The following is a 228,061-nucleotide window of genomic DNA, read 5'->3' on the forward strand; positions in this document are numbered from 1 at the left end:
GCAGTCCATCCAGCCTCCTGGTGATCGTCAGCTCGAGCCTGCGCAGCGCGGGCTCCGCGATCAGGTACGGCTTCATGCCACCGCGTCCTGTCGCACCGTTTCCTGCTGCATCGCCTCCTGTTGGGGCGCGATGAGGGGCAGCGGCACGGCGGCCAGCACCCGGTCCACGATCTCCCGGGGCGCGACCCCGTCGGCCAGCGCGTCGAAGGAGAGCACCAGCCGGTGCGCCATCACGTCGTGCGCCAGGTCGCGTACGTCCTCCGGCAGCACGTAGTCGCGCCCCCGCAGGAGCGCCAGCGCCCGGGCGGCCGCCAGCAGGCCGAGCGTGGCCCTGGGGCTGGCCCCGAACGCCAGCAGCCGCCGCACGTCCCGCACCCCGTACCGGTCGGGGTCGCGGGTGGCGTAGACGAGGCGGACGGCGTACTCGGCGACGGCGTGGTGCACGAAGACCTCCTCGGCCCGCCGCTGGAGCGCGAGGACCTGGGCCGGGTCGAGGACGGCGTGCGGCGCGGGCGGGTCCACGCTCATGCGGTAGACGATCGCCAGCTCCTCCGATTCGCTGGGATAGCCCACGTCGATCTTCATGAGGAAGCGGTCGCGCTGCGCCTCGGGCAGGTGGTAGACGCCTTCGGACTCGATGGGGTTCTGGGTGGCCAGCACCAGGAACGGCCTGGGCACCTCGTGGGTGACGCCGCCGATGCTGATCTGCCGCTCGGCCATGATCTCCAGCAGGGCCGACTGCACCTTGGCGGGCGCCCGGTTGATCTCGTCGGCGAGCAGCAGGTTGACCATGACGGGACCGAGCTCGATGTCGAACGACTCGGTCGAAGGCCGGTAGATCCGCGTGCCGATGATGTCGGCCGGCACCAGGTCCGGCGTGAACTGGATGCGGGCGAACGTCCCCCCGACCACGCTCGCCGTGGTCTCGGCGGCCAGCGTCTTGGCGATGCCCGGCACGCCTTCGAGCAGGCAGTGCCCCTTGGCGACGACCGCCACGATCAACCGCTCGACCATGTGGTCCTGGCCGACGATCACCCGCTTGACCTCGAACAGCGCCCGTTCGAGCAGTGCCGGGTCGGTCATGGCTGCACGACCTTGTCGGGGCAGTCGTCCACGACCAGCCGCAGCTCCAGCGCGGTCGGTTCGGGTTCGGCGAACGCGGCGCTCCCCGTCATGAGCACCGCGCCCGCGGCGAGCAGCACAAGAGCGAAACGTGATGTACGCATGATGACCCTCGTCCCTCGTATGGCCGTTATCGGCTTAGAGGGCATGTCATCAGGCGACCGCGAAAGCCCGCGTAACTCCCGGCTTTATACGATTTTTCGGTCGAAGGGGCAGACCGACGAGCCGGAGCGGGATCGGGGCGTGCACGACCACGGAGCCGGGCAAGAGTGAAGGATCACGGAACCGAGGTCACGGATGACCACGGAGCCGGGAAGGATGCGCGCGTCACGGCGGCGCGGCGGTGAGGCGGAGGAGCGTCTCCCTGGAGGGCCGTCAGCGCGGGGCGGCGGGTGGGGCTGAGGCGGCCTGCCGTAAGAATGGCGACTCCGCCCGCCCCACCCGAACGCACGCGAATGGACGTGCGCCCGCCGAAGTACGGCGACTACACCGGTCAGTCGTTCAGGTGCTGGCGCAGGTAGGCGTCGACGCCGTCGATGGAGATGCGCTCCTGGGCCATGGAGTCACGCTCGCGGATCGTCACCGCGTTGTCCTCGAGGGTGTCGAAGTCGACGGTGATGCAGAACGGCGTGCCGATCTCGTCCTGGCGGCGGTAGCGGCGGCCGATCGCGCCCGCGTCGTCGAACTCGACGTTCCACCGGCGGCGCAGCTGCGCGGCCAGGTCGCGCGCCTTCGGCGACAGGTCGGCGTTGCGCGAGAGCGGCAGCACCGCGGCCTTGACCGGGGCGAGCCGGTGGTCGAGCCGCATGACCGTGCGCTTCTCCATGACGCCCTTGGCGTTGGGCGCTTCGTCCTCGCTGTAGGCGTCGATCAAGAACGTCAGCGTGGCCCGGTCGACGCCGGCGGCCGGCTCGATGACGTAGGGGACGTAGCGCTCCCCGCTGTCCTGCTCGAAGAAGCTGAGGTCGGCGCCGGACGCCTTGGCGTGGGCGGTGAGGTCGAAGTCGGTGCGGTTGGCGATGCCTTCGAGCTCACCCCACTCGGAGCCGACGAAGTTGAAGCGGTATTCGACGTCGACGGTGCGCTTGGAGTAGTGGGACAACTTCTCCTGCGGGTGCTCGTAGAGGCGCAGGTTGTCCTTGTTGATGCCGAGGTCGGAATACCACCGGAAGCGCTCGTCGATCCAGTATTGGTGCCACTCCTCGTCGGTGCCGGGCTTGACGAAGAACTCCATCTCCATCTGCTCGAACTCGCGGGTGCGGAAGATGAAGTTGCCCGGCGTGATCTCGTTGCGGAACGACTTGCCGACCTGGCCGATGCCGAACGGGATCTTCTTGCGGGCCGACTGCTGCACGTTGAGGTAGTTGATGAAGATGCCCTGCGCGGTCTCGGGCCGCAGCCAGGCCAGGCCCGACTCGTCCTCGACGGGGCCGAGGTAGGTCTTGAGCAGGCCGCTGAACTGCCGGGGCTCGGTGAAGGTGCCCTTGTTGCCGCAGTTGGGGCAGGTGATGTCGGCCAGGCCGCCCTCGGGCGCCTTGCCGTTCTTCTCCTCGTAGGCCTCGACGAGGTGGTCGGCCCTGAAGCGCTTGTGGCAGGACAGGCACTCGGTCAGCGGGTCGGTGAAGGTGTCGACGTGGCCGCTGGCCCGCCACACCTCGGGCGCCAGGATGACGCAGGAGTCGAGGCCCACCACGTCGTCGCGCGACTGGACCATCGACAGCCACCACTGCCGCTTGACGTTGTTCTTCAGCTCGACGCCCAGTGGACCGTAGTCCCACGACGCGCGCAGTCCGCCGTAGATCTCGCTCGACGGGTAGACGAGCCCGCGGCGCTTGGCGAGGCTGACGATGGTGTCCATGACGTCGGTGCGTCGTGCCATGTCGGTGATTCTCTTTCCGGCTGGAGGTCGGCGAGTGAAATTGATGAGATCCCAGCTTAGGGGACTCTCGAACGCTCTCGCGCGCGAGTAATTGTTACGCACCGTCCCGAACGTGGACGTCCTCATATGCGCTGGGTTCGTTGACCATGAGAATCATCAGTGGATACATCGCCATCCGGGCGGCGGAGAGCGCTCTGCGGTAGAAACCGGCACCCTCCCACTCGCTGACCAGGGCCCACAGATTGGGCTCGTCGACCGAGCGGGCCAGCCGGCCGCGCTGGTAGCCCGGCTGGGTGGCGAGCAGGTCGAGGATGGCGTGGCCCTGTTTGACGAAGTCCTGCGACTGGGACTCTGGAACGGAGTATCGGATCACGGCGAGCACGCGACCAGCCTAGAGGCCGCTTCCCGAGCACCGCGCCCGCGCGACACGCGTAGGCTCTTTCCGTGGCCCATGACAGTGAGCGCCGCGGCAAGCCCGGCGGCAAGCCCGGCAGCAAGCGCGGCGACCAGCGCAACGACCGGCCCGGCGATCGGCGCGGCGATCGGCGCGGTGGCAAGCGCCCGGTCCCGCAGGGCGAGCAGTTCTTCACGCCGGGCGCGACCGGCCTGCGCAAGGCCGTCGAGCAGCGCAGCGCCGTGCCGATGACGTTCCTGTTCACGCAGGTGCCCCGGTGGGTGGCGCCGGTGGTGCTGGTGGTCCTGCTGCTGGCCGGATTCGCCGTGAGCAATCCGCTGGGCGGCGTCGCCGTCCTGCCTGTGATCGCGTTCATCGGCTGGCTGGCCTACCTGTCGTGGCCTTCTCTGGGGGCCGGCGGGAAGCTGCTGCGGGTCGCCATGCTGACGTTTCTCGTCCTGCTCGCGGCGACCCGCTTCGGCGCCTTCTGAGCGACCCGCTGAGGGGCCTGCTGGAGGCGCCTGCTGAGCGGCCTTCCTGGGGGGATCGCCTCAGGGCAGCAGCGTGTAGTGCGGGAAGTTTCCCGGCAGGCGTTCGGTGTCGGGGCCGCTCGTGGCGGCGCGCACCAGCAGTTCGCCTCCGACGAACGCGCCGCGCCACGACGCGCCGAGCCCGCCGAACAACTCCTCGCGGTCGCCGCGCGAGCGCGGCTTGTTGTGGCCTACCTTGAACGCCCGCACCTCGGGGGCGAGGCGGTGGAAGGTCTCCTCGTCGTCGCAGGAAAGGGTGGCGACGAGCGCGCCGTTGCTGGCGTTCATGGCGGCCAGCAGCTCGGCCTCCGTGTCCACCAGGACGATCGTGTCGACGGGGCCGAACGGCTCGGCGTGGTGCAGGGGTGAGGAGGGGGGCGGGTTGAGGATCGCGGTCGGGGCAAAGTACGCGGAAATATCCTGCCCCGGGAGGAAATGTCCTGACTCGATGGCCGCGCGGTGGATCGGCACGCCGCCCCGCGCCACGGCCTCGTCCACCTGGTCGGCCAGCTCCTTGGCCTTCGAGGCGTTGATCAGCGGGCCGAAGGCCAGCTCCGGCAGCGGGTCGTCCGGCTCGGCGACCGCGAGCGGGTGGCCGAAGCGCAGCGACCCCACAGCCGACACGTACGCGCCCAGAAACTCGTGGAACGCCGACCGCTGCACCACGAACCGCGGATAGGCCGTGCACCGCTGCTTGCCGTAGTCGAACGACGCCCGGATCTGCCTCGTGAGCAGGTCCCAGTCGCCGTACTCCCACACGCCCCAGCAGTTCAGCCCCTCCTGCTCCAGCACGTGCCGGCGCCCGAGGTCGGCCAGCGAGGTCGCCACCTTGGCGCCCGCGTCCCTGCCGCCCACGAACGACACGCAGCCCAGCGCGCGCCCGGCCACCAGCACCGGTGACAGCTCGGCCCCTCCCCCGCTGACCAGCGTGAACGGCAGCCCTTCCCGCACGGCCAGCGCGCAGGCCAGCGTGAGGCAGCACAGCCCGCCGTCCGTGGGCGTCTTGGCGATCACCGCGTTGCCGGCCAGCGCCTGCACGAGCATGGCGTGCATGAGCACACTCATCGGATAGTTCCAGCTCGCGATGTTGCTGACCGGTCCCGGCAGCGGCGCGCGTCCCGCCACCATGCGGTCGATCTCGTCGAGATACCAGCGCACGCCGTCCAGGCAGCGGTCCACGTCGGCGCAGGCCGTCTTCCACGGCTTGCCGATCTCCCAGACCAGCAGCAGGGCCAGCAGGTCGCGGTGGGCGGCCATGGACTCCACGGCCGCCGCGACCATCGCCTTGCGCTCGGCCATCGGCAGATACCGCCACCGGTTGTGCTCCTCGACGGCCCCGGCCACCGCCCGCGCGGCCCCGGCCCGGTCGAGCCGGGGCAGCCCGGCGATCGCCGTGCCGTCCAGCGGCGAGAACCCCGGCACGGGGCGCCCGTCGCGGTGCCACATGCCGCCCCAGTGGTTCAGCACGCGGTCGTCGTGGAAGGCCTCGGGAGCCGCCGCGTGGCAACGGTCGTAGGCGTCCTGCCAGGCCGTACCCGGTTTGAGCTGCATGAGAGCTCCTCTCAGTCGGACCAGTCGGCGGTGATGAGCTCGGGCAGCGGCTCGAACTCCTTGACCGCGTCGAGCGAGGGACCCATGGCGGCGTTGGCCTCGCGTTCGACCATCACCTCCACCAGCACCGGCAGCCGCTCGCGCGCCGACTCGGCCGACGCCCACGCCAGCGCGCCGGGCAGGTCGCCCGGCAGCTCCACGCGGCGCGCCGGGCAGCCGAACGCCTCCATGGCCTTGACATGGTCGATGCCGCCCTCCCCGTAGTGCAGGTCCACGGCGAAGTTCATGTCGTACGGGATCTCCGCCTGCCGGATGAGTCCCAGGTACTCGTTGTTGATCATCACGATGACGAACGGGACGCGGTACTGGGCGGCGACCGCGACCTCCTCCATCAGGAACTGGAAGGAGTAGTCGCCGACCACGGCCACCACCTGGCGTTCGGGATGCGCGCACTTGACGCCCATGGCCGCGGGCACCTCCCAGCCCAGCGGCCCCGCCTGCCCGCAGACCAGGTAGCGCCGCGGCAGGTAGGTCGTCTGGAACTGGCCCGACCAGATCTGGTAGAGCCCGATGGCGGTGACGAACGTGGTGTCCCTGCCGAAATACTCGTTGATCTCCTTGAACACCCTGGGCGGCTTGATCGGCACGTCGTCGAAGTCGTCGCGGCGGGTCATCGTACGGCGCAGGTCGGAGACCCTGCGCACCCACTTGCCCGGCTCCTTCGGCCCGCTCCGCCCGCGCGCCTCGGCCAGCAGGTCGGCGAGCACCGGCTTGGCGTGGCCGACGATCCCCAGGTCGGGCTCGAAGACCCGGCCGATCTGCATGGGCTCGATGTCGACGTGCACGAACTTGCGTCCCCGGCGGTAGACGTCGAGGTCGCCGGTGTGCCGGTCGCCGAAGCGGGCGCCGACGGCCAGCACCAGGTCGCTGTCCAGGAACGCGGCGTTGCCCCACCGCGTCTGGGTCTGGATGCCCGGCATCCCGGCGAACAGCGGGTGGTCCTCGGGGAAGGCGCCCTTGCCCATGAGCGTCACCTGCACCGGCACCTGGAGGTGCTCGGCCAGCGCCCGCAGCTCGCCGCAGGCGTCGGCGATGATCACGCCGCCGCCGGCCAGGATGACGGGTCTCCTGGCCTCGGCCAGGAGGTCCATGGCCTTGCGCACGGCCTTCGGCAGCGGGCGCGGCGCCTCGACGGGCAGCGGCGCGTCCACGTCGCGGTCGTACAGGCAGGTGCCGCGCTGGACGTCGATCGGCAGGTCGATGAGCACCGGCCCCGGCCGGCCCGACCTGGCGATCCTGAACGCCTCGCGGAACACCCACGGCGCCTGGGCGGGCTCCTTGAGCTGCACCGCCCACTTGGTCACCGGACGGGCGATCTCCACGATGTCGACCGCCTGGAACGCCTCCTGGTGCAGCTTCGACGTGGCGGCCTGGCCGGTGACGCAGATCATCGGGATCGAGTCGGCCATCGCCGTGTAGAGACCGGTGATCATGTTGGTGCCGGCGGGGCCCGACGTGCCGATGCAGACGCCGGCGTTCCCCGTCACCCTGGCCCAGCCGTCGGCCGCGTGGGTGCCGCCCTCCTCGTGGCGTACTGTGATGTGCCGGATCGAGCTCTTCTGGAGCGCCGCGTAGAGCGGCAGGATGGCCGCGCCGGGGATGCCGAAGACGGTGTCCACGCCCTCCGACTCCAGGACCGCGACCACGGCCTCCATGCATGGGATGCGATTCACCCGTTCAGCCTTTCGATCACTTTGAGCAAGGCGGAGTGGTCGAGCGAGCCGTGGCCCTGCGCCCTGGCCGCCGCCATGAGCTGGGCGACCTGCCCGGTGAGGGGCAGGCTGACCCCGGCCTCGCGGGCCGCGGCGACGGCGATGCCCATGTCCTTGTGGTGCAGGTCGATGCGGAACCCCGGGGCGAACTCCCGCTTGACCATGGTGTGGCGCTTGAGCTCGAGGATCCTGGAGCCCGCCAGGCCGGCCGCGAGCACGTCCAGCCCGGCGGCCGGGTCGACTCCCGAGGCCTCCAGCAGCACGATGGCCTCCGACACGAGCCCGTACACGCCGCCGACGACGAGCTGGTTGGCCGCCTTGACGGTCTGGCCGGCGCCCGCGGGGCCGACGTGCACCACGGTCGTGCCGAGGCTGCCCAGCACGGGCCCGGCCGCCGCGACGTCCTCGGCGTCGCCGCCCACCATGATCGACAGGGTGCCGTCGATCGCGCCGCGCTCGCCGCCGCTGACCGGGGCGTCCAGCGCCCGTACCCCGGCGGCCGCCGCCTGGCGCGCCACCCTGCGGGAGGTCTCCGGCTTGATGGTGCTCATGTCGATGTAGAGCAGGTTCGGCTTGGCGTACTCGACGACCCGCGGCGCGACCTCCTCCACCTGCGGCGAGTCGGGCAGCATGGTGATCACGACGTCCGCGCCGGCGACCGCGTCGACCACGCCGGTCGCGCCCTTGCCGCCCAGCCCGGCGAGCTGCTCGACCCGCTCGGCGCTGATGTCGTACCCGGTCACGGCGTGCCCGGCCTTGACGAGGTTGGCGGCCATGGGGCTGCCCATGATCCCCAAGCCGATGAAGCCGATGTTCATGTGCGCCTCCAGTCGAATGCGCCCGGCCCTTCGTGCCGGTACTCCAGGCCGACGTGGCCGCGGTAGCCGGCGGCCTCCAGCCGCGCGAAGATCTCCTGGTACGGCATGCGCCCGCTGCCCGGCCGTCCCCTGCCGGGGTCGTCGGCGATCTGCACGTGGCCGAAGCGTTCCGCGTGCCCGTCGATGAGCGCGAGCACGTCCTCGCCCATCCGGTGCAGGTGGTAGAGGTCGGCCAGGAAGGCCACGTTGTCCCTGCCGACCTCGTCGATCAGCTCGAACGCCGCCTGCGACGACGTGATCGGATATTTCGGGTTCTCGTGGGAGTTGAGGGCTTCGACGACCACGGTCGCGCCGATCTCCGCCGCCGCGTCCGCCGCCCTCCTCACGTTCGCCACGGCCAGGTCCCTGTCGGTGCCGGGGCCGTTGCCGTACAGGGCGTTGAGCACCCCGCAGCCCAGCTCGCCCGCCAGCCGGACCGTCACGTCGATGTTCGCCCGGAACCTGGCCGAGTCACCGGGCCTGGCCAGCAGGCCGCGATCGCCCGCCGCCATGTTCCCGGCGTCGAAGTTGAGCCCCGTGAGGCGCACCCCCGCGTCCTCGACGGCCTGCCGCAGCGCCGCCAGCTCCGCGCCCGCGGGGTCGGGGCCGTCGAACGGCCACCACATCTCCACGGCGTCGAACCCCGCCTTGGCCGCCGCGGCCGGACGCTCCAGCAGCGGCAGGTCGGTGAACAGGATGGACAGATTGACGGTGAACCTCACGACGACCTCCCTTCGCGGATGGCGCGGAGGAGGCGGGCCGTCTCCGAGGGGGTGCGGCCGACGCGGACGCCGACGGCCTCCAGGGCCTCCTTCTTGGCCTGGGCGGTGCCGGACGAGCCGGACACGATCGCGCCCGCGTGCCCCATGGTCTTGCCCTCCGGCGCGGTGAAGCCGGCGACGTAGGCGACCACGGGCTTGGTGACGTTCGCGGCGATGTAGGCGGCGGCCCGCTCCTCGGCGTCACCGCCGATCTCCCCGATCATGACGATGGCGTCGGTGCCCGGATCCTCCTCGAACGCCTGGAGGCAGTCGATGTGGGTGGTGCCGATGACCGGGTCGCCGCCGATGCCGACGGCGGTGGAGAAGCCGAGGTCGCGCAGCTCGTACATCAGCTGGTACGTCAGCGTGCCCGACTTGGAGACCAGCCCGATGCGCCCGGCGGAGGTGATGTCGGCCGGGATGATGCCGGCGGAGGACTGGCCGGGGCTGATCAGGCCGGGGCAGTTGGGCCCGATGATCCTGGTGCGGCCGCTCGCCAGCGCGCGGAAGCGTACGGCGTCGTGCACGGGGACGCCCTCGGTGATGACCACGCAGAGCGGGATGCCCGCCTCGACGGCCTCCTCCACGGCCGAGCCGGTGAACCGGGGCGGCACGAAGACCACGGAGACGTCGGCCCCCGTCTCGGCCATCGCCTCGGCCACGGAGCCGAACACGGGCACCGTCCGCTCGCCGAAGTCCACCGAGCGCCCGCCCTTGCCGGGGGTCACCCCGGCCACGATGTCGGTGCCCGCGGCGAGCATGCGGGCCGTGTGCCTGCTGCCCTCGGCGCCCGTCATGCCCTGCACGAGCACCCGGCTGTCCTTGGTCAGGAAGATCGCCATCATGCACCTGCCGCGAGTCTGGCCGCCGTCTCGGCGGCGCCGTCCATGGTCGAGACCTGGCGGACGGCCGGGTGCCTGGCGTCGCTCAGGATGCGCCGGCCCACCTCGGCGTTGTTGCCGTCCAGCCGTACGACGATGGGCCTGCCGTGGCCGCGTTCGCCGAGAAGTTCGAGTGCGGTGACGATGCCGTTCGCCACCGCGTCGCAGGCGGTGATGCCGCCGAAGACGTTGACCAGCACCGAGCGCACGCCGGGGTCGTCCAGGATGATCTCCAGCCCGTCGGCCATGACCTTGGCGGACGCGCCGCCGCCGATGTCCAGGAAGTTGGCGGGGGCGGCCCCCGCTCCGGCGACCACGTCGAGCGTGCTCATGACCAGGCCCGCGCCGTTGCCGATCACGCCGACCTCGCCGTCGAGCTTGACGTAGTTCAGTCCCTTGGCCCGGGCGCGGGCCTCCAGGCCGTCCGCGTGTTCCTCCCGCTCCCAGGAGTGGCGGAAGGCGGAGTTGTCGTCCAGGGTCACCTTGCCGTCGAGCGCCACGATCCGCTGGTCGGTGGTGCAGATCAGCGGGTTCACCTCGACCAGCAGGGCGTCCTCGGCGACCAGCACCCGCCACAGCTTCTCCAGCGTCTCGGCCGCCTGCTCGGGCAGGCCCGCCTTGGCGGCGAGCGCCCGCGCGGTCTCGGCGTCCACTCCGGACACCGGGTCGACGGGGAGCTTCACCAGCGCGTCGGGGTCGGTGGCGGCGAGCTCTTCGATCTCCATGCCGCCCTGGCTCGACACCATGGCCAGGAACCCGCCCTCGGCCCGGTCGACCAGGAAGGCCGCGTAGTACTCCTCGAACGGCACGGTCGCGGTCTCGACCAGCACGCTGCGCGCGACGTGCCCCTTGATGTCCATGCCGAGGACGCGGTCGGCCTCCACTTCCGCGGTGACCGGCCCCGCCGCGGTCCTGATGCCGCCCGCCTTGCCGCGTCCGCCGGTCTTGACCTGGGCCTTGATGACAACGGGCGCGTTCAGCTCGGCCGCGATCGCGCCGGCCTGCGCGGGGGTGGTGGCGACCCTGCCGGCGGGGACCGGGATCCCGTGACGCCCGAAGAGCTCCTTCGCCTGGTATTCGTACAGGTCCATTCGAGCCTCCTTTGTAGACGGTATACCGTATGGAATATCCCTCGTCTAGGGTCTCGACAGGGCTCCGTCTACTGGATATTCCATACAGTATGGAGAATGCAGTTCGAGACTGGCGTGGCCGCTCGTACCTTCCCGGGCCCGTCCCCGCCGACCGCAAGCGCATGTTCTGGCTGTCTTGGGCCGCCATGGCCGCGATCAGCCCGCTGCAGTACGGCTACGCCGCGCTGCTCGCCCAGAAAGAGCTGACCCTGCTGGCCGTCTGGATCGCCTGCCAGGCGGCGGGCGCGCTGCCCGCCCTTCACCTGGTGCGGCGCGGGCGCCTCAGCGTACGCGCGAGCCTGGCGCTCGGAGCGGCGCTGAGCGGGCTCGGCCTCGTCACGGCGGCCCTCACGGTCGCGGCGCCGCCGGCCGGTGGCGCCGCCACCGCGCTCGCGGGCGGCGCCCTGGGCTCCGTGAGCCTGGCCGCTCTCACCGGCTACGGGCTGCTCGGCGGGCTGGGCGCGGGCCTGGTCTACGGCGTCTGCGGCGAGGTCGTCTCCTCCTGGTTCCCGGAACGGCCCGCCGCCCGGGTCGGCCTGATCACCGGCGCCTTCGGGTACGGGGCGGTACCCCTGCTGCTCTGGGCCGGCATCGCCCCCAGCGCCACGCGGGCCGCCTTCCTGACCGCCGCGGCCGTCGCGGTGGCGGTCATCGGGACGGCCGCCCGCCACCTCCGGCTCCCCCCGGCCCTGTGGTGGCCCGACGACGTCGACCCGCGCACGCACGCCCTCGACGCGGCGCGGTTGCGCGTCACCCCGGAGGCGGCCAGGCAGTTCCTGCTCGCCCAGGCGCTGCGCACGCGGACGTTGCCCGCGCTCGCCCTGATCCTGACCTGCGCGGGAGCCGTGTCGGTCTTCGACGTGATCGTGGTCGCGGGCACGGGGACGTGGGGCGCGGTGGCCCTCATGGTGGCGCTGAACGGCGCCAGCAGGTCGGTGGCCATGCGCTGCTCGGAGCTGTTCGGCCGCAGGCGGGTGCTGGCCGCCGTGCTGGGCGCGCTCGCGGCCGGCCAGGTGCTGCTGGCCGCCGGTGGCGCGCATGTGGGCGGCTCGCCGGCGCAGGTGAACGTCAGCGCCGGCCTGCTCTGGCTCGGCGCGATCGCGGCCGGGCTGGGCGGTGGCGCCTTCTACCCGCTGCTCGCCAGCCTGGTGCGCGAGTTCTTCGGCACCGAGCGCGCCGGCGAGATCCACGCCGTCATCTACAGCGCCAAGGCGCTGGCGGGCGTCGGCGCCGTGGCCCTGGCCATGGCGGCCCTGGCCGCTCCCGGCGCCGCGCTGCTGACCGCCGCCGCCCTGGCCGCGCTGCCCGCGCTGGCCGCGCCCCGCCTGCGTATCCCCGGCCTGCCCGCGACGATCCCGCTGTGATGAGACTCACGACCATGGACAATCGTGGGCCGGTATGCTGTAGGCAGTCGACCAAAAACTTTTAGCTCAGCCCTGGAGACGTGCCCATGTTGCTGTCGGATCAGGCCGGTCAGACGGCGGCCGCGAAGATTCCCCGTCCCGCCACGCTCCGGGAGAGCGTCATAGAGGCTATCCAAGAGCTCATCGTCTCCGGCCAGCTCAAGCCCGGCCAGCACCTCGTCGAGAGCGAGCTGGCCGAGCTGCTCGGGGTCTCCCGGCAGCCGGTCCGCGAGGCGCTGCAGCAGCTCAGCGGCGAGGGCTGGGTCGACCTGCACCCGGGCCAGGGGGCGTTCGTGCACGTCCCGACGCTTGAGGAGGCCGATCAGCTGCTGGCCGTCCGCACGCTGCTCGAGACCGAGTCGGCCCGGCTGGCCGCCGTGCACGCCGGCGAGGACGGCGTGAGACGGCTGCGCGCGTTGTGCTCGCGCGGCATCGCCGCGGTGCAGTCCGACGACGTCGACGCGGCCGTCGCCACCAACTCCGAGCTGCACGCCCTGGTGACCGACCTGTCGGGCAACAAGGTCCTCGCGGAGCTGGCCGCCCAGGTGGCCAGGCGCGTGCGGTGGTATCACACGCCGGTGGCCCGCCAGCGCGGCATGGCCTCGTGGGACGAGCACGCCTCGCTGATCGACGCCATCGAGGCGGGCGACGAGGACCGCGCCGCCAAGATCATGCGCGACCACACCGAGCACACCCGCGCCTCCTACATGGAGCAGCGGGAGAACGAGCCCGTGGAGCCCGCGCCCAAGCCGGTGCGCCGGCGCCGCCCGCGCACGCCGTCCGCGGGCTGACCGCGGTGTAGACCCGCGCGGGGCGACCCGCGTGCGGACCCGCGCGGGCCGACCCGCGCGGAGCGTCCAGAAAGACCTGCTCGGACCCGCCGCGGGGTGACCTGCGGGGATGACCCGCGGGGTGATCTGACGTTCACAGAAGACGACATGCTGCGTAACACCTCGGGCAGAGGATGCGTAGCAGAGATGGGAGGTGCATGACCGTGAAGGCGCTGATCCGCTTTCTCCTAGGTGATCCCGCGGGGCATTCCGCCGACGGCCGGATGATCGGCCTCGGCCTCAGCACGGCGCTCAGGAAGCACTACTCCGCCGACGACGCGGAGCGCTACCTGAGCCAGTGGACCGCGGAGCACGACGTACGCCAGAGCCCCCGATGCTGAGCGGGTCGCAACGTCAGTGAACGAGTTCCGCCGGGGCGGTTGATCCACGCGCCGGCGAGGAAGAACGATGTGGATCGTGGCCTGGGAGCCGGCGCGGAGATGTCCCGCGACCTGAGGCCGATGGCCAGGTCATGATGCGGAACGAGACAGACGCTCACGCGTGCTTTCCTGCAGGATGACGAGGAAGGCCTTGCCGAGTGCATCGGGAACGGTACGCGTGTAGGCGGTGAGTTCCCGGTGCACCGCCGGTGACGGCTGAAGGGCGTAGCCCTCGTATCCGTCCGGCACGATGTTGGCAGGCACCAGCGCCGGCCCGAGGCCTGCGGCCGCGAGGACGGGCGCGGACGCGGTCTGTTCGGTCCGCACCGCGATGCCGGGTTGGAACGACGCTTTCGCGCACGCCGCGTTGAGGACGTCGGCGAGGCCGTTGTCGGGTGCGTAGTGCACCCAGCGGCGCTCACGGAGCTCGCCGAGCCGCACCTCCGTGGCCCTGCGGACGGCGAGCGGGTCGTCGCGCGAGACCACGATGACGAAGTTCTCGATGCCGAGCGTGTGGATGGGGCCCGTCCAGTCCGACGGGCGGGGCCCGATGGCCAGGTCCGCCTGCCCTTCCGCCATGGCCCTGGTCAGCTCGTCCGCGTGCCGGTGCTCGTGGAGGCGTACGTCGACGTCGGGGTGGCGCCGGCTCCACAGCCGCAGGGCGGCGGGCAGCAGGCCGAGACTGATCGAGTAGGTGGTCGCGAGCCGCAGCTCGCCGCCGGCCAGCCCCACCGACTGCCTGGCCGCCGACAGAGCGCTGGCCGCGTCGAGGAGGACGGCCCTGGCGTGGGGCAGGAAGGCGCGTCCGGCTGGGGTGAGATGCGCGCCGCGTGATGCTCGTTCCAGCAGCGTGGCGCCTACGGACCGTTCGAGCGCCTGGATCTGGTGGGACAGCGCGGGCTGCGTGACGTGGAGCTGCGCGGCGGCCCGCGTGAAGGAGCCCTCTTCCACGACGGTGACGAGGTATTCGATCTGACGCAGGCTCACCATAAACAGAGCCTATCGGATCTATGAAATATATGAGTTCGACTAATCGGTGCGCCTGCCACGAAACTCTTCCCACAGCCCACGTTCGACGGAAAGAGGCCACTGTGACCTACCTGGACGAGCTCCCCCTCGCAGGCGACGTCGTGGCGACGGACTTCAGCGACTGGCCGGCGAGCCTCCGGGAGGAGTTCCGGGCCAACGCTCACAACGGCCAGGTCGGCGGGCTGCTGCTCCATGAGTCCGAGCGGGTGCGCGTCTGGCAGATCACGCTCGCCCCCGGCGAGCGGCTGCCGGCGCACCGGCACGTGCTCGACTATTTCTGGACGGCGCTGACCGACGGACGCAGCCGCCAGCACACCCACGACGGGACCACGCGCGAAGTCTCCTACCGCCGCGGCGAAACCCGTGAGTACGTCTTCGGCGCCGGGGAGTACCTGCTGCACGACCTGGAGAACGTCGGCGGCGACGAACTGGCCTTCATCACGGTGGAACACCTCCGCAGCGCGAACCCCCCGCTCCCACTCAGCTGACGACGGCACCACGGCAAAGGCATGGTCCCATGGCAATCACCGACCCAGACGCGACCACCACCACACGGCGGCGCGGAACCCTGACCCCCCGCCAGGTCGGCTTCGCGGCCATGATCGGGAACGCGATCGAACTCTACGACTTCATCCTGTACTCCTTCATCGCGGCCAGCGTGTTCGGCCCGCTGTTCTTCCCCGGCTTCGAGCCGTGGCTCGGCACCCTGGCCGCGTTCTCGGGGCACGCGGTCGCCTTCCTCGTCCGGCCGCTGGGGGCGACGGTGTTCGGGCGCATGGGGGACCGGCTCGGCCGCAGACCCGCCCTGCTGGCGTCGCTGGCCATCATGGGAGTGGCCACGGTCGGCATCGGGCTGCTCCCGACCTATGCCGCGATCGGCGTGGCCGCTCCCGTCATCCTGGTGGCGCTGCGGATGCTGCAGGGACTGGCCGTGGGCGGCGAATATCCCGGCGCCGTCGTCGTCGCCGTCGAACACGCGCCTCCGAGGCTCGCCACGCTCTACGGCGCCTTCCCGCAGATCGGGAACATGATCGGCATCCTGTCCGCCGGCGCGTCGATGCTGGTCGTCAACCTCGTGGTCGGGCAGGCCACCTGGCAGGCCTGGGGCTGGCGGGTGCCGTTCCTGCTCAGCGGAGTGCTGGTCGTCCTCGGCCTCCTCCTGCGCACCCGGCTCTCCGAGACGCCGGAGTTCGTCGAGGCATCGAGCCGGGTGGCCGCGCAGCGCCGCGCATCCCACGGGCGGCTCGGCACGCTGTTCCGCCAGGCACGGCGGCCGCTGCTGATCTGCGTGCTGATGTGGATCGGGCCGGTCACCTTCGGCTACGCGTTCCTCACCAGCCTGCTGGCGTACGTCGGCACGTACCAGCCGACGCTGTCCGCTATGGACGTGCAGCTCGGGCTGGTGCTGACCGGCTTGACCCTGGTCGTCCTCGTGGCGGTCAGCGGCAGGTACGGCGACGCGTGGGGCCGCGAGCGCGTCGTGATCGTCTCAGGCGTGCTGACGATGGCATGGGCCGTCCCGTCCTACCTGCTGATCGGCACAGGCGACCGGTACGCGCTGTGGCTGGCCATGACCGTCGGCGCCGTCTCGTACGGGATCTTCGGCGGGGTGGTGCCGGCGATGATGTCGCAGTTGTTCCCGGTCGAGGTGCGCTACGTCGGCGTCGCCACCGTCATCGCGATCAGCGCGCTGGTCGGCGGCGGCTTGCTGCCGCTCCCGACTCTGGCCGCCGTAGGCGCTCTGGGCGGATCATCCGTGCCGATGATGACGATGATGGGCCTGTCCGGCCTGGCCACCATGATCGGCGGCGCTCTGCTGCACCGCAACCGCGCCGCCCTCCACGCGACGCGGTGAGCACGCAGCCATGCCCCTGGATCCGCAGGCCGCCGCTCTGCTGGACAGCGCGACGAGAAACCACACCCCCGCCGGCCGCATGACGGTCGCCGGGGCCCGCGCCGGCATCGTGAAGTACCTGGAGCTGCAGGGCGAGCCGGAGCCCGTGGCCCGTGTCCGGGACGTGGCCATTCCCGGGCCTGCCTCCGCGTTGCCAGCCCGGGCCCACTATCCCCACGGCGAGCCGCCGTACCCGTGCCTCGTCCACTTCCACGGGGGCGGCTGGGTGAGCGGCGACCCCGGGATATACGACCGGGCCTCGCGCAGGCTGGCGAACGCCACAGGCTGCGCCGTCATCACGGTCGGCTACCGCAAGGCTCCGGAGAACCGCTTTCCCGCCCCGCTCGACGACTGCCACGCGGCCGTGTCGTGGATCGCCGGGAACGCCGCCGACCTGCAGATCGACGCGAACCGGATCGGCGTCTCCGGCGACAGCGCCGGCGGCAACCTGGCCGCTGCGACGTGCCTGCGCGCCCGCGACGCGGGCGGGCCCGCGCTCCGCCTCCAGATCCTCATCTACCCGGCCACCGACGCGGCCTGCGCGACCGCCTCCCACGAGACGTACGCGCGCGGCTACGGGCTGGAAAGCCGCACCATGCGATGGAACTGGGCCCAGTACCTGGGAACCCACGACCCGGCGGACCCCTACGCCTCGCCGCTGCGGGCCCGGCTCGACGGGCTGCCGCCCGCGCTCGTGACCACCGCGGAGTTCGACCCGCTGCGCGACGAAGGCGAACTGTACGCCGCGCGCCTGGCCGCGGCCGGAACGCCCGTCACGCTCACCCGCTACGACGGGATGATCCACGCCTTCTACCTGGCCGGTCGTGCCTTCCGACGCACCGACGCGCTCTACGCCCAGATCGGCGACGTGACGCGCGAGCACCTTCTGCAGTAACCGACCACCACCCTTCGAACAGGAGAACCACCCCATGAGCACCCAGCGCAAGGTCGCCCTCGTCGTCGGCGCCCAGGGGGTGATCGGCCGCAACCTGGTCGACCACCTCTCCGGCTGCGACGACTGGGAGGTGATCGGCCTGTCGCGCCGCTCCGGGCCGGACAGCGGCCGCGTCCGGAACATCTCGGTCGACCTGCTCGACCCGGAGGACTGCGGCAAGAAGCTCTCCGGCCTGAACGAGGTCACCCACATCTTCTACGCCGCCTACCAGGAACGGCCGACCTGGGCCGAACTCGTACCGCCGAACCTCGCGATGCTCGTCAACGTCGTCGACGCCGTCGAGCCCTTCGCACACGACCTGGCTCACATCAGCCTGATGCAGGGCTACAAGGTGTACGGCGCTCACCTCGGACCGTTCAGGACGCCGGCCCGCGAGTCGGACCCGCCCCACATGCCGCCCGAGTTCAACGTCGACCAGCAGGAGTTCCTGGAGCAGCGGCAGCGGGGCAAGTCCTGGACGTGGTCGGCGATCCGCCCGTCCGTCGTGTGCGGCTTCGCCCTCGGCAACCCCATGAACCTGGCCATGGTGATCGCCGTCTACGGCTCCATCGCCAAGGAACTCGGCGTGCCCATGCGCTTCCCCGGCAAGCCGGGGGCCTACCACAGCCTCCTCGAGATGACCGACGCCGGGCTGCTCGCCAGGGCGACCGTCTGGGCTGCGACCGATCCCCGGTGCGCCAACCAGGCGTTCAACATCAACAACGGCGACCTGTTCCGGTGGAACGACATGTGGCCGAAGATCGCCAGATTCTTCGACCTGGAGGTCTCCGACCCGCTTCCCATGTCGCTGGCGACCGTCATGGCCGACAAAGCTCCGCTCTGGGAGGAGATGACACGCAAGTACGGCCTGGAGCCGCACACGTACGAGGAGCTGTCATCGTGGGGGTTCGGCGACTTCGTGTTCTCCTGGGACTATGACATGTTCGCCGACGGCACCAAGGCCCGGCGCCTCGGCTTCCACGAGTTCGTCGACACCGAGGAGATGTTCCTCGGCATCCTGGCCGACATGCGCGAACGCCGCGTCATCCCCTGAGCCGGTCCCCCGGCCACACCGGGAACGACACGTCGTGACCTCGCCCAGGGCGGGCGGGGCCGAGCACGGCGGGGTGCATGGGCCCGACCGCCGGCGTCACCCCGCCGGACCCGGCGCCGGCGTCACCCCGCCGGACCCGGCGGGCGGCACGGAGAGCGCGAGGGCTGGCAGCGCGGCGCCGGTCCCTGGGTCAACGATCGGCGGTTTCCGGCTCCGCCACCTCCGCCCTGGCGTCGCGAGCCGACTTGATCAGGCTCAGCACCGTGGTCACCGCCAGGGTGCCGAGGATGACGCCGAGAGAGACCATGATCGGGATCTCCGGCGCCCACGACACGCCGTCGTGGTGCAGGGCCTCGAGGATCAGCTTCACCCCGATGAAGGCCAGCACCACCGACAGCCCCTTGCTCAGGTAGACGAGCCGGTCCAGCAGCCCGCCGATGAGGAAGAAGAGCTGCCGCAGCCCCATGAGGGCGAAGGCGTTGGCGGTGAACACCAGATAGGGCTCCTTGGTGAGCCCGAAGATGGCCGGGATGGAGTCGAGCGCGAACAACAGGTCGGTCGTCCCGATGGCGACCATCACGATCAGCATGGGGGTGACCATCCTGCGGCCCAGATGCACGGTGAGCCGGGCGCCGTGATAGGTGTCCGTGGTCGGGAGCACCCGGCGCACCGTGCGCAGGGCGAGGTTCTCGGAGAACTCCGCGTCGTCGTCCTCGTGGCCGATCAGCTTCCACGCGGTGTAGACGAGGAACGCGCCGAAGACGTAGAAGAGCCAGTCGAACCTGGAGACCGCCTCGGCGCCGGCCGCGATGAAGGCGCCGCGCATCATCAGCGCCAGGATGATGCCGATGAGCAGCACCTTCTGGCGGTACTGACGCGGCACCTGGAACCGGCTCATGATCAGCAGGAAGACGAAGAGGTTGTCCACGCTGAGCGAATACTCGGTGATCCACCCGGCGAAGAACTCCCCGCCGTGCGCGGGGCCCGACAACAGGAGCAGACCGGCGCCGAAGGCCACCGCCAGACCCACGTAGAACGACACCCAGGCCACACATTCCCTGAAGGAGGGTTCGTGCGGGTTGCGGGCGACGAGGTAGAAGTCGAACGCGAGCACGATGCAGAATCCGCCGATCGTGGCCAGCCAGACCCAGACGGGCAGGTTCATCGACGCGACCCCTTCCTGGCCGCCTGCAGGGCCTGGGCGTGCCTGATGTACTCACCGAGCAGCGCCTTGGCCTCAGGGTTCGCGCCGGCCCTGCGCATGAGCCAGTGCGGCATGAGCCGCTCGTGCAGCCAGACGAAGCCGATCGCGAAGCCGAGCGCCACCATCGCCTGGTACGCCAGGAACGGCAGCACGCCGTCGGCCATGCCGACCCCGGCCACGCTCTCCTGCATGAGCCGCGACACGGGGAAGGCCGCCATCCAGAACAGTCCGACGGGCCCGAAGGTCCCGGGCCGGAACACGCCGTGGCCCAGGAGCACGCCGTACAGGCCGCCGAAGAGGCCGAGCGGCACGGCGAGCGCGAGGGCCGACAGCGCGGCCATCCCGGTGGGCTGCCCCGCGAGCAGGGTCAGCCCACCGGCCATGGCACCGGCGGCGGCTCCGATCGACGCCCCTGGCAGGGCGAGTTCGAGGCTGTGCCGTCCGATCATCAGCCCACGACCACGCCGTAGGCGAACAGGCTGTAGAACAACATCCCCAGGTAGAACACCGCGCCGAACCCGATGATCAGGTTGGTCCACCACTTGGGCCTGATCGGTTTGGGCAACATGCGGTTGTTCACCAGGAGCAGGGTCACGCAGTACGCGCCCATCGCGAACGTCGACAGGAACGCCAGCGTGTCCAGGATCCCGCTGGGTCCGTCGGCCGGGCCGAACAGCAGGATCAGGATGCCGAAGGTGATCACGCCCCAGAGGAAGATCGCGTACAGGTGCGACATGCGGACCTTCTTCGCGCCGGGCACGAAGTTGTACGTCATGTCGGCCTGGCCTCTGGAGAAGGAGTCGAACAACCCCAGCGTCGCGTTCAGGCCGATGAGCGCGATGAACCCGAGGAAGACGACCCCGAGTACCGAGCTGCCCGCGGAGGAGACCGCGTCCGCCATCGCGGTGAGCGCCACCTCCCGGTCATCGCCTGCGATCACGTCGCGCACGCCCGGGTTCTGCCGCACCGCCGACTGGGCGATCACCGTGAAGGAGATCGTGACCAGCATGGTGATGCCCCAGAACAGCAGGAGGGCGTCGAAGGTGACCCAGCGCCGCCAGCCCTTCCACTTGGCCATCTCCGCCGGGTCGTCGGTGTCGAACATGAACCCGCGCGCGGGCATCTCCTCCTGCTCGCCCGCGTGCCGCAGCCCGCGGACCTTCGGCATGTGCGCGCCCATGCCGGCGCCGGAGTCACGCAGGTGCAGCGTGTACCACATCTGCTGCATGCCCGACGGGCCGGCGAACGCGCACGCCCCGACGATCACCGGGAACCAGGCCGCGGTCATGGCCTCCGGCGGCAGGTAGCCGAAGGAGAACATGCCGGTGATCGTGGTGACCACGTCGTTGAAGGTGCCGACCATGGCGGCGACCACGGCCGTGCCGAGCACGAGCGCGCCGATGAGCAGCGACAGCACGTTCTCCAGCACGTTGTAGATCACCTTGGCCAGGCTGAAGATCACGCCGACGAGGAGCAACCCGGCGACCGCGGTCACCACCCACGGTATGCCGGTGATCTCCTCGAACGCCGCCGCTCCCGCCGACAGGTGTCCCGGCCAGATGTAGACGGCGATGGCGACGACGAAGAAGAACCACATCAGCGGCTTGAACACCCTGGCCGCGCCGGAGAAGATGCTCTCCCCCGTGGCCATGGCGTACCGCGCCATCTCCAGCATCACCACAGCCTGCAGGGTGACGCCGATCAGGAACAGCCACCGGATCTCCGGCCCGAACAGCAGCACCAGCCGGGGCCACATGTACGACTCGCCCATGCCCACGCCCAGGGCGACGAGGAAGACCGTCGGCCCGAGAATGTGCACCGAAGGAGGCGCGTCGGGGAGTTTCCTGATGGGCATCGGCTCGAGCCGGCCCGCTTTCCATACTCGTTCGTCCTCCGCCGGTGGCGCGGTCCGCGCCGCCGGCGGTGTGTTCGATGTGTCCACCTACGGACCTCCTGGGGGGTTGTTGCCTTTCTGCGCTGCTGCCCCGAATGGCCCCCTCGCCTGGCTGCTGTGCGATCGATCGGCTCTAGCTCAGCAGCCCGGCCGCCCTGGCCCAGCGGTACTTCGCACCGAGGACCGCCACGGGCTTCTCAGTCGTGTACGGGTACGCGACCACGCCATGCTCGAACAGGTATTCGCTGGCCTCCTCAACTTCGGTGTCCCCGGCGAGCGACGCCACGACCGGCTTGACGTTGCCCTTCTGCCGCTCCTCCGCCACGACGCGGGCGATGAGCTCGGCGAAGACCATCGGCGGCGTCACGATCGTGTGCCAGTAGCCCAGGACGAGCGCGTGGATGCGCTCGTCGGCCAGGCCGAGGCGGACCGTGTTCTCGTACGTCGATGGCGGTTCGCCGCCGGTGATGTCGATGGGATTGCCCGCCGCTCCGAAGGGCGGGATGTAGGCGCGGAAGGCCTCGTCCAGGTCGGGCGGGATGTCCATGAGCGTCAGCCCGGCGTCGACGATGGCGTCGGAGAGCAGCACGCCCGAGCCGCCCGCCCCGGTGATGATGACGACGTTCTCGCCCTTGGGCGCGGGCAGGATCGGCAGCGCGCGGGCGTACTCCAGCATGTCGTTGAGGCCCGGCGCGCGCACCACCCCGGCCTGCCGGAGGATGTCGTCGTAGACCTTGTCGTCGCCGGCCAGGGCCCCGGTGTGCGAGCCGGCCGCCCGCGCGCCCATCGCGGTGCGTCCCGCCTTGAGCACGATGACCGGCTTCTCCTTGACCACGCGGCGGGCGGCGTCGACGAAGCCGCGCCCGTCCTTGAGGTCCTCCAGGTGCATGGCCACGGCCTTGGTGTTGTCGTCCTGCTCGAAGAAGGTGAGCAGGTCGTCCTCGTCCACGTCGGCCTTGTTGCCGACGCCGACGATGGCGGAGACGCCCATCTTGGTGGTGCGGCTGAAGCCCAGGATGGCCATGCCGATGCCGCCGCTCTGCGAGGTCAGCGCCACGCTGCCCTTCACGTCGTACGGCGTGCAGAACGTCGCGCAGAGGTTCTCCGGCGTGTAGTAGTAGCCGTAGATGTTGGGGCCCAGCATGCGCACGCCGTGCCTGCGCGCGATCTCGACGATCTCCTGCTGGCCCTCGACGTTGCCCGTCTCGGCGAACCCCGACGGGATCATGACGGCGCCCGCCACGCCCTTCTTCCCTGCCTCCTCCAGCGCCGCCGCGACGAACTTGGCGGGGATGGCGAACACGGCCACGTCCACGTCGCCGGGAACGTCGGAGATGCTCTTGTACGCGGGCAGCCCCATGATCTCGTCGGCCTTGGGGTTGATCGGCAGGATCTGCCCCTGGTAGCCGCCGTTGATGAGGTTGCGCATGACGGAGTTGCCGATCTTGCCGGTCTCCGCGGAGGCGCCGATCACGGCGACCGAGCGCGGCTTGAAGATCCGCGTCATCTGCCGGAGGATCTCCTCGCGCGGCAGCCGGGCGACCTCCGCGGGTTTGTCCCCGATGAGGATGCGCACGTCGGCGGCGACCGCGTCGTTCGCGTCGGCGAAGACGGGGTTGAGGTCGACCTCGATGATCTCGGGGAAGTCGGAGACCAGCCGGCCGACCCGCTCGATCAGGCCCGCGAGCGCCTCCCGGTTGGCGGGTTCGGCGCCGCGAGCACCACGGAGGACTTCCGCCGCCCTGATGTCGTCCAGCATCCCAAAGGCATCTTCGCCCGAAAGCGGGGCCAGCCTGAAGGTAACGTCCTGCAAAACTTCGACCAGGACACCGCCAAGTCCGAAGGCGACGACCTTGCCGAACGTGGGGTCGGTGACGGCGCCGACGATGACCTCGTGGCCGCCGCCGACCAGTTGCTGCACCTGGATGCCGTCGATCTTCGCGTCGGGGTCGTAGGCGCGGGCGTTGGCCAGGATCGTGTCGTAGCCCTCCCGTACCTCGTCGGCGCTCTTCAGGCCGACCAGCACGCCGCCGGCGTCCGTCTTGTGCAGGATGTCGGGCGAGACGATCTTGAGGACGACCGGGAGCCCGATCCTCTCGGCGATCTCCGCCGCCTCCGCGGCCGACGTGGCCAGCCCCTCGCCCGGGGTCGCGATGCCGTACTCCTCGCACAGCCTGCGCCCTTCGGGTGCCGTCAGGGCGGTGCGCCCTTCGGCGAGCGCCTTGTCGATGACTTCCCTGACCGCGCTTATGGTCGCGCTCGCTACGGGCCCTCCCTGGTTACGCGGGCTACCGCTGTCGGGCCCTACTCGCCGCTCCACTTAGATGACTCCGTTCGTCTTGAGTTCGGCAAGCTCGTCCGCGCTGACGCCGAGCTCGCCGTAGATGTCCTGGTTGTGCTCGCCGAGCAGGGGCGGGGTGACGACGTCCACCGGAGAGTCGGACAACTGCAGCGGGCTGCCGACCGTCACGAACTCACCGCGCTCCGGATGGTCGACCTTGACGACGATGCCCTCCTCGCGCAGGCTCTCGTCCTCCACCAGCTCCTTGGTCGACAGGATCGGCCCGCAAGGGACGTTGGCGCCGTTGAGCCGGTCGAGCACCGTCCACTTGTCGTGGCGGATCGTCCACTCCTCGATGAGCTGGAACATCTTGTCCAGCTTGGTCAGCCGCGCCTCCGGCGTCGCCCACTCGGGGTCGTCCGCCAGCTCGGGACGGCCGATGATGTTCGCGATCGGCTCCCAGCCGACCGGCTGCACGATCACGTAGATGTAGTCGTTGGGGCCTCCGGGAGCGCAGCGCACCGCCCAGCCCGGCTGGCCGCCGCCGCTGGCGTTGCCCGAGCGGGGCACCTCGTCGCCGAACGTCTTGTTGGGATACTCGCGCAGCGGGCCGTGCGCCAGCCGCTGCTGGTCGCGCAGCTTGACCCGGCACAGGTTCAGCACGGCGTGCTGCATGGCCACCTGTACGCGCTGGCCGCGCTGGGTCTGCTGGCGCTGGTAGAGGGCCGCCAGAATGCCGGCGACCGCGTGGATGCCGGTGCCCGAGTCGCCGATCTGCGCCCCGGTGGCCAGCGGCGGGCCCTCCTCGAAGCCGGTGGTGCTCATCGAGCCGCCCATCGCCTGCGCGATCACCTCGTACGCCTTGAACTTGGCGTACCGGCCGGAGCCGAAGCCCTTGATCGAGGCGTAGATGAGGCGGGGGTTGAGCTCCTGGAGGCGTTCCCAGGTGAAGCCCATGCGGTCGACCGCGCCCGGCCCGAAGTTCTCGACCAGGACGTCCGCGTTCTTCACGAGCTCGGTGAAGAGCTCCTTGCCGCGCTCGCTCTTCATGTTGAGGGTGATGCTGCGCTTGTTGCAGTTGAGCATCGTGAAATAGAGGCTGTCGACGTCTGGCACGTCACGGAGTTGCTGCCGGGTGATGTCGCCTTTGGGTGCTTCCAGCTTGACCACGTCCGCGCCCAGCCACGCGAGCATCTGGGTGGCGGACGGGCCGGACTGGACATGGGTCATGTCGAGGACGCGGACACCTTCGAGAGCCTTCATGTCGCTTTTCCCCTACTTGTACATGGTCTGGTTCATCGTTCCGGGGGCGTAGACGTCCGGATCGACCCATACGTTGATCAGTGAGGGCTTGCCCGACTCCCTGGCCCGCTCCAGCGCGGGACGGATGTCGGCCGGGTCCCGGACCTCCTCGCCGTGGCCGCCGAGGAGTTTGGCGAACTCGCCGTAACGGATGTCGCCGAGGGTGTTGCCGACGCGTGCGCGGTCCTCGCCGTACTTGGCGGCCTGGCCGTACCTGATCTGGTTCATCGAGGAGTTGTTGCCGATGACCCCGATGAACGGCAGGTCGAAGCGGACCATCGTCTCGAAGTCCCAGCCGGTCAGGCTGAAGGCGCCGTCACCGAACAGGCACAGCACCTCCTTGTCGCGCCGCGCCTGCTTGGCCGCCATCGCGAAGGCGGTGCCGACGCCGAGCGTGCCGAGCGGTCCCGGGTCCATCCAGTGGCCGGGCGACTTCGGCTGCACGACCTGGCCGGAGAAGGTGACGATGTCGCCGCCGTCGCCGATGTAGATGGTGTCCTCGGTGAGGAACTCGTTGATCTCGTGGACGAGGCGGTAGGGGTCGATGGGCTGGGCGTCGGAGTGCTGGCGGGGCAGGCGCTTCTCGTACGCCTGGGTCTCGACCGTGCGCAGTTCCTCGAGCCACGCCTTGCGCTTGGCCGCGGCGTCCCCGATGCGGCCGCTCGCCGCCTGGGCCGCGGCGGAGAGGATGAGGCCGGCGTCGCCGACGATGCCCAGGTCGATGTCCCGGTTCTTGCCGACGGTGCGGTAGTCGAGGTCGATCTGGACGACGGTCGCGGTCGGCGACAGGCGCTTGCCGTACCCCATCCTGAAGTCGAACGGGGTGCCGACGATGATGATCAGGTCGGCCTCGGTGAAGGCGTACCTGCGGCTGAGCTGGAAGTGGTGCGGGTCGCCCGGCGCGAGCGTGCCGCGGCCCGAGCCGTTCATGTACGCGGGCACGTTGAGCGCCCTGACGAAGTCGATCGCCGCGTCGGTCGCCCGGCACGTCCAGACCTGGCTCCCGAGCAAAATCGCCGGCTTCTCGGCGTGCGCCAGCAGGTCGGCCAGCCGCTCGATCGCCTCGGGGTCGCCGGCCTGGCGGGTGGAGGCCCGGTAGCGGCCGGTCTCCGGGATCCGCGCCTTCTCGAGCGGGACCTTCGCGTCGAGCACGTCGCGCGGGATCTCCAGGAACGACGGGCCGGGAGCGCCGTGGTAGCACTCGCGGAAGGCCATGGACACGATGTCGGCCACCCGTTCCGTGCTCGGCACCGTGGCCGCGAACTTGGTGATGGGGGCCATCATGTCCACGTGCGGCAGGTCCTGGAGCGAGCCCATCTTGTGCTGGCTCAGAGCCCCCTGGCCGCCGATGAGCAACATGGGGCTCTCGGCGCGGAAGGCGTTGGCCACGCCGGTGACCGCGTCGGTCGTGCCCGGTCCGGCGGTGACCACCGCGCAGCCGGGCTTGCCGGTGATGCGCGCGTATCCGTCCGCGGCGTGCGCGGCTACCTGTTCGTGGCGTACGTCTATGACCTCGATGCCCTCATCGACGCAGCCGTCATAGATATCGATGATGTGGCCGCCGCAGAGCGTGTAGATCACTTCTACGCCCTCGGCCTTGAGTGCCTTGGCTACGAGATGACCGCCAGAGATCGTTTCCGACATCCTTCAACCCTTTCCGGGGGACGGAGCGCTGTCTTCCGCATACTGCATACCGTATGAACGCAATGGTTACTCCCTCCTGAACGGCCTGTCTAGCCCCCCTGGGGCAACTCGATCAGCTCGACCTGCTCACCGGACCACCCCGGAGGCACCACGGCCAGGGCATCCGCGAGCGCGGCGCCCCACAACGAACCGGGCCGGTCATGGCCCACCGGCACGGCCCCGCGGCCGGACCTCCTGACCGGCACCAGCCGCGTGTCCCTCGGGTGCACGCTGACCGGCCCGGCGAGCGCGCTCGTCTCCCCGCCGGCCGATGGGCCGGCCGCTGGGCCGGCCGATGGGCCCGCCGCCTCGCGTACGATAGGGGCCAGCAGGGTGAGCGCCGCGGCGAGGGCCGCGAACGGGTTGCCCGGCAGCCCCACGACGAGCCCGCCGCCAGGCAGCCGGGCCAGCATCTGCGGGTGCCCCGGACGCACGGCCACGCCGTCGACGAGGAGTTCCGCCCCGAGCTCGGCCAGCACGCCCCGGAGGTGGTCGGCGGGCCCTTTCGACGACGCCCCGCACACGACGGCCACGTCGCCGCCCGTCCCCGTCGTGAAGGGCGGCGCGGCGAGGGCTTCGCGGAGGGCGCCGGGCCCGTCGGGCAGGCGGGTCGTGCCGACGACGCGGCCGCCCGCCCACTCCACGAGGCCGGGCAGGAACGGCCCGATGGCGTCGCGGACCCGGCCCGGCGCGGGGAGCCCTTCGTGCACCACCTCGTCGCCGGTGACCAGGACCGACACCCGGATCTGGGGCCGTACCCGCAGGGTGTCGTGGCCGAGCGAGGCGGCCAGCCCGAGCACGGCGGGGGTGACCATGGCGCCCGCCCCGAGCACGACCGCGCCCTCGGCGATGTCCTCGCCCCGCCGCCGGATGTGCCGCCCGGCCTCGACCGTGCCGCCCACCCACAGGGGATCCGCCCCCGGACGCCGGTGCGGTCCCGGGACCGCACGGGCGTCGGGACGTCCGGGAGGCGGTGCCGCGATCGTGTGTTCGTAGGGCAGCACCGCCTCCGCCCCCGCCGGGGCGGGGGCGCCGGTGGCGATCTCCACCGCCTCCCCCGCCCGCAGCACTCCCCCGTACGGCGCTCCCCCGGCCAGGACGCCGCCCACGACCAGCCACGGCCCCGGGCCCGCCACGGCGTAGCCGTCCATCGCCGCCACGTCCACGCCCGGTACCGGCACCAGCGCCGTCAAGGGAGCGGTCAGGCGGCGGCCCAGCGCCTCCTGGAGCGGGACTCGCGCCGGCTCCAACCGCCCCACCGACCGTGCCGCGAGGGCCCGCGCGGCGGCCCATGACATCGCTTCCACCACTGCTTCATGCCGAACAACGGTCACAGGTACGCTCCTTGACCCGACTTTTTCCATACTGTATACCGAATGCACGGTACGGGGGCCGTACAGACAGTCCGACGCGAGAACGGAGCGGATGATGAAGGTCGCTGTTCTTGGCGCCGGCGCCATCGGCGCATACGTGGGGGCCGCCCTCCACAGAGCGGGAGTCGAGGTGCACCTCATCGCCAGAGGCGAGCACCTGCAGGCGATACGCGCCGCCGGTGTGCGGGTGCTCACCCCCAGGGGCGATTTCGTCGCCCATCCCCATGCCACCGACGACCCCACCGAGGTCGGCCCGGTGGACCACATCTTCCTGGGCCTCAAGGCGAACAGTTACGCCTCCGCCGGCCCCATGATCCGGCCGCTTCTGCACGAGGCCACGAGCGTCATCGCCGCGCAGAACGGCATCCCGTGGTGGTACTTCCACGGGCTCAAGGGCCCGTACGAGGGCTACCGCATCGAGAGCGTCGACCCGGGCGGCGCGGTGACGGCCGCGCTGCCGCTGCACCGGGCGATCGGCTGCGTGGTCTACGCCGCCACCGAGATCGAGGCGCCGGGTGTGATCCGCCACCTCGAGGGCACCAGGTTCTCCATCGGCGAGCCGAACGGCGAGCTGACCGAGCGGTGCGCCGCCTTCAGCCAGGCAGCGGTGGAGGGCGGGCTGAAGTGCCCGGTGGAGCGTGATCTCCGCCGGGATGTCTGGATCAAACTCATGGGCAACATCGCCTTCAACCCGATCAGCGCGCTCGCCAGGGCGACGATGGCCGGGATCTGCCGCCACGACGGCACCAGGGAGCTGGTCGTGGCCATGATGCGGGAGACGGTCGAGGTGGCGCGGCGGGTGGGCTGCGACCCCGGCATCTCGATCGAGCGCCGGCTGCGGGGGGCCGAGAAGGCCGGCGAGCACAAGACGTCCACGCTCCAGGATCTGGAGAAGGGCAAACCGCTGGAGCTCGACGTGCTGCTGGCGGCGGTGGTCGAGCTGGCCGACCTCACCGGAGCGGAGGTGCCGACCCTGCGCGCGATCCACGCTGTGAGCGATCTGCTGAACACGAACCTTGTCCGCGCGGTCTAGCTGGGAATACCGTGATTGTATACAGAATGGAGGGATCATGAGCTATGACCGCCTGACCCATCCACTGGTGCGCGAGAACGGCGTGCTGCGCAGGGCGAGCTGGGAGGAAGCGCTGGAGCGCGCGGCGGAGGGATTCCGCCGCAACGTCGCCAAGCACGGCCCCGACTGCTTCGCCATGTTGTCGTGCGCCCGTTCCACCAACGAGATGAACTACGTCGGGCAGAAGTTCACCCGCGTGGTGATAGGCACCAACAACGTGGACTCCTGCAACCGCACGTGCCACGCGCCGAGCGTGGCCGGGTTGTCGGCGGTGTTCGGCAGTGGCGGCGGCACCTCCTCCTACCAGGAGGTCGAGGACACCGACGTGATCGTCATGTGGGGCTCGGCGGCCAGGAACGCCCACCCCATCTTCTTCCAGCACGTCCTCAAGGGCATCCGCAAGGGCGCGCGGATGTTCGCGGTCGACCCCCGCCGCACCGGCACCGCCCAGTGGGCCGACCTGTGGCTGGGGCTCAACGTCGGCACGGACATCCCGCTCGCCCACGCGGTGGCCCGCGAGATCATCCACTCCGGCCTGCACAACGAGGCGTTCATCGAGCGGGCCACGATCGGCTTCGAGGAGTTCAAGGAGTCGGTCGAGCCGTGGACGCTCAGTGCGGCCGAGCAGGTCACCGGGGTGCCCGCGGCCGCCATCCGCGAGCTGGCCCACGCCTACGCCCGCGCCGACCGCGCCCAGCTGTGCTGGACGCTCGGCATCACCGAGCACCACAACGCCACCGACAACGTACGGGCACTGATCAACCTGTCCCTGCTGACCGGCCACGTCGGCCGCTACGGATCTGGCCTGTCGCCGCTGCGCGGGCAGAACAACGTGCAGGGCGGCGGCGACATGGGCGCCATCCCCAACCGCCTGCCCGGCTTCCAGGACATCCTCGACCCGGGCATCAGGGCCAGGTTCGAGAGCGCGTGGGGCCGGCCGATCCAGCCGAAGTACGGGCACAACCTCACCGAGATGCTCGAGGCGATGGCCGAGGGCGAGGTCACCACCTGCTATCTGATCGGTGAGAATCCCGTGCAGTCGGAGGCCGACTCGCTGGCCTGCGTCAAGCGCCTGTCCATGCTCGACCACCTCGTCGTGCAGGACATCTTCCTCACCAAGACCGCCCAGATGGCCGACGTCGTGCTGCCTGCCAGCGCCGCCTGGTGCGAGGCGGACGGCACGTTCACCAACAGCGAGCGCCGCGTCCAGCGGGTGCGCAAGGCCCTGGAGCCGCCGGGCGAGGCGCGCGACGACATCTGGATCATGTGCGAGATCGCCCGCAGGCTGGGCCACGACTGGCACTACGACGGCGCGGAGGAGGTCTGGAACGAACTGCGCGCCCTGTCCCCCCAGCACACGGGCATGACCTACCAGCGGCTGGCCGACCTGCAGGGCATCCAGTGGCCCTGCCCGTCGGAGGACGAGCTGGAGCCCCCATACCTGCACGGCAGGCTCTGGGAGAACGACCCGTCGAAGCGGGGCATGCCGGCGCCGTTCGCGGTGTTGCGGCACTCGCCGCCGGTGGACCTGCTGGACGACGAGTATCCGCTGCGGCTGACCACGGGCCGGCGGCTCGACTCCTACAACACCGGCGTGCAGTCGTCCGGCTTCGCCTCACCGCTGCGCCGCGGGGAGACCATCGAGCTCTGCCCCGAGGACGCCGAGCGGCTCGGGCTGACCGAGGGCGAGGAGGTGCGGATCACCTCGCGGCGCGGCTCGGTGACCGCGCCGGTGTACATCGATCCCGCCCTGCGGCCGGGGCTCGTGTTCATGACGTTCCACTTCCCCGACGAGGTGGACACCAACTCCTTGACCATCGAGGCCACCGACCCGATCTCGGGCACGGCCGAGTTCAAGGCCGCCGCCGTACGCGTCGAGAAGCTCGTCAAGGCTGGGTGATCAGATGGATCTGAGATTTCGTGGCGCGGAGCCGTCCGAGGAGGAGCGCGCGGCGGTCGACGCCCTGCTCGGGCCGCCCGCCTCCGCCTGGGACGGCGGATCGAGGACCGCGGCCGACCTGCGCTTCGCCGCCCGCGCCGAGGCCGCCCGCGACCAGCTGCTGCCGGCGCTGCACGCGGTCAACGACCGGGTCGGGTGGATCAGTGAGGGGGCGCTGGAGTACATCTGCCGCCGCCTGACGATCCCGCCGGCCGAGGCGTACGGGGTGGCGACGTTCTACGCGCTGTTCTCCGTGAAGCCCAGGTCGAAGCGGATGCTGCACGTCTGCACCGACCTGGCCTGCCAGGCGAAGGGCGCGGAGTCCGTACGCAAGCGCGTCGAGGACCACTTCGGCCCGGCGGGCACGTCGTGGCAGGAGAGCCCCTGCCTGGGGATGTGCGAGCGGGCCCCGGCCGCGCTCGCCCTGGAGGCGGGCACGCCGCCCGTGGCGCAGGTGTACGCCCCCGCCACCCCCGACACGATCACCACCATGGCCGAGGCGCCGCCGAGCTCCAACGGGAGCACGCCGAGCGTCAAGGTCACCGGTGAGACCCCAGAACGGGCGGCGGTGCCGCAGGCCGGGCAGGACGGGTTGCTCCTGCTCAGGAGAATCGGCACCGTCGACCCGGCCAGCCTGGACGACTACCGGGCGGCCGGCGGCTACACCGCGCTCCGGCGGGCCTTCGACCTCGGTCCCGCCGGAGTGATCCGCGAGGTGCTGGAGTCGGGCCTGGTCGGCAGGGGCGGCGCGGCGTTCCCGACGGGACGCAAGTGGGACGCCACGGCCCGCCAGCCGGACCACCCCCACTACCTGGTCTGCAACGCCGACGAGAGCGAGCCGGGCACGTTCAAGGACCGGGTCATCATGGAGGGCGACCCGTACGCGCTGGTCGAGGCCATGACGATCGCCGCCTACGCCACCGGCTGCGCCAAGGGATACCTCTACATCAGGGGCGAATATCCCCGGGCGGTCGCGCGGCTCCAGCACGCGATCGCGACCGCCCGCGCGCGGGGGCTGCTCGGCGACGACATCCTCGGCAAGGGCCTGTCCTTCGACATCGAGCTGCGGAGGGGCGCGGGCGCGTACATCTGCGGCGAGGAGACCGCGATCTTCAACTCGATCGAGGGGCAGCGGGGCGAGCCGCGCAGCAAGCCGCCGTTCCCGGTGGAGAAAGGGCTGTTCGGCAAGCCGACCGTGGTCAACAACGTCGAGACGCTGGTCAACGTGCTGCCGATCCTGGAGAACGGGGCGCAGGCGTACGCGGCGGCCGAGCCGAAGCTGTTCTGCGTCTCGGGCGCGGTGGAACGCCCCGGCGTGTACGAGCTGACGTTCGGCGCCACGCTGCGCGAACTGCTCGACCTGTCCGGCACCACCGGGACGACCAGGGCGGTGCTGCTCGGCGGCGCGGCCGGCGCGTTCGTCACCGACCTGGACATCCCGCTCACCTTCGAGGGCACCAGGGCCGCCGGCGCGACGCTCGGCTCCGGCGTGGTGCTCGTCATCGACGACGGCGTGGACCTCAAGAGCCTGCTGCTGCGCATCGCGGAGTTCTTCCGCGACGAGTCGTGCGGCCAGTGCGTGCCCTGCCGGGTGGGTACGGTACGCCAGGAGGAGGCCCTGCACCGGCTCTCGCGCCGGGTCGACGACGACGATCTCGTGCTGCTGCGCGAGGTCGGCCAGACCATGCGTGACGCCTCCATCTGCGGCCTCGGACAGACCGCCTGGAACGCCGTCGAATCAGCCATCGACCGCCTGGGAGTTTTCAGATGATCCCGCTCCAGCCGCCCCGCCGGCTCATCGACGTCGAGATCGACGGCGAGACCGTGCGCGTGCCAGAGGGCTCGACGATCCTCGACGCGTGCGCCGCGGCGGGCAAGGACATCCCGACGCTCTGCTACGGCGACACGCTCACCCCGAAGAACGCCTGCCGGGTCTGCGTCGTGGAGGTGGAGGGCGCGCGGACGCTGGCGCCCGCCTGCTCCAGGAAGGCCGAGAAGGGCATGAAGGTCGGCACCGACACCGAGCGCGCCCGGCAGAGCCGCAAGGTCGTGCTGGAGCTGCTCGGCTCCTCGGTGGACATGTCGACCACCCCGAGGGCGGCCGAGTGGACGGAGGAATATGCCGCCGACCCCGCCAGGTTCGGCGACGACGCCGCCACCGTCGAGCAGCCTGCCAAGGTCGACAACGAGCTCTACGTACGCGACTACAGCAAGTGCATCATGTGCTACAAGTGCGTGGACGCCTGCGGCGACCAGTGGCAGAACACCTTCGCCATCGGCGTCGCGGGCCGGGGCTTCGACACGACGATCTCCACGGAGTTCGACGCCCCGCTCACCGACTCGGCCTGCGTCTACTGCGGCAACTGCGTCGAGGTGTGTCCCACGGGCGCGCTGTCGTTCAAGACCGAGTTCGACATGCGGGCCGAGGGCACCTGGGACGAGTCGAAGCAGACGGAGACGACGACGATCTGCAGCTACTGCGGGGTCGGCTGCAACCTGACCCTGCACGTGCAGGACAACAAGATCGTCAAGGTGACCTCGCCGCACGACAACCCGGTCACCAAGGGCAACCTCTGCGTCAAGGGCCGCTTCGGGTACGGCTATGTCTAGGGTCTCCGTCAAACGCCGCATCCTGCGGGTGAAGGACACCGCCCGCACGCGCAAGATCGACTCGCTGGCCGCCGAGGAGCCGCTGGAGATCCGGCTCAACGGCACGCCGCTGACGGTCACCATGCGCACGCCCGGCGACGACTTCGACCTGGCCGCCGGCTTCCTCGTCAGCGAGGGGGCCGTGGGCTCGCCGGACGACATCGCCACGATCCGCTACTGCGCGGGCGCGACGGTGGACGGCGGAAACACCTACAACGTGCTCGACGTGCGGCTCGCACCAGGCGTCCCGGCACCGGAGCCGCGCAACTTCTACACCACCTCCTCCTGCGGCGTCTGCGGCAAGGCGTCGCTGGAGGCGGTGCGCACCGTGGCCCGCTGGAACGCCGGCGACGACCCCGTCGAGCTGACGCAGCCGGTGATCACGTCCCTGCCGCTGCGGCTGCGGGCGGCCCAGCGGGTCTTCGACAGGACCGGAGGGCTGCACGCGGCCGGCCTGTTCACGGCGGACGGCGAGGCGCTGTGCGTGCGCGAGGACGTGGGCCGGCACAACGCCGTCGACAAGCTGCTCGGCTGGGCGCTCAGGAACGGGCGGCTGCCGTTGCGCGGCACCGTGCTGATGGTGTCCGGCAGGGCGTCGTTCGAGCTGGTGCAGAAGGCGGTCATGGGGGGCGTCCCCGTGCTCGCCGCGGTGTCCGCGCCCTCCTCGCTCGCGGTCGAGCTGGCCGCGGAGGAAGGGCTGACGCTCATCGGTTTCCTCCGCGGCGACTCGATGAACGTCTACGCCGGCGAGCACCGGCTGGCCGAGGAGGCCCTGCTCCCTGACTGAACCCCGCTCCGCGAGGCGCCGGGCGAACGCGCGCCTCGCGGAACGGGGCCGCGAACGTCGCTCCGTGCGCCGGCAACGGCTCTGCCGGCGCACGACCACCGGGGCGACCGCGGGATGCCGAACGGCGTGCCTGGGCCCCCAGCCGCCGTCCGGCATCCTGTGTTCACGGCGCTAGATTTTGACAATCATTTTCATTCTGCCGCATACTGGATGCATGATTTCAGGATTTTCCCGGTCTTGTGCTGCGCGTTTGCTGGCGGGAGCCGCATTGATCACCACCGCCGCGTGCGGCGCCGGCTCCGCCACCACCACGGCGGAGGGCGGCAAGCCCGAGGTGGTCGCCGCCATCTATCCGCTCCAGTGGCTGGCCGAGCAGGTCGGGGGATCCGACGTCCAGGTGACGAGCCTGACCGCGCCCGGCGTCGAGCCGCACGACCTTGAGCTGAACATCCAGCAGGTCACGGCGATCAGGAACGCCGCCCTCACCGTCTATGTCAGGGGTGTGCAACCGGCCGTGGACGATGCCGTGGAGCCCGACACGAGCTTCGACGCCGCCACCGCCGTCAAGACGATCCCCTCCAGTGAGCACGCGGAGGAGGGCGCGGAGGAGGGCGCCGAGGAGCACGGCCACGAGGTCGACCACGACCCGCACCTCTGGCTCGACCCGTCCCGCCTGGCCACCGTCGCCACGACGCTGGGCGAGCGGCTGGCCGCCGCCGACGCCCCCCACGCCAAGGCGTACCAGGACCGCGCCGCCAGGACGGCCGCCGCGCTGGGCGCACTCGACCAGGAGTTCACCGAGGGCCTGCGCACGTGCGAGACCAGGACGCTGGTCACCGCGCACTCGGCGTTCGGCTACCTCGCGGATCGCTACAAGCTCAAGCAGGTCGGCATCACGCTCGACCCGGAGACCGAGCCGTCGCCCACCCGCATCTCCGAGGTGGCCAAGCTCGCCAAGGCCGAGGGCGTGCGCACGATCTTCACCGAGACCCTGGTCAGCCCGAAGGTGGCCGAGGTGCTCGCGAGCCAGGTAGGCGCGAAGACGGCCGTGCTCGACCCGCTGGAGGGCAAGCCCTCGGGCGACTACCTGTCGGCCATGCGCGATAACCTCAAAACCCTACAAACAGCACTGGGGTGTACGGCATGAGCGAAACGGCCTTCGCGATGACCGGCGGCCGGGTCTCCTTCGAGGGCAAGCCCGTCCTGCGGGGGATCGACCTGACCGTCCGTCCCGGGGAGGTCGTCGCCCTTCTGGGCGCCAACGGCTCGGGCAAGTCCACGCTGGTCCGCGCACTGCTCGGCCTCACGCCGCTGTCCGGCGGCACGACCCTGGTGTACGGCTCGCCACCGGCCAGGTTCCGCGACTGGTGGCGCATCGGCTATGTGCCGCAGCGGCTGCACGTCGGAGGCGGCGTGCCCGCCAGCGTACGCGAGGTCGTGGCCTCGGGCCGGATCGCCAGGCAGAGCAGGTTCCGCAGGACGAGCACGGCCGACAGGGCTGCCGTGGCGAGCGCGCTGGAGGCCGTCAGGCTGGCCGACCGCGAGGGTGACCCCGTCCAGTCGTTGTCCGGTGGCCAGCAACAGCGGGTGCTCATCGCCCGCGCGCTGGCCGGGGAGCCGGACACGTACGTGATGGACGAGCCGACCGCGGGTGTGGACGCCGAGACCCAGAAACTGCTCGCCGACACCCTTTCCGCGCTGGTTCTGGACGGCAAGACGGTGGTGCTGGTCGCGCACGAGCTCGGCCCGCTGGAGCCGATCATCACGCGCGGCGTCGTGATCCGCGAGGGCCGGGTCGCTCACGACGGCAGGCCGCCGCGGCCCGAGGGCGACTGCGCGCGGCCAGGGCACGAGCACCAGCACCCGCACGCGGCCGTCGAGCCGGGCGCGGGACCGCTCACGGGGTGGCAGGGGGACCCACGATGATCATTGAGCTGCTACAGGAGGAGCTCTTCCAGCTCGCGCTCATCGCGGCGCTGCTGGTGGGGCTCTGCGCGCCCGCGGTCGGCACGTTCATCGTGCAGCGCCGGTTGTCGCTGCTCGGCGACGGCATCGGCCACGTGGCGCTGACCGGCGTGGCGCTGGGGTTCCTGACCGGCACCGCTCCGGTGCTGACCGCGGTGATCGTGTCCGTGCTCGGCGCCGTGGCCATCGAGCTGGTCAGGGCACGCGGCCGCACCAGCGGCGACGTGGCGCTGGCGCTGCTGTTCTACGGCGGGATCGCGGGCGGCGTCCTGCTCATGGGCATCGCGCCGGGCGGCAGCACCACCAAGCTCAACTCCTACCTGTTCGGCGCCATCGCCAGCGTCACACCCGAGGACATCTGGATCATCGCCGCGCTGGCCGCGGCCGTGATCGCGGTCGTGGTGATCTTCGGCAGGGAGTTGTTCGTGCTCTGCCAGGACGAGGAGATGGCCAGGGCCAGCGGCCTGCCCGTGCGCTTCCTCAGCCTGCTGATCGCCGTCACGGCGGCGCTCACCGTCGTCATCGCCATGCGCGTGGTCGGCCTGCTGCTGGTCAGCGCGCTGATGGTGATCCCGGTGGCCACCAGCCAGCAGCTGACGCGGGGATTCCGCACGACGATGCTGCTGGCCATGCTGTTCGGGGTGCTCGCCTCCGTGGGCGGCCTGCTCGCCTCCACCTACTCGGCCAAGGTCCCTCCAGGAGCCGCGATCGTGCTTCTTGCGCTCGCCGGCTTCGTCCTGGCCCTCGGTGTCGGTAGATTCGTACGGCGAGGCCGGACCCAGGAGTCACCATTGAGCGAGCGACCGAAGATGCGCGTCGAGGAGGTCGCATGACCACGAGACGCGATGCCGTCCACGACACCCTCCGCAGGAGCGAGGGGTTCCGCAGCGCGCAGGACGTCTATGCCGAGATGCGCCTCCACGGCGCCAAGATCGGCCTGACCACGGTCTACCGCGCGCTGCAGGCGCTGGCCGACGGCGGTCAGGTCGACGTGCTGCGCACCGACGACGGCGAGTCGGTCTACCGCGCCTGCGCGAGCGACACCCATCACCACCACCTGGTGTGCCGCCGCTGCGGCCGCACCGTGGAGGTCGACGGTCCCGCGGTCGAGCGCTGGGCCGAGCTGGTCGGCACCGAGCACGGCTTCACCGACATCACTCACACGGTCGAGGTCTTCGGCACCTGCTCGTCCTGCTCCACCTCGGTCAGGACGGGCTGAGCGCGGCGAGAGCCGTAGAGCACTCCGAGCACGATCACCGCGCAGCCCGTGAGCTGCAACACCGACGGGCGCTCCCCGAGCGCCAGCGCGGAGATCCCCACGGTCGTCATGGGCTGGATCAGCAGCAGCAGCGCCGTGAGCGCGGCGGGCTGGCGCGGCAGCGAAAAGGTGATCAGCGACCACCCGAGCACCTGCGGCCCGAGCGCGAGCAGCAGCAGCCATCCGTGCCCGGGCCAGTCCGGCGTGAAGTCCGCGCCCCCGAACACCGGGCTGAGCAGCGCGATCGTCGCGGCGGTCACCACGGTCGCGTGCGCCAGCGGGCCCGCGCCACGATCCGGCCCTGCCTTCATCAGCAGCAGGAACACCGCGTACGACAGCGACGTGGCCACCCCCGCGAGCACCCCCATCATGGGGTCGCTGCCGTAGGCCGCGCTGTCGAACACCCCGGAGATCAGCACCACGCCGCCGAACACCACCGGCGTCCCGACCATCAGCCGGGTGGACGGCCGCTCCCCGAACACCGCCCAGGCGGCGAACGCCACGATGAACACCTGCAGGTTGCCCAGCACGGTCGCCAGCCCCGCGCCCACGTACTCGATCGCGTGGTGCCAGAACAGCAGGTCGAGCGCGAACACCGCCCCCGCGGAATAGGCCAGCAGGAGCGCCTTGCGCGGCATCGGACCTGATCTGCGCCGCTCCAGCCAGGCCAGCACGAGCATCGGCGGCACGGCGTACGCGCAGCGGAAGAACGCGGAGGTCGCGGGCGACACGTCCGCCATGCGGACCATGGGACCAGAGGTGGAGATGATGAGCGCTCCGGCGATCGCGACCATGACGATACGCCGATGTGCGCTCATGGAAACCCCCGAGACCCCGAGCAAGAGATACGCTGCGACAACGCTAGAACCCGGCGCGTACAGGAGTCAACATGCCGTTTGGCCATGACATGGTGCATTCGCTGGCCACCGTTGTCGAACTGGTCAACACCTCGCCGTCCACCGGCGGCGACGAGGGCCTGGCCGGCCTGGCCGAACTGCAGGCGTTCGTGGAGTCCCGCCAGATCAGCGGCGTGAGCCGGCTCACGGCCCGCGATCTCGGCCAGGTGCGGATGGTGCGGGAGGCGTTCCACCGCGTCTTCACCGCCACCGACCAGCCGACCGCGGTCCGCACGTTGAACGCGCTGCTGTCGGAGACGCGCATCACGCCCAGGCTCACGGAGCACGACGGGCACCCGCTGCACGTGCACTATTTCGCGGCCGACGCGGCGCTGGCCGAGCACGTGGCGGCCGACTGCGGGGTGGCGCTGGCCCACCTGCTGGTCGAGGGCGAGGCCGAACGCCTGCGCACGTGCGCGGCGCCCGACTGCGACCGGGTGTTCGTCGACGAGTCACGCAACCGCTCGCGCGTCTACTGTGACAGCCGCACGTGCGGCAACCGCATGCACGTCGCCGCCTATCGCGCCCGCCGCCGCGCCTGAGCCGCTAGACCTGGTTGGGCAGCGCCCCGCCGTAGCGGCGGTCGCGCTTGGCGTAGATCTCGCACGCCTCCCACAGGTCCCTGCGGTCGAAGTCGGGCCAGAGCCGGTCGAGGAAGACCATCTCGGCGTAGGCCGACTGCCACAGCAGGAAGTTGGAGAACCGCTGCTCGCCCGACGACCGTACGAACAGGTCGACCTCGGGGATCTCCGGCTCGTCGAGATAGCGGGCGAACACCTTTTCGTTGACCTTGGACGGCTTCACCCGCCCGGCCGCGATGTCCTCGGCCATCCGGACCGCCGCGTCCACGATCTCGGCCTGACCACCGTAGTTGACGCAGAACTGCAGTGTCAGCGTACGGTTGGCGACGGTCATCTCCTCGGCCGTCTGCAGTTCGGAGATGACGCTCTTCCACAGCCGCCCGGGCCGGCCGGCCCAGCGCACGCGCACGCCCATGGCGTTGAGCTCGTCGCGACGCCGCCGGATGACGTCGCGGTTGAAGCCCATGAGGAAACGCACCTCGTCGGGCGAGCGCTTCCAGTTCTCCGTCGAGAACGCGTACGCGCTCAGATAGGGGATGCCCAGCTCGAGAGCCCCCTCGATGACGTCGAACAGCGAGGATTCGCCTGCTTTGTGCCCCTCGGTGCGCGGCAACCCCCGCGCCTTGGCCCAGCGGCCGTTTCCGTCCATGACGATCGCGACGTGCCGGGGCACCAGCTCGCGCGGGATCGGCGGCGGCGTCGCGCCTGACGGATGCGGGGACGGTGGTCGGACGTTCACGCGGGCTCCCTTTCGACGTGTCGGAGAGAGCGTATGCCGTGTTCGAGGTGCCACTGCAGATAGGCGGCGACAAGGCCGCTGCACTCGCTGCGATGGCGCGACTCGGAGGCGTCGGCCAGGGCCCAGTCGCCGCGCAGCAGCGCGCCCATGAGCCCGATCGTCTCTCCGGCGGGCACGACGGACCCGGACGGCTTGCACGCCCCGCACACCACGCCGCCGGCCACGATGGCGAACGCCCTGATCGCCGGGGCCCGGCACCGGGCGCACGCGTCGAGCACGGGGGCGTAGCCGGCCACGGCCAGGGAGCGCAGGAAATAGGCGTCCAGCACCAATCTGGCCTCGTGATCCCGGTCGGCGAGCGTGCGCAGCCCGCCCACCAGGAGCAGGAACTGCCGCAGCGCCGGCTCCTTCTCCCCGTGCGTCAGCCGGTCGGCGGTCTCCAGCATCGCGGTGCCCGCGGTGTAGCGCGGATAGTCGGCGGCCAGCGCCTCTCCATAGGGCCTCAGCGTCTCCGCCTGGGTGACGACGTCGAGGGTGCGCCCGGTGTGCAGCTGCAGGTCGACATGGGTGAACGGCTCGAGTCTCGCCCCGAAACGCGATGTCGTGCGGCGCACGCCCTTGGCCACCGCGCGGATTTTGCCCGTGCGCTTGGCCAGAATGGTGACGATGCGGTCGGCCTCACCGAGTTTCTGTGTACGCAGGACCACGCCTTCGTCACGGTAGAGACTCACTCGGACATCTTACGGCCACTCTCGGTACCGACGGGCGGACGTTACGGGCATGCTCTGTTGACGCGACTTTGCGTAACCCTCACTAGACTTTGACGCCTGTCCCCGCATCACCCGTTGTTCAACCCCCCGCAACCGCCTCGAAAGGGAGACATGACCCGCGTGGTCCTGCTGGGCGCCTCGCCCGGCCCCGAAACCTCTCCGACCGGCCTGAGGCTGGCCGCGCTCACCGGCAACCCCATCGTGGCCGAACGACTACGCAGCCAGGTCACCTCCATGGATCCGCGGCCCGCCACCATCGAGTCAGGCGATGTGGCCGCCGCCCTGCGAGCCCTGGCCGATGTCGCCGCGTCAGCAACGGAAAACCTCTTCATCATCCCGACCAACTCCGTCGTCCACGACGAGCTGATCTACCAGATCACCAAGTCCAAGCGCGGTGCGCTGGCGCTCGTCGCGAAGGAGCCGCGCTACGGGATCACCGAGGAGGCGCCGGAGGACACCGGTCAGGAGGACAACGGCCAGGAAGACAGCGACGACGAGGCCGCCCAGGAGGGGCGCGTCCCGATCACGGAGGCGGAGCCGGAGATCGGCTACGAACGCCTCGAAGGCCTGCCCGTCCGCGCCCGCATCGGCAAGTCCAACCGCATCGTCTCGGTGGGCACCGCCCACCACGCGGTCACCAGGCCCAACGCGGCGCTGCTCGGCCCGCTGCACGTGAGCGCGCGCAACGCGCCCGTGCTGGCCGAGACCTGCCGCGAGCTGGCCGAGATCGCCCACCGCTTCGGCGACGACGACGACCTGGTGCAGCTCATCGTGTTCGGCCTGGTGCGCAACGGCGTGTCGGTCGGCATCCGCGGCCGCCGCGACCTGTTCTACCGCCGGGTCACCACCCAGGAGGAGGTCAACGAGGCGGGCGCCGAGATGACCGGCATGGACGAAGACCGCTCCAGGCTCAACAACGCGGTCAAGGGCGCCGACGGCTTCTTCACCACCTACTTCGTCTCCACCTACTCCCGCTTCATCGCCCGCTGGGCGGCCAGGCGCGGGCTGACACCCAACCAGGTCACGCTGATCTCGATCGCGCTCGGCGTGGCCGCGGCCGCCTGCTTCGCCACGGGCGATCGCCCGTGGATGGTGGCGGGCGGGATCCTGATCTACTTCGCGTTCGTCTTCGACTGCGTCGACGGGCAGGTGGCCCGCTACGCCCGCAAGTTCGGCGTGCTGGGGGCATGGCTGGACGCCACGTTCGACCGGTTCAAGGAATACGTGGTCTTCGCCGGCCTGGCCATCGGCTGGGTGGTCTCCGGCAACAGCGAGGACATCTGGATCCTGGCGCTGGCCGCGCTGGGCCTGCAGTCGGTGCGCCACCTGCTCGACTTCTCCTTCGGCATCTCCAACCGCCGCAAGCCACCGGCCAAGCTGCCCACCCTGGCACTCGACGCGCCCGACGACCGCGATCTGCGCGAGGCGCTGACGCGGCGGAAGGTCGAGCGCAACCAGGGCGTGCGGGGCGTGCTCAAGATGTGGAGCAAGGCGGGCAAGAACCGCGCGGTCCACTGGGCGCGTAAGATGATCGTCTTCCCCATCGGCGAGCGGTTCGCGGCCATCGCGATCACCGCCGCCCTCTTCGACGCCCGGATCACCTTCCTCACCTTGGTGATCTGGGGCTCCGTCGCCGCCATCTACACCCTCACCGGACGCCTCATGAGGTCGCTCGTATGATCACCCAACCGCAGGCCATGGCCACCCCCACGCCGGATCCCGACGAGGAACGCCGCCGCATCCAGACCGCCCGCCTGCTCGCCTACCGCGACGACGGCCCGCTCGCCCACGCACTGGCCGGCAAGATCGGCAGGGGCTTGCCCCCAGTGCCCGCCACGCTCGTCGCCCTGCTGGCGATCGTCGGCCTCATCGTCGCCGGCGTGCTGGAGCCGGGCCCGATCCTGCTCCTGCCCGTGGCGATCATGCTGCTGCTGGTGCTGCCCACCGCGCCGCGCGACCATCTGGGCCGCTTCGACTGGCTGACCCCGCCACTGCTGCGGGGCACCGAGTTCCTCACCATGATCGCCATCGGCCTCGCGGCCGACGCGCCGAGGTGGCTGCTGTTCGTGCTGGTGTACGTCGTGGGTTACCACACCTACGACACCGTCTACCGCACCCGCCAGAGCATCTGGCCGCCCGCCTGGGTGTTCCACGCGGGCCTCGGATGGGAGCTGCGCCTGCTCATCATCGGCGCCGGAGCCGCGCTCGGAGCGCTGACCCCGGTGCTGGCGGTGCTGACGGCCTACCTGTTCGTCCTGTTCGCGGTGGAGAGCGTGACGAGCTGGGTCCGCCTCGACAAGTCCTCCGCCCAGTCCGCCGACGCCGAGCAGGACCTCGAGGCCTCCCCCGAAGAGGCGATGGAGCAGGCACAGGCCAACGGCGAGACCGCCAAGGGCTGACCCGGGTCGAGACCCGCGGCACCGACGTCCGTGCGGTGCCGCGGGTCTCATCCGTCTCCCGGTGTCGACCGTGGAGATCCGCCACGACCAGGTCCGCTCTCTTGTGGTCCCTCAGTGGCTGGAAGATGCCTGGCGTCCTGGCTTCCGGGTGCCAGGTCGGCTTACCCTCCGGCGTCCCCCACGCGCTCGCTGACCGCGACCGGCGCGACCACCGTGAACCTGCCGGTACGTACGCAGGAGTCATAACGAGAGCGCTCTCTGGCAGCTCTCCGGTCGGCACTTTGCCAGGGCGGGGTGCCCTGTGCCGTGATCGTTGACAGGACGTACGCGCTGTGTTCACATCGTTGAGAGAGCGCTCTCTCGCATCCACACCCCCCATGGAGCGATGATGACAACAGCGAACAGGCACCGGCGCCGCCTGGCGGCCGTGGCCGTGGTGCTCACCGCACTCACCGGGCTGCTCGTCCAGATGACCGCCGGCGCCTCGGCCTCCGTGCCGTCCACACCGTCCGGCTGGTCACTGGTCTGGTCGGACGACTTCAACGGCCCGGCGAACACCCTGCCCTCATCGGACAACTGGATCATCGACACGGGGCACGCGTACCCCGGCGGCCCGGCCAACTGGGGCACCGGCGAGATCCAGAACTACACCTCCAGCACCTCCAACCTCAGCCTCGACGGCTCGGGCAACCTGCGCATCACCCCGCTGCGCAGCGGCTCCGGCGAGTGGACCTCGGCCCGCATCGAGACCAGGCGCTCCGACTTCAAGCCCGCCGACGGGCGCATCCTGCGCATCGAGGGCCGCATCCAGATGCCGAACGTGACCGGCAACGCCGCCCTCGGCTACTGGCCGGCGTTCTGGGCGCTCGGGTCGCCGTACCGGGGGAACTACTGGAACTGGCCGGGGATCGGCGAGTTCGACATCATGGAGAACGTCAACGGCCTCAACTCCGTCTGGGCCGTGCTCCACTGCGGCGTCGCCCCCGGCGGGCCGTGCGAGGAGAACAACGGCCTCGGCGCCAGCCGCGCCTGCCCCGGCTCGTCCTGCCAGTCGGCCTACCACACCTACCGCTTCGAGTGGGACCGCAGCGTGAGCCCCAACCAGCTGCGCTGGTACGTGGACGGCCAGCTGTTCCACAGCCTCAGCCAGTCCCGGTTCGACGCCACGACCTGGAACAACATGACCGGTCACGCCGGCTACTTCCTGCTGCTCAACGTGGCGATGGGCGGCGCGTTCCCCAACGGCGTGGCCGGCTTCGGGACCCCCACGGGTGACACCGTGCCCGGCAGGCCGATGATGGTGGACTACGTCGCGGTCTGGCAGAGCGGCACGGGGGGCGGCGACCCCGACCCCGACCCGACCGACCCGCCCGGCGACATCGACGCCCGCTCCACCATCCAGGCCGAGCGTTACACCGCCCAGTCGGGCACCATGGTCGAGTCGACCACCGACTCGGGCGGCGGCCAGAACGTCGGCGGCATCTCCAACGGCGACTGGCTGCGCTTCGACGGAGTGCGGTTCGGCTCGCAGGCCGCCCACCAGTTCAAGGCCAGGGTGGCGTCCGGGGCGGGCGCCGGGGTCAGCGGGCTGGTGCAGGTGCGGCTCGGCAGTCCCACGGCCACGCCCATCGGTGACTTCGCCGTGGGGAACACCGGCGGATGGCAGAGCTGGCGCACCATCCCGGCCAACATCTCCGGGGTGACCGGGACGCACACGGTCTACCTCACCTTCAGCAGCGGCCAGCCGGCCGACTTCGTCAACGTCAACTGGTTCACCTTCTCCACCACCTGACCGCCCTGCGGGGCCCGTACGCGCGTGATCCCCGTGCGTACGGGCCCGCCGCAGCCGGCCCGGCGGCGACCCGCCGCCTCGTGCCCGAGGAGGGTGGGCGTCAGGTGGATTCTCTGACCACGAGCCGGGCCGGGAGCACGACGGACGTGACGTGGCGGCCCTCCAGGCGCGACAGCAGGAGCCGGGCGAGCGCGAGGGCCTGGTCGGCGACCGGGACGCGCACGGTGGTGAGCGGCGGGGTGGTGGCCGAGGCGGCGTCGATGTCGTCGAAGCCCGCGATCGCCAGGTCGTCCGGCACCCGCCGCCCGGCCTCCTGCGCCGCCCGCAACGCCCCGATGGCGAGCTGGTCCCCGGCCGCGAAGATCGCGTCCAGTGACGGGTTGTCGCCGATGAGCTGGCGCGCGGCCGCCGCGCCGGACGCGCGGGTGAGGTCGTCGGCCGGGGCCAGGATCGGCCGCATGCCGGCGCGGTGGAGGGCCGTGCGGTGACCGGCGAGGCGGTCCTGGACGGAGGTCAGGTCCATGGGGCCGCAGATCATGCCGATGTGGCGGCGGCCGCGCGCGATGAGGTGCTCGGTGGCGGCCGCCGCTCCCCCGGCGTTGTCGACGTCCACGTACGGCACCAGCGACGCGACCGCGGGTTTGCCGAGCAGCACGATCGGCACGCCGGTCCGCGAGAGCCGCTCGGCCAGGGTGTCGGCCCGGTCGGGCGGCAGGAGCACGACGCCGTCCGCCAGCCGCGCCTCCACGTGGGAGGCGATGCGGCGGTGGCTCTCCGCGGTGTCGGCCAGCATGAGCGTGATCTGCTTGCCCGCGCCCTCCAGCATGCTGGTGACGTACTGGACGACGGCCGCGGTCAGCGGATCGCCGCCTTGCCTGGGCACCGACAACACGAGGGCGACCGTGTTGGTACGCCGGGTGACCAGGCTGCGGGCGGCGGCGTTGGGCACGTAGCCGAGCTCTCTGACGGCCCGCATCACCGTCGCGCGGACCTCGGGGCTCACCGAGCTCTCGCCGTTGACGACGCGCGAGACCGTGGCTCTGGAGACGCGGGCGCGGGCGGCCACGGTCTCCAGGGTGGGCCGTCTGGCACGGGTCTCGGTCAGGCCGTTGCGCACGATGACGTCGTGATACCACCGGGCGCTGTCCTTCGGGCGGCGTTGCTGGGTGGCGAAGTCCACGTGCACGAGGCCGAACTTGCGCTGGTAGCCGTCGGCCCATTCGAGGTTGTCGAGCAGCGTCCAGACGAAATATCCGCGGACCCTGGCGCCGTTCTCGATCGCGGATCTCAGGGCGCGCAGGTGCTCCTCGATGAAGCTGATCCTGTCGACGTCGTGAATGCCGTCACCGGTCACCACGTCGACGAAGTCGGCGCCGTTCTCGGTGATCATCAGGTCGGTTTCCGGATATTCCCGCGAAAGGCGGCCGAGCAGCTGGGAGAGGCACCCGGGCACGATGGGCCAGCCCATGGCGGTGACCGCCGTGGGCACCGTGCAGAAGAGCACGCCCTCGCTTCCGGGGAAAGCCGGATCGGCGGGTTCGCTGGGCTGCGCCTGCACCACCAGCGGCGCGTAGTAGTTGACGCCGATCAGGTCGATGGGCCTTGCGATGACGTCGAGGTCGCCGTCGCGGACGTGGCCGAGCCCCGCGTGGCGCTCGATGAGCGGGATCAGGTCGGCGGGGTAGGCGCCGCGCAACATCGGGTCGAGGAACTGCCGGTTCGCCAGGGCGTCGATCCTGGCCACGGCCTCGGCGTCCTCCTCGCTCAGCTCCCTGCCGGCGTCGCTCACCTGGGCGGGCGTCAGCACGGGTGAGATGTTGACGACGGCGCCCACCGTGGCGGCCCCGGCGGCGCGCAGCGCCTGGACGGCCAGCCCGTGGGCGAGCAGCAGGTGGTGGGCGCTGCGGAAGGCGTCGGCCGCCGACGTCCTGCCGGGCGCGTGAATGCCGGAGCCGTATCCGAGAAAGGCCGCCACCCACGGTTCGTTCACCGTGAACCACGTGTCGACCCGGTCACCGAGGCGCTCGTGAACGGCCGCGGCGTAATCCGCGAAATGGCGGGCGGTGTCGCGGACCGGCCAGCCGCCCTGGTCTTCCAGCGCCTGCGGCAGGTCCCAGTGATAAAGGGTGGCATAGGGGGTGATGCCCGCGGCGAGCAACTCGTCGAGCAGCCGATCGTAGAAGTCGAGCCCGGCCGTGTTCACCTTTCCGCAGCCGTCGGGAATCACCCTCGCCCAGCTCACCGAAAACCGGTAGGCGGCTATTCCGAGGTCTTTCATCAACCGCACGTCCTCGGTATGGCGGTGGTAATGGTCGCACGCCTCGGCGCGGTCGGCGGAGAAGCCGTCCCAGATGGACGGGCCGCGGCCGCCGGCGGTCGTGGCCCCCTCGATCTGGAAAGCGGAGGTCGACACTCCCCAGACGAAACCCTCGGGGAAACTCGCTGCGCTCATCGTGGTGAAAACCCTCCGGACACGGTTCGGGCGCCCAGTCTCCCGCGCGCCGCACGTCGCGCGCCAGCCTGGCCAGGCTGTATACAGAGCGCGTGGAACTGGACCGGCTCGATCGTGACATCATCGCGGCGCTCGTCGACGACGCCCGTGCGACGTACGCGGACATCGGTGATCACGTGGGGCTGAGCGCGTCGGCGGTCAAGCGCCGGGTCGACCGGCTGCGCGCGACGGGGGCGATCACCGGGTTCAGCGCGCGGGTGGCGCCCCAGGCGCTGGGCTGGACGACCGAGGCCTACGTGGAGCTGTTCTGCCAGGGCAAGACCAAGCCGTCGGACATCGCGCTGGCCGTGGCCAAGTTCCCCGAGGTGGTGGGGGCGGCCACGATCACCGGCGAGGCCGACGCGCTGCTGCACATCAGGGCGACGGACGTCCGCCACGTGGAGCGGGTGATCGAGCGCATCGCGGCGGAGACGTTCGTGGTGCGGACCAAGAGCGTCATCGTGCTCTCCAGGCTGGTGGACGCACCTCCTGGCACCACCGTGCCCCGATCGCGCAACGGATCGCACATGGGCGCCTGAAAGACGCAACAGACCTGCGCATATACGCAATGTCGACCTCTTGGCCGCCATGACGGGCGGTTCCTAGGCTGGCTGCGTCCCGCCAGAGCGGGATTCTCCCTGGTCAACGATGATGGAGCGCTGCATGCCCAAACACTTCCTCATGTGTCGCCCTGAGTACTTCGCCGTCGAATACAGCATCAATCCATGGATGCGCCCCGAAGCCGGCGCGTCCCGCGACATCGCGGTTCGGCAGTGGGAAGACCTCAAAGCCGCATACGAGGAACTCGGCCATCGCGTCAGCCTGATCGACCCGATCGACGGGCTGCCCGACATGGTGTTCGCCGCCAACGGCGCGCTGGTCGTCGACGGGCGCGTCTACGGCGCCAGGTTCGCCTACCCGCAGCGCGGCCCCGAGGGCCCGGCCTATCTGCGCTGGTTCGCCGAACGCGGATATCCGGCGCACGAGCCGCAGCACGTCAACGAGGGCGAGGGCGACTTCCTCACGCTCGACGAGATCGTCCTCGCCGGCACGGGCTTCCGCACGGACGTGCGCGCCCACCAGGAGGCGCAGGAGATCCTGGGCCGGCCGGTGATCTCGCTGACCCTGGTCGACCCGCGCTTCTACCACCTGGACACGGCGCTGTTCCCGCTGGACGGCCGGAACGTCGCCTACTACCCGCAGGCCTTCTCGCGGGGCAGCCAGGAGGTGCTGCGCCACATGTTCCCCGACGCGGTGCTGGCGACCGCCCTGGACGCCGAGGTGCTCGGCCTGAACGCGGTCAGCGACGGCACCCACGTGGTGATCAACGCCGAGGCCTCCAACCTGCAGTTGGAGCTCAAACGCCGAGGGTATGAGGTGCTCCCGGTCGACCTGTCGGAGCTGCGTAAGGCGGGTGGGGGCCCCAAGTGCTGCACACTGGAGATCAGGGGGGAGAACTGACCATGACCACCAGCGCAGAGCTGATCGAGATCAGCGAGAGCCGGAGCGCACACAACTACCACCCGCTGCCCGTGGTGATCCACGAGGCGCATGGAGCGTGGGTCACCGACGTCGAGGGGAAACGTTATCTGGACTGCCTGTCCGGCTATTCCTCGCTCAACTTCGGCCACGGCCACCCGAAGATCGTCGAGGCGGCGAGGGAGCAGCTCGAACGGCTGACCCTGACCAGCCGCGCGTTCTACCACGACCAGTTCGCGCACTTCTGCGCCGGACTGGGCGACCTCACGGGCAAGGACATGGTCCTGCCCATGAACACCGGCGCCGAGGCCGTCGAGACCGCCATCAAGGTGGCGCGCAAGTGGGGCTACGAGGTCAAGGGCGTCGAGCCCGACCAGGCCAACATCATCGTGATGGAGAACAACTTCCACGGCCGCACCACCACGATCATCAGCTTCTCCACCGACGCCGACGCCCACGACAACTTCGGCCCCTACACGCCGGGCTTCAGGATCGTGCCCTACGGCTCGGCCGACGCGATCAGGCAGGCCGTCGACGCCAACACGGTCGCCGTGCTCGTCGAGCCCATCCAGGGCGAGGCCGGGGTGCTGGTGCCGCCGGACGGCTACCTGACCGAGGTCAGGGAGCTGTGCTCGGCCGGCGGGATGCTGATGATCGCCGACGAGATCCAGTCAGGCCTGGGCCGCACCGGGCAGACGTTCGCGTGCGACGTCGAAGGGGTCGTGCCCGACATCTACGTCCTGGGCAAGGCCCTCGGCGGCGGCGTCGTACCGGTGTCGGCCATCGCGGCCGACCGCGACGTGCTCGGCGTCATCCACCCCGGCCAGCACGGGTCCACGTTCGGCGGCAACCCGCTGGCGTGCGCGGTCGGCATCGCGGTCATCGAGCTGCTGAACACCGGCGAGTTCCAGGCCAGGGCCACCAAGCTCGGCGAGACCCTGCACGCCCGGCTGCGCGGCCTGCTCGGCAAAGGTGTCTCCGAGATCCGCGGTCGCGGGCTGTGGGCGGGCGTGGACATCGATCCGTCGCTGGCCACCGGGCGCGAGGTGTCGAAGGCGATGCTGAGGCGCGGCGTGCTGGTCAAGGACACGCAGGGCTCCACGATCCGGCTGGCTCCGCCGATCGTCGTCTCCGAGGACGACCTGATCTGGGGGATCGACCAGCTCACCGACGCTCTCTACGCCTTGAAGGAACGGTAGGGCCTCAGCCCACGCGTACGGACTCGATCGGCTTCATGGTGTCGTCGCGCGACTCGTACCAGGTCAGCGTGCCGGGGAGGGTCAGGGTGGCCACCGCGTTCTGGAACCAGGGGCCCTTGACGATCCGCCATCGGAAGGGCGCTTTCGGGATGCCCGCCGACCGCGCCAGCAGGCCGCCCACCAGCGTGGCCAGCCCGAACTGGGTCAACACGTTGGCCCAGCGCAGCACCCTGCTGAGCGGGTTGCGGATCGGCGAGCACACGACCTGGTAGACCGGCCCGGTGTTGGCCTTGGCGAGATAGGAGTAGTGCACGTCGCCGGAGAGGATCAGCACGGGCTTGCCGAGTTCGATCAGCATCGTGGCCAGGTCTTCGAACGAGCGGCGGAACGCCGCCCAGTGCTCCAGGTCGACGGCCTGCCGGAGCATCTCGGAGCACCTGGCCACCAGGCGGCCCCACTTGCCGTCACACAGGGCCTCGTTCCAGTTCTGTACGCCGTGGACGCCCTCGGGCAGCAGGAACGGGATCGACGAACCGATGATCAGCCGCTCGGCCGGGCGGGTGACCTGTTCCTCCAGCCAGGCCCACTCGTCGGGGTCGAGCATGCGGCGGTCGCCGGGCGTGAGCTGCCTGGCGCACCGCGTGTCGACCATGATCAGGCGGGTGTCGCCGAGGTCGCGGGCGTAGCTCCAGCGGTTGCTGCTCGGCTCGGTGTCGGCCTTGTCGGCGAACGCGTCGAGCGCGTCTCCGGTGTCGCCGTCGCCGCTCAGCAGCTTCTGCAGGAGCGGGTCCGCCGCGCGCTCGGCCGGTGAGAGGTTGCCGAGGTGCTGGTAGACGTAGTACGCCCCGAGCCCTGCGATGACCCGGCGGCGCCACCATGGTGTCCTGGCCATCTGCTCGCGCCAGGTCTTCGAGGTGTTCCAGTCGTCGCGCACGTCGTGGTCGTCGAAGATCATCGCGGTCGGCACGGTGGACAACACCCAGCGGATGTCGGGGTCGGTCCACGCCTGGCGGTAGAGCTCGGCGTACTCCTCGAAGTCGGCGATCTCCCCCTGCGGTTCGGTGTCCCTTCGCGACCTGATGTAGGCCAGGACCTCGGGCGACGGGCTGTCGGCGTAGACCTGGTCGCCGAGGAACAGCAGCAGGTCGGGCCACTCCTCGTCGCCGGCCCGCGCAAGGTGGGCGCCGAGCTCGTTCAGCATGTCGTAGCCGTGCGTGATCACGTGTGTGGCGTCGTGGGGCACGCTGGTGCGGCACGAGCCGAACATCAGCTTGCGCACCCCTTCGGCGGGCAACAGCCTGATCCGGCTGGGCGGGCGACCCGCCAGGGGCCATACGGCCTCCCCGTCGAGTGTGACGGAATAGGACCCGATATCCTGGGAGAGTCCAACGAGATCCACGATCGCGTAGTGGTGTCCGTGCACGGTGAAGGTAGGCGACCGGTAAGCCCTGCCGTCCGCTTCGACGGTGACCGTGCAGGGGTCGGCGGTCTCCACCCAGATCGAGGCGCTGTCACGATCGACATAACGCAGCATCGGCCCCACCACGAGTGCGGGCATTCCACTCCTCAGATCGACGATTCGGCATACCGCTCGACAAGCCTGCCAGAGTGGCGCCGCTCGTGGCACCTCGGTCACCGGCTTGGATTTCTTCCAAGATCTAGGCAAGTCCAAACCCCTCGCCTATAGGATGATCGTAACAACATCGCCCAAAGTGGAAGGCAACGGCGCTTTCCCTGCAAAAGGGCGTAAATACCAGGAGGAAACTCTTCAATGAGCATCATGGTGCCGTCAACGACGCCGGCCCTGATCACACCGGGCCGTCAAGCGCTCGACTCCGCTCTCCACCAGCTCGACCATGCCGCCGAGCAGCTCGGGCTCGACGACGGGCTCCGCACGATGCTGGCCACGCCCCGCCGCTCCCTGACCGTCTCGGTCCCGGTGCGGCGCGAGGACGGACGGCTCGACGTCGTCCAGGGATACCGGGTCCAGCACAACGTCTCACGCGGCCCCGCCAAGGGCGGGCTCCGGTTTCATCCCAGCACCGACATCCACGAGGTCACCGCGCTCGCGATGTGGATGACGTGGAAGTGCGCACTGGTCGGCATCCCGTACGGCGGCGCCAAAGGCGGCGTGGCCGTGGATCCCACCGTGCTCACCACCCGCGAGCTCGAGCGGCTGACCCGCCGCTACGTCAACGAGATCCTGCCGCTGATCGGCCCGGAGAAGGACATCCCCGCGCCCGACGTCGGCACCGACGAGCAGACGATGGCGTGGGTCATGGACACCTACAGCGTCAACGCCGGCTACTCCGTGCCCGGCGTGGTCACCGGCAAGCCGATGACGCTGGGCGGCTCGCTCGGCCGTGCGGGCGCGACCTCGCGCGGCGTGCAGATCGCGGCGCTGGCCGCGCTGGGCGGCTCGCCCGAGGGCGTGACCGTGGCCGTGCAGGGCTTCGGCAAGGTGGGCGCGCTGGCCGCGCAGTACCTCTCCGACGCAGGCTGCAAGGTCGTGGCCGTCTCCGACGTCACGGGCGCCGTCTACGCGAGCAGCGGCCTCGACATCGCCCGGCTGCGCGCCTGGGCCGCCGAGGAAGGCGGCGTGCGCGGCTACCGCCACGCCGACGCCCTGGCCCGTGACGACCTGTTCGAGCTGGACGTCGACGTGCTGGTCCCGGCCGCGCTGGAAGGCGCGATCACCGAGGCCAACGCGCCCAGGATCCGGGCCCGGCTGATCGTCGAGGGCGCCAACGGGCCCACCACGCCGCAGGCCGACGAGATCCTCGCCGCCTCCGGCACCACGGTCGTGCCCGACATCCTGGCCAACGCGGGCGGGGTGATCGTGTCCTACCTGGAGTGGGTCCAGAACATGCAGGCCTACTCCTGGAGTTCCGGCGAGGTCGAGCTCAAGCTGCGCGACCTCATGCAGGGCGCCTACTCCGAGGTGAAGTCGCTGGCCGCCGAGCGCGGGCTGACGCTCAGGCAGGCGGCGCACGTCATCGGCGTGGGCCGGGTGGCCGACGCGCACCGGATGCGCGGACTCTACCCGTGACGGCCGGCAGCCGGAACGACTGAGGCCGGAATGACCGGGGCCCGCCGTCCAGGGCGGGCCCCGGCACCTGTGCTCAATCCCCCGGGCTCACTTCCCGGGCTCATTTCCTGAGTTCGGCGTAGTCGAGCGCGGCCACCAGGCCCTCGAGATCGCGCATGAGCCGTTCGGTGCGCTCGGCGCCGAACGCGACCGCGACGAGCCCGTGGTGCTCGGCCACCGCGCCGTCCACCCGCGCGAGCAGCTCGGCCCCCCGGTCCGAGACGAACACCGCCACCCGCCGCCGGTCGCCCTTCGACGGCCCGCGGTAGACCAGCGCCCGCTCGATCAGCCGGTCGATCGCCTTGGTCAGGGTCGGGTGGGGCATCAGCACGGCCGCGGCGAGCTCGCCCATCGAATCGCCCCGCCCGTCGGCCAGCGCGCGCATGATGCGCCACTGCTCGACGGTGACGTCCTCTCCCGCCAGCGCGGCCGCCAGCCCCCGGTTGACGCTGCGCTCCGCGCGGCTCAGCAGATAGGCGAGCGAGGACCCGAGCCCTGAGGAGGTCATGAGGAGGTCCTTTCATCGGAGAGCTAGAAGGGAGGATACTCGTCGGCGTGGCGGCGACCGTCGATCCTCTCGAAGCGCGGCTCCTCCCGTCAGGTTCGATCAGGATCGGCCTGGTCGTGCCCGTGTCCGGGGTCCTCGGCCTGATGGGCCCCTGCGCGATCAACTGCGCCGTCCTGGCGGCGGAGGAGCTCAACGCCGCGGGCGGCATCCTGGGCAGGCCGGTCGAGCTGGTCCTCGTCGACGGCGGGCGGCCCGCGCGGCAGGTGGCGGCCGAGGTGTCCGAGCTGGTCAGGACGGGCACCGTGCGGGCCGTCGCGGGCGCCCACGCCAGTGACGTGCGGGTCGAGGTGGTGGCCGCGATCGCCGGGCGGGTGCCGTTCGTCTACGGTCCGCCGTACGAAGGCGGCGGGCACGCGCCGGGCGTCTACTTCCTCGGCGAGACCCCTGACCGGCAGCTCGCGCCGGGGATCGAGTGGCTGGTCGGCACGCGCCGGGCCCGCCGGTGGTTCCTGCTGGGCAACGACTACATCTGGCCGCGCCTGGTGCACGCGAGCGCCCGCCCGTTGCTGCGCGCGCTCGGCGCCACCGTGGTGGGCGAGAGCCTCGTGCCGTACGGCGACGCGGTGCGGCGGCTCGACCGGGTGGCGGCCGCCCGCCCCGACGCCATCCTGCTGACGCTGATCGGCAGTGACCTCGTGGACTTCAACCGTGCGTACGCGGCCGGCGGGCTCGGCGCGGCCCGGCTCTGCGGCGCGCTGGAGGAGCACGGGCTGCTGGGCATCGGCGGTGACGCCACCGGCGGGCTGTACGCCTCGATGGGTTACTTCCGCGACCTGCCGACCGAGGCCAGCCTCGGCTTCGCGCAGCGGTACGCCGCCCGCTTCGGCCCTGACGCCCCCATGCTGAACGCCCACGGCCACGGCTGCTACGAGGCCGTCGCCATGCTGGCCGCCCTGTGTGCCCGGGCGGGTTCGCTGGCCGTGCCGGCGCTCGACGCGGTGGCCGACGGCACCACGATCACCAGCGCGCGCGGGACGCTCACCCTGCTCGGACGGCAGGTACGCCATCCCGTTCACCTCGGGAGGGCGGACGGCCTGGATTTCTTTCTGGAGAAACCTTTTCAGTAGAAAGCTTTGGCTCTAAGGTGCGAAACGCCCCCGCGTCACCCCCCGCTGCACCCCCCGATGCACAAGGAGCCGTCCATGAGCACGATCGAGCAGTTCGGCTACCGCCAGGAGCTCCAGCGTTCGCTGGGCTTCACCGACCTGATGATCTACGGCCTGATCTTCATGGTGCCGATCGCGCCGTTCGGGATCTTCGGCAACGTCTTCTCCGTGTCCCACGGCATGGTGGCGCTGGCATACGTGATCGGCCTGGTGGCGATGGCGTTCACGGCGCTGTCGTACGCGCAGATGGCCAGGGCGTTCCCGATGGCCGGTTCCGTCTACACGTACGCGGGCCGCGGCATCGGCGCCCCCGTCGGGTTCATGGCCGGCTGGGCCATCCTGCTCGACTACGTGCTCGTGCCGTCGCTGCTCTATCTGGTGGCCAGCGTCGCCATGAACTCGTTCGTGCCCGTGATCCCCGTCTGGGCCTGGCTGGCGGCGTTCGTGGTGCTCAACACGGTCGTCAACTACCTCGGCATCCAGATGACGGCCAGGATCACCCGGATCATGCTGGCGGCCGAGCTGGTCGTGCTGGCGATCTTCCTGGTGGTCGCCGGCGTCGCGCTGGCCCAGGGCAAGGCGCAGACCGGCGCGTTCACGCCGATCTTCGACTCGTCCGGGTTCACCTTCAGCGTGGTGTTCGCCGCCGCGTCGGTGGCCGTCCTGTCGTTCCTCGGCTTCGACGGCATCTCCACGCTGGCGGAGGAGAACCGCGAGGACGCCCGCAGGCTCGGCAGGTCCATGCTGGCCGCCCTCGGCCTGGCGGCCGTGCTGTTCGTGACGCAGACCTGGGTCGCGGCGCTCCTCACGCCCGGCCGCGACACCCTGATCGCGAACGGGGACCCCGCTGGCAACGCCTTCTACGACACCGCCGCGTACGCCGGCGGGCCATGGCTGGCGGTGCTCACCGCCGTGGCCACCGCCGTCGCGTGGGGCTTCGCCAACTCGCTGGTCGCGCAGGCGGCGACGTCGCGGCTGCTGTTCGCGATGGCCCGCGACCGCCAGCTGCCCGCCTTCCTGTCCCGGGTGAACGCCAAGCACAAGGTTCCGGTCAACGCGACCCTCGCGGTGGCCGCCGTCTCGCTCGTCCTCGGCGTCTTCATGAGCACCAGGGCGAACGGCGTCGGCGAGCTGGCCTCGCTGGTGAACTTCGGCGCCATGACCGCGTTCCTGGTGCTGCACGTCTCCGTCGTCGTGCACTACGTGATCAGGCAGCGCAGCACCGACTGGTGGGCCCACCTCGTCGCCCCCGTGATCGGCTTCGCCGTCCTGGTGGCCGTCGTGTACAACCAGAACGTCGCGGCCCAGTGGGTCGGCGGCGTCTGGCTGGCGATCGGCCTGGCGGTTCTGGGCATCACCTATCTGATCGGCCGTAAGCCCACCCTTCCCACGGAGGTCTCGTGAACGTCGTCTCCTACCGCCCCACGCCGGAGGAACTGAGCTACACCTTCGGCGGGCGCTCCCCCGTCGGCAAGGTGCGGCCGGGCACGATCGTGGAGCTCTACACGGAAGACTGCTTCGGCGGCCTCGTCCAGGGGGTGGACGACCTGCCGTCCCGGGTGTGCGAGTTCCCCTACCTCAACCCCGTGACCGGCCCCTTCCACGTGGAGGGCGCCGAGCCTGGCGACACGCTGGCCCTGCACTTCATCAGCATCACCCCGGCCAGGGACTGGGCGGTCTCCACGACGTTCCCCCACTTCGGCGCGCTGACCGGCACCCACACCACGGCCATGCTGCAGCCGCCGCTGGAGGAACGCGTCTGGCGCTACGACATCGACCTCGCCAGGGGCGTGGCCGTCTACCACGCCCGCGCCAGCGACTTCAGCGTGGAGCTGCCGCTCGACCCGATGCACGGCACCGTCGGCGTCGCCCCGGCCGCGAACGAGGCCCGCATGACGATCACCCCCGACGCGCACGGCGGCAACATGGACACCCCCGAGCTGCGTGCCGGCGTCACCGTCTACCTCGGGGTCAACGTCGAGGGCGGGATGTTCTCCATCGGCGACGGCCACGGGCTGCAGGGCCACGGAGAGGTGTGCGGCACCGCGGTCGAGTCGGCCATGAACACGGTCGTCGCGGTCGAGCTGATCAAGGGAGTGGCCACGCCGTGGCCGCGGCTGGAGGACGACCTGCACCTGATGTCCACCGGGTCGGCCAGGCCGCTGGAGGACGCGTACCGGATCAGCCAGCACGACCTGGTCACCTGGACGTCGGAGCTGACCGGGCTGGACACGCTCGACGCCTACCAGCTCGTCAGCCAGGCCGGGCAGGCGCCGGTCGGCAACGTGTGCGACACCAACTACACGATGGTCGCCAAGCTGCCCAAGGCGTATGTCGGAGACACGGCGGTCTACGAGTCGGCCCACACCCGCCTGCGCGCGCTCGCCGCCCGGTACACGACACGGTGACCTGCTCCCCGCCATGAAGCCGGCGACCGAGGCTTTCTGCGAACCTTCGGTAAAGACGGATGTCGCAGGTGAGAGGGCTGATCATCGCCCCCGTAGGCTGGCCGGGTGCTCAGGTTGGTGTTGTCCCTCGCCCTGCTCGACCCGACCGCCGTCACCGAGGTGTCCCAGCGCAACGTGCCCGCCCCGCGCGTCCTGACTCCTGACGGGGACCGCCTCGGTTACGCGCCGGTCCCGCGCCCCTACACGGGGGCGCGGCGGCTCACCGGCGTGCTGCTCGGTCACGACCCCGTCTCGCGGCGGGACGTGTTGTGCGGGGGGACGGTGATCGGCTCGCGCAGCCGCAGCCTGGTGCTGACGGCCGCGCACTGCCTCTACCACCACGGCCGGCTGCTCGAGAACCTGGCCTTCCTGCCCGGCTATGACGGCGGGCGGCCGGGGCTGGGCGTCTGGCCGGCCGTACGCACGTGGGTGCCGGCGAGATGGCGCAACCGGCCGTACTCGCCCGGGCTTCTTCCGTACGACGTCGGGCTGGTGGGAGTCGGGCGCGGCAAGCGCCCTCTGGAGGCCGTGACCGGCCGGGGGCTGCGGCCGATGGCCACGGACAGGGGCACCACGCTGCAGGGCCTGGAACTGCTGGGCTACCCGGCGGGCAAGGGCTATCCGGGGGGCACCAGGCTGTACCGGTGCCTGGGTGACGCGGCCGAGGCGGTCTCCGAGGGGCCGGGGCTGATGGTCACCCGCAACTGCCACGCTGCCGCCGGCGGCAGCGGCGGGCCCGCGTTGTACGGCGGCTCGGTGGCCGGAGTCGTGTCGTCCTCCAGCCCGCTGAGCGACACGAAGGGCTACACCGTGCTCGCCCGGCTCGGGGACAAGCCGTTCAAGCGCATGTTCGCCAGGGCCGACAGGACGATGCAGCTCAGGCAGCGCGGCTGACACCCCTGGGCACGGGTCAGGCGGCGCGCGCGACGATCTCCTCGCAGAGGGCGTGGGTGGCCAGGGCGTCGCCGGCGTCGATCACCCGGCCCTCGCGTACGGCGGCGAGGAACTCCAGGCAGATCTGCTCGATGCCGCGCTGCCTGGCCACCGGCACCCAGTCGGGCCGCCTGACGAGGGACTCGCCGCCCTTGTGGTCGATGACGTCGCCGAGGTTGACCACGCGCCGCTTGGCGCCGTCGCCCATCGCCTCGCAGGACTCCTCGGAGATCCCGCCGACCCGGTTCATGACGCCGATGGCGGTGCGGCCGTCGCCGGACAACTCCAGGACGATGTGCTCGACCAGGCCGTTGCGGACACGGGTCCTGATCGTGGTGTCGGTGACCGGGCCGGGGGCGAGGAACCGGAGGGTGTCCACCACATGGATGAAGTCATCAAATATCACCCGCCGGGGTGTGTCAGGGTGATTAGCGCGGTTCTTCTCCATGAGGATGAGATGACGGGGATGAGCGGCAAGTCCGACATAGCCGGGCGCGTACCGGCGGTTGAAGCCCACCATCAGGGACCTCCCCTCGGCCCTGGCCAGCCGCACGAGACGCTCGGACTCGGCGAGGGTGTAGGCGATCGGCTTGTCGACGTAGACGTGGACTCCCGCCCTGAGCAGCGACTCGACGATCTCGGGATGGGCGTCGGTGGCGGCGTGCACGAACGCCGCCTCGACGCCGTCCTTGATCGCCTCGTCCACGCTCGACGACCGGGCGGCGATCCGATAGGTGTCGCCGAGCCGGTCCAGCCGAGCCGTGTTGCGCGTGCAGAGGTGCAGGTCGAGGGCGGGCTGCGCGGCGAGCACGGGAAGATAGGCCTTCTCCGCGATGTCGCCCAGGCCGATCATGGCTGTCTTCACGCGTCGAGCGTAGCCTTGAGCGCCGCCTCGATCGGGGTGGGCGCCACGCCGAACGTACGCTCGAACGCCGACGAGTCGAGCACGTAGGGCGCGACGAACTGGTAGCGCGTGTGCCTCAGCTCGCCGAGCATGGGCGAGAACAGCCCGGCCGCCCGCACCAGCGGCCACGGCAGCTGCCTCATCCGGGGCGCGGGCCGACCCAGCAGCGCGGCCATCTTCTCCCCCAGCTGGCGGAAGGTCAGCGGCGCGCCGGTGGGCACGTGCCACGGCCTGCCCCAGGCCCGCTCGTCACCGCCCGCCGTGATCAGCGCGTCGGCCACGTCCGGCAGGTACGTCCAGCTGTGCGGGATGTCGGCCGGCCAGACGAGCGGGATGGTCCGGCCCGCCCGGAGCGGCCCGATGAACCGTTCGCCGAGATAGGACTGGTCGGTCGCGCCGGGGCCGAAGTAGTCGGAGCCGCGCACCTCGGTCACCCTGATGCGGCCGGCCTGGTGCGCGGCCAGCGCGTCGGTCCACATCTTCGCGCGTACCTGCATCTTGGGGGTGGTGGAGGCGAGCGGCAGATCCTCCGTCATCGGGACGGAGACCGGCCCGTACGGGTAGAGGTTACCCAGGATCACCAGCACGGCGCCGCTCGACTCCGCGGCGGCCAGGAACGACGCGGCCATCGGCGGCCAGTCGGTGAGCCAGCGGTGGTATTGGGGGTTGACGCAGTTGTAGAGGACGTCGGCGCCCTTGGCGGTCTCGATGAGCCTGCCCCGGTCGGCGATGTCGGCGGCCACCCTGACCGCTCCTTCGGGGCCGCGGCCCGAGCGGGTCACGACGACGACCTCGTGTCCCCGCGCGACGAGCTTGGCGGCGAGATGCGAGCCGACCTGGCCGGAGCCCACGACGACGTGCTTACCCATGATCAGACCTGCTTGCTTCCAGATGATGCGGAGAACCGCGTTGACGACGAAGAGCGCGGCCAGGACGGCCGGTCCGGGGACCACCCGTTCGCTTACGAGAGCAATGCTCTCTCAAGAGAGCGACGTTCGTCAAGAGCAGTGCTCTCGTTTTTTGGCACCGCTCTGATAGCCTGCTGAGCATGACTGCCAGCCGTACCGCAAGAGAACGTGTCAGGGCCGAGCTCACCAGGGAGATCACCGACATCGCGCGGCGCCAGCTCGCCACCGAGGGAGCGGGCGGCCTGTCGCTGCGGGCCGTCGCGCGGGAGATGGGCATGGTCTCATCCGCCATCTACCGCTATTTCCCGAGCCGCGATGACCTGCTCACCACGTTGATCGTCGACGGCTACAACGCCCTGGGCGAGGCCGTGGAGCAGGCCGAGTCCGCCTGCCCCCGCGACGACTTTTCCGGACGGTGGCTGGCCGCCTGCAACGCGGTGCGCGAGTGGGCCGTCGCGCACCCGCACGAATACGCCCTGATCTACGGCTCCCCCGTGCCCGGCTACCAGGCACCCCAGGACACGATCCCGGCCAGGGTGCGCGACGTGGCCGCGTACGGCCGGATCGTCTCCGACGCCTGGGAGGCCGGCGCGATCGCCCCGCCGTCGGGCGAAGGCCCCGAAGGGCTCGAACCCGACGCCGGCCCGTTCCGCGAGCTCATGCCGGGCGTGCCCGACGCGGTGATCTGGCAGGCCGTCTCGGCGTGGACCGCGCTGTACGGATGGGTCAGCTTCGAGGTGTTCGGCCAGTTCAACCAGGTGATCGAGAACCGCAGGACGGCGTTCGAGCACGCGATGCGCCTCGCGGCGGCCACGATGGGGCTCACTCAGTGACATTTACACTGCGGTCAGCGCCGGCGCGCTGGTCAGCGTCTGCATGGCCGGGTTGGCCGCGCGGCTCGCGCTCAGGCAGGGCCGGGCCGCGACGAGCCGGCTCACCCCCGCTTGAGCAGCGGCACCAGCACCTCGTCCACGATCTCCACCACGAGGCTGTCCGGGATGGGCGTGCCCTCGAAGAGGAAATGGTGCCGCAGCAGCGCCTGCCCGGCGTCGAGCCGGCGAGCGGTGACGTCGCCCGGATCGACCTCGCCGCGCTCGACGGCCCGGCGGACGATCTCCTCCATCATCTTCCTCCCGGCCCCCTGGCTGCTCCTCCGCATGGCGTTCAGCGGCGACTCGTTGCGGAGCGCCTCGCCGAGCAGCCCGCGCATCGCCTCGCCGGCCGGACCCGACAACGCCTGTGCCGTACGGCGGAGCATCGCCACCAGGTCGTCGCGGAAGTTGCCGGTGTCGGGCGAGGACTCCGGAGTGGGCAGCGAGCTGTAGACCGCCTCCATCACCAGCTCGATGCGGGAGGGCCAGCGCCGGTAGAGCGAGGCTTTGCTGGCCCTGGCCCGCTCGGCGACCCGCTCCATGGTCAGCCCGGAGTAGCCGACCTCGGCCAGCTCGTCGAGCGTCGCCTGGTAGATGGCCGCGTTGAGCGCCTCGCCCCGGCGCCGTGGACGCTTGCGGTGGTCGGTCACCATGACGTGCATCCTAGGTAGCGCGGGCGACCGTGCCCGCACTACCGTCGACCGTGACGATCTCCCCGTCCTGAAGCACCGACGTACCCGTGCCCGTGCCCATGACGGCGGGGATGCCATATTCCCTGGCCACGATCGCCGCGTGCGAGCCGGCGCCGCCGGTGTCGACGACGACGGCCGCCGCCTGCTGGAAGAGCGGCGTCCACGACGGGTTCGTGTAGGGGCAGACGAGCACGTCGCCGCCGTTGAGCTTGCCGAAGTCGGCCGGCTCCCGGATCAGCTTCACCGGCCCGGTCGCGACGCCGCCGCTCGCGGGCGACCCGGTGAGCAGCGCGTCGCCCGTCGCGCGGGGCGGGAAGACCGCGGCGGGATCGATGAGCCGCACACCGGACAACTCCTCCCGCTTGGCCGCCCGCGCCGTGACCGTCCCGCGCAACCGCTCCCGGCCCTCCGGAGGCAGCGCGGTCACGTCCCCGATCGCTTCGAGCTCCTCCAGCCGCAGGTGGAAGACGTCCTCAGGACGGTCGAGCACCCCCACGTCGACCAGGCGGCGGCCGATCTCCACCAGCGCCCTGCGCAGGACCGGCTGCGGCAGCGTGAAGGAGAAGTGGCTGTCCTCGCGGAAGGCGACGCCCGCGCGCGCCGCCGCCACCCGGCGCCGCACCCTGGCGCGGCGGCGCTCCGAACGCAGGCGAGGGTGACGGAGCAGGAGGTCGAGCGCGTCGTCGCCCTCCTTCCTCTTGGGTGGGGCGCCGGCCAGGGCCTTGACCAGGCCGAGCACGGCCTCCGGCGCGTCCGCCCAGGTCGGCGGGGTGACGAGGATGGGGCTCGACGTCTCGCGGTGACCGTACTCGGCGAGGAACGCCCGCAACTCGGCCTCGAACTCGGCGGGCAGCGGGTCGGCGTCGAGCGCGCCGGTGCGTGTGGCCACCTCCGCGAGCCGTTCCAGCGCCTCGTTGGCGTCGGTGGTGCGGGTGCGCGCCCCGGACAGCAGGTCGCCGAACAGCTCGCGGCGCCCCAGCAGCCGGACCGTCGCCAGCAACCGCAGCAGCGCGAGCCCCGAGCCCGGCAGGTAGTCCATGCGCAGGTCGGCCACCGGCTGCACGACGTCGAGCACCTCCCTGGGCACGCGGACCAGCCGCTCCCACGGCATCGACCCGAGATCGCGGGAGGCCAGCTCCCCGGCCTGGGAGAGGAAGTGGCGGTAGCGCGGATCCTCGGTCCAGCGGGCGGGGTCGTACCGTCTGGCCCTGGCCAGAAGCCGGAACGGGGTGAGCAACATCCTCGGCGTCGGATGCGGTTTCGGCGGCACGAGCTGGTAGACGACCTCGTCCTCCTCGCGCAGGAAGTTCTCGAACGCGCCCCGGATGCCGAACGAGGACGTGACCTTCCTCATGAGCCCGGCCGGGCCGTACGGCAGCCAGGTCGTCACGTCGATCGGATAGGGCCGCTCAGGGAGGTATTCGAGCAGGACGGTCACCAGCCGGCGCTGGATCGGATTGAGCTTCCCGACCGGTGGCGGCGGCAGCGCGGTCATCGGGCGTGCCTGCAGCAGGTGCACCCGTCCGCCCGCGTACGCCCACTCAATGTCCTGGGGGCGGCCGAAGTGGTCGGCGACACCCCTGCCGAGCCGGGTCAGCTCCTCGATCACCGCGCCGGGCAGCCGCTCGGCGGTGGCCGCCGCGCCGGTCTCGCGGGCGACGCCGCCGCCGGAGGTGCCGCGGATGACCACCTCGCGGCGGCCCGGAGTGAAGTCGGCGTGTCCCGAGGCGTCGACCACATAGTGGTCGGGCGTGACGAGGCCGGAGACGACGGCCTCCCCGAGACCGCTGCTGGCGTCGATGACGAGCTGCGCGCGGTCGCCGGTGACGGGGTTCGCGGTGAACATGACCCCGGCCATCTCCGCCTCGACCATGCTCTGGACGACGACCGCGATCCGCACCCCTGAGCCGTCGATCGCGAGCTTCGCGCGGTACGCGATCGCGCGCTCGGTCCAGAGCGAACCCCAGCAGCGGCGCACCGCGCCGAACAGCGCCTCCTCGCCGACGACGTTGAGGTACGTGTCCTGCTGGCCGGCGAACGCGGCGCCCGGCAGGTCCTCGGCGGTGGCACTGGAGCGCACGGCCACGGGCCCGCCCCCGAGGCCGGCGTAGGCGTCGGCGATCGCCTGCCGCAGGCCGGAGGGCAACTCCGCCCGCTCGAAGTACTCGCGGGTGTCGTGGCCCTGCGCGACCTGCTCGTACGCGTGGGTCGTGACGATGAAACCACCCGGCACCGGCAGGCCCTTCCTGACCAGCTCGCCCAGGTTGGCGCCCTTGCCTCCGGCCACGGCCAGATCGTCATGACCGAAGACGTCCAGGGGTGCGACGAGCGTCACGGCCTCTTCCCGGCTTTCACGGCTTCTCTCCGCTCTCACGGCATCTCCTCGGCTCGTACTCACGACTTGTCCTCGACTTCCACCCACGACTGGTCCACGACCTACACCCACAACTCATCCACCGCCTGCGCCCACACCTCGTCCACCGCCTGCACCCACAGCTTGTCCACGGCTCGGCACCCGCGGCTTTTCCCTGGCTTTCACGCACGACCGTCCCCGGCTTTCAGCCACGGCCTCATCTCGGCATCGGCTTTCACTCACGGCCTCTCCTCGGCGTCACGGCCGCTTCCTCGGCGTGAGCGGTGGTGCGGAGTGGGCGCGCCGGCAGCGCCAGCGCGAGCACGAACGCCACCGCGAGCAGCGGCGCCATGGCCGCGAACACCGGCGGCGCGGCGGCGGCGAAGGCTTCGCGCACGCCGGCGGGCAGGGCGGCCGGGTCGGTGGCCGCGATGCCGGATCTCATGGTGATCAGCGCCCCCACCAGCGCGACCCCCGCCGAGGCACCGATCTGGCGCAGGAACGTCACCGACGACGTGGCGGTGCCGAGGTCGGCGTACTCGACGGCGTTCTGCGCGGCCAGCACCATGGTCTGCATGACGAGCCCGACGCCCAGCCCGGTCAGCAACATGGCCAGGGCGAGCGCGAGCGGCGAGGCACCGGCCAGGCCGATCAGCCCAAGCCCTGCCGCGGCCACCGCCGTGCCGGCGACGGGATAGGGCTTGTACTTCCCGGTCCGCGTGATCAGCCGGCCGGACACGACGGTCGTGGCGAGCACGCCGCCCATGAGTGCGGTCACCAGCAGGCCCGCCTGCGTGGCGCTGGTGCCCGCCGCGATCTGCAGGTAGGCCGGCATGTACGTGACCGTCCCGAACAGCGCGAACCCGATGAGCAGGCTGATCGCCACGGGGATCGCGAAGGCCCGGTCGCGGAAGAGGCGCAGCGGCAGGATCGGGTCCTTGGCGTACCGGGCGCTGACCAGCCAGGCGACCAGCCCGGCGGCGGCCACGACCAGGTAGGCGGGGTCGCGGGTCTGCCCCACCATGACCACGCCGACCACGGCGACGGCCAGGGTGAGCGCGCCCGCGACGTCCAGCGGAGCCCGCGTGCGGGGCTTCGGCAGCCGCAGCGTCACGCTCAGCACGACCAGCGCGATCAGGCCGAGCGGCGGATAGAGAGCGAAGATCCACCGCCAGCTCAGCCGGTCGATGAACAGCCCGCCGATCAGCGGCCCTCCCACGGCGGCCACGACGTAGGCGGCCCCGATGAAGCCGAGATAGCGGCCCCGCTCGCGCGGGCTGACGATCTCGCCGATGATGGCCTGGGCGCCGATCATCAGCCCTCCGCCGCCCAGCCCCTGCACGGCTCGGAAGGCGATGAACTGCGGCATCGAGGTGGCCAGCGCGCACAGCACGGCGCCGAGCACGAACACCACGATGGCCACCTGCATGACGGGCTTGCGGCCGTACCTGTCGCCGAGCTTGCCGTAGACGGGCATGACCACGGTGGCGGCGACGAGATAGGCGGTGACGACGACCGGCATCTGGTCGAGCCCGCCCAGGTCACCCGCGATGGCCGGAAGCGCGGGCGCCATGATCGTCTGGTCGAGCGCACCCAGCAACATCGCCAGGATCAGCCCCGAGAGCACGAAGCCCATGACATCGCTCCTTAGAGAACGAACCGTTCTCTAAGGAGAGTAAGCTTCCTCCTATAGAAACGCAACGTTCACTAATCGGGTGTTGCGCAGGTCACCGCAATCCATCGGCGGCGATCTCTCATCAGCTATCGATCTCGACTGCCGCACGTTCAGCCGGTGCAGGCGCCGACGCGGCGAGAGGAGGGACGGCTCGGATGGCGCACCACACGGTGCGACCAAGCCCGTGGCCATGCTCCCGGACACCCCAGTCGTGGGCGATCTCGTTGATGATCAGCAGCCCGCGGCCATCCTCCGCCTCCGGCTCCTGCCGGATATGGGGCGCGGAGAACGTGGAGCCGGGATCCCGCACGCCGACGTATACCGTCCCGCCGACCGCCGCGACCGTGAGGCCGATGAGGGTGTACGGCTTGGCGTTGGAGTGCCGGAGGGCGTTCGTCATGAGCTCGGACACGGCCAGCACGGCCTCGTCGACCACAGGGTGGTCATCTCCCAACCATCTGCGCACCTCGGCGCGTGCCCGGGGAACGGACTCACGAATGCCCGCCAGATGAATCGAACCGATGACCTTCGGCTCGGCGCTCGCTGCTTGCACGGTTTCACCCACTCGAAGTAGCCGACCTCTATCTGCCTTACGACGATCCCAAGCTTTGGCTACACTCAGTAGTGAATTGACTTCAACATGCCATCAACCGTTGTAGTGAAGCTCCGGTTGAAACGCCGGTGGACCCCCGGAGGTCAGGTGCCCAAGGAAAGCGAGCTGTGCCCCGCCGACTCCCCGACCGCCCTTTTCGGTTTCGAGCTGCGGCGATACCGCAAGGCCCGCGGATGGTCCCAGATCCGCCTGTCCAAGGCGGTGTCCTACTCCGTCGGCACGATCAGCATGATCGAGACAGCCAGGCGATCACCAACAGAGGAGTTCGCACGCCACTGCGATGAAGCGCTGGAGGCGGAAGGAGCGCTGATACGGCTCTGGCCGATGGTGAGCCACGCATCGGCTCCGTCGTGGTTCCGCCCCTGGCTCGACGTCGAAGCCACAGCAGAGGCGATCCGGTCGTGGGAGCCGCTGGTTGTGCCCGGCCTGCTCCAAACCGAGGACTACGCCAGGGCGGTGTTGAGTGGCGACGTCGGCGTAACGCCTGAGCAGATTGAGGAGCAGGTGATCGCTCGCATGGAACGTCAGAGCATTCTCCGACGTCCCAAGCCACCATTGTTGTGGATAGTGATCGATGAGGCTGTGCTCAATCGCCCGATCGGCAGCCCAGCCGTAATGTCGGCGCAGGTCAACCGCCTCCTCGAAGCCGGCCAAGCTCCCCGGATCACCATCCAGGTTCTCCCTCTCAAGGCGTACTCCACAACCGGTCTTTCCGGCGGATTTGCCATCGCACAAGCCCATGGAGCCTTCGACACGGCCTACGTCGAATCCGCCGGGATCATGAGTCGGGTGACGGACCGGCCAGAGGACGTTAATGTCCTAACATACAGATATGAGGGAATTCGTTCCGAAGCCCTCCCCCAACGCGAGTCCCTGGAACTGATCAAGGAGACGCTACAGCGATGGACGATCTGAACCACGAACTCGACACAGCTATCTGGCGCAAGGCCACGCGATCAGGACCCGACGGTGGAAACTGCGTTGAAGTTGCTGAACTGTCCCATGGACACCGAGGCGTCCGTGACAGCAAGAACCCCACCGGCCCTGCCCTCATCTTCACCCCAGGCGAATGGAACGCCTTCATCAGCGGCGTGAAGAGCGGCGAATTCGACTGACTACCGCCGGCCCGACGAGGGATGTTCCCGATGCGTCCTGCATTCGCGTCGAACCTCCCTCGCCGGCCTGAGCAAGCCGTCCAGGAAACCGGTTGGTCTCCCGGACGGCTAATTGATCACTTCGGGCGGGGGCGCACCGAGCCTGGGGATGAGTTCGGAGCGGATGACAGCGAAGCAGCTGTCCATATGGCGGCGGAGGCCGGCGAGTTCGTCGCAGAGGGCCGCGAGGTTGTGTCTCATCTCGGCCCGCATGTCGGCGATATCCGCCTGCATCTGGGCGATGTCGGTCATCATGGAAGTGCCGTCTCCGGCATGCGTGCTCGCCTCGAGCGCCCGGAGACGCGTGATCAAGGCGAGGATCCGTACCTCTTCGTTCACCGCATTCCTGCCTTTGCGAAGCTGGGAATGGCAACCCGCACGGGTGGCGGGTGCAAGGTTTGACGGTGAGGATAGTGACACACAGTTGACGTTCATGCTGGTCACCGCCCGCGCCCGGGTGTGGTTCTTTCTCCCGGCGCCTGGCGTGTTTCTCCCTCAGATGTAATTGAGCGCGGACGGCCGAGGGTCCGTCCCTGGTGGACAGGGTCGCTGCCTCCGCCGCCCAGGGGATCAAAGGTCATTATCCCGGTCGAGGCGAGTCGGGCGTCTATCAGCACGTCGTGGCATGTCGCACATTAGCCGAATCGTACGATGACTCTGCACTTCGCCACACCCTGGGGCGAAACTGTCATCAGCCAGGCTGATACCCCTATCTGCGGGCAAACTTCGAACGCGCCATACCTTTCACCGGGGTTCAACTTGTTTTGTTGATGCGCTGTTGATTACCGTGCGAATGATGTGGGCGACGTGCCGCCTCCTGACCTGTTCTGGCGCAGCGAACCGTGCGAGGGGATCATCGTGGCTGACCTCGATCGCGAGGCGATGCGTGCCGTGGCGCAGCGGATCCAGCGGCTGTCCGACGAGCACTGGTGGTCGCTCGATCCGTCCTGCCGCCTGATGGAGAAGGACGCATGGGTGGGGCCGACGGGCGGCCGGTTCGATGCCCAGCTCCACGCCGACCAGCGCGAGCTGCGCGACCTGCTCAGGCAGGCCGTCCACAGCGCGAACCAGAAGCTGGCGTCCATCCAGGACAAGCCATGACCGAGTTCACCGGAGTCAAGCAGCCCGATTTCGACACGATGACGAGTAAGCACACCGAGGCGGCCAGGCGGCTGGAAGAACTGGCCCAGGCTCTGCACAGTGAACTTCGCAGCGCGGGGCTCGACACCTCACCGGCGGCGCGGCTGCGGCAGCTGGCCGGGCGAGTCACCACACAGGCCGAAGATCTACGGCGGCGGCAGAAACTCGTCCACGAGCTCCAACGGCAGCGGATCACTTTCGGCCGGAGCACGCCCGCCGGAAGCTTTCTCGAGATGCCCGACGGTTTGGAGGCGGCCAAAGGGTTGCTGGACGGCACGCTCGCCGGCCGCGCGGCGCTGAAGGCCGCGGACGGTGACTCCACGGCGCTGGCCGAGCTGGAGAAATACGCGTCAAGAGGAGGGGATGCGGAGTTCGTCAAGACGTTCCTCGGCGCGCTGGGTGCCCAGGGCCTGACGCGGCTCCCCGGCTCGCTCGCCGCCCAACTGCGCGACGCCAGAGCCCACGGCGACGCCAAACGCGTCGCTCAGCTCTCCAGCGATGGCGGCAAGGCGCTGCGCATGCTGAGCGCCGCCCTGGCCAAAGGAACGGATCCGAAGAATCCGGCATATGCGGGCGCCGGTTTCCTTCAGCAACTGGTGCAGCAGGGCCGGGCCCAGCACAAGACGGGCGGCACGACGTACTCCGGCTACCAGGCGCAGGCGCTCATCTGGCGAGCCCACGGCGGGAAGCCGCCCTACTCGAAGGAGTTCATGGAAACCGTCGGACGCGACGTTATCGTCTATGAGCACGAGGAGCGTAAGGACGAATGGGCGGCGAGCAGAGATTCTCTGGGCCGCTTCTTCGCAGGAACCCAGCTCCCCATCATCGACCTGGCCGGCGCGCTCGGCCTCGGCACCCTCCTGAGACCCGAAACCCATGCGAGGGCTCCGGGCGCCAAGGCCCAGTCGTCCTTGATCGACGACCTGTTCCACGCGGCCAAGTCCAGCCGGGAAGCGTCCCATGCCCTGCTGAACCACACTCCGCCCGGGTGGAAGGAATCCGTCCTGGACTACCTGCTGACCACCCGCTGGGAAGCCGCCCTCCACACGAAGGATCACGCGCCGTTCAACGACCTGCTGGTGACTGCGACCACCGGCCAGGACGCCACGTCCCAGAAGCTGGCAGCCGACATGACGAAGATCCTCTCCACCGAGATACGCGGCGCCTTCGGTAAGGCCGACAGCGGCAACCTGGAAATCAGGAACCGTGACATCTTTGATCGTTATACGGCCCTGAGCTATCCCCTGGCCCGCGCGATTTCGGCCAACATCGACGAACTCTCCCGGCTCTACCTGAACCACGCGACCTTCGGCCAGGTCAAGCCGCAAGATATGTCCTATGCGTTGCTGCTCGCCACCTCCAACGACGCCGGGTTCGAGGCACTGATACGCGCACAGACCGAACACATGCGCGCAGCACTCGACACCGTGCCTCCCGTGGGCCTCAACGCCTCCAACGCCGAACGACTCGGGTTCACCAAGGCAGACGTCAAGGAGTATGACTTCGACGGGGACGGACGGGTCGACAAGGCCGACATCAAGCAGTTTCTGACAGACCGAACCGTGGCGGAGGCCCGGCCCTTCAATCACATCGTGGAGACCCGCCGCCAGGTGCTGATCGCTCAGGGACTCGACGACAAAAAGGCGGACGAGGCCCTGAAGACCATGGTGGGCGACGCACTAGGACTGCTCCCGGTGCCGGGGGCCAAGCAGGTGGGCCAGTTGGCTACGGGCGCTTTCGGCGAACTGATCGGTAAGGGTTACGACAAGTTCGCCGGAGCCGCGTACGACGAGATTGCCAAACAAGCCGCCCACCGGATGTCCGGACATGGGCGGGGCCTGGACGAGACGCACCAGACCCTCGCGGACAATCGGAGAGCGGTTGAGAGGCTGGCGGAGCAGATGCTCGCCACCGCCATGCTGAATAAAGGCCTGCTTGACGGATTGGGCGCGGAAAGACATTCATTCGCGGCTGGGGATTTGCCGCGTATCAAGGCCTTCGCCGAGATGACTCCGCATGAATACAGCCAGTTCCTCATGTGGGCGCGCGAATCTGGAGGGAATAACGACCTACTCGATCGTTTCCGCATAACCTTCCGCAGTACCAGCGAAGTCGACGACTATCTCGACCTGCAGATCCCCTCCACTGGAGGTGGGCGATGAGCCGCTCCCGCTTGCCAATCGTTCTGGTCGCTCTCGCGGTGCTTGTCACAGCCTGCACTCAGAACGGTGACATCGTTCCCACTCCCAACCCAGCACCGCAGCCTGTCAAGGATTCCACACCATACGTCTGTAGGTTTATCCCTGAACAGGCATTTCGCCTGGTTAGTGGCATGAACGGCCCACTCGCCGAGAAGATGGACGGCGGTCAGCAGGACGGCGACTGCTGGGCACCAGATGTCACGCCTCGACCGTTGGAGGTGCGGTGGATGCAGGAGAGCGAAGGGATACATCGAGAGCAACTAGACTTCGTTCTAGACGATAGGCGTCAGGTTTATAGCAGGCATGGCGGAGTCACTCTTCCTCCTGACCTCGGCGACGGCCTTGCTGCATACCTGCCGGATACACCGTTCGCCGACCAACCGTACCGAGTTGTCGCAAAGTTCCGATGCGACGGAAAAGCGCAGCTAATGACCATCTACCTAGCGCAAGTCGCCAAGGGCAGGGATGGGATTAAGGATCTGATCGAGCTTATGCGTATCGCCCAACAGCGCTACAGCAAGGTGTACGGCTGCAAGCTCGCCACATAAGGGCCCGAGCCCCAGTGAAAGGGGCCCGGGCGGGTGGGTCAGCGGAAGGCGCGGTTGACGGCGGAGATGATGGCCTTGAGGGCGGCGGTTGTGGCGTTGGCGTCGACACCCACGCCCCACAGCACCTGGCCGTCCACGTCGCACTCCAGGTAGGAGGCGGCCTTGGCGTCGGCGCCGGCGCTCATCGCGTGCTCCACGTAGTCGAGGACCCGCGCCCGGATGCCGACCTGGGTGAGGGCGTCGATGAAGGCCGAGATCGGGCCGTTGCCCGTGCCGGTCACCTCGCGGATCTCGCCGTCGAGGCGGACGTCGGCGCTGATGCGGTCGTGTTCCTCCGTGGACTCGTGGCGGTGGGCCATGAGGCTGAGCCGGCCCCACCGGTTGGTGGGGTTGGGCAGGTATTCGTCGCGGAAGACGTCGTACATCGCGGCGGGGCTGATCTCGCCGCCCTCGGTGTCGGTGCGGGCCTGTACGACCTTGGAGAACTCGATCTGCAGCCGGCGCGGCAGGTCGAGCTGGTGGTCGGCCTTCATGATGTAGGCGACCCCGCCCTTGCCCGACTGGCTGTTGACCCGGATGACCGCCTCGTAGGTGCGGCCGATGTCCTTAGGGTCGATCGGGAGGTAGGGGACGGCCCAGGTGAAGTCGTCGACCGGCACGCCCGCCGCCACGGCGTCCTTTTCGAGGTGTTCGAAGCCCTTCTTGATGGCGTCCTGGTGGGAGCCGGAGAAGGCGGTGTAGACCAGCTCGCCGCCCCACGGGTGGCGCGGGTGGACGGGCAGCTGGTTGCAGTATTCGGTGACGCGGCGGACCTCGTCGATGTCGCTGAAGTCGATCTCGGGGTCGACGCCCTGGGAGAACAGGTTCATGCCCAACGTGACCAGGCAGACGTTGCCGGTGCGTTCGCCGTTGCCGAACAGGCAGCCTTCGATGCGGTCGGCGCCCGCCATGTAGCCCAGCTCGGCGGCGGCCACGGCGCTGCCGCGGTCGTTGTGCGGGTGGAGCGACAGGATGATCGAGTCGCGGCGCTTGAGGTTGCGGTGCATCCACTCGATCTGGTCGGCGTAGATGTTGGGCGTGGCCATCTCGACGGTGGCCGGCAGGTTGAGGATGGTCTTACGGTCGGGGGTGGGCTGCCACACCTCGGTGACCGCGTCGCACACTTCGACGGCGTATTCGAGCTCGGTGCCGGTGAACGATTCCGGGGAGTACTGGAAACGCACGTCGACGTCGGTCGCGTCGGCGAGCTTCTTCACCAGCTTGGCGCCCTCGACCGCGATGGCGGTGATGCCGTCTTTGTCCTGGCCGAAGACCACGCGACGCTGGAGGGTGGAGGTCGAGTTGTACAGGTGGACGATGGCCTGCTTGGCGCCCTCGATCGACTCGAAGGTGCGCTCGATCAGCTCGGGCCTGGCCTGGGTCAGCACCTGGATGACCACGTCGTCGGGGATGCGGTCCTCTTCGATGATCTGCCGGATGAAGTCGAAGTCGGTCTGCGAGGCGGCGGGGAAGCCCACCTCGATCTCCTTGTAGCCCATGCGTACCAGCAGCTCGAACATCTGGAGCTTGCGGTGTGGGTCCATCGGGTCGATCAGGGCCTGGTTGCCGTCGCGCAGGTCCACCGCGCACCAGCGGGGGGCCTTGGTGATGACCTGGTCGGGCCAGGTGCGGTCGCGCAGGCGTACGGGCTCGAACGGTTGGTAGCGATGGATGGGCATGGGGCTGGGTTGCTGGGCGGTCATGGCTGCTGCTCCTGATTGGGACGGAAGGAAGCGGCCGACGCGCACGACAGGCTCCGCGGCGAGGGAGCCGGCCTTAGAGGCCCCCGCCGCGGCAGCTAAGCAGGAGGCCGCGCAGCATGCCAACGACGGTACCAGACGTCTCGCCATGCGCCGTCCCGGGTCTCGGATGTTGAGAAGCGGGCCGGACGAGGCGTCGCATGTCCGGGGATGGGGTTGGAGGCGTCTGTCCGGAAAAGGGTCGTAGGTGTCAGTCCGGGATGAGGACGCTGAGGCAGGTCACGCAGCCTTCGAGTTTCTCGTACTCGGAAATATCAACGGTTGTCACGGCGAGTCCGCGCTGTTCGAGCATGGCGGCGGTCCGGGGCGCCGAAGCGGCCATCAGGACGCGGTCGCCGCCGAGCGGCACCACGTGCGCACCCGGCTCCTCCTCCGGCACGAGCAGATCGGGCAGGTCCACGTGCAGGGGATCTCCGATGAGCGTCCCGTCGGGCAGCGCGGTCACCCCCGACTTCAGGTGCAGCACGCCCCTCATCTTCACGGGCACGACCTCGCGTTCGGGGAGGAGGGCCGCCAGCTGCTCGATCCCCTGATCGTTGGTACGCGCCGACCTGCCGGCGTACAGGGTGGCGCCGGTCTGCAGCACGTCGCCCCCGTCGAGCGTGCCGGGGGCGGCGATCCTGACGGCCCTCAACCCCAGCTCGTGTACGGCCGCCGCCACGGAGTCCACCTCCGGCCGCCGCTCCGGCGCGCCGGGCCTGGTCAGCACCGCCAGCCGCCCCGACACCACCACCGTGTCCTCCACGAACGGAGCGTCGGGCAGGTCGTCGGCGGGCGGCACGTACACGGGTCGCCATCCGCCGGCCGCCAGGGCCTCGACGTAGGCGTCATGTTGCGCGAGGGCCCGCCGGTGGTCCACGGGTTCGCGTTCGATGTGGGTGACGATGCCTTCGGCGATTCGGGGACCGGGCTTCCTTACCAGCGCAATACCAGCCATAGGGCGTCTTCTATCACGGGGTGATTAGAGTCTTGGGCATGCGGGACGACGAGATTCTCACCAGGATCAGCGCTCTGGTCAGCGAGGAGCACAAGCTGCGCGGCAAGCTGACGGCGGGCGAGGTGACCACGGACGAGGAACAGGCGCGCATCAAGGAGCTGGAGATGGCCCTCGACCAGTGCTGGGACCTGCTGAGGCAGCGCCGGGCCAGGCGCAACGCGGGCGACGACCCCGACGACGCCGCGGCCAGGCCCGCGGGCGAGGTGGAGAACTACCGCCAGTAGGCGGCGGGAAAACCTGTCGCCGGGCCCGCCGCCGGTGCGCTTTGCTGACCTCATGCGGATCCAGCCGATCGACCTCGACGACCCTTCTGACGATCAGGTCGCGGGCCTCTACGACGCCTGTGTGGCCGCCGCCTCCGCCGACGACCCGGGCCCCCAGCCGCCGCTCCCCCGCTTCCGCAGGGACGTCTGCGCGCACAGCCCCGGCGAGCGGGCCGAGGTCTGGGTGGCCGTCGAGGACGGCGAGGTCGTCGGCGGCTACGGCCTGTCGCTCCCGCTGCTCGACAACACCCACCTCGGCACGATCTTCCCCTTCGCCGTCCGGCCCGGACACCAGCGGCGCGGGCTCGGGACGGAACTGTTCGGGCACCTGCTCGGCCGCCTGCGCCACCACGGCAGGCGGTTGCTGCTCGCGGAGACCACGGCCACCGGCTCCGGCGCCCGTTTCGCGCGCGCCCGCGGCATGGAGGTGGCGCTCGTCGAGGCCCGCCGCGTGCTCGACCTGCGCAAGGTGGACTGGGCAGCGCTCGAACGGATGGTCCCCGAGGTCGCCGGCTACCACGTCGAACGGTTCGCCGGGCCTGCGGGCCCCGAGCTGGTGCCCGACCTCGCCACGCTGATGGGCGGCATGAACGACGCCCCGCGCGACAGCGCCGTCGAGGACGTGATCTTCAGCCCGGAGCGCCTGCTGCACCGCGAGGAGGGCATCGTCCCCGGGGGCAGGACCTGCTACACCTCGATCGCCCGCCGCGACTCCGACGGCGCCCCGGCGGGCTACACGCGCATCTACCTCAACGCCGGCCGCTCCGACGGCTGGGCGGAGCAGGCCGACACGACGGTGCTCGGCGCGCACCGCGGGCACCGCCTCGGCCTGCTGCTCAAGCTGGGCAACCTGCTGTGGTTGCGCGAGCGCGAGCCGCACGTCGAACGCGTCATCACCTGGAACGCCACCAGCAACAGCCACATGCTCGCCATCAACGAGGCCATGGGGTTCGAGCTCTTCGACGAATGGAACGAGTGGCGCATGGAGGTGTAGGCGCGCATGGATCATCCGGCGCGCGGGGAGCTAACCTGACCCACTATGACCATGGAGGCGCTGAGAGACGGAGACCCCAGGCAGGTGGGCCCGTACACCCTCCTGGGCCGGCTCGGCGAGGGCGGCATGGGCGTCGTCTACCTGGGCCGCTCCCCCGACGGCACGCAGGTGGCCGTCAAGCTGATCCACGCCAGGCTGGACGCGCACGCCGGCTTCAGGCGCCGCTTCGCCCGCGAGGTGGCCGCCGCCAGGCGGGTCGCCAGGTTCTGCACCGCGCCCGTCCTCGACGCGGACGTCCAGGGTGATGTGGCCTACCTGGTCACCGAATATGTCGAGGGTCCCAGCCTCGATGACGTCGTCCGTTCCTCGGGGCCGCTCAAGGGCTCGGCTCTCGACGGGCTGGCCGCCTCGATGGCCATGGCCCTGCGCGCCATCCACGGGGCGGGGGTGGTGCATCGTGACCTCAAACCGTCGAACGTGCTGCTGTCGCAGGTGGGACCCAAGGTCATCGACTTCGGCATCGCGCAGCTCGCGGACGCGGAGATGAGCAGCGCGATCGTGGGGACGCCGTCGTACATGTCGCCCGAGCAGGTGTCGGGCGTCACCATCGGGCCGCCGTCGGACATCTTCTCGTGGGGCTGTACGGTCGCCTTCGCCGCCGGGGGCGTGCCGCCGTTCGGGTCGGGCTCGGTGCCGACGGTTCTGCTGCGCATCGTCAACGAACCCCCCGACCTGCGCGGGCTCACGGGGTCGCTGCGGGACCTGGTGGTGGCGTCGCTGGTCAAGAACCCCGCTGAACGCCCCACCGCCCAGGATCTGATGGACGGCCTCAGCACCTCGGCCGTGCCGGGTCCCGGCGCCTCGGGCTCCGGGCCGAGCACCACCAGCGGCCCTGGCACGCCGGTCCCAGGAGGGGATGTCGCAGGGACGGGCGGGGAAGGCGGCACGGGCGCGGGCTCAGGAGACGGGCGGCCCACCGCTCCGGATGACACCGCCGGGCCGACCAAGGGTCCAGAAGGTCGCGACAGTGTCGGAGGGTCGGCAGGCCCGGGTGAGGACGGGCACGACGGTCCGGGGGATCGGCGCGGTCCGGAAGGGGCGGGGAGTGGTGGGCCGGGGAAGGTCCCGAGGCGTGGGGTGTCGAGGCTCGCGGCGGCGGGCGGGTCCAGCGCAAGCTGATGGCGGCCGCCGCGGCCGTGGTCGTGGCGGTGGCCGGGGTGTCGGCGGCGCTCATGTGGCGTGACGAAGGCACCTCGGGCAGCACGACGGCGTACGAAGCCACCGCCACCGCCGGGCAGAGCGGCACCACAGGTCAGGACGCGACCCGGCCGGCGGGCACAACCCGCAACCCCCTCATGGCCCAGGGCAAGGTGCCGCTCTACTCCCCGCCCGAGCCGAACGCGCGCAGGCAGGCGGCGCTGTGGAAGAAGGATCGCCCCGAGGACGCGGAGCTGATGAGCAGGCTGGCCGCGGTCCCCCACGCCATCCGGCTCAACCAGCCCGAGGTCAGGTCGAAGGTGGACGACACGATCGCGGCGGCCGGGAAGGAGGGCGGTGTCCCGGTGTTCCTGATCAACTCCATGCCGGGGAGCGACTGCCTGCCGGTCGAGCCCGAGGAGATGGCCGCGTACCAGGAGTGGATCAAGGGCATCGCCCGCCAGATCGGCCAGGCCAGGGCGGTGGTCATCCTGGAGCCGTCCAGCCTGGTCACGTTGCCGGGGACGGAGAAGTGCGACGCGGACGGCTCCCCCGAGCAGCGTTACCGGGACCTCAGGCAGGCCGTACGGAGCCTGAAGTCCAGCCCCCGCACGGCGGTCTACCTCGACGGCAGCCAGAACTACTGGCCGGGCACCGACGTCATGGCGCGGCGGCTGATCGGGGCGGGGGTCGAGGAGGCGGACGGGTTCTTCGTCAACTCGGCCGGCTACCAGCGTACTGAGAAGAGCGTCGAGTACGGCAAGGCGCTGTCGGCCTGCGTCAGCGTCCAGCTGACGACGGGCCGCGACGAGTGCCCGCAGGACGCGCCCGTGGACCGGTCGAGGATGCCGCACTTCGTGATCGACACCGCCAGGAACGGCCAGGGCTCGTGGAGGCCGCAGGAGAAGAAGTACGAGGACCCGCAGGTGTGGTGCAACCCTCCGGGCAGGGGCGTCGGCCCGCGGCCCACCACGGAGACGGGCGAGGAGCTGGTCGACGCGTACCTGTGGATCGCGCGGGCGGGCGAGTCGAGCGGCCGGTGCAGGCGTGGCACGAGCGGCGAGAAGGATCCCGAGCGCGGTGTCGTGTCGCCGGAGGGCGGCCAGTGGTGGGCCGACCTGGCGCTGGAACGGGCGAAGAACGCGAATCCGCCGCTGAAGTGAGCGCGTGCCAGGAGATATCAACATGAATTCCCGTGGCCCGGTCCACCAGAATGGGGATTGTGACCGTACGCCTGCGCATCGCCACTGAGCTGAGGATGTTCCTGCCGGTGAGCCGGCGACACGAGTGGCAGGAGGTCGCCCCCGACGGCACCTCCACGCTGGGGCACCACGTCGAGTCGATCGGCATCCCGCTGACGGAGGTCGGCCCGATGATCGTGGCCGGCGCCCGGGGCGTGCCGCCGTCCTACCAGCCCGCGCCCGGCGACGTGGTGGAGGTGCTCCCGGTGCCGCGCCCGCAGCGGTTGCCCGGAGAGCCGCGGTTCCTGCTGGACGTTCATCTGGGCACGCTGGCGCGGCGGCTGCGGCTGCTCGGCATCGACGCCGCCTACCACAACGACATGGACGATCCGGCTCTGGTGGTGCAGGCGAACGAGGAGCGGCGGGTGCTGCTCACACAGGACCGCGGCCTGCTGCGCCGCCGCGCGCTGTGGCTGGGCGCGTACGTCCGCGGCTCGCGGCCCACCGACCAGCTCCGTGACCTGCTGGAGCGCTTCGCGCCGCCGCTGCGCCCGTGGACCCGCTGCACGGCGTGCAACGGCGAGCTGGAGCAGGTGGCCAAGGTCGAGATCGAGCGGCTGCTGGCGGCCGGCACGCGACGCAGCTACGACGCCTACGGCCGGTGCGGCAGGTGCGGCCAGGTCTACTGGCACGGCGCGCACAGCGGCCATCTGGAGGAGATCGTGCGCACGGCCCGAGCCTGGGCGTCCTGACACCGCCGCGGTGTGCCATCCTGATCGACATCTCTCCTCGGAAGCTCGAAGGCTCGAAGGAAGGGTCGTGTGGACTTTCGCATCATGGGGCCGCTCGAGGTGGCCGACGGCGAGCGGGATCTGACGCCCACGACGCCCAAGCTCCGCGATCTGCTGGCCGTGTTCCTGCTCAACGCCGGTCGCCCGCTGACCGTCGAGCGGCTGCGGCGGCTGTTGTGGCCTCGCGAGGGAGGTGACCGCTCCGACTCTCTGATCCGCGGCTACGTGGGCCGGCTCAGGCAGCTGCTCGGGAAAGACGTGATCGGCACCGTGTCGGGGTCGTACGTGCTGGCCGTCGGCGACGGCGGGCTCGACGTCGACCGGTTCCGGTTACTGGTCGGCAAGGGCGCCTACGAGGAGGCGCTGGAGTTGTGGCGGGGCGAGGTCCTGGAGGACGTCGACCCCGAGGGCGAGCGGTGGTCGGAGACGCGCCGGCTGCGCGAGGAGCTCGGCGAGCTGCGGCTGCTCGCCCTGGAGCGCAGGCTGCAGGCCGATCTGGACGCGGGCCGCCATCGCGAGCTGCTGGCCGAACTGCGCCGGCTGACCCGGCAACATCCGACGTGGCAGCGCTTCCGCGGCCAGTACATGCTGGCCCTCTACCGCAGCGGCCGCCGCGTGGACGCGCTGGCCGCGTACGCGGTGCTGCGCGACCAGCTCGACGGCGGCCACGCGATCGAGCCCGACCCGGAGTTGCAGCTGCTCTACCACCGCATGTTGTACGACGACGCGTCGCTGCACGTGTCGGCGGGCCCGCCGGTGTTGCTGCCGCCCGACGTGGCGGGTTTCACGGGACGGGCCGCCCTGCTCGGCCAGGTGATCGGCGGCCAGGTCGTGGTGCACGGCCAGGCGGGTGCGGGCAAGTCGGCGCTGGCCGTGCACGCGGCCTGGCGGGAGCGCGAGAGTTTCCCCGACGGCATCCTGTACGCCGACCTGCGCGAGACGACGGCGCCGGCGGCGGTGCTGGAGGACTTCCTGCGCTGGCTGGGCTGCCCGGCCCAGGCGATCCCCGCGTCGCTGGAGCAGCGTGAACGGCTCTTCCGCACGTACGCGGCCGGCCGCGGGCTGCTGGTGCTGCTGGACAACGCGGCGGCCGAGGCCCAGGTGCGGCCGCTGCTGACGTCCTGCCCGACGGTCGTGACCAGCCGTTCCTCGCTCGGCGGGCTGACCGGGGCGCGGCGGTTGTCCGTCGGCGTGCTGGACGACGGGGAGGCGCTCGACCTGCTCGCGCGGTGTTCCGGCCGTGCGGCGAACGACGCCATGCGCAGGCTGGCGCGGTTCTGCGGCGGGCTGCCGATCGCGCTGCGCATCGCCGGCTCCCGGCTGGCGGCCAGGCCGGAGTGGACCGTCGACTATCTGGTGCGCCTGCTGGAGGACGAGCACGAGCGGCTCGACCGGCTGCACGCGGGCGACCAGACGGTGCGCAGCGTGCTCGCGATCGGCTTCGACGGGCTGCCGGAGCCGGCCCGGCTGACGTTGCGCGGGCTCGGCGCGCTGGCGGCGCCCGACTTCGCCGACTGGGTGACCGAGCATCTCGGCGGGCAGGCCGAGACGCTGGTGGACGCGGGCCTGCTGGAGACGTACGGGGTCGACGTGGCGGGCCAAGTTCGCTACCGGATGCACGACCTGACCAGGTTGTTCGCCCGCGAGCAGCCCGTCCCCGGGGTGCTGGCGAGGCTGGCGGCGGTGGTGCTGGACAGGGTGCGGGCCTCGCGGTTCTCCCTGGTGTCGGGCGACCCGGCGACGGCCGTGGCCACCCGGGACATCAGGGAGTCGGTCGAATGGCTGGCAGCCGAGCGGGCGTTCCTGGTGAGCCTGGTCGCCGACCTGCACGCGGCGGGGCTCGACGACGAGTGCTGGCGGCTGGCGCACCTGCTGGGGCCCTTCCTCGAACGCCACCGCTACCTCGACGACTGGCGGGCCGTGACCGGGCCGGCGCTGGAGTCGGCGCGGCGGTCGGCCGACGACGAGGGCGAGGCGCTGATCCTGCTGGATCTGGGCGACCTGCATCTGGCCGAGCGGGAGTGGGAGCGCGCGTACGAGCGGCTGCGGCTCGCGCTGGACATGGTCAGGCGGCAGGGCCGCGCGCGCGACGTCAACCACGCCGTACGCCGGCTGGCCCGCGTCCACCTGGAGCTGGGCCGGCTGGAAGAGGCCGAGCGGGCGCTGCGCGCCTGCCTGAAGGAGGCCGGCAACGAGCGCGACACGGCCGACGCCGAGCGGGTGCTGGGCGCGGTGCTGCGCCGCGCCGGCCGGCTGGACGAGGCCGGCGAGTTGCTGGCGGCCGCCGTCGGGCGCCTGGCGGAGCTGGGCGACCGGCACCGGCAGGCCGACACCCTGCTCGACCTGTCGGCGGTACGCCTGGCGCAGGCCGCCAAACCGGCCGCCAGGGCCGCCGCCCAGCAGGCCAGAGGCATCGCCGTACGCCTCGGCGACCGCCTGCTCGACGCGCACGCGCTGCTGGCCCTGGCCCGGGTCAACCGGTCGGAGGGCGCGACCGGGCGGGCGCGCGAGCTGGCCGGGGCGGCGCTGGAGGTCTTCGAGGCGACCGGCGACCGGCAGGCCGCCGCGAACACCCGGACGTTCCTGGCGCAGACTCCGCGGTGACGTCCCCAGCGACGCCCTCAGTGACGCCCTCAGTGACACCGCAGTGAGCCGCGGGCCTCACACGGCCAGCAGGCGCCGCACGTCCGCGCGGCGCAGGTCCTCGGCCCTTCGTGACCCGGCGAGATTTCCCGGGAAGATCCCCCGTGTTAGGAGGCGATTGCCGGACGTTCACAAGCGCACTTATCCCGACATACGGCGCTTCAGCGCGAGGGCGAAACCGACTCGACATCACGCGGCAACACCCAGGAAACGGCCGGTTCTTATGGTCCGGCCATGAGGCTGACCTCACACGAGCAGGAGCGGCTGCTCATCCACGTCGCCGCCGGGGTGGCGCGCGAGCGGCGGGCCAGGGGCCTGCGGCTCAACCACCCCGAGGCCACCGCCGTCATCGCGTCGTTCCTCATGGAGGGCGCCAGAGACGGGCGCAGCGTCGCCGACCTGATGGAGGCCGGGCGGTCGGTGCTCGACCGTGCCGACGTCATGGACGGCGTGCCGGAGATGCTGGAGAGCGTGCAGATCGAGGCCACGTTCCCCGACGGCACGAAGCTGGTCACCGTGCACAGGCCGATCCCGTGATCCCGGGCGAGTACACCCATCCCGAGGGCGCGATCGAGCTCAACCCGGGGCGCGAGCGGGTGACGGTGCGGGTGGTCAACACCGCCGACCGGCCGGTGCAGGTGGGCTCCCACTATCATTTCGCGGCCGCCAACCCGGGGCTGGAGTTCGACAGGAAGGCGGCCTGGGGGATGCGACTCGACGTGCCGTCGGGGACGGCGGTGAGGTTCGAGCCCGGCGTCGAGCGCGATGTGACGCTGGTGCCGATCGCGGGCCGCCGGGTCGTGCCGGGCCTGCGGCAGGAGTGGGCGGGGCCGCTCGATGGGTGACATCGCGCGTGCCCGCTACGCGGCACTCTACGGGCCCACCACCGGCGACCGGATCCGGCTGGCCGACACCGACCTGTTCATCGAGGTCACCGAGGACCGCGCGATGGGCCCCACGGGGGCGGGCGAGGAGGCCGTCTTCGGCGGCGGCAAGGTCATCCGCGAGTCGATGGGCCAGGCGCGGACCACCCGCGCGGAGGGCGCGGCCGACCTGGTCATCACCGGCGCGGTCATCCTCGACCACTGGGGTGTGGTGAAGGCCGACGTCGGAGTTCGCGACGGCCGCGTGTACGCCATCGGCAAGGCCGGCAACCCCGACACGATGGACGGCGTCGACCTGGTCATCGGGCCGTCCACGGAGGTGCTGGCGGGCAACGGCAGGATCCTCACCGCCGGGGCCGTCGACTCTCACGTCCACCTCATCTGCCCGCAACTCCTCGACGAGGCCGTCGCGTCCGGGGTCACCACGATCGTCGGAGGCGGCACGGGACCCGTCGAGGGCACCAAGGCCACGACCGTCACCGGGGCCTGGTATCTCGGCCGGATGCTGGAGTCGCTCGACGCGTACCCGTTGAACTTCGCGCTGCTCGGCAAGGGGAACACGGTCAGCGCCGAAGGGCTGCGCGAGCAGCTCGCGGCCGGGGCCTCCGGCTTCAAGCTGCACGAGGACTGGGGATCCACGCCCGCCGCCATCGACGTCTGCCTGAGCGTGGCCGACGCGGCGGGCGTGCAGGTGACGCTGCACACCGACACGCTGAACGAGGCCGGGTTCGTCGAGTCGACGCTCAAGGCCATCGGCGACCGCACGATCCACGCGTACCACACGGAAGGGGCGGGCGGCGGGCACGCGCCCGACATCATCCGCGTGGCCGGTCAGGCCAACATCCTGCCGTCCTCCACCAACCCCACCCGGCCGCACACCGCCAACACGCTCGACGAGCACCTCGACATGCTGATGGTCTGCCACCATCTCAACCCGTCGATCCCCGAGGACCTGGCCTTCGCCGAGTCGCGCATCCGGCCCGCGACGATGGCGGCCGAGGACGTGCTGCACGACCTCGGGGCGATCTCGATGATCGGTTCCGACTCGCAGGCGATGGGCCGGATCGGGGAGACGATCATCCGTACGTGGCAGACGGCCCACGTGATGAAGGGGCGGCGGGGGGCGCTCGGCGGAGGGCCTGCGGACAATCCGCGGGCGCAGCGCTATGTCGCGAAATATACGATATGTCCGGCCATCGCCCATGGACTGGACGCCGAGCTCGGCTCCGTCGAGCCCGGCAAGCTCGCCGATCTCGTGCTGTGGAGCCCCGCGTTCTTCGGGGTCAAGCCCGACCTGGTACTGAAGGGCGGCGTCGTGGCGTGGGCGCAGATGGGCGACGCCAACGCCTCCATCCCCACGCCCCAGCCGGTGCTGCCCCGTCCCATGTTCGGCGCTTCGCCGGTCACCGCCGCCGCCACCTCGCTCCACTTCGTCGCGCCCGCGGCCCTGGACGCGGGCCTCGCCGGCCGTCTCGCGGTACGCCGCCGCCTGGCCCCCGTCCAGGACGTACGCCGGCGCGGCAAGTCCGCGATGCCCCTCAACGACGCCCTGCCGAGGATCGAGGTCGCGCCCGACACGTTCGAGGTCCGCGTCGACGGCGAGCTCATCGAGCCCGCCCCGGCCGCCCGCCTGCCCATGGCCCAGCGGTACTTCCTCTTCTGATGCACCCCGCCCTGCTGCTCCTCACCGACTCCCGCCTCCCGGCCGGCGGCCACGCCCACTCGGGCGGCGCCGAACAGGCCATCGCCTCGGGGGCGGTGCACGACGTGCCCTCACTCGCGCGCTTCCTGCGCGGCCGCCTCCACACGGCGGGCGCGCTCGCGGCCGCCCTCACCGCCGCCGCCTGCGCCCAGGCCGCCGGTACGCCGCCCGCCACCGCCCTGCCACCCGGGCTCCTGGCCGGGGGTGATGCGGGCCCGTGGGCAGTGCTCGACAGGGAGGTCGACGCCAGGACCGCCGCACCCGCCCAGCGGGACGCCTCCAGGACGCAGGGCAGGCTGCTGCTCAGGGTCGCCCGGCGGGTGTGGCCGTCGCCGGTGCTCGACGAGCTGGCGCGGGCCGTACCGCAGCCGCATCATCCGGTCGCGCTCGGGGCGGCGGCGCACGCGGCGGGAGCGGCACCGGGGGACGCGGCGCTGGCGGCGGCGTACCACGCGGTCAGCGGCCCGGCCACGGCGGCGGTCCGCCTGCTCGGCCTGGATCCGGTCGCCGTGCACGGCCTGCTGGCCGGCCTCACGCCGGAGGTGTCCGCCGTGGCCGCCGACGCCCGCACGGCCGTCACGCCCGAGCACCCCGGCCCCACCACCCCGCGCGCCCATCCCGATGACGCGCACGCACCCCCGCGGCCCGGCCGACCGGACGCGAGCGCGCAGCTCGGCGGCGCCCAGGTGCGCTGGGCGGCGTTGCCCGCGCACTCGGCGCCCGCCCTCGATCTTCTGGCCGAGCGGCATGCCCGGGCCGGGATCAGGTTGTTCGTCTCCTAGGAAAGGACCCCGACGATGGGCATCCATCACGACGATCACCACCACGCCCCCGACGGCCGGGGCAGGGCGCTGCGGCTGGGGGTCGGCGGCCCCGTGGGCAGCGGCAAGACGGCCCTGGTCGCCGCGCTGTGCCGGACGCTGGGCCCGTCGTTGTCGCTGGGCGTGGTGACGAACGACATCTACACCACCGAGGACGCCGACTTCCTGCGCGGTGCGGGCGTGCTCGACAAGGAGCGCATCCTGGCCGTGGAGACCGGCTGCTGCCCCCACACCGCCATCCGCGACGACATCGCCGCCAACCTCGACGCCGTGGAGACGCTGGAATGCCGGTTCGGCCCGCTGGACCTGGTGATCGTGGAGAGCGGTGGCGACAACCTGACGGCGACGTTCAGCCGGGGGCTGGCCGACCGGCAGATCTTCGTGCTGGACGTGTCGGGCGGCGACAAGGTGCCGCGCAAGGGCGGACCGGGGGTCACGGCGGCGGACCTGCTGGTGGTCAACAAGACCGACCTGGCGCCGATGGTGGGCGCCGACCTGGGCGTGATGGCGCGTGACGCGGCGGCCGTGCGGGGCGAGCGGCCGGTCATGTTCACCTCGATCAGGCGGGACCCAGCGGCCGGCGACGTGGCCGGCTGGGTCGCGGAGCAGGTACGCGCCTGGTCGCACGCCCACCCGGCGCCCGTCGCCTGATGCCCGGGGACACGGCCTCCCGCGGGGGCGGGGGCTCGGGACGCCGGGCCATGCGGGCGTACGCCGCCGTGGCGACGGCGCGGGCGCGGGACGGCACGACCGTCGTGCGGCGGCTGGCCTCGGCCCCGCCGCTCACGTTGCGCCAGACCGGCCCGTGCGCCGTCCACCTCGTCTCCACCGCGGCCGGTCCGCTCGGCGGCGACCGGCTCGCCCTGGACCTCGACGTCGCCCCGCGCACCACGCTGGAGCTGGGCTCGGTCGCGAGCACGCTGGTCCTGCCCGGCGAGGGCGTGTCGGAGCTGATGGTCACCGCCCGGGTGGGCGCGGGAGCCACGCTCCGGTTCGCGCCGGAGCCGACGGTGCTCGCCGCCGGCTGCGAGCACCGCCTGCTGGTACGGCTGGCGCTGGAGCCGGACGCGAGCGTGTCGTGGCGGGAGGAGATCGTCTTCGGCCGGCACGGTGAGGCGCCGGGCCGCTGCCATGCCCGCTTCGACGCCACCTGCGACGGCCTGCCGCTGCTCCGGCAGGAGTTCACCGTCGGCGACCCGGACCTCGACGCCTCCCCCGCCGTCTATGGTGCGGCCCGCTGCGTCGGCACCACGTTCCTGACGGCTTGCGCCGGGGAGACGGTCGTGGCCGACGGGGTCGCCGTGCTGCCGCTGGCGGTGTCGGGCACGCTGGTGTCCGCTCTGGCCGCCGACGCGGTGCAGCTGCGCTCGCGGCTGGAATGGGGAGAGCGGGCGGCTCATGAATCGGCGACGGCGGTCACGGCGGCGGCTCGCGGGGCGGTGAGGGCTTCGTCGCGTGAGGTAGCGGCCGCTGGTGGCGGGGCGGGGTCCGGCTTACCCTGATCGTGTGGCCGATTTCCCGCAGCCCAGGCCCGCCGGCCCGCCCACCCGCTCGCCCGCCAGGCCGCGCGCCCGCCGCGGCGCACCGCTGGGCGTCGTGATCGCGGGCGCCCTGCTGATGTCCTGCGCGGTCCTGCCGTGGGCCGGGGTGGAGGCGCGCAGCGAGCTCATCGGTGGTGCGATCGCCGATGACGTCCGCGGCGTCGACGCGGCGGCCGGGGTCTACACCCTGGTGGCCGGGCTGGCGGCGCTGGCGTGCGGGTTCGCCGGGGTGCTCGGGCGCCCGCGGCTGGCCGCGCTGGCCGCCGTCCCGGGAGGCGCGGCCGTGGTGGTGCTGGTGTCGTTCGTGACCGGCGACCGTAGCCTGCGCGATCGGGTCTCCGTCGACCTCGGCGACCTGCTGTCGATCGAGCCGGTGATCAGGTTCGGCTGGTTCGCGGCGCTGGCGTCGGCCGTCGCGGTGATCCTGCTGGCCGTCGTGGCCCTGGTGCGCCGCGGCTGACGGCCCCGGCAAGGCTTCGCACAAGTGCGGGGCGGGCGGCGAACGGTGAGACCGTCCAGCCCGAATCGGTGCGCTTTCCTGACATCGCTCGCTGGGACGGGAGAAGCGGACGATGTTCAGGTTGCTGCGACAATCTTCGCATGCAGGTTGAACAGACAGGGACAGCACTCTGGCAGCAGCTCGACGGCGCCGAGATCGTGGACCTCGCCCAGCCCATGCGGACGGGCATGCCCCAGTCGCCGAACCATCCGAGGTTCCGGATGGTCATCGAGCGCCGCCACGGCGACATGGTGCGCGAGGACGGCGGGTCGGCCGCCAACGAGCTGATCGTGACCGGCGGGCACGTGGGCACCCACGTCGACGCGCTCGGCCACGTCTCCCACGACGGGCACGCGTACGGCGGGGTCGAGGTCGCGGGCATCCAGTCGCACAAGGGGCTGTCCCGGCTGGGCATCGAGACCTTCCCCCCGTACGTGGGGCGCGGCGTGCTGCTCGACGTGACCGCCGTGCACGGCGTGGACGTGCTGCCCCCCGGATACGAGGTGACCCGCGACGACCTGGAGGCGGCGCTGACAAGGACGGGCGTGGCCATCCGGCCCGGCGACGCGGTGCTGATCGGCACCGGCTGGTCGCTCGAATGGGACCGGCCGTCCCGGTTCGTCGGCGAGGAGGGCGGCGTGCCGGGGCCCGGCGCCGACGCCGCCCGCTGGCTGGTCGAGCGGGGCGTCAAGGTGGCCGGCGGCGAGACCATCGCGTTCGAGCACATCGCGGCGGGACGCGGCCACGCCACGCTGCCGGTGCACCGCATCCTCCTCGTGGAGGCCGGGGTGAACATCGTGGAGACCATGCGGCTGACCCGGCTGCGCGAGCTCGGCGCGACCGAGTTCCTGCTGGTGATCAACCCGCTGCACGTCGTCGGCGCCACCGGCGCCCCCGTACGGCCGCTCGCGGTGCTCGCCCCATGACCGGCACCTCCGCCGCTGTGACCATCGTGACCACCCTCGCCGAGTTCGCCGCGCACGCCCGCGCGGGGCTGCCCGCGCCCGTCATGGACGACGTCACCGGTCGCGTGCTCGACATGTTCGGCAACGGCCTGGCCGCCCTGGAGCTCACCGGTCACGACGAGCCGCACGAGGCGGTGCGGCGGCTGGCCGGCCGGTGGGGCGGAGCCGGCGAGTCCTCCGTGCTCGGCCACCCGCTCGCCCTCCCCGCGCCGTCGGCCGCCCTGGTCAACGGCACGCTCGCGCACGCGCTCGACTTCGACGACACCCACCTGCCCTCGGTGCTCCACCCGTCCGCCTCCGTCGTGCCCGCCGCCCTCGCGGTCGCGGAGTCGGCACGCGCGCCCGGAGCGGCGCTGTGCCAGGCCATCGCCGTGGGCAACGAGATCACCAACCGGCTCGGCATGGCCTCCTACCTGCCCGAGCTGCGCAACTCGCTGTTCTTCGAGAAGGGCTGGCACGCCACGTCCATCTGCGGCACCGTCGGCGCCGCCGCCGCGTCGGCCCTGCTCATGGACCTGGACGCCGGCGGCATCGCGGCGGCCATGGGCATCGCCGCGAGCATGGGAGCCGGGGTCATCGAGGCCAACCGCACCGGCGGCACCGTCAAGCGCGTCCACTGCGGCTGGGCGGCCCACGCGGGCGTCGTCGCCGCCATGATGGCCGCCGAAGGGGTGACCGGGCCGCCGACGGTCTTCGAGGGGCGGTTCGGCTTCTTCCAGGCGTTCCTCGACGGGCGATACGACGCGGCCGCGATCACCGACGGGCTCGGCGATCGGTGGGAACTCCTGCGTACGGTCTACAAGCCGTACCCGTCCAACCATTTCACCCACCCCGGCATCGACGCGGCGCTCGCGCTGCGGGCACAGGGGCTGCGGGCCGAGGACGTGGCGGAGATAGAGCTGGGCGTGGCGGCCGCGCCGCTGCGCACGATCGGCGAGCCGTACGAGGAGAAGGTGCGGCCCCGGACTCCGTACCATGCCAAGTTCTCCGGGCCGTACACGGTGGCCAGCGCGCTGGTCGGCGGCGGCGGGCTCGGGCTGCACCTCGACGACTTCACCGAGGCCGCCTTCCGCGACGACAAGCGGCTCGCCCTGGCCGCCCGGGTGCGGGTGGTGGCCGACGAGGTGTGCACGGAGGAGTTCCCGCTGGCGTTCTCGGCCGTGCTGCGCGCCCGCACCAAGGACGGGCGGCGGCTGGAGCACCGGGTGCACAGTTCGCGGGGCGGGCCCGAGCATCCGCTGAGCATGGACGAGCTGGAGGAGAAGTACCGGCTGAACGCCTCGCGCGTGCTCCCGCCGGAGGCCGTCGCTTCGCTCGCCCGGCAGGTCCGCGGGCTGGCGGCCCGCGACGACGTCACCGGCCTGCTCCAGCCGGCCCTCGTCGCCACCCGCCCGCCGTCGCCCGCACCGGACTGAGCGGCGCCGCGGCACGCCCGCCAGGTCCGCCCGTCAGTCGTAGAAGCCCAGGCGGCGCAGCTGCTTCGGGTCGCGCTGCCAGTCCTTGGCCACGCTGATGCGCAGGTCGAGAAAGACCCGCGTGCCCAGCAGCCCCTCGATCTGCTGGCGGGCCTTGGTGCCGACCTCGCGCAGCCGCGCGCCCTTGTGCCCGATGACGATCGCCTTCTGGGACGGCCGCTCCACGAACAGGTGCGCGTAGATGTCGAGCAGGTCGTCGCGCCCCTCCCTGGGCATCATCTCGTCCACGACGACGGCGATCGAGTGGGGCAGCTCGTCACGCACACCCTCCAGCGCCGCCTCCCTGATCAGCTCGCCGACCAGGATCTGCTCGGGCTCGTCGGTGAGCCGGCCGTCCTCGTAGAGCGGCGGCGACTCGGGCATGTGCTCGATCAGCACGTCGGCCAGCACGCCGAGCTGGTCACCCGACTGCGCCGACACGGGCACGATGGCGGCGAACTCCCCCACCTCCGAAACCGCCAGCAGTTGCTCGGCGATCTGCTCCTTGCTCGCCAGGTCGCACTTGGTCACCACCGCGACGACCGGGGTCTTCTTCACCGCCGCCAGCTTGTCGGCGATGAACCGGTCGCCCTTGCCGATCGGCTCGTTGGCCGGCACGCAGAAGCCGATCGCGTCGACCTCGGTCAGCGTGGACAACACCAGGCTGTCGAGCCGCTCGCCCAGCAGCGTGCGCGGGCGGTGCAGCCCCGGCGTGTCGACGATGACGAGCTGGGCGTCGGGACGGTGCACGATGCCCCTGATGACGCGCCTGGTGGTCTGCGGCTTGGACGAGGTGATCGCCACCTTGCTGCCGACGAGGGCGTTCATCAGCGTGGACTTGCCGACGTTCGGCCTCCCCACAAAGCAGGCGAATCCGGCGCGATGGCTGTCTGGCGAAGTCACACTGTGCATTCTGGCCTATCAACCGACGTGTTCACGCCACCAGGTGAACGCCTCGGGCGCCACGAGCGGCGTCCACGGGGTCGTCTTCAGCCCGGCGAGCTCCTGCTCCGACACCCAGCGGAAGTCGTCGATTTCCACGCCGTCGGGTCGGGGACGCCCGGCGACGACCGTGCAGGCGTACGCCGCGATGACGTAGCCGACCCGGTGGCCGTTGGGATAGACGGTGCGGAACTCGGGGCCGCCGTACACGCCGATCAGGCCCAGCGCCTCGACCTCGAGGCCGAGCTCCTCGTGCAGCTCCCTGACCACGGCGTCCGCCGGCCGCTCATCCGGGTCGATGCCGCCGCCCGGCGCCGCCCAGAGCCCCACGTCGCCGTGCCGGGCCACCAGGAGCCTGCCCTCGTCGTCGAACACGAAGCCGGAGGCCGACGGCAACATCATCAGGTCGGTGCCGACCTTCTCCCGCAGCCGCGCCAGAAAGGGCGACATCGGCATGTCAGCCCCGCACCGTGCCGTCGGGGCCGGCCACGAGCAGCGCCTTGACGCCCAGCTCGGCGGCCACGGCCTCGTCGGCGGCGCTCGGCCCGCCCTCGCTCACCAGCACGGCGGCCTCCAGCGACCGTGCCCCGCTGGAGATCGCCATGGCCACCGCGACCTGCACGGCCGGCAGCGTCAGCGCCTCCAGCGCCACGTTCGTCGCCGCGTAGGTGCGGCCGGTCTCGTCGCGCACGGCGGCTCCTTCCGCGGAGCCGTTGCGGGCCCTGGCGGACCGGGCCAGAACGATGAGCTTGTTGTCTTCCGGATCGAGAGTCACGGGTCCAGGCTAACGAGTGGACCGCCGTACGGATGACGGCGAGGGGCCGACCTCACGGGTCCTCCGTTCCCGGCCTCAGCGGTCCTCCGCCATGGTGATGACCGCGTCGACCATCGCCCGCGTACGGCCGGCGTCCACATCCTCCAGACCGGTGTGCACCACCGACACCAGCGTGTCGCCGGCCCGCGACAACACCACGTCCATCGCGTACGGGTAGCCGTTCAGCCGGCCGGTCAGCCGTGCGCCCACAGCCTCGTCCCCCACGTCCTCGATCGGCAGCTCGCGTGAGCGCAGGTCGGTGCCGGAAGGGGAGCTGACGCGCCGGCACGACTCCAGCGCGTCGGCCAGCTCGTCGAGGTGGTCGGCCGCCTCGCCGCCGGTGTACCTGGCGAGCGCGACCCCGGCCTGCTCGCCCAGGTCGTCGCCGGCGTAGCTGACCGCCACCTGTGCGGTCAGCGCCTGGCTCGGGGCCCGCCCCTCAGCGGGGCGGAGCATGGTGCGGCAGTTCTTGCCCGCCTTGTCGAACGGTATCCGCCAGGCCTCCCCCGGCCTGGGCGTGAACCCGTCGGGCAGCCGGGGCTCCTCGCTGAGCACCGCGCGCAGCTGCGCCATGACCCCCGGATCAAGGTGGCTCCCCGCCGGCCCGCCGCCGCATCCGGCCAGGACGCAGGCCAGCAGCCCGCAGCCGACGATCCCTCGTTCGCGCCTCATGATTCCCCCTGGTCGCAGCCTCCCCAACCGGCGAAGCAGCAACCCACCGAAATTCCCACCAACCCGCAAAAAGGGTGTTCTCATCCGGTTTCCTGGACGAGAACACCCTTGCGCCGACCGACGCCACAACCCCCTAGCAGGCCGTGACGCCGTCGCCCCCCGGAGCGCCAGCCTGCCGCGAACCCCATCCGGCTTCTGACGCTCCCCGACACCCACCGCACTGGATGTCTTGGTGAGAAGACTGCCGTGCGGAGCTTGCAGACCACTTGTAGAACGCTTGCGGCATCCATCCGTACAGGTCCCGGTCGCGGGTCACTCCCGCTCGACGGCGGCGGGAACGGCCTCGTCCTCGGGAGGCACCACCCGGCGCACCACCACGGTGCTGATGCGGTTGCGGCGTCCCGCGAGACTCTCGGCGGTCAGCGAGAGCCCGGCCACCTGCGCGTGCGAGCCGGCGATCGGCACCCGCCCGAGCGCGTGGGCCAGCAGGCCGCCCACCGTCTCCACGTCGTCGACCTCGATCTCCGTGTCGAACAGCTCGCCCAGCTCGTCGACCGGCATGCGCGCGGTCACCCGCATGCCACCGTCGGGCATGGGTTCGACGCGCGGCGCCTCCTGGTCGTACTCGTCGGTGATCTCCCCGACGATCTCCTCCAGGACGTCCTCGATCGTGACCAGCCCGGCCGTGCCGCCGTATTCGTCGATGACGATGGCGATGTGGATCTGCCTGGCCTGCATCTCCCGCATGAGCTGGTCGATGGGCTTGCTCTCGGGCACGTACGCGGCCGGACGCATGATCGACTCGACGGTGTCCTTGCCGCCGCCCTCGCCCGACTCGTGGATCTTGCGGGCGATGTCCTTCAGATAGGCGATGCCGACGACGTCGTCCTCGTTCTCGCCCACGACCGGGATGCGGGAGAACCCGCTCCGCAGCGCCAGTGACAGGGCCTGGCTGATCGTCTTGGCGCGCTCGATGTAGACCATGTCGGTGCGGGGCACCATGACCTCGCGCACCAGCGTGTCGCCCAGCTCGAAGACCGAGTGGATCATCTCGCGCTCGTCGGGCTCGATCACCCTGCGCTCCTCGGCCAGGTCGACCAGGTCACGCAGCTCGGCCTCCGAGGTGAACGGCCCGTCGCGGAACCCCTTGCCGGGGGTCAGCGCGTTGCCGAGCAGGATGAGCAGCTTGGGCAGGGGGCCGAAGATGCGGGTCAGGCCGTACACGATCGGCGCGCTGGCCAGCGCGACCGGCTCGGCGTGCTGGCGGCCCAGCGTACGCGGCATGACCCCGACCACCACATAGCTGATCACGATCATCACGACGGCGGCCCAGACGTAGGCCCAGCCCTGGTCGTGCATGAGATCGATGAACAGCAGGGTGGCGATGACCGTCGCGACCAGCTCGCAGCTCAGCCTGAGCAGCAGCAGCAGGTTGAGGTAGCGCGGCGGGTCGTTGACGATGGCCTGCAACCGCGCCGCGCCGCGCCGGCTCTCGCGCGCGTATTCCTCGGCGCGCACCCTGGAGATGCGCGTCAGTGCCGTTTCCGCACTGGCGATCAGGCCACCGATGATCACGAGGGCGATGACCAGCAACAACCAGGCGTTCACCGCGAGTTGCGCACCCCCTGCCACGACTCGAGGAGCCGGGCCTGCAAGCCGAACATCTCCTTGTGCTCCTCAGGCTCGGCGTGGTCGTAGCCGAGCAGGTGGAGGATTCCGTGGGTGCACAGCAGCTCCAGCTCGTCGGCGGCGCCGTGACCCGCCTCGGCCGCCTGCCTGGCGGCCACGTGCGGGCAGAGCACGACATCGCCCAGGAGCGCGGGATCGGCGGCGCCGTCGGCCTCGCCACGCGCGCCGCCCCCGGGACGCAGCTCGTCCATCGGGAAGGCCAGCACGTCGGTCGGGCCCGGCTCACCCATCCACTTCTCGTGCAGCTCGGCCATGGTGTCCTCGTCGACCATCACGATGGACAGCTCGGCGAGCGGGTTGATGCCCATCTCGCCGAGCACATGGGCGGCCAGGGCACCGAGAGACTCCTCGTCGACCTCGACGCCGGACTCGTTGTTCAGCTCAATGCTCACGGTCGCTCACCCGCCGCTTCCCCCGCTGCTGGACGGGCTTCAGCTCCTGGGCGGCCCGGGTGGCGTCGTAGCGCCCGTAGGCGTCGACGATGTCGCTCACCAGCTTGTGGCGTACGACGTCGGAGCTGCTCAGCCGGGAGAAGTGGATGTCGGGGATGCCGTCGAGGATCTCCTGCACCACCCTCAGCCCGCTCACCGTGCCCGCGGGCAGGTCGACCTGCGTCACGTCGCCCGTCACCACGATCTTGGAGTTGAACCCGAGCCGGGTGAGGAACATCTTCATCTGCTCGGCCGAGGAGTTCTGCGCCTCGTCGAGGATGATGAACGCGTCATTAAGGGTACGGCCACGCATGTAGGCGAGGGGCGCGACCTCGATCGTGCCCGCGGCCATCAGCTTGGGGATCGAGTCGGGGTCGATCATGTCGTGCAGCGCGTCGTAGAGCGGCCGCAGGTAGGGGTCGATCTTCTCGTAGAGGGTGCCGGGCAGGAAGCCGAGCCGCTCTCCCGCCTCGACCGCGGGCCGGGTCAGGATGATCCGGTTGACCCGCTTCTCCTGCAGCGCCCGCACGGCCTTGGCCATCGCGAGATAGGTCTTGCCGGTGCCGGCGGGGCCGATGCCGAACACGACCGTGTGCTTGTCGATCGCGTCGACGTAGCGCTTCTGGTTGACCGTCTTCGGCCTGATTGTGCGGCCGCGGGAGGAGAGGATGTCGAGGGAGAGCACCTCGGCGGGGCGGTCGGAGGTCATGCGGAGCATGGCGATGCTGCGCTCGACCGCGTCGGGCGTGAGCTCACCGCCGCTGCGCAGCACCTCGACGAGCTCCTCGAAGAGCCGCACCACGGTGCCGCTCTCGTCGGGAGAGCCCGTGACGGTGATCTCGTTGCCGCGTACGTGGATGTCGGCCTTGAAGGCACCCTCGATGACGCGAAGCAGCTCGTCACGGGAGCCGAGGAGGCTGACCATCGGGTATTCGTCCGGAATCAGCACCTTGGCTTGTGTGCGCGAGGGAGGTGCCGTGCGTCGGGATTCGTGTAGTTCGGACATGGGCAGGCCAGCGGCCTGATGCCTCCCGGTCTCTTTCGGTGTCTTCTGAGCCCATCGTATCCGGGACGACGCCGAATGCTCGCGTCAATATCACCGGGTTGGGCATCAGAGGTCCGGCTAACCCGGCGGCCACGTCAGCGCACGCCCGCCCAGGATGTGGGCGTGCACGTGGAAGACGGTCTGCCCGGCGCCCGGCCCGGTGTTGAACACCACGCGGTAGCCCTCCTCGGCCACGCCCTCCATGACGGCCACGGCGTGGGCGGCCTTGAGCACCTCGTCGGCCAGCCCGTCGTCGGCGTCGGCGAGCGCCGCCGCGTCGGAGTAGTGGCCCTTCGTGATGACCAGCACGTGGGTGGGGGCCTGCGGGTTGATGTCGCGGAACGCCAGTGCCCTGCCGGTCTCGTAGACGATCTCGGCCGGGATCTCCTTGGCCACGATTTTGCAGAAGAGGCAGTCGTTCACACCGGTACCCTATCGACAGCCTCGGCGTCAGGAGTCCGTTGCGAATCGGTAATCAGCTGTGTCGTGCGCAGGAAGATCCACGCGGTTAGGGTGAGTGTGCGACACTTCAGCAAAAAAGAACACGATTCAGGGTCGGGCGAGCGCCACCTGGCGAGGAACACGACTGGGTAATGCACCCTAAGGAACCGGGGAAACCTCAAGAACCGGAAGAGCGTAAACCCTCTGGGAAGGCCGCGCGTCCCACTGATGTGACCACCGAAACCCTTCTGGCCGACAGGTCGATGGGGGCGGTGCCGGTCGGGTGGGATGCCGACATGGCCGTTACCGCGCTCTACAGCGCGCATTTCCGGTCGTTGGTGCGTCTCGCTGTGTTGCTGGTGCGCGACATGGCAACCGCTGAGGAAGTCGTGCAGGATGCGTTCGTCGCCATTCATGGCGCATGGCGTAGGCTGCGTGATCCCGACAAAGCACTCGCCTACCTGCGTCAATCCGTCGTCAACCGGTCCCGCTCCGTGCTGCGTCACCGCGCGGTCGTCGAGAAGTACGCTCCCAAGGGCCTGCCTGACGCCCCGAGCGCCGAGAACGGCGCGATCGGCGAGCTGGAACGCTCCGCCGTCATCGAGGCGTTACGAGCCCTGCCGACCCGACAGAGAGAAGCACTGGTCCTACGCTATTACGGTGATCTGTCCGAAGCTGAGATCGCTCACGCCATGGGCATCAGCAAGGGGGCGGTCAAGAGCCACACCGCTCGTGGCATGGCCGCGTTGCGATCCGTTCTGGAGAAAATGTCATGACCCAGCCCCCCGACGAGTACGGCGACGCGCTGCGTCGTGCGCTCCGTGCGGAGGCGGACGCGGTCGTACCCTCGCCGGAAGGACTGGAGATCATCCGTGCCCGCATCGAGCGGCGCGGCGTTCGCAACCTGTTCTGGTGGCGCGCGGGGGCGGCCGCCGCCAGTGCCCTTCTCGTGGCGGGGACGATCGTGATGACGGTTCCCGGGCTGCGCTCCCAGATCACCGAGGAGAGCCCCGTGCAGCCCGCCGGTGTCGAGTCCTCCGAGGTCCCGTCCAACTCCTCCACCACCCGCTCGCACGAGCCCCCGCCGAAGAAGCCCGTCCCCTCGCGCTCCGAGGTCGTCTTCGTGCCGCCCGAGTCGAGGTCACCGACGCCGCGGACCTCGAAGACGGCCGACTCGACCAGGGCGCCGTCGCCCTCGTCCAGCCCCACGCCCACCACGTGCCCGTCGACGACCGTCGTACCGGCCGAGCCGGCGCCCGACTGCCCCACGAGCACCCCCAGCCCGACGCCCACCCCGGAAGAGACGTCCATGGAGCCCACGGCGTGCCCGATGGAGGAGTGCCCGCCGGGCGACGTCGTGGAGGAGACGCCCACCGGCGGCAGCAGCCCGCTCCTCGACGCCTCCCAGCCGGCGCCCTGACAGCCCTCAGAGGCCCTACCAGCGCCCCGTACGCGTCATCAGCACGGCCGCCGCCGCCACGCCCGCCGTGGACGTACGCAGGACCGTGGGCCCCAGCAGCACCGGCACGGCCTTCGCCGCGCGGAACCTGTCGAGTTCGTCCGCGGAGACGCCGCCCTCAGGTCCCACGACCACCACGATGTCGCCGCCCGCCGGCAACTCCACGCCCGACAGCGGCTCGGCGGCCTCCTCGTGCAGCACCAGCCCCAGCGCCGCCTCCGACAGCAGCCGCTCGACGTGCGAGGTGGAGGCGAGGTCGGCCACCTCGGGCAGACGGAACCTGCGGGCCTGCTTGCCCGCCTCACGTGCCGTGGACCGCCAGCGCCCCAGCGCCTTGGCGACCTTGTCGCCCTTCCACTGCGTGATGCTCCGGGCGGCCGACCACGGCACGATGACGTCGACGCCCGCCTCGGTCATCATCTCGACCGCCAGCTCGCCCCTGTCGCCCTTGGGCAGCCCCTGGACGACGACCAGCCGCCGGCTGGGCGGCTCGACGGTGTGCCGGCCGATCACGTCGAGCCTGAGCGCGTCCTTCAGCACCTCGCGTACGACGCACTCGGCGACGGAGCCGGCGCCGTCGGTCAGGTCGACCCGCTCGCCGGCCCGCAGGCGCCTGACAGAGGCCGCGTGGCGCCCCTCCGGGCCGTCGAGCGTCAGCTCCGTGCCGTCCAGCTCCCGCGACAGGAAGACGGGGACGGTCACGTCACCTGCCGTTGAAGGCGTCGCGCAGGCGGGAGAAGAAGCTCTGCTGCCCGGGGGCGAACTTGCCGGGAGGCCGCTCCTCGCCGCGCTGCCTGGACAACTCGCGCAGCAGCTCCTCCTGCGCCGTGTCGAGGCGGGTCGGCGTCTCGACGTTGACGTGGATCAGCAGGTCGCCCCGGCCGGACTCGTTGAGCCGCTGCACGCCGCGCCCGTACATCGTGATGACCTGGCCCGACTGGGTGCCCGGGCGGACGTCGATCTCCTCGGCGCCGTCGAGCGTCTCCACCGTCAGCACCGTGCCCAGCGCGGCGGCCGTCATCGGGATCTGCACGGTGCAGTGGAGGTCGTCGCCGCGCCGTTCGAAGATCTCGTGAGGCCGCTCGACGATCTCGAGGAACAGGTCTCCGGGCGGGCCGCCTCCGGGACCGACCTCGCCCTCGCCGGCGAGCTGGATGTGGGTGCCGTCCTCGACGCCCGCGGGGATGCGGACCTTGATCGTCCGCCGGGTGCGCACCCGGCCGTCGCCCGAGCACTCCTGGCAGGGGTTGCGGATGATGGTGCCGAACCCGCCGCACTGCGGGCACGGCCGCGAGGTCATGACCTGGCCCAGGAACGAGCGGGTGACCTGGGAGATCTCGCCGCGCCCGTTGCACATGTCGCACGTGTCGGGGTGGGTGCCGGCCGCCGCGCCCGCGCCCTGGCACACCTCGCAGATCACGGCCGTGTCGACGACCAGCTCGCGGGTGGTGCCGAACGCGGTCTCGCGCAGGTCGAGCTCGACCCTGATGGTGGCGTTGCGGCCCCTGCGGGCACGCGAACGGGGGCCCCTGGCGCCGGCCGCGGTGCCGAAGAAGGCGTCCATGATGTCGCTGAAGGGGAAACCCGCGCCGAACCCGCCGGCTCCGGCGCCCGCACCCGCTCCGGCGCCGCCGAAGGGGTCGCCGCCCAGGTCGTACATCTGGCGCTTGTTCGGGTCGGACAGCACTTCGTAGGCCTGCGTGATCTCCTTGAACCTGTCCTGGGTCTCAGGATCGGGGTTCATGTCGGGATGCAGCTCGCGGGCGAGCCGGCGGTAGGCCTTCTTGATCTCGTCCTGACTGGCGTCAGGGCGCACCCCGAGGGTGGCGTAATAGTCGCTGTTTGCCACTTATCGACCTCTTAAGATGCAGCCAGGATCTGGCTGACGTAGCGTGCCACCGCGCGCACGGCGCCCATCGTCACTGGATAATCCATCCTCGTGGGTCCCAGCACCCCGAGCCGGGCCAGTTGGTTGTCGCCAGAACCGTATCCGGTCGCGACGATGGATGTGCCCCGCAGGTAGGGGTTTTCCGAGCCGATGCGCACGGTGAGCGCGGACGGGGTGTCGGACGTGGTCTCGCCGAGCAGCCGCATGAGCACCACCTGCTCCTCCAGCGCCTCCAGCACGTCGCGGAGGCCGGTGGAGAAGTCGGCGCCGGCGAGGTTGGCCGCCCCGGCGAACACGATCTTCTCGTCGTGCCGCTCGACCAGGGTCTCGAGCAGCACCGACAGGATCGTCGCCACGACGGGCCGGTCTTCGGCGGGCAACCGCTCGGGCAGGTCTGCCACCAGGTCGGGCACGCTGGCCAGGCCGCAACCGTCGAGGCAGGAGTTGAGCACGGCGCGCAGGTGCGCGATCCGCGCCTCCTCCACCACCTCGGGCAGCTCGATCACCCGCTGCTCGACGCGGCCGGTGTTGGTGATCAGCACGAGCATGACCCGCCGGTCGTGCAGCGGGACGAGCTCGACGTGCCGCACCGTCGAACGGGTCAGCGTCGGGTATTGCACCACCGCCACCTGCCTGGTCAGCTGCGCGAGCAGGCGAACCGTGCGGGTCACCACGTCGTCGAGGTCGACCGCGCCCGCCAGGAACGTCTCGATCGCCCGGCGCTCGGCCCCCGACAGCGGCTTGACCTGCGAGAGCCGATCGACGAACAGGCGGTAGCCCTTGTCCGTCGGCACCCGGCCCGCGCTGGTGTGCGGCTGCGTGATGTATCCCTCCTCCTCCAGCGCCGCCATGTCGTTCCTGACCGTCGCCGGGGAGACCTTCAGGTTGTGGCGATCGGCCAGCGCCTTGGAGCCCACCGGTTCGTTGGTCGACACGTAGTCTTCGACAATGGCGCGGAGCACCGCCAGCTTCCGTTCGTCAAGCACGCGCTCACCTCCTGCCCTCGTGCCATGGGGAAAACACAGGCTCTAGCACTCTGTGTTCCCGAGTGCCAAGTGTACGGCTCTCGCCCACAAGGTGCGATAACACCGTGTCCCGTCCTGCTTCTAGCTTCCAGGAAGGGACAGGCCTCACACTTGCGCACATGACCGACGATTCCCAGCCCCCGTCGTCCGACCAGCCGCCAGGGCAGGATCCCGACCAAGGTCAGCCCCAACCTCCGCAGCACGGCCCGCAACCAGGCTCCCGGCCGGGCTACACCCCCCAGCCAGGTTCCCAGCCCGGTTACGGCTCTCAGCCGAACTCCCAACCCGAGCCTCAGGCGGACTCACAGCCTGGCTACAGTCGGCCGCCGCAGTTCGGGCATCCATCGCCACCCTATGATCAGCCCTCGGGCTACGGTCAGCCTTCGCCGTACGGGCAACCGCCGTACCACGGCCAGCCCGGGCCGTACGCGCAACAACCCCAGTACGGCCCGCAGCCGCAGTACGGGCCCCATGGTGGGCAACCCCAGTTCCCGCCCCGCATCGACCCGAAGGCCGTGACGCCGCCCCTGTGGTGGCTGGCAGCCGTCTGGGGCGTGGCCGTCGTGTGCCTGATCACCGCCGCCGTCATGTTCGGCGGCGGGACCGGCGCGTCCGGCCTGGCGCCGACCAAGGCGTTCGCGTCCGGCGAAAGCGTCACGGTGCCGATCGACCCCGCGGACAGACCGGCCGTCTACATCGCCAGCGACACGGCCGTCCACTACTCGTGCGAGATCTCCGGACCGGCCAGGCTGGCCAAGACCCCGGGCATCCCGAAGGTCACGGAGGGTGGCACGACCTGGCAGCAGTTCCTCGTCGTCAACGCGCCCGCCAGGGGCGACTACCAGCTGGTCTGCACCCACCAGGAGCAGGCCGCCGTACGGTACGGCATCGGGAGGGACGCTTCCTCCACGGGCGGCGGAACGGCCACCCCGTTGCTGATCGGCGGCGCGGGGCTGCTCGCCGCGGTCATCGGCACGATCGTCGTCCTGGCAGGCCGGGGTGCGTCGCGCAGGCGCCTTGCGGTCGGCGGGTGATTTGCTACCGTCCCCGTGTGTACGAGGGCGATGTACTTGCGGGGAATTGGCGCCGGCCGGGCAAGGGGAAGATCCCGAAAGTGCCCGCCGAGCTGGAGCTCGTCGTGGAAGACGCCGACAGCGGCTTCTGCGGCGCGGTGGTGGCCTGCGACAAGGAGGCCGTCACGCTCGAAGACCGGTTCGGCAAGCGCCGGTTGTTCCCGCTCGCGCCCGCGGCGTTCCTGCTCGAGGGCAAGCCCGTGACACTCGTACGCCCGGCGGCGGCCCTCACGGGCACCAGACGCAGCGCGTCGGGCTCGATCGCCGTCCAAGGGCTGCGGGCCAGGGTGGCCAGGGAGAGCCGGATCTACGTGGAGGGCGTGCACGACGCCGCCCTCGTGGAGAAGATCTGGGGTCACGACCTGCGGGTCGAAGGGGTCGTGGTCGAATACCTGGAGGGCGTGGACGATCTTCCCGCCATCGTGGCGGAGTTCGGTCCCGAGCCCGGCCGCCGTCTCGGAGTGCTGGTCGACCACCTCGTGCCCGGCTCCAAGGAGAGCCGGATCGCCGCCGAGATCACCTCGCCGGACGTGCTCGTCGTGGGGCACCCCTACGTCGACATCTGGCAGGCGGTCAAACCGTCCGTGTTGCGCATCCCCGGCTGGCCGGACGTGCCGCGCGGAGTGCCTTGGAAGGAAGGCGTGATCGCGGCCCTGGGCTGGCGCATGGAGCCCGCGCAGGCATGGCGGCGCATCCTCGGCGCCGTCTCGAGCTACACCGACCTGGAGCCGGAGCTGCTCGGCCGGGTCGAAGAACTGATCGACTTCGTGACGGAGGCATCATGAGCCAGGATCCCCAGCCGCCGCCTGACGACGAACGCACCCGCAAGGTGTCCGCGTCAGACCTCCAGCCGGACCACGGCTCCGGCCCTCAGCCGCCGTCCCCCGGCGGCCACCCGGGCTACGGCGGCCGACCCGGCTCCCAACCCGGCTACGGCCCTCAGCAGGGCTCCCAACCCGGCTACGGCCCTCAGCCAGGATCCCAGCCCGCATACGGCGGCCAACCCGGATACGCCCAGCAACCCGGTTCCCAGCCCGGCTACGGCGGGCAGCCAGGGTACGGCCCGCAACCCGGGTCCGAGTCCTACGGTGAGCAGCCCTACGGCCGGATGCCCGACTCCGAGCCCATCTACGGACCCCAGCCGCCCGGCTACGGCGGCCAGCCAGGCTACGGCGGGCAGCCCGGTTACGGTCCGCCTCCCGGTTACGCGCCACCGCCCGGCCAGGGCCAGGTCCCGGGATACGGCGCTCCCCCGCCCGGCTACGGCCCTCCTCCCGGCCACGCCTACCCCGGAGGCCCCCGCGAGCCGTACGTCCCCGGCCGTTTCGGCCCCCGCCCGGGCACCGACGACACCTCGCTGGCGATGATCGCGCACCTGCTGGGCCTGCTGGCCTCCTGGATCGGTCCGCTGGTCATCTACCTCATGAAGAAGGACGAGTCGCCGTACGTGCGGGACCAGGCGGCCGAGGCGCTCAACTTCCAGATCACGATGTTCATCGGCTATCTCGTCTCGAGCATCCTGATGATCGTCTTCGTCGGCATCCTGCTGCTGCCGGTGGTCTGGATCGTCTCGTTGATCTTCCACATCCAGGCGGCCATGGCCACGAACAAGGGGCAGATGTACCGCTATCCGTTCGCCATCCGCATGATCACCTAGACGAGCAGATCCCTGATGAGGGCGTCGGCCAGCAGCCGCCCCTGGAGCGTGAGCACCATCAGCCCCGACCTGAACGGCCCGGGCTCGAGCAGCCCGCGCGCCAGCGCGCTCGCCACAGCGGGACGCGCGGCGGGCGCGACCTCGGCGAGCGGGTAGCCGGACGCCAGCCGCAGCTCCAGCATCAGGCGTTCGGCGTCGCGGTCGCCGGTGCCCAGCACCTCGCGGGCATGCGCGGGCGAGGCGCCGCCGGCCAGCCGCTGGGCGTAGGCGGCCGGGTGTTTGACGTTCCACCAGCGGGTGCCGCCGACGTGGCTGTGCGCGCCTGGACCGGCTGCCCACCAGTCCCCGCCGGTCCAGTAGAGCAGGTTGTGCCGGCAGCGCGCCGCGTCGGAGGTGGCCCAGTTGGACACCTCGTACCAGTGGAGACCTGCCTGCGACAACATCTCGTCGGCGATCAGGTAGCGGTCGGCGGCCACGTCGTCGTCGGGCATCGGCAGCTCGCCCCGCCGGATCCTGGCCGCCAGCCTGGTGCCGTCCTCGACGATCAGCGAGTACGCCGACACGTGGTCGGGCCCGGCCTCGATCGCCGCGTCCAGCGAGGCCCTCCAGTCGTCGTCGGACTCGCCGGGCGTGCTGTAGATCAGGTCGAGGTTGACGTGCTCGAACCCGGCCGCCCGCGCCTCCCGCACGGCCGCGGCGGCCCGCCCCGGCGTGTGCCCGCGGTCGAGCACCTGGAGCACGTGCTCGCGGACGCTCTGCATGCCGAAGCTGACCCGGTTGAACCCGCCGTGGCGGAGCTTGTCGAGGGAGGACGGGGTGACGGACTCCGGGTTGGCCTCGGTCGTCACCTCGGCCCCCGGCCGCAGCCCGAACTCCGAGGCGATGGCGCTCAGGATCCTGGCCAGGTCTTCAGGAGGCAGCAGTGTGGGGGTGCCCCCGCCGAAGAACACCGTCTCCACCGGCAGCTCGGCCGTGCCCAGGACGCGGCGCGCGAGCCGGATCTCCTCGACGACGGTGTCGGCGTAGTCGCGGTGGGAGGCGCCGGGGCCGAGCTCGGCGGCGGTGTAGGTGTTGAAGTCGCAGTAGCCGCAGCGGGTGACGCAGAACGGCACGTGCACGTAGAAGCCGAACGGACGCTCGCCGAGCCCGCTCAGGGCGCTCGCGGGCAGCTCGCCCGTGGCGGGCGCGGGATCGCCGTCAGGCGGGGTGGATGGCACGCCTCCAGTCTGCCCGCCCCGCGGGAGTGCTCCGGCTTCGGGCGTTGACGAAGTGCTTGTCGCGTCCATTCAGATGACAACATCATCTGGATTGTGAGAGCATCCCAAGCATGTTCTGGCGGAAAGAAGCGGTAGAGACACGGCCGGCACGGATCCGGCAGGCGCGCAGGCGCGCATCGGCGGCGAGGCGGGAGCCCATCGAGCAGGGCTCCCGGGCGGAGACCCGGGGCGCGGTGGACGACGGAGCCGTGACGGCAGCCGACACCGCACACGGCGCGCGGTCGCGAAGGGCGACGCCGTGAGCCGGCCCGCACCTCGCCGCACCGGCACCGGGCTGCTGGTGCTCCATGCACTGCGCTGTGGTGGCCATGCCGGCCTCACCCGTGTGGCCGCGGCCACGGGCATGGACGAGTCCGAGGTCGAGTCCGAGCTGATCGATCTAGCGGTCGCCGGTCTCGTCACGCATCTGGCCGGCGGGTTCGACGTGTGGGGCCTGACGGATGCCGGCCGGGTCGCCGACGCCGAGTGGATCACCGATGAGCTCGAATCAGGTGGCGCGCGTCCCGCTGTCACCGCGGCCTACGAGCGCTTTCTCGTCCTGAACCCGGAACTGCTCGATCTCTGCACGGCCTGGCAGCTGAGGCCCGTCGGCGGCGTCATGACCGTCAACGACCACAGCGACCCCGCGTACGACACTCGCGTCCTCGACCGGTTCTCCGCCCTGGACCGGCGGGCCGCGGTCGTCTGCGCCGAGCTCTCCGCGGCGTTGCCGCGCTTCGGCCGCTATCGAACCCGCCTGAGCGAAGCCCTCGATCGTGCCCGCTCGGGCGGGCTGGAGTACGTGGCCGACCACGTCGCCGCCTCCTACCACATCGTGTGGGCCCAGCTTCACGAGGACCTGCTCGCGACGCTCGGGATCCCCCGGTGAGGTGGATCCGGCCGCTCTCCGCGCGGGCCGAGGAGCCCGCGGAGGTTCTGGGGGCCAAGGCACACGGCCTCGTGATCCTGCACCGTCTGGGGTTGCCGGTGCCCGCCGGGTTCGTCGTCACCGTCGAGGCATGCCGGGCATTCATGCGTGAGGGCCGTCTTCCCGCCGGACTGGACGAGGAGCTCGCGATCGCCATGACCGGCCTGGAGGCCGCGACGGGACGCAGGTTCGGCGGAGCTCAGGCGCCGTTGGCCGTGTCGGTACGCTCCGGGGCGAGCGTGTCGATGCCCGGCATGATGAACACCATCCTGAATCTCGGCCTCACGACGGAAGCGTCATCGGGACTGGCCGCCGAAACCGGCGACGCGCGGTTCGCGCTGAACTCGCGGCTGCGGTTCCTGTCGAGCTTCGCGTCCGCGATCACGAACACCGACGCCATGGGAGTGGCCGCCGACCCCGGCGGAGCCCCAGGGGACGCACAGCTCATCGAAGCGGTCGAGGGGTTCATCCGGCAACGGGCCGGCCGGCCGATCCCTGACGACGCGTCCGAGCAGCTGGAGCTGGCGATCAAGGCCGTCTTCTCGTCGTGGGACGCACCTCGGGCGCGTACGTACCGCGAACTGCATGACATTCCGCACGACCTCGGCACAGCCGTGATCGTGCAGGCGATGGTGTACGGAAACCGAGACGACCGCAGCGGCACCGGAGTCGCCTTCAGCCGTGACCCCAACACCGGAGAGAACATCCCGTTTGGTGACGTCCTGTTCGGGCGCCAAGGCGAAGACGTCGTCTCAGGCCGATCATCGACCCGTCCCCTGCACGAACTCGCCGGCCGGGAACCGGCCGTGTGGACCGCCCTGATGGGAGCCCTGCGCCGGGTCGAGGGGCATTACCGCGATGCGTGCTACGTCGAGTTCACCTTCCAGGCCGGCGAGCTGTGGCTGTTGCAGGTCCGGCCCGGCCGGTTCGCCGGAGGCGCCGCCGTTCGCGTCGCCACCGAACTCGCCGACGAGTGCCTCATCACCCGGCGAGAAGCGCTGCTCAGGGTCTCGCCACACCATCTGCGGCACGTCCGCACGCCCCGCATAGCGGCCTCGGCGAAGGCTGACATCGTGGCCCGCGGAGTGGGAGCCTGTCCCGGTGTCGCGGTCGGCAAGGTGGCGACCACGGCCGAAGCGGCGGTGCGCATGGCCGCCGACGGTCCGGTCATCCTGGTGCGCCCGGAGACGTCCCCGCACGACATGCGCGGCCTGGCCGCCGCCACGGGCATCGTCACCGCGCGCGGCGGGTCGGCCAGCCACGCGGCGGTGGTCGCACGGGCGATGGGAAAGCCCGCCGTCGTCGGCGTCACCGGCCTCGTCGTCGATGTCGCCGCCGCCTCATGGAGGGCCGATGGGCGCACCGTCAGCGAAGGCACCCTCGTCACCATCGACGGGACCAGCGGCGAGGTCGCCCTCGGCAGCCCTCCCGTCTCCACGGACGCGGCCGGCGCCCACCTGCGCCGGCTCCTCGCCTGGGCGGACGACGTGTCGGGCGACCACTCCGAACGCGAGGAGGCCCAACGCCTCACCGCCGCCCACACCACCCTCCGTCACGACTAGCGCGCCGGCCCCGAGCCACGTCGTCCCGGGACGGGCACGCGGGAGCACATCACCCGGAGTCGGGGCCCCGCCGTCTCTCACGGCCGGACGCTCGGCCCGAAGCCGGTCCAGCGCAGGTCGGCCGGAAGGTGACCCATGTCGTTGTAGAGCAGCACGGCCGGCGCGGCGCCGTCGTAATAGTCGATCGCGGTCAGCGCCGTGTTGCCGCAGCCCAATCCCAGCCACCGCGCCGGCGGTGCGTCGAGGGCCTGCCGCACCAGCCAGGCAACCTGGTAGGCATGCGTGACCAGGACCTCGTGGGTCTCGGTCTCGGCAGGGCGCGCGAACCGATCGACCAGGGCATCCGCGAGTCGCGCGCCCGCGGCCGCCTCATCGGCGTCGTAGCCGTCGAAGAAGCCCGCCCACGCCGGCGGTATGTCATCCGGCACGTGTGGCACATGGTCGACCAGCTCGGCCGCTTCGCGCACGGGAGCCGCCAGACGCTCGCCGATGATCCGCGCTGAGCGCACCGCCCGCGGCAGGGGCGAATGCCACACCGTGTCGACCGGCAGGCGGGCGAGCCGCTCCGCCACCAGGTGCGACTGCCGCTCCCCCACGTCGGTGAGCTTCCCGAACGGATCGGCTGCGCCATGCCTCACCACGTACAGATGCCGAGTCGCCATCACGATCCTTTCAGATGTTTACGACATTCCGATGCCGTGAACATCTTAAGCGGGATCGCCGCGTGCCAGGAATCAGGCGTCCGGACCATCCCTTGGACGGCTGCACGGGAACCACACCGCGACCCCACCGGAACCAGCCCAGGCGCCGCATCCAAGAGCCTGCGCCGGCTCGGCGAGATCACCGAGCCCTTCCGCCGGCGGCGGGATGGGCGAGGAGCGGGTGCAGACCCGGCTAGCGGCCACCCTCCGGCGCTCCCGGATTGAGCTGCGACTCCGCGTCGAACCCCGCCAGCTGTAACAACGTCTCCAGCGCCGCCTGCCTGGACTCCTCGACCGAGTCACCCCGCTCACCGAAGCACTCGGCCGCCACGTCGAGCACCGCCGTCAACACGGCCGCGTCGGGATAGGGCACATCGACGAGCACCGTGCCGTCATCACCCTCCTCCCCCGGCGAGCCCAGATGGTGCCGCAGCAACCTCCGGGTCTCCTCAGCCACAGCGACCCCCAGCACCGCGGCACGCTCGAACCGCTCAGAAGCGATCACGTCACCCTCCTGTCGCACAGGTGTTCGGTATTGAAGGTAGAGGGCGGCACCGACAGAATCCCTGACGCACACGGCGATCGCCGCCCTCCAGGACGGTGCTCGCACCCTCCGCGCCCGCACGGCATCGCCGCCGTGCGGGAGGGCGATCTCCACACGGCGACGCTCCAGCGTGCCGCGCGGCCCGCGCCGTTGGGTACGCTCGAACGGTGTACGAGCCGATCATCGAAGTGACAGATCTCGCGGTGGAGCTGGGCGCCAATCCCGTGCTGCGGGACATGCGACTGACCGTGGCGCCGGGCGAGATCGTGGCGGTGGTCGGCCCCAACGGGTGCGGCAAGTCGACGCTGCTCCGCTGCCTGGCCGGCCTCCAGCCCGCCACGTCCGGCGAGGTCCGGGTGTTCGGGGAGCCGCCGGCCGACGACGCCCGTTTCTGGGCCCGGGTCGCACTGCTGGGCGACGAGCCGGCCTGGTATCCCGGGCTCACCGCTCGCGAGCACCTGGAGCTGATGGGCGCGGTGCACGCCACGCCCCGCATGGCCGTGGACACGGCGCTCGACGTGTTCGACCTGGTGGAGCGGGCCGACGCGGTTCCGCTGAACCTGTCCACCGGCCAGCGCCAGCGCCTCTGCCTGGCCGCCACTCTGCTCAGGCCGAGCACACTGCTCCTGCTCGACGAGCCGGAACGCGGCCTCGACTCCGCCTTTCGTTCGCGACTGGCCGGGCTGCTCGGCGACTACGCGGCCGAGGGCGGCACCGTCGTCATGGCCACGCATGACGACGGCCTGGTCTCCCGCGCCCGCCAGGTCTCCCCCTCAGGAGTCACCGCGTGACAGGCTCGCACTCGCCCCGGATGTCCGGATCTGAGACCGGCGTGCGGTCCGTACGCGCCTACCTGCGTTCGCGCGGCCGCGCCCCCGTGAGCCTGGCCGATCGCTATGTCACCGTGTTCGGGCTGGCGATGCTGGTCGCCGTGGCCGGTCAGCCCATCTCCACCATGGTCGGCGGTTTGGCCGGATCCGCCGAGCCCGGACGCATGGGGGCGGGCGTGGCCCTGGTGTCACTGGCCATGGCCGGTTTCCTGGCCGTCGCGAGGGCGGCTGGGCCGGTGTTGCTGCCCGCCCCCGACGCGACCTGGTTGTTGCTCTCCCCGCTGGACCGGCGGCATCTGCTCGGCCGCACGGCGCGGGCGCTCACCGCGGTGGCGGTCGTGGCCGGTCTCCTGCTGGGTCTCTGCGCGCTGGCCGTGCTGGGCGCGCCCGACCAGCTCGTGTGGCGGCTGCTCGCCGCGCTTGCGCTCGGCGTCTCGGCGGCCGTGGGCGGGATGGCGCTGGCGGTGCTCGGCCAGGCCTCCCCGCCATGGCAGGTCTGGCTGACCGCCGCGATCGCCGCGCTGGTGGTGCTGGCCGTGGTGGCCATGAGCGGTCAGCTGCGTTCGGCGCTGGCGGTCGCGGCGGGCGCGCCGCTGCCGGCGGTCGCGGCCGCCGTCGCGGGCGGCGCCGTGCTCTCCGGGCTGCTGGCAGGGCGGGCATGGGCGGCGCTCGGCCGGATCCCCGCCCGCACCCTGGTCAGCGCCTCCACCCGGGTGGGCCATGTGGCCAACGCGACCGTGACCCTCGACCCCGGCGCGCTGACCTGGATCGCCGAGGACAACCACTGGCGGGCCAGGAAACTCGGCTCGCGCCGCTGGCCGTCGTTGCCCGCTCCGCTCGCTCTGGCCTGGCAGGACTGGCTCCGCCTGGCCCGCAGGCCCCGGCGGCTGGCGACCATGACGGCGACGGCCGCGCTGCCCGCCGTGCTGGCCCAGGCGGGCGTCACGAGCGTGGCGCTCTGGGCTGCCGTGCTGGCGGGGGCGCTGGCCGTGGCCTGCACCGGCGTGACCGGGGCGCGCAGGGACAACGACAACCCGGCCATGGCCCGGCTGATCGGGGTGGGCCGGCGCCCGGCTCTGGCGACCCGCGCCGCGCTTCCCACGCTGCTGAGCGCCGCCTGGACGGCCCTGGCCCTGGCCGGGCCAGTGCTGATCGACGGCGGCTTCCCTGGAGCGGACGCCGTGGCCGGCGGGCCGTTGCCGGCGGAGACCGCGACCGGCGGAGCGTGGGCAGGGGAGGCCGTGGCCGGCGGGCTGTGGTCCGGGGCGTGGTGGTTGCTCGGGCCGCTGGTGGCTCCCGCCCTTGCGGCAGGGGCGCTGCGGATGGCCAGGCGCAGCCCTGTCGATCATTCCATGCCGGTGATCGACACCCCGGCCGGCTCCATCCCGACAGGGCCGCTGATCTGGGCGGTCACGGGTGCTGATCTGGCCGTGCTGGGATGCCTGCCCGCCCTGTCGGCGCCGCTGGTTCCCGCGAACGGGCTGGGCGCCCTCCTCGCGGTCCAGGGCGTGGTGAGCGTGCTGATCCTGGCTGGTTACGTGCTGCGCGCCGGCACGGGCAAGCCGGGGTAGGTCCTCCGCCCGCTCAGGCGACGTACACGTCGCTCGGCACGCCCCCGTACGGGATCGTGCGGTCCTTGCGCATGCCCGCCTTCTCGGCCACCTTTCGCGACGGCTCGTTGACCTCGCGGATCACCGCCACGACCGGGCCGCCCAAGCCCTCTCCCACCTGCAGCGCCGCCTTGGCCAGCTCCAGCGCGTATCCCTGCCCCCATGCCGACGGCCGGAAGCGATAGTACAGGTTGAGCACCTCTTCCCGGTCCACGACCGCGCGGCGCAGGCCGCCGAAGCCGAGCACATGCGACTCGCCCGTGCGGCGCACCGCCCAGTAGCCGAGCCCTCGCTCTTCCCAGTCGGCCAGCCACAGGTCCAGCATGGCCCGGCTGGACTCCACGTCGGTCACGGGACCGTCGGGGTGGTAGACGCTCGTCCGCGGATCCGAGTGGATCTCATGGACGGCGTCGAGATCGTCGGCGGTGACACGGGAGAGGACCAAGCGTGCCGTCCGTACCACTTCCACCCTTACAGGGTAATATGTAAAATCGCTGAGCAATTGAGACCGATTGATGGGCGATGTGATGGACGTACCGAAGCTCCAATCCTCGTTGCGGCTCATCGCCCGCGGGCTGGAAGAGCTGGCCGCCGCGCTGGGCGAGCCGGAGTCGAGCGAGGACGAGCGCACGGCACGCGTCATCGAGGAGTGGGGGCGGCGCGGGCTCACCCAGAAGGAGGCGTCGGCGCTGTTCCAGCGGCACGGATTCGCCCCGCAGACGACGGGCGGGTGGGCGCGCGGCGACTGGGTGGAGATCGGCGATGACGGCCTGCGCTATCTCACCGCCCGATCACTCGCCTGGCTGGAGGAACGATCATGACCTTTTCGGTGCGCATCGCCGTGCGCGGCTACGAGCTCGACGGGCAGGGCCACGTCAACAACGCGGTCTATTTCCAGTACGGTGACCACGCCCGCTGGGAGTGCCTGCGCGAGGCCGGCATCTCGGTCGACGACCTGTGGGACGACGGCATCGGCCCCGTGACCCTGGAGAACACCATCCGCTACCACCGCGAGCTGCGCGCCGGCGACGAGGTCGAGGTGACGTGCGCGTTCGAGTGGGGCGAGGGGAAGACCTTCCGGGTCAGGCAGGAGTTCAGGAAGCCCGACGGTGAGCTGGCGGCGGAGATGACCGGCGTCGGCGGGCTCATGGATCTCCAGGCCCGCCGCCTGCTCGACGATCCGAAGAACCGCTGGCGCGCGCTGGCGCGGACACCGGCCGTGCTCGGGTTGTAGGGCCGCGGAGGCCTACTTCTTGGCCTTGTCGGCGCTGGAGTCGGTGGACAGCGCGGCGACGAAGGCCTCCTGCGGCACCTCGACGCGGCCGACCATCTTCATGCGCTTCTTGCCTTCCTTCTGCTTCTCCAGCAGCTTGCGCTTACGGGAGATGTCGCCGCCGTAACACTTGGCCAGGACGTCCTTGCGGATGGCGCGGATGTTCTCGCGGGCGATGACCCTGGCTCCGATGGCCGCCTGGATCGGCACCTCGAACTGCTGCCTCGGGATCAGCTCGCGCAGCTTCTTCGCCATGTCGACGCCGTAGGCGTAGGCCTTCTCCTTGTGGACGATCGCGCTGAAGGCGTCGACCGGCTCGCCCTGCAGCAGGATGTCGACCTTGACCAGCTCGGACTCCTGCTCGCCCGCGGGCTCGTAGTCGAGCGAGGCGTAGCCGCGGGTGCGCGACTTCAGCTGGTCGAAGAAGTCGAAGATGATCTCGCCCAGTGGAAGCGTGTAGCGGATCTCGACCCGGTCTTCCGACAGGTAGTCCATGCCGAGCAGCTGGCCGCGCCGCCCCTGGCAGATCTCCATGATCGCGCCGATGAACTCGGCCGGCGCCAGGAGCGTGGACTTGGTGACCGGCTCGAAGACCTGCGCGATCTTGCCTCCGGTGGGGAACTCCGACGGGTTGGTGACGGTGAGCTCCTTGCCGTCCTCCATGACCACGCGGTAGACCACGTTGGGCGCCGTGGAGATCAGCGACAGCCCGAACTCCCGCTCCAGGCGCTCACGGACGATCTCCATGTGCAGCAGCCCGAGGAACCCGACGCGGAAGCCGAAGCCGAGCGCGGCCGACGTCTCCGGCTCGTAGACCAGCGCGGCGTCGTTGAGCTGCAGCTTGTCGAGCGCCTCGCGCAGCTCGGGATATTGGTCGCCGTCGATCGGATAGAGCCCGGAGAACACCATCGGCTTGGGGTGGTCGTAGCCGGCCAGCATCTCGGGAGCGGGCTTGGCCGCGGCCGTCACCGTGTCGCCGACCCGTGACTGGCGCACGTCCTTCACGCCCGTGATCAGGTAGCCCACCTCGCCGACGCCCAGCCCGAGCTCGGCGACCTTGGGCTCGGGCGAGATGACGCCGATCTCCAGCGTCTCGTGGGTGGCCATGGTGGACATCATGAGGATGCGCTCGCGCTTGCCTAGGTGGCCGTCCACGACCCGGACGTAGGTGACGACGCCGCGGTAGGTGTCGTAGACCGAGTCGAAGATCAGCGCGCGGGCGGCCGCGTCGGCGTCGCCTACCGGCCGTGGCACGGTCGCGACCACGTGGTCGAGCAGCTCGCGCACGCCTTCACCCGTCTTGCCCGACACCTTGAGCACGTCGGAGGGGTCGCAGCCGATCAGGCCCGCCAGTTCCTCGGCGAACTTCTCCGGCTGGGCCGCGGGCAGGTCGATCTTGTTGAGGACCGGGATGATGTGCAGGTCGGCGTTCATGGCCAGATAGAGGTTGGCCAGCGTCTGCGCCTCGATGCCCTGGGCCGCGTCGACCAGCAGGATCGCGCCCTCGCACGCCTGCAGCGACCGCGACACCTCGTAGGTGAAGTCGACGTGCCCCGGCGTGTCGATCATGTTGAGCACGTGGCCGTCCCACGGGAGCCGCACGGCCTGCGACTTGATCGTGATGCCGCGCTCGCGCTCGATGTCCATCCTGTCGAGATATTGAGCGCGCATGGAGCGTTCGTCGACCACCCCGGTGATCTGCAGCATCCGGTCGGCAAGGGTCGACTTGCCGTGGTCGATATGCGCGATGATGCAGAAGTTGCGGATCAACGCGGGGTCGGTCTGGCCAGGCTGAGTGCGCACCGAAGTCCGTTTCGACAGGGTTGAGTCAAGCAGTCTTTCATGGTGACATGCCCGGATGAATGCCCGGACCGTCATCTGCCGCGGCCTGCGCCTGCTCGCGCTTGCCGCGGCCATCGTGCTGGCGCTGGTCGGCCTGATCGCCGCCGCGCTCCGCATCCAGTTTACCGGTGACCCGGCCGCATGGGCGAAGAGCACGGGCCACGACGCCCTGTGGCTGGGCCATGCGTGGGTCGACGGGCGCCGCACCGAGCGCGACGTCGAGCGGCTCGCCGTACGGCTTCGCGCCACGGGGATCAAGGACGTGTACGTCCACTCGGGCCCTTTCGAGATGGATGGCCGATTAGATCCAGCTAAATACCCCAACGCCCGAAATTTCGTGACGTGGATGCGCGAGCACCTCCCCGCCGTCCGCATCTCCGCCTGGCTCGGCCAGTCCGTCGACGACGCCCTCGACCTCGACGACCCCAAGGCCCGCCAGAACGTGCTGGCCGGCGTCGCCGCCATCATGAAAGAGGGCTACGACGGCATCCACTACAACTTCGAGCCCATCGGCGACGGCGACACCGAATTCCTGCGGCTCCTCGACGAGACCCGGCGGCACACGCGACTGCTGTCCACCGCCAGCCCGCAGATCGAGCCCTACCCCGGCATGCGCCTGACGGCGAGGGCCGTCCTGGGCCACGACAAATACTGGTCATCGGGCTACTTCACCCAGGTCGTGAACCGGGTCGACCAGGTCGCGATCATGACGTACGACTCGGGCACCCCGCTGCAGGCGCTCTACGGCGGCCACGTGGTCAGGCAGTCGGAGCTGGCCCTCGACCTGGTGCCCGGCGACAAGTCGCTGTTCATCGGCGCCCCCGCCTACCACGACCACGGCCTGGCCTGGGCCGACAACGCCGAGAGCGTCGAGATGGCCGCCGAGGGCGCCAAGCTGGCCCTGTCGGAGCACGGCCGCCGCGAGCGCTTCGGGCTGGCCCTCTACGTCGACTTCGCCGCCACGGAGGACGACTGGCGGGAGTACATGACGCGCTGGATGGCCTGAGCTCCCGTACACTGATGGACGGACCCATTTTCCCAGGCCGTTGATTTGAGCAGCCGCCTGGGTTATTGGTAATCTGTTCAACTGCGTGTGGCGCGCCCTCTCATCGAGCCCGCGCGCCCCATCCATCACTGACTTTCACCGAGGCTTCTTCGTGGCGAACATCAAGTCCCAGATCAAGCGCAACAAGCAGAACGAGAAGGCTCGCCTGCGCAACAAGGCGGTCAAGTCGTCGCTGAAGACGGCCGTCCGCAGGTTCCGCGAGGCCGCCGAGCAGGGCGACGTCCAGCAGGCCGTCGCGCTGCAGCGAGCCGCCGCCCGCCAGCTCGACAAGGCCGTCAGCAAGGGCGTCATCCACAAGAACCAGGCGGCCAACCGCAAGTCCGCGATCGCCAGGCAGGCCGCGGCGCTGTCCGCCAAATAACGCAGCAGCAGAAACGCCGCATCCCCCTGAGGGATGCGGCGTTTTCCGTTTGTCAGGCTTTTGTCACAGTTTCGATATCACACGGGCGTCGCCGCCTCGTATCGGCTCCGTCACCGTTGCAAAGATCACCTTGCCCTCCGTCCCACGGGTACCCGACAGTGCAGCTAATCAGGCAAAGGGGGGCACATGCGGGGGCCGTTGGTCGTCAAACGGGCGTTCAGCGAGCCGCTGCTCCTTCTGGCCGCGTTCGGTTCGATCCTGCTGGCCACCACCACGCTGGTCGCGCTGACCATGTACGCCTCCTCCATCGCCGAGGCAGGCGTCCGCAGGACGATGGAGACGGCGTCGTTCGAGCAGACGGCCGCCACCATCAGCGCGCCCGTGACCGCGGAGACGTTCCCCGCCTTCGACCGGTCCGTACGCGCCCAGCTCGACCGTGCCTACACCCGGCCCCCGGCCATCACCACCAGCTTCCGCTCCGACTCCTACGTGATGCCCGGCCAGGAGGGTGAGGAGCGGCCCGAGCTGCTCAGGTTCGGCAGCCACGACGGGATCGACCGGCACGCCAGGCTCATCTCCGGCGCCTGGCCGCGCGACGGCGGCGACCGCGTGCAGGCCGCGATCTCGTTGTCGGCCTCGTCGGCCACCGGCTACGAGACGGGCGACGAGTTCACCACGCGAGGCCGCCTCGACCCCCGCCCGGTCAAGGTCCGCGTCGTCGGCGTCTTCCAGCTCAACGACCCCTCCGGCGCGCGCTGGGCCGGCGAGCAGCTGCTGGCCAGGGGCGTGGACCGCGGCGACTTCACCACGTACGGGCCGCTGATGGTGGCGCGCGAGACGTTCATCGACCGCTTCGCCAGCAACGTCAACGCCACCTGGACCGCCGTCCCCGACCTGAGCGCGCTGACGCCCGAGCAGCTGCGCCCGATGGCCGCCGCGCTCGGCCAGGTGGGCGAGCGGCTGAAAGCGGACGGCTGCGACCGCTGCACGGTCACCGGGCACCTGCCCGAGATGCTCACCCAGCTCGACACCGCGTCCCTGGTGGCACGCTCCACCATGCTGATCCCGGTGCTGCAGCTGCTGTTGCTGGCCGCGTACGCGCTGATGCTCACCGCGCGGCTGCTCGCCGACCACCGGCGCATGGAGGTGGCGCTGCTGCGCTCGCGCGGCGCGGGCACGATGCGGCTGGGGACCCTGGCCGGGGGTGAGGCGCTGCTGGTGGCGGTGCCGTGCGCGATCGCCGCGCCGTTCCTCGGCCCGCCCCTGCTCGCCCTGGTCAACACGCTGCCATGGATCAGGTCCTCGGGCGTGCGGCTGTCTCCCACTGCCGATCTGGGCACGTTCCTCGTGTCGTTCGGCGTGGCTCTGGCCTCGGCGGTGCTGCTCCTGTTGCCGGCGCTGGCGGGGGCACGGCGCACGTACGTGGAGGAGCAGTCGGCGCGCGGCCGCGGCGGCGGGCGCGGCCTGATCGAACGTGCGGGCGCCGACGTGGCGCTGCTGGTCGTGGCCGGGCTGGCGATCTGGCAGCTCCAGCACTACGGCGCGCCCGTGACCGCGACGGCGGGCGGCGGCCTCGGCATCGACCCGCTGATCATCTCGGGGCCCGCGCTGGCCCTGCTCACGGGCGGCATGCTGGGGTTGCGGCTGGTGCCGCGCATCTCGAAGCTGGCCGAACGGCTGACCTCCGAGCGGCCCACGCTCGCCCCCGCGCTCGGCGCCTGGCAGGTGGCCAGGCGGCCGCTCAGGTACGCGGGCCCGGCGCTGCTGCTGACCATGGCGATCGCGATCGGCATCGTCTCCCTGGCCACCGCGTCCACCTGGCGCACCTCGCAGCTCGACCAGGCACGCCACCAGGCGGGGGCCGACCTGCGCCTGTCGGGTCCCGCGGACGGGCCGGAACTGGGGTCGCTGGGGCGCGGGACGGCGTTCACCGCGCTGCCGGGCGTGACGGCGGCCTCCCCCGGCTTCCGCGGGCAGACCGAGGTGGGCGGCGAGAGCGCGGTGCTGATCGGACTCGATGCGAGCAAGCTCGGCGAGGTGTTCCATCTGCGGCCCGACCTGTCCGCGAAGCCGATCTCGGACATGTCACGCGAGCTGGTGGGGACGCGCGCGGACGGGCTCGAACTTCCCGGGCGGCCGACGACGCTCACCCTCCGCGCGAAGGTGGAGGCGGACCTGCCGCTGCGGCTGGTGTTGTCCGACGGACTCGGCGTCTGGCGCGACGTGCCGCTCGGCGTGCTGGAGCCCGGGGACAACCGCGTGGAGGTGAGCCTCAAGGCCCTGGCGGGGCAGAGCGGGAAGATCACCTACCCGGTCGCTCTGCGCGGTCTCGTCGCCGGCCCTCACGAGAGCACCGCGAACCTGACGCTGACCGGCCTGAGCGTCGACGGCCGCGAGCTCGCGACGCCTCAGGTCTCGATGGAGGAGGACGACACCCGGCCCGCCGTGGCCACCTTCGGGACGCGCACGGAGGCTCCGCTGCCCGTCGTGCTCACGTCCGACCTGGCCGCCTCGCTCAAGATGGGCGTCGGTCAGGTCGGGCGGGCCAGCGTCGACCGCAGGGTCCTGGAGATCAAGGTGGTGGCCGTCGTGCAGACGATGCCGACGACCACGGCGGGCCGGCCGGCGGTGCTCGCCGACTGGGAGACGCTGCAGACGAGTGATCTGGCCGCGGCGCAGCTGCCCAGGCCCGCGACCGAGTGGTGGCTCGCGGCCGACGACACCGCGGCCGCGGTGGGGGTGCTCAAGAGCCGGCCGGAATGGGACGTCACCCCGCTCGACCAGCGCGCGCTGACGGCCCAGCTCCAGGACGACCCGCTGGCCAGCGGGCTGCAGGGGGCGCTGATGCTCGGGTTCCTCGCGGCGCTGGTGTTCGCGGCGCTCGGCTTCCTCGTGAACGCGGCGGTCGCGGCGCGCGAGCGGATGGCCGAGTTCGGGATCCTGCGGGCGCTCGGGGTGAGCTCCCGGCAGGTGTTCGGGATGCTGGCGGTCGAGCAGGCGTTCGTCATCGGCCTGTCCCTGGCGGCGGGCACCGGGCTGGCCGTGGTCGTCGGCACGCTGGTCGTGCCGCACATCGTGCTGACCGGGCAGGCCTCGGCCGTCACGCCCGGTGTGCTGCTCGACATCCCATGGGCCGCCACCCTCGCGATGTTGCTGCTGGTCGCGGCGGTGTTGCTCGCCATCGTGGCCGGCCTGGCACGCAGTCTGCGCAGGCAAGGGCTCGTCCTCCGGGAGGAACAGTGAGGATCCCGCTGCTCGCGCGGGTGCACCTGGGCACGGTCGCCGTGCTCTCCGTGCTGACGATCAGCGCCTGCCTGCTGATCGCGGGCCTGCCCAGGGGGATGCAGGCATCGTTCGACCAGGCGCTGCGGCGCTCGCTGAGCACCGCGGCCGCCCAGCAGGCCGACCTCACCGTGGCCGTGACGTCGGACTCGCGTGAGGACGATCTCCACGACCGCGACCAGTTCACCGCCCGCGACCGCGAATGGCGCGAACTCCTGCCTCCAGGGCTGCGCCCGCTCATCACGCCCGAGGGCACCGGCTCCAGCCACATGAGCGCCAAGACCACCCTCACGCCGATCACCGGGACCAGCGGCACCAAGTACTTCAACCTCGGCTGGCTGTCCGACGCCGGCCGACGCGTGACCTGGGTCCAGGGGCGGCCCCCCGGCGAACCCGGCACCACGCGGTACGACGGCGAGACGATCCCGGTGTTCGAGGTCGGGGTCGTGACGGAGGCCCTGCGGGAGATGGACCTGCGGGTGGGCGACACGAGAACGCTCGGTGAGAACGACTACGTCGCCGTGAAGATCGTCGGCGCCTTCGAGGCCAAGAACCCCGGCGACCGCTACTGGGACCACAACCCCGACATCCTGCGCGTCACGAAGATCCAGCCGCCGGGCTCTCTCGACTTCGAGAAGCACATCACCTCGCTGATGTCCGACGACGGGCTGACCGCGCTCAGCGGCGAAGGACGCCACCTGGCCTACAACTGGGTCCTGCCCATCGACGCCACGGCGGCGAACGCGCTTGACGTCCCCGTCCTCACCGCCGCGATCTCCGACTTCGACCGCCTGATCGGCATCCAGACGACCGGCACCGTCAGCCCCTACCGCCTGATCACCGGGCTGCCCAAGCTGCTCGGCGACGTCCGCGCCGGGCTGGCCACCGCCGAGACCGTGATGTACCTCGTGCTCGGCGGCCTCCTCGCCGTCGCGCTCGGCGTCCTCGTGCTGGGCGTGCAGCTGCTGGCCGACCGGATGGAGCCCACGCTCACGCTGGCCCGCGCCCGCGGCGGGTCGCTGCGCCAGGTCGCGGGCACGGGCGCGGCACTGACCGGGCTGGCCGTGGCGCCTGCCGCCCTGGCCGGGTACGCGCTGTCGTACCTCGTGCCCGGCCCCGTGCTGCCGATCGTGCACGCCGGGCCGGTCCTCGTCATCCTCGTGACCGTCGGCTACGCCGCCACGCGGCTCGCCCTGACCTATCGCACGCCGCTCCACGAACGCCGCGACGACGTCGCCGCCGCCCGGCCCTCGGCCAGGCGGATCACGCTGGAGGTGCTGGTCGTCGTGCTGGCGCTGGCCGGGGCCTACCTGCTGCGGGCGCGCGGGCTGGACGACTCCGCGGGGCAGGACCCGTTCCTGCTGCTGGTGCCGATCGCGCTGACGCTGGCGGCCGCGCTGATCACCCTGCGCTGCTACCCGTACCCGCTGCGCCTGCTCGTACGGCTGACCGCGCGCGGCCGGGCGGCCGTGCCGTTCCTCGGGCTGACCCGGGCGGCCAGGGCGCGCTCCGCCAGCGTGCTGCCCGTGCTGATCATGCTACCCGCACTGGGCGTGTCGGTGTTCGCCGCGGTGGTCTCCGACGGGATCGCCGGCACGCAGACCCGGGCGTCATGGCAGCAGGCAGGCGCGCCGATCAAGATGACGTCGGACATCGAGATCCCGGCCGAGGCCATCGAGCGGGTACGCGGGGCCGCAGGCGTGGAACAGGTGGTGCCCGCGCAGACCGCCCGCGTGCAGGTCGGCTACGGCGCCGAGCGGGCCGAGGCCATCGCCGTGGACGTGGCGCGGTGGCGGCGGCTCATGGGCGATGCCCCGTTCGACCTGCCCGCCCTGCCCAGCGGCGCGCTCGTCTCCCCCGAGTTGCAGGGGCGGGGCACGTTCGAGATCGGCTGGCAGTCACGGGTGAAGCTCGACACGCGCGGCGTGATCGAGTCGGTGCCCGGCTTCTTCACCAAGGGCAAGTTCCTCGTCGTGCCCGTCGACGTGCTGACCCGGCCCGCGGTGAACACCCTGCTGATCAAGGGGGACGCCTCCGTCGACGAGCTGAAACAGCTGGTCCCGTCGGCCACCGTGGTGTCGCAGGAAGGCACGCTGCGGGCCATCCAGGACGACCCGCTGACGAGCACCGTACGCTGGACCATGGTCGTCGTGACGGTCGCGCTGGCCGCGTACGCGCTGGTCGCCGTCGTGCTGGCGCTGGTGGTCGGGGCGGCAGACCGGGCCAGGGCGGTGTCGTTCCTGCGCACCCTCGGCCTGTCGGAACGTCAGGCGCAGCGGCTGACCGTGCTGGAGATCCTCCCCATGATCCTCGTCACCGCGCTGGTCGGGCTCGGCCTGGGCCTCGGCCTGCCCGCCGCGCTCGGGCCCGGCGTCGACCTGTCCTCCTACGCCGGCGACCTGCCCGTCGGCGACTACTCTCTCGACCTGTTCCTGCCGAGCGCGCTGGCGGCCGGGCTGGCCGCCGTCGCCGTGTTCGGCGCCTACGCCCACACCGCCGTCAGCCGCCGCCGCAGATTCGGCGCCGTCCTTCGAGTGGGAGACCTCACGTGAACCCGACCCTGTCCGAGCTGGAAGCGAAGGCCACGCGGCAGAACGCCGCGTTCGGCGGCGACGCGCACATCGTGTGCGACAACCTCGTGCGCATCTACAAGACCGAAGGCGTCGAGGTCGTCGCGCTGCAGGGCCTCGACCTGGTGATCGACAAGGGCGAGCTGGTGGCCATCGTGGGCGCGTCGGGCTCGGGCAAGTCGACGCTGCTCAACGTGCTGTCCGGGCTCGACGTCCCGACGGCCGGGGTGGCCAGGGTGGCGGGCATGGACCTGCTGTCGATGAACGCCCGCGCCCGGCTGCGCTACCGGCGTTCCGTGGTCGGCTTCATCTGGCAGCAGACGGCCCGCAACCTGCTCCCGTACCTCACCGCCAAGGAGAACGTCGAGCTGCCGATGAAGCTGGCCGGCGGGCGCGGGGGACGGTGGGCGCGGGCGGGCGAGCTGCTGGAACTGCTCGGCGTCGGCTACTGCGCCAACCGCAGAACTCCCGAAATGTCGGGCGGCGAGCAGCAGCGGGTGGCCATCGCCGTCGCCCTCGCCAACTCCCCCCAGCTCATCCTCGCCGACGAGCCGACGGGCGAGCTGGACAGCGAGACGTCGGAGCTGGTGTTCGACGCGCTGCGCAAGGCGAACCGGGAGCTGGGCGTGACCGTCGTGGTCGTCACCCACGACCCGCTCGTGTCCGAGCAGGTCGACCGGACGGTGGGCATCCGCGACGGCCGCACCAGCAGCGAGACGCTGCGGCGCGAGGACGCCGAGGGGCAGATCATCGCCGAGGAATACGCCGTACTCGACCGGGTGGGGCGCCTGCAACTCCCGCGCGACTTCATGAACGCCCTCGAGATGGAACGCCGGGTACGTCTCGAGCTCGAATCCGACCACATCGGCGTGTGGCCCGCGCGAGAGGAGCCGTCAGGTGAGTGAGTCGCCCTTGGTCGTGGTGGAAGGGGTGCGCAGGGTCTACCGGAGCGGGCCCAAGGAGGTCGAGGCGCTGCGGGACGTGTCGTTCTCGGTGTTCCCCGGAGAGCTCGTCGCGATCCGCGGGCGCTCGGGCTCGGGCAAGACGACGCTGCTCAACCAGATCGGCGGCCTTGACAAACCGGACGCCGGACGGGTGGTCGTGGACGGGCACGAGGTCACCGCCATGTCCGACGACGAACTCCTCGCCCTGCGCAGAGACGTGGTGGGGTTCGTCTTCCAGTCGTTCGGACTGATCCCCGTACTGTCGGCGGCCGAGAACGTCGGGGTGCCGATGCGGCTGGTGCGCATGCCGGTGAAGGAACGCGAGGAGCGGATCCGGATGTTGCTGGCGCTCGTCGGGCTGGAACAGCACGTCAACCAGCGGCCATACGAACTGTCCGGAGGGCAGCGGCAGCGGGTGGCGATCGCCCGCTCGCTGGCCAACCGGCCGCGCCTGCTGGTGGCCGACGAGCCGACCGGGCAACTCGACTCGCAGACGGGACGGCAGATCATGGAGCTGCTGCGGGCACTAGTACGGAGCGAAGGAGTCACCGCCCTGGTCGCCACCCACGACCCGAGCCTCATGACGCTGGCGGACCGGGTGCTGGAGATCAGTGACGGCGTGGTCCGCGAGGAGGCACTCACCTGACGTAGACCGTCGCCATCACCGACGCCCTCCGCACACCCCGCCGATGGTGCGGCGACCATGATCACACACCCGTCCGCGCCACCTCCACTTTCAGTGCGGGGCAGGGCAGGAGCACGAACGCTGGTAACTCGGCGCCATCAGTTCGAGGCGGTCGGCGTATGCAGGTCGGCCGAGATCTCGGTACGCTCGCGCCCACAACGGCTTCAGGTCGGCGAAGTAGCAACTTGGTCCGTTGACGAAAGTGTCCTTCAGGCCGAGCAACGCGGTCGCCGGATATCCGGCATCGAGCCGGCATGCGGCGGCGATGAGCTCCGGTTCAAGCAGTGGGCGGTCGGCGGCCACCGGCTTCCGATCGGCGTACGCGTCGGCTGGGGCGAGCACGCCGATGCCGTCCGCTCCGGTCTCGTGCCGCCACCCCTCAGGAACATCGAACACGATGTCGAACTCGGTGTCCGCCCAGACGGTCGAGCCCTTCCACCACGAACCGGGGAAAGTTCGGTCCGGGTCCGGGTGCACACCGAGCTCGGCGGCCAGCCGGTCAGCGAGGTTCCGCTCCTTGGAGCGCGCGTCGATGCGCCTCCGGTTCTGGGCGAGCCACACGTCCGGGTCGCGCCAGGCCGGGGGCTCGGGGACGGGGTTCTCGCGCCACCGTCGAATCGCCCATGACAGCATGAACTCCAGACCGGCACGGGTGTCCGCGCCGATCAGGGTCACGCCATGGTCATGACCGTTGGCCAGTGCGACCGGATGGTCCCGGCGTCCGAGTTCTGGCGCGGGTACGAGCCAGCCGACGTCGCCGCCGTCTCCGAGAGAGCCGAAGGGCACGAACTCCGGAGTGGCGAAGTGCGGGACCGACAGCTGCCGGTCATGGCTGGTGAAGTCCGGATCGGCGTTGCAGCCCTCGGGCGGACGGGGAATCGTGGCCAGGTCGAACATGAAGCCGTAGTGAGATATCAGCAGGGTATCGTCGTAGCTGTCGTTCTCCCGGTAGAACTCGTACGCGGCCTGCCAGGCCATGTCGATCAGCGTGCGGAGCGCAGGCGGAGTGGGGAACGGGAAGAGGTCGTCAACCCATGGCGGCGGTGTCGAGTCGGTCACGGCACCAGAGACTAGTGACCGACGCACGGTATGTTCATCGTCCGGTGCGGTTGGCCACGATCATCTGCACTGTGTGTTCGAGGGCGTAAGCCGGATCGGCGCCACCGCCCTTGACCTGCTCGTCCGCCGCGGCCACCGCCTGGATGGCTTTCGACAGTCCGTCGGGCCCCCACCCGTTCAGCTGCCGCTTCACCCGGTCGGCCTTCCACGGCGGCATGCCGACATGACTCGCCAGCTGACCACCCCGCAGGCTGCGCGGCGCGCTCGCGACCTTGGCCAGCGACCGCAGCCCACCTGCCAACGCGCTGACCAGCAGCACGGGGGCGACGCCGGTGCCGAGCGCCCACCGCAGTTGTTCCAGTGCCTCGGCCAGCCGCCCTTCGATCGCGGAGTCGGCCACGTTGAAGCCGGTGACCTCGGCCCGGCCCTTGTGGTAGCGCGCCACGGCGGACGCGTTGATCGTCTTGCCCTCGGTGTCGAACACCAGCTGGCTGCAGGCGGCCGCCAGCTCCCGCAGATCATTTCCCACGGCATCGAGCAGCGCTGTGGCGGCGTCGCCGGAAATGCTCCGCCCCGCACGCTTGAACTCCCCCTTGATGAACTCCAGCCGCTCCCCCGCCTTGGTCACCTTGTTGACGGTGATCACGTGGGCCCTGGCCTTCTTCACCCCGTCGACCAACGCCTTGCCTTTGACCCCTCCCGGATGCGCCAGCACCATCACGGTGTCGTCGGAGGGCTGCCTGGCATAGGCCACGACCTCGGCGATGACGTCTTTCGGCAGATCCTGCGCCGACCTGATCACGATGACAGACCGGCCGCCGAACAACGACGGGGAGGTCAACTGCGTCAGCTCGCCGACCGACACCTTGCCGCCCAGGAGGTCATGCACCTCGGACTCGGGATCGGCGGCCCGTGCCGCCGCGACGACCCCCGTCACCGCCCTCTCGGCCAGCAACTCCTCATCGCCGACAACCAGGGTCACGAGCGCTGGATCGGTTCCCGCCATGGGGGAAGCATGCCAGACGCCAAGGACAACCAGGTATTCGCCGGACAGGCCGGTGCCCGGAGTCAGGGTGCCGGGCCGCGCGAGACCACGGCCATGCCGTCTTCCCTCTCCACCACGGCGAGATCCCCTGAGTGGTCTGTCCGGTAGACGGCGGCGCCGAGCCTGCGCAGCAGGGCGAGCGTGGACGGCGCCGGATGGCCGTAGTCGTTGTCCGTCCCCACGCTGATCAGCGCCGCTCGAGCACCCACGGCTTCCAGGAAGGCGGGTGACTGCCTGTTGGATCCATGGTGCGGGATCTTCAGGATGTCGGCCCGGACGGCGGAGCGGCGTAACACCTCTTCCTGGGCCTCGGTCTCCAGATCGCCGCTGAGCAGCACCGAGCCCGGTCGCCAGCGTACGTGGAGCACCACGCTGGAGTTGTTGATCGCGCTGCCCTCGCCCTGGCCGGTCACCTCTCCGGAGGCCGGGTCGGGGGCGAGCACCGTCACCTCTGACGGGCCGAACGTCCAGCGAGTCCCCGGCGAGACCGTCCATTCCGGTATCCGGCGCCCCTCCAGCGTGCCCGAGACGCGTGCGGAAGCGCGCGCCATGGCCCGCTGCGGGCTGACGACCACCGCGCCGACGCGCCGGTCCCGGAGCACTCCGGGCAGGCCGCCCACGTGGTCGGCATGCGGATGGGTGAGGACGAGCAGCGGAACGTCGTCGACGCCGAGGCCGCGCAGGCACCGGTCCATCGCGACCGGGTCGGGCCCGGCGTCCACCACGACCCCTCGTCCTGGCCCTGCCGCGACGACGATCCCGTCGCCCTGGCCCACGTCGCACATCACCATGAGCCAGCCCTTCGGCGGCCAGGGCGTCGCGATCGGCCGGATCACCAGCACCGCCACCAGAGCGGCGCCGGCCGCCGTCAGCGCGACCGCCCGCCAGGCGCGCCGCCGCAGGATCAGTATCCCGGCCGCCACCGCGAGCGCGAGCAACCCCAGCCCGGGAAGGCCGCCCGGCCACGGCACGGTGGCGTACGGCAGCCCCACCGACCATCGGGCGACCGTGATGATCCATCCGACCGCGTAACCGGCCGGGACCACCAGGAACCGGGCACCGTCAAGCCACACCGGGGCCACCAGAGCAGCCCCGAAACCCAGCAGGGTCGCGGGAGCCACCGCCGGAGCCACGAGGAGGTTGGCGATGAGAGCGACGGGGGTGAGCTGTCCCGACATCAACACCAGAACCGGTGTCACCGCCACCTGCGCCGCCGCCGGCACGGCGATGGCCTCGGCAAGCCAGCGCGGCAACCGCACCCGTGACCGGGGCCCAGCCCGCCGCCTGCCAGGCGCTCCCGAGCCGCTGCCCGTGTCGGGAACCAGCCCTCCGCCCTGGTCAGGCCCCGCCGGGTCACCGCGTTCGCTCCTCGGGCCACCGCTGAGCGCCGGCGAGGGCGCGCTGTGCGGTCGTGGCTGCGCGCTCGGGCCCGATGGTGGCGCGTCACCTTCGTCCTGCTGGGCCGCCGACAGCCTGTCGCGCCAGCGGGGGGCGAGGAGGAGGATCCCGGCGGTGGCGGCCACCGAGAGGGCGAAGCCGTAAGACCTGGCGAGGTCGGGGACGAAGAGCACCAGCAGGAGAACCGTCGCCGAAAGGGCTGCGAAACCGTCTCGTGCCCTGCCGGTGCCCAGCGCGACGGCGGCTACCAGGCCCATGAGCAGCGCACGCAGGACGCTCGGGGACGGACGGGCCACCACGGCGAACGCGAGCATGGAGAGCGCGGCCAGAACGGCGCGTACGGGCAGCGGGAAGCCGAACAGACGGGAGAGAGCCAGCATCGCGCCCGCGACGATGGCCAGGTTGGCCCCGCTCACCGCGTTGAGATGGCTCAGGCCCGCTTCCTTGAAGTCGGCCGTCACCTGCGGGTCCATACGCGAGACGTCGCCGACGACCAGGCCCGGAAGGAGGCCGCGCTGGTCGGGAGGGAGCACGTCGGCGGCAGACCGAAGGCCCGACCTGAGGGCGCCCGCCGCTGTCTGGAGCTTCGACGGCGGCGTCAGGACCCGCGGCGGGCCGCGTACCAGGAGGACGGCCGCCACCAGGTCGCCTGCGGTCGGCATGGCGAGCCGGCCGGTGACTTCGAGACGCTGGCTGGGGAGGAGACGGGCCCAGGCTGCCCCGCTGGAGAAGACGGTGACGGGGACGTTGACGGCCTGCCGGCCCTCAGCCGTCCGGACGATCGTCAGGGTGGCCGGCGTCACGTAGCTGTCCGGGGCGAACGGAATGCTCTGGCTGGATCTGCGTCTCGGGTCGTCCGTCAGCGCGATCTGGGCGGTGACGAAGGCGTTCGCGGCTGCGAGCTCGGCCACCGGACCGGTGGTCACGGCGTGAACCCTGAAGGCGACCGATCCGGATGCCGCGGCCGCGCAGACGAGGGTGGCCAGGATGACCCCGCGCCACGCGGCCGGCCAGCTGGTGGAGCGTCCGTCCCGTCGTCCGGGGAGTGAGCGGGTGTGCCAGGCCACGGCGACGACGCCGAGGGCCGCGGCCAGGGCGACGGCCGTGCCGATGCGTGCGGAGCAGCCGAGCAGGATCAGCGCACAGGCCCAGGCGGCGATCGCGGGGAGCAGCAGGGGCCAGGCGTGGCTCTTGCCTGTGACGGGCGGTGGCGGGTGGCCGGTCATGTCAGACGCGCACCTTCGGCTTGATCTCGTCGAACTTGCGCGGCCCTATGCCGCTGACCTCGCGGAGCTGGTCGACGGAGGTGAAACCGCCGTGGGTGGTGCGGAACTCGGCGATGCGTGCCGCCAGCACCTCGCCCACGCCCGGCAGTTCTTCGAGCTGCTCCGGTGTGGCGGTGTTGAGGTCGATGACGCCCCCGGCAGGGCCCGTGTTCGGCGAGCCCTGGGCCACCGTGCCGGGAGGTGCGCCCACGACGATCTGCTCTCCGTCGACCAGGCGTCTGGCGAGGTTGAGAGAGTCCAAGGACGCTCCTCGTGACACTCCCCCGGCCGCGGTCACCGCGTCCGTGACTCTGGCACCCGCGGGGAGCAGGTAGACGCCAGGCTTACGGATCTTGCCTGCCACGTGGACCGTCACCTTGGGTGCGGTGGGGGTCGTGGACGGGGTCGGCGACGACACGGGGGTGGGTGGTGGCAGCGGCGCCGGCGAGGGCTGGGATCGCCAGACCAAGAACGCCGCGACGGCCATGGCCAGGGCGCCCACGGCCACGAGGACACGCAGACCGGGCTTGCCGGGATCGAGGGCGGGGCCCTGGGACGCCAGGGCAGCACGGAACGCCTGGAAGGTCGGCGGAACCGGGGCGGGACCGCGCTGCCGTGCGGTCTGCGCGGTCTCTGTGGGCTGCGCGGGCTGTCCTCCGGGCCGTGCGGGCCGTGCGGGCTGCGAGCGAGGTGATAGCCGAAGCTGTGGAGGGTCGTAGGCAGAGGCGAAGGACCACGGTGGCTCAGGAGGCTCAGGAGCCAGGTCGAAGGCCTCAGCAGGCTCACAGGCCTCACTGGCGCTCTCCACGATCCGCGACCCGCCGGACGCCCTGAAGAATCCACCGGGGGCCTCATGAGTTTCAGGGCTCTGCGGCTCGCCGAGGAACCCGTCAACGGGCTCACGGACACCATCGCGCGGCCCTCCGGAAGAACGGTCAACGACCGCACGATTCCCGTCGACGGACCGCGGTGCCTGAGGGGAGAGGGCGCGGGGGCTGTCGTGGGAGCCGGTGGCGTAAGGCATTCTTCGACCGTCGGCGGGTTTACGTGCCACCCTCGCGGGCCGGCGGGGGCGGCGGGGCGGGGTGGTGATCGAGCGCAGCCGGGACTCGGCGATGACTCGTTCGGCCGTCGGATCGGGGGTTCGCACGCAGGTGAAAGTAGGGCTGCGGGCGCCTGTGCCAGGAGACCGAGCCACGTTCTGTGGACAACATCGGCTGACGCGAAAGGGGTGTGGACAATGCTGGGGCCGCGAGATCGAGGGTGCATGGCCGAGCCCGTACGAGCGCGACGGGCTCGGCCCGACCCGTTCACCACCGGATCGGATGTGAGCCGCACAGAGCCGGGCCATCCCTCGCACGCCCACCGGTGTGTCGTCCGCCGGCGGCGGACGTCAGTGGTCGGCGCGCTGGAGAGCGGTGACGGTCAGGCCGAGCATGCCGGGCCCCACGTGGGCGCCGATCACCGCCCCCACCTCGACCACCCGCAGCTCCGCCAGCGAGGGCATCCGTCTGGACAGCCGCTCGGCCAGCGCCCGGGCGCGTTCCTGGGCCTGCAGATGCTGCACCGCCACCTCCACCGGCCCCGCGCCCGCCGCCTGCACGGCCAGGTCTTCGAGCCGGGCGATGGCGCGCGACGAGGTGCGGACCTTCTCGAGGAGAGAGATCCGGCCGTCCACGATGTGGAGCAGCGGCTTGATCATCAGGGCCGAGCCGAAGAGGGAGGCCGCGGTGCCGATGCGGCCGCTACGGCGCAGGTAGTCGAGGGTGTCGACGTAGAAGAACGTGCGGGTGACCGCCACGCGGCTGCGGGCGGCCGAGGCCACCTCCTCCAGGGAGGCCCCGCCGGCGGCGGCGCGGGCCGCCGCGAGGACCGGGTAGCCGAGACCCATCGCGATCGAGCGGCTGTCGACCACCTCCACCGGCACCGAGGCGTCGGAGGCGGCCGCCAGGGCGGAATCGGCGGTGCCGGACATCGCGGCCGAGAGGTGGACCGACACGATGCCCGTGGCGCCCGCGGCGGCCAGGGAGGCGTAGCAGGAGGCGAACGTGGCGGGTGCGGGCCGGGAGGTGGTCGCGGAGGCGAGGTCGCCGGTGAAGGAGCCCTCGTCATGAGGCACGCCCTTGGCGATCACCTGCACGGGTACGACCGTGACCAGCGGCACAGGCGGCAGGTAGGCGGTGGAGTCGGTGACGACGGCGACCGTGGGCGGCATGTCCCGGGGTCAGTCACTGGACAGGGGTGCCACCCCGCCACACCCGGCGCGGCTGGAGGCCGAAGGACCAGGCGAAGGCGCCCTCGTGGTCGGCGTCCCACTGCACGATGTCGGCCAGCCGGCCCGGGGCCAGCACGCCGCGGTCGGGGGCGCCCAGAACGGTGGCGCCGCCGAGGGTGGCCGCGCGGAGCGCGTCGTTGACGCTCATGCCGAACGCCGACACCGCCATGGCGATGACCAGGGCCATCGAGGTGATGCCGCAGTAGCCGGGGTTGTGGTCGCTGCCGAGCGCGATCTGCACGCCGTGCTTGATCATCTGGCGGACCGGCGGGAGGTGGCCCCGCTGCAGGGCGGTGGCGGGGCAGACGACGGCGGGCACGCCGTAGCGGGACATGATGGCGATGTCCTCGTCGGACATGTGGTGCAGCCCGTCGGCGGAGGCGCAGCCGAGCTCGGCGGCCAGCTGGACGGCGCCGCGGCGGCTGTACTGGCCGGCGTGGATGCGCGGCAGCAGGCCGACGTTGCGGCCGGACGCGAGGACCCAGCGGGACTCCTCGGTGGTGAAGTGGCCGTCGTCGCAGTAGACGTCGACGCTGTCGGCGCCCGCGGCGGCGGCGTCGGCGCACCAGGAGCCGACGGCCTCGACGTATTCGCGCTGCCGGCCGAAGTATTCCGGCGGGACCACGTGCGCCGCGAGGAAGGTGACGTGCACCCGCGGCATCATCGGCTCCTTCTCCAGCTCGCGCAGGAGCCGCACGTCGGCCAGCTCGCCGTCGCGGGTGAGGTGGTAGCCGGTCTTGGCCTCGACGGTGGTGGTGCCGCTGAGCAGCCAGTCGCGCAGCCGCTCGCGCACGCCGTTGCAGAGCGTCCAGGGGTCGGTGCCGCGGGTCACGGTGACGGTGGAGCCCACGCCGCCGCCGGCCGCGGTGATCGACGCGGACGTGGAGCCGCCGGTGCGGATGGCCAGCTCGGCGTAGCGGTTGCCGGCGTAGACCGGGTGGGTGTGGGCGTCGATGAGCCCGGGCGTGACGAGAGCGCCACCCAGGTTTTCGACGTGGTCGACGTCGACGATGTCGTCGACGACTCCGGGCACCGTCTGCGGCAGGTCGGGCGCACGCCCGACCCACGCGATGCGGTCGTTGTGCACGAGGATGGCGGCGTTGCTCAGGACTTCGTTGCCGGTCCAGAGACGGCCGATGTTGGTCAGCAGCCGAACGGTCACCGCATCACCGCCCCGGGAGAGCTTCTGCCCGTTTCCCGGCATGGCCCCAGCGCCCAGCGCACGGCCTGCGCCGCGCCCACTGAGTCCGCTCCGGGTCCGGACGACATGGGGGGTCTCCTGATCTAGTCCGCGTCATGCTGTGCGGTGACCGTATCGCCGGAGACATGATCCGGCGATTTCAGTTCAGTTACGTTATTTCACAGGCTGGGCTGGTGTACAGGCTTATTCGGAAGAAAGACCACTGATCCCATCCGTCACCCAGCCCTGCCTCGTCCCCATGGCCCCCGTTGACGACATCCACACCACTGGTCATCATCCGAAACCTAGAACCCGAACCCAAAATGCAGACCAACGTTAGGCCTGGCCAATGGTAGCAACCCCAGGGTGCGGGGACCACTGCCGCTTTTGGGCAGCTCTGCACGCTTTACGGCGAGAGCTGCCCAACCGCTCCGCGATATACCGGCGCACGCCGGCCGCCCGTGGCTCTAGGAGACGCGCTCGACCGGCTTGCCCACCCGTTCGAGCTCCTGCGACAGGCTCGGCAACACGCGGGCGTGGAGGATCGTGCCGTCCTCGACGTGCTCGACGGAGAGCACCTCGCCCTCCTTGTGAGCGCGCGAGATCAGGTCGCCCCTTTCGTACGGCACCAGCAGGTTGACCTCGTGGTCGAGCCGTGGCAACTCCCGGTCGATGAGCGCCCTGAGCTCGGGGATGCCCGTGCCCGTGCGGGCCGACACCACGATGCTGTCGCGCTCGCGCCGCAGGATCCGGTCGACCACTTCCTGGTCGGCCAGGTCGGCCTTGTTGATCACGACGATCTCGCGGATGCCGGAGGCGCCCTCGATGTCGGCGAGCACCTCTCGCACGGCCGCCAGCTGACCCTCGGGGTCGGGGTGGGAGCCGTCGACGACGTGCAGGATCAGGTCGGCGTCGGCCACCTCTTCCAGCGTGGAACGGAACGCCTCGACGAGCTGGTGCGGCAGGTGCCGGACGAAGCCGACGGTGTCGGCGATCGTGAACAGCCGGCCCTCGGGAGTGCGCGCCCTGCGCACGGTCGGGTCGAGGGTCGCGAACAACGCGTCCTCCACCAGCACGCCCGCACCGGTGACGCGGTTGAGCAGCGAGGACTTGCCGGCGTTGGTGTAGCCGGCGATCGCCACGGCCGGGACCTCGCGCCGCTGCCGCTGGTAGCGCATGGTGTCACGCGAGGTGGACATGCTCCCGATCTGGCGGCGCAGCTTGGCCATCCGCTCGCGGATGCGCCGGCGGTCGAGCTCGATCTTGGTCTCACCCGGGCCGCGGCCGCCGATGCCGACGCCGCCCGCGGCGCGACCGCCGACCTGACGGGACAGGTTGCCACCCCAGCCGCGCAGGCGGGGCAGCAGGTACTGGAGCTGCGCCAGCTCGACCTGGGCCTTGCCCTCACGGCTCTTGGCGTGCTGGGCGAAGATGTCGAGGATCAGCGCGGTGCGGTCGATCACCTTGACCTTGACCGTCTCCTCGAGCTGGCGGAGCTGGCCAGGGGTCAGCTCACCGTCGCAGATCACGGTGTCGGCGGCGGTCGACTCGACCACGTCCCGCAGCTCAAGAGCCTTGCCCGAGCCGATGTAGGTCGCCGGGTCGGGCTTCTGGCGGCGCTGGATCAGGCCGTCGAGCACCTCGGACCCGGCCGTCTCGGCCAGCAGCTTGAGCTCCAGCAGCGAGTTTTCCGCGTCCTCGACGGTGCCGGAGGTCCAGACACCGACCAGGACGACCCGCTCGAGCCGCAGTTTCCGGTATTCGACCTCGGAGACGTCCTGCAACTCGGTGGACAGGCCCGCCACACGGCGCAGTGCCTGGCGCTCCTCGAGGTCCATGTCGCCGGTTTCGTACGCGTCGAGCGTGGAGTATTCGTGCATTCGTGTCATCTCTATGAGGAAACGTCTGGACACCACGGTGTCTTCCCACGATGGTGGCATGACATCCCTGGCGCAATCACCTGGTTATCCCGGCTCCACATCGACGTTGCCCGAACCCGCCGACACCGAGATCTTGTGCGGCGAGGAGCCGTCGTTGTCGACCTTGACGTTCTCGTCGCCGGATCCGATGTCGGTCGTCACCGCGTACGTGCCCGCGGGCACGACGAGCCTCGTGTCGCCAGAGCCGGTCTTGAGCCGCGCGTCGTCCGGGGCGCTGCGGTATTTGAGCTCGATGTTCCCCGACCCCGCCTCGGCGTACACCTTCTTGCCGCCGAGCCCGGCGGCCTCGACGTCGCCGGAGCCGACCTTCACGTCGATCACCCCGGTCAGGTCCCTGAGCGTGATGTTGCCCGAGCCCGCCTCGAGGTCGACGGCCAGCCCCTTGGGAACCTCGACCTTGTAGTCGACGCTGCAGCTGCCGAAGTTCGACGGGCAGTCGTAGGTGACGAACAGCGCCTCTCCCTCGACCTTGTGCTCGGCGGTGGGCTTGTCGTCGCCGCTCCAGCGGAGCGTCTCGGTGACCCGGACGGCGGCGCCGCCGGTCTCAGTGATCACGGTGTCGCCCGCGCCGCTCTCGAGCCGCAGCGTCGTGACCTTCTCCGTCACCTGGTACGACGCCGTTTCCTGCTCGGTGGGGCCGCCGATCTTCGCGAGCCCGCACCCGGTCAGCGCCAATGCGGAGGCCAGCAGCCCGCCCGCGATCGCCATCGTTCTCATGCCTCGCATCCTTTCGCGGCGCGGCGCCCGCCCACATCGGGGATGCCCCGGACGATCCCCCGGGGGAACCCCGTCTTTGACCGGGAAAGAACCATAAGGGTAGCGTCGATTCCATAATCCAGAAGTCATTTTCCACATCGCGAAAAACTGCGGAAAGAGGTCCCATGGAGATCACCGGCCCGATGCTCGACCGGTTCGACGAGATCCTCACGCCGGAGGCGCAGGCGTTCGTGGCGACTCTCCAGCGCGAGTTCGACGCCAGGCGGCTGGAGCTGCTGGAGGCCCGCCGGACACGGCAGGCTGAGTTGTCGGCCGGCGCCATGCTCGACTTCCTGCCGGAGACGAAGGAGATCAGGGAGGGCGACTGGCAGGTCGCCGCCCCGGCGCCCGGCCTCGAGGACCGCCGCGTCGAGATCACCGGCCCCGTCGACAAGAAGATGACCATCAACGCGCTCAACTCCGGCGCGAAGATCTGGCTGGCCGACTTCGAGGACGCCAACTCGCCGCTCTGGGAAAACTGCGTGAGCGGCCACATCAACCTGCGCGACGCGCTCGACCGCACGATCGACTTCGAGTCCGGCGGCAAGACGTACGCGCTGCGTCCCGACGACGAGCTGGCCACGGTCGTGGTGCGGCCGCGCGGATGGCACCTGGACGAGAAGCACGCCCGGGTCGACGGGCGTCCGGTCGCGGCGGCGCTGTTCGACTTCGGCCTCTACTTCTTCCACTGCGCCCAGCGGCAGCTCGACAAGGGCAAGGGCCCGTACTTCTACCTGCCCAAGATCGAGTCGCATCTGGAGGCGCGGCTCTGGAACGACGTGTTCACGCGGGCGCAGGAGCTGCTCGGCATCCCGCACGGCACGATCAGGGCGACCGTGCTCATCGAGACCTATCCGGCGGCGTTCGAGATGGAGGAGATCCTCTACGAGCTGCGCGACCACTCCGCGGGGCTCAACGCCGGCCGCTGGGACTACCTGTTCAGCGTGATCAAGAAGTTCCGCACCAGGGGCAGGGAGTTCCTGCTGCCCGAGCGGAACGCGGTGACGATGACCGCGCCGTTCATGCGCGCGTACACCGAGTTGCTGGTGCGCACCTGCCACAAGCGCGGCGCGCACGCCGTCGGCGGGATGGCGGCGTTCATCCCCTCGCGGCGTGATCCCGAGGTGAACGCGGTGGCGCTGGAGAAGGTGCGGGCCGACAAGACGCGCGAGTCCGGCGACGGGTTCGACGGGTCGTGGGTGGCGCACCCCGACCTGGTGCCGGTCTGCCGCGAGGTGTTCGACGGCGTGCTGGGTTCGCGGCCCAACCAGCTCGACCGGCTGCGCGAGGACGTCAGCGTGTCCGCCGCCGACCTGCTGGCGGTCTCGGAGACGCCGGGCGAGATCACGGAGGCGGGGCTGCGCAACAACGTGGACGTGGGGCTGCGCTACCTCGCCGCCTGGATGGGCGGTCAGGGCGCGGCGGCGATCCACAACCTCATGGAGGACGCCGCCACGGCCGAGATCTCACGTTCGCAGATCTGGCAGTGGATCCACAACGACATCGAGCTCGCCGACACGGGCGCGCGGGTGACGAAGGAGCTGGTCGAGCAGATCATCGCGGAGGAACTGGCGAAGATCGCGCAGGAGCCGGGCTACGACGAAGGGCTGTACGCCCAGGCCACCGTGCTGTTCAAGGAGGTCGCGCTGGACGACGACTTCGCGGAGTTCCTGACTCTTCCGGCTTATGCTCAAATGCCATAGAAAAGGCAGATATCCACAGGAAAAGGGGGATCGGTGATGGAAACGCTGATAGCGGCGCTGCGGTCGCTGCTGCCCCGCGACTCGGTGATCACCGATCCCGTACGCCTGCGCACGTACGAGTGCGACGGCCTGACCTACCACCGGGCGACCCCCGGCGTGGTCGTGCTGCCCGGCACGGCCGAGCAGGTCGCCCGCGTGGTACGCCTGTGCAACGACTTCGGCGTGCCCTTCGTGGCCAGGGGCTCGGGCACCGGCCTGTCGGGGGGCGCGCTCCCCCGCGAGGACGGCGTGCTCATCGTCACCTCGAAGATGCGCGCGATCCTGGAGGTCGACCTCGCCAACCGCAGGGCGGTGGTCGAGCCGGGCGTCACCAACCTGGCCATCACCGAGGCCGTGCGCGACCAGGGCTACTATTACGCCCCCGACCCCTCCAGCCAGCAGATCTGCTCGATCGGCGGCAACGTCGCGGAGAACTCCGGCGGAGCCCACTGCCTGAAGTACGGCTTCACGGTCAACCACGTCGAGGCCTGCGAGATCGTCACCCCCGACGGCGACCTGGTGACGCTCGACCGCATGGACCCCGGTTATGACCTGCTGGGGGCGTTCGTCGGCTCGGAGGGCACGCTCGGCATCGCCACCAAGATCACGGTACGCCTCTGCCGCGCGCCCGAGTCGGTGACCACGGTGCTGGCCGCGTTCGAGAGCATCGAGCAGGGCGGCGAGGCCGTCTCAGCGATCATCGGGGCGGGCATCGTGCCGGCCGCGATCGAGATGATGGACGCGCTGGCCATCGAGGCGGCCGAGGCGGCGGTGGCCTGCGCCTATCCCGAGGGCGCGGGCGCCGTGCTCATCGTGGAGCTCGACGGGCCCGCCGCGGAGGTGGAGCGGCAGTTCGCCCAGCTCCAAGAGATCTGCTCGGGCGCGTTCGAGCTGCGCGTGGCGGCCGATCCCGCCGAGCGGGCGGCGATCTGGAAGGGCCGCAAGTCGGCGTTCGCGGCCGTGGGGCGCATCAGCCCGGCCTACATCGTCCAGGACGGCGTGGTGCCGCGCACGTCGCTGCCCGGCGTGCTGGCCGCCATCGACCGGCTCTCGGCCGAGCACCGGATCAAGGTGGCCAACGTCTTCCACGCGGGCGACGGCAACCTGCACCCGCTGGTGTTGTTCGACGACGCGGAGCCTGGCGCGGGCGAGCGGGCCGAGGTGGTCTCCGGCGCGATCCTCGACCTGTGCATCGAGCACGGCGGCTCGATCACGGGCGAGCACGGGGTCGGGGTCGACAAATCACGTTATATGCCGAGGATGTTCAGCGAGGACGACCTGGACACCATGCAGCTCGTCCGGTGCGCGTTCGACCCGCGGGGCCTGGCCAACCCGGGCAAGGTGTTCCCCACGCCGCGGCTGTGCGGCGAGGTGCCGGGCGTGCGCAAGGGCGTGCACCCGCTGGTCGAGTCGGGGAAGGCGGAGCAGTTCTGATGACCCTGGCGGCGACCGGCGTGACGGTCAGGCGGGCCGGCGAGAAGGACGCCGTGAGCGGCGTGGTCCCGCGCTGGGTGGCCCTTCCCGAGACGGTGGAGGAGATCTCGGCGGTGCTGCGGGCCTGCGCGGAGCAGGACCTCGCGGTGGTGCCCGCGGGCGGCGGCACCAAGCTGCACTGGGGACACCCGCCCGAGCGGTGCGACGTGCTGCTCGACATGTGCTGCATGAACGAGATCATCGAGCACGCGGCGGGCGACCTCGTGGTGCGGGCACAAGCAGGCGTCACCATGGACGCCCTGGCCGCCACGCTCGCGGACAAGGGGCAGGAGCTGGCGCTCGACCCGCCGTTCGCGGAGCACACGACGGTCGGCGGCACGCTCGCCACCGCGACCGCGGGCCCGCGCGCCTTCCGCTACGGCACCGCCCGCGACCTGCTCATCGGCATCACCGTCGTGCTGCCCGACGGCACCGTCGCGAAGTCGGGCGGCAAAGTGGTCAAGAACGTCGCCGGCTACGACCTCGGCAAGCTCTTCACCGGTTCCCGCGGCACGCTCGGCGTCATCGCCGAGGCGACCTTCCGCCTGCACCCGCTGCCCGCGGAGCGGCGCTGGATCGTGACCGGCACGAAGGTCGCCGACCTCGCCGGCGAGACGCTGCGGCGCCTGGCCGCCTCCCAGGCCGAGCCCTCCGCTGTGGACATCGACTGCCTTGACGGCCGGTACGCGACGATCGCGGTGCTGGTGGAGGGGTCGGCCGCCGGCCAGCGGGCGGCGGCCCTGCGCGACGTGCTCGGCGACGGCACGATCACGGCCGAGCCGCCGGACTGGTGGGGGCTGATCCTCACCGACGACGTGCTGCTGGAGGTGCGCTTCCCGCCCGCGCGCACGGTCGAGACGCTGGCCGCGGCAGGCGAGACCGGGTTCTCGTTCCGCGGCTCGCCGGTCACGGGACAGGCCTACCTGGAGCTCTGGGGCGACGTCTCCGAGGAGGAGCTGACGGCCACCGTCGACCGGCTGAGGGCGCGGATCGAGGCGCTGGGCGGGCGGCTGACCGTTCCCGCCTCGCCGTACGAAGGGGTCGACAGGTGGGGGCAGGTGAGCACGTTGCCGTTGATGCGGCGGGTGAAGGAACGGTTCGATCCCGGGCGCAGGATGTCCCCCGGCCGGTTCGTGGGAGGGATCTGACGTGGATCCTGAGCTGATCAACGACTGCGTGCACTGCGGGTTCTGCCTGCCGACGTGCCCGACGTACGCGTTGTGGGGCGAGGAGATGGACTCGCCGCGCGGCCGGATCCACCTGATGAAGCAGCACGTCGAGGGCACGCCCATCACCCCGGAGATGGCCGGGCACTTCGACGCCTGCCTGGGGTGCATGGCGTGCGTCACGGCGTGCCCCTCCGGAGTCCGGTACGACCGGCTGATCGAGCAGACCAGGGCCGTGGTCGAGCGGGAGCACGTACGCGAGCCGGAGGACCGGGCCGTACGCGAGATCGTGTTCAGCCTCTTCCCCTACCCGCGCAGGCTGCGGCTGCTGCGGCCGACGATGTGGCTGGCCGGGCGCATGGCGCCGTTCCTGGCCCGGGTGCACCCCGGCCTCGGCTCCATGGCCGGGCTGGCGCCGCGGGTCGAGCACCGCCAGCGCATGCCGCGCGTCGTCAGGGCCAGGGGAGAGCGCAGGGCCGTGGTCGGCATGCTCACCGGGTGCGTACAGGGAGAGTTCTTCCCCCAGGTCAACGCGGCCACCGCGCGGGTGCTCGCGCTGGAGGGCTGCGACGTGGTCATCCCGCGGGGCCAGGGCTGCTGCGGCGCGCTCAGCGTGCACTCCGGGCGCGCCGAGCAGGCCAGGAGGCTCGCCCGCCGCACGGTCAGGACGTTCGAGAAGGCGGGCGTCGACACCGTCGTGGTGAACGCGGCCGGATGCGGTTCCTCCATGAAGGAATATGCCGAGCTGCTCGGCCGCGAGCCCCGGTTCAAGGTCGCCGACCTGTCCGAATATCTCGCCGAGCTGGGCCCCGTGGCCAAGCGGCACCCGCTGCCGCTCACCGTCGCCTACCACGACGCCTGCCACCTGGCCCACGCCCAGGGCATCCGCGACCAGCCGCGCGAGCTGCTGCGCGGCATTCCCGACCTGGAGCTGCGCGAGATCCCCGAGTCGGCCGTCTGCTGCGGGTCCGCGGGCACGTACAACATCCTGCAGCCGCAGGCCGCCCGCGACCTCGGCGACAGGAAGGCCCGTGCGGTCGGCACGACCGGCGCCGGCCTGCTGGTCTCCGCCAACCCCGGCTGCACCATGCAGATCGCCGCCGCCATGCGGCGTGCCGGCGAGGAGATCAGGGTGGCGCACACGGCCGAGGTGCTCGACGCCTCGCTCCGCGGTGTGCGCCTATGAGCGTCCAGTCGGTCGAGCGGGCGCTCGACGTGCTGGAGGCGCTGGCCGAGCATGGGGGCGAGGCGGGCCTGTCGGAGATCGCCGCCAGGACGGGCCTGCCGTACGGGACCATCCACCGGCTGCTGCAGACGCTGCTCGCGCGCGGCTACGTACGTCAGGAGTCCGACCGCCGGTACGCCCTCGGCGGCGGGCTCGTGCGTCTGGGCGGCATCGCGGAGAGCATGGTCGGGGTGTGGGCGCAGCCGTACCTCGGCAAGATGGTCGAGCTGTCCGGCGAGACCGCCAACCTCGCCGTGCTCGAAGGCGACTTCATCGTCTACGTGGCCCAGGCGCCCTCGCCGCGCAGGTTGCGGATGTTCGCCGAGGTCGGCAGGCGGGTGCTGCCGCACAGCACGGCGGTGGGCAAGGTGCTGCTGGCCGGGCGGCCGGCCTCCGAGGCGGTCGCCGTGTTCGAGCGCACCGGCATGCCGCGGCGCACCCCCAACACGATCACTGAGCTGACCGCCATGCTCGCCGAGCTCCAACGGGTCAGGTCGTGCGGCTACGCCATGGACCTGGGCGAGGAGGAGCTGGGCGTGCACTGCCTGGCCGTGCCCGTCTGGGACGGCGACCGGGTGGTGGCCGCGATGTCGGTGTCGGGCCCCGCGGAACGCATCGACGGGCTCGACCGCGACGAGCTGGCGGAGGGCATGCGTAAGATCGCGCTCGACTTCGGGAACGAGCTCAGCCCGGTGGCCGGCGGCAGTTGAGTAGTCAATTACCTTGCCGGGCCTCCTGACGTGCGGGAACGCGGCGAATCCCCCTCACCGGCCACGAAGATCCCCGTGAGAAGCTCCGTGCGGCGAAGTATGCTGTTGCGGTATGAGCAACACCGCGACCGTGCAATCAGTAGATCGGGCCATCGCCATCCTGGAAATCCTCGCCCGTGAGGGTTCGACCCGAGTGACGGACCTCGCGACGGAGCTCGACGTGCACAAGTCCACGGCGTTCCGGTTACTCGCCGCTCTCGAGCAGGGCGGCCTGGTGGAGCAGAGCAGCGACCGCGGCCGCTACCAGCTCGGATTCGGCGTGGTGCGGCTGGCCGGCGCGGCCACGGCCCAGCTCGATCTGTCGCGTGAGGGCAGAGACGTGTGCCTGCGCCTGGCCGAGGAGATCGGCGAGACCGTCAACATCGCGGTCCCGCAGGACGGCGACGCGGTCAACCTCACCCAGATCCGCGGCCCCGCCGCCATCAGCGGGCACAACTGGGTCGGGCAGAGCACCCCCGCTCACGCCAGTTCCAGCGGCAAGGTGCTGCTGGCCTTCGGCGCCCTGCGCATGCCCGACGAGCTCGACCACTACACCCCCAGGACGATCACCTCCGAGGACGAGTTGGAGCTCGACGCCATCAGGGAGCGCGGCTGGGCCGCGGCCGTGGAGGAGCTCGAGGTCGGGCTCAACGCCGTCGCCGCGCCGATCAGGGGCAACGACGGCTCCGTCGTGGCCGCCGTCAGCGTCTCCGCCCCCTCCTATCGGCTGACGCCTGACCGGCTGCCCGAGGTGGGCGAGCTGCTGGTGGAGGGCGCGCGGGAGATAAGCCAGCGCATGGGCTATTACCGTTGAGGCATGTGCAGAAGCATCAAGACCCTGCGTCCCCCTTACACCGAGAGCGTGACCGAGGAGGACGTACGCGCGGCGGCGCTGCAGTACGTCAGGAAGATCTCCGGCTTCCGAGCACCCGCCGCGCACAACGCGGAGGCGTTCGACCGGGCCGTCGAGACCATCACCAGGGCGTCCGAGGAGCTGCTGGGGGCGTTGCAGGTGCGCGGGAGCCGCTGACCGGGCAGGCTACGACGTGGGGCGGGCGACGGGCCGGCCGCCCCACGCAGGTGATCGCGAGCTCGATCTCGTCGCCCTCTTCCGGCTCGAACTCGACCTTGGTCTCCCGGGCGGGCCCCGGCTCGACGCCGTCCACGTTTCCTAGTGTTGCGGGCGAAGTCCTGCGATGAGGAGGGCGACCATCCGCCGCGCGTCGTAACGGGGGTCGTTGTCGGCGCCGATGCAGAGGTTGCCGACGCCGCGCATGAGCTCTAGGGCGTTGACGTCCGTACGGATCTCACCGGCGGTAGCCGCCGCGTCGAGCAGCCGGGTGCAGACGGGCACGAGGCGGTCCAGGAAGTACGCGTGCAGCGCGTCGAAGCCGGCGTTGTCCGACTGCAGCACGGCGGCGAGCCCGTGCTTGGTGACCAGGAAGTCGACGAACTGGTCGATCCATCGTCGCAACGCGTCGTAGGGACTGGCCGCGCTCTCCAGCAGAGCGGGGCCGGCCTCGGCGCAGGCCTCCACCTGGTGCCGGTAGACGGCGATGATGAGGTCGGCCCTGGTCGGGAAGTGGCGGTAGATCGTGGCCACCCCGACTCCCGCTCTGGCCGCGATGTCGCGCACCGGCGCCTCGACGCCCGAGGTCACGAAGACGGCCGCGGCGGCGTCGAGCAGCGTCCTCTCGTTGCGCCGGGCATCGGCCCGCTTGCGGGGCGCCGCACGCCCCGCCGCTCCGTCGTTCACCGCGCCGTTTCCCTCCATGCCGGACTTGCAAAACGGAACGACGATCCGTATCGTAGCTGGAACCAGATTCCGTTTATCCCATGATGCCAGAGCGCCGCCCGGACGGCCAAGCCGCGTATCTGCCCCAGCGCCTCGACCGAGACCGACCGGCATGCGCAAATGGGACCGACCGCGACGAACGGCTCCAGCACGCACCGAAAGCGCGTTCCGTTTACTCCTCGGCGGCGTGCCCGTCAGCACGGCCGCTCACGAAGGGAGCAGTGCCTCAATGCCGCACACCACCCGGCCCCGCTTCGGGATCATGACCGCCCCCTCGCAGGTCGACTACCGCGACGTCCTGGAGGTCTGGCAGGAGGCGGACACGATCCCGGAGATCGAACACGCGTGGTTGTTCGACCACCTCCTGCCCATCTTCGGCGACCCCCGCGGGCCGATCTACGAAGGCTGGACCCTGCTGTCCGCCCTCGCCGCGCAGACCCGGCGGCTGCGGCTCGGCGTGATGGTGACCAGCAACCGCATCCGCCCGCCCGCGCTCCTGGCCAAGATCGCCGCGACCGTCGACGTCATCTCCGGCGGACGGCTCGACTTCGGCATCGGCGTCGGCTCACGACCCGACTGGCCCCTGGCCCGCCGCGAGTACGAAGCCCACGGCCTGCCCTTCCACGACACCGCCCACGCCCTGGGCAGCCTCGCGGAAGCCTGCACGGTGATCCGGCGGGTGTGGACCGAGAAGGAACCGTTCGACTTCCACGGCACGTACGTGCAGGTCACCGGAGCGTACGGCAGCCCCAAGCCCGTCCAGCGCCCCCATCCGCCGATCCTCATCGGCGGGCGCTCCTCCGCGACGCTGCGCGTGGTCGCCCAGCACGCCGACCTGTGGAACATCCCCGGCGGCGACATCGCCGACGTCGTCAGCCGCAGCGCGCTGCTCGACCGCTACTGCACGGAGCTCGGCCGCGACCCCGCCTCCATCGTCCGCTCCATCCACCTGCCCGTCTCCTACGACCAGCCCGGCATCACCCGCGACACGATCGGCGAAGCGATCGGCGCCGGCTTCACGCACATCGTCCTCGGGTTGTCGGCGCCCTACCCCGACAACGTCGCGCGGTGGGTCACCGACGAACTCATCACCAAGAATCGCCAGAAAGAAGGATCACTCTCATGACGGAATCAGACCTCGCGGCAGGCTCCCCCGCTCCGGTCGTCTCGGTGAAGCCGGTCGTCCTGCCCGCCCCGGGACGCGGAGAGGACCTCCAGATCCACGTGTCCGCCCCGGTGACCGGCACCGGCCTGCCCGTCATCGTGTTCTCGCACGGCTTCGGCCAGTCCATGAACGGCTACGCCCCGCTGGCGGACCACTGGGCCGCTCACGGGTTCGTGGTCCTGCGGCCCACCCACCTCGACTCGCGGACGCTCGGCCTCGCGCCCGAGGACCCCCGTACGCCGGAAATCTGGCGTTTCCGCATCGAGGACCTCAAGCGCGCCCTCGACGGGCTCGACCTCCTCGAAGCCGCCGTACCGGGCCTCGGCGGACGCCTCGACCGCGGCCGCATCGCCGTGTCGGGTCACTCCTGGGGAGCCCAGAGCGCGAGCACGCTGCTGGGCGCGCGCGTCCTCGGCTCCGACGGCCTTCCCGGGGAGGGCATGTCCGACCCCCGCGTCAAGGCGGGTGTGCTGCTCGCCCTTACGGGCCTCGGCGACGACCTCACCCCGTTCGCCGCCGAGCACTTCCCCTTCATGAGGCCGTACTTCGGCGACATGACCACCCCCGCGCTCATCGTCGCGGGGGACGAGGACCGGTCCGCGCTGTCCACCCGCGGCCCCGACTGGTTCACCGACCCCTACGTCCACAGTCCCGGGAGCAAGAGCCTGCTCACGTTGTCGGGGGCCGAGCATTCGCTCGGGGGCATCTCCGGGTACGAGTCCGCCGAGACGACCGACGAGCACCCTGCCCGCGTCGCCCTGATCCAGCGGCTCACCACCGCCTACCTGCGCGGCGCCCTCTGCTCCGAGGACGCCGGCTGGAAGGCGGCGCTGGACGAGGACCTCGGCCCGCTGGGGAGCCTGCGGAGCAAGTAGGCGTGCCGCGTCCGTCGTCGCGCCGGTGGTCGTGCTGAGCGTGCTCCGCGGCGAGCTGGTGCCAGATCAGGCGGGCGGAGGGGTGTTCTTGCGCTGGTTGGCAATGAAGCGCGCCTTCTTCTGACGATTGCCACACGTGTTCATGTCACACCATTTGCGGGTGCGACTTTGACTGGTGTCGAAGAAGGCGGCCTGGCAGGTCGGCGATGCGCACAAGGCCAGTTTTCCGTCTCGCTCGCCTGCGATGATGCTGATCGCGTCGGCGGCGATCACGCTGAGGGCATCTTCCACGTGGGAAGCCGGGCTGAGCCGCCATCGCCGCTTACCCTCGGGCGTCAGGACAGCCGCGGCCCGACCCTGAACGCTGCGGTCATTGATGACGTGGACGGCGGACGCAGGGAGAGCGTCCTGGATCGCGGCCGCTGTAGCGGCGGCGTGAATCGACTCCCTCAGTTCCCGAGCGAGGTGGAGCTGGGCCGTGGTGCAGGAGCCGACGGCGAGGCCGTTCACTGCCAGCCAGTCGATGAGCCGCTGCGGCGTGGGAATGCGCTCCACGGCCTTGCCATGACGCTCCGACAGAGTCCCCGTGAAGCTGGTCGCCAGCACGTTGCCGAGACGGAAGGCAGGGAACCCAGCAGGCATAGAACCACCTTAGCAGGTTGCACGCTGCGTGAAGGCATGTTAGAACCGTCTTAGCCGGTTCGCATCCGTTCGCGCCGGTTCCGCGATGGCCAGGAGGTCTCATGCCCCGCCCGACCAGCGACGTGCAAGCATGTGAAGCCCACGCAACCGACGCCGACCTCGACGATCTGCGCGCGCGACTGGCCGCGGCCCGGCTACCGGAAGCCGAGACGGTCTATCGCGCCGCGCCCGACCCTCGCCGATGGGAACAGGGCGTTCCCCTCGCCGACCTCGTCGACGTCGTGGACTACTGGCGCACCGGGTACGACTGGCGGTCGTTCGAAGAGCGCCTCAACCGGATCGGCCAGTTCCGCACGACCATTGATGACCTCGGCATCCACTTCCTGCACCGCCGGTCCGCGCGCGCAGACGCCACTGCTCTGATCTTGACGCACGGCTGGCCGGGCAGCGTTGCCGAGTTCATCGATGTAGTGGACGAGCTGGCAGATCCGAAAGATGCGGACGCGCCGGCGTTCCACGTCGTGGTCCCGTCGCTACCAGGCTTCGGTTACAGCGACAAGCCGGCCACCACCGGGTGGGGAACCGAAAAGATCGCGGCCGCATGGGTGGAGCTGATGGGAAGGCTCGGCTACAGCACGTTCCTGGCCCACGGCGGCGACTGGGGAGGGAACATCACCACGGTTCTCGGCGGCAGGTTCCCGGCGCACGTTCTCGGCATCCACACAACGTTCGCGGAGGCGCCGCCCGGGTTGACCACGGACGGGCTGACGGCGGTCGAGCGCAGGTGGACCGAGGAAACCCGCGATTTCTGGCGTCACCGCGCGGCGTACGCGAAGCAGCAGGCGACCCGACCGCAGACCATCGGCTACTCGCTCGTCGACTCACCGGTCGGGCTTCTTGCCTGGATCCTTGACAAGTTCGCCGAGTGGACCGACACCGAAGACAGCCCGTTCGAGACGATGTCCAGAGACCGCGTCCTTGACAACGTCACCCTGTACTGGCTGACGCGGACCGGCGCATCGTCGGCCCGCATCTACTACGAAAGCCACAACTCGCTCGATCCCGAACTTCGGGTCGACGTCCCGTCAGCGATCAGTATCTATCCCCGCGACATCGAGAAGTATCCGCGCCCGTGGGCGCAGGAGCGGTACCGGCAGATCGTCCGATGGAGGTCGCCTGAGAAGGGGGGACATTTCCCGTCGCTGGAGGTTCCCGAATACTTCGTCAAGGACCTGCGAGAAGGCCTCGCGGCAGTGCTGGCCGCCAATCGGTGAACGCGGCCCGGCGAACCGGAATCTCGACACTCAGAACCAGGAGCGATGACAGCATGTGACCATGCGTCCACCCCGAGCGAGATCTTTCAACACCGCGGGCCCGTGCGACCCCCAGCGGCACTACATGCTGCCGCCCACACCTCGGCTTCCCGAGGCGCGAGCGTTGATCGACATGGACCGCTACTTCGTGGTCCACGCGCCCCGGCAGACCGGCAAGACCACCGCGCTGCGCACTCTGGCGTCCGAGTTGACGGCCGAAGGGGATGTCGCGGCCCTGGTGTTCTCCTGCGAGCGCGCCAAGGTGGCCCGCGACGACGTGGGCTGGGGAGAGTCGATGCTGCTGGATTCGATCCGCGCGGCCGCCGAGCGGTCGGGCTGGCCGGACGAACTGCTCCCGCCGGACCCCTGGCCGCAGGCCACGCCGGGCAGCCGCATCGATGTCGCGCTGAGCGAGTGGTGCCGTCGCAGCCCTCGCCGGGTGGTGCTGTTCTTCGACGAGATCGACGCCCTGCAGGGCGACAGCCTGATCAGCTTCCTCTGCCAGCTCCGTGACGGTCACAACGCCCGGCCCGATGGGCACCCGTTCCCCACGTCCGTGATCCTGTGCGGGCTACGCGACGTCCGTGACTACAAGACCGCTGTGGGTGCCGACCCGAGCCGATGCGGTCCCACCAGCCCGTTCAACATCGTCACCAAGTCGCTGCGCCTGGGCGACTTCACCGCCGACCAGATCGCCGAGCTGTACGGCCAGCACACGCGGGCCACCGGCCAGGAGTTCACCAAGGACGCGGTGGACCGGGTGTTCGAGCTGACCCAAGGACAACCGTGGCTGGTCAACGCCCTCGCCCACGAGATCACCTTCGAAATGGGGGTGACCGGCACCATCACCGCCGACCGGGTGGACGAGGCCAAGGAGCGGCTGATCCGGGCGCGCGCCACCCACCTGGACGCCCTCGTGGCGCGCCTGTACGAACCACGGGTGGAACGAGTGATCGAACCGATCGTGGCGGGAACGTGGCCGGGCACGGACACGTCTTTCGACGATGACGTCTCCTACGTTCACGATCTTGGCCTCATCCGGGGGCCCAGGGACCTGGTGATCGCCAATCCGATCTACCGGGAGGTCCTGCTGCGGGTCCTGGGCGATCGTACGGAGCGGTTCGTCAAGGCCGACCCGCGCAGCTTCGTCCTGCCGGATGGCCGGTTCGACCTGGAGCGCCTGCTGCGGGAGTTCGTCGTGTTCTGGCGCGAGCACGGTGAAGTCCTCATCCAGCAGGAGGGCTACCACGAGGCCGCCTGCCAGATCATCCTCATGGCCTTCCTGCACCGCCTGGTCAACGGCGGCGGCCACCTCGACCACGAATACGCCGCCGGCACCAGACGCCTCGACGTCCTGATCCGCTGGCCCTACCCGGGTCCGGACGGCGAACGACGGATGCAACGGGAGGCCATGGAGCTGAAGGTGTGGCGCGCCGGCAAGGACGACCCGCTGCCCGACGGCCTCGCCCAGCTCGACGGGTATCTCGACCGGCTCAGCCTCACCACCGGCAGGCTGGTGATCTTCGACCGGCGTCCTGAGGCCCTGCCGTGGAAGGATCGCGGCTCCTTCGAACAGGCGACCACACCGTCCGGCCGCCACATCACCGTTCTCCGGGGATAGCGCGCATCGCACAGACGGTGGGCATCGCGGCCGTGGATCGCCCGTACCGCATACCCCGGTCCTACCGCACCGAGCGCTATCCGTCACGACCCGAAGACTCTACGCATTCCACCTGTGTACACCCCTCTCCAACACGCTCGAAGAGCCGCCTGTGCCGAGGACTGAAACAGGCCGTCCTCGGCACAGGCGTTGTGCTTGCCGAGGACGGGAGGGAGTCTTCGTCAGCAGGCGAATTTGTGAGAACTCGCGCGGTTGTCACCGATAGGTTCGTCCTTCAGTACGCCAATTTTCTCTCCCGGCGCGATGGCCATCCTCGTGCCCCCGTGATCTACATGCTGGTAAAGGTAGACGACGCACTTCGTTCGGTTCCAGATACCACTTGCCTCGTTGTCTATACCATCGTCGGTATTGGGCCATTCATTATTGTTGTAGTCGTAGTCATTCCCGACCCAGTCGAGCGTTCCGCCATCGTTGTACTTGTTGAAGTGCTCGTTCTCGTAGAGGCAGAACTCACCCTTCTCGCACTTTCCGTTTCCCGCCTTGCGCATGGCACTCTCTGCGGAGGCGCTTTCTGCAACGGAAGGGACGATTGCGGCGGCTACGAAGATCATCAGCGCGAACTTCCGTAGGTTGCGGTACATTTTGAGTCTCCTATCTGATCCATGGGATTGACATTGGCCCGGGCGTTATCACCGAACCATTTTCTAACACTTGAACCGATGCATCTCGAGGGCTTCTGACTTTCGGGAAGCTCAGCCTTTCCAGTCGGCACCGAGGAACTGAATCCGCTACTTCTTTGCACACGGCAGCATCCCCAATCCTTCCCTCGCGGCCCGGCATGACCAGGCCAACCCCGCGGCAATCAGCACCCAGAAGCTGATCTGGACCTACGCGACGGGATAGCGGCCAGGTTTGAATCGTATGCTCTTTCGCGTGTGAAAAGGACCGGTCATCGAGCGCGCCGATGACGGCAGCCCTTTCCAGGCCACGGCCTACCTCTAAGTTGAGGGCCCGGCTCTCTCTGCGCAAGGGAAGCGCAGAATGGTGGCGCTCTGCACGTAAAGGCGCTCATGTCATGGGCGGCACCGGAGCGCGGCAAGGGGAGCCGACTTTCATAATAACAGTTCCTTGCTATGTCGTCAGTGTGTTGTGCCTGCGATCCGCAAATATCCATGGCTTATGCTGCGGCAGCATGGCATGCTCTTCCATCTCTCGGCCAGAGACCTGGAAGAGGTGCGATCACGACCACAATCGGGTCGTGTACTTTCACGCCGAATACTTCGCCCACTCGCCGCTCAGCGCAGCGAGAACCATGGCCGAGACGATTCATGCAGCGCAGACGATAACAAATGGATTCTCCTCCGGCGTCATTCTTTTTGATGCGCAGAATGTCGAGCGCCGCACTATTTTTACGAGTACTTTGCGGGATGTCAAACGGAAAGTAGGAAAATGGAAGCGATGGAGAGCGAGTGCGTAGATTGTGTGGAGGCTGTGCTACACAGGTTGAATGCGTCAGGTCTTCGGGTCGTGACGGATAGTGCTCGCGCGGTACGACCGGGATATGCGATACGGGGCAAAGGGTCGGGTACACGCCCGCCGAGCAGGAACGGCGAGAGCGTGTGCGGCTGCAAGCGGCCGAGTGGTTCGAGGCTGGCGAGTCGATCAAGACGGTCGCCGCACGGTTACGGGTGCACGAGCGCCTACGCTCCTGAGCTGAACCCGTCGAGGGTGTCTGGTCCCTACTTCGCCGGGCCCTGGCCAACTTTCGCCGTCGCCGATCTACCCGGACCCGTCCGATCGTCAAACGCAAGCTGAAGAAGATCCAGTACCGGCCGCATCCGCTTGCCGGCAGCCTGGCCCAGACCGGGCTCAGCCTCGACACCCCGGCAAAGACGTGACCGACCCTACGAGTTCAGTCTGTGTACTCGCCCACGGCTACCCAAGAACCAGGCTGCTGGAGATGTTGAACACGCCGGCGGTTCGTACGGTACGCATCGTCAAGACCTGGGCGGGCAGGTGATCGGGGCGCACGTCGAAAATGGGGGTCACGAACGATCCCGAACGTCGGCGCGTTGCGGGGTGAGTGCACGGGCCCCGTACACTCACGCCGGTCACCCGTGGTTCAGCGGGTCATCTTCATCACGATCGGCCGGTGGTCGGAGGCCGTGGCGGAAAGCACGGAGCCGCTCGTCGTGGTGACGCCCCTGGTGTAGATGTAGTCGATGCGCGCGTTGCCGAGCGTGGGCTCGTTGGCGTACTTGGCGCCTGTGTCGACCCACCCGGCGCTCCTGAACCGCTTCGAGAGCGCGTCCGCTGGCTTGGCGTTGAAGTCGCCGGTGAGGATGATGCCCGACCTGGAGCCGAAGTAGGAGCGCACCTTGTCGGCCTGGGCCTCGCGGCGGGCCACCGACGGCGGTGTCAGGCCGGGTGACAGGTGGGTGGTGAACACCCGGACGGTCTTGCCGCCGCCGAGGTTGAGCTTGACCCCGGCCATGGAACGGTTGACCGGGCATCTGGCGAAGTTCGTGAGGGGGATCGTCACCCGTTCGGCGATCGTGAACTTGGACAGGATCGTGTTGCCCGCCTTGCCGGACTGCGGTTCGTCGCACTTGCCGGGGTTGTCGCCGGCGCCGAAGTGGGCGTTCCTGCTGATGTGCCAGCCGAGCGCGTCGGCGAGTTGCCGCACCTGGTCGGCGCCGGGTTTGCGGTGGATCTCCTGGAGGGTGACGATGTTGGCGCCGCTCTTGCGGATCACGGAGGCGATGGCCTGCATGTCGGCGCTCTCGCCGTGGATGTTCCAGTCGAGCACGACGAGGCTGACCGCCCTGGCGTGCGCGGGTGCCACGGTGGTCGCGGTGGCGAGCACGGTGAGCGCTGTCATCACTTGAATCCGTCTGGTCACACGCATGCTCACGGATCTTACGCACATCATGACTCTGCGTACAGGGTCAGCAGCCGTCGAGGACGGTCTCCATGGCCTCCTTCTCCGCCTTGGTCACCCAGACGTCGTACTTGGCCTTCACGTCGATCTGCCGGCTGACATAGGCGCACCGGTACGCCTTGCGCGGCGGCAACCAGGTGGCGGCGTCGGAGTCGCTCTTCTGCCCGTTCAGCGGACCGTCGACGGCCAGCAGGTTGAGCGGGTCGTTGGCGAACTCCTTGCGCTTGTCCTTCGACCACTGCTGCGCGCCCTTCTGCCAGGCGTCCGACAGCGGCACCAGGTGGTCGATCTGGACTTTCGAGCTGGTGTCCTGGCCGCGCTCGAACTCGATGGTCTTGCCGCTGAACGGGTCGTCGAGCGTGCCGGTCAGGACGACGCAGTCGTGGGTGCCGGGCTTGAAGGTCTCGCCCTCCAGGTCGCGTTTGAGGATGTCGTTACGGGTGTCGCAGCCGTTGTGGTCGACGTCGGACCAGGCGGGGCCGAACTCGTCGCGGTCGAAGCCGGTCTTCGGGGCGCGGCCCTTGACGTCGAGCTCCGCCAGCTTGTCGCGGGCCTCCGACACCGAGACGGAGTCGGGCTTCTCGACGTCCCCGCCCGCCGACTGCACGGTCAGCCCGCCGCAGCCGGCCAGCATCCCCGACATGGCCAGACCGGCCACAAGTTCCCGAACCCGCACCGCACACCCCTAAGACCTTGTTTTCGTAAAGTCTAGGGATAGAAATGCCCATCAACGGATCTTACGAAGCATCCAGGGCATCGATCAGCCATTCAGCCAGGTATCTCGCGAAAGATGATCTGACGTAGATCCGGTACGTTTCGGGCGAACGCCGTTCCAGGATCACCGACGTCCTGGCCAGCAGGGTCTGGGCGTGCCCGGGGAAGACCGATGGGTCCAGGTCGATCGGGCAGCCGGTGATGAGCACATCGTGGGCGGCGGGCCCGGCGAGCTCCAGGACCGTACGCTGGCCCGACACGTCCACCCAGCCGGGGCGTGGCGGGACGTCCCCGGTCACCAGCCACCAGTCAGGACCCAGCCGCAGGCCCGTGCCCGGGTCCGCGCCGCGCACCTCCCACATCGGCTCGTACGGCACCTCGCGCAGGCGAACCCGCGGGGTGCTCGCGGCCTCGAAGCGGGCGGCGAAGGCGGCGGCGGGGCTCTCCGACCGGCACTCCCCCACGTACGGGCAGGGCGCGTCCGCCAGGGGATCACCGTCGCGGCGGGCGTTGTCCGGGTCGTAGAAGACGGGCTCCACGACGGTCACCGGGTGCGCCACGTTCCCCGACACCGCCGTGAGCCGGTCGCCCGGGGCCACGTTCCTGGCCATGGCCAGGCTGAACGTGCGGCCGAGCGCGGCGCTGCGGTAGCTGGAGGTGACGTGGCCGAGCATCGGCGCCACGCCCGCGGCGGTCAGCTGGGCGCCCTCCTCCACGAGGACCGCCGGATCGTCGGCGAGCAGGCCGACCAGGCGCTTGCGGTCCTGGCGCGCGGTGTCCTGCCGGGCGTGGGAGCGTTTGCCGACGAAGTCCGGCTTGCGCTTGGAGACGATCCATCCCATGCCGAGGTCCTGCGGGGTCACGGTCCCGTCGGTCTCCTGGCCGACGATCGCGAACCCCTTCTCCGCCCGCAGCACGTGCATGGTCTCGGTCCCGTACGGCACCGCGCCGAGTTCCAGCACCGCCTCCCAAACCGCCCTGCCGTACCGCCACGGCACGTTGACCTCGTAGGCCAGCTCGCCGGAGAAGCTGATCCTGAAGACCCGGCCCGGCACGCCCAGCACGGGCACGCTCGCGTACCGCATGAACGCCAGCTCGACCGCCTCGGGTGCGACCGCCGCGATGACCTCGCGGGCGCGGGGGCCGACGACGGCGACCGTCGCCCAGTGGTCGGTGACCGAGGTGAACGACACGTCCAGGTCCGGCCACTCCGTCTGCCGCCACTCCTCCAGCCAGTCGAGCACCGCGGCGGCGTTGCCCGTGGTCGTGGTCATCAGGTAGTGGTCGTCGGCGAGCCTGGTCGTGGTGCCGTCGTCGAACACCATCCCGTCGGCCCCGCACATCACCCCATAGCGGCAGGCACCGACGGCGAGCGTGGAGTACATGTTCGTGTAGACGCGGTCGAGGAACTCGCCGGCGTCCGCGCCCCTGATGTCGATCTTGCCCAGGGTGGAGGCGTCCATGGCGGCGACGGCGGTGCGGGCCGCATGGCACTCGCGTCGCACGGCGGCCTCCATCTTCTCGCCGTCCTGGGGGAAGTACCACGGACGTTTCCACTGGCCGACGTCCTCGAACACGGCCCCCCGCGCGACGTGCGCGTCGTGCGACGCGGTGGTCCTGACGGGGTCGGACAGCACGCCGCGGTCGCGTCCCGCGAGGGTGGCGAAGGACACGGGCGTGTACGGCGGCCGGAACGTGGTCGTACCGACCTGGCCGGGGGCGGCGCCGAGCAGCGCGGACATGACGCCGACCACGACCGCGCCCGAGGTCTTGCCCTGGTCGGCGCCGGTGCCCGCGGTGGTGTAGCGCTTGACGTGCTCCATCGAGCGCATCCCGGTGCCCGTGGCCCTGGCGAGGTCGGCCACGGTCACGTCGCGGTGCAGGTCCGCGAAGGCGGGCTCGCTGCCCGGGGCTCTCTCGACGAGCCAGAGGGCCACCGGTCGCCGCAGGGGCCGTTCGTCGCACTCCGGGACCCTCAGCCCAGGTTCGGCGCGCCCGGCGGCCTCCGCTCCCGCGGCGTAGCCGTCGGCGATGGCCTCGCGGGTGCCGTACAGGCCTCTGCACGCCCCCGCCGACCGTTCGGCCTGCGCCGACGCGCCGGGCACGAAGGCCGCGAGCTCCTCGTCGAACCTGGTCCGGCCGCCCGACTGGCTAAACAGGTGCACGGCCGGGTTCCAGCCGCCGGCGACGGCCAGCAGGTCGGCGTCGAAGTGGCGGGCGCCCGCCTGGACGCCGGTGAGCACGCCCTCGGCGTCCGCGGTCGTGCCCGTCACCACCTGGCCGGCGAGCACCTCCACGTCCGCGGGCAGCCCCGAAGGGCGCGGGTCCACGACGGCGAGCACCTCGACCCCGGCCGCCATGAGGTCATCGGCCGCCTCGTAGCCGGAGTCGGCGCAGGCGAACACCACCGCCCGCCGTCCGGCGCGCACGCCGTAACGGTTGGCGTAGGCGCGGGCGGAGGCGGCCAGCATCACGCCGGGCCGGTCGTTGCCGGGGAAGGCGAGCGAGCGCTCGTGCGCGCCCGTGGCCAGCACCACGCGGCGCGCCCTGATGTGCCACAGCCGCTCGCCCCGAGCCCGCCGCTCCACGGCGAGCACGTAGTTGTGGTCGTAGTAGCCGACGGCCGTCGTCCTGGTGAGCACCCTGGCGGGCAGGTCGAGGCCGGCCACCCAGTCGATCGCGGGAGCGCCCTCCAGGAGCAGGCGGCTGTTCAGCAGGTCGCCGCCGAGCCGGGGCTGCTCGTCCACGAGGATCACCCGCGCCCCCGACCGTCCCGCCGCGACGGTCGCGGCCAGCCCGGCCGGCCCGCCGCCGACCACCAGCACGTCACAGTGCAGGTAGCCCTTGTCACAGCGGCGCTCGTCCACCGCGTCGAGGTCGACCCGGCCCCTGCCGCGCAGGCTCTGCGCCTCCAGCCCGTCGTGGAGCTCCACGGTGGTGGCCGCCAGCATCGGGTCGGCGCCCACGCGGACCAGCGCGTTCGGCTCCTCGGGACCCGCGCTGAAGATCCCGCGCGGGCGGCCCAGATCGACGCTGCGGCCGACCACCCGCACCCCGTTGCGCAGCAGCGCCGCGGCCAGCGTGTCACCCGGCTCGCCCGTCATCGGGCGGCCGTCGAACGTGAACCTCATCGTGGCTTCCTGATCTCGTGGGTGACCGTGTGGCGTACGACCGTGAACCAGGTCCGGCAGCCGTGCACGTGGAACCAGCGCTCGTGGAACCAGCCCTTGGGGTTGTCGCGCATGAACACGTACGCGGCCCACCGTTCGTCCGTCATGTCGCCGGTGGGGCAGGCGACGCCGGCCTGGCCGCCGTAGTGGAACTCGTTCTCGTCGCGGGGCCCGCAGCCGGGGCAGTCGATCAGCAACATCAGTGCGCCACCGCCGCCGCGCCGTGCTCGTCGATGAGCGCCCCCGTGGTGAACCTGTCGAGCGCGAACGGCTCCGCCAGCGGATGCGGCCGGTCGTGGGCCAGCGTGTGGGCGTAGACCCAGCCGGAGCCGGGGGTCGCCTTGAAGCCGCCGGTGCCCCAGCCCGCGTTGATGTAGAGGCCGTCGACGGGGGTCGGCCCGATGATGGGCGAGGCGTCAGGGGAGACATCGACGATCCCGGCCCAGGTGCGCAGCACGCGCACCCTGCTGAAGATCGGGAACAGCTCCAGGGCCGCCGCCATCTGCGCCTCGATGACGTGCACGCCGCCGCGCTGCCCGTAGGAGTTGTACGCGTCGATGCCCGCCCCCATGACCAGCTCGCCCTTGTGCGCCTGGCTGACGTACACGTGGACGGCGTTCGACATGACCACGCAGTCGAGCACCGGCTCCAGCAGCTCCGACACCAGCGCCTGGAGCGGGTGCGACTGCAGCGGCAGGCGGATCCCGGCCCGCTCGGCGAGCACGGAGGTGTGCCCGGCCGCCGCCAGCGCGACCTTCCCCGCCGCGATGCGCCCGCGCGAGGTCTCGACGGCCGTGACCCGGCCGCCGGTGATCTCGAAGCCGGTGACCTCGCACCCCTGGATGAGGTCGACGCCGTACGCGTCGGCCTGGCGGGCCAGGGCCCAGGCCACGTGGTCGTGCTTGGCGATGCCGCCGCGCCGCTGCAGGGTCGCGCCCATGACCGGATAGCGGGCCCGGTCGCTGACGTTGAGGATCGGGCAGAACTTCTTGACCTCGTCCGCTTCGAGCCACTCGGCGTCCACTCCGTTCAGCCGGTTGGCGTTCACCCGGCGCCGGCCCTCGCGCGCGTCGCCCAGGTTGTGCGCCAGGTTGAGCACGCCGCGCTGGCTGAACTGCAGGTCGTAGTCCAGCTCGTCGCTCAGCCCCTCCCACAGCTTGAGCGAGTGCTCGTAGATGGCGGCGCTCTCGTCCCACAGGTAGTTGGAGCGGATGATCGTGGTGTTGCGGGCCATGTTGCCGCCGGCCAGCCAGCCGCGCTCCAGGACGGCGACGTTGGTCAGGCCGTGGTTCTTCGCCAGGTAGTAGGCGGTGGCCAGGCCGTGACCGCCGCCTCCCACGATGACGACGTCGTAGGCGGGTCTGGGCTCCGGGTTGCGCCAGAGGAAGTCGGGGTGGGTCAACGTCTGATCTTCTCCATCCCGGGGTCGAACAGGGGTTCCTTCGCGACCTCCGCGGGGACGCGGCGGCCGAAGTAGGAGATGTCCACGTGCGTCCCTGGATCGGCGAGCTCGGCGGGCAGCCAGGCGTACGCGATGGGCCGCTGGATGGTGTGCCCGTACGCCGCGCTCGTGACGTACCCGACCGTGCGGCCCTCATGCCGTACGGGCTCCTTGCCCATCACCACCTCGGTGCTGAGCAGCGGCACCAGCCTGCGCGTGACGTCGGTCGTCAGCGCGTCCCGGCCGACGAAGTCCTTGTCCGTCCTGACGGCGAAGGCCAGCCCCGCCTCGTACGGGTTGTGCTCGGTGGTCATGTCGACGCCCCAGAGCCGGTAGCCCTTCTCCAGCCGCAGGCTGTTGAACGCGGCCCGCCCGCCGGCGGTCGTCACCCCGGGCGACCAGAGCGTGTCCCACAACTTGAGCCCCATGTCGGCGGTGGTGTAGAGCTCCCAGCCCAGCTCGCCCACGTAGGAGACGCGCATCGCGAGCACCGGCACCTGACCGACATATCCGGACCGGCAGCTGAAGTAGCGGAAGTTCTCGTGCGACAGATCCATGTCGGTGAGCCCCTGCACCAGCTCCCTGGCCTGCGGGCCCCACACGCCCACGCAGCACGTGCCGGGCGTCAGGTCGCGCACCCGCACCCCTCCGGGCGCGTGCCGGGTCAGCCACTCGAGGTCGAGGTTTCCGTTCGCGCCGACCTGGAAGGTCTCCTCGTCCAGCCGCGCCACCGTGAGGTCGGACCTGATGCCGCCCTTGACGTCCAGCAGCAGGGTGTAGGTGACCGAGCCGGGCTTCTTGTCCACGTTGTTCGTCGTCATGCGCTGCAGGAACGCCGCCGCCCCCGGCCCGCTGACCTCGACGCGCTTGAGCGGCGTCATGTCGTAGAGCGCGACCCGCTCCCTGGTCGCGTACGACTCCGCGGCGGCGATCGGCGACCAGTAGCGACCGGCCCACTCGTCCCGCTGCTCGGCCCCGAGGAACGGCTCGACCGGCACGCCGTCGTGCTCATCCGTGCCGCGTACGAGGTCTTCCAGCAGCGGCGCGTTGGCCTCAAACCAGTGCGGCCGCTCCCACCCCGCCGCCTCCAGGAAGAAGCCGCCCAGTTCGCGCTGCCGCGGGTAGAACGGGCTGGTGCGCAAGGGCCGCGGCGACTCCATCGGCTGCAGCGGGTGGATGACGTCGTAGACCTCGACGAAGTTCTGCTTGCCCCGCTCCTCGATGAACGCCGGCGACAGCTGCGCCTGCTCGAACCTGCCCAGCTCGCACTCGTGCAGGTCGACCGGCGAGCGTTCGTTCACGAGCACCTCGGCCAGCGCCCGTGCCACCCCCGCCGAGTGGGTCACCCAGACGGCCTCGGCCAGCCAGAGACCTTCGAGGTGAGGCGCCTCGCCGATCAGCGGGAACCCGTCGGGCGTGAAGGAGAAGACGCCGTTGATGCCCTCCTCGTACTTCGTCTCGGCCAGCGCGGGCAGCAGCTCGACCGCGTCGCGCCAGGCGGGGTCGAAGTCCTCCTCGGTGAACGCCTGCACCGACGGCATCGTGGTCGACCGGGGGCCGATCTCCTCCTGGGTGACCGGCATGGGCCTGTGGGCGTAGGAGCCGATGCCGATGCGGTCACCGTGCTGCCGGAAGTAGAGGTCGCGGTCCTGGTGGCGGAGGATGGGGCCCTCCGGCTGGGGGGCGAGAGGGCCCGACTTGGCGTACTGGTGGGCCAGCGGCAGCAACGGCACGGTCAGCCCCGCCATCGCGCCGATCGAAGGGCCCCAGAAGCCCGCCGCGCACACCACCACGTCGGCGGGGATCGTCCGGTGCCCGTCCGAGGTGACGACCGAGACGCCGCTCACCCGGCCGCCCCGCTGCTCGACGCCCACCACCGTGTGGCCGGGCAGGAACGTGGCCCCGCGCTCCGTGGCCCGCTCCGCCTGCGCCTGCCCGCAGGCGACCGCCCCCGCCAGACCGTCGCCCGGCACGTGGAAACCGCCGAGCACCCGGTCCTTGTCCAGCAGCGGCCACAACTCCACGCACCGCCCGGCGTCGACCAGCTCTCCCTCGACGCCCCACGACTCGGCCCAGCCGTGCTTGCGGTGCAGGTCGGCCCAGCGTTCCGGGGTGGTGGCCACCTCCAGGCCGCCGACCTGGCGGAAACACCTCTCCCCCAGCGCGGTGTACTTGCGCACGGTGTAGGAGGCGAACTCGGTCATCGTCTTGGACGGGTTGGTCTGGAAGACCAGGCCGGGCGCGTGGGAGCTGGAGCCGCCGGCGGCGAAGAGCGGGCCCTGGTCGAGCACGGTGACGTCGGTCCACCCCCGCTCGGTGAGCTCGTCGGCGAGAGCGCACCCCACGATTCCCGCCCCTACGATCACCGAACGGGGTCCACTCATGGCGCCTCCGATTGTTCCTTAATACGCAACACGCACCGCACTACGCAACCGAACATAGGCCCATGCGTACCTCTGGAACAAGAGCGGCTTTCCGGAACACTGCCAACCCGCCCCCCGAAACCCGGACACCGCTGCCTATGGTGGACCGCTGGACGCGGCCCACCATAGGCGCACACACCGCAGCCTGAGGTGGACCGCTGGACGCGGCCCACCTTACGCTTGTGGGGATCTTGGGGGTGAGGGCGACATGGCGCAGCGGCGCTTGCTGGAAGGGCTCGGCGTCACCGTCGCCGAGGAGACGGCCTACCGCGCCCTGCTCCGGCACGGCCCCGCCACGTTGAGCCGGCTCGCCGCGGAAACAGGATCGTCCCCCGCCGCCATCCGCCGCATGCTGCCCAGACTGGAGGACCTCGGGCTGATCTCCCGCGTCGCGGGCCGCCCGCTGAGACTCGTCGCCACTCCCCCGAACGTCGCCATCGACATCCTCGTCGCCCGCCGCCAGGAGGAGATCGCCCACAGCAGGGCCGCCGCCGCGCTGCTGGCCACCGAGGTCGCCGAGCGCAGCGGACCGCAGCCCGAGGAGGTGCTGGAGGTGGTGACCGGGCGCGACGCCGTGGCCCGCCGCTATCTGCAGCTCGAACGCAACGCCACCCGGGAGATGCTCGTGCTCGTGCATCCCCCGTACGCGGTCGACATCAGCGACGACCAGGAGAACCGGCAGCGGGCGGCTCGCCAGGGAGCACCCACCCGTGGCATCTACAGCCCGCTGGCGTTCGAGCACCCCGGCATGCTCGCCCACACGCGCCGCGCCGTCGCCCACGGCGAGCAGGCCAGGCTCGGCCAGGTGCCGGTCAAACTGGCCGTCGCCGACGCCCGCACCGCCATCCTGCCCCTGGTCTCCGACGATGACCGAGCCGTGGAGAGTGCCCTCGTGGTGCATCCGTCCGCGCTGCTCGACGCTCTGGTGGGGCTGTTCGAGACGTTGTGGCGGGCAGCCGTGCCGCTCCGCCTGACCTCCGCCGAGGCCCTGGAGCCCGAGATGTGGCCGCAGGCCCCCGACGCCGAAGTGCTGGCCCTGCTCGCGGCCGGGATGAAGGACGACGCCATCGCCAGGCAACTGGGGTTGAGCCCGCGTACGGTGCAGCGCCGCGTGCAGGTGTTGTGCGAACGGCTGGGCGCCAGGACCCGCTTTCACGCGGGCTTCCTCGCCGCCCGCCACGACCTGCTCGTGGCGGACCCCCACCTAGCGACCCCCGCCGCGCCCTCGTCGTGGCGAGGCTAAGTGAGCAGGATCCCGCCGTCGACCGGCAGCGTCACCCCGGTGATGTACGAGGCCGCGTCGCTCGCCAGGAAGACCGCGGCGGCCACCAGCTCGGCCGGGTCGCCGGCGCGGTCCATGACCACCCGCGACTCCACCATCCGCTCCAGATAACCGGGTTTGTACTGCTCGGTCATCTCGGAGGCGAAGAACCCCGGCTCCAGGCAGTTGACCCTGATGCCGCGGCGGCCGGTCCACTGCTGCGCGAGGTCGCGCGTCAGCCCGGTGACCGCCGCCTTGGACGCGCTGTAGGCGGCCTGCGGCAGCCCTATCGTGGTCTCGCCGAGCACGCTGCCGATGTTGACGATCGACGAGCCGGGCCGCATCACCCGCGCGCACGCCTGCGCCATCCAGTAGGTGCCGTGCAGGTTGATGTCGATGACCCGCCGGAACTCCTGCGGGGTCTCGCGCAGCGCGGGCACGGCCGTGCCGACGCCGGCGTTGTTGATCAGCACGTCGACGCCGCCCATGGCCCCGACGGCGCCGGCCACGACGGCGTCGCAGTCTTCCGGCCGCGACACGTCGGCCGGCACGGCCAGGCACCGGCGGCCGGTCTCCTCGACCAGCCGCCGGGTCTGCTCCAGCCGCTCGGCGCGCCGGGCGGCGATCACGACGTCGGCGCCCGCCTCGGCCAGGCCCCGGGCGAAGGCGACGCCCAGCCCGGCGGAGGCGCCGGTGACGATGGCCACCTTGCCGTCGAGCCGGAAGCGCTCCAGCACGTCAGTCCTCGTCCTTCCGGTCGGCCCGCCCGGGAGCCTTACAGGCCGTATTCCTTGACGATGCGCTCGTGCCGCTCGACCTCGACGTCGATCTCGCGGGCCAGGTCGAGCCAGGCCAGCGGGTGCACCCACCGCTCGGTGGCGTCGTCGAGCAGGGCGTCGACCTCGTTGGGCGACACATCGGGCGGCACCGCGACCCAGCCGAACACCCCGGGCAGCCGCTCGCCCGAGGACGGGTGGGAGACGGTGTAGTTTTCGTCGCTGTAGACCCACATCGGCCAGCCGCGCTCGGCCATGACCTCGGTGAACTCCGCCCAGTCCTCCTCGCTCGGCGCGGCGCCGTCGAAGAAGTAGCTGGTGTAGCCGCCGGGCCGCAGGATGCTCACCGCGGCGAAGGGCGGCACGAAGTTCTGCTGCTCCTCGGGGTCTTCGGGCACCGGCTCCAGCAGCTGCGGGTCGAAGACGACCAGGTCGCCGGCGTTGTAGTCCATGCCGCGCGGCTGGGGCAGCGCCAGCCTGGCCGTGGCCGGGCCGGTGCGGATCGACAGGACCTGGCGCTGGCCACCGTCGGGGGCGGGCAGGATGACCCTGATGAGGCCCATCTCCTCCTCGATCGGGCCTTCCTTGGACTTGATCGGCATGCCGATCTTGGCCGCGCCCTTGTGCACGATCTCCCAGTTCTCGGCGGCGGTGGCCATGACGATCATGCGCCAGACGTCTTCGTCGACGAGCTCGTCGAGCACTTCGTGCAGCACCCCGGCCGCCCGGTCGTTCTGGTCGAGCTGCTGGGCAGCGCCCGACAGCAGGCGGCGGGCCTCGAGCCCGGCGCCGGCCGCCACGGCGTGCTCGGCCGCTTCGAGCGTCTCGGGCCAGCGCTCGCGGGCGCTGTGCAGCCTGGCGAGCGCGAGGTATTGGGCGTCGTGCGGCAACATCGCGGCCATCTGCTCCAGCCGCTCGTCCTGGCGGGCCTCGATGAGCAGCGTGGTGAGGTAGGCCACGTCGTCGGAGTCGGCGGTGGCGATGTCGCCGGAGTCGACCAGCATCTTCCAGTAGATGTCGGCGCCGGTGGCGGGGTAGCCCAGGAAGCCGGCCGTGGTCGTGTGGCGGCGGGTGGCCTCGAGGTCCTGCCCGGACAGCGGGGCCAGCCAGCCCACCCACTTCTCCGGGTCGGCGTTGAATCCGTCGGCGGCGTCGAAGAGGCCGACCCGCTCCTCCAGCGGGCCGGGCGGCTCGGGCTCGCCCGTGGCGTCGGCGGTGGCCCGCAGGGCGGCGATGCGCTCGGCGAGCCCCTCGCTCTCGCGCAGCTCGGCGGCTCCCGACTCGGCGAGGTCGGCCAGCAGCCGCGCCTGCCAGACACCCTGCCTGGCGATCGCCAGCTCGCCCGCGACCAGCGCGAGCTCGACGCGGGCGCGATAGCCGCCCATCATGCTGAAGTAGTCGATCCACTGGCGCAGCACGCGGCCCAGCTGCCAGGTGTTGGTGATCTGGGCGGAACCGGCCAGCTTGCTGACGGCCTGCGACCACTCGACGAACACCCGCGGGTGCTCGCCCACCACGTCGAGGTCGGGCAGCGCGTCGACGGCCTCGGCGATGCGACCGAGCGTGGCCAGGATGAGCGCCCTGCGCACGCCGTCGCGGTGCTCCTTGGCCACCGGGTCGTCCGGCTGGAACTCCGAAGCGGCCTGCAACGCCTGCAGCGCGTCCTCGGCGCGGCCGGCGGCGAGCAGCGCGCGGGCGCTTTCGGCGCCGAGCTCCCAGCTCGCCTCGCGACCGGCGACCGTCAGCCGCTCGACGGCCGACTCGGCATAGGTCACGGCCTCACCCGGCCGCCCCGCGTCGATGAGCGCGGCGACATATTGCGTGACGATCCCGGTGAAGGCGGGCTTCTCCGGGGTCAGCGCCTCGATCTGCGCGCCCAGCAACTCGAGCCGCTCGGCGGCGTGGCCGGGGCCGTCGGCGTTGGCCCATGCGATGGCCATCGCCTCGACCGCCGCCGGAACGGCCGGGCACTCGCGCACGTCTTCGCGCTGAGCGAACTCGAGCAGCTGCTGGGCGTCGTCGATGGCGACCGCGCCCTGAGCCCGGTCGCCGATGCGGCCGATCAGGTGCCAGTAGCGGGCGTAGAACTCGAGCCAGGGCAGCTCCAGGGCCTCTGCCTGCTGCGCGATGGCCGGAGCCATGACGTCGAGCTGCGGGTTACGGCCCTCATAGGCCTGTGCGGGAAGGTCTCCCAGCGCCATGGCGAGGCCAACGTTGCCCGCCTCAGAAAGCTGCTGCTGGGTTTCGCCGACCCAGGCCCAGATGTCCACGTCCATGGGCAGCCAGTCTGCCAGGTCAACGAGCGTCCCCAAAACGCAGAAGCCCGATCAGCTCGTCCGATTCACTGTCGCTCAGGACCGAAAAGGCGCGTGCCATGAGATCGTCGGTCGTCTCCTCCACGGCGGCGCGCCGCTCGACCACCTCGGGGCCGGGCTGCGGGTAGGGCTCCGGCCAGGTGAAGAACCGGGCGATCTGCTCCCCCGTCGTGCGCCCGAGCGGGGTCGAGTCGTGGCCGGCGGCGAGCGTCGCCTCCAGAGGGTGGAGGCCCGCCGCGATCACGGCGTTGGCGTGCAGGCCGCCGCGCAGCTCGCGTACGACGTGCATGAGCTGCACGGCACGCGCCGGTGGGTCGTCGGCCAGCGGCACCGCCCGCCAGCCCGCGAACAGCGGCGCGCCGACGGGCGAGGCCTCCTCGACGACCCGCTGGAGCAGCTCGGCGATCCTGGCGCAGCCGTCGTGGCCGCCCAGTTTGCGCCGTCCCCAGGACCTGCACACCTCGGCGTAGAGCTCGACGGCCTGCTCAGCGGCCACCTTGCGGCCGCCGTTCCAGCTCTCCTCGACGTGCTCGGGCGGGAAGAAGACGACGACCGCGCTGACCACGTCGGCGTCGCACTCGCCGAGCACGCCGCAGCGGCCGCGGAAGTACAGCTCGCGAGGGCCGAGGGCGTACTCGTCGCAGACGGCCTTGGCCTCTCTGGAGATCGTGAAACCGCCGCCGAACTGGCCGATCGGGGCCCTGACCTGTGTCGCGGTGGTGCGTGGGTCCGCCATGTCCACCTCTCAGTTCGTGAAGTGAACCCAGCATTCCTCAGAAGAACATCATTCTGCAAGCATCAGTTCGCCACTCGCCACGATGACCGCGGGACCGGAAAGGTAGCTGGTGTCCTCGTCGAGGATGACGGTCAGCGTGCCGCCGACCACCTCGACCGTCCAGGTGCCCGTGCTGTCGCCCGACAGGCTCGCGGCGGCGACGGCCGTGGCCACCGCTCCGGTGCCGCACGACCGGGTCTCGCCGGAGCCGCGCTCGAAGACGCGCATCACCGCGCGGCTGGTGCCCACCGGGTTGAAGAGCTCGATGTTGACGCCGCCGGGGAAGACCCCCGTGTCGAAGCCCGGCTGGTGGGCGAGGTCGAGCTGGGCGACGGGATCGCCGATGGCGCAGGCCAGGTGCGGGTTGCCCATGTCGATGTACAGGCCGGTGTATTCGTGTGAGCCGACGGTGGCCACGCTCTCGCCGTGGACGACGGGCCGGCCCATGTCGACCGTGACGTCGCCGTTCGGCTCGACGCGGACCTTGCGCAGGCCGCCACGGGTGGCCACCGCGAACTCCGAGTGCTCCACCAGCCCGGCGTCGATCAGATAGCGGACGAACACGCGCACGCCGTTGCCGCACATCTCCGCCACGCTGCCGTCGGCGTTGCGGTAGTCCATGAACCATTCGGCCGCCGACGCCTGCTCGGCCACCTCGTGGCTCTGCTTGGTGCGCGCGACCCTGAGCACACCGTCGGCCCCGATCCCTGTCCTCCTGTCGCAGATCTTCGCGACGAGCGAGGCTGAGACGTCCAGCTCGCCGTCGGGATCAGGCAGGATGACGAAGTCGTTCTCGGTGCCGTGCCCCTTGAGAAAGCGCATTCTGAAAGTTTATGCGCACCGGCTCGCCGCGATTCGGTCGAGGGATCGCTCAAGGAGATCGGGTGCGTCGTAGGGCAGCCAGCACACCCGCGGATCACGGCGGAACCACGACTCCTGACGGCGCGCGAAGCGCCTGGTCAGCCGGATGGTCTCCGCGATCGCCCGCTCCTCGCTCCACTCGCCCTCCAGGAAGCGGATGACCTGGGCGTACCCGAGGGCGCGGCTCGCCGTGCGGCCCTCGGCCAGCCCTTCGCCGAGCAGCCCTCGCACCTCGTCGACCAGGCCCGCCCGCCACATGCGCTCGACCCTGACCGCGATCCGCTCGTCCAGCTCCGTCCTCGGCACCTCGAGCCCGAGCTGCACGGTCGGGTAGACCGCTTCGTAGGAGGGCATCGTGGCCGAGAACGGGCGCCCGGAATGTTCGATCACCTCAAGGGCGCGGACGATGCGGCGGCCGTTGCTGGGCAGGATCGCCGCCGCGGCGGCCGGGTCCATCCCGCGCAGCCGTTCGTACAGCTCGGCGGCGCCGCGCTCGGCCAGCTCCGCCTCCAGCCTCGCCCTGATCTCCGGGTCGGTGCCGGGGAACTCCAGCTCGTCGATGGCCGCCCGCACGTAGAGCCCGCTGCCGCCGACCAGGACCGGCACGTCGACGCGGTCGAAGACGGCCCTGGCCAGCTTCTGGTATTCGGCCACGCTGGCCGTGACCGTGACGTCCCACACGTCCAGCAGGTGGTGGGGAACCCCGCGCTGCTCGGCCGGGGTCAGCTTGGCCGTGCCGATGTCCATCCCCCGGTAGAGCTGCATGGAGTCGGCGTTGACGCACTCGCCCCCCAGCCGGAGCGCGAGGTCGACGGCGAGATCGGACTTTCCCGCCGCGGTGGGGCCGACGACGGCGATGACGGGCTGCTGGCTCACGCTGACCAGTCTGCTAGAGGTCGAGCAGCGTCGGTTGCAAATAGCCCTCATGGGTCAGCAGCCGGCGCTTGGTCTCCACGCCCTCGCCGCCGCTGAAGCCGCCCAGGCCGGTGCCCGCGATCACGCGGTGACAGGGCACGAAGATCGGGATCGGGTTGGAGCCCATGATCGAGCCGATGCCACGGGCCGGCACGCTGGAGCCGCTGCGGCGGGCCAGCTCGCCGTAGGTGACGGCGGTGCCGTACGGGACCTGGTGGAGGGCCTGGAGCACCCGCAGCCGCGAGCCGGACATCAGGCGCCAGTCGATCGGCGTCTCGAAGACCTTCAGGTCGCCGGCGAAGTAGGCGTTCAGCTCCGCGACCGCGAAGGCCGTACGATCCGCATCATGAACCTCAGGCAGGCCGAGCCGGTCGGCCAGGCGCGCACGCGACCCGTGCGCCGACGCCCAGCCCGACGCCACGAGGCCGGTCTCGGTGACGGCCAGCACGAACGGGCCGACCGGGGTCGGCACCTCGGCGAAGGCGGCGGTCTCTGCGGCGGCGGGCATCATGTCCTCACGTGAGCTCGTGGTGCTGGGCACCGCCAGCGCGGTCCCTACCCGACACCGTAACCACAATGGCTACCTCCTGCGCTGGGACGGTCAGGGCTTCCTGTTCGACCCGGGCGAGGGCACGCAGCGGCAGATGGTGCACGCCGGAGTCAGCGCGCACGACGTGCACTGGCTCTGCGTCACGCACTTCCACGGCGACCACTGCCTGGGCGTGCCGGGCGTGGTGCAGCGCATCGCCCGCGACAGGGTCAGGCACCCGGTGCGGGCACTCTTCCCCGGCTCCGGCGAACCCTACTGGCGCAGGCTCCGCCACGCCGCCGTCTTCGCCGACACGTCCGTCATCTCCGAACATCCCCTCGACGGCGACCTCACCGCTGTCGGCCCGCTGACCGCGCGCCGCCTGTCCCATCCGGTCGAGTCCTACGGCTACCGCCTCCAGGAGCCGGACGGCCGCCGCATGCTGCCTGAGCGGCTGGCCGCCCACGGCATCCGCGGCCCCGAGGTCGGCGAGCTGCAGCGCACCGGCTCCGTACGCGGCGTCACGCTCGACCGGTGCAGCGAGCCCAAGCCGGGGCAGAGCGTGGCCTTCGTGATGGACACCCGGCTCTGCGACGCCGTCTTCGAGCTGGCGTCGGGGGCCGACCTGCTGGTGATCGAGTCGACGTTCCTGTCATCGGAGAGCGCGCTGGCCAAGGAGTACGGGCACCTGACGGCGTTCGAGGCGGGTTTGGTGGCGGCGGACGCGGGGGTGCGCAGGCTCGTGCTCACGCACTTCTCCGAGCGGTACGGGTTCGCCGAGGAGCCGGCCTTCGCCGCCGAGGCGCGGCGCAGCTTCGACGGCGAGGTGGTGCTCGCCCGCGACCTGATGAAGATCCCCGTGCCGCGCCGCCGTCAGTAGGGGCTCCGGCCCTCCCTGACCTTCGCCAGCAGCCCACGTGTGTAGTCGGCGGACGCGCGGTGCAGCCCGCTGCCGAAGCTGATCCTGGCCACCCCGAGCTCGGCCAGGCGCGCCGGCGAGGGGCCTCCCGGCTGGAACAGGATGTTGACCATCCCGCCCAGCTCGCCGGCCAGCGCCCGGATCTCCTCCTCGTCCGCCAGGCCGATCGGGTAGACGCAGTCGGCTCCCGCCTCCAGATAGCGCCGTGCGCGCTCGACGGCCGCGGCGCGGTCGCCGTGTCCGTGCAGGTACAGGTCGATCCTGGCGTTGATCACCAGGCCCGGGCCCGCGGCGGCGCGCACCTCGGCGAGGAAGTCCGCCTGGACTCCGGGCTCCACCATCTCGCCGGTGCCGGGGACGGAGTCCTCCAGGTTGCACCCGACGGCTCCTGCGCCAGCCAGCGCCTCGGCGAGCGCGGCCGGTTCGAGCGCGTACCCGCGCTCGACGTCGGCGGTGACGGGCACGTCGACCGCTCTGGCCACGCGCGCCACGGCCGCCATCATCTCGTCGGCAGGGGTGCCCTCGCCGTCCTCGTAGCCCAGCACGCGCGAGACGGCGGCGCTGCCGGTGGCGACCGCGGGAAAACCGGCATCCTGTACGGCCCGCGCCGACGCGGCGTCCCAGACGTTGGGGAGAACCAGCGGAGTGCCCGGCACGTGAAGGGCTCGAAGCGCGTCCGCCTTGTCAGTCGTCATGCGGCGACCCTACGGAGCACCCCGGCACCGCCGAAGGTCCAATACCGGCGAATTACGGCAAGCCACTTCACCGGCGTCCGAACGAGTGATCCGCCCGGGCACGAGGGGGGCGCGAGCACCCGGCCGCTCAAGGGCGAGCGGCCCCGGCCTCCCTGGGGCCTACAAGGGCGAGCCCCTGACGTCTTCGATGGCGAGCGTCCCGGACCTTCCTGACACCCTCAGCAGCCGCCCGTGGCGCACTGGCCGTTGACCAGGCCCGCCGGGCCGTCGGCCGGGGTGTCGGCCTCGTCCTGCGCAGGCTTGCTCGGGGACGTCGTCGCGGGCTTCTTGCCGGTGCCGGTCTGCTTGGTGCCATCGGACGGGTTGGAGCCCGTCGAGCCCGTGTCGTGGTTGCCGGGGCCGCCCTCGCCGCCGTTGTCCGTCCTGGCGTCGCCCATGCTGCCGTCGTCCTCGCCGGTCGGCAGGTTGTCGTCAGGAGCGTCGGTCTCGGCGTCACCCATGGTCGCGTCGTCGTCACCCTGAAGTTCTTCGCCGCCGACGCTCTGTGAGGGCCCCGGCTGGGCGCCTCCGGGCTGTGCGGGATCGGCGGGGTTTCCCGCCAGGAAGTAGCCGCCGCCGGCCGCCGCCACCAGGGCGACCGCCACCGAGGCGACGATCACGGCGATCTTCTTGTTGTTCTTCGAGGGTTTGTGCCCTGGGGGCGCATTTCTCGAAGCCGGGCGGGTGTCCCCAGGCCCAACCAGGATCTCCTGGTGATCCGGCTCACGCGAACCTTGCATGGTGCTGCAGCTCCCTGCGGTCGTATCGGGAAAGCTCACCGGCTTCCGCGGGTGATGGACCACACTAGCCGCAACACCGGAATGCTCGCAGAACAATCACGAAGGAATCACGACTTGTCCCCCCTTAGATCCATAAGACCAGGTAGCCGCGCCAACCTGGCACCGCTGGCCGGAACAGCCGGGGTACTCGTCACCGCGACCCTGGGAATTTTCCTGGCATTCACCGGCTCCTCAGAACCGTCTCCGCAAAGCTCCGCCGAATTCGATCAGGACTCTCCGCATTCCTCAAGATCAATGACACCTCCGCCGCCACTCTGGGCGTCGAACATGACACAAAGGGCGACCGCGGCCCAATCTTCCGGGCCATTTCTTGGAACGTTCCCGCAACCGTCCGCACAGACCGTGGACGCCGTGATGGGGCCGTTGGCGCCGCCGTGGATCCAACCCGTCCCGCCGCCCTGGGACATCACGGGAACGCCTCCCTGGGGCACCCGGACACCGCCCTGGGGCACGCTCGAACCCGGCCGCCCGTCACCGGCCACGGGCCCGCCGGCCGCGACCGCGCCCCCGGGCTCACCGGCGCCCTTCCCCGGACGCACGGCCGCACCTCCACCGCCCGTCCGCGACCGGTCGGCGGCGCCCCGGGCACCCGTCCAGGTACGGTCCGCGGCGCCCCGCCCGGAGGGCTCGCCCTCTCCGCAGTCGCCCCCTCAGCCGCCTCCCCGCGACCCCGCGCCGACCCGGCGCCCGGTCGTCCCCGCGCCCCCGGCCCGCGGCATCGATCCCTGCGCCACGTTCGACGACTTCCGCCGGCAGCCCTGCTACAGCTTCCTCGACCGCCTCACTCGCTGACGCTTCGCCACGGGATGCGGCCCGCCTGTCGGTGCCGTGCACCGGACAGGCGGGCCGCACAGCAGGAGGGCAGGTGGTGTGCCGGGGATCTGCGGACGTCACGCAACCGATCCGGCCGGGAGTGAGCCCACCGCCCCCAGTAGGCCTTGTTCGTCCAACAGCGGCCGAAGCACCTACGGCCGGGGCGGGCACCTCGGCCGGGGAGCGTCTGCTTGGCGGCCTCGACGAGCGCGGCGAAGGCAGGCGTCAGCCCTCAGGCAGAGAGGGCTGACGCCGGGGTCAGTGGGCCGAGCAGGCGCCCGACGGGGCGGTGGTGGGAGCGGGGCGGCCGACGGTGGGCATGCCGAGCAGCACCCCCGGACCCGTGGAGGGACCGGCCTGGCGGGACTCCCAGGCGTCACCCGCCCGCGTCCGCCTGACCTCGTATGCGGGGCCGTCCGCCACCAGGTGGTGCGGGGCCGCGTACGTCACCTCGACCGTCACCATGTCACCCGGCCGGGGAGTCTCCGGGCCCACGGCGAAGTGCACGAGCCGGTTGTCGGGCGCACGGCCGGACAGCCGGCGGGTGGCGTCGTCCTTGCGCCCCTCGCCCTCGGCGACCAGGACCTCGAGCGTCCGGCCCACCTGCTTCTTGTTCTCCTCCCACGAGATCTCCTCCTGGAGGGCCACCAGCCGCTCGTAGCGTTCCTGGACGACCTCCTTGGGGATCTGGTCGTCCATGGTGGCCGCCGGCGTGCCGGGACGGATGGAGTATTGGAAGGTGAAGGCGTTGGCGAAGCGGCTCTGCCTGACGACGTCGAGCGTGGCCTGGAAGTCCTCCTCGGTCTCGCCGGGGAAGCCGACGATGATGTCGGTCGAGATGGCCGCGTCCGGCATGGCGGCGCGCACGCGTTCGATGATGCCGAGGTAGCGCTCGGCGCGGTAGGAGCGGCGCATCGCGCGCAGCACCCGGTCGGAGCCCGACTGCAGCGGCATGTGCAACTGGTGCATGACGTTGGGCGTCTCGGCCATGGCGGCGATCACGTCGTCGGTGAACGCGGCGGGGTGGGGCGAGGTGAAGCGGACCCGCTCCAGGCCCTCGACGGAGCCGCACGAGCGCAGCAGCTTGCCGAAGGCCAGCCGGTCGCCGAACTCCACGCCGTAGGTGTTGACGTTCTGGCCCAGCAGCGTGACCTCGAGGACGCCCTGGCCGACGAGGGTCTCGACCTCGGCCAGGATCTCGCCGGGCCGGCGGTCCTTCTCCTTGCCGCGCAGGGAGGGGACGATGCAGAACGTGCAGGTGTTGTTGCAGCCGACCGAGACGGCCACCCAGGCGGCGTAGGCGGACTCGCGCCTGGTGGGCAGCGTCGAGGGGAAGACCTCGAGCGACTCCTTCAGCTCGACCTGCGCCTCGCCCTCGATGCGGGCGCGCTCCAGCAACACCGGCAGCGAGCCGATGTTGTGGGTGCCGAAGACCACGTCGACCCATGGCGCCCTGCGGACGATCTCGCCCTGGTCCTTCTGGGCGAGGCAGCCGCCCACGGCGATCTGCATGCGCGGGTTGCTCACCTTGGCGGGCCGCAGGTGGCCGAGGTTGCCGTAGAGGCGGTTGTCGGCGTTCTCCCGCACGGCACACGTGTTGAACACGACCACGTCGGCGGTCTCGCCGTCGGGGGCGGGCACGTAGCCGGCATCCTCCAGCAGGCCGGAGAGCCGTTCGGAGTCGTGGACGTTCATCTGGCACCCATATGTGCGCACTTCATAGGTGCGGGCGCTCTCCTGGGTCACAGTCATGGCGCTTTCCAGGGTAGTCGTTGTCAGGCTTGAGACGGCCCGTACGGATCTAAAAGACCAGCTTGACGGCACGATGTGATCGGATCGGTACCACCCGGTTAGTGACCAGCGTCTTAATGCCCTCTACCGTTTGGGTGCATGACGGAGAACGGCGACGGCGCTCCACTGGTTCGGTTGGAGAACGTCAACAAGCACTTCGGGGCGCTGCATGTCCTGAAGAACATCAACTTGACCGTCTCTCGTGGCGAGGTTCTGGTCGTCATCGGCCCGTCGGGCGGCGGGAAGTCCACGCTCTGCCGCGCGATCAACCGGCTGGAGACGATCAGTGACGGGCAGATCATATTTGACGGCCAGGTCCTGCCCGAGGAGGGCAAGGCGCTGGCGAGGCTGCGTTCCGACGTCGGCATGGTCTTCCAGTCGTTCAATCTGTTCGCTCACAAGACCATCCGGGAGAACGTCACGCTCGGCCCGATCAAGGTGCGCGGCATCGCGCGCGACGCGGCCAACAAGCGTGCGATGGAGCTTCTCGAACGGGTAGGCATCGCGGCGCAGGCGGACAAATATCCGGCCCAGCTGTCGGGTGGCCAGCAGCAGCGGGTCGCCATCGCCAGGGCGCTGGCGATGGACCCGAAGATGATCCTGTTCGACGAGCCGACCTCGGCACTGGACCCCGAGATGGTGCAGGAGGTGCTCGATGTCATGGTCGGGCTGGCCCGTGACGGGATGACCATGGTGGTCGTCACGCACGAGATGGGTTTCGCCCGCCGCGCCGCCAACCGCGTGGTGTTCATGGCAGACGGGCAGATCGTCGAGGAGAACACCCCCGACGAGTTCTTCACCAACGCGCAGACCGACCGGGCGCGCGACTTCCTTTCGAAGATCCTCACGCACTGAGATGAGGCAGGTACACATGCATATGCGTCGAACGGGAGCGGTGCTCTCGGTAGCGGCTCTGGCCGCCGGCCTGACGGCTTGCGGTGGCGACGAGCAGACGTACGCCACCGTGCTGGAGAAGGTCCAGGGCGCCAACAAGATCGTGGTCGGCACCAAGTGGGACCAGCCGAGCCTGGGCCTGAAGATGGGCGCCGAGCCCGAGGGTTTCGACGTTGACGTGGCCAAGGCCCTGGTGAAGGAGCTGGCCGGCGGCAAGGAGGTCGAGATCGAGTGGAAGGAGTCGGCCTCGTCCAACCGTGAGCCGTTCCTCCAGAACGGCACGGTCGACATGGTCGTCGCCACTTATTCCATCACCGAGGAGCGCAAGGGCAAGGTCACCTTCGGCGGCCCCTACGTGATCGCCCACCAGGACGTCATGGTCCGCAAGGACGACACCTCGATCAACAGCCCGCAGGACCTCAAGGGCAAGAAGATCTGCAAGGCCGCCGGCTCCAACTCCTACAAGCGCATCACCGAAGGGCCACCGGACGGCGAACTCGACATCGACGCCACGACCGTCGACGCGGCCAACTACTCCGAGTGCGTGCAGAAGCTGACCGGCAGCAACCTCGACGCCGTCACCACCGACGACCTGATCCTGGCGGGCTTCGCCAAGCAGGCCGGCGGCAACTTCAAGGTGCTGGGCCAGGGCTTCACCGACGAGAAGTACGGCGTCGGCCTGAAGAAGGGCGACACGAAGACGTGCGAGGCCGTCAACACCGCGGTGAAGAAGCTGTGGGACAACGGCACCATGAAGCAGCTGCTGGACAAGTGGTTCGGCGGCACCCAGGGCCTGAAGCTGTCCGAGGCCGCGCCGCCGGCCGAGGGCTGCAGCTGATCACGTCGGCGACCGCGGCCGGCCCCCCGGCCGCCTGTCGCCCTTGCGGTGGAGCACGATGGACGAACTAATCACATACGCCCCCGACCTCGCGCTCGGGTTCCTGGAGAACGTCAAGCTCGCGCTCGTGGCCCTGGTCGCCTCCTTGATCATCGGTACGGTCCTGGTCGCGATGCGGGTCTCCCCCACGCCGGTGTTGCGGGCGGCGGGCACGATCTACGTCAACGTTGTCCGTAACACCCCCCTGACGCTGGTGCTGGCGTTCTCGGCGCTGGGCCTGAGCGACCAGCTCGGCCTGGTCTTCTCCGACGAGCCGCGGTCCAACTCGTTCTGGCTCGTCGCGATGGGCCTGTCGCTCTACACGGCGGCCTTCGTGTGCGAGGCGCTGCGCTCGGGCGTCAACACGGTGCAGATGGGACAGGCCGAGGCCGCCAGGGCGATCGGCCTGACGTTCAGCCAGTCACTGACGATGATCATCCTGCCTCAGGCGTTCCGCGCCGTGGTCGCCCCGCTGGGCAGCGTGATCATCGCCATGATCAAGAACACCACGGTCGCCACCGCCGGCGGGTTCCTCGCCGACGCGGCGGCCGTGATGAAGGAGACGTTCGACCAGACCGGCGCGTCGATCCCCATCTTTCTCGGCATCGTCGTCGCCTTCATGGTGCTGACCATGCCGATCGGGTTCTTCACCGGCTGGTTGTCGCGGCGCCTGGCGGTGGCCCGATGAGCACTTCTGTCCTGTTCGACGCCCCCGGGCCGCGCGGGCGGGTGCGCAACCACGCCCTCACCGTCGTCAGCCTCATCGCCGTCGGGGCGGTCGTCTACGGCGTCTTCAAAGGCTTCGACGCCAAGGGCCAGTGGGAAGGCAAGATCTGGCAGCCGTTCCTGCAGTGGGAGACGTGGGAGTTCTACATCATCCCGGGTCTCATCGGCACCTTGAAGGCGGCGGCCGTGGCCGCGGTGCTCGCGCTCGCCTTCGGCGCGATCTTCGGCCTGGCCCGGCTTTCGGACCATGCCTGGATCAGGGTCCCGGCCGGCGTGGTGGTGGAGGTCTTCAGGGCCATCCCCCTGCTGCTGCTGATCTTCTTCATCTTCTACCTGGCCCCGTTGCTGATGGGCGGCGGCGACTACGCGTTCATGGCGGTGGTCGTCGGCCTGATGCTCTACAACGGCTCGGTGCTCGCCGAGGTCGTCAGGGCCGGCGTGCAGGCCGTCCCCAGGGGGCAGTCGGAGGCCGCCTACGCGGTGGGCATGCGGAAGAACCAGGTCATGCGGCTGGTGCTGTTGCCGCAGGCCGTCACGGCGATGATGCCGGCGATCGTCAGCCAGCTCGTGGTGCTGCTGAAGGACACCGCGCTCGGCTACATCATCGCCTACGTCGACCTGCTCAACACCGGCTTCAAGATCCTTCCTGCCCGGTTCTTCGGCTCGTTGATCCCGGCGGCGATCGTCATCGGCATCATCTACGTCGCGCTCAACATGGCCCTGAGCTACCTGGCCACCTGGCTGGAGGGGCGCAGCAGGCGCAGCCGCAAGACCGCGGCCAAGCCGGTCACGCCGGCCGTGGGCATGGGCGAAGGCGCCGCCTGACGGTGTACGGGCGGTGAACGCACCGCCCGTACACCGATAAATCCCCAAGAAAGTCCCACTTCTCCGTTGGAGGCGTTGAAAGACCGGCCTGCGCGCGTTATTCAGCCGACAAGCTCCTCTTACAGGAGATGATCGGGGTGACCATGCGTGGGGCGGCGCTCGCGGGGGCGGCCATGGCCGTGTGCCTGGCGGCGTGCGGCGGAAACGGCTCATACTCCACCGTCGCGGAGAAGATCAGAGAAGGCGGCACGGTCACGGTCGGCACCAAGTGGGACCAGCCGGGCGTGGGCCTCAAGACCGGGCCCGGCGCCCCCGAGGGTTTCGACATCGACGTCGCCCGCTACATCGTCCGCTACCTCGCGGGCGGGGAGGACGTACGCATCACGTGGCGCGAGGCCCCCTCCTCCGCCCGGGAGGCGCTGCTCCAGAACGGCACCGTCGACATGGTCGTCGCCTCCTACTCCATCACCATGTCGCGCAGGCCCCGGGTGACGTTCGCCGGCCCGTACGTGAGCGCGTACCAGGACACGATGGTCCGCTCCGACGACACCTCCATCCAGAAGACGAGCGACCTGGCGGGCCAGCGCATCTGCCTGGCCAAGGGCTCCAACTCCTACCGGCGCATCGTCGACCCGCCGCCGGACGGCAAGCTGGACCTGCCGGCCATCCTCGTGCCCGCGGCCAACTACTCCGAGTGCGTACGCAAGCTCCTCGACCGCCGGCTCGACGCGGTGAGCACCGAGAACCTGGCCCTGGCCGGGTACGTCGAGCAGGACCCCAAGAAGCTCAGGCTGCTCAACGACCCGATCAGCGAGGAGCAGTGGGCCGTCGGCCTCAAGGAGGGCGAGATCGCCACGTGCGAGGCCGTCGACGAGGCGATCACCATGATGTGGGCGGACGGCACGGCCGCCCGGCTGCTGCAGAAATGGTTCGGCGAGACGGGGCTCGACCTGCCCACGGCTCCACCGCCACCCGCGGGCTGCCCCTGATCCAAGATCCGGCCAGCACGCTCGCCGATCTTCCGGCAGGATGCGGGTATGCCCTTCTGGCCCTCCCCCATCTCGACCAGAGACGTGGCGAACGCAGGCGTGCGTCCCAGCTGGCCCACGGTCCGGGGCGGCAAGGTGTGGTGGACCGAAGACCGCCCCGAGGAGGGCGGACGCACCACGATCGTGTGCCGCGCCGCCGACGGCACCCACCGCGAGCTGCTGCGAGCCCCGTGGTGCGCGCGCACCCGGGTGCACGAGTACGGCGGCAGGCCCTACACCGTGACCCCCGGCGGCGAGGTGGTCTTCGCCAACCTCAACGACCAGCGCCTGTACATCCTGACGGATGGCGGTGAGCCCGAGCCGCTCACCGGCGACGGCTGCCGCTACGCCGACCTGGTCGTGCACGACGGCCAGGTGTGGGGCGTACGCGAGCGGCACGGCGACGACGGCAAGGTGACCCGGGCCATCGTGTCGATCCCGCTGGACGGCGGCGACCCTCGCACCTGGGTCACGGGCTGCGACTTCTACGCCTCCCCCGCCCTCTCCCCTGACGGGCGGCACCTGGCTTACCTCTGCTGGAACCACCCGCTCATGCCCTGGGACGGCACCGAGCTGCGGGTCGTCCGCCTCTCCAGCGGCGAGGAATGGACCGTGCGCGGCGGGCCCGCCGAATCCGTGCTCGCCCCCGCCTGGAAGGACGACACCCACCTCTACCTGATCTCCGACTCCTCAGGATGGTGGAACCTCTACGAAAGCGGTCTGCGGGGCGGGGACACACGGGCGGTCCATCCCGCCGAGGAGGAGTTCGCGGCGCCGCCGTGGCAGCTGGGCGGCCGGCCGTACACCGTGCTCGGCGACGGGCGCATCGCGGTCCTGCACGGGCGCGGCGACCTGCGGATGGGCGTGCTCGACCCCGAGTCGGGCACGCTGACCGACCTTGACGTGCCCTGTTCGGGGTGGGACGCGGCGCTGGCGGCCGAGGGCATGTCGGTGGTCGGGGTCGGCTACTCCGCCACGCTCCCCCGGTCGGTCGTCCAGGTGGACACGGCGGCGGGCACGCACGTCGCGCTCGGCCAGGACGTCGCGCGCCTGCCCGACCCCGCCTGCCTGCCGCTTCCCCGGGCGGTGGAGACGCCGGCCCCCGCGTTCCTCTATCCGCCGCACGGACCGGCGACCACCGGCGTCCCCCCATACGTGATCTTCGTGCACGGCGGCCCGACGGCCTGCGCCGACAGCGCGCTCGACCTGGAGAAGGCGTTCCTGACCTCGCGCGGCATCGGCGTGCTCGACGTCAACTACGGCGGCTCCACCGGCTACGGCAGGCCCTACCGCGACCGGCTGAAAGGGCAGTGGGGCCTGGTGGACGTCGCCGACACGATCGCCGCCGCACGGTGGCTGGCCGCCGAAGGCCTGGCCGACCCCGCCAAGATCGCGGTCCGCGGCAGCAGCGCGGGCGGCTGGACCGTGCTGGCCGCGTGCTGCCGGTCCGACGTGTTCGCGGGCGGCGTCTCCTACTACGGCATCAGCGCGCTCGCGCCCCTCTCCGAGCACACCCACGACTTCGAGTCACGCTACGTGGAGTGGCTGGTGGGGCCGGAAGACCCGCAGGTCTACGCCGCCCGCGAACCGCTCGGCCTCGTCGACGGCGTGACCTGCCCCATGCTGCTCCTGCAAGGGCTCGACGACCCCGTGGTGCCGCCCCAGCAGTCGGCGGCCTTCGCCGACGCGCTCTCCGAACGCGGCATCCCGTGCACCTATCTCTCCTTCGACGGGGAGTCGCACGGCTTCCGCCGCACCGAGACGCGGGCCGCGGCGCTCGCCGCCGAGCTCGCCTTCTACCAGCAGCTCTTCGCCTAACGGGCGAACTCTGTGGCCCTCGACTCCCTGACCACGCTGATGCGGATCTGTCCCGGGTAGGTCAGCTCCTCCTCCACCTGCTTGGCCACGTCGCGGGCGATCACCTGCGCCTGGATGTCGTCGACCGCGTCGGGCTTGACCATGACGCGGATCTCCCGGCCGGCCTGCATGGCGAAGACCTTCTCCACCCCGTCGTACGACTGCGCGATCTCCTCCAGCCGCTCCAGCCGCTTGACGTACGCCTCCAGGGACTCACGGCGGGCCCCTGGACGGCTGCCGCTGATCGCGTCGGCGGCCTGCGTGAGCACCGCCTCGACGGTGCGGACCTCCACCTCGTTGTGGTGCGCCTCGATGGCGTGCACCACGTCCTCCTCCTCGCCGTAACGGCGGGCGATCTCCGCGCCGATCAGCGCGTGACTGCCCTCGACCTCGTGCGTGAGAGCCTTGCCGATGTCGTGGAGCAGGGCGCAGCGCTTCATCAGCCGCTGGTTCATCTTCAGCTCGGCGGCCATGATGCCGGCGATGTGCGCGGACTCGATCAGGTGCTTGAGGACGTTCTGTCCGTAAGAGGTGCGGTAGCGCAACTGCCCGAGCAGCAGCGTCAGCTCGGGATGCATGTCGGTGATGCCCAGCTCGACCAGGGCGTCCTCGCCGGCCCGCGCGCACAGGTCCTGGACCTCCTGGCGGCTGCGGTCATGGGCCTCCTCGATGCGCTGGGGATGGATGCGGCCGTCGAGCACCAGCTTCTCCAGCGTCAGCCTGGCGGTCTCCCTCCGCACCGGGTCGAAGCACGACAGCAACACCGCCTCGGGCGTGTCGTCGATGATCAGGTTGACCCCGGTCGTGGACTCGAAGGCGCGGATGTTACGCCCCTCGCGCCCGATGATCCGGCCCTTCATCTCGTCGCCCGGCAGATGCAACACGCTGACGACCGACTCCGCCGTCTGCTCCGCCGCCACCCGCTGCACGGCCAGCGTCACGATCTTGGTGGCCCGCTTCTCGCCCTCCTTGCGGGCGGCCCCCTCGATCTCCCTGACGATCAGGGCGGCCTCGCGCTTGGCTTGGTTCTCGATCTCCCTGACCAGCTCCGCCTTGGCCTGCGCGCCGGTCAACCCGGAGACCCGCTCCAGGATGACCCGCCGCTCCTCCTCCACCTGGAGCAGCTCCTCACGCCGGTCGGCCAGCTCGACTTCGGTCTCGGCGAGCTTCCTGTCACGCTCGGACTGCCGTCTGGCCTCCTCGTCCAGCCGCTGCTCGCGCTCGGCCAGCCTGGCCTCCCTGCGCTCCAGATCGGCCCGTAGCTCTTTGAGCTCCGACTTGAGGATCCGGGCCTCCTCTTCGACCTCCCGCCGCATCTGCGCCGCGCTCTCGGCAGCGCTCTCCGACCTGCGCAGGATCTCCTCGGCGTCGGTCTCCGCCTTGTGGCGGATCTCCCGCGCCTCCTCACGCGCCTGCTCGAGCTCCTCGTGAACGGCCTGCACCTGCTCGGAGCTCGGCTTGCCGGAACGTGGCAGCGGACCGGACGTGCGACGTATGACGACGAGAAGCGCGACGATCATCCCGAACGCGAGCACGAGCACCGCCACCATCAGCACCACGACCAGCGGCCCCATGTGCGCCCCGCCCTCCTCGCGTCGTCAACACCTCATAACGCGGCCACAAACGGGAGGGGTCACAAGCACGCCACGGACAGCCCGGTCATCACCTGGGTCGATGCCCAGCCAAGGCTGACCGGGCGTCGGCTCGGAAAGCCGACACCTCGCCTGCCTCGATCGCCCAAGCTCGCTCGTCCGTCGTTCACCGGTATGGCAATCCGCACTGCGCGGAGTAACTCCTCACTGCCGTCGAGGTTATGCGTCGAACAGGTCACGAGCAAGCAAACGCGTCTCCAAGCGTGTCTTACGGACCCGCATCGCCACATCCACCACAAGATCCGCCATTGCTCCCGGAAACCGCCGGAATCCGGGAGCCTCCCCGTGCCGGGAGCGGACGTCCCTCAGGTGGACCGGTTGACGGCGCCCGGCACTCCGCCAGGCTGACGGCGGGTCACGTCAGGGGAAGTCTTCTTCCATGTCGATGCCCTCCTGTTCCAGGGCTTCCCGGATGACCCGGAAGGCCAGGCCCGAGGAGTAGCCCTTGCGGGCGAGCATGCCGGCGAGGCGGCGGGTGCGGGCGCGCGGGTCGAGGGATCGGGTCGCGGCCAGCTTGCGCTCCACCAGCCGGCGAGCGGTCTCCGCCTCCTGGTCGGGCTCGAGGCGGTCGACGGCTTCCTTGACCGTGTCGGTGTCGACGCCCCGATGGCGCAGCTCGGCGGCCAGGGCGCGCTTGGCCAGGCCCCGACCGTGGTGCCTGGAGTCGACCCAGGCCGCGGCGAACGCCTCGTCGTCGATCAGCCCCAGCTCTGAGAACCGGCTGAGCACCGCCTCCGCGGCGTCGTCCGGCACTTCCCGCTTGCGCAGAGCTTCGGCGAGCTGGGCTCGGGTCTTGGGAGCCATGGTGAGAAGGCGCAGGCAGATGGCCCGGGCCACCGACTCCGGGTCGGCGGCCGGAGCGGCCCCGGCCGGGCTCTCGGCGTCAGGGCCCTCGGGCAACCATCCTTTCGCCCTCTTCTCACCGCGCCTGCCGGACCTGCTGGACCGGCGCTCCCCGCCCGATCGTTTCTTACCGCCCTCGGCCTGCTCCCCGGCGAACCAACTGCTCCCGGCCAGCACCTCGGAATGCCATCCGCCGTCTCCGTCGCCGGAGGGCGAAGGTTGCTCCGCCCGACCGCCATCACGCGCACCAGAGCCGTCAGGTCCCGGAGGCGGGGTCGCACCTCGCCCCGGCTCTTCCGGGGCATCCCGGACACGCTGGTCATCACGCCCCGGACCATCGCCGTCCGGGCGGGAGCAGCCCGGCGGCGGAGGCGGGGATCCGGGCACGGTGGAATCCGCAGCCGGGCTCCCGGAACCCGTAGGGGCGTTGCCGGGCTCGGTGTCGGGGGTGCGCAGGCGGTTGCGCCATTGGTCGAGCGACGGCCAGCCGTCCGCCGCCGAGAGAGCGAGGTCGCGACCGCGCGGCGAGGTGGTGTTGGGCCAGGCGCCCCGGTTGTGCGGCTGGGGCGCCTGCGGCCGGTCCGGGTTATTCATAGGTCAACGATCAGACGTCACCCGGCTTGGGGGTGGACTTCGAACCACGACCGGAAGGAGCAGCCGCCGGAGCCGGAGCCGGAGCGGCGGCCTCGGCGGGAGTGTCCAGGCGCGGGCCCACACCCAGCTTGTCCTTGATCTTCTTCTCGATCTCGTTGGCCATGTCGGGGTGGTTACGCAGGAAGTTGCGCGCGTTCTCCTTGCCCTGGCCGAGCTGGTCGCCTTCGTAGGTGTACCAGGCGCCGGACTTGCGCACGAAGCCGTGCTCCACACCCATGTCGATGAGGCCGCCCTCGCGGGAGATGCCCACGCCGTAGAGGATGTCGAAGTCGGCGACCCGGAAGGGCGGGGCCATCTTGTTCTTCACGACCTTGACCCTGGTGCGGTTGCCGACCGCCTCCGTGCCGTCCTTGAGCGTCTCGATGCGGCGAATGTCCATCCGGACCGAGGCGTAGAACTTGAGCGCCTTGCCACCCGTCGTCGTCTCGGGGCTGTTGTGGACCATGACACCGTCGACGAAGTAGTTGTGCGTCCCCTCGATCTCGAGGTCGAACTTCCTCATCGAGCGGGTCTTCGGCTTGATGCGAATGTCGAGGATCCGTGAGGGCACAAGCCGCGGCTCGGGGTCGGTGAACTCCGGCTCGACCGCGAACTGGCCGCGGTAGCGAGGCAGGAGCTTGTAGGCCATCGAGGGGTGGACGTAGGGCGCCACCAGCTTCTGGAACGTGGCCGACGATTCCGTGTCGAACTGCAGGACGGCCACACCTCGGGCCCCGCGATGCTGAACCTTCACGTTGAGGCCATAGGTGTCACACAGGTAGTCACGAAGACGCTCCTGGGAGCCCTGGCTCATCGCCTCGACGCAGATCTCGATGCGACCGGAACCGCCTTCGGTGCGCTGCTGGAGCCCCTTCGAACGGAGCGTGAACGAGCCATCGTCCATGTACCACACCGCCAGAGCCAGCGGTGTCAGCGCCTTGAGGTATTCCGAGGTGATGTGCTTCTTGCCGCCACCGAGATAGACCACCTGGCGCAGCTCTTCAAGCTCGGGAAGAGGAGTGAAGTCGGCGAAGACCGCGCCCTTGGCATTGGTGCTGCGGCTGTGGGTGATGTTGCCCAGCATCGAGCACTTCCAGGACAGATAATCCTCCTGCTTGGCGCCATGCCCCATGCGGAAGCGAACGCCGGTGCGGCCACGGCGATTGGGCGACAGGTTTCCATCTCCCATCAGCGACCCCAGGATGACCTGCCACTGCTTGTCGCTCAGGCGGTGGGTCTCCGTGAGCATGACGCGATCTCCCGCGATCAGCTCACCAGCGTCACGCCAGCCGCCCGGGGTGCGGATCTGGTGGTTCTCCGTCGCAGCGAACTGGGCCTTTCCGTTTCCGCCCGACTTGGCCACAGTGAACTGCAGGAACCGCTCGGCGTTGCCGTTGTCGAACCAGTTGACGATGCGGCGGGGAACGAGCTTGTCGGTCTCCGGGTCGTAGGAGAGAACCTCGACGTCCATCTTCTGATTGACGATCTTGCCGATTTTCTCCTGTGTGCCGTCGGCGAGCGTGACGCGCGTGCCGTACGACATGCAGCCGAACATCACACCGATCTTCTCGCGGAGCTGGTTGATGAAGATCGCGGTGGTGCCGGTGCTGCTCAGGGCACCGGCGATCTTGCGCAGCGCCTGGGACATGAGGCGGGCCTGGAGGCCGACGTGGCTGTCGCCCATCTCGCCCTCGATCTCGGCCTTGGGCACGAGCGCGGCCACCGAGTCGATGACGATGATGTCGACGGCGCCGGACCTGATGAGCATGTCGGCGATCTCGAGCGCCTGCTCACCGGTGTCGGGCTGGGAGACCAGCAGGGCGTCGGTGTCGACGCCGAGCTTCTTGGCGTATTCGGGGTCGAGGGCGTGCTCGGCGTCGACGAACGCCGCGATGCCGCCGGCCCGCTGGGCGTTGGCCACCGCGTGCAGGGCGATGGTCGTCTTGCCCGAGGACTCGGGGCCGTAGACCTCGACGATGCGGCCGCGCGGCAGGCCGCCGATGCCGAGGGCCACGTCGAGGGAGATCGATCCTGTGGGGACCACCTCGATGGGAGCTCGGGCGTCATCGCCCAGGCGCATCACTGAGCCCTTGCCGAACTGCCGCTCGATCTGAGCGAGCGCGGTCTCGAGGGCCTTCTCGCGGTCGTTGATAGCCATGGAACTCCCCCTGGAGGATCGTGGTCCGGTCAGTCGGGTGAAAGCTACGGCCTGCCACCGACATTTTCTGGGACTGCCGGGGAAGACGTGGCTGGGGCGTGCTCCTATCGTAGCCGAACGACTGTTCGAGCACAGCGGGAACACGCCACGAACCGCGCCCGCCCTGAAGTCGATCAGCGCAGGTGATCCAAGGTACGCCAGGACGTTCCGGCGGTGGCAGGGTTTCCAGCATCGCCGCCGGGAGTCCGCCAGGACTGGATCGTCGAAGAGGTGACCTCGGCGCTGCCCACCCGGATCCTCATGGATTGCGGGCGCTGGAAGCCCGCGCTCCGCGTGACTCCGCGATCTCGCCACGTGATGTTCGCGAAGGGGGCGGCCCCGGCGTGTTGTCATGCGCGGTGAGCTGGGGAGACTCACTGCAGGGCGAGAGCTTGGAGGCGGCGACGTGGCGAGCGGCTTCACCGGGGAACGGCGCGTCCATCTGGAGTCGCTCGCCGAACTGCTGCCCGACGTGGGCCTGGTCAGCCGGTTGGTCGGCGAGGACGATCCGGTGTTGTGGGTGTGGCATCCGCACACCGGCCGACAGACGATCATCTTCGCGACGCCGTCCGGCCAGGGCTGGCTCTTCCTGTGGTCTCCCGGCGGGCAGGGCAGTGCCGACGATCTGGAGAGCACGGCCGCCGCGCTGCGCCGGGCGCTGGACGCGGCCCAGCCCTAGCCGCTTCAGCGCAGCTTGGGCGAGACGTCCTCCACCTGGCACACGGCGCGCCAGACGGTCTTGGCGCTCTCACCGTCGGCCAGGGCCTGCGTCACTGTGCGCCCGCCGAGCGGGGCGAGCACGTAGTCGCGCGCCCATGACTCGGCGTAGGTCTCACCGAAGTGAGCGTTCATCCGTCTCCAGAACTCGGTCAGGCGCATGCACCCAAGTATGGAAGCCCGCCACGGGTGGGTAGGACATCCCCATGCCAAAGACCCCCAAGTCTTCACCCCCGAAGTCAGCCATCGCCAGGGCCAACAGGGCCAGGCGCCGCCGGTTGCAGCTCGCGCTGCGCCTCGCCGTACGGAAGGAGAAGGAGGAGCGCGCCGAGCGGCACGCGGGCATCAGGCGGTTACCGCGTGCGGGCAGGCCGCGAACGCGCAGGGCGTCGCGCCGCTAGGTCACATCACCCGGGCGCCGTACATCTCACCGAGATGGTCGGCGAGCAGTTCCAGGCGGGCGCCGTCGGGGTCCTTGAAGTAGATGGAGGCGCCGCTCTCGATCTGGTGCGGCACGCCGGCCATCTCCAGCTTCCCGCGCAGTCGTTCCCACGTGGCGGGGTCGACGGAGATCGCGATGTGGTGCAGCCCGCCCAGCACTTCCTGGTACGGCCCGAGGTCGAGGCCGGGGAAGTCGAAGAAGGCGAGCAGGTTGCCGTTGCCGATGTCGAAGAAGAAGTGGCTGGAGCCCTTGTAGTCGCGGTTTTCGATGATCTCGGTGAGCGGGAACTCCAGGAGTTCCTGGTAGAACGTTATGGTCCTTTCCACGTCGGACGACAGCAGGGCCACGTGGTGCAGGCCCCGCGCGCTGCTGGACGGCCGGTGCGGTAAGACGTGACGCCGCCTGAGCTCCGCACGGCGGGCTTCGATGGACGCGTAGTCAATGGTCACGGTCGCTGTATGTCCGCCATGGCACCCGCTCAATCACGCGCCGTCGTGCGAATGCGGTTTCTGTCGGTGACGCGAGGCAGTATGTGCTGGTGAGCTCGCTAGACCACTTCAGCCAGGTGACCAGGCAATGGTTCACCGGAGCATTCCAGGATCCCACCGCCGCGCAGGAGGGGGCGTGGGAGTCGATCGCGCGCGGCGACAACACCCTGGTCGTCGCGCCCACCGGGTCGGGCAAGACGCTGGCGGCGTTCCTGTGGTCGCTCGACCGGCTCGCCGCGACGCCGGTCGACGAGCGGGCCCAGGAGCGGACCAGGGAGCGGGCCCACAAGCGGGCCAGGGAGCGGGCCCAGGAGCAGGCCGGGCGCAAGGGCACGCGCGTGCTCTACGTGTCGCCGCTCAAGGCGCTGGCCGTCGACGTCGAGCGCAACCTGCGCGCGCCGCTGGCGGGCATCAAGCAGACGGCGCGGCGGCTGGGGCTGCCGGTGCCGGAGATCTCGGTGGCGATCCGCTCGGGCGACACCCCGGCGGAAGACCGCAGGCGGTTCGCCGCCAGGCCGTCCGACATCCTGATCACGACGCCCGAGTCGCTGTTCCTGTTGCTCACCAGCCAGGCTCGCGAGGCGTTGCGCGAGGTCGAGACGGTGATCGTGGACGAGGTGCACGCGGTCGCGGCCACCAAGCGGGGCGCGCATCTGGCGCTCAGCCTGGAGCGGCTCGACGCCCTGCTCGAGCGGCCCGCGCAGCGCATCGGGTTGTCGGCGACCGTGCGCCCGGTGAGCGAGGTGGCGACGTTCCTGGGCGGGGTTCGCCCGGCCACCGTGGTGCAGCCGCCGTCGGACAAGCAGATCGAGGTCGAGGTCGTCGTCCCGGTCGAGGACATGACGGAGATGGAGGGCGGCAAGCCGCAGGAGGGCGAGGAGTTCGCGCCCGAGCCGGGCGGCAGGTCGATCTGGCCGCATGTCGAAGACCGGCTCTTCGACCTGATCGGGGCGCACAGCTCGACGATCGTCTTCGCCAACTCGCGGCGGCTGGCCGAGCGGCTGTGCACCCGGCTCAACGAGCTTGCATATGAGCGCGAGCACGGCACGGAGGCCGTCGATCTGTCCATCTGGGAGACGGGTCCGCCCGATCAGCCGCCCGCCGAGGCCAGGCCCGCCCAGCGCACGCCCGCCGAGATGATGGCGCAGGCCGGATCCGCCAAGGGCGTCGTGACGGAGATCGTACGCGCTCACCACGGCTCGGTCTCCAAGGAGGAGCGGGCGCAGATCGAGGAGGCGCTCAAGTCGGGCCGGTTGCCCGCAGTGGTCGCCACCTCCAGCTTGGAGCTGGGCATCGACATGGGCGCGGTCGACCTGGTCGCGTGCGTGGAGGCGCCGCCGAGCGTGGCCAGCGGGCTGCAGCGCATCGGCCGGGCGGGCCACCAGGTGGGGGCGGTGTCCAAAGGGGTGATCTTCCCGAAATACCGCGGCGATCTGGTGCAGACGGCGGTGGTGGCCGAGCGGATGAAGAGCGGCGAGATCGAGGAGCTGCGCTATCCGCGCAATCCGCTCGACGTGCTGGCCCAGCAGATCGTCGCCATGACGGCGCTCGACGAGTGGACGGTCGACGAGCTGGAGTCCGTGGTCAGGCGGGCCGCCCCCTATGCCACGCTGCCGCGCGGCGCGCTGGAGGCCACGCTCGACATGCTGGCCGGCCGCTATCCGAGCGAGGAGTTCGCCGAGCTGCGCCCCCGCATCGTGTGGGATCGCGTCACCGGCACCCTGCAGGGGCGTCCAGGGGCGCAGCGGCTCGCGGTCACCAACGGCGGCACCATCCCCGACCGCGGCCTGTTCGGGGTGTTCCTGGTGGGCGAGCGCTCCTCCAGAGTGGGCGAGCTCGACGAGGAGATGGTCTACGAGTCGCGGGTGGGCGACGTGTTCGTGCTGGGCGCGACGTCCTGGCGGATCGAGGACATCACAGCCGACCGGGTGCTCGTCTCGCCGGCGCCGGGGCAGCCGGGCAAGCTGCCGTTCTGGCACGGCGACGCGCCGGGCCGTCCGGCCGAGCTGGGCCGGGCGATCGGGCGGTTCCTGCGCGAGCAGGCCCAGCGGGGCTCGACCGACCGGATGCGGGCGGCGGGGCTCGACGCCTACGCCTCGGGCAACCTGCTGGCCTACCTCAACGAGCAGCGCGAGGCCACCGGCTACGTCCCCGACGACCGCACACTGCTGGTGGAGCGCTTCCACGACGAGCTGGGCGACTGGCGGGTGGTGATCCACTCCCCCTACGGCGCGCGGGTGCACGCGCCATGGGCGCTGGCCATCAACCGGCGGCTGCGCGAGCGTTACGGCGTCGACGTGCAGGCCGTGCACTCCGACGACGGCATCGTGCTGCGCATCCCCGACACGCTGGCCGAGCCTCCCACCGACGTGGCGGCGTTCGACGCCGAGGAGATCGAGCAGATCGTCACCGAGGAGCTGGGCGGGTCGGCCATGTTCGCCTCCCGGTTCAGGGAGTGCGCGGGGCGGGCGCTGCTGCTGCCGCGCCGCACGCCGGGCAGGCGCAGCCCGCTGTGGCAGCAGCGCCAGCGGGCCGCCCACCTGCTGGGCGTGGCCTCCCGATACGCCTCGTTCCCGATCGTGCTGGAGACGATGCGCGAGTGCCTGCAGGACGTCTTCGACGTGCCCGGCCTCGTCCAGCTCATGCGCGACATCGCGGCGCGCAGGGTGCGGCTGGTGGAGGTGGAGACCTCGCAGGCCTCCCCGTTCGCGGCGTCGTTGTTGTTCCACTACGTGGGCGCGTTCATGTACGAAGGCGACGCGCCGCTGGCCGAGCGGCGGGCGCAGGCCCTGGCCCTCGACACCACGCTGCTGTCCGAGCTGCTCGGGCAGGCCGACCTGCGCGAGCTGCTCGACCCCGACGTGATCTCCGACAGCGAGCGCGAGCTGGCCCGGCTCGACCGGCCGCTGCGCGACGCGGAAGACCTCGCCGACCTGCTGCGCTCGCACGGCCCGCTGCTGGCGCCCGACGTGAGCGTGCGCGGCGGCGACCCGGCCTGGCTGCGGGAGCTGGAGCGCGCGCGGCGGGCGATCAGAGTACGCGTCGCGGGCGAAGAGCAGTGGGCGGCCATCGAGGACGCGGCGCGGTTGCGTGACGCGCTCGGCGTGCCCCTGCCGGTGGGGGTGCCGCACGTGTTTCTTGAGCCGGTCGCCGACCCGCTGGCCGACCTGGTGGCGCGCCACGCCCGCACGCGCGGGCCCTTCCACTCCGGCACGGCCGCGGCGAGGTTCGGGCTGGGCGTCGCCGTGGTGACGGACGCGCTGCGGCGGCTGGCGGTGACCGGGCGGGTCGTCAGCGGCGAGTTCCGGCCCGGCGGGCGGGGCGAGGAGTGGTGCGACGCCGGGGTGCTGCGGATGTTGCGCCGCCGGTCGCTGGCACGGCTCCGCAAGGAGGTCGAACCGGTCGCGCCGGAGACGCTGGCCGTGTTTCTCCCGGCCTGGCACGGCATCACCGGCTCGGGGCCGGCCTCGGCCGGGCGGGCCGGGGCAGCCAGGGCGATGGACTCCCTGGTCCGCTCCATCGAGCAGCTTCAGGGGGCGGCCGTGCCCGCGTCCGCGCTGGAGACGCTGGTGCTGCCCGCGCGGGTGCCCGGCTACCATCCGGCGCTGCTCGACGAGCTGACGTCGTCCGGCGAGGTGATGTGGGCGGGGCAGGGCTCGCTGCCCGGCGGTGACGGCTGGGTGTCCCTCTATTTCGCCGACACCGCGCCGCTGCTGCTGCCCGAACCCGCCGAGATCACCATGACGCCCGTCCATGAGAGCGTGCTGGAACTGCTGGGCGGGGGTGGCGCGCTGTTCTTCCGCGGGATCTCCGACCAGCTCGGCTCGCTCGACGACACGACGCTCGTCGCCGCGCTGTGGGACCTGGCGTGGGCGGGGCGGGTGTCGGGTGACACGCTCGCGCCGCTGCGGGCCACCCTCGGCACCGGACGGCCCGCGCACCGGCCCGCCACCACGCGGCGGCGCCGGGCGGTGCTGCCGAGCAGGAGCGGGCCGCCCACGGTGGCCGGGCGGTGGTGGTTGCTGCCCGGTCCCGCTCCTGACGCGACGCAGCGGGCCAACGCCCAGGCCGAAGTGCTGCTCGAACGGCACGGGGTGGTGACGCGCGGGGCGGTGACCTCGGAGCGCTTGCCCGGTGGGTTCACGCCGGTCTATCAGGTGTTGCGGGCGTACGAAGAGAGCGGGCGCTGCCGGCGGGGCTACTTCGTCGAAGGGCTCGGCGGCGCCCAGTTCGCGCTGCCCGGGGCGGTCGACCGGGTGCGCGCCATGGCGCCGGGCATCGCCCCGGGCGCGTCCGGCGGCTCCGGGCGGCGGGCCGTGGTGCTCGCCGCCGCCGACCCGGCCAGCCCGTACGGCGCCGCGCTCCCCTGGCCGCAACATCCCGGCGACGTCGGGCACAAGCCGGGCAGGAAGGCCGGGTCCCTGGTGGTCCTGGTCGACGGCCATCTGGTGCTCTACGTCGAGCGGGGTGGCAAGACCCTGCTGTCGTTCGCCGACGACACGCGCCTGCAACCGGCCGTCGACGCCCTGGCACTGGCCGTACGCGACGGCGCGCTGGGCAAGCTGACCGTGGAGCGGGCCGACGGGGCCTCCATCGTCGACTCACCGCTGGCGGCCGCGCTGGAGGCGGCCGGGTTCCACCCGACACCCCGCGGCCTGCGCCTGCGCGCCTGACCGTGCCCCGGCGCTCTCCGGGCACAGCGGCGGTCAGCGCCATTACCGGCCCTGGTGGTGGTCAGGGGGCGGGGTTTTCAAGCAGGGCCCATTCATGCGCTGGGTGTCTCACCGGGACCGCCTGGTCGAGGAGAAGCCGGCCGCCGACGCCTTCCTGACCACCGCCAAGAAAGGGCTCGACGAGCGGGTCCGCCGGGCGGACGACGTCCGCCCGGCGGGTGTGACGCTCAACCGCACCGTCCGGGGCCTGGTCGACGACCTGCAGAAGTGCCTGGCGCGTGGCGGGTCGGTCAAGGTCCTGCTGATCGATCCGCGCGGCACGGTGCCGGAGGAGGCGGACTGGAGTCCACGCGGGGAAGCCTGACCCCGCAAAGGAGCTGTATACGATAAGTCGTCAAATGAGTGGTATGACGCTGGGCGCGGCCCATCAGACATTACGCGACGAGGTCACCGCGGAGTTGCGGCGCCGCATACTCTCCGGCGAGCTCGCCCAGGGCGAACGGCTGGTCGAGGACCGGCTGGCCGCCGCGCTCGGCGTCTCCCGCAATCCGGTACGCGAGTCCATCCGGGTGCTGGCCGCCGAGGGCTTCATCGAGGTCGTCCCCCGGCTCGGCGCCACGGTCGCCCGCCTGTCCGCCGAAGAGGGCGAGGAGCTCTTCGACGTGCGCATGGCGATCGAGGGGCTCGCGGCCCGGCTGGCGGCGCGCAAGCGCGACCCGGCCGCCGCCGAGCGACTGCGGCAGGTGCTCGAGCAGTCCAGGGAGGCGGTGGAAGCCGGGCGCCTGGAGCAGGTGGCCGACCTCAACACCGCCTTCCACCTGGCCGTGGGCGAGGCCGCGGGCAACTCCTACCTGAGTTTGATGATGAAGCCGATGCTCCAGCGGGCGCAGTGGGTCTTCAGCCAGACCGCCGCCGCGCGGGGCCCGCACTCCTGGTCGGAACACGTGAGCCTGTACGAGGCCATCGCCGCGGGCGACGAGGACGAGGCGCAGGCCAGGGCGGTCGCGCACGTGGCCGCGGCCAGGAGATCGTTCCTGGTGGCCGTGGGCCGTACAACGAAACACCCGAACGATTGGAAAACGGTCAGATAACAACACAGCGTTATGAAACACTTATGAAATGTCAGGTCTTGTATACAGTCTCCTAAAAGGTTCTACGGAGGCCCCATGAGACCGTCCCCCAGGCTCGTCGCGGCGCTCGCCGTTCTCCCCGTGGCCCTGGCGGCATGCGGCGGAGGCGGATCCACCGGCACGCCCGCCGCACCTCCATCCATCGCCGACGCCACCACCGACAACCGGCCGGTCAAGGCGGGCGGCACGCTCAACATCGCGCTCAACGCCGACCCCGACGCACTCGACCCGAGCTCCGCGACCACGCTGGTGGGCCGCGAGGTCTTCGCCAACATGTGCGAGAAGCTCTACGACATCGACGCGGCCTCGGCCCTGGTGCCGCAACTGGCCGCCGCGCTGCCGGAGGTCTCCGACGACGGCAAGGAGGTGACGATCAAGCTGCGCGAGGGCGTGAAGTTCAACGACGGGACACCGTTCGACGCCGAGGCCGTCAAGAAGTCGCTCGACCGGCACCGCACCTGGAAGAAGTCGGCGCGCCAGGCCGACCTCGCCCCGGTCGACAAGGTCACCGTGGTCGACCCCGCCACGGTCAGGCTCACGCTCTCGCAGGCGTTCACCCCGCTGACCGCGCAGCTCGCCGACCGCGCCGGAATGATCATGTCTCCCAAGGCGCTGGACGAGGCGGGCGACAACTTCGGCGCGAGCCCCGTGTGCGTGGGACCGTTCAAGTTCGCCGGCCGCACCTCCGGCAGCCAGATCGTGCTGGAGAAGGCGCCCGACTACTACGACGCGGCCAAGGTCAAGCTCGACAAGCTCGTCTACAAGATCATCATCGACCCCAACGTACGGGCCGCCAACCTGAAGTCCGGCGACGTTCAGGTGGCCGACCAGCTCGCCACCACCACGGTCAAGGGTGTGCAGGCCGACCCCAACCTGAAGGTCGTGGCGGGCGGCGGCCTCGGCTACTACGGCGTCACGATCAACGTCGGCAACGCCGACGGGGCCACGGAGAAGGCCGGCGAGGTGGACACGCCGCTGGGCAGGAGCCCGCAGTTGCGTGAGGCGTTCGAGCTGTCCCTCGACCGCGAGCTGATCAACAAGACCGTCTACAACGGCCTGTACGAGGCCGACTGCTCCCCCCTGCCGCTGGACAGCCCCTACCGGGCGCAGGACCTGCAGTGCTCGAAGCGCGACCTGGCCAAGGCCAAGCAGCTCGTCCAGGCCTCCGGCGTGCCGACGCCGGTCCCCGTCAGCCTCAACACGCCCAACGACGCCACCAACATCCGCCTGGCGCAGGTCATCCAGCAGATGGCCAAGGAGGCGGGCTTCAACGTGAGCGTGAAGACGGGCGAGTTCGTCAGCAACCTGGAGCAGGGCAAGGCCGGCGACTTCGACGCCATGCTGGTCGGCTGGTCGGGCCGGGTGGACCCGGACGGCAACCTCACCGGCATGGTCACCAGCCGCGGCGCCAACAACTACAGCGGCATGTCCGACCCGGGCATCGACGACCCGGTCAAGGACGCGGCCGCCGAGTCGGACACCGCCAAGCGGGCGGAACTCTACAGCAGCGCGACGAAGAAGATCGCCGAGCTGCGCGGGATCGTGTACCTCTACCACAACAAGTACTACCTGGGCATGAACAAGAACGTCGCCGGAGTCCAGTACTTCAAGGACGGCCTGCCGCGCTTCGTCACCGCCGGGTTCACCTCCTGATGCTCTGGTTCATCCTCCGGCGCTGCGGATCCGCGGTGATCGTCATGTTCCTGGGCAGTGTCCTGATCTTCCTGGGGATCAGGGCGCTGCCCGGCGACCCGGCCACCGTCATGGCAGGACAGGAGGCCTCGCCCGAGGTGGTCGAGGCCATCCGGCAGGAGTTCGGCCTGGACAAGCCGCTGCCCGCACAGTACGTCGACTACATCGGCCAGACCCTGACCGGCAACCTCGGCCGTTCCACGCAGGACCAGCTCCCGGTGATCGACATCATCGCCGAGCGGCTGCCGGTGACGCTGGAGTTGTCCGCCCTGGCCATGCTGGTCGCGATCGTCATCGGCGTGGGCGCGGGCATCGTCGCCGCGGTGCGCCGCGGCAAGGTCGCCGACTACGTCGCCACCGGCTTCGGCCTGGCCGGGTTGTCGGTGCCGCACTTCTGGCTGGGCCTGCTCGCCATCCTCCTGTTCGCGGTCACCTGGCGGGTGCTGCCCGCCTCCGGATACGTGCCCTTCACCCAGGACCCGGCCCAGAACCTGCAGCGCATGATATTGCCCGCCCTCGTGCTCGGCACCGGCTTCGCGGCCATCCTGATGCGGCAGACCCGCTCGGCCATGCTGGGCGCGCTGTCGGCCGACTACGTCAGGACCGCGCGGTCCAAGGGCCTGTCGGAGGCCAAGGTCGTGGGCGCGCACGCGCTGCGCAACAGCCTGACGACCGTCGTCACCGTGCTCGGCCTCCAGCTCGGCGCCCTGATCAGCGGCGCTGTGGTGACCGAGCAGATCTTCGTGATCCCCGGGTTCGGCAAGCTGACCGTGGACGCGGTGCTGACCAGGAACTACCCGGTCATCCAGGCCGTCGTGCTGATCACCGTGATCGGCTACGTCGTCGTCAACCTGCTGGTCGACATCGCCTACGCCTTCCTCAACCCGCGCATCAGGCTGTCGGGAGGCTCCCATGACTGAGCAGGCCGTCGCGGCGGGCCGGGCCGCCCGCAGGCGCAGGTTGTGGCGGCGGTTCCGGCGGCGGCCGATGCCGATGGCCGGACTGGTGCTGGTGGTGGGCTTCGTCCTGCTGGCCCTGGCGGGACCGCTGGTGACCGGCGACCCGGCCGCGCAGGACTACCTGGCCACGCTGGCGCCTCCGTCGCCCGCACACTTGATGGGCACCGACGACCTGGGCAGGGACGCGTTCGCCAGGATCGCGCACGGCGCGCAGGTGTCGCTCCAGGCCGGCGTGTTGTCGACGCTGCTCGCGATGGCGGTGGGCATCCCGATCGGGCTGGTCGCCGGGTTCTACCGGCGCTGGCTCGACCCGATCGTGATGCGGCTGGTGGACGTGACGCTGGCCTTCCCCTTCCTGGTGTTCGCGGTGGGCCTGGCAGCGATCATCGGGCCGTCGCTGAAGGGCGTGGTGCTGGCGCTGGGCTTTTCCCAGCTGCCCGCCGTCATCCGCATCACCCGGGGCGAGGTGCTGGCGGTCAGGGAGATGGACTACGTGGCGGCGGCCGTCGCCGACGGCGCCGGCGACGGGCACATCATCTTCAGGTACGTGCTGCCCAACTGCGCCAGCCCGCTCATCGTGCAGGCCACGGTGGCGATCCCGGCGGCCATCATCGGCGAGTCCACGCTGTCGTTCCTCGGGCTGGGCGTGCAACCGCCGACGGCCTCGTGGGGGGTGATGCTGACGACCGCGCAGCAGTACCTGAGCGACGCGCCGTGGCTGGCCGTCTGGCCCGGCCTGATGATCGCGCTGGCCACGCTCGGCTTCAACCTGCTCGGTGACGGGCTGCGCGACGTACTGGACCCGAGGAGCGGCCGATGAGCCTGCTGGAGATCACCGACCTGTCCGTCGGGTTCGACACCGAGGACGGCCTGGTGCAGGCGGTCAGGGACATCTCGCTCACCCTGGACGAGGGCGAGATCCTGGCACTGTGCGGCGAGTCCGGCTGCGGCAAGTCGGTCACCGCGATGTCGGTGCCCCGGCTCCTGCCGCCCGACACGACCCGGCTGTCCGGCTCGGTGCGGCTGGACGGCCGCGAGCTCACCACGCTGCCCGAGCCGGACCTGCGGCACGTACGCGGCAAGGAGGTCTCGGTCGTCTTCCAGGAGCCGATGACCTCGCTCAACCCGTCGTTCAGCGTCGGCTACCAGATCACCGAGGTGCTGCGCAGGCACGAGGGCCTGTCCCGGCGGGTGGCCGGCGACCGCGCGGTCGAGCTGCTGGAGCTCGTCGGCATCCCGGCGGCGGCGCGCAGGATGAAGGAATATCCGCACCAGCTGTCCGGAGGCATGCGGCAGCGCGTGATGATCGCGATCGCGGTGGCCTGCTCGCCCCGGGTCCTGATCGCCGACGAGCCCACCACCGCGCTCGACGTGACGATCCAGGCGGGCGTGCTGGACGTCTTCCGCGACCTACGCGACCGGCTCGGCACGGCGATCATCCTCATCACGCACGACCTGGGGGTGGTGGCCGACATCGCCGACCGGGCCGTGGTCATGTACGCGGGCCGCGCCGTGGAGCAGGCCACGGTGACCGAGTTGTTCGCGAACCCGCGCCACCCGTACACGCTGGGGTTGATGAAGGCCCTGCCCACCGCCGCGGTCGGCGGGCGGCTGGCCGAGATCCCCGGCATGGTGCCCTCGCCGCTGTCCGACCCCGACGAGTGCGCCTTCCACGACCGCTGCCCGCGCGTCCAGACCGACTGCCGCCTCTCGCGGCCCTCGCTCGTACGCCGCGCGGAAGGCCATCTGGCGGCCTGCTTTCACCCGGGAGGCACGGAGTGATCCTGCGCATCGACGACCTGGTCAAGCACTACGGCCAGGTGCGCGCCGTGGACGGCCTGTCGCTGGAGATCGGCCAGGGCGAGGTGCTCGGCCTGGTCGGCGAGTCCGGCAGCGGCAAGTCCACGGTGGGCAAGTGCGTGCTGCGCCTGACCGACCCGACGGCGGGCACGATCGAGCTGGCCGGCCGCGACATCACCCGCCTGTCGCGCCGGGCCATGCGCCCGCTGCGCCGGGACATGCACATGGTCTTCCAGGACCCTTTCTCCTCGCTCAACCCCCGCTTCACGATCGAGCAGATCGTCGGCGAGCCGCTGCTGCGGCACAAGGTGGCCGACCGCCGGGGCGCTTCCGAGCGGGTGTCGGCCATGCTGGAGAAGGTCGGGCTGCGGCAGGAGATGCGCTCGCGGTTCCCGCACGAGTTGTCCGGCGGGCAGCGCCAGCGGGTGGGGCTGGCCAGGGCGCTGATCCTGGAGCCGAAGCTGGTCGTGGCGGACGAGCCGGTGTCGGCGCTCGACGTGTCCGTGCAGGCGTCCGTGCTCAACCTGATCACCGACCTGCAGCGGGACATGGGCTTCTCCTGCCTGTTCATCACGCATGACCTGTCGGTCGTGGAGTTCCTGGCCGACCGGATCGCCGTCATGTACCTGGGCAAGATCGTGGAGTCGGGACCGAAGGCCGAGATCTTCGCCGCGCCGCGGCACCCGTACACGCAGGCGCTGCTGTCGGCGGCCCCGGTGGCCGATCCGGTGCGGCAGCGGGAGCGGCGCAGGATCGTGCTCGGCGGCGACGTGCCGAGCCCGGTCGATCCGCCCTCCGGCTGCCGGTTCCACACGCGGTGCCCGCTGGCGTACGACGCCTGCCGCACCGACGAGCCCCCCTTGACCGACGCGCGGGGCAACGGGCATCCGGCCGCGTGTCACCTCATCACGGCGGACCGCATCCCCGACGCGGCCGCTCATCGCTAGAAGGAGAATGGTTTGTTCACCACCAGGCCCGAGCTCTCAGGCGACTTCGGCATGGTCGCCAGCACGCACTGGCTGGCGTCAGCCGCCGGCATGGGCGTGCTGGAACGCGGCGGCAACGCCTTCGACGCGGCCGTCGCCGCCGGGTTCGTGCTGCAGGTCGCCGAGCCCCATCTGAACGGTCCGGGTGGTGAGGTGCCGATCCTGCTGTGGAGCGAGGCCGACCAGAAGGTGTCGGTGGTGTGCGGCCAGGGCGTGGCGCCCGCCGCGGCCACGATCGAGCACTACACGGGGCTCGGCCTGGACGTGGTGCCCGGCACGGGGCTGCTGGCGGCGACCGTGCCGGGGGCGTTCGGCGGCTGGATGCTCATGCTGGAGCGCTGGGGCACCTGGTCGCTGGCCGACGTGCTGGCCCCCGCGATCCACTACGCCGAGCACGGCGTGCCGGTGCTGGAGCGGATCTCCGCCACGATCGAGTCGGTCGCGGGGCTGTTCACGGAAGACTGGCCGACGTCGGCGGCGACGTGGCTGCCCGGCGGCGCCGCGCCCGCGCCGGGGTCGAAGCTGGCCAACCCGGTGCTGGCCGCCACCTACCGGCGGCTGGTGGCGGAGGCCGAGTCGGCGTCGAGCACCCGCGAGGGGCAGCTCGCCGCCGCCAGGAAGGCCTGGTACGAAGGCTTCGTCGCCGAGGCGATCGCCGAGTTCAGCGCCAAGACGGCCTGGCGCGACAGCTCCGGCGAGGTGCACGGCGGGCTGCTGACCGGCGACGACCTGGCCGGCTGGGCGGCCTCCGTCGAGGATCCTGTGACCTTCGACTACCGCGGGCACACCGTGTGCAAGACGGGGCCGTGGGGGCAGGGCCCGGTGTTCCTGCAGCAGCTCGCGCTGCTGTCCGGGTTCGACCTGGACGCGATGGGATATCTCAGCGCCGACTACGTGCACACGGTGACGGAGGTCGCCAAGCTCGCCTTCGCCGACCGCGAGGCCTGGTACGGCGACGCCGACGTGCCCATGTCCGATCTGCTGGGCGAGGCGTACAACGCGGAGCGGCGCGCCCTCGTCGGCCCCGAGGCCAGCATGGAGCTGCGGCCGGGCGCGCCCGGCGGCCGGACGCCCAGGTTGCCCGTCCTTCCCGCGCCCGGCACCTCCAGCAGCGCCCCCGGCGTCTCCGGCGCGCGCGCCCCGCAGGGCGTCGGCGAGCCCACGGTCGCCAAGAGCGCGGGCGGCGTGGAGGTGACCTCCGCTGACGGCACGGTCAGGGGCGACACCTGCCACGTCGACGTGGTCGACCGGCACGGCAACATGGTCTCGGCCACGCCCAGCGGCGGCTGGCTGCAGAGCTCGCCCACCATTCCCGCGCTGGGCTTCTGCCTGGGCACGCGGGCGCAGATGTTCTGGCTGCAGGAGAGCCTGCCGGCCTCGTTGCGGCCCGGTGCGCGGCCGCGCACCACGCTGTCGCCCTCGTTCGCGCTCAGGGACGGCCGGCCATGGCTGGCGTTCGGCACCCCGGGCGGCGACCAGCAGGACCAGTGGAGCCCGAACTTCTTCCTCTCCGTCGTGCACGGCGGGCTGAACCTGCAGGAGGCCATCGACGCCCCCATGTTCCACTCCGAGCACTTCCCCAGCTCGTTCTTCCCGCGCGGCTCACGCCCCGGCGTCCTGCACGTCGAGGACCGCCTCGACCCTGGCGTCGTCGCGGAGCTGCGGCGGCGCGGGCACGTGGTGGAGAAGCAGGGTCCGTGGGCGCTGGGCCGGCTCAGCGCGGTCGCCCGTGACGGCGCCTTCCTCAAGGCCGCCGCGAACCCGCGGGGCGCGCAGGGCTACGCCGTCGGCCGGTGACGCCGGTCGAGGTGCCGCGCGGAGGGTCGGTTGTCGGGTGATCATCTGACACCGGCGGGGCGCGCGCCCTCGTAGAGTGGCGCCTTCGCCCGTGCTTCCGACTCGAGGAGTGAGCAACCCAGGTGTGCGCTTTTGCCAAGCCGGTGTCCGCGGCCATGTCGGTGTTCGCCGCCGTCAGCCTCTGGCCCGTGAACGCTCACGCGTCGGCCGCTGTCCTCCGGATCGGTTACGAGAACGGCACGAAAACCTCGGGGCAGCCGGCGCTGGGGTTCAACGAGTGCTGCAGGCACTCGATCCAGGTCGACGACCTGCCGCGGACCGGCAAGTACGCGATTCGCAGCATTCTGAAGTACGGCGACGCGGCGGTCGCCGGGGGCACCCGGGCCGAGAGCCATTCGATGAAGGTCAAGAACAGCCACTTCAGGTCCGGCCAGACCGTCTACTACGGGTTCAGCATCTACCTGGCGAGCAGCTGGCAGAGCGACTCCAGAGAGGACATCCTCTTCCAGTGGAAGCCCTGGCGCGACAGGTGCGAGGCCGACAAGGCTCCCAGCGCCTTCCTCACCGTGCAGCCCTCAGGGAAATGGCGGCTCAGGGTCAACTCCGACGGCAACGCCTGCTCGACCGCGGACTCCGTGAAGAAGGTGAGCTTCGACCTCGCCGAGGTGCGGCCGGGGCAGTGGCACGACTTCGTCTTCAAGTTCACGTGGAGCCACGGCAGTCAGGGCGCCGTCGACGGCTGGTACCAGACCCACAAGAGCCCCGGCTGGCGCAAGGTCGTGACCGCCACCGGCCCCAACACCTTCAACGACGACGCCACGACCCAGGGCTACCTGAAGTGGGGCATCTACAAGCCGGCCTGGAACAGCGGGCCGACCGACGTCACCAGCCGCACGGTCTTCCACGACAACATCGCCGTGGGCAGGTCCTTCGCCGAGGTCAATCCGGCGAAGGGTTAGCGCCCCGGTGACCACGATCCTGATCTAGGCGACCGTCGCCTCGATCAGGTCGTCCACCACCTCGGCCAGGTCGTTGCCCCGGGAGTGCACCCGGCGCTGCCGCATGGCTCCCGAGCCCTGGCGCAGCAGCCGGTCCAGGCCCTCCTGGACGAACGTCAGGTCGCCCGCCTCGGCCAGTGCCGGGCGTACGTGCTCCAGAAGGCGGCCGGCCATCACCGGGGCGGGCACGAGCGTGCCGTGCCGCACGTCCATGCTGTCGCCCAGCAGCCCGTCGCGGGCGGCCCTCCAGTAGGCGGCGCGCAGCACCTCGGCGGGGACCGGCAGCCCTCGGTCGCCGCGCCCGACGGCGTCCAGGGAGGTCACGACCAGGGCGCGGATGAGCCCGATCAGGGTGAGGCTGTCGGCCACGTCGAGCGGCACGTCGGCCACCCTGATCTCCACGGTCGGCAATCGCGGCGACGGGCGGGCGTCCCAGTAGACGGTCCTGGCGTCGAGCAGCGCGCCCGACTCCGCCAGCGAGCGCAGCGCGAGCTCGTAGTCGCGGTACGCCGGGAAGTAGGGCGGCGCGCCGGAGACCGGCCAGCGCCCCCAGCTGATCACCCGCCAGGACGCGTACCCGGTGTCGCGCCCGACGAAGAACGGCGAGTTGGCGGCGAGCGCGATCAGCGTGGGCAACCACGGCCGCAGGTGGTTGCCGACATAGACGGCGTGCTCCTCGTCGGGGACGTCCACGTGTACGTGCAGGGCGCAGATGCTGATCTCGTCCTGCAGCGCGCGGTAGAGCACCCTGCCCTGGTGGTAACGGTCGTCGTCGGTGAGCGGCGGCTGCATGACGTTCCCCAGGACGGGGATGCCGCTCGCGACGACGGCCAGCCCGCACGTGCGGGCCGCGTCCGCCACTCCCTTGCGCACGGTGCGCAGTTGCGAGCCCAGCTCGCTCAGGTCGGCGGACGGCGGCGTGCGTGCCTCCACCTGGAATCGGGTGATTTCTTGCACCACGTCCAGCACATCCGTGGCCGCGGCCAGGACTTCGGCCGCTCGGGGAGCCACGTGGCGGGTGCGGGGATCGACGACGAGGTATTCCTCTTCGATCCCGATCAACGGAACCATGCCCACACCTCGTTGGGGAGTCCAGAAGCCTCCGTACGAAGTTGTGCCCGTACCGTGCCCTGGGGGAAACCCGTCCGACAGGTGCTTGTCAGATGGGTCCGTAGAGGGCGTAAGGGGCGCGTGTGGCCATGGCCCAGTAGCGGTCGCCGTAGGACCAGTGCCACCACTCCGTGGGGTAGTTGACCAGCCCGACGGGCTCCAGCGCGGCGGCGAGGAGCTTGCGGTGGGCGCGGGCGTCGTCGGAGATGGTGGGGGCGGCGGTGTAGCAGGCGCCGTCGCTCTGCTCGGGGTTGTCGTTGACCTGGGTGCCCATGTCATATTCGGTGCCGTTGGGGGCGCACAGGGTCAGGTCGACGGCGGCGCCGGCGGTGTGGGGGGCGACGTCGACGGGTGAGACGTAGCGACTCGCCGCAACATAAGACTCGTCGGGCGACATGTCAGGGAACGCCGCCTCCAGCTCCGCCCGGTACCCGTCGAAGATCCGCCGCTGCGTCGCGATGGGCCGGTAGCCCTCGACGATCAGCAGGTGATAGCCGTCGGGCAGCAGGGCTTCCGCCTTCTCCAGGCGGTCGAGCAGGCCGGATCGCAGGTGGGCGTACGCGCCGTCGGCGTCGGCCATGCGCGTGTCCACGCGCAGCCGCCCGCGTACGTCGGTCAGTGGTTCGCCGCACTCCCGCACCGGGACGGAGGCGACACGGGGGTCCGAGATGAGCACGACATCGTTCGGGGACTGCCACATGGGCAGAAATTCTCACACAGTGTCGGAGAAAACCTGTTCCCGGGCCTGTTCCAGAGCCGCCACCAGGGCGCCGCGCAACACCGGGTTGCCGGCGACCCCGCTCGTGACCACGGTGGGCCGGCTCGGGCACACGCGCGCCACCGCCTCCTGCACCTTGGCGGCCAGCCGCGCGCCGCCCGCCCTGCCGACGTCGCCGCTCAGCACGATCAGCCCGGGGTCGAGCACGACGGTCACGGCCGCCGCGCCCACGGCCAGCCGCCGCGCCACCTCGTCCAGATAGCCCTCGTCGCCGCCGCGCACGAGGTCGGGCACCGTGTTGCCGGTCAGCCCGCGCCGCTCGGCCAGGCCACGCAGGGCGTCGTGGCCCACCAGGCGCTGGAACGAGCCCGACTGCGGCTGGGAGACGTCGGCGGGCAGCGGCTCGCCCGGCACCGGCAGCCAGCCGATCTCGCCCGCTCCCCCGGTGAAGCCGCGGTGCAGCCGGCCGCCCAGCATGACGCCGAGCCCCTGGCCGACGCCCGCCCAGATCACCACGAAGTCGTCGTGCCCGGCGGCCGCTCCGTGCTTGTGCTCGGCGAGGGCGACCAGGTTGACGTCGTTCTCGATCGTCACCGAGGCGCCGAGCGTCTCGCGCAGGCTGGCCAGCACGCCGACGTGCCAGGCCGGCAGGTCGTACGACCAGCGCACGTCCCCGCTGACCGGGTCGACCACGCCTCTGGTGCCGATGACGAAGGAGCGCAACCGTGACAGGTCGATGTTCGCCGCGTCGCAGGCCCGCCGCACGGCCGCGTGCACCGCCTCGACCGGATCGCGGCCGTCCGAGGGGTTGAGCGTGATCTCGACCACGGTCCTGCCTGTGATGTCCGCCACACCGACACGGAGGCTGTCGGGCAGGACCTCGAGCCCGGCGACGTAGGCGCAGGAGGGCACCACGGCGTAAAGGGCGGCGTGCGGCCCTCTGCCGCCGGCCCGCTCCCCCGTGACCTCGACGAGCCCCCGCTCTTCGAGCCTGACGAGGAGCTGACCTGCGGTGACCTTGGACAGGCCGGTCCGCTCGCCGAGCTCGGCGCGGGTGAGGGGGCCGTCTCCGATGAGCAGTTCGAGTGCCGCCCGGTCGTTCAGCCGGCGCAACAACCGAGGGGTTCCCGGGTCTCGGCTCATCGACGTGGCCCCTCTCGTCACGATCGGCTAACGGCCGTTTTATAAAGGAAAGTTTCTTGTTAGTTTATCAGCATCGTTCGGCATTGACGATCAGCCTGGTGCGGACCGTAGGCCGGCACCCGGGAAGGGAGAACCCTGTGAGGATCGCGAAGATCACAGCCACTACGGTCACCACGGCCGCCCTGGCCCTGGGCCTGGCAGCCTGCGGGTCCGGCGAGACGCCTGAGTCCTCACCGAGCGCGGCCGCCGCGAGCGGGCCCAAGTACGCCGGCAAGACCCTGACCTTCTGGCGCCTGGGCGACACCAACCCCGACGCCCAGAAGTACACCGACGAGCTGGTCGCCGAGTTCGAGAAGCAGACCGGCGCCAAGGTGAAGGTCGAGTGGATTCCATGGGCCCAGGTCAACGACAAGTTCACGGCCGCGGCGGCGGGCGGCGCCGGGCCCGACGTCACCGAGATCGGCAACGACCAGGTCCCGCTCTGGCAGAGCCAGGAGGCGCTGGAGCCGGTCACGGACATCGTGGCCTCGGGCGACCAGGCCCAGATCCCGAAGAACCTGATGGGCCTCGAGACCATCGACGGCGAGACGTACGCCGTGCCGTGGGGCGGTGGCACCCGGGCGGTGCTCTACCGCGCCGACTGGTTCAAGGAGCTCAAGATCGAGGTGCCCAAGACCTGGGACGACCTCGTCGCCGCGGCCAAGAAGATCCAGGCCGAGAAGGGCTCCGACGTCGACGGGTTCGCCTTCAACGGCGGCTCCGACGCCAACCACCTGCTCGGCGCCCTCGCCTGGACCGCCGGCGGCGAGTACGCCGTCAAGGAGGGCGACAAGTGGGTCGGCAAGCTGACCGAGCCCGGCTTCAAGACCGGCTTCGCGCAGTACACCGGCCTGGTCACCGACGGCCTGTCCAGCAAGTCGCGCCTCAACCAGAACACCAGCGAGATCCGCACCCGCTTCGCCAACCACAAGGTCGGCATGTACCTCACCGCCGCGTGGGACCTCGCCGGAATCGAGGAGGACAGCAAGGGCAAGCTCAAGGGCGACAAGCTCGCCTTCTTCCCCCTCCCGTCCCAGTCGGGCGGCGAGGCGCAGGCCTTCCTCGGCGGCAACGACATCGCCGTCTGGGGCACCTCGGAGGAGAAGGACGCGGCCAAGGAGTTCGTGAAGCTGGCCTCCGGCAAGGAATGGGGCGTCAAGTACGCCACCGACGGCGGCCTGCTCCCCGTCTATCCCGAGGCCCTCGCCAAGCTGGCCGAAGACCCGGTGCAGGCGCCGTTCGCCGCCGCCTTCGCCAAGGCCAAGGCCTTCCCCGCCGACCCGCAGTGGACCGAGGCCAACGAGACCAAGGCGGTGCTGCAGAACGCCGCCCGCAAGGTCATCGAGGGCAAGGCGTCCGCCGACGAGGCGCTGGCCGCGGCCAACAAGGAAGTCGAAGACATCCTCAACGCCTCCTGAGCCTATGACGAACACGTCCACGCTTTCCCGGGGCGGAGGCCGCTCCTCCGACCCGGGGCCGCGCCGCCCGAGCCCGCCGCGCAAGGCCAGCGGGCTGCCCACGTGGTCCATCCCCTACGTCCTGCTCGTCCCCGGCCTGCTGGTCATCGGCGCGCTGCTGCTCTACCCGCTGATCCAGATGGCGATCATCGCCTTCCAGAAGGTGGGCCTGGTCCAGATCTCCGGCAAGAAGCCGGCCACCTGGGTCGGGCTCGACAACTTCACCAGCTTCGTCGACAACGACATCTTCTGGTCCTCGCTCCGCAACACGGTGGTGTTCGCCGTGATCGCGGTGCCGCTCACCCTCGTCCTCGGCACCGCCGTCGGCGTGCTGCTGCACCGGCTCGGCAAGAAGATGTCGCTGTTCGTCATCATCGGCATCATGTTCGCCTGGGCGGTGCCGCCGGTGGCGCAGGGCGTGATCTGGCGCTGGTTGTTCGACGCCGAGGCCGGCATCATCAACTGGGCGCTCAACCTGCTGCCCGACTGGCTCTCCACCGCCCTGTTCGGCCGGGCCGACTGGACCGGCGAGCCGTGGCTCAACGACGCCTGGTCCATCTACATGGTGCTGGTCATCTGCGTCGTCTGGGCAGGCTTCCCGTTCGTCGCCGTCTCGGTGCTGGCCGGGCTCAAGGGGGTCCCCGCCGAGCTCTACGAGGCCGCCAAGGTCGACGGCGCCGCACCGTGGCGGACGTTCTGGAGGATCACGTTCCCGCTGCTGAAGCCGGTGTTCGCGGTGCTGACCGTGCTCTCGATCATCTGGGACTTCAAGGTCTTCTCCCAGCTCTACGTGCTGGCCGGCACGAACAACCGGGAGGCCTACAACCTGTCGATGTACGCGGTGACCGAGGCGTTCAAGGCCCCGCCGAAGATGGGCTCGGGCGCGGCCATCGCCCTCGTGCTGACCGTGATCCTGCTCATCGTCACGGCGGCCTACATCCGGCAGATGTTCAAGCAGGAGGACACGTGATGACCCCGCTGGCCCGCAGACGCCTGGGCAAGGTCACGCTCAACACGCTGGGCGTGCTGGTCTTCGTGGTGGCCACCTTCCCCGTCTACTGGATGGTCTCCACCGCCTTCAAGGCCAACGACCAGATCTTCACCACCGACTTCATCCCGTTCCCGACGCACTTCACCTTCGAGCACGTGCAGCGCGTGCTCTCCGAGGGCGTGGCCGGGCACTCCATCTGGCTCTACATGCGCAACAGCGCCATCGTCGCGCTCGGCACGATCCTGATCGGAGCCGTCTTCGCGCTGCTGTCGGCCACAGCGGTCGCCCGCTTCAGGTTCAAGGGCCGCACGCCGTTCCTCGCGCTGCTGCTCGTCGTGCAGATGATCCCCGCCGAGGCGCTGGTCATCCCGCTGTTCCTGAGCGTCAAGCGGCTGGGCCTCTACGACCAGCTGCTCGGCCTGATCGTCACGCAGGTGGCGCTGACCCTGCCGTTCGGGATCTGGATGCTCCGCACGTTCGTCGCCGCGGTGCCCAAGTCGCTGGAGGAGGCGGCCTGGATCGACGGGGCCGGCCGGTTCACCACCTTCTGGAAGGTGCTTTTCCCGCTGGTGGCCCCCGGGCTCGTCGCGACCAGCATCTTCTCGTTCATCACCGCCTGGAACGAGCTCATCATGTCGCTGTACCTGATCAGCGACCCGACCAAATACACCATGCCCGTCGCCCTCCAGTACTTCTTCGGACAGAAGGGCACCGACTGGGGCGCCATCATGGCCACCTCCACGATGATGACCATCCCCGTCGTCGTCTTCTTCCTCGTCGTCCAGCGCCGCATGGTCTCCGGCCTGGTCGCCGGGGCCGTGAAGGGCTGACGTCCGCTTCCGTACGGCACGCCCGTGCCGCACTCCACCCTGCCGGAAAACGGCCGGCCTGCTCCCCACGGATGAATCCGGGAGATCCCAGCCTGGACCTTTCCGCTTCGCGGGACGTTTCGCCCCGACCACGGCCGTCGATCCACGCACCGCTGCACGGCGGTTCGTTTCCGCCCCAAGGCATGAGCCCGAGGGCTCCAACGAAAGGAAGGTCCGATGAGCCAGAGTGATCGGGGGCTGCGCCGCCTCGCGGCCGGCACGCTGCTCGCCGCTTTCCAGGGCACCACGGCACCCGAATGGGTGCTGCGCGAGCTCGAGCACGGTCTCGGCGGTGTCACACTCTTCGGCTTCAACGTGGCCGAGCCCGGCCAGGTACGTGACCTGACCACCGCGCTGCGCGCCGCCGGCGAGCCCGTCATCTCGCTCGACGAGGAGGGCGGGGACGTGACGCGGCTGGCGTACCACGTCGGCAGCCCGTACCCGGGGAACGCGGCGCTCGGCGCGGTGGACGACGTCGAGCTGACCCGCCGCGTGCACCAGGCGATCGCCGCCGAACTGGCCGCCTGCGGCGTGAACCTGAACATGGCGCCGAGCGCGGACGTCAACACCGAGGCGGACAACCCGGTGATCGGCACCAGGTCGTTCGGCACGGACGCGGAGCTGGTCGCCAGGCACACGGTGGCGGCCGTACGGGGTCTGCAGGCGGGCGGCGTGGCCGCCTGCGTCAAGCACTTCCCCGGCCACGGCGCCACCCGGGTGGACTCCCACCTCGCGGTACCGGTCGTGGACGTCGGCCTGGACGTGCTGCGAGACCGGGAGCTGGCCCCGTTCCGCGCGGCGATCGGCGCCGGGGCCAAGTCGGTGATGACCGCGCACGTGGCGGTGCCGGCGGTGACGGGCGACGCCCCCGCCACGCTGTCCGGGCCCGCGCTGACCGGGCTCTTGAGGGGCGAGCTCGGCTACGACGGCGTGGTCGTCACCGACGCGCTCGACATGCACGCCATCACCAAGAGCGTGGGCCTGGCCGGGGGCGCGGTGCTGACGCTCGCGTCCGGCGCCGACCTGCTCTGCCTCGGCCCGCTGCCCACCTACGACGACATCCAGGCGATCATCGCGGCGATCGTCGCCGCCGTGCGCGAGGGCCGCCTGCCGCTGGAGCGGCTGGAACAGGCCGCGGAGCGGGTGGCGGCGCTGCGCGCCTGGTTCGGCGCGCCCCACGAGGCGGCGGCGGAGCAGAACGGCGTCGGCCTGCACGCCGCCCGCCGCGCCGTACGGCTGACCGGCGCCCCCGAACCTCTGGTGGAGCCCCTGGTGATCGAGGTGGACACGCCGCCGACGATCGCCGTGGGCGACGTGCCCTGGGGCGTGGGCCCGTATCTGCCCGACGCGGAGATCGTCAGGGTCGGGCCCGCGGCCGCGGACGTCCCCGTGCTGCTGGCCAAGGCCGCGAACCGGTCGCTGGTCGTCGTGGTCAAGGACGCGCACCGCCACCAGGCCAGCCAGGCCCTGGTCTCCGCGCTGCTGGCGGCCCGCCGCGACACCACGGTCATCGAGATGGGGCTGCCCGTGTGGCAGCCTGGCAGCGCCGCCTACATCGCGACGTACGGGGCCGCCAGGCCCAACGCCCAGGCGGCCGTCGAACTGCTCAGCGGAGGCTAGATCAGCCCGAGTGAGGCCGGCCCCGATCGGACCCAGGCCGGCCTTGGGAAGGGCCGGCCCCAGTCGGCCTTGGGGAAGGCCGGCCCCAGTCGGCTTCGGGTGGGTCGGGCCTAGGAAGTGAGCAGGGCCTCGCGGGCCTGGTCGAGCGCGGCCAGCACGGCGCCGCGCAGCACCGGGTTCTGGCCGGTCACCATGGTGGTGACGACCTGGGGGCGCACCGGGCAGATGCGGGCCACCGCCTCCTCCACCCGGGACGTGAGGGCGGCGCCGCCAGCGCGACCGACCACCCCGCCCAGCACCACCATGCCGGGGTCGAGGATCACGCACACCGCGGCCACGCCCAGGGCCAGCCGGTCGGCGATCTCGGAGAGCAGCGGCTCGCCCTCGGCGCCCGCCGCCACCGCGACCTGGACGCACTCGCCCGCGCTGCCGGCCGCGAAACCGTGGCCGCGAGCCAGTTCGGTCACCGCCTCGGCGCTGACCAGCGACTGCAGGCCGCCCGCCAGCGACGGCAGGCGCCCCGGCATGGTGCGGATGTCCTCGGGCAGCGGGACGCCCGGCACCGGCAGGTAGCCGATCTCGCCCGCGCTGCCGGCACGTCCCCGGTGCAGCTTGCCGCCGAGCATGACCGCGAGGCCGAGCCCGCGGCTCGCCCACAGCAGCACGAAGTCGTCGACCCCCTGCGCCGCGCCGTCGACGCGCTCGGCGATGGCGGCGAGGTTGACGTCGTTCTCGATGGTCACCTCGCGCCGCAGGTCATCGGCGAGGGCTTCGTGGATGCCCTCGTGCCAGCCCGGCAGGTCGAACGAGAAGCGCACGTCGCCGCTGCGCGGGTCGACCACGCCGGGGGTGCCGATCACGACGCCGCGCAGCCTGGCCAGGCTGACCTTGGCGCTGCGGCAGGCCTTGGCGATCGCGTCGTGCACCACGGAGACCGGGTCGTCGTCGCCCTGGGGATCGACGGTGACCTCGGCGATGGTGCGGCCGTGGATGTCGGCGACCGCGGCGGAGATCAGCTCGGGCCCGACCTCCAGGCCGGCGACGTACGCGCTGGAGGGGATCACGGAGTAGAGGGCGGCGTTGGGGCCGCGCCCGCCGGCCTGGGTGCCGACCACCTCGACCAGGCCACGCTCCTCCAGCCTGGCCAGCGTCTGCGAGGCCGTGACCTTGGACAGCCCGGTCAGGTCGCCGATCTGCCCGCGCGTCATGGGGCCGGTGGCCAGCAACAGCTCCAGCGCGGCCCGGTCGTTGATCTCCCTCAGCAGCCTGGGCACACCAGGGCGTCGCTCCACGCGGAATTCCCACCCGTCAATCGAAAAGGTTGTTAGAAGTTTAGCGCCGGGCGCCCGTTCTGACGGCCTTGCGCCCTACCAGTCTTGACCAGGAGGGATAATCAGGAACATGCGCCTTTCCGCTCGTGTCGACTACGCCCTCCGCGCCGCCGCCGAACTCGCCGCAGCCGGTGCCGGCCCGACTACTGTGGGCGAGCTCGCCAAAGAGCAGGACATGCCCCCCAAATATCTGGAGAACATCCTGCTGCAGATGCGCCGCGCCGGGTTGGTGCGCGGGCAGCGGGGGCCGGAGGGCGGTTATGTGCTGGCCCGCGCGGCTGCCGAGATCTCCCTGGCCGACGTGATCAGGGCGGTGGACGGCCCGCTCGCCAACGTGCGCGGCGAGCGGCCCGAGCACGTCGGCTACCGCGGGCCCGCGGAGTCGCTGCAGCAGGTGTGGATCGCGCTGCGGGCCACCGAACGCTCCATCCTGGAGGAGGTCACGCTGGAGCAGGTCGCCTCCGGCACGCTGCCCGAGCGCATCCGGCTGCTCGCCTCCGACCCCGCCGCCTGGGACTGACCGCTCACCCAGGCCCGCCCCCCTCAACCCGACGCGCCGCATCAAGCCCGCAGGCGACCCGCCGCCTCGACTGACCACCCGCGTCAGGCGCGCAGCCGGCTCGCCGTCCAGAACAACGCCAGCGCGGCCAGTTCGGCCACGGCCGCGGCGGCGGGCAGCCAGCCGCTGCCGTGGGCGTCGAGCACGAGCCCGCCGAGCGCGCCGCCACCCGACACCCCGGCATAGACGGCGCTGCTGTTGAGCGCGAGCGCCTGCGGCGCGGCGGGGCCCGCCATCGCGAGCAGCCGGGTCTGGGCGGGCGGCGGGATCCACCACGACACGGCCGCCCACACCATCAGCAAGGGCAGGAGCGCGAGCAGCGTCATCGGCCGCAGAAGCCAGCAGGCGGTGAACGCCGCCATCACCGCCGTGAACCCGGCGATCCCGGCCATCAGCACCCGGTCCGCGCCCCACCGGTCGGCGGCGCGCCCGCCGAGCTGACCGCCCACCAGCCCGGCCAGCCCGGCCACGGCGAAGACCCAGCCCAGCTCGGCGGGCCCGGCCCCGGCCAGATCCCGCAGGAACGGCGCGAGGTACGTCATCAGCATCATGCTGCCCAGCACGATGGCCACGATCCCGAGCAGGCCGGCCAGCACCCGGGGCCGGGCCAGCGGGGCCAGCCGGCGTCCCATGGGCATGGCCTCCCCCGGCGGCGGCTCGGGCAGCGTGAGCCTGGTCGCCACGAGCGCGGCGAGCCCCAGCAGCCCGCCGACCCCGAACGTGGCCGGCCAGCCGAACGCGCCACCCACCCAGGTGCCGATGGGCACGCCCAGCATCAGGGAGCCGGTCAGCCCGCCCATCACGAGAGCCAGGTAGCGTCCCTGGCGCCCTTCCGGGGCCATGGAGGTCGCGATGGCGTACGCGGCCGGCACGACGGCCGCCGCGGCGAGCGCCGCCAGCACCCGCAGGCCCATGAGCAAGGCGTACGAGCCGGCGAACGCGGCCGCCCAGTTGGCGGCCACGAACAGCGCCAGGGCGCCGGTGATCAGCCCGCGCCTCGGCCAGGTGGCGGTCACCACGGAGGCCACGGGCGCCCCCAGCGCGAACGCCAGGGAGAACACGGTGACCAGCTGCCCCCCGGCCGCCTCGCTGACGCCGAGGTCGGCGGAGATGGCCGGCAGCACGCCCGCGATCACGTAGTCGTCGGTGGCGAAGGCGAACGTGGTGAACGCCAGCGCGAGCAGCCATGCGGGCACGCGGGCACGCTGCCGCACGTCAACGGACATGGGGATCCCCTTGATAAAGGTAACAGTTGTTTCCCGGATAAGGTAACAGCTGTCACCTCGATGACGTCAAAGGGATATCAGCCCATGGCCAGGACCGCCGACCCCAACCGCCGCGCCGAGCTGCTCGACCGGATCGTCGACTATCTGGCGGGACACGGCCTCTCGACGCTCTCGATGCGGCCGCTGGCCGAGCATCTGGGCAAGTCCACGCGCGTGCTGACACACCACTTCGCCGACAAGGACGAGCTCCTCTCGGCCACCATGGAGCGCCTGGACGAGCGACACCGCGCCTGGCTGCGCTCGTTGCCCGGCTGGGCGGGCTCCGACAGCGTGGGCACGATCATCCGCCGCACCTGGGACTGGCAGTCCTCGGAGGACAACCTCCCCATCGCGCGGCTCGTCCACGAGATCGAGGGCCTGGCGGCGGGCGGGCGTCTGCGGGGTCACGTCCCGCGGCTGCTGACGGACCGGTCGGAGTTCGTGGCGGGGCTGCTGCGCGAGCGGGGCGTGCCCGAGGCCCACGCGCTGCGCATCTCCACGCTGGCCAACTCGGCGTACACCGGGTTGCAGATCGACCTGCTCACCACCGGCGACCGCGAACGTGTCGAAGAGGCCCTGGACCAGCTCTGCGCCCTGGTGGACGAGTGGGTCGCTACATACGGGTGAACCAGCCGGGCCATCGGCCAGCGTGCGGACGGGCCGGCCCGCGGCGTCCATCAGGACGACGTCGGTGTCGCCGAGGGCGCGGAACGAAGGCTTCCTAGACTGGAAGGATGCCTGAAGGAGATGCCGTCCATCGTACGGCCGGCCGTCTGCGAGGCGCCCTGGACGGGCACGTGCTCACCAGGTCGGACTTCCGCGTGCCCAGGCACGCCACCGCCGACCTGACCGGGCGCGCCGTCGTCACCACGGTGTCGCGGGGCAAGCACCTGCTCACCCGCGTGGAGGGCGACCTGACCGTGCACACCCACCTGCGGATGGACGGGAGCTGGGTGGTGACACCGGCGGGGCGGCGCACCCCGCCCGGCGACCTGGTCAGGCTGGTTCTGGCCAACGAGCGCTGGCAGGCGGTGGGGCTCAGGCTCGGCATGGTGGATCTCGTCAGGACGGATGAGGAGGCACGTCTGGTCGGGCACCTCGGCCCGGACCTGCTGGGGCCGGACTGGGATCCGGATGAGGCCGCACGGAGACTGCGAGCGGAGCCCGGCAGAGCCATCGGGGAGGCGCTGCTCGATCAGCGCAACCTGGCCGGGATCGGCACGATCTATCGAGCCGAGACCCTGTTCCTGCGCGGGATCTGGCCGTGGCGAACGGTCGGGGAGGTCGAGGATCTGGAAGGGCTCGTGTCACTGGCGCAGCGGATCATGGCCGCCAACGCACATCATCGATCTCCTGCGGGCACGGTGACCACAGGTGACCGCCGCCCGGCGAACCGGACGTGGGTCTACGGCAGGGCGGGGAGGCCCTGTCGCCGATGCGGCACCCGCATCAGCCGCGGGGAGATGGGGACAGGCCCACAGGAGCGGCTGATCCTGTGGTGTGCCGGCTGCCAACCGCGTTAGGCGGCCACCATGTCCTTGACTTCGGGGAACACGGACTCGGGGATCGATCCGGGGACCGACTCCGACAGGGGCAGACGCTCGTGCTCGGGCACGTCGGCAAGCACGGGGGCAGCCTGAAGCTCCGCCAGCGCGAACTGATCGGAAACTTCACGCAACACCTGCGAAAGGGGCACGCCGAGTGCGCCGCAAATGGATGCGAGCAGCTCGGACGAGGCTTCCTTCTGCCCGCGCTCCACCTCGGACAAGTAGCCGAGCGAAACACGTGCGAGGGTGGACACCTCGCGCAGCGTGCGTCCCTGCCGCACCCGCAACCGCCTCAGCACGTCGCCGAGCAGCTGACGCAGCAGAATCATCTGTCGCTCCCTCCCCGGCGCGGATGTCTTCACCACGCCCCGCGCGATCGGTTCGTGCCGAACATTGCTCTTCTTCGCTTCGTACATGCTCCTCGCCGTCATCACTGGGCGCGGCCGGCCAGGGACCGCCGCTCGTGGTGCGTCGCTCGACTCATCAGGCCCGCCTGCCGGGCGCTCGGTGCTTGCAGTTGGCTCACGGACCTCACTCACAGCTCCACCGTACCCGTATCCACCGACACAGCGTCAGACCGTGCGTCGGATGTTCGCTCGGGACGTAACACAGTAATCACCCGGAATGTTCCCCTATGTTCGCCTTCAGCACACCTGCCAGGAGATCAACCGCCTCGTCCACCGTCTCTACCCTGATACGTTCGCGCGACCCCCGCAGGGTCAACGTCCGGGCCGAAATGTGCCCGCCAGGCCCGCAGACGGCCACGTGGACGGTGCCGACGGGCCGTCCGTCCTGGGGCTCGGGCCCCGCCACCCCGGTCACCGCCAGCCCGTACGTGGCCCCGCACACCCGCGCGACCCCCGCCGCCATGGCAGCGGCCACCTCGGGATGCACGGCCCCCTCCCGGCGCAGCAGATCGCCGGGCACGCCCAGCAACTCCCGCTTGAGATCGGTGGCGTAGGAGATCACCCCGCCCACGAACGCCTCGGAGGCGCCCGAGACGGACGTGATGGCAGCCCCGATGAGCCCGCCGGTCAGCGACTCGGCCACGGCTACCGTGGCATTCTGGGCCACCAGCAATCTCAGGACCTCGGCCGCGTCCGCCATCGGTCGATCACTCCCCGCGCGCTCGCTCGGCCACCATGCGCAGCCGGATCGCCCTGACGACATAGTCGACGCCCGTGCCCACCGTGACGACCACCGCCGCCCCCATCACCACCCATCTGACGGGATCCGGCACGAACGGCAGCAGATAGAGCACGATGGCGGCGATCTGCAGCACGGTCTTGACCTTGCCACCGTAGCTGGCCGGGATGACGGCGTGCCGCAGCAGCACGAACCTGAGCGCCGTGATGCCCAGCTCCCTGCCGAGGATCACGACCGTGACCCACCACGGCAGCTCGCCGAGGATCGACAGGCACACCAGGGCCGCGCCGGTGAGCGCCTTGTCGGCGATCGGGTCGGCGATCTTGCCGAAGTCGGTGATGAGGCCGTAGCGCCGGGCCAGCTCGCCGTCGAGATGGTCGGTGATCGAAGCGACCGCGAAGACCGCCAGCGCGGCGATCCGCCAGCCCGTGCCCGGCATGAACAGGCAGACGACGAAGAAAGGGACGAGCACCAACCGGAGGACCGTGAGGACGTTGGCGATGTTCCACGGGCTTACCACGCGGCGCTCGTCCCTTTTCATGGACTGGCCTTGATGCGCGCGATCAGATCGACCCCCTCGGCGTCGACCACGACCGCGCGCACGATCTCTCCCCGGACCAGGCCGATGCCCTGCACCGTGACCGAGCCGTCGACTTCGGGGCCCTGGTGGGCGGCCCGGCCCTCGTAGCCGCCGTCGCCCAGGTCGTCGTCGATCAGCACGTCGACCTCGGTGCCGATGCGCTCCTCAGCACGTTGCGCGGTCAGCTCCTCGGCCAGCTCGGTGAGCGCCCGCACGCGCTCGTCGACGACCTCCTGAGGAAGCTTGCCCGGCAGCTGGGCCGCCTCGGTGCCGTCTTCGTCGGAATAGCCGAACACGCCGATCACGTCGAGCCTGGCGGCCTCCAGGAAGGCGACCAGCTCGCCGAACTCCTCCTCGGTCTCGCCGGGGAAACCCACGATGAAGTTGGAGCGCACGCCCGCCTCAGGGGCGCGCTCACGGATGGTCTCCAGCAGCCCGAGAAAGCGCTGGGGATCGCCGAAGCGGCGCATGCGGCGCAGGACGGAGCCGCTGGCGTGCTGGAAGGACAGGTCGAAGTAGTCGGCGACGCCGTCGGTGCCGGTGATCACGTCGATCAGGCCGGGACGGAGCTCCGCCGGCTGGAGATAGCTGACCCGCACCCGCTCGACGCCCTCGACGGCCGCGAGCTCGGGCAGCAGTTTCTCCAGCGCCCGCAGGTCGCCCAGGTCCTTGCCGTAGGACGTGGAGTTCTCGCTGACCAGGACGAGCTCGCGCACGCCCCGGTGGGCCAGCCAGTCGGCCTCGGCCAGCAGATCTTCCGGCTTGCGCGAGACGTAGGAGCCGCGGAAGGCGGGGATGGCGCAGAACGTGCAGCGCCGGTCACAACCCGAGGCCAGCTTGAGCGAGCCGACCGGGCTCTCGTCGAGCCGCTTGCGCAGCACGCGCGGGCCGCTCGCGGGCGCCAGGCCCGCGGGCAGGTCACCGTGGCCGGGAATGTTGGGCCTGGGCGCGCTGGCACGGTCCACCGGCGATATGGGCAGCAGGGTGCGGCGGTCGCGTGGTGTGTGCGGCTTGAGCGACCGGCCGGCGACCACGTCGTCGAGGCGGTCGCCGATCTCGGCGTAGTCGTCGAAAGAGATCACCGCGCTGGCCTCGGGCAGCGCGTCGGCCAGCTCGCCTCCGTAACGCTCGGCCATGCAGCCCGCCGCCACCACCCTCGCACCGGAGTCGGCGGCGGCCAGCAGCGTGTCGATGGAGTCTTTCTTGGCCGACTCGATGAAGCCACAGGTGTTGACGACGACGACATCGGGGTCGTCGTCGCCCAGCTGCCAACCGGCAGCCTCGAGTCGCGCGGCCAGCTCCTCGGAGTCGACCTCGTTGCGCGCGCAGCCCAGAGTGATCAGCGATGCGGTTCGGCGGGATGACATGGTGAACACTACGGTATCGGGAGTTGGCCACCACCCGATGCACTGGCTCCCCCAGGTGACTCACGCGTGACTATCGCGCCTGGGTTTTCGGCGGGCCGAACGAACGCCGCACCGTCTCCCCCGCTTCGCCGAGCCCTGTCACTTTCTTGCCGTTGACCTGCACCGACACGGCTCCGGCGTCGGCGATGAGCACGTTGACCTTGCCCTCGGCCCGCCAGGTCGACGTCTTTCCCGCTTTGAGCGTCCCCGCGAACAGCTTGCGGCCCTCGGCGTCGCGCACGTTCACGTACGACGACCGATTGGCTTTGATCCGGAGCGTCACCATGCCCTTCTTGGCGGCCCTGACGCGCGGCGTCTCGGTGATGGGCGTGTTGGGCGGAACGCTGGGCTTGGCCGACGCCGCGCGCACGTCGGCCGTGCGCACCTGGTCGCTCGCGTCGCCCAGCACCCGCATCAGGCCGAACACCATCACGATCGCCAGCGCCACCCCCAGCGCCGCCGTCCAGTTGGGCCCCCGCCGCTCCGGCAGGTTGATCTTGCGGTCGGCCTGGAACACGGCCGACGCGGCCACCGGTTCGGGTGCGCCTCCATGCTGCTGGTCGAAAAGGTGGACGGTGGACTCGGGGTCGAGCCCCACTGCCTGGGCCACGGCCCTGATGTGCCCCCTGGCGTAGAAGTCACCGCCGCATTGGCCGTAATCATCCTGCTCCATGTGATGGATGATCGTCTCGCGAATATTGGTGGCCGCGCTGACCTGCGCGACCGTCATCCCAGCCGACTGCCTGGCGGCCGTCAGCACGGCCCCGATGCTCTGATCCTGCACAGCGAACGCCTCCCCATGGCGCCTGGACTAACCACCACGACGTTGCGTAGTGGTTCATATTCAACCAGTTACCGCTGGGCATGCACGCATTGGGGTCATTCGCCACGCAGGTCGGCCAGCAATCCCGGCAGATCATCCGGTTTCACCAGCACTTCTCGCGCCTTGGATCCTTCGCTCGGACCGACCACGTTGCGGCTCTCGAGCAGGTCCATCAGCCGCCCGGCCTTGGCGAACCCGACGCGCAGCTTGCGCTGCAACATCGAGGTGGAGCCGAACTGGGTGGTGACGATCAGCTCGGCCGCCTGGATCAGCAGGTCGAGGTCGTCGCCGATGTCCTCGTCGATCTCCCGTTTGACCGGCGCGGCGGCGACGTCCTCGCGATATTCGGCCTGCATCTGCGCCTTGCAGTACGCGACGACCTCGGCGATCTCCTTCTCCGAGACGAACGCGTTCTGGATGCGGATCGGCTTGCTCGCGCCCATCGGCAGGAACAGCGCGTCACCCTGGCCGACCAGCTTGTCGGCGCCCGGCTGGTCGAGGATGACCCGCGAGTCGGTGAGGCTCGACACCGCGAAGGCCAGCCTGGACGGCACGTTGGCCTTGATGAGGCCGGTGACCACGTCGACCGACGGCCGCTGTGTGGCGATCACCAGGTGGATGCCCGCCGCGCGGGCGAGCTGGGTGATGCGCACGATCGAGTCCTCGACGTCGCGCGGGGCCACCATCATCAGGTCGGCCAGCTCGTCCACGATCACCAGCAGGTACGGGTACGGCTGGTAGACCCGCTCGCTGCCCGGAGGCGGCTGCAACTTGCCCGCCCGCACGGCCTTGTTGAACTCGTCGACGTGCCGGAACCCCGACGCGGCTAGGTCGTCGTAGCGCCGGTCCATCTCACCGACCACCCATTCGAGGGCTTCGGCGGCCTTCTTCGGGTTGGTGATGATCGGCGTGATCAGGTGAGGGATGCCCTCGTAGACGCTCAGCTCGACCCGTTTGGGGTCGACCAGCACCATGCGCACCTCGTCGGGCGTGGCCCGCATCAGGACGCTGGTGATCAGCCCGTTGACGCAGACCGACTTACCGGCGCCGGTCGCGCCCGCGATGAGCAGGTGGGGCATCTTGGCGAGGTTGGCGACGATGGTGCGGCCCTCGACGTCTTTGCCCAGGCCGACGATCATCGGGTGGTGGTCGGCCTGCGCCACCTGGGAGCGCAGCACGTCGCCCAGCGCCACCAGGTCCTTGTCGGCGTTCGGGATCTCGACCCCGATCGCCGACTTGCCCGGGATAGGGGACAAAATCCTGACATCTGCGGATTTGACGGCGTACGCGATGTTCTTGGTGAGCGCCGTGACCTTCTCCACCTTGACCGCGGGCCCCAGCTCGATCTCGTAGCGGGTCACGGTCGGCCCCCGGGTGAACCCGATGACCTGCGCGTCGATACTGAACTGCTCCAGCACGCTGGTCAACGCGTTGACCACGGTCGTGTTGGCCTTGGTCTGCGGTTTCGGCGCCGTGCCCGGCTTGAGGTGCTGCAGGTCGGGCAGGCTGTAAGGACCCGCCTGCGGCGACAGGACGAGCTGCTCCACCTTGCGCGGCGCCGGCGTCGGCTCGGGAGGCTCCGGCTTGCGCTCCAGGTCGGGCGCGGGCGCCGATTCCTCATCCGTCAGGCCCGGCACGATCTCCGGGGAGTGGTCGGCGTGTTTGTCCTTCTCGGCCAGCACGGGCGTGTCGTACGGCTTGACGAGGTCGCCGCCCTCGCCGTCCTCCGCCTTCCTGGGCTTGGACCGCTTCTTGGCGGATGTCCTGGACGGCGAGCCCTTGGGCTCGGCGTCGGCCTGCCGCTCGAACAGCAGGTGTTTGAGCTCGGCCAGCCGCTCGGGAACGCGGTGCACGGGGGTGGCGGTGATCACCAGCACGCCGAACCCCGACAGGATGAGCAACAGCGGGATCGTGATCCAGGGCGGCAGGATGCTCATCGGCGGCGCCGCCACGATGAACCCGACCATGCCCCCGGCCTGCGACACCTTGTCCATGCCCTGGCCCTCGCCCGCCGGGTAGGGGGTGCCGTTGGCCACGTGGATGACGCCGAGCACGCCGATCAGCAGGGCGGCCCACCCGATCACCATGCGCCCGGTGTCGGCGTTCTGGTCGGGATGGCGCAGGTAGCGCCAGGCCAGCAGGCCGAGCAGCAGCGGCAGCGCCCAGGCCAGCGAGCCGAACACGCCGCGCGCGGCCGCGTTCACCACGCCGGAGACCGCGCCGTCGGAGTTGCGCCACGTCATGGCCGCGACCACGATGGCGGCCCCGAGCACCGCCAGCCCCACCCCGTCGCGGCGGTGCGCCGGATCGAGCTCGCGGGCGTTCTTGCCCAGCGCGCGGGCGGTGCTGCCGATGCCGTTGGCGACCAGCATCCACAACCCGACGATCAGCTTGCCGATCATCGTGAAGACCCAGCTGATCGGGTCCTGGTGGGTCACGGAAGGCTTGCGGCCGGTGGCGGATCCCTTAGCCCTGGACCGTCCCGCCGACGAGCCCCCGCGCTTGGCGGAGGTCGAGCGAGACGAGGTCGACCGCTTCGCCGGCCCCTTCGATGCGCTTTTCGGCGTACGGGTGGCCATGATGCCAAAGGTACGTCGGAGACACCGCGGAACGCGCGGAGGCTCGCCGGTGTCATGACATTCCGGCACCTCAAAACCGGCAGAGTCCTTTCCCCGCATGGGGATCATCGACAACCGTAGGTGGCGACGCCGCCGGTCTGCCACTCTGTGAGTGACCAAGGTGCCACATCGAGTGATGTTCTAGGACGCAGAGTGGACACGACCCGGGTGTCGAGCACGGCCTTCGACGGCACACCCCATGCTCCGGCCCACGCGCGCAAGTTCGTCCGTCAGGTCCTCGGCGAGTGGCATCTGAGCCACCTCGCCGAGGACGCCGTGCTGCTGACCAGCGAGCTCGTCACCAACGCCGTCGTGCACGCGGGCACCGGGATCGAGCTGACGTGCCGTCTCGACGCGGACGCCGGCCCGGCGAAGCTGGAGATCGAAGTCGACGACCACCTGCCCGAGCGGACGATCGACGAGGCCGGCGTCATGCCCGACGTGACCCTCACGGACGAGGTGCGGCCGTCCGGGCGTGGGCTCGCGCTCGCGGGCATGCTGGCCGATGCCTGGGGCGTCACGTACACGAGGACCGCCAAGCGTGTCTGGGTGCGCCTGGAGCTCGCGGACGGCGGCGACGGGCAGGAGACCGTGACCGGCCCGCCGGTCCCGGCCCCCGCCGCCATCGACACCCTGCACGTCGGCGTGGTGGTCACCGACGGCGACGGGCTCGTACGGTCGTGGAACTCCGAGGCGCGGCAGCTGCTCGGCTGGCGTCCCGAGCAGGCGATCGGCCGGCCGCTGGCCGACCTGGTGGCCTGGCGCGGCCACGGCCCGTACGCGCTGTCGCTGACCGACACGCTCGGCCTGGGCCGCTGGCGGGGCGAGGCGCGCATGCGGCACGCCGACGGCAGGCTGGTGCCCGTCTACGTCTCCCACCTGCGCACCGATGGGCGTGCGCGGGATCGCCGGTCGATCTGGATGGTGGTGGCGGGCGACCACCGCTACGTCCTGACGCCGCCGCCCGCGCCGCGCAGGGAGGCGGGCCGGCGTATCAAGGACCTGCTCGACCAGGACATGCCGTTCCCGGAGCTGCTCGACACGATCGCCGGGATCGTGCAGATGTCCAGCGGCGGCGACGCCGCGTACGTGTTGCTTCCCACGGAGGGCGGCAGCAGGTTCGGCGTGGCGGCGGGCGCGGGCGCGACGGCGGGGCTGGTGGGGGTGCTGGCCACCGGCGTGTTCGGCGCCGAGCGCAAGACGCCCACGATGATCGAGGACCTGCTGGCCGGTGACGTCGAGCTGGCCGAGCAGCTGCGCGCCCGCTCGCTGGCGTGCGCGCCGCTGCTCCTGGCCGGCGAGGTGACCGGCTACCTCGCCGTGACGGCGGAGCAGCCCGGCCACTTCGACCAGGAGCTCACGGTGAGCCTGCAGCACATCGCCGACCAGGTCGCGATGCCGGTGCAGCGCGCGCGGCTGGCCGAGCAGGACCGCGCGCACCGGGGCCGGCTGTCTTTCCTGGCCGAGGCGGGCGAGCTGCTGGCGGGCGTGCACGACGAGGAGCTCATCGCGGCGCTGACCGCGCAGCTCGTCGTCCCCAAGATCGCGACCTGGGCGGCCGTCTACCTGACCGACCTCGCGGGCATGACCAGGCTCGCCCACGTCTGGCACAGCGAGGAACGCCACAACGCCGACCTGCGCAAGTCGTTGCCCGCCGTCCCCCGCACCGCGCTCGACGAGGTGAGCTGGCCCGCCGGCCCGGAGGCGGTGCTGGCCTTCCCGCTGCTCACCCAGGGCAGGTCGCACGGCGCGCTGGTGATCGGCCGCGCGGAGCCGACGCTGCCGCTGGAGGTGGCCGACCTGCTGGCCGACCTGTGCCGCCTGGTGGCGCTCAACCTGCACACCGCGATGCTCTACGCCCGGCAGGCCACCACGTCGCGGGTGCTGCAGCGCAGCCTGCTGCCGATGCGCGTGGCACCCATGCCCGGCCTGGACAGCGCCGTCGTCTACGAGCCCGCAGAAGAGGGCGCGGACGTCGGCGGCGACTTCTACGACCTGTTCACGGTGGGCGACCACTGGTGCTTCGCGCTGGGCGACGTGTGCGGCAGCGGCCCGGAGGCGGCCGCGGTGACCGGGCTGGCCCGCCACGCCGTACGCCTGCTGGCCAAGGAGCACTACACGGTGGCCGACATCTTCGACCGGCTCAACCAGGCGCTGCTGGAGGAGGACGACGAGGGCAGGTTCCTCAGCCTGCTGTGCGGCGAGCTGACCCCGCTCCCGCAGGGCGGCGCGCTGTGCACGATCGCCTCGGCGGGGCATCCACCGCCGCTGGTGCTCCGCGCGGACGGCCTGGTCGAGGCGGTGGCGACGCCCCAGCTGCTGCTGGGCATCGAGGCCGGCGCCAGGTTCTACGTCGAGACGTTCGAGCTGGCGCCCGAGGAGGTGCTCCTGTGCGTGACCGACGGCGTGACCGAGCGGCGCGACGGCTCCCGGCTGCTGGACGACGGCAACGGGCTCGCCGCGCTGCTCGCGCAGTGCCGGGGGCTGAGCGCCCACGCGGTGGCCGAACGGGTGCGGCACGTGGTCGAGACGTTCGCCCCCGAGCCGTCGCAGGACGACGTGGCCCTGCTGGTGATCAGGGCCGGCGAGCAGGGCCGCCGCCGCCCCGCGCTCGGTCAGGCGAACCGGTAGGTGGTGGACGACGTGCGGATCTCGCCCGGCCGCAGCACGGTGGAGGGGAAGCGCGGCTGGTTGGGCGAGTCGGGGAAGTGCTGGGTCTCCAGGCACAATCCGGCGAACGGCCCGTAGGGCGTCTCAACGCCGTCCAGCATGCTGCCGCTGTAGAACTGCACGCCGGGCTCCGTGGTGGTGACCTCCATGGTGAGCCCGCCGGCGGTCACCCTGATGTCGCCGTCGAGCACGAAGCAGTGGTCGTACGCGCCGTCGTAGCGCTCCCCCACGGCGTGCGGCTCGCTGAAGTCGAACGGCGTGCCCTTGACCGGCGCGAGCTCGCCCGTGGGGATCTTGCCCTCGTCGACCGGCAGGTAGTGCTCCGCCTCCATCTGGATGACGTGGTCGAGCACGTCACCGCTGCCCTTGAGGTTGAAGTAGGAGTGGTTGGTCAGGTTGACCACGGTCGGCGCGTCGCTCTTCATGGAGTAGTCGATCCGGATCGCGCCGTCGGCCAGCGTGTACGTGACCGTGGCGGTCAGCGTGCCCGGATAGCCCTGGTCACCGTCGGGGCTGGTCAGCGCGAGCATCACCGACGAGTCGGTGCGGCCGGCGATGGTCCACACCCTGCGGTCGAAGCCGTCGGTGCCGCCGTGCAGGCTGTGGGCGCCGTTGTTGATCGGCAGGTGATGTTCGACGCCGTCCAGGGTGAAGCGCCCGTTCGCGATGCGGTTGCCGTAGCGGCCGACGACGGCGCCGAAGTAGCGGCTGCGGGTGAGGTAGTCGTCCAGCGTGTCCAGCCCGAGCACGACGTTCACCCCGGACACCTCCAGGGAGCGCAGGATGGCGCCGTAGGTGAGCACCTCGGCGCGCAGCCGCCCCGATGACAGCTCCACGCGCTCGACCTGCTCGCCTGACGGCAGCGTTCCGAAAACCATTTTCACTGGGCCCTTCCCGTGGACTCGCGGACAATGAGGGCGGTGTCGAGGGTCACGGTCGCGCCCTCGCCCCCCGACTGGAGCAGCAGATCGACTGCCATCCTCCCGGCCGCCGCCGCCGGCATGGCCACCGTGGTCAGCTTGGGCCTGTTGAGCCGTCCGGGAAGGATGTCGTCGAACCCGATCACACTTACCTGGTCTGGTACCCCTATCTCCATCGCCGACAGTCCCTCTATGAGGCCAAGCGCGACGAGATCGTTGTAGGCGAGCACCGCGGTCGCCCCGCAGGCGGCCACGTCGGCGGCCACGGCCAGGCCGCCGGCCTCCGTCGGCTGGTTGGGGCCGAAGAAGACCAGGTCCAGGCCTGGTGCCTCGGCGGCCACACCCTGCATCTCGTTGCTGGTCCACGAGCCGATCGGGCCGGACACGAGGGCGATCCTGCGATGGCCGAGCCCGGTGAGGTGCTCCAGCGCGTGCTTGGCGCCCTGGGCGACGTTCATGAGCACGGCGGGCATGCCCTTGATGCGCCGGTTCACCACCGCGAACGGCACGTCCTCGGCCAGGCGCTCGATCATCCGGTTCGACAGCCGGGGGCTGCACAGCAGGACGCCGTCCACCTGCTTGGCGAACGTCCTGATCAGCTCCTCCTCGACCCGCGGGTCCTCGTCCGTGTCGGCCACGAACACGTGGTAGTCACGCCCCCTGGCCTGCGCCTGGGCGGCCTTGATGAGCGGAGGGAAGAACGGGTTGGCGATGTCGGCGACGATGAGGCCCATGTTGAACGTGCGGCCGGTCGTCAGCGCCCTGGCCGCGCGGTTGGGCCGGTAGCCGAGGTCGTCGGCGGCGGCCAGCACGCGGCTCCGGGTGGCGGGGTTGACCAGGTGAGGCGCGGAGAACGCGCGCGACACGGTGGACACGTGGACGCCGCAGGCGCGGGCCACGTCCTTGATCGTCGCCGCCATCGCCGTCCTCCCTTGCAAACGGTTGCCAGACTAAACCTTGACCTTCACGCCAGTGGCCGTCAAGGTTCTTGCAACCGGTTGCTGAGGGCTAAGCGGGGTTCACCAGATGCCGCCGAGTTCGTTGAGCGTGAACACGCCGCCGGCCCGGTCATGCAGCGGCTGCGACAGGTCGGGCTCGCCCTGCTCGGCGATGAGCGCGGCGGCCTGGGCCTCGGAGTCGTCGCGGGAGACGTACCCGATGGCCTTGGCCTCCTCCAGCGACCACCAGCGGCGGGTGTTGTCGGAGACCCCCCAGACCACGTGGTAGCCGGGCGCGGTGAGCCCGGCCTCGACCAGGCGGGTCAGGTCGTCGGGCGAGATCCAGGTGGCAAGCCCGCGCGTGTCGGCCGACGCCTCGTTGCAGGTGCCGAGCCTGATCACGGTCACGTTCATGCCGAACCGGTCGTGGTAGAGGCTCCCCAGCGCCTCCATGACGACCTTGCTCACGCCGTAATAGGTGTCGGGCCGGGGGAAGGCGTAGTCGGGCAGGTCGGCGCCGCCGGCCGGCCTGGTGTGGTATCCCGCCGCGTGGTGGCTGCCCATGAGCACGAGGTGCTCGACGCCCTCGTTGCGCGCCGCCTCCATCAGCACGTGCATGCCCTCGATGTTGGCCCGTACGATGTCGGCCCAGGGCCGCTCCCTGCTCTGGCCTCCCATGTGGAGCACCGCGTCCACGTCCTTCATGGCCTCGGCCATGGCGGCCGGGTCGGCGAGATCGGCCGCCACCCACTCCTCTCCCGGGCCCGGTTCGACGGGATGCAGGTCGGAGAGCCGCAGCGTGCGTCCCTCACGGGCGAGTCGCGGGCGGAGCAGCGTGCCGACTTTCCCCGCGGCCCCTGTCATCAGAATGCGCATGTCCCTTGGTGTACACGATTCTGGGAGAAATTCACATCCTTGAATATTGACCGTGAACGGGATGAGTGATTAAGGTCACAGGCACATATCCATGTGCACGACTCATGTCCACGTATGTGAACGGGAGGCGGTCTGATGTCACGACGTCTGCTCGGGACCGCGATCATCACGTCCCTGGCCGTAACGCTGGCAGGCTGCGGTTCCGGGGGATCAAGCTCAGAAGACAACACCTTGGAAATCTGGATCAGACAAGCGGCTGATTCCGACTCCGCCAAGACCGCGCAGAAGCTCGCCGACGCCTTCACCAAGGCCAGCGGCACGCCCACGAAAGTCGTCGCGATATTCGACGACTTCGAGACCAAGCTGAACCAGCAGGCGGCGCAGAAGCAGCTTCCCGACATCGTCATCAACGACACCGCCCAGATCGGCACCATGCAGTCGCAGGGCTGGCTCCAGGAGGTCGACAAAGCCTCACTCGCGGGCGGCGACCAGGTGTCGGAACTGGCGTGGAAGGCCGCCACGGCCAGTGACGGCAAGATCTACGCGGCTCCGTTCTCCGCCCAGGCGTTCGCGCTGTTCATCCGCAAGGACTGGCGGGAGAAGGTCGGCATGGAGCCGCCCGAGACGTGGGAGGACCTCGCCAAGCTCGCCACCGCCTTCACCGAGAAGGACCCCGACGGCAACGGCAATAAGGACACCAGCGGCTTCGTCATCCCCGCCGGCACCAAGCGCGGCTACGCCTCGTGGTACGCCTCCTCGCTCATCTACGCCAACGGCGGCGACTTCGTCAAGGCCAACGGCCCCGGCACGTTCACCGCCACGATGAACGACCCGAAGACCGTCGAAGCCGTCCAGTACCTCCGGGACCAGTTCTGCACGACCAAGACCGTCAACCCCGGCGCGGTCAGCAACGACACGACCGTCACGCACGAGGTCTTCGAGAAGGGGCAGGGCGGCATCTACCTGACCGGCCCGTACGTGCTGGCCAGGTTCGTCGAGAGCATCGGCAGCGACAAGATCGAGGTCATCCCGGTGCCCAAGGGCCCGTCCGGCGGCCCCGGCACGCTCGGCGAGGGCGAGAACGTCTACCTCATGGCCGGCTCCGAGAACCAGGAGGCGCAGAAGAAGTTCGCCGAGTTCGCCATCTCCGCCGAAGGCCAGCGGATCGGCATGAACAAGGACGCCAACGGCGCCATCGTCCGGCTGCCCGTCAACACCCAGGTCGACATGGCCGCCGAGCGGCAGGACCCGCGGTGGAAGGTGTTCCAGGAGTCGTACGAGCACGCCGTCTACGCCCCGCCGGTGACCAACTGGGCGCCGATCCGCCAGGACTCCGCCGACTCCATCAACGCCGTCTGGGCCGACTGCGGCGCCGATGTCAAAGCCAAGATGGAGGAGCTGAACACCAAGCTCACCCAGGAACTGCAGAGCCAGAAAGCGTCATGACCTCCACACTCACGCCGGCGCGGAGCTCGGCGGCGCCCCCTCACCGCCGCACCAGGGCGGTGCGGTGGCGGGGGCCGGTGATCGCGTGGTTGTTCCTGGCGCCCGCTCTGGTGCTCTTCCTGTACTTCAAGTTCATCCCGATGTTCGTGGGCCTGTGGAAGAGCCTGTTCAAGGTCCAGACGTTCCTCGGTGACGAATGGGTCGGCCTGCAGAACTACCAGACGATCATCTCCGACGACGAGTTCGCCTCGGCCATCTGGCACAGCATCGTGCTGGCGCTCGGCACCACGGTCGGCTCGATCGTGCTGGGGCTCGGTCTCGCGCTGCTCATCGAAGGGCCGGCGCGATACCTGTGGTTCGTCAGGACGGCCGCGTTCCTGCCGGTCGTCACCACGATGGCGGCCGTGGCCGAGGTCTGGCGGATCATGTTCCACCCGGCCGACAGCGGCATGCTCAACATCATCATCGGCTGGGCCGGGATCCATCCGCAGCCCTGGCTGGCCAGCGAGGACTCCTCGCTGTGGTCGATCATGATCATGAGCATCTGGCGCGGCACACCGTACGACATGATGATCTTCCTGGCCGGGCTGGTCGGCGTGGACCGCACGCTCTACGAGGCGGCGGCCGTGGACGGGGCCTCCACCTGGCGCAGGCTGCGGCACATCACGCTGCCGGCGCTGCGTCCGGTGTTCTGGATCCTGTTCACGCTGGCGGCCATCCGCGGGCTGCGGGTGTTCGTCGAGGTGTACGTGCTCACCAACGGCGGCCCGAACGGCTCCTCCGAGGTGCTCATGACCCTGATCTACAAGCTCGGCTTCCAGAAGAACGAGCTGGGCGTCGCCTCGGCGGGCGGGATCGTGTTGTTCGCCGCCACGCTGGCGCTCACGGTGGTCGTGCAGATGTTGCGCAGGAGGCAGACGACATGAGGTTCGACAGCGCTCTGGGCCTGGAGTCGCGCAAGGGTCCCCTGGCCATCGCCGGAAAGACCCTGATTTATGGCCTTATGGTGGTGGTTTTCACCGGGCCGCTGATCGCGCTGCTGATGAGCTCCTTCAGCAAGACCCTCGACCCGACGTCCTTCTCCCTGTGGCCCGACGAGTTCACCCTGGAGAACTTCGTCCAGGCCGGGGAGAAGAACGTCTATCTCTACCTGCTCAACTCGTTCGTGGTCGTGGGCTTCGGGCTGCTGCTGCAGATGCTGGTCAGCGTCTTCGCCGCCTACGCCCTGGCGCGCAAGAAGTTTCGCGGCATGACGTTCGTGATGCTGCTCATGCTCGCCACGATGATGCTCCCCGAGGAGATCATCGCGATCCCCCTCTCGCTCGTCCTGGCCGACATGCCGCTGCTGAACCTCAACCTCATCGGCACCTACGCGGGCATGATCCTGCCCGTCGGCGCCTGGGGCTTCTCCATTCTCGTGATGACGGAGTTCATGAAGGAGGTGCCGGTCGAGCTTGAGGAGGCCGCGCGCATCGACGGCGCGGGCGAGTTGCGCATCTTCGCCACGATCATCGTGCCGCTGTGCCGCCCCGCGCTCGGCGTGATCGGTGTCTTCGGCTTCACCATGATCTGGGACCAGTATCTGCTGCCGTTGATCGTCGCACCGGCGTCCGACATGTGGACACTGCCCATCGCCCTGCGCTCGCTCCGCTCCGACGAGGAGGTGGGGATCGGCGTGCTGCTCGCCGCCTCGCTGCTGGCGCTGCTCCCGTCGATCATCGCGTTCCTGGCTTTCCAGCGGCAGTTCATGCGTGGCCTGACCAGCGGCGCGGTCAAGGGTTAGGCGTCCACGTATATGGACGGTATCCCATATCCTGGATGTTTCAAGCCGCCGAAGGATACGAGATGGGATGAGTATGGAGCCCCAGCTGGTCAAGTCCGCCGAGCGGACGGTACGCATCCTCGAAGCCCTGGCCGACTCGCACCACAGCATGACACTGTCGGAGCTCCAGCAGCGCACCGGATTCCCCCGCAGCAGCCTCCACGCCCTCATGCGGACGCTGGTCGAGCTCAACTGGGTGGAGACCGACTCGGCCAGGTCGGCCTTCGGGATCGGACCGCACGCGCTCCTGACCGGCACCGCGTACCTCGACAAGGACCCCGCGCTGCCCTACGCGCAGGAGACGCTGGAGGACCTCCGGGACGAGATCGGGCAGACCGTGCACTTCGCCCGGCGGGACGGCGCGCACGTGCTCTACCTGGCGACCAGGGAGTCACGCGACGCCGATCACGTGATCCCCCGGGTGGGGCGGCGGCTGCCCGCGCACGTCACGGCGCTCGGACAGGTGCTGCTCGCCCAGCTCACCGACGACGAGGTCATGACACTCCTGCCGGAGCCGCTGATGGGGCTGACCCACCAGACGATCACCGACATGACCAAACTGACCGGTGAACTCGACCAGGTCCGCACGCGGGGCTGGTCGTACGAACGCGAGCAGGGCACGCCCGGTGTGGCCTGCGTGGCCGTCGCGGTCGACTACCGCATCCCGGCCACCGACGCGATCAGCTGCTCCATGCCCGCCGAACTCGGACCCGCCGACGTCGAGCAGATCATCGACGCGGTGATCAAACACACCCGCAAGCTGGCTGCCACTCTTCGCAGGGAGGGCATCCGCTAGAAAGGACTGTTGATGCGGCTAGATGGTGTTCTCTTCTTCCCGGTGACTCCCTTCGGCGCCGACGGCGGCCTCGCCGAACCCGCGCTGGCCCGGCACGTCGCCGCCGGGGTCGCGGCCGGGGCGGGAGGAGTGTTCACCGCGTGCGGCACCGGCGAGTTCAGCGCCCTCGACCTCGACGAGTACACCAGGATCATGGCCGTTTCCGTCAAGGCGGCCGAGGGGCGCGTGCCCGTCTTCGGCGGCGCCGGCGGCCCGCTGCCCGCCGCCAAGGCCATCGCCCGTGCTGCCGCCGCCCAGGGCGCCGACGGGCTGCTGCTCATGCCTCCCTACCTCGTCACCGGCCCCGCCGGCGGCCTGGTCCAGTACGTTCGTGAGGTCGCCGAGGCCGGCGACCTCCCCGTGATCATCTATCAGCGCGGCACCGCCCGCTTCACCCCTGAAGCCGTCGCCGAACTGGCCCAGATGCCCAACGTCATCGGTTTCAAGGACGGGCTCGGCGACTTCGACCTGCTCCAGCGGATCATCCTGACCGTGCGGAAATCGACCGACAAGCCCTTCACGTTCTTCAACGGGCTGCCCACCGCCGAACTGACCGTGCCCGCCTATCGAGGGCTCGGGGTGAACCTGTATTCGAGCGCCGTGTTCGCCTTCGCGCCCGAGATCTCGCTGGCCTTCTACAAGGCGGTGACGGGCGGGGACGAGGTGCTGGCGCAGCGGCTCCTCACCCACTTCTACCTGCCGCTGGTCGAGCTGCGCGACCTCGTGCCCGGCTATGCGGTCTCGCTGGTCAAGGCGGGTGTGCGCATCCGGGGCCTGGAGGTCGGAGGCGTACGGCCGCCGCTGGTGGATCCCTCGCCCGAGCATGTGGCGTCGCTGGAGCGCCTCATCGCCACCGGCCTGCACATCGCCGGCGCCTGACCACCCGCGTCCCGGCCGAGCACCGACGCCATCGCGTTGTCCTTCTGGCTTGCCGAGCCCGAAAGCCGACCGGAGGCAAGGGCGCCCGACGTGGGGCGGTCCCGCGACGACGAGCGGGCCGCCCCACGTCCTGGTCACCTCCGAGGGCTCACCCCTGCAGCCGACCGTCCACCCGGCGCGGAATGGACAGCGGGTTGGCGTCCTTGAGCTCGTCCGGCAGCAGTTCCTCCGGCCAGTCCTGGTACGCCGTGGGCGCCAGCCACCGATCGATGGCCGTGGCGCCGACGGACGTGAACGCCGACGTCGACGCGGGCCACGGACCACCGTGATGCATCGCCCAGCACACGGCCACCCCGGTCGGCCACCCGTTCCAGATGAGCCGGCCCGCCTTCTTGCCGAGCACCTCGGCGACGTCACCCGCGTCGGCGGGGTCGGCGCTGTGAACGGTCGCGGTGAGCGACCCTTCGAGCCGCTCAATCACCGGCGGCAGATCGGAGACATCCCGGTAGGTCACCACGATCGCCGCCGGCCCGAAGCACTCCTCGGCGATGTGCGGGAGCTTCTGCGCGAACGTGTCGAGATCGGTGGTGAACACCTTGGGCGTGACCGCCCAGTGCCCCTCACCGGGCTTGCCCTCGGCCAGCAGCCGCAGCTCGCCCAGCCGCTCGACCCCGCCGAGATAGCCGTCCCTGATGCGCTCGGCCAGCATGGTCCCGCCGCTGGTCCCCTCAACGGCCTCCACGAGGGCCTGCCGCAGCTCGTCGTCGTTCGGCACGAACATGAGCCCGGGGTTCGTACAGAACTGCCCGACGCCCAGCGTCAGCGACCCGGCGAACCCCGTGGCCACTTCCTTGGGGGGCGCCGACGGCAGCACGACCACGGGATTGACGCTTCCCAGCTCGCCGTAGAACGGGATCGGCACCTCCCGCTCATCGATCAGTTTCTGGATCGCCTTGCCCCCGGCCACCGAACCGGTGAACCCTGCCGCGACCACCTTGGGGTGCTTGACCAGGTCGATGCCCGCCTGCATGCCCTGCACCAGCCCCAGCAGATCGGGGTTCGGCAGCGCCTCACGGACGATCTTGGCGACTCGCTCGGAGGTGTTCGGGTGCCCGGGGTGCGCCTTGACGACCACCGGGCACCCGGCGGCCAGCGCGGACGCGGTGTCGCCCCCGGCCACCGAGAACGCGAACGGGAAGTTGCTGGCCGAGAAGACGGCGACGACGCCCTGCAGCGCGTGCTTCATCCGGCGTACGTCGGGCCTCGGCGGCGTCAGGGAGGCATCGGCGTGGTCGATGACGGCCTCCAGGTAGCCGCCGTCTCTGATCACCTGGGCGAACAGCCGGAACTGCCCGGCAGCACGTGCCACCTCACCGCGCAGCCGTACCTCTCCGAGTGCGGTCTCCTGGTCGGCGAGCTGCCACAGCTCGTCCACGTGCGCGGTGAGCGCGTCGGAGACGGCCACGAGCGCGCGCGCCCGCTCCTCCGCGGAGGCCGCCCGCCAGGCGGCGCCGGCGGCGGCCGCGGCGGAAACGGCCACGTCGACCCCGGCGCTGTCGGTCTCGGGCAGTGCGGTACCCACGGTCTCGCCTGTCCTGGGGTCGTGTCCGTAGATCATCGAATGGCCCTTCGGAGTCTTGACACTTCTTCAGCCTGATTCTTACAGTTGCGGCGACTTGTCCACAAATCTGGCTATTGTT

Annotated in this window: 208 protein-coding genes and 3 pseudogenes (1 of these 211 running past the window's edge); 112 read left to right on the forward strand and 99 right to left on the reverse strand. The window is 70.6% G+C overall.

The window, feature by feature from the left end:
* The 5 genes from ABGA98_RS21180 to ABGA98_RS21200 all read right to left on the reverse strand — a co-directional run.
* Positions 1-76, reverse strand: the start of a protein-coding gene (locus ABGA98_RS21180; RefSeq protein ID WP_347620088.1) for a DUF58 domain-containing protein. The gene continues 899 nt to the left of window position 1, outside the view; the window shows 76 of its 975 coding nt (coding positions 1-76); it begins with the start codon at positions 74-76; the stop codon falls past the left edge of the window.
* Positions 73-1,083: an AAA family ATPase gene (locus tag ABGA98_RS21185; protein ID WP_347620089.1), complete on the reverse strand. Its 1,011-nt coding sequence runs from the start codon at positions 1,081-1,083 to the stop codon at positions 73-75. The genes ABGA98_RS21180 and ABGA98_RS21185 overlap by 4 nt, the downstream gene beginning before the upstream one ends.
* Positions 1,080-1,226 carry a hypothetical protein gene (locus ABGA98_RS21190; RefSeq protein ID WP_165974692.1) on the reverse strand — a complete coding sequence of 49 codons (147 nt, stop codon included), beginning with the start codon at positions 1,224-1,226 and terminating at the stop codon, positions 1,080-1,082. Before ABGA98_RS21190 ends, ABGA98_RS21185 begins: the two co-directional genes overlap by 4 nt.
* A gap of 389 nt (positions 1,227-1,615) precedes the next feature.
* Entirely contained in the window at positions 1,616-3,001 is a 1,386-nt protein-coding gene (locus ABGA98_RS21195; RefSeq protein WP_347620090.1) for a glycine--tRNA ligase, read from the reverse strand.
* 94 nt (positions 3,002-3,095) lie between these two features.
* Positions 3,096-3,383, reverse strand: coding sequence for an antibiotic biosynthesis monooxygenase (locus ABGA98_RS21200; protein ID WP_347620091.1), 288 nt, complete (start codon positions 3,381-3,383; stop codon positions 3,096-3,098).
* Between the two features lie 62 nt (positions 3,384-3,445).
* Between ABGA98_RS21200 and ABGA98_RS21205 the strand changes: the two genes are divergently transcribed.
* Positions 3,446-3,886 carry a DUF6703 family protein gene (locus tag ABGA98_RS21205; RefSeq protein ID WP_347620092.1) on the forward strand — a complete coding sequence of 147 codons (441 nt, stop codon included), beginning with the start codon at positions 3,446-3,448 and terminating at the stop codon, positions 3,884-3,886.
* Between the two features lie 60 nt (positions 3,887-3,946).
* Here the strand turns inward: ABGA98_RS21205 and ABGA98_RS21210 are convergent, their stop codons facing one another.
* Genes ABGA98_RS21210 through sucC form a run of 6 tightly spaced genes read right to left on the reverse strand, consistent with a single transcriptional unit; the run spans position 3,947 to position 10,838 of the window.
* On the reverse strand, positions 3,947-5,476 hold the full coding sequence (locus ABGA98_RS21210; RefSeq protein WP_347620093.1) for an aldehyde dehydrogenase family protein: 1,530 nt from the start codon (positions 5,474-5,476) through the stop codon (positions 3,947-3,949).
* Between the two features lie 11 nt (positions 5,477-5,487).
* Positions 5,488-7,191 carry a glyoxylate carboligase gene (gene gcl / locus ABGA98_RS21215; protein WP_347620094.1) on the reverse strand — a complete coding sequence of 568 codons (1,704 nt, stop codon included), beginning with the start codon at positions 7,189-7,191 and terminating at the stop codon, positions 5,488-5,490.
* A gap of 14 nt (positions 7,192-7,205) precedes the next feature.
* Positions 7,206-8,066 carry an NAD(P)-dependent oxidoreductase gene (locus ABGA98_RS21220; protein ID WP_347620095.1) on the reverse strand — a complete coding sequence of 287 codons (861 nt, stop codon included), beginning with the start codon at positions 8,064-8,066 and terminating at the stop codon, positions 7,206-7,208.
* Positions 8,063-8,827, reverse strand: a complete 765-nt coding sequence (locus tag ABGA98_RS21225) for a TIM barrel protein (RefSeq protein ID WP_347620096.1) — start codon at positions 8,825-8,827, stop codon at positions 8,063-8,065. Before ABGA98_RS21225 ends, ABGA98_RS21220 begins: the two co-directional genes overlap by 4 nt.
* A complete protein-coding gene (gene sucD / locus ABGA98_RS21230) occupies positions 8,824-9,708 on the reverse strand; it encodes a succinate--CoA ligase subunit alpha (RefSeq protein WP_347620455.1) in 885 nt (294 codons plus the stop codon). Before sucD ends, ABGA98_RS21225 begins: the two co-directional genes overlap by 4 nt.
* Positions 9,708-10,838, reverse strand: a complete 1,131-nt coding sequence (gene sucC, locus ABGA98_RS21235; protein WP_347620097.1) for an ADP-forming succinate--CoA ligase subunit beta — start codon at positions 10,836-10,838, stop codon at positions 9,708-9,710. The genes sucD and sucC overlap by 1 nt, the downstream gene beginning before the upstream one ends.
* 89 nt (positions 10,839-10,927) lie before the next feature.
* On the opposite strand from sucC, the gene ABGA98_RS21240 reads away from it, so the two are divergent.
* The 3 genes from ABGA98_RS21240 (at position 10,928) to ABGA98_RS21250 (ending at position 13,451) form a co-directional block, all read left to right on the forward strand.
* Complete coding sequence (locus tag ABGA98_RS21240) at positions 10,928-12,241, forward strand: hypothetical protein (RefSeq protein WP_347620098.1); 1,314 nt, start codon at positions 10,928-10,930, stop codon at positions 12,239-12,241.
* 86 nt (positions 12,242-12,327) lie between these two features.
* Entirely contained in the window at positions 12,328-13,071 is a 744-nt protein-coding gene (locus tag ABGA98_RS21245) for a GntR family transcriptional regulator (protein ID WP_347620099.1), read from the forward strand.
* Between the two features lie 203 nt (positions 13,072-13,274).
* Positions 13,275-13,451 (forward strand): hypothetical protein, encoded by a 177-nt coding sequence (locus ABGA98_RS21250; RefSeq protein ID WP_347620100.1) that lies wholly within the window; start codon positions 13,275-13,277, stop codon positions 13,449-13,451.
* A 129-nt stretch (positions 13,452-13,580) separates the two neighbouring features.
* Here the strand turns inward: ABGA98_RS21250 and ABGA98_RS21255 are convergent, their stop codons facing one another.
* Positions 13,581-14,480, reverse strand: coding sequence for a LysR family transcriptional regulator (locus ABGA98_RS21255; RefSeq protein WP_347620101.1), 900 nt, complete (start codon positions 14,478-14,480; stop codon positions 13,581-13,583).
* Positions 14,481-14,581: 101 nt separating this feature from the next.
* Between ABGA98_RS21255 and ABGA98_RS21260 the strand changes: the two genes are divergently transcribed.
* The 4 genes from ABGA98_RS21260 to ABGA98_RS21275 are packed head-to-tail and all read left to right on the forward strand — an operon-like array spanning position 14,582 to position 18,401.
* On the forward strand, positions 14,582-15,007 hold the full coding sequence (locus ABGA98_RS21260) for a hypothetical protein (RefSeq protein ID WP_347620102.1): 426 nt from the start codon (positions 14,582-14,584) through the stop codon (positions 15,005-15,007).
* A 29-nt stretch (positions 15,008-15,036) separates the two neighbouring features.
* On the forward strand, positions 15,037-16,374 hold the full coding sequence (locus tag ABGA98_RS21265) for an MFS transporter (protein WP_347620103.1): 1,338 nt from the start codon (positions 15,037-15,039) through the stop codon (positions 16,372-16,374).
* Between the two features lie 10 nt (positions 16,375-16,384).
* Positions 16,385-17,308 (forward strand): alpha/beta hydrolase, encoded by a 924-nt coding sequence (locus ABGA98_RS21270; RefSeq protein WP_347620104.1) that lies wholly within the window; start codon positions 16,385-16,387, stop codon positions 17,306-17,308.
* A gap of 34 nt (positions 17,309-17,342) precedes the next feature.
* Positions 17,343-18,401, forward strand: coding sequence for an SDR family oxidoreductase (locus ABGA98_RS21275; RefSeq protein WP_347620105.1), 1,059 nt, complete (start codon positions 17,343-17,345; stop codon positions 18,399-18,401).
* Between the two features lie 190 nt (positions 18,402-18,591).
* On the opposite strand, the gene ABGA98_RS21280 is transcribed toward ABGA98_RS21275, so the two are convergent.
* From ABGA98_RS21280 to ABGA98_RS21310, 7 genes are all read right to left on the reverse strand, one after another.
* Entirely contained in the window at positions 18,592-19,566 is a 975-nt protein-coding gene (locus ABGA98_RS21280) for a TerC family protein (RefSeq protein WP_347620106.1), read from the reverse strand.
* Positions 19,563-20,054 (reverse strand): hypothetical protein, encoded by a 492-nt coding sequence (locus ABGA98_RS21285; protein ID WP_347620107.1) that lies wholly within the window; start codon positions 20,052-20,054, stop codon positions 19,563-19,565. The genes ABGA98_RS21280 and ABGA98_RS21285 overlap by 4 nt, the downstream gene beginning before the upstream one ends.
* Positions 20,054-21,547, reverse strand: a complete 1,494-nt coding sequence (locus tag ABGA98_RS21290; RefSeq protein WP_347620108.1) for an Nramp family divalent metal transporter — start codon at positions 21,545-21,547, stop codon at positions 20,054-20,056. Before ABGA98_RS21290 ends, ABGA98_RS21285 begins: the two co-directional genes overlap by 1 nt.
* 85 nt (positions 21,548-21,632) lie before the next feature.
* Positions 21,633-23,750 (reverse strand): acetate--CoA ligase family protein, encoded by a 2,118-nt coding sequence (locus ABGA98_RS21295; protein WP_347620456.1) that lies wholly within the window; start codon positions 23,748-23,750, stop codon positions 21,633-21,635.
* Between the two features lie 69 nt (positions 23,751-23,819).
* Positions 23,820-25,043: a formyl-CoA transferase gene (gene frc / locus ABGA98_RS21300; protein WP_347620109.1), complete on the reverse strand. Its 1,224-nt coding sequence runs from the start codon at positions 25,041-25,043 to the stop codon at positions 23,820-23,822.
* Between the two features lie 12 nt (positions 25,044-25,055).
* Complete coding sequence (locus tag ABGA98_RS21305) at positions 25,056-26,726, reverse strand: thiamine pyrophosphate-binding protein (RefSeq protein ID WP_347620110.1); 1,671 nt, start codon at positions 26,724-26,726, stop codon at positions 25,056-25,058.
* A gap of 89 nt (positions 26,727-26,815) precedes the next feature.
* Positions 26,816-28,063, reverse strand: coding sequence for a molybdopterin-binding protein (locus ABGA98_RS21310; protein ID WP_347620457.1), 1,248 nt, complete (start codon positions 28,061-28,063; stop codon positions 26,816-26,818).
* 130 nt (positions 28,064-28,193) lie between these two features.
* On the opposite strand from ABGA98_RS21310, the gene ABGA98_RS21315 reads away from it, so the two are divergent.
* From ABGA98_RS21315 to ABGA98_RS21355, 9 genes are all read left to right on the forward strand, one after another.
* The gene (locus ABGA98_RS21315) at positions 28,194-29,171 is read left to right on the forward strand and encodes a 2-dehydropantoate 2-reductase (protein ID WP_347620111.1); all 978 of its coding nucleotides are present in this window, start codon (positions 28,194-28,196) and stop codon (positions 29,169-29,171) included.
* 37 nt (positions 29,172-29,208) lie between these two features.
* Positions 29,209-31,110, forward strand: a complete 1,902-nt coding sequence (locus tag ABGA98_RS21320) for a molybdopterin-dependent oxidoreductase (protein WP_347620112.1) — start codon at positions 29,209-29,211, stop codon at positions 31,108-31,110.
* Between the two features lie 4 nt (positions 31,111-31,114).
* The gene (locus ABGA98_RS21325) at positions 31,115-32,920 is read left to right on the forward strand and encodes an NAD(P)H-dependent oxidoreductase subunit E (protein ID WP_347620113.1); all 1,806 of its coding nucleotides are present in this window, start codon (positions 31,115-31,117) and stop codon (positions 32,918-32,920) included.
* The gene (locus ABGA98_RS21330) at positions 32,917-33,759 is read left to right on the forward strand and encodes a 2Fe-2S iron-sulfur cluster-binding protein (RefSeq protein WP_347620114.1); all 843 of its coding nucleotides are present in this window, start codon (positions 32,917-32,919) and stop codon (positions 33,757-33,759) included. Before ABGA98_RS21325 ends, ABGA98_RS21330 begins: the two co-directional genes overlap by 4 nt.
* A complete protein-coding gene (fdhD, locus tag ABGA98_RS21335) occupies positions 33,752-34,585 on the forward strand; it encodes a formate dehydrogenase accessory sulfurtransferase FdhD (RefSeq protein ID WP_347620115.1) in 834 nt (277 codons plus the stop codon). Before ABGA98_RS21330 ends, fdhD begins: the two co-directional genes overlap by 8 nt.
* Positions 34,586-34,853: 268 nt before the next feature.
* Complete coding sequence (locus ABGA98_RS21340) at positions 34,854-35,732, forward strand: metal ABC transporter substrate-binding protein (RefSeq protein ID WP_347620116.1); 879 nt, start codon at positions 34,854-34,856, stop codon at positions 35,730-35,732.
* A complete protein-coding gene (locus ABGA98_RS21345; protein WP_347620117.1) occupies positions 35,729-36,511 on the forward strand; it encodes a metal ABC transporter ATP-binding protein in 783 nt (260 codons plus the stop codon). The genes ABGA98_RS21340 and ABGA98_RS21345 overlap by 4 nt, the downstream gene beginning before the upstream one ends.
* A complete protein-coding gene (locus ABGA98_RS21350) occupies positions 36,511-37,383 on the forward strand; it encodes a metal ABC transporter permease (protein ID WP_347620458.1) in 873 nt (290 codons plus the stop codon). The genes ABGA98_RS21345 and ABGA98_RS21350 overlap by 1 nt, the downstream gene beginning before the upstream one ends.
* Complete coding sequence (locus tag ABGA98_RS21355; RefSeq protein ID WP_347620118.1) at positions 37,380-37,769, forward strand: transcriptional repressor; 390 nt, start codon at positions 37,380-37,382, stop codon at positions 37,767-37,769. Before ABGA98_RS21350 ends, ABGA98_RS21355 begins: the two co-directional genes overlap by 4 nt.
* On the opposite strand, the gene ABGA98_RS21360 is transcribed toward ABGA98_RS21355, so the two are convergent.
* Positions 37,709-38,626, reverse strand: a complete 918-nt coding sequence (locus ABGA98_RS21360; protein ID WP_347620119.1) for a DMT family transporter — start codon at positions 38,624-38,626, stop codon at positions 37,709-37,711. The genes ABGA98_RS21355 and ABGA98_RS21360 overlap by 61 nt on opposite strands.
* A gap of 71 nt (positions 38,627-38,697) precedes the next feature.
* Between ABGA98_RS21360 and ABGA98_RS21365 the strand changes: the two genes are divergently transcribed.
* A complete protein-coding gene (locus ABGA98_RS21365) occupies positions 38,698-39,246 on the forward strand; it encodes a CGNR zinc finger domain-containing protein (RefSeq protein ID WP_165974772.1) in 549 nt (182 codons plus the stop codon).
* Positions 39,247-39,250: 4 nt separating this feature from the next.
* On the opposite strand, the gene ABGA98_RS21370 is transcribed toward ABGA98_RS21365, so the two are convergent.
* Together ABGA98_RS21370 and recO are read right to left on the reverse strand one after the other, a co-directional pair.
* The gene (locus ABGA98_RS21370; RefSeq protein WP_347620120.1) at positions 39,251-40,024 is read right to left on the reverse strand and encodes an isoprenyl transferase; all 774 of its coding nucleotides are present in this window, start codon (positions 40,022-40,024) and stop codon (positions 39,251-39,253) included.
* A complete protein-coding gene (gene recO / locus ABGA98_RS21375) occupies positions 40,021-40,755 on the reverse strand; it encodes a DNA repair protein RecO (RefSeq protein WP_347620121.1) in 735 nt (244 codons plus the stop codon). Before recO ends, ABGA98_RS21370 begins: the two co-directional genes overlap by 4 nt.
* 150 nt (positions 40,756-40,905) lie before the next feature.
* Here recO and ABGA98_RS21380 point away from each other — a divergent pair, with 150 nt between their 5' ends.
* The 3 genes from ABGA98_RS21380 to ABGA98_RS21390 all read left to right on the forward strand — a co-directional run bounded on the left by ABGA98_RS21380 (position 40,906) and on the right by ABGA98_RS21390 (position 44,985).
* A complete protein-coding gene (locus ABGA98_RS21380; RefSeq protein WP_347620122.1) occupies positions 40,906-42,474 on the forward strand; it encodes a CDP-alcohol phosphatidyltransferase family protein in 1,569 nt (522 codons plus the stop codon).
* Positions 42,471-43,193 carry a DUF5941 domain-containing protein gene (locus tag ABGA98_RS21385; protein WP_347620123.1) on the forward strand — a complete coding sequence of 241 codons (723 nt, stop codon included), beginning with the start codon at positions 42,471-42,473 and terminating at the stop codon, positions 43,191-43,193. The genes ABGA98_RS21380 and ABGA98_RS21385 overlap by 4 nt, the downstream gene beginning before the upstream one ends.
* A 388-nt stretch (positions 43,194-43,581) precedes the next feature.
* Positions 43,582-44,985 carry a glycoside hydrolase family 16 protein gene (locus ABGA98_RS21390; RefSeq protein ID WP_347620124.1) on the forward strand — a complete coding sequence of 468 codons (1,404 nt, stop codon included), beginning with the start codon at positions 43,582-43,584 and terminating at the stop codon, positions 44,983-44,985.
* Positions 44,986-45,085: 100 nt separating this feature from the next.
* Here the strand turns inward: ABGA98_RS21390 and ABGA98_RS21395 are convergent, their stop codons facing one another.
* On the reverse strand, positions 45,086-47,437 hold the full coding sequence (locus ABGA98_RS21395) for a GH1 family beta-glucosidase (RefSeq protein ID WP_347620125.1): 2,352 nt from the start codon (positions 47,435-47,437) through the stop codon (positions 45,086-45,088).
* 92 nt (positions 47,438-47,529) lie between these two features.
* On the opposite strand from ABGA98_RS21395, the gene ABGA98_RS21400 reads away from it, so the two are divergent.
* The 3 genes from ABGA98_RS21400 (at position 47,530) to rocD (ending at position 50,154) form a co-directional block, all read left to right on the forward strand.
* A complete protein-coding gene (locus ABGA98_RS21400) occupies positions 47,530-48,015 on the forward strand; it encodes an Lrp/AsnC family transcriptional regulator (RefSeq protein WP_347620126.1) in 486 nt (161 codons plus the stop codon).
* Positions 48,016-48,139: 124 nt separating this feature from the next.
* Entirely contained in the window at positions 48,140-48,937 is a 798-nt protein-coding gene (gene ddaH, locus ABGA98_RS21405) for a dimethylargininase (protein WP_347620127.1), read from the forward strand.
* A gap of 2 nt (positions 48,938-48,939) precedes the next feature.
* Positions 48,940-50,154: an ornithine--oxo-acid transaminase gene (gene rocD, locus ABGA98_RS21410; protein ID WP_347620128.1), complete on the forward strand. Its 1,215-nt coding sequence runs from the start codon at positions 48,940-48,942 to the stop codon at positions 50,152-50,154.
* A 4-nt stretch (positions 50,155-50,158) separates the two neighbouring features.
* On the opposite strand, the gene ABGA98_RS21415 is transcribed toward rocD, so the two are convergent.
* Complete coding sequence (locus ABGA98_RS21415; protein ID WP_347620129.1) at positions 50,159-51,712, reverse strand: alkaline phosphatase D family protein; 1,554 nt, start codon at positions 51,710-51,712, stop codon at positions 50,159-50,161.
* Between the two features lie 213 nt (positions 51,713-51,925).
* Between ABGA98_RS21415 and ABGA98_RS21420 the strand changes: the two genes are divergently transcribed.
* The gene (locus ABGA98_RS21420; protein WP_347620131.1) at positions 51,926-53,203 is read left to right on the forward strand and encodes a Glu/Leu/Phe/Val dehydrogenase; all 1,278 of its coding nucleotides are present in this window, start codon (positions 51,926-51,928) and stop codon (positions 53,201-53,203) included.
* Positions 53,204-53,303: 100 nt separating this feature from the next.
* Here the strand turns inward: ABGA98_RS21420 and ABGA98_RS21425 are convergent, their stop codons facing one another.
* Positions 53,304-53,750: a MarR family transcriptional regulator gene (locus ABGA98_RS21425; protein ID WP_132598133.1), complete on the reverse strand. Its 447-nt coding sequence runs from the start codon at positions 53,748-53,750 to the stop codon at positions 53,304-53,306.
* A 47-nt stretch (positions 53,751-53,797) separates the two neighbouring features.
* Between ABGA98_RS21425 and ABGA98_RS21430 the strand changes: the two genes are divergently transcribed.
* From ABGA98_RS21430 to ABGA98_RS21445, 4 genes are all read left to right on the forward strand, one after another.
* Positions 53,798-54,877 (forward strand): substrate-binding domain-containing protein, encoded by a 1,080-nt coding sequence (locus tag ABGA98_RS21430; RefSeq protein WP_347620132.1) that lies wholly within the window; start codon positions 53,798-53,800, stop codon positions 54,875-54,877.
* Positions 54,878-54,952: 75 nt separating this feature from the next.
* On the forward strand, positions 54,953-56,320 hold the full coding sequence (locus ABGA98_RS21435; RefSeq protein ID WP_347620133.1) for an APC family permease: 1,368 nt from the start codon (positions 54,953-54,955) through the stop codon (positions 56,318-56,320).
* Entirely contained in the window at positions 56,317-57,324 is a 1,008-nt protein-coding gene (locus tag ABGA98_RS21440) for an acetamidase/formamidase family protein (protein ID WP_347620134.1), read from the forward strand. Before ABGA98_RS21435 ends, ABGA98_RS21440 begins: the two co-directional genes overlap by 4 nt.
* A gap of 105 nt (positions 57,325-57,429) precedes the next feature.
* Positions 57,430-58,257 carry a hypothetical protein gene (locus tag ABGA98_RS21445; RefSeq protein WP_347620135.1) on the forward strand — a complete coding sequence of 276 codons (828 nt, stop codon included), beginning with the start codon at positions 57,430-57,432 and terminating at the stop codon, positions 58,255-58,257.
* 16 nt (positions 58,258-58,273) lie between these two features.
* Here ABGA98_RS21445 and ABGA98_RS21450 read toward each other — a convergent pair whose 3' ends face one another.
* Positions 58,274-59,161: a Gfo/Idh/MocA family oxidoreductase gene (locus ABGA98_RS21450; RefSeq protein ID WP_347620136.1), complete on the reverse strand. Its 888-nt coding sequence runs from the start codon at positions 59,159-59,161 to the stop codon at positions 58,274-58,276.
* On the reverse strand, positions 59,158-60,153 hold the full coding sequence (locus ABGA98_RS21455; protein WP_347620137.1) for an NAD-dependent epimerase/dehydratase family protein: 996 nt from the start codon (positions 60,151-60,153) through the stop codon (positions 59,158-59,160). The genes ABGA98_RS21450 and ABGA98_RS21455 overlap by 4 nt, the downstream gene beginning before the upstream one ends.
* A 95-nt stretch (positions 60,154-60,248) precedes the next feature.
* Between ABGA98_RS21455 and ABGA98_RS21460 the strand changes: the two genes are divergently transcribed.
* Complete coding sequence (locus tag ABGA98_RS21460; protein ID WP_347620138.1) at positions 60,249-60,941, forward strand: TetR/AcrR family transcriptional regulator; 693 nt, start codon at positions 60,249-60,251, stop codon at positions 60,939-60,941.
* A 101-nt stretch (positions 60,942-61,042) separates the two neighbouring features.
* Here the strand turns inward: ABGA98_RS21460 and ABGA98_RS21465 are convergent, their stop codons facing one another.
* From ABGA98_RS21465 to ABGA98_RS21480, 4 genes are all read right to left on the reverse strand, one after another.
* Positions 61,043-61,642: a TetR/AcrR family transcriptional regulator gene (locus ABGA98_RS21465; protein ID WP_347620139.1), complete on the reverse strand. Its 600-nt coding sequence runs from the start codon at positions 61,640-61,642 to the stop codon at positions 61,043-61,045.
* Position 61,643: 1 nt separating this feature from the next.
* A complete protein-coding gene (locus tag ABGA98_RS21470; protein ID WP_347620140.1) occupies positions 61,644-64,046 on the reverse strand; it encodes a PEP/pyruvate-binding domain-containing protein in 2,403 nt (800 codons plus the stop codon).
* Between the two features lie 214 nt (positions 64,047-64,260).
* Complete coding sequence (locus ABGA98_RS21475; protein ID WP_347620141.1) at positions 64,261-65,661, reverse strand: MFS transporter; 1,401 nt, start codon at positions 65,659-65,661, stop codon at positions 64,261-64,263.
* A 121-nt stretch (positions 65,662-65,782) separates the two neighbouring features.
* On the reverse strand, positions 65,783-66,265 hold the full coding sequence (locus ABGA98_RS21480) for an ATP-binding protein (protein ID WP_347620142.1): 483 nt from the start codon (positions 66,263-66,265) through the stop codon (positions 65,783-65,785).
* A gap of 135 nt (positions 66,266-66,400) precedes the next feature.
* On the opposite strand from ABGA98_RS21480, the gene ABGA98_RS21485 reads away from it, so the two are divergent.
* Both ABGA98_RS21485 and ABGA98_RS21490 read left to right on the forward strand, forming a co-directional pair.
* On the forward strand, positions 66,401-67,228 hold the full coding sequence (locus tag ABGA98_RS21485; protein ID WP_347620143.1) for a helix-turn-helix transcriptional regulator: 828 nt from the start codon (positions 66,401-66,403) through the stop codon (positions 67,226-67,228).
* Positions 67,216-67,428: a DUF397 domain-containing protein gene (locus ABGA98_RS21490; protein WP_347620144.1), complete on the forward strand. Its 213-nt coding sequence runs from the start codon at positions 67,216-67,218 to the stop codon at positions 67,426-67,428. Before ABGA98_RS21485 ends, ABGA98_RS21490 begins: the two co-directional genes overlap by 13 nt.
* A gap of 108 nt (positions 67,429-67,536) precedes the next feature.
* Here ABGA98_RS21490 and ABGA98_RS21495 read toward each other — a convergent pair whose 3' ends face one another.
* Positions 67,537-67,806, reverse strand: a complete 270-nt coding sequence (locus ABGA98_RS21495; protein ID WP_347620145.1) for a hypothetical protein — start codon at positions 67,804-67,806, stop codon at positions 67,537-67,539.
* A gap of 519 nt (positions 67,807-68,325) precedes the next feature.
* Here ABGA98_RS21495 and ABGA98_RS21500 point away from each other — a divergent pair.
* From ABGA98_RS21500 to ABGA98_RS21510, 3 genes are all read left to right on the forward strand, one after another.
* Entirely contained in the window at positions 68,326-68,568 is a 243-nt protein-coding gene (locus ABGA98_RS21500) for a hypothetical protein (RefSeq protein ID WP_347620146.1), read from the forward strand.
* Positions 68,565-70,769 (forward strand): hypothetical protein, encoded by a 2,205-nt coding sequence (locus tag ABGA98_RS21505; RefSeq protein ID WP_347620147.1) that lies wholly within the window; start codon positions 68,565-68,567, stop codon positions 70,767-70,769. Before ABGA98_RS21500 ends, ABGA98_RS21505 begins: the two co-directional genes overlap by 4 nt.
* Before the next feature lie 170 nt (positions 70,770-70,939).
* Positions 70,940-71,356 carry a hypothetical protein gene (locus ABGA98_RS21510; protein ID WP_347620148.1) on the forward strand — a complete coding sequence of 139 codons (417 nt, stop codon included), beginning with the start codon at positions 70,940-70,942 and terminating at the stop codon, positions 71,354-71,356.
* Positions 71,357-71,394: 38 nt separating this feature from the next.
* Here the strand turns inward: ABGA98_RS21510 and leuA are convergent, their stop codons facing one another.
* Both leuA and ddaH (ABGA98_RS21520) read right to left on the reverse strand, forming a co-directional pair.
* Entirely contained in the window at positions 71,395-73,098 is a 1,704-nt protein-coding gene (leuA, locus tag ABGA98_RS21515) for a 2-isopropylmalate synthase (protein WP_347620149.1), read from the reverse strand.
* Between the two features lie 247 nt (positions 73,099-73,345).
* Positions 73,346-74,092, reverse strand: coding sequence for a dimethylargininase (ddaH, locus tag ABGA98_RS21520; protein ID WP_347620150.1), 747 nt, complete (start codon positions 74,090-74,092; stop codon positions 73,346-73,348).
* 38 nt (positions 74,093-74,130) lie between these two features.
* Between ddaH (ABGA98_RS21520) and ABGA98_RS21525 the strand changes: the two genes are divergently transcribed.
* The 15 genes from ABGA98_RS21525 to ABGA98_RS21595 all read left to right on the forward strand — a co-directional run bounded on the left by ABGA98_RS21525 (position 74,131) and on the right by ABGA98_RS21595 (position 89,048).
* Positions 74,131-74,376 carry a DUF2630 family protein gene (locus ABGA98_RS21525; protein ID WP_347620151.1) on the forward strand — a complete coding sequence of 82 codons (246 nt, stop codon included), beginning with the start codon at positions 74,131-74,133 and terminating at the stop codon, positions 74,374-74,376.
* Between the two features lie 52 nt (positions 74,377-74,428).
* Complete coding sequence (locus ABGA98_RS21530; RefSeq protein WP_347620152.1) at positions 74,429-75,409, forward strand: GNAT family N-acetyltransferase; 981 nt, start codon at positions 74,429-74,431, stop codon at positions 75,407-75,409.
* Positions 75,410-75,454: 45 nt separating this feature from the next.
* Positions 75,455-76,588 carry a protein kinase gene (locus tag ABGA98_RS21535; RefSeq protein WP_347620153.1) on the forward strand — a complete coding sequence of 378 codons (1,134 nt, stop codon included), beginning with the start codon at positions 75,455-75,457 and terminating at the stop codon, positions 76,586-76,588.
* The gene (locus tag ABGA98_RS21540) at positions 76,588-77,769 is read left to right on the forward strand and encodes a glycoside hydrolase family 6 protein (protein WP_347620154.1); all 1,182 of its coding nucleotides are present in this window, start codon (positions 76,588-76,590) and stop codon (positions 77,767-77,769) included. The genes ABGA98_RS21535 and ABGA98_RS21540 overlap by 1 nt, the downstream gene beginning before the upstream one ends.
* 50 nt (positions 77,770-77,819) lie before the next feature.
* Positions 77,820-78,539: a Mut7-C RNAse domain-containing protein gene (locus ABGA98_RS21545; protein WP_347620155.1), complete on the forward strand. Its 720-nt coding sequence runs from the start codon at positions 77,820-77,822 to the stop codon at positions 78,537-78,539.
* Between the two features lie 69 nt (positions 78,540-78,608).
* Positions 78,609-81,182 carry a BTAD domain-containing putative transcriptional regulator gene (locus tag ABGA98_RS21550; protein ID WP_347620156.1) on the forward strand — a complete coding sequence of 858 codons (2,574 nt, stop codon included), beginning with the start codon at positions 78,609-78,611 and terminating at the stop codon, positions 81,180-81,182.
* Positions 81,183-81,455: 273 nt separating this feature from the next.
* Complete coding sequence (locus ABGA98_RS21555) at positions 81,456-81,758, forward strand: urease subunit gamma (RefSeq protein ID WP_347620157.1); 303 nt, start codon at positions 81,456-81,458, stop codon at positions 81,756-81,758.
* Positions 81,755-82,066 (forward strand): urease subunit beta, encoded by a 312-nt coding sequence (locus tag ABGA98_RS21560; RefSeq protein ID WP_347620158.1) that lies wholly within the window; start codon positions 81,755-81,757, stop codon positions 82,064-82,066. The genes ABGA98_RS21555 and ABGA98_RS21560 overlap by 4 nt, the downstream gene beginning before the upstream one ends.
* Positions 82,059-83,768, forward strand: coding sequence for an urease subunit alpha (locus ABGA98_RS21565; protein WP_347620159.1), 1,710 nt, complete (start codon positions 82,059-82,061; stop codon positions 83,766-83,768). The genes ABGA98_RS21560 and ABGA98_RS21565 overlap by 8 nt, the downstream gene beginning before the upstream one ends.
* Positions 83,768-84,589 carry an urease accessory UreF family protein gene (locus ABGA98_RS21570; protein ID WP_347620160.1) on the forward strand — a complete coding sequence of 274 codons (822 nt, stop codon included), beginning with the start codon at positions 83,768-83,770 and terminating at the stop codon, positions 84,587-84,589. Before ABGA98_RS21565 ends, ABGA98_RS21570 begins: the two co-directional genes overlap by 1 nt.
* Positions 84,590-84,604: 15 nt before the next feature.
* A complete protein-coding gene (gene ureG, locus ABGA98_RS21575; protein ID WP_347620161.1) occupies positions 84,605-85,279 on the forward strand; it encodes an urease accessory protein UreG in 675 nt (224 codons plus the stop codon).
* Positions 85,279-86,130, forward strand: coding sequence for an urease accessory protein UreD (locus tag ABGA98_RS21580; RefSeq protein ID WP_347620162.1), 852 nt, complete (start codon positions 85,279-85,281; stop codon positions 86,128-86,130). Before ureG ends, ABGA98_RS21580 begins: the two co-directional genes overlap by 1 nt.
* 4 nt (positions 86,131-86,134) lie before the next feature.
* The gene (locus tag ABGA98_RS21585; RefSeq protein ID WP_347620163.1) at positions 86,135-86,629 is read left to right on the forward strand and encodes a hypothetical protein; all 495 of its coding nucleotides are present in this window, start codon (positions 86,135-86,137) and stop codon (positions 86,627-86,629) included.
* Between the two features lie 140 nt (positions 86,630-86,769).
* Positions 86,770-87,594: a cyclase family protein gene (locus tag ABGA98_RS21590; protein ID WP_347620164.1), complete on the forward strand. Its 825-nt coding sequence runs from the start codon at positions 86,770-86,772 to the stop codon at positions 87,592-87,594.
* Positions 87,591-89,048, forward strand: coding sequence for an MmgE/PrpD family protein (locus ABGA98_RS21595; RefSeq protein WP_347620165.1), 1,458 nt, complete (start codon positions 87,591-87,593; stop codon positions 89,046-89,048). The genes ABGA98_RS21590 and ABGA98_RS21595 overlap by 4 nt, the downstream gene beginning before the upstream one ends.
* Positions 89,049-89,081: 33 nt before the next feature.
* Here the strand turns inward: ABGA98_RS21595 and era are convergent, their stop codons facing one another.
* The 8 genes from era to ABGA98_RS21635 form a co-directional block, all read right to left on the reverse strand.
* Positions 89,082-89,990: a GTPase Era gene (era, locus tag ABGA98_RS21600; RefSeq protein ID WP_347620166.1), complete on the reverse strand. Its 909-nt coding sequence runs from the start codon at positions 89,988-89,990 to the stop codon at positions 89,082-89,084.
* A gap of 18 nt (positions 89,991-90,008) precedes the next feature.
* A complete protein-coding gene (locus ABGA98_RS21605) occupies positions 90,009-90,485 on the reverse strand; it encodes an NUDIX domain-containing protein (protein ID WP_347620167.1) in 477 nt (158 codons plus the stop codon).
* Position 90,486: 1 nt separating this feature from the next.
* Positions 90,487-90,804, reverse strand: coding sequence for a cytidine deaminase (locus tag ABGA98_RS21610; protein ID WP_347620168.1), 318 nt, complete (start codon positions 90,802-90,804; stop codon positions 90,487-90,489).
* Positions 90,805-90,879: 75 nt separating this feature from the next.
* Positions 90,880-91,515: a hypothetical protein gene (locus tag ABGA98_RS21615; protein ID WP_347620169.1), complete on the reverse strand. Its 636-nt coding sequence runs from the start codon at positions 91,513-91,515 to the stop codon at positions 90,880-90,882.
* A 312-nt stretch (positions 91,516-91,827) separates the two neighbouring features.
* Complete coding sequence (locus ABGA98_RS21620; protein WP_347620170.1) at positions 91,828-93,147, reverse strand: hemolysin family protein; 1,320 nt, start codon at positions 93,145-93,147, stop codon at positions 91,828-91,830.
* Complete coding sequence (gene ybeY / locus ABGA98_RS21625) at positions 93,120-93,596, reverse strand: rRNA maturation RNase YbeY (RefSeq protein WP_347620171.1); 477 nt, start codon at positions 93,594-93,596, stop codon at positions 93,120-93,122. Before ybeY ends, ABGA98_RS21620 begins: the two co-directional genes overlap by 28 nt.
* A complete protein-coding gene (locus ABGA98_RS21630) occupies positions 93,586-94,641 on the reverse strand; it encodes a PhoH family protein (protein ID WP_347620172.1) in 1,056 nt (351 codons plus the stop codon). The genes ybeY and ABGA98_RS21630 overlap by 11 nt, the downstream gene beginning before the upstream one ends.
* Before the next feature lie 117 nt (positions 94,642-94,758).
* The gene (locus ABGA98_RS21635) at positions 94,759-95,103 is read right to left on the reverse strand and encodes a histidine triad nucleotide-binding protein (RefSeq protein WP_347620173.1); all 345 of its coding nucleotides are present in this window, start codon (positions 95,101-95,103) and stop codon (positions 94,759-94,761) included.
* Positions 95,104-95,384: 281 nt separating this feature from the next.
* On the opposite strand from ABGA98_RS21635, the gene ABGA98_RS21640 reads away from it, so the two are divergent.
* Together ABGA98_RS21640 and ABGA98_RS21645 are read left to right on the forward strand one after the other, a co-directional pair.
* On the forward strand, positions 95,385-95,897 hold the full coding sequence (locus tag ABGA98_RS21640) for a SigE family RNA polymerase sigma factor (protein WP_049573205.1): 513 nt from the start codon (positions 95,385-95,387) through the stop codon (positions 95,895-95,897).
* Positions 95,894-96,541, forward strand: coding sequence for a hypothetical protein (locus ABGA98_RS21645; protein ID WP_347620174.1), 648 nt, complete (start codon positions 95,894-95,896; stop codon positions 96,539-96,541). Before ABGA98_RS21640 ends, ABGA98_RS21645 begins: the two co-directional genes overlap by 4 nt.
* A 15-nt stretch (positions 96,542-96,556) precedes the next feature.
* Here the strand turns inward: ABGA98_RS21645 and ABGA98_RS21650 are convergent, their stop codons facing one another.
* The 3 genes from ABGA98_RS21650 to hrcA are packed head-to-tail and all read right to left on the reverse strand — an operon-like array spanning position 96,557 to position 99,454.
* Positions 96,557-97,282: a 16S rRNA (uracil(1498)-N(3))-methyltransferase gene (locus tag ABGA98_RS21650; protein ID WP_347620175.1), complete on the reverse strand. Its 726-nt coding sequence runs from the start codon at positions 97,280-97,282 to the stop codon at positions 96,557-96,559.
* Position 97,283: 1 nt separating this feature from the next.
* Positions 97,284-98,429, reverse strand: a complete 1,146-nt coding sequence (gene dnaJ / locus ABGA98_RS21655) for a molecular chaperone DnaJ (RefSeq protein ID WP_347620176.1) — start codon at positions 98,427-98,429, stop codon at positions 97,284-97,286.
* Positions 98,430-98,440: 11 nt separating this feature from the next.
* Positions 98,441-99,454 carry a heat-inducible transcriptional repressor HrcA gene (gene hrcA / locus ABGA98_RS21660; RefSeq protein ID WP_347620177.1) on the reverse strand — a complete coding sequence of 338 codons (1,014 nt, stop codon included), beginning with the start codon at positions 99,452-99,454 and terminating at the stop codon, positions 98,441-98,443.
* 554 nt (positions 99,455-100,008) lie between these two features.
* Between hrcA and ABGA98_RS21665 the strand changes: the two genes are divergently transcribed.
* The 3 genes from ABGA98_RS21665 to ABGA98_RS21675 are packed head-to-tail and all read left to right on the forward strand — an operon-like array spanning position 100,009 to position 102,223.
* Complete coding sequence (locus ABGA98_RS21665; protein ID WP_347620178.1) at positions 100,009-100,527, forward strand: hypothetical protein; 519 nt, start codon at positions 100,009-100,011, stop codon at positions 100,525-100,527.
* A 17-nt stretch (positions 100,528-100,544) separates the two neighbouring features.
* Entirely contained in the window at positions 100,545-101,351 is an 807-nt protein-coding gene (locus ABGA98_RS21670) for a DUF3097 domain-containing protein (protein WP_347620179.1), read from the forward strand.
* Positions 101,348-102,223: a DUF4870 domain-containing protein gene (locus ABGA98_RS21675; protein ID WP_347620180.1), complete on the forward strand. Its 876-nt coding sequence runs from the start codon at positions 101,348-101,350 to the stop codon at positions 102,221-102,223. Before ABGA98_RS21670 ends, ABGA98_RS21675 begins: the two co-directional genes overlap by 4 nt.
* Here ABGA98_RS21675 and hemW read toward each other — a convergent pair.
* Entirely contained in the window at positions 102,220-103,440 is a 1,221-nt protein-coding gene (gene hemW, locus ABGA98_RS21680) for a radical SAM family heme chaperone HemW (RefSeq protein ID WP_347620181.1), read from the reverse strand. The two genes, ABGA98_RS21675 and hemW, sit on opposite strands and share 4 nt — an antisense overlap.
* A 298-nt stretch (positions 103,441-103,738) precedes the next feature.
* Here hemW and ABGA98_RS21685 point away from each other — a divergent pair, with 298 nt between their 5' ends.
* Positions 103,739-104,368, forward strand: coding sequence for a transcriptional regulator (locus ABGA98_RS21685; RefSeq protein ID WP_347620182.1), 630 nt, complete (start codon positions 103,739-103,741; stop codon positions 104,366-104,368).
* Positions 104,365-105,969: a pyruvate, phosphate dikinase gene (locus ABGA98_RS21690; RefSeq protein WP_347620183.1), complete on the forward strand. Its 1,605-nt coding sequence runs from the start codon at positions 104,365-104,367 to the stop codon at positions 105,967-105,969. Before ABGA98_RS21685 ends, ABGA98_RS21690 begins: the two co-directional genes overlap by 4 nt.
* Positions 105,970-106,046: 77 nt before the next feature.
* Here the strand turns inward: ABGA98_RS21690 and ABGA98_RS21695 are convergent, their stop codons facing one another.
* Entirely contained in the window at positions 106,047-106,631 is a 585-nt protein-coding gene (locus tag ABGA98_RS21695; RefSeq protein ID WP_347620184.1) for a histidine phosphatase family protein, read from the reverse strand.
* Positions 106,632-106,863: 232 nt separating this feature from the next.
* Positions 106,864-107,175 (reverse strand): hypothetical protein, encoded by a 312-nt coding sequence (locus tag ABGA98_RS21700; RefSeq protein ID WP_347620185.1) that lies wholly within the window; start codon positions 107,173-107,175, stop codon positions 106,864-106,866.
* A 206-nt stretch (positions 107,176-107,381) separates the two neighbouring features.
* Between ABGA98_RS21700 and ccmA the strand changes: the two genes are divergently transcribed.
* Positions 107,382-108,005, forward strand: a complete 624-nt coding sequence (gene ccmA, locus ABGA98_RS21705) for a heme ABC exporter ATP-binding protein CcmA (RefSeq protein ID WP_347620186.1) — start codon at positions 107,382-107,384, stop codon at positions 108,003-108,005.
* 20 nt (positions 108,006-108,025) lie between these two features.
* A complete protein-coding gene (locus ABGA98_RS21710) occupies positions 108,026-109,615 on the forward strand; it encodes a DUF6297 family protein (RefSeq protein WP_347620187.1) in 1,590 nt (529 codons plus the stop codon).
* A gap of 13 nt (positions 109,616-109,628) precedes the next feature.
* Here the strand turns inward: ABGA98_RS21710 and ABGA98_RS21715 are convergent, their stop codons facing one another.
* The gene (locus ABGA98_RS21715; RefSeq protein ID WP_347620188.1) at positions 109,629-110,123 is read right to left on the reverse strand and encodes a GNAT family N-acetyltransferase; all 495 of its coding nucleotides are present in this window, start codon (positions 110,121-110,123) and stop codon (positions 109,629-109,631) included.
* Positions 110,124-110,169: 46 nt separating this feature from the next.
* Between ABGA98_RS21715 and ABGA98_RS21720 the strand changes: the two genes are divergently transcribed.
* Together ABGA98_RS21720 and ABGA98_RS21725 are read left to right on the forward strand one after the other, a co-directional pair.
* On the forward strand, positions 110,170-110,475 hold the full coding sequence (locus ABGA98_RS21720; protein ID WP_347620189.1) for a hypothetical protein: 306 nt from the start codon (positions 110,170-110,172) through the stop codon (positions 110,473-110,475).
* The gene (locus ABGA98_RS21725; RefSeq protein ID WP_347620190.1) at positions 110,472-110,888 is read left to right on the forward strand and encodes an acyl-CoA thioesterase; all 417 of its coding nucleotides are present in this window, start codon (positions 110,472-110,474) and stop codon (positions 110,886-110,888) included. The genes ABGA98_RS21720 and ABGA98_RS21725 overlap by 4 nt, the downstream gene beginning before the upstream one ends.
* A 12-nt stretch (positions 110,889-110,900) precedes the next feature.
* Here ABGA98_RS21725 and lepA read toward each other — a convergent pair whose 3' ends face one another.
* Positions 110,901-112,730 carry a translation elongation factor 4 gene (lepA, locus tag ABGA98_RS21730; RefSeq protein ID WP_347620191.1) on the reverse strand — a complete coding sequence of 610 codons (1,830 nt, stop codon included), beginning with the start codon at positions 112,728-112,730 and terminating at the stop codon, positions 110,901-110,903.
* A 55-nt stretch (positions 112,731-112,785) separates the two neighbouring features.
* Between lepA and ABGA98_RS21735 the strand changes: the two genes are divergently transcribed.
* The 6 genes from ABGA98_RS21735 to ABGA98_RS21760 all read left to right on the forward strand — a co-directional run bounded on the left by ABGA98_RS21735 (position 112,786) and on the right by ABGA98_RS21760 (position 121,638).
* Positions 112,786-113,775 carry a hypothetical protein gene (locus ABGA98_RS21735; RefSeq protein WP_347620192.1) on the forward strand — a complete coding sequence of 330 codons (990 nt, stop codon included), beginning with the start codon at positions 112,786-112,788 and terminating at the stop codon, positions 113,773-113,775.
* Positions 113,776-113,926: 151 nt separating this feature from the next.
* Positions 113,927-114,196 (forward strand): 30S ribosomal protein S20, encoded by a 270-nt coding sequence (gene rpsT / locus ABGA98_RS21740; RefSeq protein ID WP_347620193.1) that lies wholly within the window; start codon positions 113,927-113,929, stop codon positions 114,194-114,196.
* A 186-nt stretch (positions 114,197-114,382) separates the two neighbouring features.
* Positions 114,383-117,439: an ABC transporter permease gene (locus ABGA98_RS21745; protein WP_347620194.1), complete on the forward strand. Its 3,057-nt coding sequence runs from the start codon at positions 114,383-114,385 to the stop codon at positions 117,437-117,439.
* Positions 117,436-120,030, forward strand: coding sequence for an FtsX-like permease family protein (locus ABGA98_RS21750; protein WP_347620195.1), 2,595 nt, complete (start codon positions 117,436-117,438; stop codon positions 120,028-120,030). The genes ABGA98_RS21745 and ABGA98_RS21750 overlap by 4 nt, the downstream gene beginning before the upstream one ends.
* Positions 120,027-120,953: an ABC transporter ATP-binding protein gene (locus ABGA98_RS21755; protein WP_347620196.1), complete on the forward strand. Its 927-nt coding sequence runs from the start codon at positions 120,027-120,029 to the stop codon at positions 120,951-120,953. Before ABGA98_RS21750 ends, ABGA98_RS21755 begins: the two co-directional genes overlap by 4 nt.
* Positions 120,946-121,638, forward strand: a complete 693-nt coding sequence (locus ABGA98_RS21760; protein WP_347620197.1) for an ABC transporter ATP-binding protein — start codon at positions 120,946-120,948, stop codon at positions 121,636-121,638. Before ABGA98_RS21755 ends, ABGA98_RS21760 begins: the two co-directional genes overlap by 8 nt.
* A 90-nt stretch (positions 121,639-121,728) precedes the next feature.
* Here ABGA98_RS21760 and ABGA98_RS21765 read toward each other — a convergent pair whose 3' ends face one another.
* The 8 genes from ABGA98_RS21765 to ABGA98_RS21800 all read right to left on the reverse strand — a co-directional run bounded on the left by ABGA98_RS21765 (position 121,729) and on the right by ABGA98_RS21800 (position 132,556).
* On the reverse strand, positions 121,729-122,736 hold the full coding sequence (locus ABGA98_RS21765) for a hypothetical protein (RefSeq protein WP_347620198.1): 1,008 nt from the start codon (positions 122,734-122,736) through the stop codon (positions 121,729-121,731).
* 34 nt (positions 122,737-122,770) lie between these two features.
* A complete protein-coding gene (gene holA / locus ABGA98_RS21770; protein ID WP_347620199.1) occupies positions 122,771-123,742 on the reverse strand; it encodes a DNA polymerase III subunit delta in 972 nt (323 codons plus the stop codon).
* A gap of 62 nt (positions 123,743-123,804) precedes the next feature.
* Positions 123,805-126,405 (reverse strand): ComEC/Rec2 family competence protein, encoded by a 2,601-nt coding sequence (locus ABGA98_RS21775; RefSeq protein ID WP_347620200.1) that lies wholly within the window; start codon positions 126,403-126,405, stop codon positions 123,805-123,807.
* A 1-nt stretch (position 126,406) separates the two neighbouring features.
* On the reverse strand, positions 126,407-127,795 hold the full coding sequence (locus tag ABGA98_RS21780) for a helix-hairpin-helix domain-containing protein (protein WP_347620201.1): 1,389 nt from the start codon (positions 127,793-127,795) through the stop codon (positions 126,407-126,409).
* Positions 127,796-127,837: 42 nt separating this feature from the next.
* On the reverse strand, positions 127,838-128,659 hold the full coding sequence (locus ABGA98_RS21785; protein ID WP_347620202.1) for a DegV family protein: 822 nt from the start codon (positions 128,657-128,659) through the stop codon (positions 127,838-127,840).
* Positions 128,660-128,672: 13 nt separating this feature from the next.
* Positions 128,673-129,881, reverse strand: coding sequence for an imidazolonepropionase (hutI, locus tag ABGA98_RS21790; RefSeq protein WP_347620203.1), 1,209 nt, complete (start codon positions 129,879-129,881; stop codon positions 128,673-128,675).
* Positions 129,882-130,366: 485 nt separating this feature from the next.
* The gene (gene hflX / locus ABGA98_RS21795) at positions 130,367-131,779 is read right to left on the reverse strand and encodes a GTPase HflX (protein ID WP_347620459.1); all 1,413 of its coding nucleotides are present in this window, start codon (positions 131,777-131,779) and stop codon (positions 130,367-130,369) included.
* 84 nt (positions 131,780-131,863) lie between these two features.
* Positions 131,864-132,556, reverse strand: coding sequence for a DUF4097 family beta strand repeat-containing protein (locus ABGA98_RS21800; protein WP_347620204.1), 693 nt, complete (start codon positions 132,554-132,556; stop codon positions 131,864-131,866).
* 164 nt (positions 132,557-132,720) lie between these two features.
* On the opposite strand from ABGA98_RS21800, the gene aceB reads away from it, so the two are divergent.
* From aceB to ABGA98_RS21835, 7 genes are all read left to right on the forward strand, one after another.
* On the forward strand, positions 132,721-134,298 hold the full coding sequence (gene aceB, locus ABGA98_RS21805) for a malate synthase A (RefSeq protein ID WP_347620205.1): 1,578 nt from the start codon (positions 132,721-132,723) through the stop codon (positions 134,296-134,298).
* A 36-nt stretch (positions 134,299-134,334) separates the two neighbouring features.
* A complete protein-coding gene (locus tag ABGA98_RS21810) occupies positions 134,335-135,771 on the forward strand; it encodes an FAD-linked oxidase C-terminal domain-containing protein (RefSeq protein WP_347620206.1) in 1,437 nt (478 codons plus the stop codon).
* Positions 135,771-136,958, forward strand: a complete 1,188-nt coding sequence (locus tag ABGA98_RS21815; protein WP_347620207.1) for an FAD-binding oxidoreductase — start codon at positions 135,771-135,773, stop codon at positions 136,956-136,958. Before ABGA98_RS21810 ends, ABGA98_RS21815 begins: the two co-directional genes overlap by 1 nt.
* Position 136,959: 1 nt before the next feature.
* Positions 136,960-138,162 (forward strand): heterodisulfide reductase-related iron-sulfur binding cluster, encoded by a 1,203-nt coding sequence (locus tag ABGA98_RS21820; protein WP_347620208.1) that lies wholly within the window; start codon positions 136,960-136,962, stop codon positions 138,160-138,162.
* Positions 138,159-138,911, forward strand: a complete 753-nt coding sequence (locus ABGA98_RS21825; RefSeq protein ID WP_347620209.1) for an IclR family transcriptional regulator — start codon at positions 138,159-138,161, stop codon at positions 138,909-138,911. The genes ABGA98_RS21820 and ABGA98_RS21825 overlap by 4 nt, the downstream gene beginning before the upstream one ends.
* A 112-nt stretch (positions 138,912-139,023) precedes the next feature.
* Entirely contained in the window at positions 139,024-139,764 is a 741-nt protein-coding gene (locus ABGA98_RS21830; protein WP_347620210.1) for an IclR family transcriptional regulator, read from the forward strand.
* A gap of 3 nt (positions 139,765-139,767) precedes the next feature.
* On the forward strand, positions 139,768-139,980 hold the full coding sequence (locus ABGA98_RS21835; protein ID WP_132596886.1) for a DUF2277 domain-containing protein: 213 nt from the start codon (positions 139,768-139,770) through the stop codon (positions 139,978-139,980).
* Positions 139,981-140,121: 141 nt separating this feature from the next.
* On the opposite strand, the gene ABGA98_RS21840 is transcribed toward ABGA98_RS21835, so the two are convergent.
* The gene (locus ABGA98_RS21840) at positions 140,122-140,706 is read right to left on the reverse strand and encodes a helix-turn-helix domain-containing protein (RefSeq protein ID WP_347620211.1); all 585 of its coding nucleotides are present in this window, start codon (positions 140,704-140,706) and stop codon (positions 140,122-140,124) included.
* Positions 140,707-140,974: 268 nt separating this feature from the next.
* Here ABGA98_RS21840 and ABGA98_RS21845 point away from each other — a divergent pair, with 268 nt between their 5' ends.
* Both ABGA98_RS21845 and ABGA98_RS21850 read left to right on the forward strand, forming a co-directional pair.
* Complete coding sequence (locus ABGA98_RS21845) at positions 140,975-141,871, forward strand: LLM class flavin-dependent oxidoreductase (RefSeq protein WP_347620212.1); 897 nt, start codon at positions 140,975-140,977, stop codon at positions 141,869-141,871.
* Complete coding sequence (locus ABGA98_RS21850) at positions 141,868-142,785, forward strand: chlorophyllase (protein ID WP_347620213.1); 918 nt, start codon at positions 141,868-141,870, stop codon at positions 142,783-142,785. Before ABGA98_RS21845 ends, ABGA98_RS21850 begins: the two co-directional genes overlap by 4 nt.
* Positions 142,786-142,851: 66 nt before the next feature.
* Here ABGA98_RS21850 and ABGA98_RS21855 read toward each other — a convergent pair whose 3' ends face one another.
* A complete protein-coding gene (locus ABGA98_RS21855; RefSeq protein WP_347620214.1) occupies positions 142,852-143,427 on the reverse strand; it encodes a CGNR zinc finger domain-containing protein in 576 nt (191 codons plus the stop codon).
* Positions 143,428-143,528: 101 nt separating this feature from the next.
* On the opposite strand from ABGA98_RS21855, the gene ABGA98_RS21860 reads away from it, so the two are divergent.
* On the forward strand, positions 143,529-144,701 hold the full coding sequence (locus ABGA98_RS21860) for an epoxide hydrolase (RefSeq protein ID WP_347620215.1): 1,173 nt from the start codon (positions 143,529-143,531) through the stop codon (positions 144,699-144,701).
* A gap of 61 nt (positions 144,702-144,762) precedes the next feature.
* Entirely contained in the window at positions 144,763-146,361 is a 1,599-nt protein-coding gene (locus ABGA98_RS21865; RefSeq protein WP_347620216.1) for an AAA family ATPase, read from the forward strand.
* A gap of 221 nt (positions 146,362-146,582) precedes the next feature.
* Here ABGA98_RS21865 and ABGA98_RS21870 read toward each other — a convergent pair whose 3' ends face one another.
* The gene (locus ABGA98_RS21870; RefSeq protein WP_347620217.1) at positions 146,583-147,002 is read right to left on the reverse strand and encodes a peptidase inhibitor family I36 protein; all 420 of its coding nucleotides are present in this window, start codon (positions 147,000-147,002) and stop codon (positions 146,583-146,585) included.
* 617 nt (positions 147,003-147,619) lie between these two features.
* Between ABGA98_RS21870 and ABGA98_RS21875 the strand changes: the two genes are divergently transcribed.
* On the forward strand, positions 147,620-147,838 hold the full coding sequence (locus tag ABGA98_RS21875; RefSeq protein ID WP_347620218.1) for a hypothetical protein: 219 nt from the start codon (positions 147,620-147,622) through the stop codon (positions 147,836-147,838).
* 645 nt (positions 147,839-148,483) lie between these two features.
* On the opposite strand, the gene ABGA98_RS21880 is transcribed toward ABGA98_RS21875, so the two are convergent.
* The 6 genes from ABGA98_RS21880 to ABGA98_RS21905 all read right to left on the reverse strand — a co-directional run bounded on the left by ABGA98_RS21880 (position 148,484) and on the right by ABGA98_RS21905 (position 157,011).
* Positions 148,484-149,242 (reverse strand): endonuclease/exonuclease/phosphatase family protein, encoded by a 759-nt coding sequence (locus ABGA98_RS21880; protein WP_347620219.1) that lies wholly within the window; start codon positions 149,240-149,242, stop codon positions 148,484-148,486.
* A 67-nt stretch (positions 149,243-149,309) separates the two neighbouring features.
* Positions 149,310-149,978 carry an HNH endonuclease family protein gene (locus tag ABGA98_RS21885; RefSeq protein ID WP_347620220.1) on the reverse strand — a complete coding sequence of 223 codons (669 nt, stop codon included), beginning with the start codon at positions 149,976-149,978 and terminating at the stop codon, positions 149,310-149,312.
* A gap of 61 nt (positions 149,979-150,039) precedes the next feature.
* Positions 150,040-153,147 carry a 2Fe-2S iron-sulfur cluster-binding protein gene (locus tag ABGA98_RS21890; RefSeq protein ID WP_347620221.1) on the reverse strand — a complete coding sequence of 1,036 codons (3,108 nt, stop codon included), beginning with the start codon at positions 153,145-153,147 and terminating at the stop codon, positions 150,040-150,042.
* Positions 153,144-153,386 carry a sarcosine oxidase subunit delta gene (locus ABGA98_RS21895; RefSeq protein ID WP_347620222.1) on the reverse strand — a complete coding sequence of 81 codons (243 nt, stop codon included), beginning with the start codon at positions 153,384-153,386 and terminating at the stop codon, positions 153,144-153,146. Before ABGA98_RS21895 ends, ABGA98_RS21890 begins: the two co-directional genes overlap by 4 nt.
* Complete coding sequence (locus ABGA98_RS21900) at positions 153,386-154,588, reverse strand: sarcosine oxidase subunit beta family protein (RefSeq protein WP_347620223.1); 1,203 nt, start codon at positions 154,586-154,588, stop codon at positions 153,386-153,388. Before ABGA98_RS21900 ends, ABGA98_RS21895 begins: the two co-directional genes overlap by 1 nt.
* The gene (locus tag ABGA98_RS21905; RefSeq protein ID WP_347620224.1) at positions 154,585-157,011 is read right to left on the reverse strand and encodes an FAD-dependent oxidoreductase; all 2,427 of its coding nucleotides are present in this window, start codon (positions 157,009-157,011) and stop codon (positions 154,585-154,587) included. Before ABGA98_RS21905 ends, ABGA98_RS21900 begins: the two co-directional genes overlap by 4 nt.
* Before the next feature lie 247 nt (positions 157,012-157,258).
* Between ABGA98_RS21905 and ABGA98_RS21910 the strand changes: the two genes are divergently transcribed.
* Complete coding sequence (locus ABGA98_RS21910; protein ID WP_347620225.1) at positions 157,259-158,293, forward strand: helix-turn-helix domain-containing protein; 1,035 nt, start codon at positions 157,259-157,261, stop codon at positions 158,291-158,293.
* Here ABGA98_RS21910 and ABGA98_RS21915 read toward each other — a convergent pair.
* The 6 genes from ABGA98_RS21915 to ABGA98_RS21940 are packed head-to-tail and all read right to left on the reverse strand — an operon-like array spanning position 158,290 to position 164,464.
* Positions 158,290-159,048 carry an SDR family oxidoreductase gene (locus ABGA98_RS21915; RefSeq protein WP_347620226.1) on the reverse strand — a complete coding sequence of 253 codons (759 nt, stop codon included), beginning with the start codon at positions 159,046-159,048 and terminating at the stop codon, positions 158,290-158,292. The two genes, ABGA98_RS21910 and ABGA98_RS21915, sit on opposite strands and share 4 nt — an antisense overlap.
* Positions 159,049-159,086: 38 nt before the next feature.
* The gene (locus ABGA98_RS21920; RefSeq protein ID WP_347620227.1) at positions 159,087-161,363 is read right to left on the reverse strand and encodes a tetratricopeptide repeat protein; all 2,277 of its coding nucleotides are present in this window, start codon (positions 161,361-161,363) and stop codon (positions 159,087-159,089) included.
* Between the two features lie 19 nt (positions 161,364-161,382).
* Positions 161,383-162,138: a hypothetical protein gene (locus ABGA98_RS21925; protein ID WP_347620228.1), complete on the reverse strand. Its 756-nt coding sequence runs from the start codon at positions 162,136-162,138 to the stop codon at positions 161,383-161,385.
* Between the two features lie 48 nt (positions 162,139-162,186).
* A complete protein-coding gene (gene dapF / locus ABGA98_RS21930; protein WP_347620229.1) occupies positions 162,187-162,999 on the reverse strand; it encodes a diaminopimelate epimerase in 813 nt (270 codons plus the stop codon).
* 9 nt (positions 163,000-163,008) lie between these two features.
* The gene (gene miaA / locus ABGA98_RS21935; RefSeq protein ID WP_347620230.1) at positions 163,009-163,914 is read right to left on the reverse strand and encodes a tRNA (adenosine(37)-N6)-dimethylallyltransferase MiaA; all 906 of its coding nucleotides are present in this window, start codon (positions 163,912-163,914) and stop codon (positions 163,009-163,011) included.
* Between the two features lie 13 nt (positions 163,915-163,927).
* A complete protein-coding gene (locus tag ABGA98_RS21940; RefSeq protein ID WP_347620231.1) occupies positions 163,928-164,464 on the reverse strand; it encodes a methylated-DNA--[protein]-cysteine S-methyltransferase in 537 nt (178 codons plus the stop codon).
* Between ABGA98_RS21940 and ABGA98_RS21945 the strand changes: the two genes are divergently transcribed.
* Complete coding sequence (locus ABGA98_RS21945) at positions 164,463-165,362, forward strand: ribonuclease Z (protein WP_347620232.1); 900 nt, start codon at positions 164,463-164,465, stop codon at positions 165,360-165,362. The two genes, ABGA98_RS21940 and ABGA98_RS21945, sit on opposite strands and share 2 nt — an antisense overlap.
* Here ABGA98_RS21945 and ABGA98_RS21950 read toward each other — a convergent pair.
* The 3 genes from ABGA98_RS21950 to miaB form a co-directional block, all read right to left on the reverse strand.
* Positions 165,356-166,096 (reverse strand): isocitrate lyase/phosphoenolpyruvate mutase family protein, encoded by a 741-nt coding sequence (locus tag ABGA98_RS21950; RefSeq protein WP_347620233.1) that lies wholly within the window; start codon positions 166,094-166,096, stop codon positions 165,356-165,358. The genes ABGA98_RS21945 and ABGA98_RS21950 overlap by 7 nt on opposite strands.
* A 218-nt stretch (positions 166,097-166,314) precedes the next feature.
* Positions 166,315-166,755 carry a hypothetical protein gene (locus tag ABGA98_RS21955; protein ID WP_347620234.1) on the reverse strand — a complete coding sequence of 147 codons (441 nt, stop codon included), beginning with the start codon at positions 166,753-166,755 and terminating at the stop codon, positions 166,315-166,317.
* A gap of 1,251 nt (positions 166,756-168,006) precedes the next feature.
* Positions 168,007-169,500: a tRNA (N6-isopentenyl adenosine(37)-C2)-methylthiotransferase MiaB gene (gene miaB, locus ABGA98_RS21960; protein ID WP_347620235.1), complete on the reverse strand. Its 1,494-nt coding sequence runs from the start codon at positions 169,498-169,500 to the stop codon at positions 168,007-168,009.
* 138 nt (positions 169,501-169,638) lie between these two features.
* On the opposite strand from miaB, the gene ABGA98_RS21965 reads away from it, so the two are divergent.
* The 6 genes from ABGA98_RS21965 (at position 169,639) to ABGA98_RS21990 (ending at position 175,707) form a co-directional block, all read left to right on the forward strand.
* On the forward strand, positions 169,639-170,394 hold the full coding sequence (locus ABGA98_RS21965) for an amino acid ABC transporter ATP-binding protein (protein ID WP_347620236.1): 756 nt from the start codon (positions 169,639-169,641) through the stop codon (positions 170,392-170,394).
* A 40-nt stretch (positions 170,395-170,434) separates the two neighbouring features.
* Entirely contained in the window at positions 170,435-171,271 is an 837-nt protein-coding gene (locus ABGA98_RS21970; protein ID WP_347620237.1) for a glutamate ABC transporter substrate-binding protein, read from the forward strand.
* A gap of 58 nt (positions 171,272-171,329) precedes the next feature.
* Positions 171,330-171,998: an amino acid ABC transporter permease gene (locus ABGA98_RS21975; protein WP_347620238.1), complete on the forward strand. Its 669-nt coding sequence runs from the start codon at positions 171,330-171,332 to the stop codon at positions 171,996-171,998.
* Complete coding sequence (locus tag ABGA98_RS21980; protein WP_347620239.1) at positions 171,995-172,861, forward strand: amino acid ABC transporter permease; 867 nt, start codon at positions 171,995-171,997, stop codon at positions 172,859-172,861. The genes ABGA98_RS21975 and ABGA98_RS21980 overlap by 4 nt, the downstream gene beginning before the upstream one ends.
* A 143-nt stretch (positions 172,862-173,004) precedes the next feature.
* On the forward strand, positions 173,005-173,850 hold the full coding sequence (locus ABGA98_RS21985) for a glutamate ABC transporter substrate-binding protein (RefSeq protein WP_347620460.1): 846 nt from the start codon (positions 173,005-173,007) through the stop codon (positions 173,848-173,850).
* Positions 173,851-173,898: 48 nt separating this feature from the next.
* Positions 173,899-175,707: a prolyl oligopeptidase family serine peptidase gene (locus tag ABGA98_RS21990; RefSeq protein ID WP_347620240.1), complete on the forward strand. Its 1,809-nt coding sequence runs from the start codon at positions 173,899-173,901 to the stop codon at positions 175,705-175,707.
* Here ABGA98_RS21990 and rny read toward each other — a convergent pair.
* The 6 genes and pseudogenes from rny to recA all read right to left on the reverse strand — a co-directional run.
* Positions 175,704-177,320 (reverse strand): ribonuclease Y, encoded by a 1,617-nt coding sequence (rny, locus tag ABGA98_RS21995; RefSeq protein WP_347620241.1) that lies wholly within the window; start codon positions 177,318-177,320, stop codon positions 175,704-175,706. The two genes, ABGA98_RS21990 and rny, sit on opposite strands and share 4 nt — an antisense overlap.
* A 438-nt stretch (positions 177,321-177,758) precedes the next feature.
* Positions 177,759-178,835, reverse strand: coding sequence for a recombination regulator RecX (recX, locus tag ABGA98_RS22000; protein WP_347620242.1), 1,077 nt, complete (start codon positions 178,833-178,835; stop codon positions 177,759-177,761).
* A gap of 10 nt (positions 178,836-178,845) precedes the next feature.
* A complete protein-coding gene (locus tag ABGA98_RS22005) occupies positions 178,846-179,145 on the reverse strand; it encodes a hypothetical protein (RefSeq protein ID WP_347620461.1) in 300 nt (99 codons plus the stop codon).
* Positions 179,146-179,572: pseudogene (locus ABGA98_RS22010) on the reverse strand (hypothetical protein); the annotation flags it as partial.
* A pseudogene (locus ABGA98_RS22015) lies at positions 179,569-180,123 on the reverse strand (LAGLIDADG endonuclease); the annotation flags it as partial. The pseudogenes ABGA98_RS22015 and ABGA98_RS22010, both read right to left, overlap by 4 nt.
* Before the next feature lie 60 nt (positions 180,124-180,183).
* Positions 180,184-181,032: pseudogene (recA, locus tag ABGA98_RS22020) on the reverse strand (recombinase RecA); the annotation flags it as partial.
* A gap of 445 nt (positions 181,033-181,477) precedes the next feature.
* On the opposite strand from recA, the gene ABGA98_RS22025 reads away from it, so the two are divergent.
* Positions 181,478-181,750, forward strand: coding sequence for a hypothetical protein (locus ABGA98_RS22025; RefSeq protein WP_347620243.1), 273 nt, complete (start codon positions 181,478-181,480; stop codon positions 181,748-181,750).
* Between the two features lie 5 nt (positions 181,751-181,755).
* On the opposite strand, the gene ABGA98_RS22030 is transcribed toward ABGA98_RS22025, so the two are convergent.
* Positions 181,756-181,950 (reverse strand): DUF3046 domain-containing protein, encoded by a 195-nt coding sequence (locus ABGA98_RS22030; protein ID WP_132596118.1) that lies wholly within the window; start codon positions 181,948-181,950, stop codon positions 181,756-181,758.
* Positions 181,951-181,994: 44 nt separating this feature from the next.
* Here ABGA98_RS22030 and ABGA98_RS22035 point away from each other — a divergent pair, with 44 nt between their 5' ends.
* Complete coding sequence (locus ABGA98_RS22035) at positions 181,995-182,189, forward strand: hypothetical protein (RefSeq protein ID WP_347620244.1); 195 nt, start codon at positions 181,995-181,997, stop codon at positions 182,187-182,189.
* Position 182,190: 1 nt separating this feature from the next.
* Here the strand turns inward: ABGA98_RS22035 and ABGA98_RS22040 are convergent, their stop codons facing one another.
* Positions 182,191-182,679, reverse strand: coding sequence for a VOC family protein (locus tag ABGA98_RS22040; protein ID WP_347620246.1), 489 nt, complete (start codon positions 182,677-182,679; stop codon positions 182,191-182,193).
* An 89-nt stretch (positions 182,680-182,768) separates the two neighbouring features.
* Here ABGA98_RS22040 and ABGA98_RS22045 point away from each other — a divergent pair, with 89 nt between their 5' ends.
* From ABGA98_RS22045 to ABGA98_RS22090, 10 genes are all read left to right on the forward strand, one after another.
* Positions 182,769-187,391, forward strand: a complete 4,623-nt coding sequence (locus tag ABGA98_RS22045; RefSeq protein ID WP_347620247.1) for an ATP-dependent helicase — start codon at positions 182,769-182,771, stop codon at positions 187,389-187,391.
* Positions 187,392-187,485: 94 nt separating this feature from the next.
* Positions 187,486-187,755 carry a hypothetical protein gene (locus tag ABGA98_RS22050; RefSeq protein WP_347620248.1) on the forward strand — a complete coding sequence of 90 codons (270 nt, stop codon included), beginning with the start codon at positions 187,486-187,488 and terminating at the stop codon, positions 187,753-187,755.
* 34 nt (positions 187,756-187,789) lie between these two features.
* Positions 187,790-188,482 carry a GntR family transcriptional regulator gene (locus ABGA98_RS22055; protein ID WP_347620249.1) on the forward strand — a complete coding sequence of 231 codons (693 nt, stop codon included), beginning with the start codon at positions 187,790-187,792 and terminating at the stop codon, positions 188,480-188,482.
* Between the two features lie 75 nt (positions 188,483-188,557).
* Entirely contained in the window at positions 188,558-190,174 is a 1,617-nt protein-coding gene (locus ABGA98_RS22060; RefSeq protein WP_347620250.1) for an ABC transporter substrate-binding protein, read from the forward strand.
* On the forward strand, positions 190,174-191,133 hold the full coding sequence (locus ABGA98_RS22065; protein WP_132596113.1) for an ABC transporter permease: 960 nt from the start codon (positions 190,174-190,176) through the stop codon (positions 191,131-191,133). Before ABGA98_RS22060 ends, ABGA98_RS22065 begins: the two co-directional genes overlap by 1 nt.
* The gene (locus ABGA98_RS22070) at positions 191,126-191,992 is read left to right on the forward strand and encodes an ABC transporter permease (protein WP_347620251.1); all 867 of its coding nucleotides are present in this window, start codon (positions 191,126-191,128) and stop codon (positions 191,990-191,992) included. Before ABGA98_RS22065 ends, ABGA98_RS22070 begins: the two co-directional genes overlap by 8 nt.
* Entirely contained in the window at positions 191,989-192,954 is a 966-nt protein-coding gene (locus ABGA98_RS22075) for an ABC transporter ATP-binding protein (protein WP_347620252.1), read from the forward strand. The genes ABGA98_RS22070 and ABGA98_RS22075 overlap by 4 nt, the downstream gene beginning before the upstream one ends.
* Positions 192,951-193,919 (forward strand): oligopeptide/dipeptide ABC transporter ATP-binding protein, encoded by a 969-nt coding sequence (locus tag ABGA98_RS22080; protein WP_347620253.1) that lies wholly within the window; start codon positions 192,951-192,953, stop codon positions 193,917-193,919. Before ABGA98_RS22075 ends, ABGA98_RS22080 begins: the two co-directional genes overlap by 4 nt.
* A gap of 51 nt (positions 193,920-193,970) precedes the next feature.
* Positions 193,971-195,755 (forward strand): gamma-glutamyltransferase family protein, encoded by a 1,785-nt coding sequence (locus ABGA98_RS22085; protein WP_347620462.1) that lies wholly within the window; start codon positions 193,971-193,973, stop codon positions 195,753-195,755.
* 188 nt (positions 195,756-195,943) lie between these two features.
* On the forward strand, positions 195,944-196,714 hold the full coding sequence (locus ABGA98_RS22090; protein ID WP_347620254.1) for a polysaccharide lyase: 771 nt from the start codon (positions 195,944-195,946) through the stop codon (positions 196,712-196,714).
* Between the two features lie 24 nt (positions 196,715-196,738).
* Here the strand turns inward: ABGA98_RS22090 and ABGA98_RS22095 are convergent, their stop codons facing one another.
* From ABGA98_RS22095 to ABGA98_RS22105, 3 genes are all read right to left on the reverse strand, one after another.
* The gene (locus ABGA98_RS22095; protein ID WP_347620255.1) at positions 196,739-197,824 is read right to left on the reverse strand and encodes a glutamate--cysteine ligase; all 1,086 of its coding nucleotides are present in this window, start codon (positions 197,822-197,824) and stop codon (positions 196,739-196,741) included.
* Between the two features lie 88 nt (positions 197,825-197,912).
* The gene (locus ABGA98_RS22100) at positions 197,913-198,563 is read right to left on the reverse strand and encodes a M15 family metallopeptidase (RefSeq protein ID WP_347620256.1); all 651 of its coding nucleotides are present in this window, start codon (positions 198,561-198,563) and stop codon (positions 197,913-197,915) included.
* Between the two features lie 12 nt (positions 198,564-198,575).
* Positions 198,576-199,724 carry an ROK family transcriptional regulator gene (locus ABGA98_RS22105; RefSeq protein WP_347620257.1) on the reverse strand — a complete coding sequence of 383 codons (1,149 nt, stop codon included), beginning with the start codon at positions 199,722-199,724 and terminating at the stop codon, positions 198,576-198,578.
* 137 nt (positions 199,725-199,861) lie between these two features.
* Here ABGA98_RS22105 and ABGA98_RS22110 point away from each other — a divergent pair, with 137 nt between their 5' ends.
* The 4 genes from ABGA98_RS22110 to ABGA98_RS22125 all read left to right on the forward strand — a co-directional run bounded on the left by ABGA98_RS22110 (position 199,862) and on the right by ABGA98_RS22125 (position 204,700).
* On the forward strand, positions 199,862-201,181 hold the full coding sequence (locus tag ABGA98_RS22110) for an extracellular solute-binding protein (RefSeq protein ID WP_347620258.1): 1,320 nt from the start codon (positions 199,862-199,864) through the stop codon (positions 201,179-201,181).
* A gap of 4 nt (positions 201,182-201,185) precedes the next feature.
* Positions 201,186-202,190, forward strand: coding sequence for a sugar ABC transporter permease (locus ABGA98_RS22115; protein WP_347620259.1), 1,005 nt, complete (start codon positions 201,186-201,188; stop codon positions 202,188-202,190).
* Entirely contained in the window at positions 202,190-203,041 is an 852-nt protein-coding gene (locus ABGA98_RS22120) for a carbohydrate ABC transporter permease (protein WP_347620463.1), read from the forward strand. Before ABGA98_RS22115 ends, ABGA98_RS22120 begins: the two co-directional genes overlap by 1 nt.
* Positions 203,042-203,257: 216 nt before the next feature.
* Positions 203,258-204,700, forward strand: coding sequence for a glycoside hydrolase family 3 protein (locus ABGA98_RS22125; protein WP_347620260.1), 1,443 nt, complete (start codon positions 203,258-203,260; stop codon positions 204,698-204,700).
* A 110-nt stretch (positions 204,701-204,810) separates the two neighbouring features.
* On the opposite strand, the gene ABGA98_RS22130 is transcribed toward ABGA98_RS22125, so the two are convergent.
* Entirely contained in the window at positions 204,811-205,992 is a 1,182-nt protein-coding gene (locus tag ABGA98_RS22130; protein ID WP_347620261.1) for an ROK family transcriptional regulator, read from the reverse strand.
* A 109-nt stretch (positions 205,993-206,101) separates the two neighbouring features.
* Between ABGA98_RS22130 and ABGA98_RS22135 the strand changes: the two genes are divergently transcribed.
* A complete protein-coding gene (locus ABGA98_RS22135; RefSeq protein WP_347620262.1) occupies positions 206,102-206,551 on the forward strand; it encodes an Rrf2 family transcriptional regulator in 450 nt (149 codons plus the stop codon).
* 83 nt (positions 206,552-206,634) lie between these two features.
* Here ABGA98_RS22135 and ABGA98_RS22140 read toward each other — a convergent pair whose 3' ends face one another.
* Positions 206,635-207,816, reverse strand: coding sequence for an MFS transporter (locus ABGA98_RS22140; protein WP_347620263.1), 1,182 nt, complete (start codon positions 207,814-207,816; stop codon positions 206,635-206,637).
* Positions 207,817-207,900: 84 nt separating this feature from the next.
* Between ABGA98_RS22140 and ABGA98_RS22145 the strand changes: the two genes are divergently transcribed.
* Positions 207,901-208,482, forward strand: coding sequence for a TetR/AcrR family transcriptional regulator (locus ABGA98_RS22145; protein WP_347620264.1), 582 nt, complete (start codon positions 207,901-207,903; stop codon positions 208,480-208,482).
* A 107-nt stretch (positions 208,483-208,589) separates the two neighbouring features.
* The gene (locus ABGA98_RS22150) at positions 208,590-209,378 is read left to right on the forward strand and encodes a DNA-formamidopyrimidine glycosylase family protein (protein ID WP_347620265.1); all 789 of its coding nucleotides are present in this window, start codon (positions 208,590-208,592) and stop codon (positions 209,376-209,378) included.
* On the opposite strand, the gene ABGA98_RS22155 is transcribed toward ABGA98_RS22150, so the two are convergent.
* The 6 genes from ABGA98_RS22155 to ABGA98_RS22180 form a co-directional block, all read right to left on the reverse strand.
* Positions 209,375-209,731, reverse strand: coding sequence for a helix-turn-helix transcriptional regulator (locus tag ABGA98_RS22155; protein WP_132333609.1), 357 nt, complete (start codon positions 209,729-209,731; stop codon positions 209,375-209,377). The two genes, ABGA98_RS22150 and ABGA98_RS22155, sit on opposite strands and share 4 nt — an antisense overlap.
* Before the next feature lie 286 nt (positions 209,732-210,017).
* Entirely contained in the window at positions 210,018-210,509 is a 492-nt protein-coding gene (locus tag ABGA98_RS22160; RefSeq protein ID WP_347620266.1) for a CinA family protein, read from the reverse strand.
* Between the two features lie 7 nt (positions 210,510-210,516).
* A complete protein-coding gene (gene pgsA / locus ABGA98_RS22165) occupies positions 210,517-211,089 on the reverse strand; it encodes a CDP-diacylglycerol--glycerol-3-phosphate 3-phosphatidyltransferase (protein WP_347620267.1) in 573 nt (190 codons plus the stop codon).
* Entirely contained in the window at positions 211,086-212,495 is a 1,410-nt protein-coding gene (gene rimO, locus ABGA98_RS22170; protein ID WP_347620268.1) for a 30S ribosomal protein S12 methylthiotransferase RimO, read from the reverse strand. The genes pgsA and rimO overlap by 4 nt, the downstream gene beginning before the upstream one ends.
* A 70-nt stretch (positions 212,496-212,565) precedes the next feature.
* A complete protein-coding gene (locus tag ABGA98_RS22175) occupies positions 212,566-213,318 on the reverse strand; it encodes a RodZ domain-containing protein (RefSeq protein WP_347620269.1) in 753 nt (250 codons plus the stop codon).
* A 95-nt stretch (positions 213,319-213,413) separates the two neighbouring features.
* Positions 213,414-215,936 (reverse strand): DNA translocase FtsK, encoded by a 2,523-nt coding sequence (locus ABGA98_RS22180; protein ID WP_347620270.1) that lies wholly within the window; start codon positions 215,934-215,936, stop codon positions 213,414-213,416.
* Between the two features lie 192 nt (positions 215,937-216,128).
* Between ABGA98_RS22180 and ABGA98_RS22185 the strand changes: the two genes are divergently transcribed.
* Positions 216,129-218,606: a SpoIIE family protein phosphatase gene (locus ABGA98_RS22185; protein ID WP_347620271.1), complete on the forward strand. Its 2,478-nt coding sequence runs from the start codon at positions 216,129-216,131 to the stop codon at positions 218,604-218,606.
* Here ABGA98_RS22185 and ABGA98_RS22190 read toward each other — a convergent pair.
* The 3 genes from ABGA98_RS22190 to ABGA98_RS22200 form a co-directional block, all read right to left on the reverse strand.
* Entirely contained in the window at positions 218,591-219,523 is a 933-nt protein-coding gene (locus ABGA98_RS22190) for an aldose epimerase family protein (RefSeq protein WP_347620272.1), read from the reverse strand. The genes ABGA98_RS22185 and ABGA98_RS22190 overlap by 16 nt on opposite strands.
* A 2-nt stretch (positions 219,524-219,525) precedes the next feature.
* Positions 219,526-220,485 (reverse strand): LacI family DNA-binding transcriptional regulator, encoded by a 960-nt coding sequence (locus ABGA98_RS22195; protein WP_347620273.1) that lies wholly within the window; start codon positions 220,483-220,485, stop codon positions 219,526-219,528.
* A gap of 99 nt (positions 220,486-220,584) precedes the next feature.
* Positions 220,585-221,379, reverse strand: a complete 795-nt coding sequence (locus tag ABGA98_RS22200) for an NAD(P)-dependent oxidoreductase (protein WP_347620274.1) — start codon at positions 221,377-221,379, stop codon at positions 220,585-220,587.
* A 231-nt stretch (positions 221,380-221,610) separates the two neighbouring features.
* Here ABGA98_RS22200 and ABGA98_RS22205 point away from each other — a divergent pair, with 231 nt between their 5' ends.
* The 5 genes from ABGA98_RS22205 to ABGA98_RS22225 all read left to right on the forward strand — a co-directional run bounded on the left by ABGA98_RS22205 (position 221,611) and on the right by ABGA98_RS22225 (position 226,361).
* Positions 221,611-222,825 carry a sugar ABC transporter substrate-binding protein gene (locus ABGA98_RS22205; RefSeq protein WP_347620275.1) on the forward strand — a complete coding sequence of 405 codons (1,215 nt, stop codon included), beginning with the start codon at positions 221,611-221,613 and terminating at the stop codon, positions 222,823-222,825.
* On the forward strand, positions 222,822-223,751 hold the full coding sequence (locus ABGA98_RS22210; protein WP_347620276.1) for a sugar ABC transporter permease: 930 nt from the start codon (positions 222,822-222,824) through the stop codon (positions 223,749-223,751). Before ABGA98_RS22205 ends, ABGA98_RS22210 begins: the two co-directional genes overlap by 4 nt.
* The gene (locus tag ABGA98_RS22215) at positions 223,748-224,608 is read left to right on the forward strand and encodes a carbohydrate ABC transporter permease (RefSeq protein WP_347620277.1); all 861 of its coding nucleotides are present in this window, start codon (positions 223,748-223,750) and stop codon (positions 224,606-224,608) included. The genes ABGA98_RS22210 and ABGA98_RS22215 overlap by 4 nt, the downstream gene beginning before the upstream one ends.
* 67 nt (positions 224,609-224,675) lie before the next feature.
* Positions 224,676-225,443, forward strand: a complete 768-nt coding sequence (locus tag ABGA98_RS22220; RefSeq protein WP_347620278.1) for an IclR family transcriptional regulator — start codon at positions 224,676-224,678, stop codon at positions 225,441-225,443.
* 12 nt (positions 225,444-225,455) lie between these two features.
* Positions 225,456-226,361 (forward strand): 5-dehydro-4-deoxyglucarate dehydratase, encoded by a 906-nt coding sequence (locus ABGA98_RS22225; protein WP_347620279.1) that lies wholly within the window; start codon positions 225,456-225,458, stop codon positions 226,359-226,361.
* A 148-nt stretch (positions 226,362-226,509) separates the two neighbouring features.
* Here ABGA98_RS22225 and ABGA98_RS22230 read toward each other — a convergent pair whose 3' ends face one another.
* Entirely contained in the window at positions 226,510-227,979 is a 1,470-nt protein-coding gene (locus ABGA98_RS22230) for an aldehyde dehydrogenase (NADP(+)) (RefSeq protein WP_347620280.1), read from the reverse strand.
* Between the last annotated feature and the right edge of the window lie 82 nt (positions 227,980-228,061).

The organism is Nonomuraea sp. B1E8, from assembly GCF_039871515.1.
In the GTDB taxonomy this organism is placed as follows: domain Bacteria; phylum Actinomycetota; class Actinomycetes; order Streptosporangiales; family Streptosporangiaceae; genus Nonomuraea.

Coding starts and splice junctions, on each gene's coding strand:
- ABGA98_RS21185 (WP_347620089.1), bottom strand. CDS start 1,083: ATGACCGACCCGGCACTGCTCGAACGGGCGCTGTTCGAGGTCAAGCGG.
- ABGA98_RS21190 (WP_165974692.1), bottom strand. CDS start 1,226: ATGCGTACATCACGTTTCGCTCTTGTGCTGCTCGCCGCGGGCGCGGTG.
- ABGA98_RS21195 (WP_347620090.1), bottom strand. CDS start 3,001: ATGGCACGACGCACCGACGTCATGGACACCATCGTCAGCCTCGCCAAG.
- ABGA98_RS21210 (WP_347620093.1), bottom strand. CDS start 5,476: ATGCAGCTCAAACCGGGTACGGCCTGGCAGGACGCCTACGACCGTTGC.
- gcl (WP_347620094.1), bottom strand. CDS start 7,191: ATGGAGGCCGTGGTCGCGGTCCTGGAGTCGGAGGGCGTGGACACCGTC.
- ABGA98_RS21220 (WP_347620095.1), bottom strand. CDS start 8,066: ATGAACATCGGCTTCATCGGCTTGGGGATCATGGGCAGCCCCATGGCC.
- sucD (WP_347620455.1), bottom strand. CDS start 9,708: ATGGCGATCTTCCTGACCAAGGACAGCCGGGTGCTCGTGCAGGGCATG.
- sucC (WP_347620097.1), bottom strand. CDS start 10,838: ATGGACCTGTACGAATACCAGGCGAAGGAGCTCTTCGGGCGTCACGGG.
- ABGA98_RS21240 (WP_347620098.1), top strand. CDS start 10,928: ATGGAGAATGCAGTTCGAGACTGGCGTGGCCGCTCGTACCTTCCCGGG.
- ABGA98_RS21245 (WP_347620099.1), top strand. CDS start 12,328: ATGTTGCTGTCGGATCAGGCCGGTCAGACGGCGGCCGCGAAGATTCCC.
- ABGA98_RS21255 (WP_347620101.1), bottom strand. CDS start 14,480: ATGGTGAGCCTGCGTCAGATCGAATACCTCGTCACCGTCGTGGAAGAG.
- ABGA98_RS21265 (WP_347620103.1), top strand. CDS start 15,037: ATGGCAATCACCGACCCAGACGCGACCACCACCACACGGCGGCGCGGA.
- ABGA98_RS21270 (WP_347620104.1), top strand. CDS start 16,385: ATGCCCCTGGATCCGCAGGCCGCCGCTCTGCTGGACAGCGCGACGAGA.
- ABGA98_RS21275 (WP_347620105.1), top strand. CDS start 17,343: ATGAGCACCCAGCGCAAGGTCGCCCTCGTCGTCGGCGCCCAGGGGGTG.
- ABGA98_RS21280 (WP_347620106.1), bottom strand. CDS start 19,566: ATGAACCTGCCCGTCTGGGTCTGGCTGGCCACGATCGGCGGATTCTGC.
- ABGA98_RS21285 (WP_347620107.1), bottom strand. CDS start 20,054: ATGATCGGACGGCACAGCCTCGAACTCGCCCTGCCAGGGGCGTCGATC.
- frc (WP_347620109.1), bottom strand. CDS start 25,043: ATGAAGGCTCTCGAAGGTGTCCGCGTCCTCGACATGACCCATGTCCAG.
- ABGA98_RS21305 (WP_347620110.1), bottom strand. CDS start 26,726: ATGTCGGAAACGATCTCTGGCGGTCATCTCGTAGCCAAGGCACTCAAG.
- ABGA98_RS21310 (WP_347620457.1), bottom strand. CDS start 28,063: ATGTCATGGGCCGCCGCGCGGGCCCTCGCGGCACGGTCGGTGGGGCGG.
- ABGA98_RS21315 (WP_347620111.1), top strand. CDS start 28,194: ATGAAGGTCGCTGTTCTTGGCGCCGGCGCCATCGGCGCATACGTGGGG.
- ABGA98_RS21320 (WP_347620112.1), top strand. CDS start 29,209: ATGAGCTATGACCGCCTGACCCATCCACTGGTGCGCGAGAACGGCGTG.
- ABGA98_RS21325 (WP_347620113.1), top strand. CDS start 31,115: ATGGATCTGAGATTTCGTGGCGCGGAGCCGTCCGAGGAGGAGCGCGCG.
- ABGA98_RS21330 (WP_347620114.1), top strand. CDS start 32,917: ATGATCCCGCTCCAGCCGCCCCGCCGGCTCATCGACGTCGAGATCGAC.
- fdhD (WP_347620115.1), top strand. CDS start 33,752: ATGTCTAGGGTCTCCGTCAAACGCCGCATCCTGCGGGTGAAGGACACC.
- ABGA98_RS21345 (WP_347620117.1), top strand. CDS start 35,729: ATGAGCGAAACGGCCTTCGCGATGACCGGCGGCCGGGTCTCCTTCGAG.
- ABGA98_RS21355 (WP_347620118.1), top strand. CDS start 37,380: ATGACCACGAGACGCGATGCCGTCCACGACACCCTCCGCAGGAGCGAG.
- ABGA98_RS21360 (WP_347620119.1), bottom strand. CDS start 38,626: ATGAGCGCACATCGGCGTATCGTCATGGTCGCGATCGCCGGAGCGCTC.
- ABGA98_RS21365 (WP_165974772.1), top strand. CDS start 38,698: ATGCCGTTTGGCCATGACATGGTGCATTCGCTGGCCACCGTTGTCGAA.
- ABGA98_RS21380 (WP_347620122.1), top strand. CDS start 40,906: ATGACCCGCGTGGTCCTGCTGGGCGCCTCGCCCGGCCCCGAAACCTCT.
- ABGA98_RS21385 (WP_347620123.1), top strand. CDS start 42,471: ATGATCACCCAACCGCAGGCCATGGCCACCCCCACGCCGGATCCCGAC.
- ABGA98_RS21390 (WP_347620124.1), top strand. CDS start 43,582: ATGACAACAGCGAACAGGCACCGGCGCCGCCTGGCGGCCGTGGCCGTG.
- ABGA98_RS21395 (WP_347620125.1), bottom strand. CDS start 47,437: ATGAGCGCAGCGAGTTTCCCCGAGGGTTTCGTCTGGGGAGTGTCGACC.
- ddaH (WP_347620127.1), top strand. CDS start 48,140: ATGCCCAAACACTTCCTCATGTGTCGCCCTGAGTACTTCGCCGTCGAA.
- rocD (WP_347620128.1), top strand. CDS start 48,940: ATGACCACCAGCGCAGAGCTGATCGAGATCAGCGAGAGCCGGAGCGCA.
- ABGA98_RS21415 (WP_347620129.1), bottom strand. CDS start 51,712: ATGCCCGCACTCGTGGTGGGGCCGATGCTGCGTTATGTCGATCGTGAC.
- ABGA98_RS21420 (WP_347620131.1), top strand. CDS start 51,926: ATGAGCATCATGGTGCCGTCAACGACGCCGGCCCTGATCACACCGGGC.
- ABGA98_RS21425 (WP_132598133.1), bottom strand. CDS start 53,750: ATGACCTCCTCAGGGCTCGGGTCCTCGCTCGCCTATCTGCTGAGCCGC.
- ABGA98_RS21435 (WP_347620133.1), top strand. CDS start 54,953: ATGAGCACGATCGAGCAGTTCGGCTACCGCCAGGAGCTCCAGCGTTCG.
- ABGA98_RS21460 (WP_347620138.1), top strand. CDS start 60,249: ATGACTGCCAGCCGTACCGCAAGAGAACGTGTCAGGGCCGAGCTCACC.
- ABGA98_RS21465 (WP_347620139.1), bottom strand. CDS start 61,642: ATGCACGTCATGGTGACCGACCACCGCAAGCGTCCACGGCGCCGGGGC.
- ABGA98_RS21475 (WP_347620141.1), bottom strand. CDS start 65,661: ATGGGCTTCGTGCTCTCGGGGCTGATCCTGGCGATGTTGCTGGGTGCG.
- ABGA98_RS21490 (WP_347620144.1), top strand. CDS start 67,216: ATGGACGATCTGAACCACGAACTCGACACAGCTATCTGGCGCAAGGCC.
- ABGA98_RS21505 (WP_347620147.1), top strand. CDS start 68,565: ATGACCGAGTTCACCGGAGTCAAGCAGCCCGATTTCGACACGATGACG.
- ABGA98_RS21510 (WP_347620148.1), top strand. CDS start 70,940: ATGAACGGCCCACTCGCCGAGAAGATGGACGGCGGTCAGCAGGACGGC.
- leuA (WP_347620149.1), bottom strand. CDS start 73,098: ATGACCGCCCAGCAACCCAGCCCCATGCCCATCCATCGCTACCAACCG.
- ddaH (WP_347620150.1), bottom strand. CDS start 74,092: ATGGCTGGTATTGCGCTGGTAAGGAAGCCCGGTCCCCGAATCGCCGAA.
- ABGA98_RS21525 (WP_347620151.1), top strand. CDS start 74,131: ATGCGGGACGACGAGATTCTCACCAGGATCAGCGCTCTGGTCAGCGAG.
- ABGA98_RS21530 (WP_347620152.1), top strand. CDS start 74,429: ATGCGGATCCAGCCGATCGACCTCGACGACCCTTCTGACGATCAGGTC.
- ABGA98_RS21535 (WP_347620153.1), top strand. CDS start 75,455: ATGACCATGGAGGCGCTGAGAGACGGAGACCCCAGGCAGGTGGGCCCG.
- ABGA98_RS21540 (WP_347620154.1), top strand. CDS start 76,588: ATGGCGGCCGCCGCGGCCGTGGTCGTGGCGGTGGCCGGGGTGTCGGCG.
- ABGA98_RS21545 (WP_347620155.1), top strand. CDS start 77,820: ATGGGGATTGTGACCGTACGCCTGCGCATCGCCACTGAGCTGAGGATG.
- ABGA98_RS21555 (WP_347620157.1), top strand. CDS start 81,456: ATGAGGCTGACCTCACACGAGCAGGAGCGGCTGCTCATCCACGTCGCC.
- ABGA98_RS21565 (WP_347620159.1), top strand. CDS start 82,059: ATGGGTGACATCGCGCGTGCCCGCTACGCGGCACTCTACGGGCCCACC.
- ABGA98_RS21570 (WP_347620160.1), top strand. CDS start 83,768: ATGCACCCCGCCCTGCTGCTCCTCACCGACTCCCGCCTCCCGGCCGGC.
- ureG (WP_347620161.1), top strand. CDS start 84,605: ATGGGCATCCATCACGACGATCACCACCACGCCCCCGACGGCCGGGGC.
- ABGA98_RS21580 (WP_347620162.1), top strand. CDS start 85,279: ATGCCCGGGGACACGGCCTCCCGCGGGGGCGGGGGCTCGGGACGCCGG.
- ABGA98_RS21590 (WP_347620164.1), top strand. CDS start 86,770: ATGCAGGTTGAACAGACAGGGACAGCACTCTGGCAGCAGCTCGACGGC.
- ABGA98_RS21595 (WP_347620165.1), top strand. CDS start 87,591: ATGACCGGCACCTCCGCCGCTGTGACCATCGTGACCACCCTCGCCGAG.
- ABGA98_RS21605 (WP_347620167.1), bottom strand. CDS start 90,485: ATGCCGATGTCGCCCTTTCTGGCGCGGCTGCGGGAGAAGGTCGGCACC.
- ABGA98_RS21615 (WP_347620169.1), bottom strand. CDS start 91,515: ATGAGGCGCGAACGAGGGATCGTCGGCTGCGGGCTGCTGGCCTGCGTC.
- ABGA98_RS21630 (WP_347620172.1), bottom strand. CDS start 94,641: ATGTCCGAACTACACGAATCCCGACGCACGGCACCTCCCTCGCGCACA.
- ABGA98_RS21640 (WP_049573205.1), top strand. CDS start 95,385: ATGGGGGCGGTGCCGGTCGGGTGGGATGCCGACATGGCCGTTACCGCG.
- ABGA98_RS21645 (WP_347620174.1), top strand. CDS start 95,894: ATGACCCAGCCCCCCGACGAGTACGGCGACGCGCTGCGTCGTGCGCTC.
- ABGA98_RS21675 (WP_347620180.1), top strand. CDS start 101,348: ATGAGCCAGGATCCCCAGCCGCCGCCTGACGACGAACGCACCCGCAAG.
- ABGA98_RS21695 (WP_347620184.1), bottom strand. CDS start 106,631: ATGGCGACTCGGCATCTGTACGTGGTGAGGCATGGCGCAGCCGATCCG.
- ABGA98_RS21710 (WP_347620187.1), top strand. CDS start 108,026: ATGTCCGGATCTGAGACCGGCGTGCGGTCCGTACGCGCCTACCTGCGT.
- ABGA98_RS21720 (WP_347620189.1), top strand. CDS start 110,170: ATGGGCGATGTGATGGACGTACCGAAGCTCCAATCCTCGTTGCGGCTC.
- ABGA98_RS21725 (WP_347620190.1), top strand. CDS start 110,472: ATGACCTTTTCGGTGCGCATCGCCGTGCGCGGCTACGAGCTCGACGGG.
- ABGA98_RS21735 (WP_347620192.1), top strand. CDS start 112,786: ATGAATGCCCGGACCGTCATCTGCCGCGGCCTGCGCCTGCTCGCGCTT.
- ABGA98_RS21745 (WP_347620194.1), top strand. CDS start 114,383: ATGCGGGGGCCGTTGGTCGTCAAACGGGCGTTCAGCGAGCCGCTGCTC.
- holA (WP_347620199.1), bottom strand. CDS start 123,742: ATGGCGGGAACCGATCCAGCGCTCGTGACCCTGGTTGTCGGCGATGAG.
- ABGA98_RS21775 (WP_347620200.1), bottom strand. CDS start 126,405: ATGACCGGCCACCCGCCACCGCCCGTCACAGGCAAGAGCCACGCCTGG.
- ABGA98_RS21780 (WP_347620201.1), bottom strand. CDS start 127,795: ATGGCCCGGCTCTGTGCGGCTCACATCCGATCCGGTGGTGAACGGGTC.
- ABGA98_RS21785 (WP_347620202.1), bottom strand. CDS start 128,659: ATGCCGCCCACGGTCGCCGTCGTCACCGACTCCACCGCCTACCTGCCG.
- hflX (WP_347620459.1), bottom strand. CDS start 131,779: ATGCACGAATACTCCACGCTCGACGCGTACGAAACCGGCGACATGGAC.
- ABGA98_RS21800 (WP_347620204.1), bottom strand. CDS start 132,556: ATGAGAACGATGGCGATCGCGGGCGGGCTGCTGGCCTCCGCATTGGCG.
- aceB (WP_347620205.1), top strand. CDS start 132,721: ATGGAGATCACCGGCCCGATGCTCGACCGGTTCGACGAGATCCTCACG.
- ABGA98_RS21810 (WP_347620206.1), top strand. CDS start 134,335: ATGGAAACGCTGATAGCGGCGCTGCGGTCGCTGCTGCCCCGCGACTCG.
- ABGA98_RS21815 (WP_347620207.1), top strand. CDS start 135,771: ATGACCCTGGCGGCGACCGGCGTGACGGTCAGGCGGGCCGGCGAGAAG.
- ABGA98_RS21825 (WP_347620209.1), top strand. CDS start 138,159: ATGAGCGTCCAGTCGGTCGAGCGGGCGCTCGACGTGCTGGAGGCGCTG.
- ABGA98_RS21830 (WP_347620210.1), top strand. CDS start 139,024: ATGAGCAACACCGCGACCGTGCAATCAGTAGATCGGGCCATCGCCATC.
- ABGA98_RS21835 (WP_132596886.1), top strand. CDS start 139,768: ATGTGCAGAAGCATCAAGACCCTGCGTCCCCCTTACACCGAGAGCGTG.
- ABGA98_RS21845 (WP_347620212.1), top strand. CDS start 140,975: ATGCCGCACACCACCCGGCCCCGCTTCGGGATCATGACCGCCCCCTCG.
- ABGA98_RS21850 (WP_347620213.1), top strand. CDS start 141,868: ATGACGGAATCAGACCTCGCGGCAGGCTCCCCCGCTCCGGTCGTCTCG.
- ABGA98_RS21855 (WP_347620214.1), bottom strand. CDS start 143,427: ATGCCTGCTGGGTTCCCTGCCTTCCGTCTCGGCAACGTGCTGGCGACC.
- ABGA98_RS21860 (WP_347620215.1), top strand. CDS start 143,529: ATGCCCCGCCCGACCAGCGACGTGCAAGCATGTGAAGCCCACGCAACC.
- ABGA98_RS21865 (WP_347620216.1), top strand. CDS start 144,763: ATGCGTCCACCCCGAGCGAGATCTTTCAACACCGCGGGCCCGTGCGAC.
- ABGA98_RS21870 (WP_347620217.1), bottom strand. CDS start 147,002: ATGTACCGCAACCTACGGAAGTTCGCGCTGATGATCTTCGTAGCCGCC.
- ABGA98_RS21880 (WP_347620219.1), bottom strand. CDS start 149,242: ATGACAGCGCTCACCGTGCTCGCCACCGCGACCACCGTGGCACCCGCG.
- ABGA98_RS21890 (WP_347620221.1), bottom strand. CDS start 153,147: ATGAGGTTCACGTTCGACGGCCGCCCGATGACGGGCGAGCCGGGTGAC.
- ABGA98_RS21895 (WP_347620222.1), bottom strand. CDS start 153,386: ATGTTGCTGATCGACTGCCCCGGCTGCGGGCCCCGCGACGAGAACGAG.
- ABGA98_RS21905 (WP_347620224.1), bottom strand. CDS start 157,011: ATGAGTGGACCCCGTTCGGTGATCGTAGGGGCGGGAATCGTGGGGTGC.
- ABGA98_RS21910 (WP_347620225.1), top strand. CDS start 157,259: ATGGCGCAGCGGCGCTTGCTGGAAGGGCTCGGCGTCACCGTCGCCGAG.
- ABGA98_RS21920 (WP_347620227.1), bottom strand. CDS start 161,363: ATGGACGTGGACATCTGGGCCTGGGTCGGCGAAACCCAGCAGCAGCTT.
- ABGA98_RS21925 (WP_347620228.1), bottom strand. CDS start 162,138: ATGGCGGACCCACGCACCACCGCGACACAGGTCAGGGCCCCGATCGGC.
- dapF (WP_347620229.1), bottom strand. CDS start 162,999: ATGCGCTTTCTCAAGGGGCACGGCACCGAGAACGACTTCGTCATCCTG.
- ABGA98_RS21945 (WP_347620232.1), top strand. CDS start 164,463: ATGTCCTCACGTGAGCTCGTGGTGCTGGGCACCGCCAGCGCGGTCCCT.
- ABGA98_RS21940 (WP_347620231.1), bottom strand. CDS start 164,464: ATGATGCCCGCCGCCGCAGAGACCGCCGCCTTCGCCGAGGTGCCGACC.
- ABGA98_RS21950 (WP_347620233.1), bottom strand. CDS start 166,096: ATGACGACTGACAAGGCGGACGCGCTTCGAGCCCTTCACGTGCCGGGC.
- miaB (WP_347620235.1), bottom strand. CDS start 169,500: ATGACTGTGACCCAGGAGAGCGCCCGCACCTATGAAGTGCGCACATAT.
- ABGA98_RS21965 (WP_347620236.1), top strand. CDS start 169,639: ATGACGGAGAACGGCGACGGCGCTCCACTGGTTCGGTTGGAGAACGTC.
- ABGA98_RS21975 (WP_347620238.1), top strand. CDS start 171,330: ATGGACGAACTAATCACATACGCCCCCGACCTCGCGCTCGGGTTCCTG.
- ABGA98_RS21980 (WP_347620239.1), top strand. CDS start 171,995: ATGAGCACTTCTGTCCTGTTCGACGCCCCCGGGCCGCGCGGGCGGGTG.
- ABGA98_RS21985 (WP_347620460.1), top strand. CDS start 173,005: ATGCGTGGGGCGGCGCTCGCGGGGGCGGCCATGGCCGTGTGCCTGGCG.
- ABGA98_RS21990 (WP_347620240.1), top strand. CDS start 173,899: ATGCCCTTCTGGCCCTCCCCCATCTCGACCAGAGACGTGGCGAACGCA.
- rny (WP_347620241.1), bottom strand. CDS start 177,320: ATGGGGCCGCTGGTCGTGGTGCTGATGGTGGCGGTGCTCGTGCTCGCG.
- recX (WP_347620242.1), bottom strand. CDS start 178,835: ATGAATAACCCGGACCGGCCGCAGGCGCCCCAGCCGCACAACCGGGGC.
- ABGA98_RS22030 (WP_132596118.1), bottom strand. CDS start 181,950: ATGCGCCTGACCGAGTTCTGGAGACGGATGAACGCTCACTTCGGTGAG.
- ABGA98_RS22035 (WP_347620244.1), top strand. CDS start 181,995: ATGCCAAAGACCCCCAAGTCTTCACCCCCGAAGTCAGCCATCGCCAGG.
- ABGA98_RS22050 (WP_347620248.1), top strand. CDS start 187,486: ATGCGCTGGGTGTCTCACCGGGACCGCCTGGTCGAGGAGAAGCCGGCC.
- ABGA98_RS22055 (WP_347620249.1), top strand. CDS start 187,790: ATGAGTGGTATGACGCTGGGCGCGGCCCATCAGACATTACGCGACGAG.
- ABGA98_RS22060 (WP_347620250.1), top strand. CDS start 188,558: ATGAGACCGTCCCCCAGGCTCGTCGCGGCGCTCGCCGTTCTCCCCGTG.
- ABGA98_RS22065 (WP_132596113.1), top strand. CDS start 190,174: ATGCTCTGGTTCATCCTCCGGCGCTGCGGATCCGCGGTGATCGTCATG.
- ABGA98_RS22070 (WP_347620251.1), top strand. CDS start 191,126: ATGACTGAGCAGGCCGTCGCGGCGGGCCGGGCCGCCCGCAGGCGCAGG.
- ABGA98_RS22075 (WP_347620252.1), top strand. CDS start 191,989: ATGAGCCTGCTGGAGATCACCGACCTGTCCGTCGGGTTCGACACCGAG.
- ABGA98_RS22085 (WP_347620462.1), top strand. CDS start 193,971: ATGGTCGCCAGCACGCACTGGCTGGCGTCAGCCGCCGGCATGGGCGTG.
- ABGA98_RS22095 (WP_347620255.1), bottom strand. CDS start 197,824: ATGGTTCCGTTGATCGGGATCGAAGAGGAATACCTCGTCGTCGATCCC.
- ABGA98_RS22100 (WP_347620256.1), bottom strand. CDS start 198,563: ATGTGGCAGTCCCCGAACGATGTCGTGCTCATCTCGGACCCCCGTGTC.
- ABGA98_RS22105 (WP_347620257.1), bottom strand. CDS start 199,724: ATGAGCCGAGACCCGGGAACCCCTCGGTTGTTGCGCCGGCTGAACGAC.
- ABGA98_RS22115 (WP_347620259.1), top strand. CDS start 201,186: ATGACGAACACGTCCACGCTTTCCCGGGGCGGAGGCCGCTCCTCCGAC.
- ABGA98_RS22120 (WP_347620463.1), top strand. CDS start 202,190: ATGACCCCGCTGGCCCGCAGACGCCTGGGCAAGGTCACGCTCAACACG.
- ABGA98_RS22125 (WP_347620260.1), top strand. CDS start 203,258: ATGAGCCAGAGTGATCGGGGGCTGCGCCGCCTCGCGGCCGGCACGCTG.
- ABGA98_RS22135 (WP_347620262.1), top strand. CDS start 206,102: ATGCGCCTTTCCGCTCGTGTCGACTACGCCCTCCGCGCCGCCGCCGAA.
- ABGA98_RS22140 (WP_347620263.1), bottom strand. CDS start 207,816: ATGTCCGTTGACGTGCGGCAGCGTGCCCGCGTGCCCGCATGGCTGCTC.
- ABGA98_RS22145 (WP_347620264.1), top strand. CDS start 207,901: ATGGCCAGGACCGCCGACCCCAACCGCCGCGCCGAGCTGCTCGACCGG.
- ABGA98_RS22150 (WP_347620265.1), top strand. CDS start 208,590: ATGCCTGAAGGAGATGCCGTCCATCGTACGGCCGGCCGTCTGCGAGGC.
- ABGA98_RS22155 (WP_132333609.1), bottom strand. CDS start 209,731: ATGATTCTGCTGCGTCAGCTGCTCGGCGACGTGCTGAGGCGGTTGCGG.
- ABGA98_RS22160 (WP_347620266.1), bottom strand. CDS start 210,509: ATGGCGGACGCGGCCGAGGTCCTGAGATTGCTGGTGGCCCAGAATGCC.
- pgsA (WP_347620267.1), bottom strand. CDS start 211,089: ATGAAAAGGGACGAGCGCCGCGTGGTAAGCCCGTGGAACATCGCCAAC.
- rimO (WP_347620268.1), bottom strand. CDS start 212,495: ATGTCATCCCGCCGAACCGCATCGCTGATCACTCTGGGCTGCGCGCGC.
- ABGA98_RS22180 (WP_347620270.1), bottom strand. CDS start 215,936: ATGGCCACCCGTACGCCGAAAAGCGCATCGAAGGGGCCGGCGAAGCGG.
- ABGA98_RS22190 (WP_347620272.1), bottom strand. CDS start 219,523: ATGGTTTTCGGAACGCTGCCGTCAGGCGAGCAGGTCGAGCGCGTGGAG.
- ABGA98_RS22195 (WP_347620273.1), bottom strand. CDS start 220,485: ATGGCGGCGACGATCAAGGACGTGGCCCGCGCCTGCGGCGTCCACGTG.
- ABGA98_RS22200 (WP_347620274.1), bottom strand. CDS start 221,379: ATGCGCATTCTGATGACAGGGGCCGCGGGGAAAGTCGGCACGCTGCTC.
- ABGA98_RS22210 (WP_347620276.1), top strand. CDS start 222,822: ATGACCTCCACACTCACGCCGGCGCGGAGCTCGGCGGCGCCCCCTCAC.
- ABGA98_RS22215 (WP_347620277.1), top strand. CDS start 223,748: ATGAGGTTCGACAGCGCTCTGGGCCTGGAGTCGCGCAAGGGTCCCCTG.
- ABGA98_RS22220 (WP_347620278.1), top strand. CDS start 224,676: ATGAGTATGGAGCCCCAGCTGGTCAAGTCCGCCGAGCGGACGGTACGC.
- ABGA98_RS22225 (WP_347620279.1), top strand. CDS start 225,456: ATGCGGCTAGATGGTGTTCTCTTCTTCCCGGTGACTCCCTTCGGCGCC.
- ABGA98_RS22230 (WP_347620280.1), bottom strand. CDS start 227,979: ATGATCTACGGACACGACCCCAGGACAGGCGAGACCGTGGGTACCGCA.